Source organism: Trinickia sp. EG282A (assembly GCF_040965455.1).
GTDB classification, from domain to species: Bacteria; Pseudomonadota; Gammaproteobacteria; order Burkholderiales; family Burkholderiaceae; genus Trinickia; species Trinickia symbiotica.
Genome location: NZ_JBFRCC010000006.1, coordinates 57,316 through 276,898, shown reverse-complemented (window position 1 = coordinate 276,898; position 219,583 = coordinate 57,316). Strand labels below are relative to the sequence as shown.

Genomic DNA, 219,583 nt, shown 5'->3' with positions numbered 1-219,583 from the left:
CGCCCGCTTCCTTCAGGCGCACCGCTTCCTCGACGGCGATTTCGTCGAACGGATTCATCGACATCTTCACGTTCGCGATGTCGACACCCGTGCCGTCCGACTTCACCCGGACCTTCACGTTGTAGTCAACCACACGTTTTGCGGACACTAAAACCTTCAATGCTCTGCTCCTTTCAGGATGTGCCACTCGGGCACCCATACGAAACTACTCATTGTTATGTTCAACATGCGATGATTTGCGCCACTGAGCGCTTCGCCCCGGTGGGAAATGCCCTGCCGCCCGCGCGAACCGCACGTCGATCAAAGTTCGACATCCTTGGTCTCTGGTCCGAGGAGAGCGCCGAAGCATGCGATTACTCCGCCGATGCAAAGCAGTGCCACAGGCGCGTATTGCAGCGGCATCACGGAGCCGAGCCAACTCATGTAGAAGGCGTAGAACGACGGCACGATGACCGACAGGCTATAGCCGACGCCAAAGCCCGTGGCACGCACGCCGGTCGCAAAGCGTTCATTGATGTAGGTCACGATGACAGCCCAAGCCGAGCTCACGACAATGGCCAGGCCGCACACGAGCAGCACGACAATGGGAAGGCTTCGGCCGGCCGCTCCAATCAGCAAATAAAGGAGCAAAGCCCCGATTGTGCAAGTCAGTCCTCCTATCAGCGACAGCATGGTCCGGCGGCCGATCCGCTGGCCCAAAACTCCGGCACCCACATAGCCGAAGCAGAGCACGGTGTACGAGATCATGAGCGTGGCCGTCATTTGGAACGCCGTCAGATGCAGGGTCTTGAGCAAAACACCGGTCGGAACAAACAATCCGACGACGTTTTGGGTCAGCCAAAATCCGGTCATCATCAACAACACCTGCACCAGATTCCTCAATTCGTGACCTTTGAAGAGACGGTTCGAAGTCGTCGCTCCAGCCGCGCGCATCGATTTGCCAGCCCACACTTCGGATTCCGTCACCTTGCGGACATAGTAGAACGCCAAGATCGCGGCCATCAACGCACCCAAACCAAATGGAATGCGCCACCCCCACTGCGCATAGGCGGACTGTGGCCCACCCACTGGAAACAGTTCGAACATGATCATGGCAATCAGATTGATAGCCACATAGGCGGCCGGGAAGCCAGCCAGAATGAGTCCGCCCACGACGCCGCGCTGTTCCCTCTTCGAGTATTCGATTGCGAGTGGTACCGCGCCTGTATATCCGCCCCCGAGAAATATCCCATCGATGAATCGCAGCCCCACCAAGATCCAGTATGACGCGATTCCTATCGACTCGTAACCCGGTATCAGCGCGATAAGGAAGGTCGTGACGGCAAATCCGCTCACGGATGCAATGGATGCCGCGCGACGACCGACCTTGTCAGCGATTCTTCCAAACAAGAGCGCGCCGAGCGGGCGACCGAGCAATGTCGTGATAAATACCAAGGACTCCAAGATTGCCTGATGACCGCCTGACAGGTGCCGCGGCAAAAAGAACGACTGTATCGGCGCAAGGATAATTACCGGTAGGTAAATATCGAACATGTCGATGAATTCCGAGAGGACAGCCCCTCTAATGGCGCTCTTGCGCTTCTGTTCAATCGTCTCATCGCCCGTCAATTGACCGATCGCATTGATTGATGCGGATCTCATCCGTGTCTCCATTGTTATCCCAGATAACTTGATTTATATCGCCATCGCCTCTGTCGAGCGATCGCTCGGGCGGTTATCGCGCAGCAATGCCACGCTTGAGCGAAGAGAGCGACAACTGTGCCAACCAGCCTATCGATGGTTTTGCGTCTGTTGCGGGGCCCCACCGCTCAAGGGCTTTGCGGCGCTCCGGCGCAACAGGTCTCGATGCATGCGTGATGTTCGAGCAACATTCGTGACTGCGAGGAAGACACGAGCCCGATCTCGTGTCGTTGCTGAAGACAGTCTTCCGCCGAAGACAGCGGCAATTGAAACGCTAACGCCGCTCGCGCTCGTCGCCCTCGAGCGCCTCCATCATGCTGAGTCGCTTGTACAGATAAGAACGCGAGATACCCAGTTCTTCGGCCACTCTTTTCTTGTTCCCGCCCGTTCGCTGCATTGCTTCCCGGATCAGCTCGGATTCGATCCGCTCCTTGGCTTCTCGAATATCGACGGTGCTTTTGGCCTTTACCAACGAACTATCGGTAGCCAGTGGCGTGGCCACTGGCTGCGTAGCACCCTCGAGGCTACCGAAGTCGCCGATCGAGAGCATCGGCCCGTCACAGAAAATCGCGGCACGCTCGATTGCGTGCTGCAGTTGCCGGACGTTTCCCGGCCACGCGCGAGATTGCAAGAAGTGGAGGGCCGAGTCGGAAATCGATTTCTTCGGCGTTCCATGGCGGCCGGCAAACGCCTCGAGGAAAGTATCCGCGAGCTCGGGGATATCTTCGAGGCGTTCGCGCAAAGGCGGCAACCGCAGTGTCACAGCGCTGATCCGGTAGAACAGATCGAGCCGGAAAGTGGAGCCGGCGATCATCGATTTGAAATCGCGGTTGCTTGCTGAAATGAGCCGGAAATCCGAGTGCCTCGCCCGGTCGCCGCCGATGCGCTCGAACTGCCCGTCTTGGAGCACGCGAAGCAGCTTCACCTGCATATCGATCGGCATGTCGCCGATTTCGTCGAGAAACAGCGTTCCCGTGTCGGCCGCTTCGAATTTGCCTTTACGTCCTTTTCGATCCGCGCCGGTGAACGCGCCCGGCTCGTAACCGAACAACTCGCTCTCGACCAGATTCGCCGGCATGGCGGCCGCATTGACCAACACGAGCGGCTTATCGCTGCGGGGGCTTAGCATGTGGATGGCATGGGACACCAGCTCCTTGCCGGTACCGCTCTCGCCAGCAAGCAGCACGGGCACGTCGAGCGGAGCGACGCGCAGAATGTCCTCTTTGAGGCGGCGCACCGCGTCGCTGCTTCCGACAATCTGGTCGAGCCCGTAAGTCCGGTTACGGATGCCGGAAAGCTCACGCTTGTAGAAATCCCGCTCCTGCCTGACTTGCGCGAGCTCGGCCGTTAGCTCGCGCATCGCCTCGGGCCCCTTAAACATGACTTGCCCGATCGCCGCGACGACGCGCTTGTTGCGGTCGAGAATCGGCAGGCGCGTAACCACGCGTGTGACGCCATTCATCTCCTGCAATTGGGCAACTTGCCCCTTGCCCGTCGCCACGACTTCATGAAGCTTCGTGTTTTCGATGACGGAAGTGACGTGCTGACCGATCGCTTCCGCGTGCTTGAGGCCAAAGAACCGCTCATGGATCGGGCTCATGTACGTGATCTTCCCGGCCGTATCGACGACGATCATCGCCTTGTATGGGTCGGTGATGAAATGCCGCAGGATGTCCTCTGCCGAATCGACGCTGGCGAGAAACTCGCTCAGCTCGTCAGCCTCCTTGACGGCAAAGATCAGGAAGCACACAGCATCGCGCGCGGGAATCGCAGCGACCGTCAGCGGGCGCTCGAACTCCGCTATCGCCGACAATCGCTTGAGCGGAATCCGATCGCGGTTCTGCCAGACCCGACCGAGTAATTTCGAAACCAGCGCGTCTCGTCCAAGGCCGCTGGCAAACGTCACTTTCCCCTCGTCATCAAGGACGAGAATCCCTTCTGATTCGCGCTTCATGTCTCCCGACCATGAACATGGACTCGTTCGCCAGTCCCTCAGTGTCTTTCTCGACTACACATTCACTGCCGTCGTCCGGCTCGCGTACACATAGCACACTGTCCGATTCTAAGCCTGCCTTGACCTTTGCGCCCGGCTCAAAGCCGCTTCAACTGCGGTGGCCCTCGCCGTGACGCCTCTCCGCCGAACTCGCACCGAGCAAAGCAACGCTCATGCCACGCAAATTGGCATGGGCGTTGCAGTAATCGGCGCACTGGTAAAAAACTGAACTCTAATGGACGCACTGAATACACTTCCGCTTATTAGCGCCGGCCCCGGCCTGCGATGCTTGCATGGTGTCCGGGTTCTCGACTTCACCACATCGGTCGCAGGTCCTTACGGCACGCTTCTTCTTGCCGATCTCGGCGCAGAGGTCATCAAAGTCGAAAAGCGCCAGGGCGGTGACGATACACGCAGTTGGGGGCCGCCATTCCTGAATGGCGAGTCGCTTTGGTTCCTGAGCATGAACAGGAATAAGGCTAGCATGACGATCGACCTCACTCGGCCAGAGGGCCGCCGAATCGCTCATGAACTCGTGCGTCAATCGGACGTCGTCGTACTCAACACGACCCAACGCATCCAGGAAAAACTCCAACTCGATTATGAGACGCTGAAAACCATACAGCCGACGCTGATCCATGTCTCGGTCACGGGCTTTGGCCTCGGCGGTCCGCGCAAGGACCTGCCCTGCTACGACTTGATTGCGGAAGGCTATTCTGGCGTCATGCATCTCACCGGTGAAGCGGATCGGCCGCCGCAAAAGGTCGGGACGCCAGCCGCCGATCTACTCGCCGGCCAGGATATCGCGACGGCAACGCTTGCAGCACTTTTCGAGCGCGAACGCACCGGCCTCGGCAAGCAAATCGACGTTTCGATGGTCGCCACATCCGCGCGATTCATGGCCCCACGCATCGTCCCATACCTCGGATCTGGCGAATCGCCTATGCGCTCTGGCGGGAAGGACTCCGTAATCGCTATTTATCAGGTGTTCGACACAGCCGACTATCCCATCACGCTGGGTCTAGGCAACGACGCAATTTGGGACCGTTTCTGGACCGCGGTTGGCCGCCCAGAATACGGGCGAAAGTTGGACTTCGAAACGAATGCGAAGCGACGAAACGCCCGCGAGAAAATTGTTGCGACTATCGCCGCCATTCTTGAGGCTCATCCCCGCGCGCATTGGCTCGCCCAATTCGCGGAATACCGCATTCCTGCCGGGCCGATCAACAGCATCGACCAACTCGTTGCCGATGCTCCCCTGCGGGACGAAGGCATGTTCTTCGCCAGCGAAGGAGCCGCTGGCCTTGTGCCTCATGTGGGGCTCGGTATCGGATTCGACGGCAAGCGCGCGGTGTTCCGCACTTCACCGCCTAAGCTGGGACAAGACACGGAACGCATCCTCAGCGAACGACTTTCCATGACCGCGACCTGCATCGCGGGCCTCATCGACTCAGAAATTGTCTAACCAGGAGACGCCATGTCCTACTCTGAAATTCTTTATGAAGAAGACGGTCCCATCGGCACGATCACGTTGAACCGCCCGGATGACGGGAACATGTTCACCGAGACCATGTGCCACGAGATCCGCGACTGCATCAATTCAATTCGGCGTGAAACGCGCACGCGCGTGATCGTCATTACAGGCGCCGGCGACAAGTTCTTCTGCACCGGAGGCCGCAAAGACGGGCTGCAAGACACCACCCTCTACGCTGGCGTCCTTCCCACGCTCGAAATGTACGAAAGCATCGATCGGCTGCAAAAGCCTGTCGTTGCCTCGGTCAATGGCTTTGCCGTCGGCGGCGGCCATGTGCTGCAAGTCGTCTGTGACCTGACGATCGCCAAGGAGTCCGCCATCTTCCGACAGGTGGGCCCGATGGTTGGCAGCTTCGATGGCGGTTATGGCACGTGGTACCTCGAAGACCTCGTCGGAAAAAAGCGCGCCAAGGACATCTGGTTCCGCAATCCAAAAATCACCGCTCGGGAAGCACTCGAGATCGGCCTGATCAACCGGGTCGTGCCAGACGACCAACTGAAGACTGCAACGCGGGAATACGCGCTCGAGATCGCGGAACGCGGTGCGTTCGCGCTGGCGTCGCTCAAGAGTGCGTTCAATGCGCGCCACGGCGGCGTGAGCGGGTTGTCGCGCATGGCGCATGATCTGCTGCTGCGCGGCTACCTGGATTCGAGCGAACACGAGGAGTTGGCGTCCGCATTCGCCGAACGCCGCAAACCCGACACTACCAAGTTCGGCCACTAGGGCACAGGGGGCGGTCATGCAGAACATCCTGACGCTTCACAACCCGCAAAATGCCAGGGACTATTACCTGTCCGGCGTCTGGCAACAAGAGACGCTCTATACCCTGGCTCGTAGGCATGCACGGGAGCGGCCTACCTCGTGCGCACTGCGCGATGCGGATCTGCGTTTGACGTGGCGTGAAGTCGTTGACTGGGTCGATAGCGTCGCCGAAGCACTTCACCGCGATGGACTCAAGCCCGGCGACCGCGTTGGTATCTGGCTGCCCAACGTCGTGCATGCGACGATCGTCTTCCTCGCCTGCTCACGCAACGGTTACGTATGCTGCCCTTCCCTTCACCAGAACTACACCGTCGATGAAATCTGCACGCTACTCAATCGCATTCAATGCAGGGCGCTTTTCGGCATGCCTGGCTACGGCGCCGATTCCGATCGCAACTCCATTTTTGCGCGCGCGGATGACATCCCGACACTCAAATCCGTTTTCACATTGCCCAATCCGGTTGGGGACGACGCGCTGCTTCCAGCCTGGGCGCGGCGATTTCCGGACCGCCAGCCGCCGTCGGCGGTTACCACGCCCGATCTCAATCCCGACAAGATCGTCTATCTCGCGTTCACATCGGGAACCACGGGTCTGCCCAAGGGCGTGATGCACAGCGACAACACGCTGTTGGCGAACGGACGCGCGCTCGTCGAGGATTGGGGCCACACGGCCGACACGACGCTGCTGACGCTCAGCCCGATGAGCCATCACATAGCAACGGTGGCCCTGGAGCAAATGCTCGTTGCAGGCCTGGAACTTGTCATGACGAGCACCCGAGCGGGCAAACACGCGCTCGACTGGATTCTCGAGACTGGCGCGACATACGTCATGGGGGTGCCAACTCACGCAATGGACATCCTGCAAGCGGTAAAGGAACGCGGGATGCACTCCCTCGGCGACGTTCGCACTTTCTATATGGCGGGTTCGGCCATCCCATGCGAAGTCGCTCAAAAGTTTCTGAGTCTGGGCGTGACCCCGCAAAACGTATATGGCATGACCGAAAACGGGTCGCACAACTATACCGTCCCCGACGATACGCAAGACACCATCGTTGCCACTTGTGGACGAGCATGCCGCGGCTATGAGGTCAAACTCTGGAAGCAGGACAACCCCGATCTCGAAGCGGACGTCGGAGAAGTCGGCGAAATCGGTAGCCGCGGCGGCCTCCTGATGCTCGGGTACTTCAGCAATCAGGTCGCCACGGAATCGTCCTTCAACATCCATGGATGGTTCATGAGTGGAGACTTGGGCGTGATCGACGAAAACGGGTGCCTCATCATCGTTGGGCGCAAGAAAGACCTGATCATTCGCGGCGGACACAACATTCATCCGGCACGCATCGAGGAGCTCGCGATGCGTCATCCCCTGGTCGAGCGCGCGGCCGCGTACCCCGTTCAGGATGCACGGCTCGGCGAGAAAGTCTGCGTTTCCGTGATCGTACGCGAGGGACAGTGCCTTGCACCTGAAGACCTGCTGGCGCACCTCGCGAATAGCGGACTCTCGAAGTACGACATGCCGGAGTATTTTCTTGCCCTCGACCGTTTTCCCCTGACCGCAAGCGGCAAGATCCTCAAGCGCGATTTGGTGGAAATGACGCTGCGAGGCGACCTAGAGCCGATTTCGGTTCGCTATAAAGCGGCAGCCGTCGCAGGAGCGTGAGCATGACCATCAATCTCGAATACGCCGGCCGCTTTGCAGTCCTCACGCTCAATCGCCCCGAAGCGCGAAATGCACTGCAGTTCGCCATGCTCGAAGCCATCTCCGAAGCGGTAGACCGGATCGCCGCGTCCAGCGCACGCGCCCTTGTCGTCACAGGCGCCGGGCCCAAAGCCTTCTGCGCCGGTGCCGACATCATGGAATTGCTGGACCGCGGCCTGATATCGCAACGTCGCGGCGCTCAGCTGGGTCAGCGTACCTTTGCGAAGCTGGCTGCGTTGCCCATACCGTCGGTCGCGGTCCTGCATGGCTACGCGTTCGGTGGCGGACTCGAACTTGCCATGGCCTGCACGTTCCGTATCGCCACCACACAAGCGCGCATGGGTCTTCCCGAAATCAAACTCGGCCTCATTCCCGGATATGGCGGCACGCAACGCCTTCCTCGCTTGGTCGGCGAAGCACGTGCCACCGAACTGGTGATGTCTGGAAGAACGATCGATGCAATCGAAGCAGAGCGCTGGGGGCTCGTCAACCGTGTCGTCACTGACGGCGATCCTGTTGAACTAGGCAAATCGTTCCTGGGCGAGTTTGTGAGCTACAGCCGCTGCGCATCCCAGTTTGCGCGGGAGGCGATAAGGCGGGGCATGGCGACCACGCTCGACGAAGGGCTGGAGATTGAAGCCGACCTGTCGACACTCGCATACCAGACCGAAGACGCGACCGAGGGGATGCGCGCCTTCATCGAAAAACGTCCAGCGGAGTTCAAAGATGCCTGATCCGATCATCGGCACTATCGTTGTCACTGGCGGTAGCCGGGGTATCGGCGCGTCCATTTCGACCGAACTCGCGCGCGTAGGCTTCCGCGTCGCATGCCTGTCCCGCTCAGGTGATATGCCTGATGCAACAGGACTCGAAGAATCCGAAGCACGACGATTGCTTGCGATGCGCTGCGACGTCACAGATGCCGAATCCGTACGCCAAGCTTTCGCAGAAATTGAAAAGTCGTCGGAGCATTCAATCGTCGGTCTCGTGAACAATGCGGGCGTGCATTTGCAAGGCCATTCCGCCACCTTCCCGATTGCCGATTTCCAGCGCGTCATGACGGCCAATGCGACATCGGTATTGCTCATGAGCCAAGCCGCCTACCCCTATCTGCGCGAATCGGGCTCGGCGCTGATCGTGAACATCGGCTCGTTCTACGACAAGCTCGGGGTGAAAGGCAATGCCGCCTATTGCGCGTCGAAGGCCGCAGTGGGCGCAATTTCCCGCTGCTTGGCCGTGGAATGGGCTCGAGATGGCATCAACGTGCTCAATATCGCTCCCGGTTACATCGAAACCGATTTGAACCGCGAGGACTTGAACGAAGGTCCGCTGCAGGCATTCCTGAAGAAGCGGATTCCGACGGGCGGGCCTGGCCACGCGAGCGATATCGGCCGTTTCGTGGCCATGCTGTTCCAACTTCCGGCGCGATTCATGACCGGCGAGACCCTGTATGTCGATGGCGGCCAAGGCGTCGCACTCTGAGTAAGGATGAATTCATGAACATTCTGGAACGGCTCGATGCGCGGCTCGCGCTGTCCGACGAGGAACGGATGCTGCTCGATAGCGTCAAGGCGCTCTGCCAAGAGCAGATCGCGCCACGCGCGGCCGACTACGACCGAACCGGTGCCTTCCCCTGGGAAAACGTCCGGGCCATCAACGAGCTCGGGCTAAACGCGATGTTCATCCCCGACGCCTATGGCGGGGCGCAACTGTCCTATCGCTGCTACCTGGCTTGCGTGCGCGAGATCGCCAAGGCTTGCGCCTCGACCGGCATCATCTGGGCAACGAACTTCCACGCCATCAAGCCGCTCATCGAGTACGGAAACGAAGAGCAAAAGAGGCGACTACTGCCGCGTATCGCGGACGGTGGCCTCGCGTCGCTCGCCATTACAGAAACGTCGGCAGGCTCGGATGCGACAGGCATGCGCACGATGTTTACACCGGACGGCGACGACATCGTCGTCAACGGCGGCAAAATTTTTATTACCAACGGCGATGTTGCGGACCAATACCTGCTCTTTGGCAAATGGTCGAAAATCGACGATCCCAAATCGGCAATTTCCGTCCTCATTCTCGAGAAGGGAACCGATGGCCTGCGCTTTTTGGGCACCGAGAACAAGATGGGTACGCGAGCATCGAGCACTGCGAGCCTGTCCTTCGAAGGCTGCCGTGTGCCGCGTGCCAATCTTATCGGCAAGCCTGGCGACGGCCTGAAAATCCTCTTTGGCTCACTCAACCGCTCTCGCCCCAGCATCGCCGCGCACGCCCTCGGCATCGCGCGCGCCGCGTTCGAAGATGCCGTCGATTACATCAATGAACGCAGGCAGTCCGGCCGAAAAATTCTCGAGTTTCAGGGTATCCAGTTCATGCTCGCCGATCTAGCTTCCGAGCTGGCGCTTTGCGAGTCCTGGCTCTGGCGCGTGGCCGAAATGGTTGACGCGGGCGAGCAGGATTTTGGCGTCGAAGCGTCGCTGCTGAAGCAGCGAGCATCGGACGCAGCCATGCGTATCACGACGGACGCGGTTCAGCTCCTTGGTGGATATGGGTATTGCAACGACTATCGGGTAGAGCGGTTGATGCGCGACGCCAAGATCACTCAGATCTGGGAGGGTACGAATCAAGTACATCGCCAATTGATCGGACGCAGCTTTCTCAAGAAATAGGAGACGTGCATGACAAGCATCCAGACCGTCGGCGTAGCCGGCGCCGGCACGATGGGCGCCGGCATCGCCACTGTCGCAGCGCGAGCGGGCTTTAAGACCATCGTATTTGACACTCGACAGGACGCGCTTGATCGAGCCAGAGGGCAAACAGAGGCGTTTCTCACGAAGTCCGAGCAAAAGGGCAAGCTGCCTCCGGGCGCTGCGGCGGCAACGCTTGACCGTTGGAAAAGCACCACCGAGCTATCGAGCCTCGCTCAATGCGACATTGTGATCGAGGCAGTGTTCGAGGACCTTGCCGTAAAGCATCGGCTTTTCCAGGAACTCGGCCGGGTATGCCCGGATACAACGATCTTCGCCTCGAACACGTCGACTATCTCGATTACCGAGATTGCCGGTGGGTCCGGAAGGCCGGACCGCTTTGTCGGGATGCATTTTTGTTTGCCCGCACAACTGATGAAGCTGACCGAGATGTCGCCTGGCCTCGAAACTTCGACCGAGACTTTCCAGCGCGCTTGGGCCTTTGCCGAATCCATGGGGCAAAAGCCTGTCGCGACGCAGGATACCCCCGGCTTCATCCTCAACTACTTCCTGATTCCCTTCAACAACGACGCGATCAGGCTTGTCGAGCAAGGCGTTGCCGAACCGGGTGATATCGATGTGGCCATCAAAACGGCGCTCGGCTATCCGATGGGACCGCTCGAGCTGCTCGATCTCGTTGGCATGGATACCCAGAAGCTGCTTTGCGAAGCCATGTACGGGCTCACCCACGAGTCCCGGGCAGCATGCCCCCCGCTGGTACGGCGCATGATCGCGGCAAACCGTCTCGGCAAGAAAACCGGCAAGGGTTTTCATATCTACGGCGATACGAAAATGTTTGGAGCCTGACATGCGCTATGAAATTATCCGAGCCGGCGAAAGCCGTTCCTTCCCGTCCTCCCATGCCTTTCTCGACCAAGCTTCGCCCGAAGGGCGCGGGCTCGTCTATCTGGGCGTCGACGCAGGCCGTGCGTACGGCCATGGCGTCGAACATGAAGCGCGGGCCTTCGTTGCCATCGAACTCGGCACTGAATGTTTAGGGCTGCACACTGGCGAAAGCCGCGGGCTCGAAGGCGCGAACGTTCTTGGGTTCTCCCGCTTCCGGCTCGGAGACGCAGACCCAAGCTCGCTTGTCGAACTGGTGAAGCAACCAGGGACTCACCCGTCCGCGATCGAAGCGGCAAAGGCAGTCTTCGAGGCAGCAGGGCTGGTCGTCGCGGTTTGCAACGACTTCCCAGGGCGTATCGTCGATCGGCTCATTCGTCCGTATTTCAACGCCGCGCTGCGACGCCTCGACGAAAAGCTGGCGAGCGCCGACGACCTCGACAAGACCTTGTGCCTCGGCCTTGGCTACCCCGAAGGACCGATATCGCTGCTCGAGCGGACGGGGTTGGCTCAGCACTATGCGATCACTCAGGCACTCTATGAAGCCCTCGGGCAAGAGGCCTACGCTCCGGCGCGTCGCGCGCAGATCGCTGCCGAACGAGCAAAGCGGGGGACCCTGTGACGCAACCGCTCGCCGGACTCAAGGTGCTGGATTTCAGCACGCTGCTGCCTGGACCGCTCTGCTCGCTCCTGCTCGCGGAAGCTGGGGCGGAGGTGATCAAGTTGGAGCGTCCCGACCGCGGCGACGAGATGCGTACATACGAGCCGAAGGTGGATGAGGACAGCGCAAACTTCGTGCTGCTCAATCGCGGCAAGAAGTCGGTTGTCATCGATCTGAAGTCCCCGGATGCCGTTGAAAGCCTGACACCGCTCATCGAACAAGCCGACGTACTCGTCGAGCAGTTCCGCCCCGGCGTGATGGATCGGTTGGGACTCGGGTATGCGGCTTTGGCAAAACTCAATCCGCGCCTCATTTACTGTTCGATCACAGGCTTCGGCCAGACCGGCCCGCGGGCGGCGGAAGCGGCGCACGATCTGAACTACCTGGCGGCCTCAGGGATGCTTTCCTTGACTGCTGGTGCCGACGGCCGCCCTGGCCTACCCCCTGCCCTGATTGCCGACATCGCCGGAGGGGCCTATCCGGCCATGATCAATATCCTGCTCGCCTTGCGACAACGGGACGTAACGGGAAACGGCGTCCATCTGGACATATCGATGGCAGACAACCTCTTCACGTTCCAGTACTGGGGGCTCGGCAGCGGCGCTTGTGGCCGCTGGCCTCTACCTGCCTCCGATCTGGTGACGGGCGGGTCTCCTCGCTATCAGATATACCGGACCTCTGACGACGCCTTTATCGCCGCAGCCCCGATCGAGGAGAAATTCTGGAGCAACTTCATCTCCCTTATCGGTCTTGACGTCGATACGTTGGCTCAGATGTCCTCTGCGCAAGCTACCGAAGCCGTGGCGGAAGTAATCTCGCAAAACACGGCAGCCTATTGGGAGGAACGCTTCGCCGGGCAGGACGTTTGTACGAGCCGTGTTGTGAGCCTGGAGGAAGCGAGAACCGCTCCTCATTTCGCTGCTCGCGGCATTTTTGAACACACGGTAAAAACGGCCTCTGGAGCCACTCTGCCGGCGCTGCCGGTACCCGTGGCGGAAACGTTTCGTAATCCGAGCCTCACGCAGACCGCGCCGGCGCTCGGATCCCACAATCATCTCCCGAAGCAGTTAGGTCAAACGAAATGAAAGCGATTGTTATCGAGGAGTTCAATGAACCGGAACACCTGAGTGTGGGTGAGTTGCCTGATCCACGCATGGACGACGACAGCGTGCTCGTTGAGGTACACGCTGCGGCAATCAACTATCCGGACCTGCTGGTCGTCAGAGGGAAATACCAGATTCTCCCACCGCGCCCCTTTGCACCCGGGAAAGATGCCGCCGGTGTCGTGCGCGCTGTCGGACAGAACGTCACGCGCTTTCGCCCAGGAGACCGCGTAGTCGCTCAACTCGAGTATGGCGGCTACGCGGAGTTGGCAAGCGCGAGCGAGCATGCGTGCTTCCAGATACCCGATTCGATGCCGTTCGCGGACGCCGCCGCCATGGGGCTGGTTTTCCAAACGGCGTACTTTGCACTCTGTGAACGGGGTGGCTATCGCCCCGGAGAGACGGTGCTCGTTACGGGCGCTGCAGGTGGTGTCGGCTCGGCGGCAATCCAGATCGTAAAGGGACTGGGAGGTCGCGCACTAGCCGGGGTCAGCGGAACCGACCAGGAAAGATTCATCAAAGAGACGGGCGCCGATGCAGTGATCGACCTGGCTGCGCCGAATCTGCGCGATTCTTTGCGTGAGCAAGTCCGTGCCGTGACCGATGGTCACGGTGCCGACGTGTTGCTTGACACGCTCGGCGGCGATGTATTCGATGCGTCCCTTCGTGCCATGGCTTGGTGTGGGCGTGCCGTCGTCATCGGATTCGCCTCCGGGCGCATACCGGAAATCAAGGCCAACTACCTCCTCGTGAAAAACATCAGCGTTAGTGGTCTTCAATGGAGCGACTATCGGGAGAAACAACCGGAGAAGGTCGAAGCGGTGCAGCAGGAACTCTTTCGCCTGTATGAAAACGCAGCCATCCAGCCGAGAATCGCGGACAAGCTTCCTCTCGCTCGCGCTGGCGAGGGGTTATCGAAGCTCGCCTCAGGGCAGGTCTCGGGCAAATATGTCCTTGTTCTCGACTGAGACGTCCGGTGTGGGCAGTCGCTGACCCAAGTCCCGGCGGCCGCTCCGTCCCGCATGGTGTTTGTCCAATCTTTCCTCTGCGCAAGGGCCGCAGTGCTCGGCCTCGCGATCAGATAGCAACTTATCGTTCAAGGGAACCCAATGTACTCAACTCCAGCTTCAACGAATCCGGTCGAGACGTTAGGCATCGTCGGCGCAGGCGCCATGGGCCGCGGCATTGCACAGATCGCGGCGCAAGCAGGCCTCGCCGTTAGGCTGTTCGATACCAGTCCGGAAGCCGTGACAGCTGCCCGTCAGCATCTGCAGGACACGCTGTCCAAACTCGCCAACAAGGGGAAGTTGAGCTCCGACGAAGTCGTTGCCGCGCTCGCGCGCGTGTGCCCTTGCTCTGCACTTGAGGAACTCGCCGGCTGCGACGTCGTCGTCGAAGCCATTGTCGAGAAGCTCGACGTCAAACGGGACCTTGTCGCCAAGCTAGAGACAGTCGTTCGCCCCACGGCGATCATCGCATCCAACACATCGTCGCTTTCGATCACTGCAATCGCAGCGGGGGCGAAGTATGTTGGTCGCATTGCGGGCTTTCACTTCTTCAATCCTGTACCACTGATGAAGGTGGTCGAAGTGATTGATGGCGTATCGAGTCATTCCGCAACGGGCGACGCGCTGATGGCGCTTGCACGTCGCATGGGCCATACTCCGGTCCGCTGCAAGGACATGCCCGGCTTCGTCGTTAATCACGCCGGCCGGGGCATGAACATCGAGGGGCTAAAGGTCGCGCAGGAAGGTGTGGCCGCGTTTTCCGACATTGACGACATCATGCGCGAACAGGCCGGTTTTCGAATGGGCCCGTTCGAGCTATTGGATCTGACCGGGTTGGACGTTTCTCACCCGGTTATGGAGTCGATCTACAACCAGTTCTACCACGAACCGCGATTTCGCCCCTCTCCCATCACGGCTATCCGCTCGGTCGGTGGTCTGGTCGGCCGAAAAGCCGGTGCCGGGTTCTACCGCTACGAGAACGGCCAAAAGCAAAGCGTTCACGCCGCCGCTGCGCCCGAGACACGACCGGCAAATGTCTGGGTAAGCCGAGCCAACGAACGCGGCCACAAAATGGTCTCGAAGCTTCTCGCAGAACTAAACGTCGCTCCTGAGCCTGGAGACAGACCATCGGCCGATGCGCTGATCATCGTCACGCCACTAGGCCTAGATGCCACCACGTGCGCATTGGAAGAAGGCTTCGACGCCAACCGCGTGATCGCTATCGATACGCTGCTGCCGTTCGAGGGTTCCAAGCGACGCACGCTAATGACGACACCGGCCACGCTGACTTCCATACGCGATGCGGCACATGGCCTTTTCGCCAGCGACGGCGTACCTGTCACGGTGATCCGAGATTCGGCCGGCTTTGTCGCGCAGCGCATCCTCTGTTCCATCATCAACATTGCCAGCGACATCGCGCAGCAACGCATAGCATTGCCCGTAGACATCGACTTGGCGGTCAATTTGGGACTTGGCTACCCCAAAGGACCGTTGGCGCTAGGCGATGCAATAGGCTCCAGACTAGTGCTGGAGACGCTGCGCAACATGGAACGCCTCACAGGCGACATGCGCTACCGCCCGAGTCCGTGGCTGTGGCGCCGCGCCGGCCTCGATCTCTCGCTGCTGGCAGACGAGGCCTGACCGCACTTGGGAGTTCAGTGTGCGGCCAAAGCGAAGCCGTCTGGCAACGGAAGCTGGCACCGAACAATCCATTTCGCTACCGACGTATAGGCGGCCCAACGTCTCGACGATACCCGTCCAGTTACACGACTTCAACCTCATGCTCGGGGAAGTCCGTATAACCCTTCTCCGAGCCACCGTACCAATCGTTGGGCGCCGGCATAGAGACCGGCAGCCCCTTTTTCAGACGTTGTACCAGGTCCGGATTCGCGATGAAGGCGCGGCCAAACGCCACTAGATCCGTCTGCCCCTCCTTAACTAACCGTGCAGCCTTCTCGCCGTCAATCCCACCGTTGACAATCAGCGCGCCACCGTATGCCGGCCGGACGATCGAGAGCAATTCAGGCAGATCCGGGCGATCAAACCAGCCGTTGGTATCGGCCACATGCAGATAGCCCACCCCCAACTCCTGCAGCATTGCCGCGACATATTTGTAGGTTTCGACGGGGTTCGGATCACGCACATTGTTGTAGTCCGCGAATGGAGAAATGCGCACCCCAATACGCTCCAGCGGCATTACTTCAGCAACCTGCAGGACGATTTCGCGCAGAAAGCGAGCCCTGTTCTCAATCGATCCGCCGTACTGGTCCGTCCGCTGGTTGATCGTCGGCGAGAGAAACTGATGGATCAGATAGCCGTTTGCCGCGTGGATTTCCACGCCATCGAAACCAGCCGCTTGCGCGTTCTCCGCGCCTTTCCGATATTCCATCACCGTTTCACGGACCTCGTCGGCTGTCAGAGCCCTGAAGGGCGTAGCATGAATCTTCGTATAGACGCCGTTCTGCATTTGCCCCCAAACGTGCAGTGTATGGAGGTCATCGTTGACACCCGAAGGAGAAACGGGCGCCTCTCCCTTAAGCAAGGCAAACGAGCTCGCACGGCCCGTATGCCAGAGTTGCGCAACGATACGGCCGCCCGCCTCATGCACATTCGATACAACTTTGCGCCATCCAGCGGTCTGTTCATTGCTATACAGACCCGGCGAGCGCTCAAACGACTGCGACCGACGTGTAATGTTAATCGCTTCCGAAATGATGAAGCCAGCACTCGCACGTTGAACGTAATAGCGAGACATAAGATCCGTTGGAACGTCGTTTTCGTCAGCACGAGCGCGGGTCAACGGCGCCATGACAATGCGGTTCGGCAACATCAGATCGCCGAGATTGAAAGAATCGAATAAAGTTTCCATCTAAAATCCTTATAAAAACGTTAGCTACAATCGCTCCCGCAGTGACATGCCCGATAAATCTCGACCACTATCGATCAATTGATCATTTATAAGTCGATTTCCGCCGTCTACTGCGAGCCAGGGGTGGAGCTATCTATCCAGCTTCAGTGGCTGAAGTGGCGACAGTTTGGGGGTCTTCCCTACCCGAGAAAAAGGCGGCTTCGAGCCCGACAGCAGGTCCGGAGAGGACCCAATTACTGGTGGATCGATCCGCGAGGAACCAGCGTCGCCACAATTCACTTGCTCGGTTCGGCCAGCGGCTCCCATGGCACGCCGTGCTGCCAGTGTTCGGCCAGCAAGTCGATGAACCCGCGCGTGCGAGGTGACAAATGTCGTTTCGTTGGGTAAGTCACGCGAATCGGATCGGGCTTCGGACGATAGGGCTTCAGAACTTCCACGAGGGAGCCCTCCTGGACATCAGCGCCGAGTATGTAGGTGGGCAGGTTCACCACCCCGAAGCCGGCGAGCGCGGACTGCCGCATAGCTTCCGAGCTGTCGATGTTCAGTCGGCCCGGCGCTTCATGAAAACATGGCCCCGTCGGGGTCTCGAAGTGCCAGCCGCGAGGGCGGCCTGCACTGATGAAGACGATCGTATCGTGTCCGTCAAGGTCTTGAGGCTGTTCAGGAATCCCTCGCCTCTTCAGATATTCCGGCGATGCGCACGTGATGAACTGCTGGGTCGCAATGGTTCGCGTCATAATCTGCGAATCGTCTTGAGGTTCACCAACCCGGATAGCGATGTCAAAGCCTTCTTCAATCAAGTCCACGAATCGGTCCGTGAACCAGATATCGGCCCGCAGATCCGGCCATTGCTTTAGATACTCATCAACAATGGGCAGCACATGACGCTGCCCGAAGGAAATTGGCGCAGTCAGTTTGAGCGTTCCGCTAGGCTTGCCTCGTCGCGTTGCAATTGCGGCCTCCATGTCGTCGAGATCATCGAGAATCTGACGACACCGGTCGAAGACAATTCTGCCGTCATCGGTCAGGCTGAGCTGCCTCGTTGTACGGTTGAGAAGGCGAACGCCAAGCTGCGCCTCAAGCCTTCCAATACTTTTTCCTACCGCCGAGCGGGTCAGTCCGAGCGTGTCGGCGCCAGCCGTGAAACTGCCCGCCTTGACAGCAGCGACGAAAGCAGCGATGTCACCGAGACGGTTCGTCTCCATTGTCAGTCCCATCAGCTCTAGCCATGCGATGGGAAATGGGGCAGCACATATTCGGCCAGCTCGTCCAAAATCTCGGCATACGGCTGGCGGCTGACTTTCGGATTGAGCGCAACGTGCGAGACGCCGGCAGACTGCGCGAAGTAGAGGTAATCGCGCAATGCGTTGCGACCCGCGCGAAGCCCGCCCGGGATACGTCGAAGTGGCACATCTGGGTCTTTGCTCAAGTCGAGATAGCCCCCCAGCCCCAATGGCTTGTATGCATTCGCGCCGGCAGCAACGCGCACCTGCGTGCGCCATTCTTGTCCGAGCTCAGCTAACTGGTCCGGAGTAGGCGTTACCGACAAAAAGCCGTCCAAGTTGTGCGCAAGCCACTCGATGCTCTGCTGCGCCTGCCCCACCGCGATAGCGGGCACCCTCCCGAACCGGGCTTTGGGCACCAGATCCAGAGTACCGGCCGCCCCGCCGAATCGTGAAGACTGAAAGCTCGGAAAGCTTTTCTCCGTCAGGGCTCGGAACACCGAGAATGCGTCTCTATAGCGCTCGCCCCGGGAGTCAAAGTCGATGCCAAGCATCGGGTAGTCGCTGTCACGATCCCCCGAGGACATGCCGAGCACGAGACGGCCGCCGCTGAGCTGGTCAAGCGACGTGGCTTGCTTGGCGAGGTACATTGGCTCGCGCGTCGGCAGCACAATGCCCGTGGTACCCAATGCGATGCTGTGGGTCGCTGCGGCAAGGTATGCAATGTAGACCATCGGCTCAAATACCTGCGCGACGTCACCATATTTCGGATCATAGAAAGGCACATCGCGCATCCACAGCGCTCCAAAGCCCATTGCTTCGGCGCGTTGGGCCATCTGCACATGGTCGCGCATTGTCGGTGCAGGGCGCCCCGGATGCGTTTCCAAAGGCAGAATCAGTCCGATGGTTAGTGCACCCGGCCTGAACAGCCGTTGAAAACCGGGGTGTTGTTGCAAGCGGGAATCAGGCCTCGCGAGTTCGGTAGGCGACTCTTGTGGCGTAACCCGCGCAATCGACGGCGCCGCAGTCCTGATCTGCGGCATCGAGATGGTTGAGGCAGTCATGGTGGTGGAAGCAGAGATTTGCGATGAACATAGTTTCATCAATTCCTTGACGAAGATAAACGTGTCTCAACGCCCGTCACCCGGTCCCATCTTTCCCCAATCAGTTCGTTCATGGTCGTAGAACGTCGGTACGCGCTCCACACGCTGTTTGCAACGATGACCGCGCATCGTGTCGGCCTGCTCGCGCAGTTCATGCAGTGGGGCGCCCACGAACCTTGAAACTGAAGAATTCAATCCTTCAGCGGGCAACCACTCTGTTCGACAGGCTGAAAAGCTTGATCCTTGGGAATGACCTTAATGACCCTAAGCAGGTCCCACTCGCCCTTGGACTCAGAGGGCTTTTTTGCCTCGGCAAGATACATGTCGTGAAACATCTGGCCATTTGACGCAATCCGGCCGCCTTTTCCGAAGAAGTCGTTGATCGGCAACTCGCGCATCTTCACCATCACCTTATCGGCGTCGTCACTGCCAGCCGCCTGGACCGCCTGCAAATAATGCATGACAGCGGAGTACATACCGGCCTGCACCATCGTCGGCATCGATTTTGTCTTCGCGAAGAACCGTTTGGCGAAAGCGCGTGTCTCATCGTTGTAATCCCAGTAGAATGCGGTCGTGAACTGCAATCCCTGCGCGACTTTGAGTCCAATGCCTTTGAGATCACTATCGAAGATCAGCAACGGTGCAACGACTTGCTTCCCGCCCCCCATGCCGAATTGAGCCGCTTGACGCACTGCGTTTTGAGCGTCCCGGCCAGCGTCGGCGAGGCCAATGACCTGCGCACCCGATGCTTGCGCCTGCAAAAGAAACGAAGCGAAGTCAGGCGCAGCCAGCGGATGGCGCACCTCGCCTACGACTTTTCCGCCAGCTTGCTCGACGACTGCCTTCGCATTGGCTTCCAGAGAGTGGCCGAAGGCGTAATCGGCAGTGACGAAGAACCAGTTCTTTTTCCCCTCGCTTACGATTGCGCGAGCGGTACCGTTCGCCAAGGCATAAGTGTCGTACACATAGTGAACGCCATATGGCGAGCATTGCTTGCCCGTTAGTTGAGTAGTTGCGGAACCGGCAAAAATGGTGATCTTCCTCTTGCTTTCACCGATATGCTGCAGTGCAAGCGCGGCCGCGGAGTCCGTTGACTCGGTGATCATCGAAACATTGTCTCTGTCATACCACTCGCGCGCACGGGTAGCGGCAACATCCACCTTGCTTTGATAGTCCGCGCTGAGGACCTCGATGGGTCGGCCAAGCACCTTTCCGCCAAAATCGTCCACCGCCATTTTGACGGCCGCAACACCACCGGGCCCACCGATGCCGGAATACACGCCAGTCATGTCGACGAGGGCGCCGATCCGGAGCGGCTCTACGGCGAACGACGAGTGGCAAAGCATGAGTAGGCCGGCGAATGCGCATAACCGCACCATTGTTGTCTTCATCGAATGTCTCCAGTCATAAGTTATCTTGGGGAGTCGTGCTTCGGGCCTCAAAGACTCCCCTAGGCCGACATCTGCAACAACGATGCCAGCAACTTATCGACCGACAAACGCTTGATCGCCGGGGAAGTTCGGTCTATTCACTGCTCGGCGAAGACATTCCTGACTGTGGACATGTCCTCACGATGGACAACGAAGCTGGCCCGGCACGGTCCATCCATGTCAGTTGTCCGGGTTGGTCTCTGTCGTTGCCGTTCCGTTCGGGCCGAAGAAGCTCCGGAAGTAGTTCATCACGAGCCCCGCCTCATCGATTGCTTCGTTCTTGTTGGCGGCAGCAAAGCAAGCAACAACTGTAACGCCCGCGAGCAATCCACAGACTGCGCGCTTCAACCAGCTGCGCTTGACCATGTTTGCCGTAACAGGTTCTGTACTCATCAAAGACTCCCACGATCGAACAAATATCGCCATAAAGCCGGAGGAGGCACACCGGCCAGCACGACCGGGCGGCTGACGCTATGCCAATCAACTACGCGGCTCAGAAGCGATATGTAGTTATCAAACGATAACTTGCACTTCACGGGACAGTCAAGACTTCGAGTGTGCGTCAGGCATTAGTGAAAGCACCTATCTGAAATTATCGACAGATTACTTGTTCATGCAAGGTGCCGCGCGTGTTCGCAACTTGAAGCGGAAATTCAGCCGATCCATCGTCATGACAGAAAGCGTTGCGCGGTCGGCCGAACGGTAGAATGCGGACGGGATGCAACGGTGACATGGGCAACGATATGGACAAAATCTCAGCGCTGCGGGCGTTCGTCGAAGTAGCGGAAGCCGGGGGATTCTCCCGCGCGGGACGGCGTCTTGGTCTGGCCGCGTCGTCAGTGGTTCGATCCGTTGATGCTCTCGAAGACTCTTTAGGCGCTGCCCTTCTTAATCGAAACACCCGCCAGGTAACATTGTCCGACGCAGGCGCGGTTTACTACGTACGCGCAAAGAAGCTGCTAGAAGATCTGGCGGAAGCTGATTCATTGGTCTCCGACCGCGGAGACGAGCCATCGGGCCCGCTGCGTGTTTCCGTTCCCGTCGCGTACGGATCGCGTTGCGTGGCACCACACGTTGCGGCGTTCCTTTCCCGGTATCCGAAGATTGAGCTGGATATGAGACTGAGTGACGAGATGGTCGACCTCGTCGCTCAACGAATCGATATCGCTATCCGGCTCGGAGAGGCGTCCCCCGCTGGGGATGTCGTGTCCAGACAGCTCGGAACGTTCCGCCGCTATGTCGTAGCCAGCCACGACTACTTGACGGCTCAAGGAATACCTCTAACACCGTGCGACCTCCTGACTCACCACTGCCTGCACTTTTCGTATGGTGGAGACCAGCAGGTCTGGACCTTTTCCCGCAACGACGACACTACGAAGGTCGTCGTCAGCGGACGCATGAAGTCCAACAATTCCGAGGTGCTGCGTGAGGCAGCGCTCGGTGGTGCCGGTATCGCGCTTCTACCTGACTGGCTGGTTGAGGGGGACGTCCAATCTGGCGAACTCAAGAAGCTGTTCGAAAACTACGAAGTCAACCCCAACGAAGCCCGCTCGGTCATCAGCGCGCTTTACCTGCCTAATCAGCGCGGCTCCAAACGGGTCAACGCATTCATCGGCCTCGTCGCGTCGCTCATCAGTACCTCCGGTTGACCGGCCGGCGCAGGCCCGCCGGGACATAGCGCCCGTGTGGACATTCCGCCGTCGGCGAGTTGGGGCTGGGCGGACTCTTCAATGTCCGCCGACGAGAGCCACAGTGCGCGCGGCTACTAGGCACGCGCCTGCTGAAGCGCGCGCATCGTCTCCGGCGCACCGTACAGGAACATGTCGACTTTCTGTCGGACAACCGCCTCGAGGTTCGCGGGCACCTTCAAGCCATAGACCCACTTACGCACGCCAAGGTAGAAAATGGAAGCATGCAAGCCCCAAATCATCTCGACTTGCGCTTCGAGCTCTGTCGCATCGTGCGGTTCATCGATCCCGAACTCCGCGCGCACCTCGGCCAACACGGGCAGGAAAATCCGGCTGCGCAACTTGTTGAGGTACTTGTTATTGATTCCTTCGCGCGTCAGGCCAGCAAAGATGAATATCCGGGTCCATTCCTCACGCAAAATCACCGATGCGTAGTTCGTATAAAAGGCATACAACCGCTCGGCAAGCGGCAGCGACTGATCCGTGATCATCCGCTCCCACTCCCGAGGCCATTGGAAAACCTCGTTGTAGACCCGCTCGATGAGTTCGTCCTTGCTCGCGAAGTACCGGTAAAGCAAGGGTTGAGTCACCCCGATCTGTTTGGCCAGCTCACGCGTACTGCCGGAGAATCCATTGCGCGTGAAATGATCAATGGCCTTGCTAACGATCTGCTGCTCCCGCTCCTCGGGCGGAAGCCGGCGTCCCGTCGTCTCTGACATCTCCCGCCCCGCCTTCGCTCCGTCTCTATCCATATCGTCACCTTTGCACCCGCCTCGACAGCGGCCAACCCTGATTCTACCAATCGGCCGATAAATTGTAGCAAGAAGTGGCCAAGCCGGCTGCTCCAGGCTCCCGTGCAGCTTGCTCGTTCGATCTCCCGCCCCCGCAATGGGTAAACACCTATGCAGAATCATTTGACACGACCATCAAGAACACTTCTATAATTTATCAACCGATTACTGATCGATCGATAAACATTGGAGACGGGGATGCCGATCACCAAACTAGCGCACTACTCGATCCGCACCTCGGATCTCGCCAAGTCACGACAGTTCTACACCCGGATACTGGGCTTTCGGGAGGGTTTCCGTCCTCCCTTCGACTTTCCGGGCGTCTGGCTCTACAACGGCGACGACGAGTCCGAGTTCGGCGTGGTCCATATCATCGGTGTCGACCCGAGCGATCTCAGCGGTCTCCACAAGTACCTGGGCGACAAGGCGTTACCAGCCAGCGGCACGGGAACGGTGGACCACATTGCTTTCCTTGCGACCGGCCTCATCGAATTTCACGCCAAGTTGCGGGCGGCCGGATTCGAATGGAGGGACAGAACGGTCCCGAGCCTGGGTTTGCACCAAGTGTTCGTCGAAGATCCCTCTGGCGTGACGATCGAACTGAATTTCCCAGCTCATGAAGCCGCCGCACTCGAGCAAACGTCGCCCGCGGCAAATGACCTAACATCCGGAGGTATCTGACATGCAACGCCACTTTAGCGACCGCAGAAATGCGGTCATCGTGGGCGGCTCGCTCGGTGGTCTTTTCGCGGCCAATCTGCTGCTGCGCCACGGCTGGGATGTCACGGTACTCGAGCGTGTTCCCGAGGAGCTAGCGGGCCGCGGGGCCGGTATCGTCACTCACCCCGAACTCTTTGACGCCTTGTGCGCGGCGGGCGTTGAAGTGGACGGCGATATCGGCGTTACAGTATCCAGCCGAGTGACTTTAAATCCTGACGGTACTGTGATCGGTTCGCGCCCGCTGACGCAAACGCTGACCGCATGGAGCAAGATGTACCATGTTTTGCGTTCGGTACTGCCGGATGCCTGCTATCGGTCCGGTGCCGTTGTGCAAAGTGTGCAAAGCTTCGCCGACCACGCCCAAGTCACGCTATCGGACAATACGACACTACGAGCCGATCTCGTCGTAGCTGCCGACGGGTTCCGCTCGAATATCCGTCAAAAGTATCTGCCCAACGTCGAGTTGGAGTACGCCGGCTATATCGCCTGGCGAGGGTTGGTTGATGAGCGCGACCTCTCGCCTGTGGCCTGGGAAGCGCTATTCGATAAGTTCGGCTTTTGCCTGCCCGCAGGCGAGCAGATGCTCGGCTACCCGGTGGCCGGCCCGGGCAACAGTACGCAGCCTGGTCAACGCCGCTACAACTTCGTCTGGTATCGGCCTACGGATGAAGCGAGCACGCTGCGTGACCTGCTCACGGACGCGTCAGGCAAATGTCATCCGAACGGCATCCCTCCGCATTTGATTCGCCCCGACGTACTCGCCGACATTCGTGATGCCGCGCGTTCACTACTCGCCCCACAATTCGCGGAAATCGTCGAAAAGACGCGGATGCCCCTCTTCCAGCCGATCTACGACCTCGAAGTGCCGCAGTTGGCATTCGGCCGGCTTGCGTTGCTCGGTGATGCTGCGTTTGTCGCGCGCCCGCATTGCGGCATGGGCGTCACCAAGGCTGCCGGGGACGCTCTTCAGCTTGCCAAGTCGCTGTCCACCACCGACGACATTCACGAAGCGCTGGCCGACTACGAAACTCATCGCCTTCAGTTCGGCAGCGCGATCGTCGAGCATGCACGCCACCTCGGCGCCTATATGCAGGCTCAAATGAAAACACCGTTTGAACGGGAAATGGCCGAGAAATACCGCACTCCGGACGCAGTCATGCGAGAGACCGCGGTAGCCCCGACTCTTTAGCAGCCTATGCGAGGCAGCCAATCGGCCATCAGAGCCGGTGCTCTCGCATGGAAATGAATATCCCAGGAGGAAGGAAAGATGACAGACATTGCAGCAGCATGTTCGGGCGGCTCCCGATCGGCAAGCCCCGAGGCCAAACCGGTAATGGCGCTGCCCATGCTCGGTGACGTACGGTTTCACAACTTCGTCAGGAGGCGGCGGGTTTTTTCGTACGCCTTGGCCTCAGCCATGCTCGTGGCCTATTTCGCGTTCATTCTGTTGATCGCCTATGCCCCAGGCGCCCTCGGCACCCGGATCGTCACTGGCCATCCCACTACATGGGGCATCCCTATAGGCCTCGGAATGCTCGCTTTCACATTTGCACTGGTCGCCATTTACGTGCATCGCGCCAATACCGTCTACGACGTCATGCTGGCCGATATCCGTTGCGAGGAGCAATCATGACGCGCCACAAGATCCTGACGTTGCTGGCCGTGTTTCCCGCCGCCGGCGCATGGGGCGCTCCCCCTGCTGCAACCGGGGCAGCGCCAAACGTGTTGCATCATGCCCATAGCCCCCTTGCCATCGCCATGTTTCTCGCGTTCGTGGCTGCCACGTTGTTCATCACCCGGTGGGCTGCGCGGAAAAACCACGGAGTCGCGGACCACTATGCAGCCGGAGGAAAGATCACCGGCGCGCAGAACGGTTGGGCCATCGCCGGCGACTATATGTCCGCCGCATCGCTGTTGGGCATCTCCTCGCTCGTGTTTTCCAACGGCTACGACGGCCTGATTTATTCGATCGGCTTTCTCGCGAGCTGGCCGATCATCCTTGCCTTGATCGCGGAACCGTTGCGCAATCTGGGTCGCTTCACCTTCGCCGACGTCGTGTCTTACCGGCTACGGCAGCGGCCTGTGCGAACCTTCTCGGCGATCAGCTCGCTCGTGATCGTGCTGCTCTATCTCGTATCGCAAATGGTCGGCGCCGGCAAACTCGTTGAGCTGCTTTTCGGGGTTCAGTATCTTCCGGCCGTTATCGGCGTTGGCGTGCTAATGGTCGTCTACGTGTTCTTCGGCGGCATGCTCGCAACGACGTGGATTCAGATCATCAAGGCCGTGCTGCTGCTCTCCGGCTGCGCGTTCATGGCCTTTATGGTACTGCGTCATTTCGCATTCAATCCCGATGCGCTTTTCGCGGCGGCGGTACAGATTCATGCGCGTCACGATGCGATCATGCGACCGGGAGGGCTCGTTCATGATCCAGTCTCCGCGGTGTCGCTCGGCCTTGCGCTCATTTTCGGTACGGCCGGCCTGCCACACATCCTCATGCGCTTTTTTACAGTCGCCGACGTTAAGCAGGCCCGCAAGAGCATCCTGCATGCGACAGGAATCGTCGGCTGCGGCTACGCGCTCATCGTCGTCATCGGATTCGGCACCATCGCGCTCGTTGCGTCGGACCCGGCCTATCACAACCCCGACGGCACACTAATGGGCGGCGTCAACATGGTTGCGATACACCTTGCCCATGCTGTGGGCGGGAACTTCTTTCTTGGGTTCATCTGCGCGGTCACGTTCTCTACGATTCTGGCCGTGGTCTCCGGATTGACACTTGCCGGCGCGTCAGCAGTGTCTCATGACCTGTACGCCAATGCGCTGCGCGAGGGTCGGGCGACCGACCGCGAGGAACTGATGGTCTCTCGTGCCACGACGGTTGTGTTGGGTATTCTGGCGACGCTACTCACGATCGCGTTCGAAAAGCAGTACATCGCATTCATCGTCAGCCTGGTCTTTTCGATAGCCGCAAGTTCGACGTTTCCCGTGCTTCTCCTGTCGATCTACTGGCGCGGCCTCACGACTCGCGGTGCGGTGGTGGGCGGAATGCTCGGTCTCCTGACAGCGGTCGTTCTGACCGTTCTAAGCCCTACGGTCTGGGTCCAGGTTCTGCACCATTCCCATGCCATCTATCCGTATGAGTACCCGGCGCTGTTCTCGATGATCGTCGCCTTTGCCGGCATTTGGCTCTTTTCAGTGACGGACCGATCGCAAGCTGCAAAGCGCGAGCGAGCGCTGTTCCTGGAGCAACTCGTCAAGTGCGAGACGGGCGTTAGAGCGTCAATAGCAACAAACCAATGACGTGGCACTACTCTGCCGAAGGCTGTCTCGCTCTTCGCTAAGGCGTTCGGGGCCCGACTCATGCTCCCGATGCTACCGCTGAAAGGCAGGTCGCCTTCTCCACCGTGTTTGCATGACAAAGCTAGGAGGTTGTATGCCGCAACTGTTTGACGCGCTGGATCTGGGCTCGCTAAGGTTACCCAATCGCATTGCGCTCGCCCCGCTGACGCGCTGCCGCGCGCAGGACGGTGACGTTCCGCATCCCATCAGCGTGAAGTACTACTCGCAGCGCGCTTCAGCGGGGCTGCTCATCACCGAAGCGACTAACGTTTCGCCTCGATCCTGTGCCTTTGAAAAAGCGCCGGGTATTTACAGCCAGGACCAAGTCAGCGGCTGGAAGCCGATTGCCGACGGGGTGCATGCGGCGGGCGGCCACATCTTCCTGCAACTCTGGCATTGCGGCCGAGTCGGCGCCGACGCCATTCTGAATGGCGAGCCCCCGTTGTCGCCATCGGGCGTCAACGACGATCTCGATGCGCTTCAGGTGTGGGCACAGCTTGCCAATGGCAGGTACGCACGAATCGCCGCTACCCCGTCACGCGAAATGACCGTCGCCGAGATCGAAGCCACGATCGAGGAATACCGTGTCGGCGCAGTCAACGCGATCCGCGCGGGGCTCGATGGCGTCGAGATTCATGCCGCCAACGGCTATCTCCCTCATCAATTTCTATCACCAACGATCAACCGCCGTCAGGACGAATACGGCGGCAGCTTGCAAAAGCGGCTGATGTTCCTACGCCGCGTAACCGAAGCCATAACCGGTGCGGTGGGAGCCCACCGTGTCGGAGTGCGCCTCTCCCCCACCGCGGCTTACAACAACACCCGCGATCCCGATCCAGTCAGCACTTTCTCAGCCGTGGCCAAAATGCTCGACGAGTTCGGCGTCGCCTACATCCACATTGCCGATACCAACGCCTGGGCCGGCGCACCTGATATGCAAAAGTTGCTCGAGATCATTAAGCCGCGCTTTCGTGGAACGCTGATTGGTAACGGCGGCATCACACCTTCGGCCGCGATGGACCATGTGCAGAGCGGACGCCTCGACGCCATCGCCTTCGGGCGGACGTTTCTGGCCAATCCCGATTTGCCCGAACGCATCCAGCGCGGGGGGCCGTTCAACGAGCCCCGTCCCGTCGGCTGGTATGCCGGCGACGAGGAGGGTTACACGGACTATCCCAGTCTGTCCGATGTTCTCGTCTGAAAAGGCAAGCGATCGTCGTTTGCGATCACGTTTGAATCTGCCACGGTGCGCGGTCTTTGAGCCGCGCTCCATTCGATCGGCCAGACAGCATTTCGTCGTCGCGCGTGGCAACGTGGGTGCAAGTCGCTCGCAATTTCCGCATCAAAGCGCTAGCACGTATGCCGCGACGTCGCGAACGTCCTGGTCACTCAACGGCCCAGGACTGAACTTCGGCATGGCTGCTCGTGGGTTGGTCAGCTGCTTCACAACGTCCTGAGCCGATAGTCGATTGCTCAACCCTTTTAAAGACGGGCCGATGCCGCCACCGCCGCCGGCGCCGTGGCAAACGATGCAGTAGTGATTGAACAGGTGCTTTCCCCTTGCGGGGTCACCTGCGGTCGCCGCCACAGGCGACGCATCGGCCGTTGTGCTGCTCGCCTCTGCCGCAACGAGCAGAGGCGTACAAGTGGCAGCTACCGCTATAACCAGAGCGATCAGGTTTTTCATTGCGAGCCCTTACAACCCCCAGATGACTACGCTAGGGACTCCATCGCCACCGAAGGTCAAACGTGACACGTTGCCGGTTAGGGTGGCAACAAATTGTTTGCCGTTCGAAGAGTAGGTAATGATTCCGCCACCCAGCGCGCCATCGACCTTTTTCGACCACAACAAAGCACCGCTGGAGGAATCGAGCGCCAGGAAGTTGCCGGCGGTGTCGCCCGAGAAGGTAATTCCGCCCGCTGTGGGCGTCACGGCTGCGACCACCGGCGCTTCCGTGTGGTATTTCCATTTGACTGTGCCCGATTCCGCATCGACGGCAGTGATCCAGCCGCTTGCCGACTTTTCGTTGCTCAGGTCCGCACCGTAGCGCAACTGCCCCCGCTCGTAGTTTGGCCCGGTCACCTTGTGGATGCTGCACCAGTCAACGGCTCCGACGACGATCTGGTGGTTGTTCGCGTCATAGGCAGGGCCGTTCCACTCGGATCCCCCAAGGAAGCCAGGACAAGCTCGAGTCCCACCTTTCGTTGGTTTCGGACCGCCCTTGAACTGAGTCGTGACAGCGGTCTTGAACATCAGCTTGTGAGACACACGGTCAACGGCATAGAGGTATCCGTCCTTGCCTGCCACGGCGACAGCATCCTTGATACCCTTGGTGAGGTAGAGCATGGCCGGAGCACTCAGGTCATAGTCCCACGGGTCGTTCTTGTCTGTCTGGTACCACCACTTGAGCTTCCCAGTTCGAGCGTCGAGCACGACCAGAGAGTCGGTAAACAAGTTGTCGCCCGGACGGGTGTCGGGGAGCGAATCCTGAGCGGGATTTCCAACGGTGACGAAAAGCTCGCCATCTCGAATGTCCAGCGTGTACGAGCTCCAGGTGCCGCCACCGCCTATTGTTGCTGAGCCAGGTCTTTTCCAGGTATCCGCACCGATCTCGGTGCCGCGCGGAATTGTATTGAAGCGCCATAATTCCCGGCCTGTCGCTGCGTCATACGCCATGATCCGGCCGCGCATGCCCCAATCGCTTCCAGCAATCCCCATATATACGACGCCACCCCAAGCGATCGGCGCGGCGGACGCGAATTCGCCATATGACGTATCCGCGATCACCTCATCCCAGAGCACCTTTCCCGTCTTGGCATCCATGCTGACGAGATGGCCATCAGGCGTACCGCGGAAGATCGCACCGTTCATGTAAGCCACGCCCCGGTTGACCGGAAATGGCATGTACGCGGTCGCCTCATGGGTCGTCTTCCACAGCAACTTACAACCGCTCGGGTCAATGGCAAAGGTATCAAGGGCGGTTGTCACGAACATTGACCCGTCGGCAACAACCGGCCCCGCCTGAAGGGACCCGCCATCGGACAGTGGAAGGCGACAGATCTCCTTCAGTCCCGATACGTTCTTTGCATTGATCTCCTTTAGTGGAGAAAACCGCTGGCCTGAGTAATCGTTGTTGTAAGTGAGCCAGACAGAGCCAGCACCGCCAGGAACTTCGCCCGGCCCAGCGGCCGCGAATGCCGAGCAGGGGGCCGCCGCAGTTACCGCAGCAGCAACAGCAATTCGAGTCATGACAGGTAGTCGCTTCGCTTTCATGGTCTCCATCCCGATCTTCAGATGCCAGGCAAGCACCAAACATAGTGTCCGCTGCTGCTCATCGCCTCATGAGCTTATCGGACGATAACTTATCGATCGCTCAACAGTCAACAATCCGACGGCTAATCGAGCCTCGGTACAAATACCTATCTTTGTTTATCGATGGATCACTTGACAGGGATCCGGCCGGCCACCAAAAATGATTGTTCGATAACTTTGTTGCCGATCACGGCCACCCAGCTTTCACCGAATGCCCTTTTCCCAAAGGGCCGCCGCCGGCATAGGGCCGGTCGCAACTTCCCCAACCCCACTCAGGAGAGCAACATGCATTGGACCAAGCCACACTATGAGGATCTTCGGTTCGGCTTCGAGATCACGATGTACATTTCAACGCGTTGACCCGACGTGACTGGCGGCGCGCGTGAGTGTGCCGCCGGCAGGGTGGAACGAGCACTCACAAGCTCCGCCAAATCGACCCACGCACTCCTTGCCTCGTTTAATCTCGCCGGTGCCTTGGGCCGGCACCGTTCACTTCTCTGGCAGTTTCCCTTCTTCTTGTCGTCCTGCGAGTGGCTTGCGCAGAGGTGACCCGCATCCTCGTGACCCGTTCGGTGTAATTCGTTAGTTATAAATTTGCAAGCTCTTCGAAATGGACTGCTTCAAATGCTAGTTCCGCCATTTCATCTTCTAAATTGTGTCACATGCCGCCCTCAAAATCGCTGGCTCCACTGACAAGATCGCTACCCGACTCAGTGCTCACGAGGTACACCATGTGCGAGCTGGAAGATGCCTACTCTCTGCTCCAGTGCGAAACGTTGGACGCACTCACTCATGCAGCAGACAAGGTCGCATCATCAATGGGCTTCATGCGTTTCCTTTTTGGCCTGCGAATCGACGTCGCGAGCCCGGCGATGCCGCCCGTCAAGATGATTGGTACATTTCCCGAAGGCTGGCTGCAGACCTACGCCGCACGGGGATACGCGGCGATCGACCCGACGGTCCAGCATGCGTACGCATCGAACCTGCCGCTCGTCTGGGGACCGGGTGTATTCACTACGCCCGAGCAGGTCCAGTTCGCCGAGGAAGCGGCGAAATGGGGCTTGACGGCCGGATTCAGCGCGCCGGTTCGAGGCAAGGACAACGACCTCAGCTTGCTTAGCCTTGTCGTGGACGACGATTCGGACAAGCCGCTGCAACTGCGAGTCGACCAACTCGCAAATGGACAACTGCTCGCATGCTTCATCCATGAAGCCATGACGAGAGTACTCAACGCGAAAGGGGCCGAAGCAGACGCAGTTCAGGAGCCGGCATTGGAGACGGAGGCGGCAACGCAGGCGGCCGACGCGCCCGCGCCGGCTCAAGAGTCGATCGCTTTGAGCCGGCGCGAGCTCGACTGCCTTACTTGGAGCGCGGCCGGCAAGACGAGTTGGGAGATCGGCAGAATCCTTTCGATCTCAGAGCGAACCGTGAACTTCCATATCGCCAAAGCGGCGCGCAAACTCGGTACCTACAGCCGCCGTCACGCGATCAGCCGCGCCATGGCACTCGGCCTGCTCTCGCCGTAAGCCAGCTCGTCGAGGCCCGCGGCGACGATGGCGAGCGCTTCATCGATTTCGGCGAGGGTGACAGTCAGCGGTGGTAGTAAGCGCAGCACGGCACCGTGGCGGCCGCCCGTTTCAACGATCAGTCCATGCGCGAAGCAGTAGCGCTTCAAATCGCGAGCCAGGCGGCCGGCACCCGGCAGTGCACCCAATGCGTCGGCCTTTTGCGTCTCGTCGACGAGTTCGATGCCCCACATCAGGCCACGGCCGCGCACGTCGCCAACGGCCGTATGCCGCTTCGCCAATTCGGAAAGGCGCTCACCGAGGTAGTCACCCTTCGCGCGGGCGGCCTCGACGAGCCCCTCCTCTTCGATCACATCGAGGCACGCGGCACCCGCCACCATCGCGATCTGATTTCCGCGGAAAGTGCCCGCGTGCGCGCCCGGCTGCCAAACGTCATAGCGGTCGTCATAGACGACGAGCGAAAGCGGAAACCCTCCCCCGATCGCTTTCGACAATACAATGGCGTCGGGCTCGATTCCGGCTTGCTCGAATGCGAACATCGACCCAGTACGGCCGATTCCAGCCTGCACTTCATCGATTACCAGCGGAATATTGAGGCGATGCGTCAAAGCACGTAGCCCGCGCAGCCAGTCGAGCGGGGCCGGAATCACCCCCCCTTCGCCCTGAACCGCTTCGACCACCACACAGGCCGGCTTCCGAATGCCGCTCTCCGGATCCGAGAGCATCCGTTCGATATAGTGCAGCGACGCCGTCGCCGTCTGCGTCCCGCCGAGCCCGAAAGGACAGCGATACGAATAGGGATAGGGCATGAAGTGCACTTCTGGCATCAACGCTGCAACCTTCTCCTTCGCGCCGAGGCTGCCCGTCAGCGCAAGGGCGCCGGCCGTCATACCGTGATAGGCGCCGTGAAATGCGATCACCGAATGCCGGCCGGTAGCGGTCTTGAACAGCTTGACGGCCGCCTCTATCGCATCGGCGCCTGTCGGCCCGCAAAACTGCACGCGCGCACGGCCGCTGAACGAGCGCGGGAGTATGTCGAAGAGGCGCTCGAGAAAGCGGTGCTTCGCCGGCGTCGTGATATCCAGCACCTGCATCACATGACCGCTATCGAGGAAGCGCTTGACGCGATCGATCACGACGGGGTGATTGTGGCCTGTCGCAAGCGTCCCGGCGCACGAAAGAAAGTCGAGGTAGCGACGACCGGCTGTATCGAAGACAGCGGTGCCGTTGCCGCGCTCGATTACAGCGTCGAACGTATTCGCATAGGTGCGCGCGCTCGACTCGCGTTCGCGGACGAACTCATAGACGGCATCGGCATCGTGCATGATGTGGTTCCCCTCTTATCGGTCTCATGGATCGGTATGGAGCGACCTCTCGGGCGCGCCCGATTCGGCGGCGTCATAGCCGCATCGGCCCAACACGCGCTCCGGGTCGAATATCCGTTGCAGTTGCGCTGCCACGCGTCGCTGCGGCTCGCGCGTCGCAGTGCGGTAAAACGCGAAGTTGGCTGGCCCTACGCCATGCTCCGCCGAAAAGCTGCCTCGATGTGCCTCGACGATCCGGTACACGCCCGTTCGCATGAGCGCAACCTTGGCCGGGGTGTACAGGTCCCGGGCGTCATGCGGCACGAGGGCGACAAGATGCACGCCGCCGTCGCCGAAGTGCCCGAATACGTGCGCGGCGACAAGCGGATGGGCGTGACGAAGCCATTCGGCGACAGCGGCGAGGAAAGGTGCAACGTCCGTTCGCGAGAATGCGACGTCGAACGAAATCGGTGTGCCCAGCGTTGCCAACGCGAGCGGGACGGAGTCACGTATGCGCCAGAACAGCGAGATCGTCTCGAGCGAGGTATCGAGCGCCGCATTCGCGACGAGCCCGCGTCGCGACAACTCCTCCAGTACCGTTGCACCTCGCTCTGCGAAGACGGTGTCCAGGCCGGCCATCGCCGTTGCGACCTCGATGAGCGCGAACGAGCGGCCCGCATCGACCGGCAACGGCGCTCTCAGAGCGGGAAATGCGGACAGCGTGGCCGCGAGGGTGTCCGACGCAATCACTTCGAATGCGGCAAGCAGGTCGCCGAATGCGTCTTCGATCGCTGCAACCGTCGCCTGCGCGCCTTCAAAGCTGTCGAACGCGACGAAGAACGCCGCCGACGATCGCTCGCGCCTCGCCAACTCGAGCGACACCGCCGTCACGATGCCGAGCGCGCCGCCGGCACCGATGAAGCACTGCTTCACGTCGAAACCCGTATTGTTCTTTCGGAGCGGCGCGAGCGCGTCGATACGCGTGCCGTATCTGTCGGCCAGCACCACCTCGAGCCCCAGCACGTGACGACGAACGTCGCCGTATTTCATGAGGCGGCTTCCGCCGGCGTTAGTCGCGACGAGCCCACCCACGCTCGGATCGCAGCCGATATCAATCGGAAACATCAGCCCCCGATCGGCCAGCAATCGATCGAGCGACGACATGCGCAAGCCTGCCTCGACAGTGATGCTTCGATTGCCGGCATCGAAGGCGATCACCTTGTCGAGCCGCTCGAGCGACAGCACGCATTGCATGCCGGTGCCATCGGGCACCGCGGCCCCGACCAGCCCGGTGCGTGCGCCCTGTGCAATCAGCTTGACGCGGTGCTCGTGCGCGAGGCGCGCGATCTCGACCACGTCGTCGCGATGCGCAGGCAGAAGCACGCAAGCGGCACGGCCCGAGTATTGCATTGCATCGCGCTCGTAAGGCGCACCGTTCTCGCCCGACGCGATCGTCGTCGCACGAGCAGCCCGGCCGACCGCCTCACGAAAAGCATCGAGTTGCATGTCAGTTCGCCGCCGTGGCCAGCACGCGCTTTTTCAGCATGCCGCGCGCGATAACGAGGGCAACGATCGGCAGCACGCCGCCGATCACCGCGCTATGGCGCATCAATACGGCCAAGGCCAGCGCGGCGGCCGTGATGACGATCATGACCATGCACATCGTTCTGGCCTTCGCCGGATCGACCTGCACGTCGCCGAAGAACTGCTGCGGCGCGACGATCATTCCGGCGATGCCGACGACCAGCACGCAGATGAGCACGGACGCGGCACCGAGTTCCTCGCCCCAGGTTCGGCTCGCGTCGGAAGAGATGAGCGAGAGAACGCCGCCCACCACTAGATACAGATCGACGCCCAGCGCAATGCCGTGCTTCACCTGGCCACGCAGCAGCCAGATCGCGTGGCCGATCGCGAGGGCCCCTCCGATCACATAGGCGGTATCCCATCGGGCCCCGCCCTCACCCGGTCCGAGGCGCGCATAAAGCAGAAACACGATCGCCGGCAGGAACATCGCTGCATTGCGCAAGTAGGCTCGGGTCCAGTTCGACGGGTTCATCGGCAAAGCTCCTTCAGTCGTAATACCAGCGAAAGGCCAGTGTGGCGGTGGTCAGAAAAATCAGCGTCCAGCCGAGCATCGCGGCAAGCGGCCATGCCATCTGGGCGTAACTCGCGTTGTCGATGAAGATGCCGCGCAGCGCGACGACGAACTGGTTCGTGGGAAGCAGACGCAGTGCCGCGCGCAACCAGTCGGGCGCGGCAGCGAGCGGGATCGTCAAATCGCTGAAGAAGAGCAGCGGATAGTAAGTGACGTTGCACCACAGCTCCACTTCGGATAGCGAGCGCGCCCGGCTTGCGAGCAATGTGCCGAAGCTCAACAACATGGCGGCGCCGAGGAGGATGACGGGGATTGCGCGCGCCGCCTGGCCCGTCCAAATCGGCAGATGCAACTTAAAGCCGTACGTGGCGACGAGCAGCAGCGTCGCCGCCGAAGCCAGCATCAGCAGGATTCGCGAGGCGATCAACGAGGCAAGGAAGACCAGGCGAGACACCGGAAAGCAGACGTACATCTTGAACGTATTGCGCTCGCGCAACGCCGCAATCGTCGTCGCCGTCGAAATGACGCCGATCGACATGAACGCCATGACGAGAATGCCGGTCGCAAAGAATTTGCCGTAATCAATCGGCGACTTCGCTCGGGCGTCGTTCTCGAAGTGGACCACATTGCCCGCCGGCATGCCCGCCGACTCGGCGACGCAACGCACCAGCGCGATCTCAATGATCCGCGATGCCGCCTTTGCCGCAGTAGGACCGTTGAAATCGTAGCTGATGCGGACCGGTTCGCCTCGTTGTGAAGGCCAGGTTATGCGAACCACGTCGTCGCCATTCGCCTCAGGCGCAACCGTGCTCGCCTGGACCGGATCACCCGATGCGAAGGCCTTGTCGATCGCCGGCCCGCACGCCTTCGCCAGCGTGCCCGACAGATTGCCGTCGAATACGAGCTTCACCGAGCCGAGCGAATTCGAACGTCCGAACGCGAGCAACATGACGGTCAGCAGCAGGATCGGGAACACGAACGACCAAAAGAGCCCGGCCTTGCTGCGCAACTGGCCGCGCAGCTCGTTGCGAGTAAGGATCATGAATACCTTAAGCATCGAGGTCTCCCTGCGTGCATGCACGCAAAAGATCGCCGTCGTCCGTCGGCGCGAACTCGAAGCGACTGACACCGGCCTCCTCCATCAGTGTGCGGAGCGTACGATCGAGGCCCGCGGTGCCGAACGCGCAAATGCGCCGCGGCTCGGGCTCCGTGACGTGCAGGACCGACGCGTCGACCGAGAGAATGGAACGGGCGCCGCGCACTTGCTCGTCACTATCGAGCTGAATGAACGCCCGGAACTCTCCGACCAGTTCATGCTTCAGCGCGGCTTTGAGGCCTCGATACCGGATGCCGCCGCCATGAACCCAGAGCAGATCGTCGACGGCCTCCAACTCCTCACCCGCGTGGCAGATCATCACGATCGTCGTGCCGGCCAACGGCCCACGCAAGAGGTCGAGCACGCTGCGCGTGACCGTGCGATCGAGCCCGGTGAACGGCTCGTCGAGCACGGCGAGCTCCGGCCGGTGCGCCAACGCGACGAAAAGATCGAGCCTTTGCCGCTGGCCCTTGGAAAGACCGCGATAGGGCTTCTCCATCAACTCCCCGATCGCAAGCGCGTCTTCGACGATCGGATCCTGTCGACGATAGAGCGCGCGATGAACGTCGAGAATCTCGCGTACGCGCGCGCTGTCCGTATATTCGACGCGCTGCAACTGAGCGCCCAACCGCCTCAATTGCCGCGGCTCACGCATGAACTGTGCGGCCGGCGCGCCGAGAATTCGCGCGTTCGTCACCTCGGCTCGTCGAAAGCCGAACAGCGCCTCCAGCAACGTGCTCTTGCCGGAGCCGTTCGGGCCGACGATGGCCGTCACAACGCCTGAACGAAAGCCGATATTCGACGCGGAAAAGGCGAACGTTCCCGCTCGCACCTCGAGGCGGTCGGCCGAAATCGCACACGCCGCCGCACCCGGAAGCGAATCGATACGCGCGACGGATGATGTCCCGCCGGGTAGCGGCGCAGCGGAACGGGTTTCACTCGTGATGGTGCTCATCGTCGTCAGTCCAATAGCGCCACTTGAATGTCGCGCGCACCTTCGAACGGATTACGGCCGTGCGCCACGAGAATGTTGTCGATCAACAGCACGTCGCCGCGTCGCCAGGCGAACGCGGTCTCTTCGGCATCCATCGCGTCGTAGACCGGGTCGAGATCGGCGGCCTGCATCGGTGTGCCATCGCCATAACGAATTTCGTAGGGAAGCGCGGCGCGCGACTTGTAGGCAAGCTGCAGATAGCGAAACGACAGCTCGCCCATCGAGCGCGGATTCACATGCTGCGCGCTGGCCTGGTTGAACCATACCTCTTCGCCCGTGACAGGGTGAACGACGGTGGCGCGCCCCACGTGCGAAACGGTCACGCTGCCGTCAGCGAGCCATTCGCAGGCGAGCCGAGTCTCACGGCAAAGCGCCTCGACGCGCTCCCGATCGTCGGTCATGAATGCGTCGCTCCAACAACGGTGATACTCGGCGAACGGCGCCGAGGCGGGAGCCTGCGGCGCGTTCCCCGGACCGGCGAAGTTGCGGCGATACATCACGCCTTTCTCGCGAAAGCGCTTGAGCGCCTGACCGGCCGCGAGACGTCGCGTGACCGCGCGCATATCGGCGAGGGGCGTTTCGCCTCCCGCCTCGGGCGGCCGGTTGCAATAGAACGCGAGAAGACGCGGATAGTCGGGCATGTACGCTTTTTCCTGATGCAGACCGATCTTGAACGGCGCGGGCATGCGCGTCGATTCGTACACGGCGCCGTCGATCGACTTGCGCGGCGCCGCACCCGCGATGTAACCGAAAGCATGCGGCGGGTAAAGCTCCGTGAGCCGCCGGAACGATGCGGTATCCGGCACGGCGAAGCCACGAAGCAGCACCCCGCCGTACTCGTGCAACAGCGTATCGATGAGTTTCGCTCTTTGCGCGAACCAGGCGAACGCCGCTGCTCGATCCTCGGCCAGCGCGGGCATGCGCGGCGAGATAACGAGCGGCAGCGTGCTGCATGCCGATGCGAACGAGCAGCGGACCGTCCCGTCGCTGAGGCGGGTTTCGGCGAACTCCGCGCGGGCATCGTTGTACACGGTCGAGACGGGCATCATGTCCCTCATGCGCAAACGGGCTTCTTGAGCAGGATCTCGAAACCCATCGCGCCAAGCCCGGCGTTCGGGCTGAATACGGTCGAGAACGCGTCGAGCCCTGCCTCGGCAACGAGCGCACGAGCCTCGTCGAGCGTCACCTTCTCTTCGAGGTGCGTCGGGGGATAGTTGGCTTCCGCACGCATCCGCGTAAAGCGATCGAGCAGCGCCTGCGGCGCATCGCGGCGCATATCGTGCACGAGAGCGATGCCGCCCGGACGCAGGACCCGGAACATTTCTTTCAGGCTCAATGCCTTGTCGGGCAGATGGTGCAGCGTTGCGCGGCTCACAGCCATTGCGAGTGCGCCGTCTTCGAACGGCAAGGCCAGCGCATCGCCGACCTTGAGCTCGATGCGCGACGAGAGCCCGAGTGCCTCGATGCGCGGCACGCCTTCCTCGAGCATCGCCGGGTCCAGGTCGACGCCGATGAAGCTCCAGTCGGCAAGCGCCGGATCGGCGGCGAGGCGCACCGGCACAACCGCGGTCGCCGTGCCGATGTCCGCGAGCGCGCCAGGCGGGATCTCTCGCGCCAGTTGCCGGATTCGCGCAACGAAAAGCATGTCCCACGGCTCCAGCGTTTCAGTTGCGAAGCGGTCGTAATCGTTCGCGGGGCGAAGGTTTTTCAGCAGCATCGGAGTCCCTTTGGAAAGCGTTTTACAACCAACCGACCGGCACCGCGGCCAGCAACTTGCGTGCAGTGGCGCTCGTCACGCCGAACGCTGGACGGCTGCGGCGCTCGACGGCATGCGCCGCCATCGCCGCGATCCGCGCGCACAGTCCGACGCCGACTCCCCAGCGGGGCTCGTCGATGCCGAGATCGAGCAGCGCCGCGGCGGTGACGAAATCGATGTTGGGTTTGAGGCCCTTGCGGTGCGCGGCGTGGTCGCAGGCCGCATCGAACATCCGCACGAAACGGCCTTCGAAGCCCCATTCGCGAAAGAACGCGCGCACGTGCGGCGGACGCGGATCCGCCTCGAACAGCGGATGGCCGAACCCCGACAATAAGGCGCCCTTGCCGTCGAGCGTGCGATCCACCGCTTGCAGCACGGCAGCCATATCGCTGGCCTGCCGATCGGCGGACGCTCCGTCAACGGCCGATGCGATCGATCTCATCCATTGCATCGCCGCGCGTGCCGCCCCCACGTGATTCGGACCGCTAGACATGAAGCCCGCGGCGATCGCTTGCGCGAGCGTGACGCCCGTGCCGATCGCGCAGCGCGGCACGAGCACGGTCGGCGTGATGTACCCGAAACCGCCATGCCACGCCACGAGCAGGGCGTTCATGACGCGTTCCGCCACCTCGTCCGGAATGTCCGCGCGACCGTCAGCGCGTGCGGCACGCAGCACGCGCATCGCGTGGCTCCGGCTCCCTTCGTCCGTGGAAGGCGCATTCAACGCCGCGCGCATCAGATAAGGCGCACCCGCGACACAGGCGAGCAGCGTATCGAAGTCGTCGTCCCAATCGCCGCGCGCGTCGTGTGCGACCTGCGCTTGTATGTGATCGACGTCGCGCATGAACCCCGCGGCGGCCGCGAAAATCGTCTCCACGCCCGCCCGTGCAGCTCCTGCCGCCGCGTCGACCGATGCATTGCCGCCCGCGAATGCCGCGCCATAGCGCGCAAGGCGTTGCCTCACAGCATTGCTCTCGCCGCTCGACGGCATGCGGTCGAACCATATATGCCAGAGCGCATCCTCGAACGAAATCCCACCGATCAGCTCGTTGAGATTTCGACCACGAACCCAGAGCCCTTCGGGAGAAAGCGTCGCACCGTCGATGTCGGTCCCGCGGTAGCGGGTCGGCGGACGGCCGAGCAGGTTGCCGGGAGGATTCGGCTCGCTCATTCGGCCTCCGCAAGTTCTTCCGGCGTTGCCATGCAGGCGGCCGACGACATCCTGTCGAGCACATCCGCTTGATGCTCGACGAGCGGCAGGACGTTTTCGAAGAAATAGGCGGCGCTCTTGATCTTGCCGCGATAGAACGCGCTTTCAGCGAGGTCGCTCTTGACGTCGTCTTCGCGCAATCGCCGGTCGGCGATGCAGGCTGACTCTAGAAGCACCCAACCCGAGCCGACGAGCCCGAACATCTCGAGAAACCGTGTATAGAACTGGCTGCTCGCGCGCATTTCCCCGCCCTGCACCGTCTGCGCAATGCGCTCCAGTCCACGCTCGAGCGCATCGGCGGCCGCACGCAGGGCGACGAACCAGCGATCGAAACTGTCATGAGCGTTTGCCGCTTGACGATCGAGGCACGCATCGAGTTCCTCGCGGAAATAACGCATCAGCACGGAGTTCCGGCCGAACCCGAGCTTGTCGCGCACCAGATCCTGCGCCTGGATATAGTTCGCGCCTTCCCATATCGAGAGGATTTTCACATCGCGCGCGTTCTGCTCCACGGGGCTTGCGTCGGTGTAACCGATGCCCCCGTGGACCTGGATCGCGGTCTCGCAGATGCGCCATGCCTGGTCGGAGATGAACGCCTTGCAGATCGGCGTCAGCAATTGCTGGAGCTTGCGGTTGCGCTCGATCGCCGTCGTATCAGCGCCCGGGGCCGCCTCGAGAATCGCAGCCTGCGTCGCAGCCGACGCGAGCTTGCCGAGCAGGCCCCGGCAACCCTCGACGCGCACCTTCATGTCGAGCAGCATCCGCTGCACGTCCGCATGCTCGATGATGCGTACGCGGGGCGCGCTCGTATCGGAAGCGGCCTCGATCGGCCGGCCCTGGAAACGGCGCCTTGCGTAGGCGACCGAATGCAGGTAAGCGCTCGAAGCCACACCGACGCCGAACATGCCCGTGCTCATGCGCGCCTGATTCATGAGCGGCACCAGTTGCAACAAGCCGACATTCTTTCGATTGCCGAGCAGATAGGCACGCGTGACGCCGCTTCGGCCAAACACGAGATGCGTATTCGCGCACCCCTTCAAGCCCATCTTGCGCGGCAGACCGATGCATTCGACGTGATTCGGTTCGAGCTCGCCGGTCGTCTCGTTCTCCCAGAACCGCGGTACCACCAGGCACGACAGTGAGAACGAATCGGGGGTCGCGGTGTCCACTCGGGCGAGCACGAAGTACAGCGTATTGCCGGTCAACTCGTGCATGCCGGCCGAAATGTAGATCTTTTCACCGGTCACGGCGTAGACGTCGCCGCCGATCGGCGCGGCGCTCGTCGTCACCGCCGTCAGGTCGCTACCGGCCTGCGGCTCGGTAGCGCAAAAGCACGCATCCCATTCGTAAGTCGAGAGCCTGTCGACGAAACGCTTTTGTGCCGGCGTTCCGTGCATTTGCAAAAGCTTCGTGGCGGGGCGCGTAAAGCCGCCATAGGTCATGAACGACGGGTTCGCGCCCATGAACATCTCGAGGATCACTTGCGTCAGGATCGGCGGCACGTCGATGTTAGCGTGGGCAGCGTTCCCATCGCTTGCCTGCTCTCCCGCAGCGGCGCGCTTGTTGCCGAAGACCGCGACCCACTCGGCGCGAAAGCGGGTCCAAAGCGCATGGAAATCCGATGGGATCGCGACTTCGCCATTCGCGCCGAGCGTGCACCCCTCGATATCGCTCGAGCGGTAGCTCTTGCCCAGTTCGAGCGCGAAGTCGCGCGCGCGTTCGAGCAACGTGTCATAGTAGGCGCGATCGCGCCCGCTGTATGGCGCTGCTGACAAAAAGCGGCGCTCGACGTCGTTGAGCTCCCAGAGAAAGAATCGCAATTCACGCAGGCTGACCTTGTATGCAGTCATTTCATATCCCCGGTGTCAATGAAGCGGTACGGGCGCTCGCCCTTTAAGTTCGACAACGAGCGCTCCCGCCATGCCCGCGATCGCAGCGTCACAGAGCAGCGTGACCCGCGACTCGCCGGGCGCGAGCATCGTCTGTATGCGGTGAAGCGTCGAAAGCGTGTCCGCTGATGACAAATGCACACCGTCATCGCGAGCGAAGACTCGCTGTGCGTCGATACCGAGCTCGTCGGCGATCGCAGCCCTGAATCGCGCGCCGAAGCCGGCCGGCGCAAAACAGTCGAGTTGCGAGACTCGCAGATCGGCCTGTTGGAGCGCATCGGCCGAGACCTCGACCGCCAATGCGACCAACTTTCGCTCGAGCTCGCGCGGATCGAGGTCCCACGGCGCATCTATCGCATCGCCGTAGACGAGCGCGCTGCCGAGCACGCACGTGCCGCCGCGGGCGTGATCGCGGCGCATCAACAGCGCACCCGCCGCATCGCCATACGACACCAGATCGCCATAGGTCCGGAAAAACGGATAGAGCCACTTGTCCGCTGCCACGAAGAGAATCTGGCCTCCGCCCGCGAGAAGTCCGTCGGCAAGCGGCATGGCGGCATAGAGGCCGAGCGTGCCGCACTGTCCGAGCGCGAGCGGCAGCACATCTTTCAAACCCAGCTCGCACTGAACCCGGCCCGCGACGGATTCGACGATGCGCTCGTTGAGCGTGGACTGTGCCACCACGATGTGCGTCGTCTCGCGCAATACTTGGCGATCGACGCAATGTTCGAGCTCGCCGACGGCCGCGGACGCGAGATCCGACAGGCTTTGTCCGGCGGGTGCGATCGGCAGCGCCACCTTGCAAGTACGGGCGAGGCGCGCAGCCTCGTCCGCATCGATGCGACCGCGCCCGCGCGGTAGCACGAACTTCGCGCCGGGCGCGATCATGTGGGCATAACCGGTATTGCGCTCGTTGGCCTGGACGCCTGCAAACGCCTCGCGCGGCAGGTGGTGAACGGCGATCTGCTCGATCGTCAGCATCGACATCACTCCTCCACCACGGCACGCTGCGGCTCGGATTCGAACCGGTCGGCATGCTCGGCTTTTAGCAGGGGACGATCGATCTTCCCGTTGGGGTTGCGCGGCAGCGGTTCATCACGTACTTCGATGTGAAGCGGCACCATGTACGATGGCAGTTGCTCCCGGCATGCACGCACGATCGATTGCGCCGCGGTCTCGCGATTGCCGCTGGCGCATGCGCATACGACGATGCCCTGGCCCAGCGCAGGATGAGGGACGCCGAACGCGGCGGCTTCGATCACGTCGTCGCAGGTGAAGACGATGTCCTCGATTTCAGTCGGACTCACGCGATAGCCCGAGGTCTTGATCATGTCGTCGGCGCGTGCAACGAAATACAGGTAGCCGTCCTTATCACGGCGCACGATGTCGCCGGACCACACGGCCTTGTCCTCGAGCGGGATCTGCCGATGCGCATGCGGCAGCGGCCGAAAGCGCTGGGCCGTCAATTCGGGCTGATTCCAATAACCGAGCGTCACGAATGCACCGCGATGGACGAGCTCGCCCGGTTCGTCGTCGGCGCACGCGCTGCCGTCCGGTCTTAGCACGAGGATTTCGGCATTGGGCACCGCCTTGCCGATCGACGCCGGCCTCGCGGCCGCATCTTCGGGGGCAAGGTAAGTCGAGCGGAACGCCTCCGTCAGGCCGTACATCAAGTACGGCAGTGCGTTCGGATAGAGCCGCTGCAACCGCTGCAACAACGGCGTCGGCATGTGGCCCCCGGTATTCGCAAAGCGGCGAATCCGCGCACCGGTCTCGATCGGCCATTTCGCATCCGCAAGCTGCATCCATAGCGGGGGGACGCCCGTAATGGATGTGACTCCCACACGCTCGCAGTATTGCGGTACCTCGCCGGCCTTGAGGAAATCGAGCGGCGCATAGCAAGCGCCGGCGGCAATCGATGACGTGAGTTGACTCAGCCCTGCGTCGAAGCTTAGCGGCAGCACGCCGAGAATCACGTCGTCGCGGGAAAGTCGCTGGTATGCCGCAACGCTTTGCGCGCCCGCGACAAGGTTGCGCTGCGACAGCACCACCCCCTTTGGTTTCCCCGTCGAGCCGGACGTGTAGAGCAGCGCAGCCGGATCCGAATCGACGACGGCAACATCGGGCACATGAAATGTCGAGCGGGCGGCAACCGACGAATCTTCGATGGAAAGCGCGTCGAGCCGCTCGACGACCCAGCATGCGATGCTGTCCCCTACATCGGGCAGCCGGCGAAGACGCGGCTCGGTCGTCAGCAATAACTTGGCGCCGCTGTCGTCGAGGATGTATCGGACTTGATGCTCCTTCAATTGCGGATTGATCGGCACGATAATCGCGCCTGCAAGATTGGCCGCGAGCATCGTCACGACGGCTTCGTATCGCTTGGGTGCGTAGGTTGCAACGCGATCGCCTCGCCCGATGCCTGCCGTACGCAAGCCCGCCGCCGCTCTGCGTACGTCGGCGAGCAACTGCGTGTAGTCGACGCGTCGACTTTCGTCGGCTATCGCCATGCCGTGCGGAACGTGCGCGGCCGCCGCCTCGAGCAGATCGAAAAGGCGGATGTGAGCATTCGTCGAATGGGAGTCGTTCATGATCGCTCCATCAGGCCTGGCGGATGTAAACCTTCGCTGGTCTCAACGAAAGGAAGCCGCTGACGGTATAGGAATGGTTGTAGGCGCCGCATTGCTCGAACAGCACGAAGTCGCCGGGCTGGGGCGGCCGCCTGTCGGCGGAAAGACGTCCGATCACGTCAGCGCGATTGCACGTGTTGCCAACGAGCGTAACGGCCCGCGCATCGGAGCTAGCGGCTGCATGCATGCCGTTGCACGGCACGACGATGGGCTGCTGCCACGCCTTCAGCACGGATTCCGTCCTCGCGAGCAGAAAGTTGTGGCTCATGCCGCCGTCGCAGACGGCAACGATACGATCCGGCCAATGCTTGACCGCGGTCACGCGCGTGACGAAGACACCTGCGTCGGCGAAGATGGCTCGCCCCGATTCATGCGCAATGCTGTAGCGTGCCGCAAGCGGTGACAGCCGCTCGCGGTAGCGACTGAACGCCTCTTCGCCGTGCCCCTTCTCCGAGAAGCCGCCGCCGACATTGAGGAACGTGATGGGCGCGTGCGCGATCTGCGCGAGTTGTTCCGCTGCGTGGGCGAGTGCAAATGCGAGATCCGGCGAGTCGGCTTCGTCTCCATGCGCATCGGAAACCCGAAAGCTGCCCGAGCCCGCAAATGCGTGAAGGCCGCTGATCGCAATGCCCGCCGCCTTGAAGAGCTCGGTGACGTGCACGGCTTCCGTCATCGTCATGCCGAAGTGATCGTGCCAGCCTTTCGGCGCGCGCTCACCGACGAGCGCGCCGGCGTTCATGCGCAGCATCACGTCCTGCTTCGGCTTGCCGGCGGCGAGCGCGATGAATCGCCGCGCCATGTCGGGGTTGTCGATGATGAAGTGACAGCGCGACGCGAGACCCGCGCGCATGAAGTCCTCGCTCATCGACGGGTTGTTGAGATACTTCGGCTGCTTGCCGCGCCCGACGACGATATCGAGCTCGCCCTGGCTCGCCAGCTCGATTCCGTCCTCGAACGCATGGCCGCAGCGGACGAACAGATCGGCGTTCGAATTGGCTTTCAGCGAGACGACGAGACGGGTGCCGAGCGCCTCGCGCAGCGCCGTATAGCGGGCCAGCACGATGCGAGGATCGAAGACGTAGCACGGCGTATCGAGTCCCGCGAGCCAGCGCAGGTCCGCATTGTCGGCGAGCCCCGCTTGCGGTGCGCATTCGATCGATTCATGATCCATCATCGGTTTCACCTGAGTGCGGGTGGAGGGTAACGGCGGCAAACGCTCCGGTGTTCGACTGCATCACGCCCATCACGTGCCGGCCGGCATCGAGCGCCGCGAAGCCCGCATCCGCCAAGTTGATCGCGAAGTCCGAGCAGCATGCGTGGCCGCGGCGAAAAATGTTGTCTTCGAAAAGCCGTTCAGCAGAGATGTTCATTGCGCGGCAAAGCGATCGCCAGCCGCGCAAATCGGCGTTGTGCGGCAAAATCTTCGCGAAGCCGTCGACCGGAACGCCGCTCATGTCGGAGGCCGCGGACATGATCTCGCGCGTGTATTGCCACTCCATGGCGATCATCTCGCGCTCGATGCCTGCCACCGCATCCGATCCCGGATGCCACTCCGCATAGTTGCGAATGGCGACCTCGCCGATCCGATTGCGCGCGCTGTCGCGCGTGATAAGCAGGCAGGCGGCGCCGTCGCATTGAATCCCCGACATCTGACGCAGCCGATAGTCCTCGCCGTAAACGCGATCGACAGAAACGATGAGCGCGGCGTTAGCCTGCGCATAGGCCGAGAAAAGCGCATCCACGGCGCGAATGCCGGCCGCGATGGACACGCAGTTCAGTTGGGCGACCGATGCGCTCCAAAGCGGCCTCATGCGGTGAGCCTTCGCAACCTCGTGCGGCAGACTGCGCGGCGCGGCGGGTACGCTGAACTGTTGCGTATGAACGTGTACCAGCAGGTCGACTTCCGAGGGGGCGAGCCCGGCCTCATCGATCAGTCGTCCGACGGCGCGCGTCGCGAGCTCGACTTCGCCGATCTCGGGGGCCACGTGAAAATAGCGGCAACCTGATTCGACGATGGCCTCGACGCGTTCACGCCGGTACGCATGACGAGTCGCCCATGCTTCGATATCGATGGGCTGACCCGGCAGCTCGTAAGCCGCCGCGTCGATGCCGAGCCAGTGACGGGAACGATCGACGGGCGTCATGGCATCACGCGTTCAACGACAACGGCATGACTTCATAGTCGATCACGTCGAGCTGCTCGAACGTGCGCCGCACGCGCGGCGTGAGCAAGCCCATCTCGCGGATCGTCGGAACGAGGCGCCTGAAGATCGAGCGCCGTATCGTGCTCGATACTTCCGAATCGCGCACCATCTGGGCGCACGCTTCCTTCGAGAAGCCCATCGGCTCCCAGATGTCGTCGGCGCAAAGGTGCTCGTACAGCACCGACGCGCCCTCGCTGACGAACTCTTCGCGCTCCTTGAGCTCGGTCGACGACATTTCGCTGTAGACGCGGCAAAGTGTGATCCTGCCCACCGCGAAGTGGCGCGACTCATCTCGCTGAATGCGGGAGAACAGGTCTTTGATGAACGGATCCGTGCTGTAGGCGACGACACTCTGGAAGATCGATAGCGCGATACCCTCCACGAGCACCTGCATGCCGAGATTCGTCATATCGAGATGAGTCGACGTGATCGTATCCTCGAGCAAGCCCTTGAGCGACTTGCTCATCGGATAGCTCGTACTGAACTTCTCGTTCACGAGCTTCGCATAGGCTTCGACGTGCCTTGCCTCGTCCATCATCTGCGTGGCTGCGCAAAGCCGCGCGGACAGCCCCTCCTCCGCCGATGCGAGTTTCGCTGCACAGATCAGCGCCGCCTGCTCGCCATGAAGGATTTGCGAGAGGAGCCAGGCCTGCGCATGGTGCCGAACTTCTCTGCGGCCCGCTGCATCGAGCTTGTCCCACAGTTGCGTGCCATAAATCAGCAACGTCGGGTCGGGCATGCCGAGCGGATTGTCCGCATCGAGCTCCGTGCTCCAGTCGACGTCTTTCGCAACGTCCCACTGCGCGGCCTTTGCCTTTTCGTAGAGATTGTTGAGTGCGAGCTCGCGCAACTCGTAATCGGTCGACATCAGCGCGTCGACGGGCATGGCCCATCGAATCTGTTCGATATCAGGCGTGTGTGCGTGCATCATGGTCTCCGGTGCCGGTGAAGACGCCGGCGTGGTCGTAGGATCGCGGAAGGTCGTCGGGGTCGGCAATGCGCTCGACGCGCACGAGCCGTACCGCGTGCCCGGCCCAGGAGCGCGTCAGCACCGCATCGGCGGCATCGAGCCAGCGCGCGTCGGGCGCGGCGCAGGCAAGCGTGTTGTCGCCGGGGTAATCGAGGTCGCGTCGGATGCGGTCGGTTATCGAAAGCGACGGTCCCGGTCCGGCCGCCGTCCAGAAGTTCATTTCATTGGCCAGCCCCGTCCCGAGCACCACGCGCGCATCGAGGAGATTCGCGGGCAGCGAATCGATGTACGGTGCTCGAAGCTGGATGAAGAGCCGTGCGTTGTCTCCGAGCGAGCGCCAGACAGCGTCGGCCAGCGCCGACAAAAAGCGAAAATACTGAGCGTGATCGAGCAGGACAGGCGCGTTTTCCTGAGGCTGATAAAGCGCGATGCGCGCGTAGTCCTCGGGCGTCGCTAGCGGCACGTTGTATGTCGATGCGGGCAGCAGCAATGCGCCGCTGCGCGGATCCGCCTCCAATCGGTAGTGCGCTTTCATCGCTCCATCTCCAGGCGGAACGTTGCGTCGGGCGCGAAGGTCATCTCGGCCATCGCGAAATACCCGTTTAGCGCAAGGGAGTTGACGATCGTGGAGCGGCACGACCCTGCGTCATGGAGCCTATGCAGCAGGACCGATATCCAGGGATCGCTGCCGAAGGAATGCCCGAACCGTTCGTAACCGTCAGGATGAATAGCCGCGCCCGTGAGCATGTTGACGAGCACTCGGCGCGACGCTTCGCGAAAAAACGGCACAGCGACAGGAACACCGGGACGCTCCGCGCTGAACGAGCGCAAGGCGCGTCCCATCTGCACCATCGCATTGGCTTGGGTCGCGGCACCCACCAGAACCGGCCATGTCTCACCCGGCTCCACGTCGACGACGATCGTGCAGATGCCGAAGCCCGAGTGGCCCCATTGCTCGTTGGACAACCAGTATGTAAAGCAGTGAATGTCGACATCGACGATCTGCAGAAGCAGCCGCCGGCGCCCGCTTGCCGCGGCCTTCTCGAGCAGATATCGAAAGACGAAGCCCCAGCCTGCGCACTCATAGCCGTGCGTCATCCAATCGACGCGTCGATGCATGCGCGATTCGATCGCGCCGATCAGCACGCGGCTCGTCTGCGATTCGTCCATCAACATTGGGGAGAGAATCGTCGAGCTGATCGCATAGTCAGAAATCGCAAGCCCCGGCTCGACGCACGCATGCGCCTCTTCGGCGATCCGTGCACCGAGCGCGGCAGCCGCATAGCTCAAGTCCTCGATGCCGCCCGCGCCGGGAGCGATGCGCCGGTACGCGAGCGCGCGCAGGGACAAGCGAGCCGTCGGCGTGCCGGCGGGCGCATGCATGTCTTGCTCGAGTGAGAGTGCGATGCTCATCCCTCGATCTCCCCGGCAAGCGGACGTGCAACGACGCGCGTCATGTTCAGGCGGCCTGATTCGAGCGCAGTTGCTCGTCGAGCTGCTCGAGCGTCGTGTATTGCGTGATGTTGAGCGCTTCCGGATCGATCGAACCGTAAAGCTGCTCGCAGAAGACGATCAGCTCGACGATGTTGAGCGAATCGATGCCCAGCTCGCCGATGCCGACGTTGGTCTCGACCGATTCGACGTTCAGAATCTTCGCGACTTCGCGTGCCAGGACAGCCAGTGCGTTTTCAGGCGTGGTGGTGCTCATTGCAATTTCCCCTTGAGGTAGATTGACTGCGCGTTTGCTATTGATTGGTTACCGCATGAAGCTAGCCGAACGCAAGCGGCGCTGGAAGCGCCACTCGGCCCGTCACGCTCCCTTGAAGCTCGTCCGAAGCTCGTGATAGCAGCGATAGGAGCTCCCCTCCATCTTCGAGAACGCGAGCAAATCGCGTTCGTCGCTGAACTCGCGTACCGCTCCGCTGCGCACGAGGCCGCTCAACAGTTCGTTGGACGCGAACTTCAGCGCGAGCACCCGCTGCACGCTGCCGAAGCTGTAGACCTGTGATCGCGTTTGTTGCCTCGCGGCGTCGGCGATGAATCGCATGGCCTCGCCGGCTTTCTCGTCGAGCGTCACGCGCCCTTCGCGGGCGAGCCATTCGAGATGCGCCATCAATGCGCGGACAAAAAATGGCCTTACGATCGTCAGGTACTTGTTGAAGACAGTTGGACCGCCGATTTTCAGACGATCGCCCGCGCCGACCTCGACCTCGCCGTTGACATTGCCGAGCTGCAGTCTGCCGTCGAGAAACGGCTCCCCATACGACACCCGCCGGAGCGATCTGTACTGCTCCGGCCATACAAGGTAGGCGGCCGGAAAGAACACGCCAGGCAGCCGCGCCGCAATGACTGCCATCCCCTCGCGGTGCGCCTCGATGCCCCAGACCTTGTCGACCGTCAAGCGGATGTGCCCTTGCTCGTTACGCGCGACGGATCGCCAGCCGGCAAGCGTCGGCCCGCCCGCATCGCTCATGAGGAACGAGAAGTGGTAACCGTCGTCGAGACAGGCGCAGGCGCGCTCGGACTGCTCGGGCGTAAAGAACAGCGCGAACATGATCCGGATGAACGAGCGCATGAAAGGCTTGAAGTGATCGGCAAGACCTTGCTGCGCAATTTGCTCGAGAACCGCTTCCGCAAGCGCCGATTCGTCATGGCGCAACTCAGTCGAGGCGCCTTCCTCGACCTCCGGCAATGCAACGTCGCGCAGCCGGCGCTGCCTGATGATCATGTCGCTGTCGAGAAGCCGGACGGCGCCTTCGCGCAGCAACGCGAGCAACGCGTCGGGCAGCGGGCCGAACGCTTCGAGGCGCGCCGCGACGGGCAGCGCGGCGAGCGTCGGCAAATCCGTCGTCTTCCACGGCGATGTCTGCGCCGGGGTGCGAATATTGTCGATCAGATCAGCTGGGTGCATATCGCTCGTTATCCGAATGTTCGAGGTTTAAAAGCGCACGCGTAACGCCGCGTCGATTTCCGTCGAAAAGCCTACGACGCGATACTCGGAATGTCCGCCGCCGAACGCATGTGAGAGCGCGAGATCAACGCTGAAGCGCCTGTCGATATCTGACGTCACCTGCACGACCGTGAGCAGGCCCTTGTCCTGCGGCGAATAGAGCGCACGCGCCGAGAGTTCGGTGCCGGCCCTCACCTTCTTGCCGAGCCGCACGAAGAAGTAATCGCGCAAATTGCCCTCGGTCGACAGAAAGTTCGCGGTCGCGACGAGCGGACCGAAGGCGGCAAACTGGCCACGGGCGATCGCGGCGCTGTTTGCCGTGATCGAAGCCGTCACATTGCGCCACTGCGCCGCATCGAGCCTCGCCTCGTCGTGCTGCCATTCGGCGATCGCGTCGATGCCACCCGGCAACGTCGTTTGCATGCCGAGCGCCGTGCGCCACATGTACTGGCCGCTATTGCGCCGGTCGATCGGATCTCCGCCGGCCTGGTCCGTTGCGGGAATCGCCGCCCCGGCATACCCGATGGAATCGCGCGTGCTGCCGCGCTCGATCCAGCCGCCGCCATAGAACGTGGAATTCGCGCCGACGTCCATTGAAAACGTGCCGCCGCTGCCGAAGTGCCCAGCATGCCCGCCGGCCAGCACCGAAGCCGAACCGCCGGCCCAATTCGTCGCGAAGCGCAAGAGCTGGCTCGCGCCCTGCGTGTCGCGAATGTCCGTGTCGGTTCTCGACGTATGGTTGTTGCCGACCATCGCCTGTAACGACGACCGCTCGCCGACCCACTTCACTTCGGCAATCGGTGCACCCTCCACGTCGCCATAGCGATCGAAGATGTCGGCATTCGAAGGGTGCTTCTCGAAGAACGCCAGAGGAAAGAATGCCTGCGTCACGTCGAGCGACTCGATCCGCTTGCCTACGGTTACCGATACGTTCTGCGTGACGTTGGCGCGAGCGCCAAGCTCGTTCAGGCGGCCATCGGTACGTGCGGTACCGCCCGTGTAGTCGATGAGGGCTCGCGCATTCAGGAACACGTTCGGCTGATCGATGCGCACCAGCGCCGCAACGTCGCGCGCGTTGGCCGGCTCGCTGCCGATCACGTCGCCGATCAGCGCATTGCCGCCGGTGAACGTGATCGAGCGCGCGTAGGCCACGCCGTTTAACGTGCTCAATTGCTGCCCCAGATCGAAACCGTCCGCGCGCGCCGTGCATGCGCACGAGCACGCAATAGAGGCGACGAGCACTCGTAGCAGAGGAGGATTCCGGTCGATGCGTGCATGATCGAAGCAGTGCGCGTCAGTTCGCATTCGAGAGCGAGTCGGGGTTGAACCAGCTCACCGGGAGTTTGCGTGCCTCGCCGTTCGAAAGCTGGACGACGCTGGCTCGCTTTTTTTCGATCTCGTTGCGATAGGTGATCTTGTCGATAAGCTTGCGGCCGTTGATGTCGACGAGCGGTCCAAAATCGGCGGTGCGAAAGAGAAGCCCGCTGGCAAGAAAGAATTGCGCACGAACCGGCACATCGCCGTTCGACGTCACCCATAGCTTCACTTTCGGGTAGACACTGTCCGGGTCGGTCGCCGCCAGATCGAGTTCCATCACATCGCGACCGTCAATTTGAGCTGCTGCATTCCCCGCCACCGTCGCGCTATAGGTCTTTGCCCAATGCGTGCGAGTGATGTCGCTGATCACGACCTCGCCCTGCAGGCGCTGCAAGCCGTTGATGCGCACCGCGCGACGCGTGTTCGGCACGTAGAACCAATGGCCCTCGTCGGTGGCGAGGTACTTTTGGCCCTGATTCTCGCCCGTTTGCGTGATTGCAAGCGTATCGCCGTTCGTGCGCGCATAAACGAGGTAGTCGGTGCCGTCCTCTTGCGAACCGTCGATTACGTTAGTGATGCGCACCCGTGTCTGCGCATCGTCCGAGCCGGTCCGGTACGAGTCGGCGCGCGCGAGCATCTGAGCGGGCGTATCCGCGAACGCGCGCGTGCCGGCGATGGCGAGAGCGGTTGCGAAAAAGGCCGTGAGGATAACTTGCGGCACGCGGCGCGGGTGGGTCGATTTCATGCCGAAAATCCCTCGAGGATGTTGCGTTTCAAGAGCCGACGCGTCGCGAATGCCGCGGCCAGTACGCCGAGCACGATGAACGCGATCTCGATGCCGACGGACGCATGTACGCTCAGCGCGAACTCGAGCAGCACGGGCTTCACGCGTCCCGGAGGCGGCGGCAGGCGCAGATGCGCGTAATTGACGGCGCCCATGACGAGCGCTCCCAGGCATGCGCCGACGGCAGCCCCGATGGCACTCGTGAAGACTGATTCGTTGACGAACATGAACTTGACGATGCCCGTCGATATGCCGAGCGCGCGCAACGTCGAAATTTCGCGCTGGCGCTCCATCACGCTCATCACAATCGAGTTGGCCATCGAGAGAAGAATCGTCACGGCCAGAATGGTGCCGAGCACGGAAAACTCGTTTCGATAGAGCGATACGAGCTGGTGATAGAGCGACGCGATCTGGTCCCAGGTTCGCACGTCGAGATCGGGCAGCGCACCGCGCAGGCTCGCGGCGGCCGCCTCGGTGGACGACGTACGATTCAGCAGCACCACGATGCGCGAAGCCTTGTCCGTGCGCAGCAGTTTTTGAGCGGCGCCGAAGCTCGTTTGCACGATGCGATCGTCGAGATCCTTCACGCCGGTGCTGATAATGCCGACCACTTGGGCGTCGGTCGCATTGATCCCGCCCGAAGCCGTCGAAACCATCAGCGAAATGACGTCGCCGGGCTTGATCGCGAGTTTGCGTGCAAGTTCAGCGCCGACCACGATTTCCGTGCCCGTCTTAGTGGGATCGATATAGCGGCCGGCAACGACCGTGTGATAGTCGAAGTAGTCGGGCGCCTGTTTGTCGGGCTCGATGCCGTCGCCGACGAAGCCATAGCTGAGGTCTCCATTGGAGACGAGGCCTTCGAAGTCGATCTGACGGGCAACCGAGCGCACGTCGTGCAAGCTGGCGATCGCCCGCTGCGCGCGCGCGCCCTCGTCGGCGGTAAGGCCGTATTGCAACGGCCGCTCGCCGATCTTGTCGAGATAGCCTCGATGCAGCACTTGCAGATGCCCGACACTGCCGAGAATCGTCCCCTCGCGTACGGCATTGAACGTGGCGAGGATGTAGCCGAGCGCGACCGCCGCGGCAAACGCCGTCACGCCCACCGTGAGCATGGTGAGGATCGTTCGGCGCGGATTGCGCCAGAGGTTACGCCACGCGAACGTGATCCAGTTCACTGTCGGTCTCCAATTCCGGGTGGATGACGCCGTCGACCATGCGCAAGCGCCGCGGCAGTTGCGAGCAAAGGCGCTGATCGTGTGAGGCGATCAGAAATGCCGTGTTGTGCGTGCCGTTGATCGACAGGATCAATTCGACGACGGCCGCCGCGCTCGCCGAGTCGAGATTGGCGGTGGGCTCGTCGGCAATGACGAAGGCGGGTTCCTTGACGAGCGCGCGGGCGAGCGAGATGCGCTGCTGCTCGCCGCCGGAAAGCTCGCCGGGCCGGTGCTTCTCGCGCGCGGCCAGACCCACCCGCGCGATCATCTCGCGCGCGCGATCGCGCCGCTCGGCCTTGTCCTTGAGCGAGAAGAGACCGAGCTCGACGTTTTCGATCGATGAGAGGACCGGGATCAGATTGAAATGCTGGAAGACGAAGCCGATGCGGTCCCTGCGAATGTGCTCGAGCGTACGCTCGGCGGCAGCGTCGATCGCCTTGCCTTCGATGAGGCGTGTACCGCGCGTCGGGCTGTCGAGAAAGCCAGCGATATTGAGCAATGTGCTCTTGCCGCTTCCCGACGGTCCGATTAAGCCGATGATGTCGCCGGCGCGGATCGTCAGATCGATCGACTTGAGCGCGGCAATGCGTTCCGCGCCTCGCCGATATTCGCGCGCGATCGATCGCAGCTCGAGCATCGGTCGCGCTTCAGCGCCGGGCTCCTGTGGGAGGTCGGTCATGTCCATGGCGAAAGTCCGTTACAGAGGTTGCTCGTTCGAATGCCCGTCGGGGTAAGCACCGGCATGGGGCAGCGACGAAGCTTGATTGCCCGCGCCGCTCTCGTTGCGCACAGGGATGGGTCCGAGCTCGAGAGCGATCGCATCGCCCAGTGCTGGAGACGACTTGGCGATCATTGCCGCGCTCGCCGCCATCGGCGACGGGAGTCGAATGTCGGAGAACTCGCCGTTCAGGTACATCTGGCGCGACTTCAGACGTTGAAGCTTGCCGCTCGTCGTGCGCGGCAAGGCGCCCGGTTCGACGAACACGATCTCCTGCGCGCAATAGCCGAGCTTGCGTTGCAGCAGCGTCTGCATTTCAGCGCGCGCGTTGGCATTGGCATGCACGCCGGACGCATGCGACTCGACCAGGATCACGAGGCTTTCCGTGCCCTGCTTCTCGTCATAGACGCCCACCGCGGCACAGGCGCCCTTGAAAATCGCCGGATGATCCGCGATGACTTCCTCTATTTCATGCGGGAAGTAGTTCGCGCCGCGGATGATGATGATTTCCTTCTTGCGGCCGAGGATGAAGAGATGCTCTCCGACGACGTAGCCGATATCGCCCGTTGCGAACCATCCGTTTTCGTCGATCCCCGCCGGCACCTCAGCCTGCGTGCTCGGCATATAGCCCATCATCACCGAAGTGCCGCGAATATGAATCTCGCCGGGCTGACGCTCGGCTGCGACGCGGCCGGTCTCATCGCGCACCTCGTATTCCATGCCGGGAATCGACCTGCCCACCGACAGCACGAGCTCCTGAGCGGCCGGTTCTTTAGGCACGTCTCGGTCATCATCGCTCTCGGTGCGCGCTTCGTCGGGTAGCGAAAGCTGACGCTCCGCCAGCGTGACCGAATCAATAGCGTCGGTCACGACGTGCACGAGCGCTTGAGCGGGCAGCGTCCGCGACGCGTCGTGCATCGTCACGGCGAGCGTCGATTCAGCCATGCCGTAGCACGGCTGCAATGCGCTGCCTGGCAGGCCGTACGGTGCGAACGTTTGCGCGAATTCCCGCATCGTGCGCGCGTCCACGCGCTCGGCGCCGACAAAAATATTGCGGCAGCAGCTGAGATCGATCCCTTGCATGGCCGCGGCGTTGAAGCGCCGCACGCAATAGCGCAGCGCGAACGTGGGCGCCGCTGTCGTGGTAGCCCGTGCCTGGGCGATGCGCTTCAACCATCCGAGCGGATTACGGATGAACGCGCTCGGCTGCATGAATTGCAGCGCCGATTGATAGTGAACGTTCGAAAGAAGCGTCAGCAATCCCATGTCGTGGTAGAGCGGCAGCCACGACACCGTTGCGTCGCCTCGCGACGGATCATAGCCGACGGCACCACCGATGCCGCGCAAGTTGTCGTGGACGTTTCGATGGCTCAGAACGGCCGCTTTCGGATGGGATACCGAGCCTGACGTCAACTGAACGTGGTGCGCGTCGTCGAGACTCTTTTCGCAGACTTGCGGGAGCACGCCCGATGCGCTGGCCAGCATCAGTTCGTCGGTACCGACGACGCGCACGCCGAAGCCTGCCATGCGCTCCCTCATCGGCTGCGCAGCGGCGTCGGTCGTGAATAAGAGTCTCGGAGCGTAGAGCCGGCAGGCGATTTCGACGACTTCGATGCTGTCCGCATTGAAGCGCTTGCCCGGCGAAGGAACGGTGCACGGCAGCATCCCGGCGAGCACACAGCCGAGCAGCAGGCCCGCGTAGTCGATCGATGCCGGCAGCGCGATCAACACGAGGTCGTTCTCGCGGGCGCCGAGGGCGAGCAGGCCCGAGCACACCGCGAGCGCGCGCTGCGCGAGATCGCGGTATTGCACAGCGTTTTCCGCGCCGCTTTCGTCGACGAAAACGATGGCTCGCTCGGCGCCCGCCGACGTCGCGTCGAGCATGCCGAGAATGCCGTCGATCAGGGGTGACCGTGTTCTCACTATGCCGTCCTCTCTACTTTCTTCGAGCGAGACTTGATGACAGTGAAGCGGCGTGCTTATAGGCCGCGACCTCGCAAGGGCACGAGGGTCGCTGCGCAGCGCACGCGGCGTTCCGCAAGCGAGGTGATTAAATCCGGGGGGCGTCTGGCGCAAAAGCTGTCAGTTATGACAGCGCATCGAGACATATCGCTGTCATATCTGAGAGCTAGCTGATCGGCCTGTCCAGACGCGCATCGGCAACGGAAGCGCATCGGCAACGGAACCCTCTCGCGCTCGAGCCCCTCGCTTGTCGTACCGCGGTCATATTTGCGCTATACGGTTCGTCCGTCTTCAGCAGGTGAGAACGAATTCGTCAAGGGGATGGCCATGAATACGATGCTCTATCCGGAACTTTACAAATCGCTCGAGTCCGTTAGATGGGACATGGAGAAGGACATTCCGTGGGACGAGTTCGACGGCTCCTTGCTCACCGACGAGCAGGCGACGACGATCAAAATGAACGCGATTACCGAATGGTCGGCGTTGCCCGCCACGGAAATGTTCCTGCGCGATAACCACCACGACAGCGATTTCTCGGCCTTCATGAGCGTCTGGTTCTTCGAGGAACAGAAGCATTCGCTCGTGCTGATGGAATACTTGCGTCGTTTCCGGCCCGAGCTCGTGCCGAGCGAGGAAGAACTGCACGCGGTGCGCTTCGAGTTCGATCCGGCGCCCCCGCTCGAGACGCTGATGCTGCATTTTTGCGGCGAAATCCGCCTCAATCACTGGTACCGCCGTGCGGCCGAATGGCACACGGAACCCGTCATCAAGCACATCTACGAGACGATTTCGCGCGACGAGGCGCGACATGGCGGCGCCTACCTGCGCTATATGAAGAAGGCGGTGACGAACTGTGGCGATGTGGCGCGCGCGGCGTTCGCGAAGATCGGCGTTTTGATGGCGTCGGCGCGGCGCACCGAAAAGCCGCTGCATCCGACCAACCTGCACGTGAACCAGGCGCTGTTCCCGCGCGACACGGTGCAATCGCGCCTGCCCGATCCCGAATGGCTCGAGCGCTGGCTCGACGAGCAGATCCGGTTTGACGACGGCTGGGAAAAGAAGGTCGTCGAGCGCATCCTGCACAACCTGTCTCTACTATTCGATCGCAACCTGGCCAGCGTGCAGGAACTCAACCGCTACCGAAAGGAATGCGCGACCCTGCCGTGAACGACAGTGCGGGCCGCAAGCAGCCCTCCATTCACGCGACATTGGCGAGGCCGCAACGCTCGAATGCGTTCGCCCATCTCGCCACCGGCAAGGAAAGTACCACCGAGTCCATCAACGGTTGGAGCAACGCTCTGCACAAGCTACGAGTGGATTGCCCACCACTCGCCACTACCGTATCCGTCGATCGGGGAATGTGGGAGAAAATCGTCCTCAACCTGATTTCAAACGCCTTCAAATTTACGTTCGAAGGTGAAATCGTCGTCGCACTGCGTCAGCTCGAGAATGTCGCCGAACTGCAAGTGCGCGACACCGGCACCGGCATACCGGCGGATGAGCTTCCCCACCTCTTCGAGCGGTTTCATCGGCGAGCAAGGCGGTCAGATATGGCTGACAGCCGCGAGGCAAGGCGGTGACCTTATCATCAAGCTCAAGGACTCAGGAGTGGGCATCAGCTCCGATGAACTGCCGAAGGTATTCGAACTGTTCGTTCAGGTCGATCGCTCGTTGGAGCGGGCGCAGGGAGGGTTGGGCATCGGTCTGGCGCTGGTAAAGCGGTTGGTGGAGATGCATGGAGGGACTGTCGCGGCGGTAAGCGACGGCCCCGGTCGCGGTAGCGAATTTGTCGTGCGACTGCCGGCTCTCGCCCTGGAAGACCACTCATATAAGGGCTCGGCGCAGACGAGCGAGGAAGCGCAGCGTAAATGCTGCATCCTCTTTGTCGACGACGATCCCGACTCCGCTGCGTCGCTCGCCGTTCTGCTCGATCTCACCGGCAACGTGACTTATACGGCCGGTGACGGTATAGAAGCCGTTCGAGAAGCTCAACGGTTACGTCCAGACGTCATCCTGCTCGATATCGGTCTACCCAAGTTCAACGGTTACGAGGCGGCGCGACTCATACGTGAGACGGAATGGGGACGCGACATCATGCTGATCGCACTGACGGGGTGGGGACAGGACGACGCTGTCCAAAAATCCAAGGACGCCGGCTTCGACGCCCATATTGTCAAACCCGCCAAATACGCAGAGCTCATGTTGCTGCTCTCTAAGCTTTCCAAAGACGGCGAAACCGCGAGTTAGTCGATTCACCCACGCTATAAAACATTGCCTGTGCCTGTAACGGCGCGCGACTCCCGACAGCGCATATTTGAAGCGATCGGGCGTCGCATTTATGATGCAGATAGGCACCGCCTTCGGGCTTTCGAGCCACGTTTGCGTCACAGTCACAGCATAGGAGCCAGCATGCCGAGCCGCACGCCGACCGCTTTATGGGCCCAGCAATTCACGCGGTCATCGGCATCTAAGACGAGCCTGCAGGATCAGATCCGACAAATGCTCGTCGCCGCCATCCTCGATGGCCAATTGCAGCCCGATGTCGCGCTCCCGTCCAGCCGCGAGCTGGCCGATCAGCTCGGCGTCGCACGCAACACGGTCGTGCTCAGTTACCAAATGCTCGTGGAAGAAGGCTATCTAATCTCGCGCGAACGCAGCGGGCACTTCGTCAATCCGGAGATGCTGCGCGGCTCGCCCGACCTCGGCGCGACGCGGGCCGCCGCGCGTGCCGAAGGACAAGCCATCGCGGACGAGACGGCGGGACGGCCGCTCTGGCGGCAACGCATCGCTCACCCGCCATCGAATCAACGCAACATCGTCAAGCCAGCGAATTGGCAGCACTATGAGTTCCCGTTTATCTACGGGCAATTCGATCAATCGCTATTTCCAACGAACGACTGGCGCGAGTGCTGCATGAAGGCGCTCTCGGTCATGGAGATTCGCAACTGGGCGCCCGACCTCATCGAGCGCGACGACGAATCGCTGATCCAGCAGATCCGCACGCGCGTGCTGCCGCGGCGCGGCGTGTTCGCGATGCCGGATGAAATCGTCATCACAATCGGCTGCCAGCAGGCCCTGTACTTAATCGCCGATCTACTCTGCGACGAAGATACGACGGTCGGCTTCGAAAATCCGGGCTACCCCGATGCACGCAACATCTTCGAAAACCGGAATGCGCGGTTGCTGCCGCTGGAGGTGGACGAAAACGGCATCGCGCCGGAGGCACTCGACGATACGCTCGCTTGCTGCGATTACGTATATGTGACGCCGAGCCACCAATGCCCGACCACCGCGACGATGCCGCTGGAGCGGCGCCGCGCGTTGCTCGAGTGTGCCAAGAAGCACGACTTCGTGATCGTCGAGGACGACTACGAGAGCGAAAACACCTTCTCCGGCACGCCGCATCCCGCGTTGAAAAGCCTCGATACGGCCGATCGCGTGATCTATGTCGGCAGTTTGTCGAAGACATTCGCCCCGGGCCTGCGGCTCGGCTACGTCGTCGGCCCGCGCGAGTTGATTCGCGAACTGCGCGCGCTGCGGCGATTGATGGTGCGGCACCCGGTGGGCTACGTGCAACGCGCGTTCGCGACGTTTCTCGCACTGGGGCATCATGACGCACTGCTGCGTCGGCTCGCGCACGCTTATCGCGAACGCGCGCAGGCGCTCATGGCGGCGCTCGACGCGCACCTGCCGCAAGCGCGTTACGTGCCCGTAACAGGCGGTGCGTCGTCATGGGTCGAGGGGCCCGCCTGGCTCGACGCGGAACGCCTTGCCGCGGATGCGCAGGCGGTCGGCGTCGTGATAGAGCCCGGCAACGTCTTCTTCATGAACGACGATGCGCAAGCACGTCGCTGCTTCCGCATGGGCTTCTCGGCCATTGCGCCCGAGAAGATCGAGCCGGGCGTGCGGGCACTTGCGCAATGCGTGCAAGCGCAGCAGCGCATGGGTTAGACGAACGGCGGCCAAACGGCGCGCTTACGACGCGCGCTGATAGTAGATGTTCTGCGGATGCCGCGCATCGGCGAAGAAAAACCAGCGCTCGGCAAGCAGTCCCACATATTGGATCACGAACGCCGCAGCGAGCGCGACGGCCGCCGCAGCCGATCTCGGCGCCAGCGCACCCACGCCCGTAAGAACGAACGGCACCGCGAATGCGCCGATCAAAAAACCGATCTTGACGGCCTGCAGCGTTGCGCCGCTCCTCCCGTGGAAGAATTCGCGCGTGTTGAATGCGCTCGCCGTAAAGCCCCGGGACTTCTGCTCGACCTTGACGTGGCGAATGCCGGTCGCGCTCTGCACGGTCGACTTCGGTTTGAGGCGCGCGTTGCGCGCAAGCGATGCCAAGCGTGTCGCGCAACCGGCGACCGTCAGCAAACAAGCGCACGCCGCAAGTACGCTCACGAGCGCAGGCGCAAGCCAAGCCGCGCAAGCAGTCGCCAGCGTGCAACCGGAGGCGCAGCCGAGCAACGCGAAGTTCACGAGCGTGTACGGGCTTGCCCACTCCTGGAGGAAGCGCAGGCAGGCATAAATCATGGCTGTGCAGACGAACAGCGCGACGCTCGCAGCCGCCGCGAGTGCGCCGATTTCGAGCGTAGCGCTTATGCCGGCCCAATGCGCGGCACCGTACGCGGTGGCCAGCGCAAGAAAAACCGGCAACACGATGCATTCGCGCGAGAGCCACGACGTACGCCACATGGCGATCGCCCGCCACGCGCGCTCGGGATGCCCCAGATGGAAGAACGACGCGGCGAGTCCGAGCGCGCCGAGCACGACCGCCAATGCCGCCCCGGACACATAGAACGCCGAAGGCACCGCAACGCCGACGGCACGGGAAGCGGCTTCGACGGCGACAAGGGTGAGCAGCAGTCCCTGCGCCGCACCGCAAAGCGTCGTGAGGAAAATGACTGAGAAAGCTGGCCGCATGGGGGCTCCGTCTATGCCAGTGTGTCGATGCGTCAATGCGAGGATGGGTCGGTTCGCGCCCGGTTAGCGGTGCGTGGCCAATGCCACGAGATTCACCTCGCCGCGTTCGAGCTGCGCTTGAAGCGTCGCTTCACCGGCCGCAGCCGCATTCCCGCAGCCGGCGCCATTACCGCAGCCGCACGACGGCTCCGTCTTCACGCGCGGCAGATAATGATTCGAAGGCTTGGTGTCCCACTCGGGCATCAGCGCATAGCCGCCGCGCTCGCGAATCGCACGCGACACCTCCGAGTCCGGATCGTGAATATCGCCGAATAGCCGTGCCGATGTCGGACAGGCAAGCACGCACGCAGGCTTGCGATCGCGCTCGGGCAACGCTTCGTTATAGATTCGGTCCGCGCAAAGCGTGCACTTCGTCATTTCCTTGCGGCCCTCGTCCAACTCCCGCGCGCCGTAGGGGCATGCCCACGCGCAGTATTTGCAGCCGATGCACTTGTCGTAATCGACGAGCACGATACCGTCCGACTTGCGCTTGTAGCTCGCCCCGGTTGGACAGACCGGCACGCAGGGCGGGTCCTCGCAATGCAGGCACGACTTCGGGAAATGGATCGTGTCGGTCATGGGGAACACGCCGGCTTCGTACGTCTGTACGCGATTGAAGAAGGTGCCCGACGGATCGTCGTCATAGGGCCGCATGTCAGCGAGGCTGCCCGCCTCGCCCGACGTGTTCCATTCCTTGCAGCTCGTCACGCATGCGTGGCAACCGACGCAGACGTTCAGATCGATGACGAGAGCCATTTGAGTCATTGTTCGTCTCCCTGAGAAGTCGCGCCGTCATCGGCGGCGGCCCATGCCGCCGCCCGGCGCAGCCGCGCCGCGAACTCGCCTTTGCCGGCGAAATAGGCCTGCACGCGTTGAAGCACGCTCGTCGAACCGGGCAGCGGATGCATCGGGGCGAATTGCGGCAGCGTGGTCGAGGCATCGGCCTCAGCCCGATAAATGCGCACGCGCACGTCGTACCAGCCGGCTTGCCCCGTGATCGGATCCGAGTTGGACATCCGCTCGCCGGCACGCGTATCGCTCGGCAACTCGTCGGTGATCACGTGGTTCAATAAGAAGCCGCGCTGCGACTCGCCCGCGTTCGGTCCTAGATTCCACGCGCCGGCCGCCTTGCCGATCGCATTCCAAGTCCACACGGTTCCGGGCTCCACCGCCTCGCTATAGCGCGCGCGGCAGCGCACCTTCCCCCACGGCGATTCGACATAGATCCAGCCCCCATCCTCGATCCCCTCTTGCGCAGCCACCGCGGGATTCACGAACAAATGGTTCTCCCCATGAATCTGCCGCAGCCACGCGTTCTGCGAGTCCCACGAGTGATACATCGCCATCGGCCGTTGTGTGATCGCCGCGAGCGGAAAACGATCGAGATCGGTCGTGTCCTGTTCCAGCGGCGGATACCAGAACGGCAGCGGATCGAAATAACGTTCGATGCGCGCCCTGAGGTGTTGGGGCGGTTGGCGGCCTTTCGTCTTGCCTTGCGCGGCCAGGCGAAACGTCTGCATCACTTCCGAATAAAGCTGGATCACGATCGGCACTGCGTACTTGCGCATCCCGTTCTCGACAGCCCATTTAATGTACGGCCCGTTGCAGTTGCGCATGTACTGCAGCGACTCGGGCAACCGATGGTGATAGACGCAATTGTTCTTGGCGTACTGCTCCCACTGCTTCGGGTTCGGCTCGCCGACGACGGCCTTTGTGCCGTCCTTGCCGCGCCAACCGATCAGAAACCCGGTACCCGAATCGGGCGCCGTCTGGAAGTTGACGATGAAGTCCGGATAGTCGCGAAACTTACGTTTGCCGTCGGCCGTCGTGAAAGCCGGAAACTTGAGTCGGCTCGCCAGTTCGATCAACACTTCCTGAAACGGCTTGCATTCGCCCGTCGGCGGCACCACCGGCACCCGCACGGAATCCACCGGACCGTCGAATTCCGAGATCGGACGATCGAGCATGGACATCACGTCGTGGCGCTCGAGATACGTCGTATCGGGCAGGATCAAATCGGCGAATGCGGTCATCTCCGATTCGAATGCGTCACAAACAACGAGGAACGGGATCTTATATTCGCCGTCAGCGCGCTTGTCGACCAGCATTTTGCGCACTTCCACCGGATTCATCGACGAATTCCATGCCATATTGGCCATGAAAATGAGCAGCGTGTCGATCGGATAGGGATCGCCGCGCCAGGCGTTGGTGATCACGGAATGCATGAGCCCATGCACCGCGAGCGGATATTCCCATGAGAACGCCTTATCGATGCGGGCCGGGGAACCGTCCTCGTGAATGAACAGATCGGTCGGCGCAGCGGGCCAGCCAAGCGGGCCGGTTGCAAGCGGCGTGTTTGGCTTGACGACGGCCGGATCGTTCGGCGGTTTCGCCGACGGCGGCGCCGCGCGCGGATACGGCGCCTTGTGACGGAAGCCGCCCGGCCGGTCGATCGTGCCGAGCAGTGACATCAGAACCGCCATCGCGCGAATCGTCTGGAAACCGTTCGAATGCGCGGCGAGCCCACGCATCGCGTGAAACGCGATCGGCGAACCTTCCACCGTGTCGTGCGTCTTGCCCCATGAGTCAGTCCACTGAATCGGCAGCACGATCCGCTGCTCGCGCGCGACGGTGGCCATTTCGCGCGCGATACGCGCAATGGTATCCGCGGAGATGCCCGTGATCTCGGCGGCCCATTGCGGCGTGCAGTGTGCGACTTGGTCACGCAGCAGGGCAAACGACGGTGCGACCGGTGTGCCGTCGGCGAGCGCATACCTTCCGTCGAGCGCCGGCTGCGCGCCTTCAGCGTGATTGAGCACCGGGCGATTCGTGCGCGCGTCCCACCACAAATGATTCTGCGGAAACAGTGCGTTGCCTTCCGGCGCATCGGCATCGCGCACGAACAGCCCGAACGTATCGGATTCCTCGCGCAGATCGACGAGCTCGCCCGCATTCGTGAAGCGCTCGACGAATGCCCGGTCGTATGCGCCCTGCTCGATCAACTCTCGGATCAGGGCCATGAACAGCGCGCCGTCCGTGCCCGGGCGAATCGGGATCCATTCGTCCGCAATGGCCGCATAGCCGGTGCGCACCGGATTGATAGCGATGAAGCGCCCGCCGGCCCGCTTGAATTTGGATAAGGCGATTTTCAGCGGATTCGAATGGTGGTCTTCGGCCGTTCCGATCATGAAGAAGAGCCGCGCGTTGTCGAGATCGGGGCCGCCGAACTCCCAGAACGAGCCGCCGATCGTATAGATCATGCCGGCCGCCATGTTCGCCGAGCAAAAGCCTCCGTGCGCCGCATAGTTAGGGGTGCCGAATTGTTTCGCGAAGAGACCCGTCAGGGCTTGCATCTGATCGCGTCCCGTGAAGAGCGCGAACTTCTTTGGATCGGTCGCGCGCAGGTGCCCGAGACGCTTTTCGAGCATGTCGAACGCCACATCCCACGACACCGGGACGAACTGGGCTTCGCCACGCTCCGCATCGTGCCTGCGCAGCAGCGGCCGCGTGAGGCGCGCGGGCGAGTACTGCTTCATGATCCCCGACGAGCCCTTCGCGCAGATCACGCCCTGGTTCAAAGGGTGGTCAGGATTGCCGTCGATGTAGCGCACTTCGCCGTCGCGCAAATGCACACGGATTCCGCAACGACATGCGCACATGTAGCAGGTCGTCGTCTTGATCTCGAGCTTCTCGTCCTGGGTGCGCGGGTGATGGTCCATCGTCCTTCCTCGTTCGCGGATGGCGTCGCCGGCCCGTCGCCAGGACCGAACGCTAAATCGGTACATCAATGCTACGTTTGCTTGAAGCCGGAAAAAAGTCGTATTCGATGATCCCAACTATCGGCCGGCACGATAGTTCATGACACGAGTTCGTGCTCGTCGACGTACCGCGCGCGCTCGCGCCGGTGGACGAACAGCTTGTATCCGACGAGCAGCAGGCCTAAGCTTGCGACGCCGAGCCAAAGCGGCTTGCGCTGATCGGGAATGAATGCCATCGCGATCAGGATGCCGATCATGCCGACGATCGACAGCCAGGTCAGATACGGAAAGCCCCACATCTTGACGCGCAGCTTGCCCTCGGCCTCACGGTCGAGTCGGCCGCGCAAGCGAAGCTGCGAAAGCGCGATCAGCACATACACGAAAATCGCGACGGTGCCGTAGGAATCGACTAAGAATGCGAATACGGTATCGGGCGAGATATACGACATCACAACCGAGACGTAGCCAAACAAGGTACCTAGCAAAATTGCGCGTACGGGCACGCCGCGTTTGTTGACCGCGGCAAGCGCGGCCGGTGCGTCGCCGTTGCGCGTCAGCGCGAACAGCATCCGCGACGCGGCATAAAGGCCCGAATTGAGCGCCGACAGCACCGCGGTCAACACAATCGCATTCATGATGTTCGCGGCCGCGGGTAGCCCCATGACGCGAAGCGCGCTGACGTACGGCGTGGCCATGGCCGGCGAATTCCACGGCACGAGCGCGACCACCAGCGCCACCGAACCGACGTAGAACACGAGCACGCGCGTAATCACGGAGTTCGTCGCCTTCGCCACGGCCTTCGCGGGCTCGCGCGCCTCCGCCGCGGCGATGGTTACGATTTCGGCGCCGAAGTAAAAGCCTGTCGCCGCCACCGCGCCGCTCATCACCGGCCCAATCCCGAGCGGCATGAACCCGCCGTGCCCGAGGAGCGTAGGCAATACCGCGCTCGTGTGCATGGACGCGGGCCAAAAGCCGGTCACGTAGAGGCCACCGAGGAGCAGGAAGACCATGATCGCGCCTACCTTGATCGACGAAAACCAGAACTCGAACTCCCCATAGCTGCCCACGGAAATCAAGTTCGTCGCGGTAAGTACGATGAGGAGCACGAGGCTGATGATCCATGCGGGCGCGTCGGGGATCCAAAACTGAATGAGCTTGGCTCCGGCGACCGCCTCGAGCGCCACTACGATCACCCAGAAATACCAGTACATCCAGCCAGTCAGAAAGCCGGCGAGCCGCCCCGGCCCGCGCCGGTTCGCAAATGCGAGTCGCGCGTATTCGTAGAAAGACCCGACGGCGGGCATTGCACACGCCATCTCCCCGAGCATCCGCATCACGAGGACGACAAGGCCGCCCGTGATCAGGAAGGAAAGGATCGCGGCGGGGCCGGTCTGCTGAATGACCACGCCGCTGCCAACGAAAAGCCCGGCACCGATCACGCCGCCGAGCGCGATCATCGTCATATGGCGCTGCTTGAGCCCACACTTGAGGTTGCTACGGTCCATCGTAGGTTGCATGTCTTCTCCAAATCTTGGTAATGAGGGCCCGCTCCCGAGTTATGGCGTATGTATACGGGCACGTCGATGACGCGCGTTCGTGCAAAGACGCATGAGCGCCCCGCCGCATGAATCGGCTCATCGGTTTTTATATGGGAATGCGAAGCCCGGCCTGCCTATGCCGGGCGTGCTTGACTACTCGCCGCGCACGGCGAGCGGCGAGCTCAAGGCCTTTCGTCGCGCCTGAAGTACTCGAGGTAGAGCATGCGCTGCCCGATTCGCCGGAACGGCGCGAACATATGGCCCGGCAGTGGGCTCGTGAAGATCGGCAGCGTCAGATGCGAAGCCTTGCCGGCGATGTGCTCGGCGAGCCGTCTGCCCGCTTGCTGCGAGTACGACACGCCGTTGCCGCCGTAGCCGAGCGCGTAATAGACCGACTGCTTCGGATCAGGCTGGCAGACGCGAGGCATCATGTCGTGGCTGACGTCGACCCAGCCCCACCAGGAAAAATCAATCTGCACACCGCGCAGCGCCGGAAATTTGCGGGCCATCCCTTCCTTCAGCAGGTCCAGATGGTGCGGGTTCGGCGCGTCGCGGCCGGTGATCGCGCTGCGGCTGCCGATCTGCAGCCGCCGGTCGGGCAGGAAGCGGTAATAAAAGCGCAGGGTGCGCGTATCGGTCAGAACCTGTGTCGTGCGAAAATTGCACGCGCGAATCTCCTCATCGGTCAGCACACGCGTGACCATCGAGTTCGATAGGATCGGCATCACCTTGCTGCGCAGCGACGGATGCAGTGTCTGCGCCGTGTAGGCACCCGTCGCGATCCCCACTGCGCGGGCGCGAACGATGCCGCCCGGCGTATGCAGATGATGCACCCCGCCCACCGTCTCCCAACCGATGACGGGACTGCTCGTATAGACCCGAGCGCCTGCCTCGCGTGCGAGCCGCAGATAGCCGAACGCGAGCTTCGCCGCGTGAATGCCGATGCCTTCCGGCTCGTGGAGAGCGCCGGCCGCCTCGTGGTCGTTCAGAAACTCGCGCCGCAACGTCTCCGCGCTCAGCAGCTCGGACGGATAGCCGAAAACATCCTTCCAAACCTTTGCCTCGGCAGCAAGCTTTTGCATGATGCGCGGACGATGCGCGATCAGAAAGTGGCCGCCCGGCTGCGGGTCGCAATCGATCTCATCCAAGAACGATTTGAAGTGATTGAATCCCTCCAGAATCTCATCGTGCATCTTCAAGGCGACGTCCTTGCCCCAGCGTTCGATCCACTGCGAGCGCGACAACCGTCCCGATGCGTTTTGCGCCTGGCCGCCGTTGCGGCTGCTGCAGCCCCAGCTCGTGCGATTCGCTTCGAGCACGACCGCCTTGATGCCATGCTCACGTGCAAGGCAGATCGCCGTCGCAAGCCCGGTATAGCCCGAGCCGATGATCGCGACGTCAACATCGATATCCTTCGTGATGGGACCGTCGTCGGCGGGGGGCGTGCCGGCCGTCGCCACCCAATAGGTCGGCGCGTATTCCCTGCCATGCCCGGGGCCGGGCGACACGAGCGGGTCATAGGTCGGGTCGTAGCGCCGATCGACGGGCGCCACTCCGACGAAACCGCTCGCCGCTCGCTCGACTGAGCTGTATTCCATGATGACAACTCCTAATGATGGATGTGTTCTCTTTGGTCGATCGTGCGCACAGGCTTAGGCGCACCGATCCGTTGAAGAAAGTGTAGGTAGGCGAATTTGGCGAAGGTAGAACCAGTGGCGTGAATTCGCTTGGACCAGTGCAATGAACCGCCACGGGATGGCGGCGCAATGCCCTGGCCGCATGGATCAGCGCAAACCAGCATAGTCAACGCGGGCATCCATGGCGCACGCTGGAAAACGGTACAGAATGGTTCGTTTTTATTTGCTTCCGTAGGAGACGCATGCACGTTCCCTCTCCCGTGCAGGGCGAAACCGCCACCCTGGACGACGCACGCGTGCTGCGAGCGCTTGCCGTGCTCGAAACGCTTGCATTGGCGGGACAACCGTACACACTGTCGCAGCTATCCGTCCGCTTGCACATTCCCAAAGCCACGCTGCTTCGGATGATCGAAGCGCTGGAGGCGCGCGGCTATGTCATGCATATGCCGGATTCGCGCGGTCACGATCGGGCGATCGCACTCGGCCCGCGTGCTGCACAGTTTGCGCTGTCAGCGCTGTCGAACAATACGTTTACGAGGGCATGCCGTGCCGTATTGCGCACGCTCGTCGACGCACTCGGCGAAACCTGCAATCTCACGGCACTCGACAATGATGCGGTGCTCTACGTGGAGCGCGTGGAAACGACCGAGCCGCTGCGGCTCGAGATGCGCCCGGGCATGCGCGTGCCGCTGCATTGCACGGCGAGCGGCAAGCTCTTTTTGTCACAAATGACGACCGTGGAGCGTAACGCGATGCTGGCGCGGATGACGCTCGAGAAGATGACCTACCGGACGCATACGGATCCGCAACGGCTCGCCGCTGAACTCGAGCGCCTCGCAAAACGCGACGTCGGGATAGACAACGAGGAATTCGTGCGGGGAATGGTGGCGGTCGCGGTCCCCGTTCGCGCGGCCGCCGGCGGCCGCGTGCTCGCAGCGCTGGCCGTGCATGCGCCTACCGCGCGCGCCGCGCTCGACGATTTGCTGAAAGCCGTGCCGCGGATGCGCGAAGCTGCGAGCCGCCTCGCGCCGCTTCTACATGGGGGCGACGGCTAACCCGCGACACAACGGCGACAAAGCGCGGGCTGACCAGAGCGCAGCGTTGCACGCACGCCAGCGCCGCCGGTCTTCTCAATGCGCGAGAATGCCCATTGCCTGTTTCTTCAACTCCAGGAAATGCGGATCGAAGGCGACTTGCGGCGTACGCGGTCGCTCCAATTCGATAGGGACGTCGAGCGCGACCCGCCCCGGCCGCGAGGACAGCACGACGAGGCGCGTCCCGAGAAAGATGGCTTCGTCGATGTCGTGCGTGATGAACACGATGGTGCACCTCAGCTGGTCCCAAAGGGCCGTCAAGAACGTCTGCATGGCGCTGCGCGTCTGCGCGTCCAATGCACCAAAGGGCTCATCCATCAGCAGCACCTTCGGTTTCATCACGAGCGCCCGCGCAATGGCCACGCGCTGCTGCATCCCGCCCGACAGCTCGTAAGGCTTGTGCCCAGCGAAGTTCTCGAGGCCGATGGTGCGCAATATGTCTGCCGAGGCCCGATGGCGCTCGGCCTTAGGCACCGAATGGAGAGAAAGCCCGAATTCGATGTTCTCCTCGACGGTGAGCCAGGGGAACAACCCAGCCTGCTGAAACACGACGACGCGGTCTTCGCCTGGCTGGTCCTTTACCTCCCCGTCTATGAAGATGTTGCCCTTCGAGGGCGACGTCAGGCCGGCCAGCAGATGCAGCAACGTGGTCTTGCCGCAGCCGGACGCCCCCAGAACCGTGACGAACTCGCCGCCCTGAAACTGCAGATTGATGTTCTCGAGTGCGGAGGTCGAGCCGAAGGTCTTGTACAGGGAATCAATAACGATATTCAAGTCCGTCTCCTGCGGATGAAATGAGTACTCTTTCGCGCCGGCTCAATGAGCGAGCGATTGCGAATATTGCGGCGCGACGTTGGCTTCGAAGCTCGACGGCACCGTTTGTATGCGTCCGATCTGATTGAGGACCTTGGCGGTATTGACCAACGTCTCGTACGTTGCAGACGTCTTCACGCCGGCGCCCGAGCCCATCACCTTCGGCGTCGTCTGATCAGCCCCCGAAAAGAGCTCATAGCCCGCCAGTTCGCTTTTGGCGACGGGCACCGTGACGCCCGTTTGCTTGGCCATCTCCGCGATCGCCTTATCCGAATCCTTTTGCGTGACTTGATAGCCTTCGTCCAGCGCGGCGACGAACCCTTTCACGAGATCGGGGTGCGCCTTCGCCCAATCGGCGTTGGCGATGCAGACGTTGTAGCTCGACGCGTTGCGCGGTAAGTCGCCGTCGGTCTTGATGGCTTTGCCGCCCGCCTCGCGCAGTGCGCTGAACACCGGATCCCAGACGATGGCGGCATCGATCGCGCCTGTCACCCAAGACGTACGCATTTGCGGGGGCGCCATATTGATTTGCGTCACAGACGTGTACGGTACGTGCGCCTGAGCCAGGAAAGTCGCCAACTCGAATGACGCTTGCGAGCCAGCCACGATCGCGATCTTCTTGCCTTGCAGGCCGGCGACGTCGTGAATGCCGCTTTCGGGCTTGACCACGATGCCCGCTGCGTTCGTATAGCGTTCCTGGTTATAGACGATCGTCATCGGCAAGCCCTGTGCGATGGCCGTGACGAGCGGCGGTACTCCGAGCCCGCACATGAACGACAGGCTGTTCGACGCCAGCGCGCTCATGGCGGCCGGCCCGGAACTGAAGAGCTTGTAATCGACGTCGGCATTCATATGGCGTTCGAACATGTGCTCCGCCATGGAGACCATGTACGGATCGGCGCCGTTGTCCTCGTAGCCGATGACGACTTTCGGCTTTCCCTGGGCACCGGCTAAACCGGCGATAAGACAGCCGCCGACCAACAGCGCCGCGCTCGCGAGCTGGATCACGTATTTAGTTTTCATGTCTTGTCTCCACAGATGGTTGAGCTCAATCATGTCCCCGCCAGGGCACGATCCAATTCTCGAGCTTGCGTATCACCAACTCCATGGCATAGCCGATCACCCCGATGATGACGATGCCCACTATCACGACGGCAACTTGCAGCGCTTGTCCCGCGAACTGCACGAGCCATCCCAGCCCACTGCTGGCGGCAATAAGTTCTGCCGCGACCAGGCAGGTCCAGGCCACCCCTATACCCACGCGCATTGATGTGAATATCTCCGGCAACGCGGACGGCAACACGATCTTGCGGAAGATTTGCGCGTTGGTCGCGCCCAAAGTGCGGGCCACGGCAATTCTGAGCGGCGGCGTACTCTTTACGCCCGACATGGTTCCGATGATGATGACCGGGATCGTGCCGACGAGAATGAGGATGGCCTTCGGCAGCTCTCCGATGCCGAACCAAACAACGAGAAGAGGGATGTAAGCGAGCGGCGGAACTGGTCGAACGAATTGCAGCAGCGGGTCGATGAGGTCGAAAATTATTTTGTTGCGCGACATCAAAAGACCCACCGGCACACCGATCGCGACCGCTCCCACAAAACCGATAACGATGCGAAAACAGCTGATCAAAATGTCGCCGGTCAGCGACTGTCCGCCGTATCCATTTCGGATGATTTCGACGAACGACTGCCAAACCGCTACCGGCGAAGGCAGTGCGAACGGCGGAAATACGCCGGCCATCGATACGGCCTGCCAGATCAAGACCGATATGACGAGTACGGCGCCGGTCAACCAGTAGGACTTCATGCCGCTGCCGACGCGACGCAGCTTGATCTTTGCCTCGCTCTGCGCCCTCGAGCGCTCGACAGTCTTCCCGTGTCCAGGTAGGGCTCTTACTCTCACTGCCGTCTCCTTAAGTCCCACAAAAAGTATAGTCAGCGCTGAGACGCACCGATTTCAGTGTTTAGCCCAGCACTCGAGTGCAAACTCGTTCGTTGAGTCAAGGATTGTCAATCAATAAGCGGCCCGGTAGTGCCACGCAAAAGGATCCGATGGATCCAGCGCCGCTCGCCGCGGGCAGCTTGGCTTCCGCTGGTGCTGGCCCAACGGAAACCGCCAAACTGGCGCTACCACCGTCTACAGCCAACCATTAACGTCTCCCTATTGGTGCCGCCTTGTGCCTCTCGCGCGCTTCGCGGCCTGGACCGTCCCTCAAGGAGACATGTATGACAGAAACGACCCTCGACGCTTCGCGCGTGACGGCCGACACGCTCGCCGCTTTTTCCGATGCATTCAATCGCCACGATGCCGACGCGTTGATGGGATGGATGACCGAGGACTGCGTCTTCGAGGCGGCGGCGGGCCCGGAAGTCTATGGGACGCGCTTCGTCGGCCGCGCCGCGGTGCGCGCGGCATTCGAAGCGGTATTCCAGAGCTTCCCCGACGCGCATTGGGGGCACGGCCGCCACTACGTCATCGGCGAGCGCGGCCTGTCGGAATGGGTGTTCACGGGTACGCACATCGAAGGCTGGCGCATCGAAGCCGAAGGCTGCGACCTGTTCGAATTCCGCGACGGGCTAATCGCAGTCAAGCGGGCGTTCCGCAAAGAACGGCCAAAGCAGCCGGCGTGACGAACGCAGACCTGCCCTCTCACGCCTTTCGAAACGAAACATTTCATTTCATTCCAAATTCGTCGTCGGCTGGGGCAATGCCTTGACCGCAGGTGGGCACTGCCTAGTATCTGGAACGACATATTCCGTTAAACGATGACCGGAGACACGCTATGAGCGACCAATCCACTTCCCCCCAAGCCCCGGCTAGCGGCCCCCAAGACATGACGCCATCCGAAGCCTTCGTCGAGACGCTCGCCGCGAACGGCGTGACCGACATGTTCGGCATCATGGGCTCGGCGTTCATGGACGCGATGGACATCTTCGCGCCGGCAGGCATTCGCCTCATCCCGGTGGTCCATGAACAGGGCGCCGGCCACATGGCGGACGGCTATGCGCGCGTATCGGGCCGCCATGGTGTCGTGATCGGCCAGAACGGCCCCGGCATCAGCAACTGTGTGACCGCGATCGCGGCCGCGTACTGGGCCCACAGCCCGGTCGTGATCGTGACCCCGGAGGCCGGCACGATGGGCATCGGCCTGGGCGGGTTCCAAGAGGCGAACCAGTTGCCGATGTTCCAGGAATTCACGAAGTATCAGGGGCACGTCACGCATCCTGCACGAATGGCCGAATTCACCGCGCGCTGTTTTGACCGCGCGCAGGCCGAGATGGGCCCGACGCAGCTGAACATCCCGCGCGACTACTTCTACGGCAAGATCAAGGTCGAAATCCCGCCGCCGCGCAAGCTCGATCGCGGCCCCGGCGGTGAGCAAAGCCTGAACGAGGCGGCCGAGCTCATCGCGCAGGCGAAATTCCCGGTGATCATCTCCGGCGGCGGTGTCGTGATGGCCGACGCCGTTGAAGAATGCAAGGCGCTGGCCGAACGTTTGGGAGCGCCCGTCGTCAACAGCTACCTGCACAACGATTCCTTCCCGGCGAACCATCCGTTATGGTGCGGCCCGCTGGGTTATCAAGGCTCGAAGGCAGCGATGAAGCTGCTTTCGCGCGCGGACGTCGTCATTGCGCTCGGCTCGCGCCTCGGACCGTTCGGCACGCTGCCTCAGCACGGGATGGATTACTGGCCGAAGGACGCGAAGATCATCCAGATCGACGCCGACCATAAAATGCTGGGCCTCGTGAAGAAGATTTCGGTGGGCATCTGCGGCGATGCGAAGGCCGCGGCGGTCGCGCTCACGCAACGACTGGCCGATCGCGAGCTGGCTTGCGACGCCACGCGCAACGAGCGCGCGGACCAGATCGCCGGTGAAAAGGCGGCGTGGGAGAAGGAACTGGACGGATGGACGCACGAGCTCGACAGCTACAGCCTCGACGTGATCGAGGAGAGCAAACGTGAGCGCACCTTCAACGGCGGCCAATACCTCCATCCGCGGCAAGTTTTGCGCGAACTCGAGAAAGCGATGCCTGAAGACGTGATGGTGTCGACCGATATCGGCAACATCAACTCGGTCGCGAACAGCTACCTGCGCTTCAACAAGCCGCGCAGCTTCTTTGCGGCCATGAGCTGGGGCAATTGCGGCTACGCGTTCCCGACCATCATCGGCGCCAAAGTGGCGGCACCGCACCGCCCGGCCGTATCGTACGCGGGCGACGGCGCATGGGGGATGAGCCTCATGGAAACGATGACGTGCGTGCGTCACCAAATTCCCGTCACCGCCGTCGTGTTCCACAATCGCCAATGGGGCGCGGAAAAGAAGAATCAAGTCGACTTCTACAACCGCCGCTTCGTTGCGGGCGAACTCGACAATCAAAGCTTCGCGGCAATCGCGCGCGCGATGGGCGCGGAAGGTATCGTGGTCGACCAGCTGGAGGATGTCGGGCCGGCGCTGAAGCGAGCGATCGATCTGCAGATGAACGAAGGTAAGACGACGATCGTCGAAATCATGTGCACCCGAGAACTCGGCGACCCGTTCCGCCGCGATGCGTTGTCCAAGCCGGTGCGCCTGCTCGAGAAGTACAAGGACTACGTCTGACGATTCGATCCCGAAGCAGCGATTCACGACCGGCCTGCGGGCCGGTTTGGCATGACACCGGCTCGAAAGCCGGGGTTTCAAACCGAGGCTAGATTTACGATGAAAGCCCTTAACCGCATCATCGAAGCCGCACGCATGTCGCCGATGCGCATCGTGCTCTGCGAAGCCGAAGACCCACGTGTGCTCACCGCCGCCGTTCGTGCGAGCCGGGAGGGCATCGCGCGCATCGCGCTGGTCGGCAACCCGCTCGCGGTCCGCGCGACAGCGGAGCGCGCGGCGCTGGCGCTCGACGACAACCTGGTGATCGTCGATCCGGCTGGATCGGAGTGGCGAGCCGCGTTTGCCGACGAACTGGTCGCACTTCGTCGCAGCAAAGGCATGACGAACGAGCTCGCGCAAAGCGAAGTGCTCAAGCCGCTCGTGTTCGCGGACTTGATGGTGCGGCTCGGCTATGCGGACGGCTCGGTTGCCGGCGCCGTCCACACCACCGCCGACGTCGTACGCTCGGCGATTCAGTTGATCGGTCTCGATCCGTCGTTCAAGCTCGTGTCGAGCTTCTTTCTGATGATGCTGTGCGAGCCGTTTCACCGCTATAAGGGCGGGCTGGTCTTCTCCGATTGCGCGCTCGTCGTCGATCCGGACGCGGCCCAGCTGGCCGAGATCGCAATGGCGGCCGCCGACAGCGCGCGCGCACTTTTGATGGAAGAACCGCGCGTTGCGATGCTCTCGTTCTCGACGAGCGGCAGCGCGCATCATGCGCACGTCGACAAGGTCATCGAGGCAACGCAGCGAGTGAAGGCGTTGCGGCCCGGTCTCGCCATCGATGGCGATGTCCAGCTCGACGCGGCGCTGGTCGCTGAGATTGCGGAACGCAAGATCGAGCATTCGCAGGTGGGCGGCCACGCCAACGTCCTGGTTTTCCCGAACCTGGACGCCGGGAATATCGGCTACAAGCTCGCTGAACGCATCGGAGGCGCGAAAGCGATCGGCCCTTTGCTGCAGGGGTTGCACTTCCCTGCCAACGATCTTTCGCGCGGCTGCAGCGCCGAGGACATCTACTATGTGATCGCCGCTACCGCGGTTCAAGCGCAAGCGGCACACGATCGCGCCGGGCATCACTCGAGCGCGCCGCACGCCGCTTAACTTCTTGACCAATGAGCTAAGGCAACGGCGCGTCAACTTCCGCTAACGGCGCGCCCCGATCCATTGGGCCAACCTCGCCACCTCTGTCATATCGAGTCGAGCCGCCGGATCGAGCGCCGCGCAATACCGGTAGAAAAGGCTCGGGTCGCGCCCAAGCCCTAGCCCGATGATTTCCACGTCGCGCAGCGTCTCGCGCCGCGCAAGCACATCCCGCAGGTGATTATCGAGGTACGCTGCGCCGTTCGTCTGCGCGGTAGCCGCATCCATGGGGCTGCCGTCGGATATCACCACGAGGATGCGCCGCGCGCACGCATGCGCGGCGAGCCGGGTGCAGGCCCACTCGACGGCCTCGCCGTCCACGCCTTCACGAAAGAGATCGGCTTTGAAGAAGGCAGCGATGTCAGCGCGCGCACGCCGCCAGGTATCTTCGGCTCGCTTGAACACCATATGGCAAACTTCGTTCAAACGCCCCGGGTGCGGTGGCCGCCCGCGCGCAAGCCAATCCAGCCGTGCGCGCCCACCATTCCAAGCGCCCGTGGTATAGCCGAGCACCTCCGTGGCCACGCCGGCCTGTTCACAGGCGCGCACGAGAATGTCAATGAGCATTGCAACCGGTTCGATATGCGCTTTCACGGACGCCGAACAATCCGTCAAGAAGCCCACCACGCAATCGCCGCGCGGCCTCGTCCGGTCCCGCGTAAACAGCCGCCGCTCACCAGGCGAACTGATGAGCTGCGCGAGACGTCTTCCGTCGATGCGCCCTTCTTCTTCGCCGAATGACCAGCCGTCCCGCTCGGGCACCGCAAGCGCTGCCTGCAGTACACGCGCGACGCGGGCGATATTGATCCGGGATGCGGCGATGCGCTCATCGAGCTTCTCGCGGTACTCGCGGAGTAACGCCGGGCGCACGAGCGTCCCCGCGCGAACCTCACGATCGTATTGCGTCGTGTAAGCGACATAACCGGGCGATGTGCCGGGGACGCCGCGGTGACCCATCGTCGCCCCGCCCGGCGCAACGTCGCCGGATTCCTCGGAATCGAACTCGAAATCGGCCCAGAGCGCAATCGACGTCAACGCTTCGTCTGCATCGCGGGCTTTGTCTTCCGAGTGCGAAGCCAATCCGTCGCGCGCCTCATCGAGCATCGACGACACCTGTTGCGCCAACTGGCATGCATGCGTTGCATAGGCGCGTTGATCGAATCGATGCCGGCGCAAACCGGCCAGGTGAGTGCCGATTGTCGGCACAATGGCAGCCCGTGTCGCCTCGATCAGATGTTCGGTGTCTTCGAGCACGGGCCAGCCGGTCACGCGCGACCACACGACTTGTATGACGGTATAAACGAGGATGCCGAGGTGATCGTCGGCGAGTCCGGCGCGGTTGTAGGCTCTCAGCCATCGTTCGAACCGGTCGCGCACGTTGCGCGCGAGGCCTGGCATGCCGGGCAACGATAGGGCTTCGCAACGCACCTGTTCGAATAGCTCGAACAACAAACGCGCAACGCGATGGGCCGGAGCCATCGATCGATGGATCGCCGCATCGGAATGGAGCAGCCTTACCGCGGCGCCATCGGCCGCACCGCGCAGTGCGGCCAGATTCTCCTCGTAGGCGTTGCCGCGCAGATGCGGCGCATAAAGCGGGAGCGGAAGCGACTGCCGGCATAGCCGGCCGCCGCGGTAGTGCAGCGCGGCCTCCCCCGTCAATGCGCGCACGGCCGCTGCGCAGAGCGTTTCGACGCGTAGTGCGGCGCATACCGCTTCGGGCGACGGGATCGTCGACATCATGAGCGCGGCGGCACGTCGCCGCCTGGCTCGGCGCCCATCTCCGAACCGCAAAGTTCGACGCCGAAGCAACGCTGGTAGTACTCGGCAACGATCGGCCGCTCGGATTCGTCGCACTTGTTCAAGAACGTCAGGCGAAACGCGAGCGCCGGATCTCGAAAGATCTGGCAGTTCTCGGCCCAATTGATGACGGTGCGCGGGGACATCAGCGTGGAGAGGTCGCCAGTGGCGAAACCCTTGCGCGTCAGCGCGGCCATGCCGACCATCGATTCAACGAGCGCACGGCCCGCTTCATCGGCCATTTCAGGGACGCGCGCGAGCACGATGCCCGCCTCTTCCTCGGGCGGTAAGTAATTGAGCGTCGCCACCACGTTCCAGCGATCCATCTGCGCGTGATTGAGCATTTGCGTGCCGTGGTAAAGGCCGTTGAGATTGCCGAGGCCCACGGTATTCGTCGTCGCGAACAATCGGAAATACCGATGGGGACGAATCACACGGTTCTGATCGAGCAACGTGAAATTCCCATCGCGTTCCAGGATACGCTGGATGACGAACATCACATCGGGCCGCCCCGCATCGTATTCGTCGAAGATCAGGGCAACGGGTCGCTGCAGAGCCCAGGGTACGATGCCTTCCTGGAATTCGGTCACTTGCCGGTCGTCGCGTACGACGATGGCATCCTTGCCGACGAGATCGAGCCGGCTGATGTGCCCGTCGAGATTCACGCGAACGCACGGCCAATTCAAGCGTGCGGCAACCTGCTCGATGTGCGTCGACTTGCCGGTGCCGTGCAGGCCCTGGACCATCACGCGCCGGTTGCGCGTAAAGCCCGCGAGGATCGCGAGCGTGACTTCCTCATTGAAGCGATACGCGGGATCGATGTCGGGCACGTGATCGTCACGTTCCGCGAACGCCGGCACCTTCAGGTTCGAGTCGATGCCGAAATGCTCACGCACGGACACCATGCGATCGGGCGTCTCCTTCATGAAATCCGTCGTCACACCGCTCTCCTCTCGACCCCAAGCATCATTGAATTCCATCGGATATACAGTGAGAATTTTATCGGCCTGCGATGGGACGCAGGTAGCACCAGTGAGCCCATTTCGACTGGTACAGCAACCAAGCGACCCGCATTCGAGGGATTTTTACCGTCGCTGTCCTTCACTCGTTTTGATCCAGATTCGACGAATTCCGTTTCAGTTCCTCCGATCCGCGGCGCTCGGGCTTGCGCCCGCACATGTCTTGCCCGACATTGCATCAGCAAGCAAACCGCGCCGGTGCTGCGCGGCTTCCGCTGGAACGAAAAGAGAGGCTGTTCATGGATCTGGAAGTCGACTATGTGATCGTCGGCGCAGGATCGGCCGGATGCGTATTGGCCAATCGTTTGAGTGCCGATCCGCGCAATGCGGTGCTTCTGCTCGAGGCGGGGGGCCCGGACACCAATCCCTGGATTCACGTGCCCGTGGGCTACTTCAAAACCATGCACGATCCCGAACTCGATTGGTGCTATCGGACTGAACCCGACGAAAACGTCGCCGGACGTCGAATCGATTGGCCCCGCGGCAAAGTGCTCGGCGGGTCGAGCTCGCTCAACGGTCTGCTTTATGTGCGCGGCCAACGCGAGGATTACGATCGATGGGCCGAACTCGGCAATCGCGGGTGGGGTTATGCCGACGTCCTGCCATACTTCAAGAAATCGGAAGACCAGGAGCGCGGTGCGGACGCCTATCACGGTGTTGGCGGGCCGCTCAAGGTGTCCGACCTGCGGTTGCGCCGCCCGATCGCCGATCGCTTCATCGCTGCCGCGCAGGAGATCGGCATTCCCTTCAATCCCGACTACAACGGCGCCCGCCAAGAAGGCGTCGGCTATTTTCAGCAGACGGCTCACAACGGCTTTCGCTGGAGCACCGCGAAGGGATTTTTGAAACCAGCTCGCGCACGCCCGAACTTGCAGGTCCATACGCGTGCGCAGGTATGCCGGATCCTTTTTAGAGGCGCGACGGCCATCGGCGTCGAATATCTGCATAACGGCGAGCGCAAGAGTGTGCACGTGCGAGCCGAGGTCATCGTTGCCGCCGGCGCGATCGGCTCGCCGCAGATTCTGCAGCTCTCGGGCATTGGCCCCGCGAAGCTCTTGCAACGCGTGGGAGTGCCGGTGCGGGTCGATTTGCCGGGCGTCGGACAAAATCTGCAGGACCATTTGCAAGTGAGGCTGGTGTTTCGCACGCGCGAACGTACGCTCAACGACGAGGTCAATCATCCACTGCGCAAGGCTTGGATCGCCATGCAATACGCGCTGTGGCGCACGGGCCCGCTCACGTTGGCCGCGAGCCAAGTTGTGATTTTCACGCGTTCGAGCCCCGGCGTGGATCGCCCCGACATCCAGTTCCATATGCAGCCGCTCAGTGCCGACAAGCCCGGCGAAGGCGCGCATCCATTCTCGGCGTTCACCTCATCGGTTTGTCAGTTGCGTCCCTTCAGCCGCGGCCACGTCGAGATCTGCGCGGCCGACCCGCTGCGGTATCCCCTTATCCATGCCAATTATTTGTCCGACCAACGCGATCATCCGATCGTGATCGGGGCGATCAAGGTTGCGCGCCGCATCGCGGCCGCACCTTCGCTCGCGCCACAGATCGTCTCGGAGTTCACGCCCGGCCCGGAGTATCAGAGCGATGCGGAACTGCTCGAGGCGGCCCGGCGATTCAGCCAGTCGATCTATCATCCGGCGGGGACCTGCAAGATGGGCCGCGATCCGCTGGCAGTCGTCGACGATCGGCTTCGCGTACACGGGGTCTCCCGGTTGCGCGTGGTCGACGCGTCGATCATGCCGGAGCTGGTGTCGGGCAATACGAATGCGCCGGTGATCATGATTGCCGAGAAAGCTTCGGACATGATCCTGGACGACCACAGACAACGAGCGGCATCCATAGTGGAGCCCGCGGAAACGCGAACCTGAACCGCTGGGGCTATCGACGCGGCCCGGATCACGCGAAACGGGCCCGCGCCACATCACCGCCGCCAACGGAGCGGCCGGCGCAGCGTATGCCGTTCCATCCGCACCCCAGGCATCGCATCGAGAAACGCAAGCGCACTACCCCGCGCACCGCCCTCGCGCCGCTCGCGCTCCTCGTCGGCCTCCACAGTGCGAGCGGTGTTGATGAAGAGGGCGGCGACGATACCGAGCGCGAGCAGGCCGGCCGATACCATGAACGGCACGTTATAGCTGCCGGTACGTTCGATCAGATAACCGAACGCGACTGGCGAGATCATCCCCGCCACGCCGAAGCCCGTATTCATCATGCCGCCTGCTGTACCCGCGTATTTCCCGGCGATGTCGAGCGGCAACGTCCACAAGACCGGGTTCGTGATCTCAAGGAAGAAGAACGATGCCGTCAGCAGCCATACCGCCTCGATCGGGCTCGACACGGAAGTCATCGGCAACAGGAATGCGAGTGAGCCGCCCATGCCGACGACGAGCACGGCACAGCGTGCCAAACGCAACCGTCCTGTGATCTTGAAGATTCGATCGGACACTACGCCGCCGAGCGTGTCGCCGATGACGCCGGCGAGCAACGGCAATGCCGTGAAAAGCGCGAGCTGCTTGAGGTCGAACCCACGCGAGTCCTTCAGATAAGACGGCAGCCAAGTCAGATAAACCCAAAGCAGCCAGCCGTAACAGAAGTCGACAAAGGTGACAAGCCACATCCGATGGATCAGCTTGCGCCAAGGGGTTGCCGTTTTTCTGGCGCGCTCGCAATCCCCCTTCCGATAGCCGATCTCGGCGGTTTCCTCAGGCGTGATGCGACGATTCTGCTCAGGGGAATTGGTAAATACCAACAGATAGAGCACCGTCCATGCAAGGCTTGCAATGCCGAGCAGAATGAAGGCATCGCGCCATCCCCCGGCCACAACGACGGCCAACACGAGCGGCGGCGTCACTGCGCCGCCAAGACGTGCGAAGCTATGGGTAATGCCCTGGGCGAAGCCGCGCTCGCCAACAGGCATCCAGTAGGTGAACGCGCGCGTAGCGGTGGGAAATGCGCCGCCCTCGCCGATACCCAGCGTAAAACGCAGCGCAACCAGCATCGCGACGCTGCCTGCGAAACCCGTTGCGAGTGTGGCCGCGCCCCAGATGAGAGAAAGGCAGGTCAACACGAGCTTCGGCCCGAACTTATCCGATAGCCAGCCGCCGATGATCTGCATCACTGCATACGGATACGCGAATGCGGAAAAAACGAGGCCGAGTTGAACGGTCGTCAGCCCCATCTCATGACGAATCAACGGGCCGGCGACCGCGATGTTCACTCGGTCGATATAAGAAATAAAATACATGAGACACATCACAGCCAAGATGATGTGACGCGTCTTCACGCGTTGTGCACGGTGTTGCATGCTGTTGTCTCCTACTGTCTCTTTCTGGATGATGGCGATGCCGATGACGGACCGCGCGATTGCGGCCAGACCGGCACGCCTCAATCGGGCGCCGGCGCCAGCAATTTGAGCCGCTGCACCTTGCCCGATGGACCGCGCGGCAACTCGCTCACGAAGCGGAATTCCTTGGGCGTCTTATATCGGCCCAGCTCACCGAGACAGTGCGCGCGCAGCTGGTCGGCATCGGGCGCATTCGCCCCGTCCGCTTCGCGCAGCACGACAAACGCGACGATCTCCTGCCCATAGGCGGGATCCGGGACGCCGACGGCCGCGGCGTCGAGTACACCCGGATGGCGCAGCAACGCCTCGTCGATTTCGCGCGGCGCGATGTTCTCGCCGCCCTTGATGATCAGCTCCTTCGAACGGCCGTTGATATAGAAGTAGCCGTCAGCATCGCGATAGCCGAGATCCCCTGTGCGCAGCCACCCATCAGCCGTGAACGCCTTGGCGGTTTCTTCCGGCCGCTTGTAGTAGCCGCGGGTCACCTGCTCGCCACGTAAGACGATTTCGCCGGGCTCGTTCGCTGCGCACTCGCGGCCTTCGCGATCGATTACCTTTGCCTCGGCGCCTGAAGGAAGGCCGACGCTTCCGATGCGTCGGCGAGCCGGTTCATAGGGATTGCTGAATATCGGCGCGGCCGTCTCCGTCATTCCCATCGTCTCGATGATGCCGATGCCAAAACGGTCCTCGAACGCGCGGTGATGGTCAGCCGGGAGTGCCGCCGATGCGCTGCGGCAGAACTTGAGCGCCGACAGGTCGAGGCCGCGCGGCTCGTCTCCGTTGAGCAGGTAGGCGACGATGGTCGGAACCACGTTGATCCATGTGCATCCCGAACGCGCCGCCTCCCGCCAGAACGTACGCGCGGAAAAGCGCGGCGTCAGCACGGCCGAGCCTGCGTGGTACAAAGGCGCGAGGATCGTCACGACCAGGCCGTTGATGTGATAAAGCGGCAGCGACGCGAGCACGCGATCGTCGGGGCCCAACCGATGCTCAGTGCTGATGTTGCGTGCGTTGGCCACCAGATTGTGGTGGCTCAGCAGCACGCCCTTCGGCGCGCCGGTGGTGCCGGAGGTATACATCAGCAGTGCGACGTCCGTCGGAACGGCAGCGTCGCGCCACATCGCTGAGTCATCGTCGCCTGCACCGACGGGCGTCGTCTCGGGCACCGCGGAACGCGCCACTTCCAAAGTCGGCAGAGCAGGCAAATCGACGGCATCGGGGGCCGTCTGGACGAGCGCGATGTCGCGTGTCATGCCCTGCGCGCGCAACTCGGCGCACACGGCGGTGATCGCGTCGGACGTTTCGCCGCAAAAAAAGATCATGCGCGTGTCGGAATGCTCGACGATATAGCGCAGTTGAGACGGCTGACACAACAGATTCAACGGATGTGCGATGAGCCCGCTGTACATCGCGCCAAGCAAAAGCGTCGCGGTTTGAACGCCGTTGCCCATGAACACCGTGACTACATCGCCGGGCCGCAAGCCAGCGACGCGAAACCGCGCCTCGAGCGTTTGACAGCGCTCGCGTAGCGCCGCGAAGGTCATGGCCGTATCGGCGGGTGCGCCACCTGCCCGCCCGTCGTCGCCTTCGTCCGGCGCAGCCAGCAAAAACGGTTTGTTCGGATATTGGATCGCACGTGCGTCGATCAACGCACGCACTGTCGTCGCCGCGCTCATCGACCGACCCTCCCGAAATAGTCGCCAAGCAACGCATCGACTTCCGGCATTTCCTCGGCTATCGGATACGCGACGCGCGTCACGTTCAGGTAATGATGGAAATCGAGGTTTCCAGAGAAATTGTTGCGGCCCCAGGTGCCGCAGCCCATCGACAAAGAGAACGGCAAGCCGTTATCGAAGTTGCCGCCCGTCGCGAGACAATGCGCCTGATTGACGATCACCCGCGCAACGGGGAGCCGCTCGCCCAATTCGACTGCGAGGTCCGTACGTGCGGTATGCAGCCCGACCGAATGGCCCGCCCCCATGTACGCGTAGATACGGCGAACCACGTCTGCAGCGTCGGCGAAGTGACGGGCGCGATAGACCGTCAGCACAGGGGACAGCTTTTCGCCCGAGAACGGGTAGTCGGCCCCGAAGCCGGTCTCTTCCACCATGAGGAATCGCGGGCCCTGCCCTGCGACTTCTTCGAGACCGGCCGCTTGCGCAATTTGCGCTGCCGATTTTGCGGTGCAGTGCTCGGACAGTTTGCCGCCGCTCCACATCACGGCTTGCAGTTGCGCCTTTTGGGCCGGATCAAGCAACGCGCCTCCGCAGCTGCGCAACTGAGACAGCATCTCGTCATACACGGCGTCCTCGATGACGACGCTATTTTCAGACGAACAGCTCGTCGCATTGTCGAACGTCTTGGATAACGCAATCTTTTGCGCAGCGTCGTGCAAATTCGCTGACCGTTCGACGATCGACGCGACGTTGCCGGCGCCCACGCCGAAGGCGGGCGTGCCGCTCGCATAGGCCATGCGCACGTTCGATTGCGAGCCGGTCGCGACGACGAGGTCGGCCTGCTGCATCAGCGCGCCCGTTGCAGCCTTGCTGATGGGTGCAGGCAAGCACTGCACGAGCGCCGGATCGAGTCCGGCCTTCGCGAACTCGGCGTGAATAAAGCTGATCAGCAACTCGCATGAGGAATGGCCCTTCGGCGAAGGGGCGACGATGACCGCATTGCCGCACTTGAGCGCGTTGATGATCTTGTTCGCGGGCGTGGCGGCAGGATTCGTGGACGGCGTCACCGCGGCGACGACGCCGACGGCGCGCGCGATCTCGATGATGCCCTTCGCGGGATCGCTGGCAATGACGCCACAGGTTTTCTGCCCCTTCAGATCGCGCAGCAGCCCAAGCGTCTTGCGCCAGTTCTTGCGGAACTTGTCGTCGACGTTGCCAAGACCCGTATCGCGCACTGACAATTCAGCAAGCTGGCGATTGCGAGCGGGCTCCATAATCGCCCATGCCGCGGCGGCCGCTGCCGTATCGAGCGCAACCTGGCCCGCGAACTCGAAGGCGCGCTGCGCCTCGCGTGCGCGCGCAACTAGCGCGGCGACGCGCTCCCCCACTGCCTCGTCCGCTGGCGCCTTAGCGGTTTCGGCTACTGTAGCCCTCACATTCATACTCGGCACTCCGACGGAATAAATTGGCGGTATTGCCAATCTATTCGTCGTCGCTCTGCTTCGAGTCCCGTTTCCCGAGTATTTGTCGACGGCGCTGAGCCTCACACCGAAAAGTGCAAATTTCGGGATTTCCCCGGGGTCCCGAAAACCGCGAATTGCGATACACAATGCAGCTAGCGGCGGCATCACGATGATGAAGAGGGGAGACGATGTCGACATCCAACCAATCGAACGCGGCAGCAGTGCGCGCGTTTCGCGTGCTCGAAACATTGGCGGCGGCAGGCGGCCCGCTCTCCATGACGGACCTCGTCGATACCCTCGGGTTGCCGAAGCAAACCGTGCATCGCATCCTCACTCAACTGACCGACGCGTGGCTCGTCACGCGCGGTGCCAGCGACAAGCGTTATGAATGCTCGCCGCGGGTGCGGATGCTCGCCGTCAACGTACTGATGCACGCGGGCCCGGCCGCGGCGCGCCACGTACTGCTCGAGCAGTTGGTCGCGAAAGTAGGAGAAACCTGCAACTTGACGATGTTGTCGGGGAACGACGTCGTGTATGTGGACCGCGTAGAGACGGAATGGCCGCTGCGCATGCATCTGCAGCCGGGATCGCACGTGCCTCTGCATTGCTCGGCCAGCGGCAAGCTATTGATCAGCTTCCTGCCGAAAGACCGGCGAGAGAGGATGATCGATACGCTCCCGCTGCGGGCCTATTCGGAACGAACCATCACCGACCGCGACACGCTTCGAAAAGAGCTGGCCGTGACACGGCGACGCCGGCTCGCGATCAACAACCAGGAGCACCTGCAGGGCCTCATTGCGATTGCCGTGCCGGTGATGCTCGACCGCCATCGGGCCTGCGCAGCCATCGCGGTGCAGGCACCGGTGGGACGAGTCACGTTGGACGATCTCCTCGCGTTCGAGCCGGATCTCCGGCGCACGGCCGATGAAACCGCCAAGACTTTCCTCACATGATCGAGGGCAGCCCACCGGCTGATCGGCATGTGAATGGGAAGCAAAGCGCAATCGATTAGACTATATTCCTGGAAACGGTCAAAATTTCCGCACGTCCTTTTAAGGACTGGCTTAACGCGCGCGTCCAACGCCGCTTCGTCCGGTGACTCCCCCGGGGATGGAAGACGTTGAGAAACGGTAAACAACTGCTTCGCTGGCTTGAAGACCAGCATTTCTATCGCGGCCTGACAGCGCCTCATGCCATCGTGGCTGCGGGCGTGATAACGGCTTTCTTCATGGTCGCCATCTGCGCTGTCTCGCTGTATCAGAGCCGACTGGACGCGATGGCGAGAGCCCGGGACACGTCGCGCAACCTTGCCATCATCGCCGAACGAGACATCGAGAGAAATTTCGAACTGTACGCCCTATCCCTCGATGCAGTTGTAGACGGTATCAACGATCCTGAAGTCATGCAGTCGTCACCACGGTTGCGCCGGGAAGTGCTGTTCGATCGCGCCGCGACGGCTACCTATCTTGGCTCGGTACTGGTGCTCGATGCCACAGGCGAGGTGATCATCGATTCGGGAAGCGACGTCCCACGCAAGGCCAATTTCGCGGACCGGATGTACTTCACGGTGCATCGCGACAACCCGAACGTTGGCGTGTACGTTAGCGACCCTTACTACTCCCGGCTGCGTGGCGGTTCGCCAAGCATCGCGCTGAGTCGTCGAATTTCCCGTCCCGATGGCTCGTTCGCCGGTGTGGTGATGGTCGCGATTCAACTGGACTACTTTCATCACCTCTTTGCGGGATTGTCGCTTGGTCCGCATGGATCGGTCGCGCTGATAGGGCGAAACGGCGCGATGATTATGCGACAGCCCTACGATGTGCACGTTATCGGGCGCAATATCCGAAATGCCAGCACTTTCCGGCATTTCGTCTCGGAACCGGAAGGTAGCTTTTCGGACATTTCGACGATCGATAGCGTGCAGCGGCTCTACTACTTCAAAAATTTCCCGCATCTGCCGCTCATCATCATGGTGGCCGACGCTCATGCGGACATCTATGCGGCTTGGCGTCGTCGTGCGATAACGATCGGGTCACTGATTGCCGCGTTTGCAGTCGCATTCATCGGTCTTTCCTTCGCGCTCGGTGCGCAGCTTCAACGCCGGATGCGTGCAGAGTCCGAATTAGCGATGCTTGCGAGGACGGACGGATTAACCGGCCTGAACAACCGCCGCACCCTTGGCGAAATACTCGAGCACGAATGGCGTCGGGCTCGTCGCACGCGGAGCGTGTTTTCGTTGCTGTTCGTCGATGTGGATCAGTTCAAGGCCTATAACGACACCTACGGACATCAAGCCGGCGATGATGCGCTAACCGCTATCGCGAAGTGCATCAGCGAGAATATCCGCCAACCGGCGGATAGCGCCGCCCGCTATGGCGGTGAAGAGTTCGTGATCGTATTGCCGGATACCACGCCCGAAGGAGCCGCGCCGATAGCGGAGAAAATCCGGACGGCGATTAGCGACCTGAGCATCGAACATACGGGTAGCGAATATGGTCGCGTCACAGCAAGCATCGGTGCGGCCGCATGGACGCCGGACGAAGACACAGACGTAACGGCAGTCATTCATGCAGCGGATCAAGCCCTCTACCGCGCGAAAGCGACGGGGCGGAACAAGGTCGCGCTATTCACTGCCCTCCCCGCATAACCGCGACGCGACCGTTACTAAAGCCGCATCCGGGACGCAGCAGCACTATGCCGTGTCCCGGTGCTCGTAGGACCGAGCCATCCACTTCCAGCCCCCAGGCGCCGGTCTGAGTTCCGCCACCGACAGCGGGGCAATTTCGATCCTCGACATCGCCTTTGGGCCCGCGCCAAGTGCATGCACAATCGCAGCGCGAATGATCGCGCTGTGGGTAATTGCAACAAGGTCGTCCGGGAGCGGAAGCTGGTCGAGCCAAGAGCCGACCCGACGCAAGACGTCCTCGTGCGATTCACCACCGTGCGGCGATGCGGATGGATCGGTTATCCAAGCATTGAGCGCCGCAGGCATCTCTCGGGCTAGCTCCGCAAGTGGCTTTCCGCGCCAGTCGCCATAGTCGACATCGCGTAACGCATAATCGATGCGAACTTCCGATGCTAAGGCAGCGGCTGTTTGCTGCGCGCAGCGCACTGGACTGGACAGCACTATCGACGTCTGCGGCCACTGGTTGCAAACGGCGGCGGTCCGAGCAAGTCCGTGCGCGTCTAACGGATCGTCGCCTGGGAATTGGCCGACGCGCATCGCGTGGGTAGCGGCGTGTGCGATGAGGTAAAGCGAACGGTGCACCTTCATGCCTCCATGTGGCTTTTCTGGCAAAAGCTGAAACAGCGCATACGATCAGTTTTCAACACTAGAGTAATCGCGCGTACAATCGCCCCGACACGATGTGCGGAAGCCGGTGCAAAACCGGCGCGGCCGCGCCACTGTAACCGGCGATCTCCGATCCCGGAAGCCAGACCCGCCATCGTCTCCCCACAACCATTTATCGGGCGCGATTCCCCGGAGGTGAAATCATGAGTGAAGCAGTCCTGAAGCCCGCCATAGTGCCGGCCCCGATTCCCGTGCGCGAGCTTCTGCCGTGGGTGGTGTTCGTCGGTCTGATCCTGCTACTGGCGATCTACTTTGTCGGCGCTGAAGAAGGCGCGACGTCGATCGTTCCCGGCATGTATGTTCACGAATTCGTGCATGACGGCCGGCACCTCCTCGGCTTCCCCTGCCACTGACGCGGAGATCACGATGGTCGGAAAGCTGCTCGTACGCGGGATGCTCGCAGGCATCGCCGCAGGCCTGCTCACGTTCGGTTTCGCCAAGCTGGTCGGCGAACCGCAAGTTGATCAAGCGATCTCCTTCGAAGAAAAACTGGACGCCGCCAAAGGCGAGGCGCCGGAACCTGAACTGGTGAGCCGCCACACGCAGGCCGGCCTCGGACTGCTGACGGGCGTCGTTACCTACGGTGCGGCATTCGGTGGGCTGTTCGCGCTGACGTTCGCCTATGCATACGGGCGAGTGGGCCGCCTGCCGGCTCGGCCGCTTGCCGCCTGGATCGCGCTGGCGGCATTCATCACCCTTGTGATCGTGCCGAACGTCAAGTATCCGGCCAACCCGCCATCGGTCGGCGACCCCGACACCATTGGCTATCGCACCGGCCTCTTCTTCCTGATGATCGCAATCTCGATCGCGACGATGGTGTTCTCAATCAACGTGCGCCGCGTTCTACTGGCGAAACTCGGCCAATGGAACGCATCAATCATTGCGGGACTCTTATTCGTCGCGATCATCGCCGCCGTGCAGCTAGGGCTGCCATCGATTAACGAGGTGCCTGCTGCCTTTCCGGCTGTGGTGCTGTGGAAGTTCCGCGCTGCCGCGATCGGCATGCAGGTGATCATGTGGGCGACGATCGGCCTGCTGTTTGGCGCGTGGGTCGAACACGGCGAACGCGCCGAGGTGAATGTCTGAACCACGTCTCTATCGGGCCACGAATGCGGCCCGATTGTCGATGAGGGTCCGGCGGCAGGCGCTTGCCGGACCTGTACTTTGCGAGCGCGCGCCTCGCGGCTAGTCGTCACGTCAGCGCCTTCCTGCTCTGACCGAAAATTATTTGCCAGATCGAATCACGCACCTATACTTCTATTCGCCTGACGATATCCGCGGTCCCAACCATTGAAGTTCGGCAAATGGAAGTGCGACGAATCAGCAAAATGGCGAAGCAAATGGCTTGAGCTTGAACGATTGCCACTTGGAATCCCCGAATATCCTTTTGTTTTGTTGTCTGGCGAAGCAAAGCAAGGGTTGTCGATACCAGTCATGGAAAAGACATTCAGGGCGGCTGTTGGCAGGTGGTGGAGCCCCGGTAAACAAAACGAAGGGGAGGCCTCCAGACACGCCGCCCCCGCGCACGCACAGACTCAGTGCCTGCGCGTGCCTGCCTGGGCGGCCGCCGCGGCGTGGGGAAGCTCGCTTCTAGCCATCCTCGTGCTCGTCGCCGTCAAGCTCGACCTCACTGCGCAGTTCTGCCTTTCGTTTTCCGTGCTTGGCGGGATGATCGTGCTGCGGCACACATCCAGCCTCGAGCGCAGCCGCCTCTTCTTCCTGCTGTGCTCGGGTTTCCTGACCTTCCGCTACCTGTACTGGCGCACCACGTCGACGCTCGGCTACAACGGCCTGCCCGACTTCATCTTCATGCTGCTGCTGTACGGCGCCGAGCTGTATGGCATCGTGGTGGCCCTGCTCGGCCTCTTCGTCAATAGCCGCCCGCTGCAGCGCACAGCCGCGCCGCTGATCCGTATGCCGGGCGCGCTGCCGCGCGTCGACGTCTTCATTCCGACTTACAACGAGCCGCCCGAGTTGCTCGAAGTCACGCTACGCGCGGCGCTCGATATGCGCTATCCGTGCGGGCTGCTGAACGTCTATTTGCTGGACGACGGCGGCACGCAGCAAAAGCTTACGCAGCCGGACGCGGCTAAAGCGGCGGAGGCGCGGGCGCGGGCCGACGCGATGCGGGCGATGGTCGAGCGCCACGGCGGCATTTACCTCGCGCGCGAGCGCAACGAGCACGCGAAGGCCGGCAACATCAATGCCGCGCTCACGCGCACCGACGGCGACCTGATCGCGATTTTCGACGCGGACCACGTGCCCACCGCCGACTTCCTGGAAAAGACCGTCGGCTATTTTCAGCGCGATGAGAAGCTGTATCTGGTGCAAACGCCGCACTTCTTCATCAATCCCGACCCGCTCGAAAAGAACCTCGGCATGTTCGGCAAGATGCCGCCCGAGAACGAAATGTTCTATTCGGTCGTACAGCGCGGGCTCGACTTCTGGAACGCGTCGTTTTTCTGCGGGTCGGCGGCAGTGCTCAGACGCCGGTGCCTCGAGGAGATCGGCGGGATCTCGGGCACGTCGATCACTGAAGATGCGGAGACGGCACTCACGTTGCATGCGCTCGGCTACCACAGTGCTTACGTGAGCGAGGCGCTGGTCTCCGGCCTGCAGCCCGAGACGTTTGCGAGCTTCATTGTGCAGCGCGTGCGCTGGGCGCAGGGAATGATCCAGCTTTTCCTGTTGCGCAATCCGCTGCGGCTGGCGGGACTCTCGCTCCCACAGCGGTTATGCTACTTCTCGAACGCGTTTTTCTGGTTCTTCTGTTACGCGCGTCTCGTGTTCGTCTTTGCGCCCATCATGTACCTGGTGTTCGGGCTGCAGTTCTATAACGCAACGATTCCGCAATTTTTCGCGTACGGCCTGCCGCAGATGATCGCGGCAATCCTCACGTCCGACTTCCTGTTCGGCCGCTACCGCTGGACACTGATCTCCGAAGTGTATGAGCTGCTGCAGTCGATATTCTCGCTGCGCGCGATTGTCTCCGTGATGCGGCATCCCCGCGCGCCCGGCTTCAACGTGACGCCCAAAGGCGAGCGGATCGACGAAGACACCATTTCAGCGCTGGCCGGGCCGTTCTATATCGTCTACGCGTTCGTGCTGATTGGCACCGCCTTCGGCATCTGGAAGCTGCTGCACGGCGCGCCTCACCGCGACGTAATCATCGCCGCGCTCGGCTGGAGCGGCCTGAACCTGATCCTGCTGAATGCGTGCCTCGGCGTGCTGTACGAGCGCAAGCAACGGCGAGCCGTGCCCCGCGTGCCGGCCAGTCTCGACGCGATGCTGCATGTGCCGCCCGCGTCCGCTGATAAAGCCTGCGAGACCGAGGCCGCATCGCCCCTCGCCTGCCGCGTGGTCGATCTGTCGGCGGGCGGCCTCAAGCTGGTCATCCCCGCAGCCGAAGAAACGCGCGTGCCGCGCAACGGCACCGCGACGCTGGAATTATTCAACCCGGCGGTCGGCCGCGTGAGCCGCATCTCGCTCGTGGTGCGCAACACATTCGCCGCCACGGATGGCGCACTCACGGTCGGCGCGCAGTTCGCGGACACCAGCGTGGCCGGGATGTCGGAGCAGGTCGCCCTCGTGTTCGGCGACAGCGGCCGCTGGCGCGCGTTCCGGGAAAGCCGCAACCGCCGCGTCGGCATCCTCCGCAGCCTCGGCATCATCGTGAGCCTCGGCACGGTGCACGCATTTGGCCACTACCGCGTTTTCTTTGGCGGCATGCTCCGGTACGCCGCGCTGGCGTCGCGCCTCGCATTCGGCCTCACCCGTTCCCTCCGCTTCATCAGACAGGCAGACTCATGAGTGTTTCGCTGATTTCCCGCGCCGCGTTCCGCACGATGTGCTGCACGCTCGCGCTGCTATCGGCCGGCGCGGCGCTAGCCGCCGAACGTGCCGAGCGCATCGCGGCCGCACCCGCGCAGGCCCGCCCCGCCGCCGCGACGCCGGAAGCGAAACCCCCAACCAACACACCCACTGCAGCGGCCATCAACGTTTCGCTAGCGACACTCGGCAATCTGTCCGGCCCGTTGCGGCTCGCGGGCACAGCAGCGTCGGGTTCGATCAGCGTGCCGCTGTCGGCCCGAGAAACGCTGCGGGAAGCCGCGCTGCACCTCGTCGTGTCCAATTCGGTGTCGCTACTCACCGACCGCTCGCAACTCGCTGTGCGCGTGAACGACAGGACCATTGCGCAGCTGCAGCTGTCGTCGCGGCAGCCGGAGACGACTGCCGACATCCGCATCCCGACCGAGTTGCTGCGCGCCGGCTACAACGCGCTGACCTTCGCAGTCGCCCAGCATTCGACCGAAAACTGCGAGGACCCGGATGCGCCCGAGCTTTGGACCGAGATCGACACGACCGCGTCGACCCTGCGGATGCAGGCGGAATTGAGGCCGCTCGCGCCGAAGCTGGCCGACCTCGGCGACCTGATCGATCCGCGGCAGGCGTCGCCGCGTTCAATCGCAATCGTCACGGCCACGAAGCCCCAAAGTGATCTTCAGCTCGCCACCGGCGGCCTGCTCGCGCAGGGCGTCGCACTCCGGCTGCGCTATCTGGCCGGCGCACCGCGCGTGTTCGAGGCGAAGCCCGGCACGGGCGGCGGCGTTGTGCCGGGGCTCGCGCTCGCGCCGCTCGCTGGCTCCGATCTGCTGCTGGTCGGCACACGCGACGCGTTGCGCGGCTATCTCGACGCGCAGACCACGGCGCATATCGATGGCGCCTTTCTCGGCATCTATCCGCGGCCGGACGATCCGCGCCGGTTCATGCTGATCGCAAGCGGTCGGAACGACGAAGAGGTCAACCGTGCCGCGCGCGCGTTTGCGCACCCCGGACTGCCACTGCCCCAGCGTAGCGAGCTCACCATCGAGTCGCTCGACGAAGCCGCATTGCCGCCGTGGTCGGCCGGGCGGGTCGTGTCAGGAACGCAGCCGCACACATTACGCGAGCTCGGCTTCAGGAGCCGCACGCTGCGCCGGAGCGAGCGCGCAGACATCGACGTCGTGTTGCCGGCCGACATCTACGCGCCCGAAGATGCGCAGGTGGTGCTCGACTTCAACTTCACCGAAGGCGCGAAGATGCGCGAAGACTCGGTGCTCAACCTCTTTCTGAATGGGCGTTTCGAACAGGTGATCGCCCTCGACCAGCCGCGCGGCGCCGTGATGCGGCACTACCGCGTGGCCATCCCGCTGCGAAGCTTCCGCTCGGGGCCGAACACGCTGTCGCTGCGGCCCGACTTGGTGCCGCTCATCACCGACCGGTGCGCACTGCGACAGACGGACAACCTCGCGTTGACGGTGTTCGACGACTCGACGCTGACGCTGCCGCCCGCGTCGCACTTCACGACGCTGCCCGACCTCAAGCGCTTCGCCGACAGCGGCTTTCCGTACACCGCCCGTGCGGACGGCTCAGAGCTCGCCGTGCAGATCGCTTCGCACGACGACAGTAGCATCGCCGCCGCGTGGGCGCTCGTCGGCAAGCTCGCACAACGGCAAATGACGCCGCTCACCGCAGCACAAATCACCTTCGGCGAGCCGCTGCCCGGACGGAATACCGTCCTCGTCGGCGCGGCTGGTGCGTTGCCTGCGGCCCAACTCGCGAATGCACCGTGGTCGCCGGGGCGCAGCGTGCGCATTGCGGCCGCGGCCCCAGCCACCACCGACATGCCGCTCAACGAGCGTGCGGGCAACTGGCTCTCGCGCCACTGGGGAGGCTTCGTCAACGCGTCCGCGCAGACCGCAGCGCCGGCCGACGTAACGTTGCACGGTACGACGCCGCTGTCGCAGCAACTGCTCGTCATGCAGTATCGCGTCAAGCCTGGCGCCGCCCTCACCGTGCTGACGGCCGCGAGTGCGGCCGAGCTGCTGCAGGGCGTGACGCGGCTCGTCGAGCCCGGCTACTGGAACAATCTGGACGGCGACATCGCGCTGCTGACGTTCGACCAGCCCAGCCTGTGGACCGCGCAGATTGGCAGTACCTACGAAACGGGCACGCTCGGCGCGTGGGACTGGCTCGGCTTCACGCTGTCGCGCCACCCATGGCTCGGCTATGCCGCGCTCGTGCTGCTGGTTGCCGTGTTCGCCGCCTCGACGGCGCTGTTGCTGCAACGCCATCACCGGAACCGTCACCGTGATGCGGGGCAATAGGCGCAAATCGCGTGTTGCTCGTCGCACGGGGCAGTACGCAGTCTGGGGATGCGTGGCGCTATCGCAGTGGGCCTGGGGCGCACAGGACAATCTGATCGGCCTCGAGCGACATGATGCGGCGCCCGCGGGCGCCAGCGCGAGCAGCACGGCAACGACCCAGGCGACACGGCAGCCGCAGCGCAGCCTGGAACGCGCCGCCAACGCGGCCGCGCCGGCGAGCATCGTGCAGACGGAGCAGCGGAACTTGCTGCCGGCTCCGGCATCCGCGCCCGCGTCTGCTACGCGCGCGACCGCCGGCAACGAGGCTGCGTCCGCGGTAACCGCCGGCGGTACCAACGCTCCTGCCGCGCCGAGCGCCGACGAGCGTCCGCTCTGGCGACTGCTGCACGAGAAGCGGCTGGCCGAATTCGACCGCAGAGCGGCAGCGCTCGCGCGGGATGTCCCGTCGTGGAAACCGTCGCGCTCGCTCGTCGGAGAGCGCGCGCGACTGCAGCAGGAAGCCGATATCGCGGCGGCGCTGAACGGCGGCGAACCGGGTGCGCTGCGTTTGATGATCGCGCGGGCACCGGATGAGTTCGGTTGCGCGCATATCGACCGGGTCTGGAAGGCAGCTGACCTGTTCGCGCGTACCGGTCACGCCGACGAGATCGCCCCGCTGTACCGTACGGTTATTCCGAACTGCAAGCCGGACGCCAACCGGATCGCGACGCTGTACCGCGCCGAGCAGACGCTGCCGGCCGCGCAGGCGGACGCGCTGATCGAACTCGAAGCGGCGCAGGGCCAGCGCGACGGCGATAACGAAGCGGCCTTCCGGCGCCTGCGCTATCAGCGCGCGGTCGCGAAGCTCGGCGCCGAAGCGCCGGACAGCGCCGGCGCGGCACAGCAACTAGCGGCGCTGGCACCGTCCATTCGCGCGTATCGCGATGGACCCGCTGCGACGCTGGCCGGCTGGATCGCGCTTGCACAGCATCGTGTTGCTGAAGCGGATGACTGGTTTACGACAGCCCTCGTGTACACGCCCGACGATGTCGACGCGACGCTCGGGCTCGCGCAAACGCGTATCGAAGCGCGCGCTTACGACTCAGCACAGGCGTTGCTCGAGCAGCCGGCACTGCGCGCCGAACCGCGCGCACACAGGGCGCGTGCGCAACTCGCGCTTGCACAAGCGAATGCCGCGTATGAGCAGCACCACTACCGCGAGAGCCTGCAGTGGCTCGATCGGGCAACGAGCGAAGGACTGCCCGCTGCGCAGAGCGCCGCGCTGCGTGGCTGGGCTCTCTATGCGATGGGCAAGTATGCGCAGGCCGCCGCGGCGTTCCGCACGAGGTACGAGCAGGATCACGACGACGATATGGCCGAAGGGCTCGCGCTTGCCTTGCACGCAATGAAAGAACGCAAGGTGCCGCGTGATTGGGACGACGCGCCTGCCGGCTCAGCCAACATGGGTCCGGCGGCGAAAGCGGACGGCGAGGGTCGCGTCGCTGCGTACCTCGATGCGCTCGATGCACAGCAGCTCTATTACCGCAAGCAGTTTGTGGCGTCGCAGACCGGGTTGCGTGACGCGCTCGCCGGCCCTGTGGAAGCGCAACGGATCACGCGCTATTTGCCAGCCGACTTGACCGGTATCGATGCGGCATCCGTTGCCGGTGGCATGACGTGGGGCGATCACGTCGGCGCATCGGGGCAGGGGCGGCTCGATACGATCGCGTCCGAGCTGCGCGGCGAGTGGATTCACAACGCCACAGAGTATGAGCTACGGTATAGGCAGCTTTTTTTGAGCGCGGGGACGACTTCACTCGATCAGACGGTGCCGGGTTCGCTACAACAACTCGATGCACTGGTGCTGGATGACAAACGAACCGCGCTCAACGACGCCGTGCGCGGTTGGATGCTCGGCGGCTCCGCGCGCGCAGAAGAATTGCAGGCGATGGTGTCGGACTCCATACGCATTGGCACATTGCCACGGTTCAAGCTGAATCTGTCGCTGGGCGCGACGCAGGGAGCACCATCGGGTTTTCAGCCGAATACGTTCGGAAGCATCAGCCAGCAAACGACCTGGGGCATGTGGTCGATGTATGGAGGCCTCACGCCCGTTCGCGACTCGCTGCTTTCATGGCGCGGGATGACCCTTCCTGCCGAGGTCGGCGGCGACAAATGGGGCGCCGTGCGCCGCGCCGCAGCGGGCGCGCAGGCCCGCTGGCAAGTAGCGCCGCGCTGGAACATCAGTGCGTCGACTGAAGCCCAGTGGCTGACGGGCATGAACGTCGTCGGCAACGAAGGCATCTCCGCGGATCTATCGGGCAGCTACGACTTTCAGTTGCCGGGCTTCGATTACTTCAGCGCCGGCCCCGCAGCGCACTATCTCTCGTACAGGCGCAACGAAAATTTCTATAGCTGGGGCCAAGGGGGGTATTACAGCCCGCAGTCATCGGTCAGCACCGGCCTCGCGTTGCAATGGCTGTCGAATGAAGGACGCCGATGGCAGTATCAGGGCAATCTCGAGGCGGGCTGGAACAACACGCTTCAGCACGCCCAGCTGTGTTTTCCGCTGGGGCTGAACGCCGGCCTCAGCAATGCGATCCTCAGTTTGCCCGGGTCGAACCAGTCCATCGTTACGGACGCGAGCAACTTCACCTGCCCCGGCGGCCATGATCACGGCATCTACACGCACGCTCAACTCTCGGCCGTAGTAAAACTCTCGCCGCGATGGCAGGCCGGCGCGCTCGCGGACGTGAACATCACGCCGGGCCGGGATAAGCAGTTTGCCGCGCTCGCGTTCGTGCGCTACTTCTTCGCATCGCGCGCCGCCGTCTTCAGCCGCGACCTCCCGCGCAACACGCGCGATTTCTACCTGCAACTCGACGACACCCGATAACTGCGCCGCGTCGCTGCATATCTGCATGGACGAAGCGGACCGGGATGATTCGTCGATGATCGCTCACGGCCCCAAGCATTGACTCGCATTATGCGCTTGGCATGGGCGTTGCTTCATTGCCGCTGTTGCCGCAAGTTACAACGCGGATCCCGTGCAAAGGAGGAGCGATGCAGCCGATCGGAAAGACAAGATGGGCAATTGCCGAGGGCTATTTGCCGCCCTATGGCACAGGAGATAGTCGAGAGCTCGAGAGCCACGAGGCGGCCTGCATCCTGAACGCGGGTGAGCTCGACGCACAAGTCGAGGTCACGATTTTCTTCAAGGATCGCGATCCGGCGGGCCCGTACCGGCTCACCGTGCCCGCAAGACGCACGCTCCATATGCGTTTCAACGACTTGAGCGATCCAGAACGAATCCCAACCGGAACGGAGTACTCCGCCGTGCTCGAGTCGAATGTGCCCGTCATCGTGCAGCACACACGGCTCGATTCCCGGCAAGCGGAGCTCGCGCTTCTTTCCACGATCGCCTTTGGGACCGATTGACGCTTCGCAGCTTTGGCGACGCGGGGAACGATTCATGCACTGACTTTCGATCATCCCAGCTTCCGATTGGCAGGCTCGAGTGAATTCGAACGTCGGTAAACGCAGCCCGTCACCGCGCCGCAACAACAAGTCCGCGAGCGGCCGGGTCGCTCACAGCTGGGCTGCCGATACTGGGCCGGGTTTGGCAACAGCCGGCGCCGACAACGATCCGGGCGGAATCGTGACGTATTCGCTCGCGGGCACGCAGTTCGGCTACGACATGCTCTGGGTATGCGTTCTGTCATACCCATCGATGGTCGCGCTGCAACTCATTGCATCGCGTGTGGCTGCGATTACCGGCAAAGGGCTGACGACGAACATGCGCGAGCACTACGCTCCGCTCTGGTTTTACGTTGCCGTCGCGCGTTTTCTGGTCGCCAATACCGTCAATATTGCAGCCGATATGGTGGCGATGGGGTTCGCCGCTCGCTTGCTGTGGAACGGATCCGTGCCGTTGTTCACGTTGTTGCTCGGCGCCGGCTCCATCGCGCTTCAGTGGAAAGTTCCGTACGCCCGCTACGCTAACGTAGTCAAATGGCTGACATTGGGGATGTTCAGCTATGTGGGCGTCCTGTTTACGCTGCATGTGCCGTGGAGCGCGGTCGCGTGGCATGCGCTGATTCCTCGCGTGAGCTTCACTGAGGAGTACTTCTCGATTTTGCTTGCCGTGCTCGGCACGACGATCAGTCCATATCTGCTCTTTGCGCAAGCTGAGCAGGAAATCGAAGAACTCGCGGATCGAAGACCGAAGGACAATTCGAGCGGCGATGAAGATAGGACCGAGCGCCATCTTCGCCGCGTTCGTGCGCAAACGTTCGTACGAACCGCACTATCGAATGCCGTCGGCTTTTTCATCATGCTTGCGGCGTCGGCGACACTCCATGTCGCGGGGAGCCGGCTCGATACCGCCGACGATGTCGCCCGCGTGCTCGAGCCGCTGCTGCATGGATCGGCACCCCAGGTCCTCGGCCTCGCTCTGATTGGGACCGCGTTGCTGGCTTTGCCGCCGCTCACTGGCTCCGCTGCCAATGCGGCGGCGAGCATGTTCCGTTGGCAGCGCGGGCAAGAAAGGGACAGGCGTATCGCCTTCACGCAGGCAGGATTGACAACGCTTTGCGCATTGTCCGGGGTATCGCTCGCTTTGCTGCAATTGAATTTCGTGAAGCTGCTCTATTGGAGCGCCTTGCTCAACGGTCTGACCGTTGCCCCGGTTCTGATTCTGCTTTTGCTGCTGAGCACAAAACGCGCGGCGATCGGCGACCTGAGCATGCACTGGTTGCTGCGCGCGCTATCCTGGTTAGCAACGCTGGTGACGAGCGGCGCGCTGACCGCGCACTTCGTGCTCGAGGTGATCTGAATCGGCATGATCTGAATTGGCATCGTTATAGAGATTAGTGGGTTCGCCGACTATGGGAAGCGCGCTTTCCGCAGATGATCGGGGAGCTTCATCCATCGGTCTCGAAAGAGTGTAACTTTGGGAGCAAACCATGCGTGTCGGCGTGCCTAAAGAAATCAAGAATCATGAATACCGTGTTGGGCTTACGCCCGCGAGCGTAAGAGAGCTGACTTCCCGTGGACACGATGTGCTCGTGCAGGCCGGCGCTGGCGAAGCGATCGGGCTCAGCGACGAGCAATACCGCTGCGTGGGCGCACACCTCGTCGCCCAAGCCGAGGAAGTCTTCGCGCGGGCAGACATGATCGTCAAAGTCAAAGAGCCACAGCCTGACGAATGCCGCATGCTGCGCCCCGAGCAGATCCTTTACACCTATCTCCACCTCGCGCCGGACCCAGCGCAGACGAAGGCCCTGGTCGATTCGCGTGCCGTGTGCATCGCCTATGAGACCATCACGGGTCCCAGCGGTGGCTTGCCCCTACTCGCGCCAATGAGCGAGGTTGCTGGACGCATGGCCGTGCAGGCCGGCGCGCACTATCTCGAGATCGCGCACGGTGGGCGCGGCGTACTGTTGGGCGGCGTGCCGGGCGTCTCGCCAGGGCATGTCGTCGTCATCGGCGCCGGCGTGGTCGGCACTAACGCGTTGCAGATGGCCATCGGCCTCGGGGCGCGCGTGACTGTGCTGGATAAGAGCGTCGATCGCCTGCGCCAATTGGATCTGGTATTCGGCAATCGCATCAATACCGCTTATTCCAACGCGCACAGCATCGAAGAAGCCGTGCTCGACGCGGACGTTGTCATCGGCGGCGTGCTCGTCCCCGGCGCCGCCGCTCCTAAGCTCGTCACGCGGGAGCATGTGGCGCACATGAAGAAAGGTGCAGTCATGGTCGACGTGGCGATCGATCAAGGCGGCTGCTTCGAGACTTCACACCCCACCACGCACGCGCAGCCGGTGTATGTCGTCGACGGTATCGTGCACTACTGCGTGGCGAACATGCCCGGCGCCGTAGCGCGTACTTCGACTTTCGCATTGAACAACGCAACGATCGGGCACGCGATCGCCCTCGCGGAAAAGGGTTGGAAGCATGCGATGCGGGACGACATACACCTTCGCCGAGGGCTTAATGTCTGCCAAGGTAATGTGACGCACGAAGCCGTGGCGCGCGACTTGGGATACCCGCATGTCGCGGCGGAAACTCTGCTGGCAGATAAGTAGCTCGGTCTTTCCGCCGGACTGCCCTTTACGCCAGCGGAAAATCGGCTCACTCGCCGCAGAAAGAGGCGTCGCAAAGTCGAAGTCGCCCGCGTAAGCAGCCCGCCCGCGCTCGCGAATGGCCACTGCGCCGAATACCGATACTTGGATCGCTGTTTCAGCGAGTGCCGAGGTGCTTGGCCATCGCTCCTGGCGCGCTGGTTCCTGCGATACGACGGGTCGGTTCTATCCGTTCCTCTGCTGGGCTGATTAACTTGTGCATCGCGCTCCGCCCAGCGGGCGCGCGCCACGAAACCGCCTATCGAGACCAGAGGAACAAGATGACTGCTCAACGCCCCGACCAATTCGTCCTGACGCTGTCGTGCCCGAGCGCCGCCGGGCAGGTCGCGGCCGTTGTCGGCTTTCTCGACCGGCATCACTGTTACGTCGACGCGTTGACCGTATTCGACGACGATTTGAGCAACCGCTTCTTTGTTCGCTGTATGTTTCATCCGACCGACGGGACAGCGCTGAGCATCGATGCGCTGCGCGAAGAATTCGCGCCAATCGCCGCCGGCTTCGAGATGCAGTGGGCGATCCACGACGTCAATGCGCGTCCGAAGGTGCTCATCATGGTGTCCAAGCTCGAACACTGCCTCGCGGACTTGCTTTTCCGCTGGAGAATGGGCGAGCTGAAGATGGAAATCGTCGGCATTGTGTCGAATCACCCCGATTTCCGAGCCCTCGCCGAACAGCACGATTTGCCGTTCCACCATTTCCCGATCACACCGGAGACGAAGGCGCAGCAGGAAGCGAAGTGGCTCGACCTGTTCGAGTCGAGCGGTGCTGAGCTGCTGATCCTCGCCCGCTACATGCAAGTGCTGTCGCCCGAGACGAGCGCGATGCTCGCTAACCGCGCGATCAATATTCACCATTCGTTCCTTCCCGGTTTCAAGGGCGCAAAACCGTATCATCAAGCGCACGCCCGCGGCGTGAAGCTGATCGGCGCAACCGCGCACTTCGTGACCGACGATCTCGACGAGGGGCCGATCATCGAGCAAGTCGTCGAGCGCGTCGATCATGCTTACCGGCCGGAACAACTGCTTGCGGTTGGGAGGGACGTCGAGTGCATCACGCTCGCCCGCGCGGTCAAGGCCTTCATCGAGCGGCGGGTGTTCCTGAACGGTGATCGCACGGTCGTCTTCCAGTAGCCGAACCAAGCCGCTGGCTCTTGCGCCTCACCGTTGACGCAAAAATATTGCAGGCGCGCGCATTGTCATCTCAGTTACAAGAACGCTTGCGAGAATCCCCTCCCAACGGAGGATTCTCGACATGGCGCAAGAGAAATATCTCGGCAAGCAGCTCGGCGACTGCATCCATACCCTATCCCGCCGCGACTTTCTGAAGCTCGCGGGCGCTTCCGGGCTTGCGACGGCGGCAGGGACGTTCCCGTCACCGAGCAACGCCGGTCCGTCAAGCCCGGATGGCACCCCCGAGCAGGTCCACTTGACCTGGGGCGACGACCCCTGCACGGAAGTCGTCATCTCCTGGGCTTCCGCTACGCAAGCCATCAATCCCTGCGCGCGCGTGCGCGGGGCAGACGAGACCAAAGCTCGCTCGATTCCCGCGATTCAGCGCATTTATACCGATGGGTTGAACGGCGAGACGGTCTTCACGTACCACGTCCGCGTGCGTTATCTGAAGCCCGGCACGCGCTACGAATACGCTGTGAGCGCCGACAACGACAGTAACGCGGCCACGCCCTTCAGCGCCAGCTTTCAGACCGCTCCGCACGGCCGAGCGCCGTTTCGCTGGACGAGCTACGGCGACCTCGCGACGCCAAACACCGCATGGGTCCTGTCGTCGCCGCAAAGCCGGTTTGCGGTGCAGGCCGTCGAGCAGTTCGCGCCGCTCTTTCATTTGTTGAACGGCGATCTTTGCTACGCGAACCTGAACCCGCAACATCAGCCGGAAGTATGGCGCGACTTCGGCAACAACAATCAAGCGTCGGCGGCCAATCGACCGTGGATGCCGTGCCCTGGTAACCACGAGATCGAGTTCAACAACGGGGCCCAAGGCTTCGAGTCGTATCTGACGCGCTACATGCTGCCCGACAACGGTACGGCGTTTTCGGGACGCTGGTACAGCTTCCGCGTGAGCTCAGTGTTGTTCGTTTCGCTCGACGCGGATGATGTCGTCTACCAGGATGCGGGTGCTTTCGTCGCGGGTCCCGACCCGCTCGTGCCCGCTCCAGCCACCGGCGAGCAGCCCATCGAACCTGGCACGTCGTTCTACGTTCGCGGATACAGCAACGGCGAGCAAACGCGCTGGCTCGAAAAAACGTTGCGTAAAGCGGCGGCGGACGAGGATATCGATTGGATCGTCGTGCAAATGCACCAGGATTCCCTCACCACGGCCAAGAACGGCAATGGCTGCGACAAAGGCATTCGAGAAGCCTGGCTGCCGCTTTTCGATCGTTATGGCGTGGACCTTGTGCTATGCGGGCACGACCACGACTACGAGCGAAGCTATCCGGTACGCGGCTGCAATCATCGCGCAGGCTTCGATGCGGTGACTGGAGAAGTGGTGGAAACGCTGCAGCCTCGCCCAGTGTTGCCGGCGGATCCGAACACCTCGACCTTCGACACAACGCACGGCACAATCCATTTGATCCTGGGCGGCGGCGGCACGAGCGCGCCCTCCGACGTCTACGCCGAGAACCCGACTAGCGGGAAGCCGCGTGCGAAGGTCTTCACGAGACCTAACCGCCCCGTTCCGGGCTCGTCGCCGAACACCTATGTGAGAAATCCGGCGGACGCCCTGGAGGACGCCATCTGGTCTGCGCGACGCGATACCGCAAGTGCATATGGGATCGCCGTGTTCGATCACGATCCAGGCGAGCGCGGCGGAAACACGACGATCACGATGAGTTACTACCATGCGGTCGGCGCCGACAAGACGCCGACGCCTGAATACTCGCTGTTCGAGACGATCGTGTTGATGAAGAAGCGTCGGGGTTGAGGGGCGATGGGCGTTGCGATGACTGAACAGCATCTTTCGACCGGTTCAGGTTAGTACTCGACGAGGGCACCGTCTCACTTTTTCTTTTCCCCCGCCGGCAGCAAACCAAGGGCTGCCCACAACGGCTTGCCTCCGGCTGCATCGTTCGAAAGCAGCTCGTCGAGCAATGCTGGCAACGGCTTGCCGCCCCACTCGAGTGCGCGCTGAATCATGTACGGCACGGGGCTATGCGGCTCATAACGCATAAGGTATTCGGCGATTGAAGCCAATTGGCGGTAAGCATCTTCCCGACTCCGCGGCAGGCCGGGCATTGTAATTTGCGTACCTTCGCGCTCCGACGCTGGCGCATTGACGCCAACTTCGCCCGACGACACTGGCACCGGCGGCTCAACATTCGGATACATGGCGAGGTACTCCCTCAGTACAAGTTCTGCTTCGTCCATCGTTTTGGTCAGGGCGGCGAAGCTTGGCGCTTCAGCTCCGAGTCGAGGCGTACACCATGCGTCGACTTTAGCGATCAACGGTCGTGAAGCCGCTAGCGCCGACTGCTTGGCTTGCATCGAATCGGGCGTCGCGCAGCGTGCCGCCTCGCTCAGCGTTGTTACCGCGTTCGCCGCCGCTTCGCGCTTTGCCGCCGGCACATCCTTGCGTGCGCCAACGGTAAGCGCTTCTCGCTGCGCCGCTTGCCATTGCGCAAGCGTGACGCGCAGTCCATCGCGCCCTGTGAACAACTCGGCCCGCACCGACAAAACATCCGCGTACGCACCCGCGAGCCACGAAAGTGGCGCGGCGCGATATCCGAAATCACCTTCGCGAGGCAGCGGATGCAAATCGTCCCAATAGCGCTCGCATAGCCCCCAAACCAGCTCGAAACAATGCGGCAACGCGACCCACCCATAACGATGCAGCCAACTCTCCCCAAGCCAGGCCGCAATCGTCAGGTCCTTACTACGCTCGCACAGCAACCGCCGGCAACGCGTTTCAACCTCGTCCCAATTCGCCACTTTCAATTCGGTTTGCCATATGCCGGCCGGCAAACTCGCATCGTCTTCGCGGCGCGCGGCGCGTATGGCGTCGAACTCGGGATCGTGCAAAAGCGGCTCGCCACATGGCGCACTCCCCGGTACGGGCTCCAGCAGCGCCGCGATGTCCAGGTTCGGCTTCATCCGCGCCCCGCTTCAATTTGAGTCGACGGCACCGGATACGTCACGGTCGGCATCCCGCGCCCCTCGAACGCCGGCGCCGCAACCGGCAAATCCGGCATGGCGAGCGGCATCTTCCCCGCGCCGACAAAACCGATACGCATGAACATCCTCGCAGTCTGGATATCGCCTTTGCGGTCTCGCACGGGCACGGTCAATAGCATCCGGCCCGGCAGCTGACCCAAGTTCGAGGGGCCGCCTTCGTCTCGCGTCTGATGCAGGCGCACGATGCGCAACAACGCCCACGTGTCACTGGCTCCCCATCTCGCCACGTCATCCTCGCTCGAAAGCGTCGGTTGTCCGGCATCGATCATCGGCTGCCACTGCGAGTCCTTTGCCCAGCGCAAGCTGATCGATGCCGGCAAGCCGGGCTTCCAGCGCGCGGGCACCGCCCCCGACGAAGGATAGGTGAGCACATCGCCGCCGCTCGCGAGCTTCCATTCGATGACCTGGTCGGCACCGACCTCATCCAGTCGATCGACTCGCCACTCGACGTTCACTTCCATTCCTTGCAGCGTCCCGTCCGCCCCGCGCGCGACAAGCGCATCGAGCCATGGTTTCGCGCGCGCCAACTGTTCGATGAATCGTTCGTCGCTCGGATGCCCTCGCCCGACAGCGGCCGCGGCAGCAAGTCCACGCTGCGCGGCGGCGAGATCTTTGTCGAGCAACGCCGTGAATGCCACGGTCTGCTGCAGGTCGGCGGCGGGCGCGCCGGCGTCCGCGGCAAACGGGAAGCGCCCGGCAAGATAGCGCGCGAAGTAGCCGCGGATCTGTTGATACGCCTCCATGCCGCCGCCCATCTGCAGCCTGAAGCACTGCTCGCGCGCCGACGAGACGAGACGGACCCCGGCGCTTGCGACGATGTCGCCGGTCCCGGGTACATCGATCTGAGCGAGCGACGCGCTGCAATTGTCGATGTCGAGCTTGTCGAGCTGATCGGCGATGATCGCCGGCACCGCGATCATCGCGCTAGTCGGACTCTTTGCGCGATACTGCGCGAGATCGGCGGACAGCGCCCTCCAGCGGCCGACGAGGCGCGCGTCGGCCGGCTCGAGCGGCTGCTTTTGCGTGTTCAGCCAGTCGAGCGCACTGGCCGCGCTTCCCGCCATCTCGGCAATGGCCGCCCCTTGTGCCGCCAGATACGATTGCAGGGCCTGCGGCGTCGCCGCCCCAAATGCGCGCAGCGCGCCACCGGGCCTACCGTCCCAGTCAGAGAAATCGCCTCGTATGGGACGAAACGGCGCAATCGACTGAACTTGCGCTTCGGCCATGCGCAGAACGTTCAATGCGGCATCGCTCACGTGCAGCGCCACGCTCGCCGCCAAATCGTCCCGGCCTAACGAATCGAATGCTGCCATCAGGTCGAGCGCACTCTTGCGCAAGGCATCGAATTGGACGGCGGCATCCGCGGCAGAGCTCCCCTGACGCTGCGTGACGAGCGATGCGGGCGCCGACAGTGCGCTCACCATGCTCTGTATGGTGTCGTTGCCCGCCGCCGAGAGCAGTGCGCTTCGATAAGCATCGGGCGCCTGCGCAAGCGGCCCCGCAACGTACTGCCGATAGGCCGGCAGCATCGCCAGCGCGCGCTGAATGCTGTTCACGTCGACATTGCGGATCGCCGCGTTGGCATCGTCCGACGCGGCAAAAGGCTGCGCGAGCAGCGTGCGCAACGCCTCGCGCAACGGCTGCAGGTCGGGCGCGAGCTGCAGCCCGCTCGAAGGCGCGGCGCTCAGCACGCCCGGCAAGTTTCCATTGACGAGCCAGCGTGCGGCAAACTCGCTCTGCTCCGCCTGCTCGTGCGTCTGCACGGCTTGCACCGGGGCATCGCCGATCAAACGCAGATGCTGCGCGGTCTCGAACAGCGCGCTCAACCCCGGCACGAGTTCCTTGCCGCGCGCGCTCGCCCATCCATGATCGGCAGTGTCGATCTGCGTGGCTAGCGTATCGATGCGGCCGGCGAGCGCGGCGAGCGTGGTGTCTGTAGGCACGGCGCCAGGGGCGCGGAGATTTGCAAGCATCGCCTGGATCTGAGCCGCATTCGCCGTCAGTGTCGAATCGGCGTATACGCGGTCGAACCACGCGTCGAAGCTTTCCTCGAAGCAGGCGCTCGCGCGTTGCCGCGCATCGATGGCGTCTTTGCCCGCGAACGAAATCGCGCCATTCTCGACAGCCGTTTCGCTGACGGCATCGTCGAGCTCGGTGCGCTGCGGAACGTGCTCCGGCAAGAGATTGGTGCCCGCCACCTCGCGCATCACCAGAGCCAGCGTCGCAACGTTGCCGCTGCGTTCCTGCACGAGCTCGTTATAGCGGGAGATCAGCCGCTCGGTTTGCGCCGCATTGTCGACAAGCCGGGAAGCCGCGACGTATTCGGGCAAGTCCTGCGGTCTCAGCGAACTGTCCCCCGACGCAGCCGGCGCAGGCGCGCCGCGCGCGGCGCACCCAAGATTCGAGAGCCGAGCGACGAGTCGATCGCGCAGCGGCTTAAAAACGAGCGAACGCAATACGTGCCGCTGCGCGTCGCCAAGCTCGCGCTCCATCATCAGATAGGAAAGCGGCATCAGCGGCGTTGCGAGGCGCCAGCGCGGTACGGTCATCAATGTCTTGGCGACCGTACCGAGGACCTGTGAAGTTGCCGCGTCGCCTCTATCGGATTCGCGATAGGTGGTGCGCGCGAGCGTCAGCGTGTCATAGGCGGCAGCGAGCTGGCGGGCGTCGGCGCGCAAGTGCCACCACGAAATTCCGATGCCGAGGCACCAGCACGCTGCCAGCAAGGCCGCGACGACAGTCGCGACGCGATACCGTCGCATCCGCAGCGCCAGCACACGTGGAATCGGCAACGCGAGCCCTTGGCCGGACAACAGCACGTCGTGCCACAGCCTTGTCGAAAACGCGGGCGTCGCGTTCCAAGCAGCCGTGTCGACGAAGGTCTCCCACTCTTCCGATGCAGCCGTGTCTTCCGCTGATTCGCGCTCCGGCGCCGAGCCGACACAATGGATGCCGCGCAACAGCGGCGCAGTGCCGTCGGCGGCACCGCGCAACGCCAGATCGATTCGATCGCGCAACGGCACATGCAGCGCCTCGAGGCGTTGCGGCAGCAGAAAAACGGCCGGATCGATGCGGCCATCGAGCGTTCCAAGCTCGATGATGGTTTCGGCAAGGGCGGCCCGCATCGAAGCGAAAGCTTCGTCGAGCCAGGACTCCTCGTAGAGCCGCTTGGGCGCGTAGGGCGAAGACCATCCGAGCGGCACGTCGGCCTTCGATCCGCGTCGCAGGCTGGCTGCGAGTCCATCGAAGCCGGCCAGCGCGTCGCAACCGCTGATCACGACATAAAGAGGGAGCATCAGACCGAACTGACGTTGCAGCGCGACGAGCTTGCGCGAAGACTCCAGCGCCAGCGCACCGACGTCGCGCGGCCGCCCTGCTCCGTCGACCAGCGTATCGGCGGAAACGACCCACACGATCGCGTCGAGTGGCCGTCCGGGGCGATTGCGCAGCAACGCTCGCAACAGGCGACGCCACGCGCCGGCGTGGCGATCGGCGGGCGGCGCGGCGAGCATGTCGTGCGGCTCGACGACGAGCAGGCCTTCGGCGTCATGCCAGACGCGTCCGAACCAGCCCGGCTCACCGGCGGGCGTCAGGCGCCAGCCGCGACAGAGCGCGCCGAGCGCGGCCGGCTCGCCGGTCGCCAATATGCGCGGGATCGAATAGGGATCGCGTACGCCCATCACGCCATGCGCAGCGCGAATCGCTGCACCGAACGTGCGCAGCGGCGCTTGGTCCTGGCGATGGCGCCACCATTGCACGGCGACGGCGATGGCGAGCCCGCAGACCAACAGTGCGATGAATGCGAGCAGGACCACGACGAGCGTCATGGCCGCTCCCCTCGCAGCGAGGCGATTATGTGCATGTCGGACGCAACTGGTACAGGCGACGACGCCTCGGCGACCGCGGGGTGCGAATCGGCGTCGCGGCGCGGCTGCTCGACGGGATAAGGCATTCGCAATTGCGGCAAGACCGCGCCGGAGACGCTCGTGCCCTGCACCCCGCCTGAATGCCTATCGACGAGCGACAGGGCGACGAACTGCTCCACTGCCCCGCGTACGCGCGCCGTCTCGATCGACCAGACGAGATGCGACACACCGAGCAGCACCAACAGTCCGCCTGCCAGCAGCAACGCGAAACGCGCCACATCGGGAAACATTTGGGTGAGCGGCAAGGCGTGACGCGCGCCGACTGCCACGTGTCCGAGTGGCGCCGCGAGATGCGCGGGTTCCGCGTCACGCTGCATCGCGAACGCAAAAAGCGCATGACGGAACTGATCGTGCCGCAAGGCGCCCTCCGTCCCGCGCAAGCGGCCCTTGAAGCCCAGGGTGAGGCAGGCGAGAAAGACGTTTGCCAGGTCGCGCCGCGCGGGGTCGCGCTCGGCAAGGAGCGTTTCGATCGCGTCAGGCAGCCGCTCGCCGGCAACGCGCGTCCCAAACACGCGCATCTCTAGCGGCCGAGCTTCCCATGCGGCACTGCCGGGCCATTCGGAAAACAGCAGCAATTCGTCGAGCACCGCAACGAACGCATATTGGGCGAGCGCGATATCGGCCTCGCCCGCCGCGCCCGTCCAAGCCATCGCCTCACGCGCAAGGCGGCGCGCCGCAGCCGTCAACTGCTCGGCGAGCGCGTCGGCCTGGGCGTCCGGCACTAGCGGCTCGCCGGCAGGATCCTCGAGCGCCGCGCGCGCTTTCATAGCATGCTCGAAAGCAGCGACGAAGGCACGGACCAACGGCGTGCGCTCGCTGCCCGGCAAGGCGCCGTAATCGCTCATGGCCTGCCCCCGCCCGCGCCTTCGGCGGTGTCGGCCGCGTCATCCGCCGGCATGAAGAGCTGTACGGCCCAAGGCGCGACGCCTGTCGTGCCGGCGCGCACGTCGATGTCGAGCGGCTGCGTGCGATCGAACCATGCATCTTCTAGCGCGATCGCGAACATGGCGGTGTCCTCGCCGGCGCTATACGTGGCCCGCTCTTCGCGCGCCAGCCGGCGCCGGGCGAGGCCGCGCATTCGCTGCCGAGCAAGCGTCGGTACGTGCGAGCGCGACGCTATCACCGTCTGCTCGAGCCACGCCCCTGCATCGCGCTCACCCGCGTCGGCCGGCATTCGCAATCCGATCACCAGCTCCTTTTGCGCCACGCCAGCGTCGAACGGCGGCGCGATCCAAAATCCTCCCGCTTCCTCCGTGAATTGACGTACGCGATATCCTTGGCGCACCGTCGACAACGCCGCCTCGATCCATTCGAGCATAGGATCGAACGACGCGAGCAGCTCCATATAGTCGAACGCGGCAAACGTGGGCACGCCGCGCTCTGGCCGCAAGCTCGCGAGCGCCCCCGTCATACCGGCCACGATCCGATAGAGATCCAACGGATGGACCGCACGCGATAAAAGCGCGGCCTCCACTTCGGGCAATCGCATCCACAACGCGCTCAGTTGCCGCTCGATCTGCGCGGCGTCGTCGAGCTCACCTGCATTGCGGGCGGCGTCGAGCCGTCCCGTCAGAAAGACACATTTCTCTCTCGCTCTCAGCGTCATGCGCATGATGCGCTGCCCGAGCACGGAATCGGGTTTGACGATCGGACACGGCGCGACGTATTCGCTCAACGCGACACCACCGCCTTGCTGCCTTAGCCGCATCAGCGGCAATCGATCGTATTCCTGATTGCCGAGATCGGTCATCAAATGCAGTCGCGGGCGCCAGGTGACTAGCGTCGCGGGCTCGCCCCCCGCCGTCAGATCGGGCACGTCGGCGCTTTCCTGCTGCCGGTAGCGCGCGGCGCGCTGATCGAGTTGACCGCCGCGATAAAGCGGCGGCACGGCCAGATAGACTGTGACGGTTTGTTCAGGAGAGCTGAACGCCTGACGCACGTCGATCTGCAAGACCGGATCGTCGCCGGTATGTCGAATGACGAGGCCGTCCGCAAGAATCGCCTCTAGCGCCGTGATACGCACGAGACCTTCCGCGAGCCCCGCTTCCTCCTGCTCCAGCGAGAGGACACCCCAGAAATGTGGACGCGCCGCCCCCGCGAGCAGCGCCGCATGACCGGCGCTATGCAGGGCCTGCGTCTGAAAATGTTGCGGCAGCAGAGGCATGCCTTCGAACCAGCAGATTGGATCGGGAAACAGATTGCGCATCATGGTTGCCGCGAGGCTCGCTAGCTTCATTCATTGAGAGATGTGCTCAGGCCGCCGAGCGTGGCGGGCTACGCAACAGTGTGACCGGCGCTTGCTCGGATCGAAGTTCATTGCTGACTCTGAGCCAAGAGCCGCAGGTCCTGGTCACCCAGTTGCAGCAGTGCTTTGGAAGGGCCGCCGTCCAGCCGGACACGATGCGCGCCTGGCGTCTGGTAATCGGCAAACACCAGGACGCCGACGGCACGTTGACCATCGAATTGGAACGGCGCGGCGATGATCTGCTGGCCCGGCACGACCTCGTACGACAGCACGTTGAGGTCCTTGGGATAATCGCGCCGCAATTGATCGCGCTGCGCGAACCATTTGGCGGCCGGCAAGCCGAGCAGCATGTCGAACAACTGCGGATTGCGCACGAGCACCGCATCGACGGCGATCGGCGTGTCGAGATTCGCTTGGCTCGCGACGCTGATTGCGAGCGTATCGACCTTGACGCGCGGCAGCGACGCTGAGCAGCCTGCGAGGAACAGCATCGTGAAAAGCCGCATCGCGCCCCGTCCGACCCTCCTCCTGGGGCGCCGAGAGCTGGCGAATCCCAACGCGCTGATCACTTCGCTACCCCCATCCGTGTCTGATTGGTCGATCGCCCGCGCCGACGCCGGCGTGGTGCTCATTGTTCGAATCTGTTATCGAGCGCGGCGCACCTCGTCTTTACCGCTGCGCCGCGCGTAGTCTACAAGTACCGCAGCGCGTGGTGCAATCCCGGTTATGCACGGCGCTGTAAAGACGGTATGCGCCGCCCTTGCATCGATCCAGCTGATTCGCCATGCGCACGGAGAACCGCCTTGATGTATGCAATCTCCTTTCAGTCTGCCGGGCCGATCGCGTCACACAAAATTTGTTTGAAATTCCTTGTGGACTATCGTAGAGTATTTTTGTCCGATGATCATGTCGGCACTGAAATTTTTTAAGCTGCTTACCATTTCATTTGCAGCGACGTCCTGGGAGACAGACGCATCTGATTGGCGATCACATGAAGTAAGCCGGCAGAGTTTTTCATGCGCGAGCACCACGGCCCGTATCGCCGAGATCATGTTGCGGCAGGGCTTCGAGTTCGCGCGGTAGCGGTTCGTGCACCGCACCGTTCCGCGGGCTTGGCGACCGAATTGACGAGACCGCGCAAGAAACAACTCGAAATGAATAAAGTGCTGTACCAGGAAACCAGCGCAATAAAAGAAGATTCCCGCAGAGGTGACCATGTCCGACAGTACCCAACACTGGTTCGAAAGGAACCGCCCGCCGCGCGTCCAAATCACGTATGACGTCGAAACCGGCAACGCCATCGAAAAAAGAGAATTGCCGCTCGTCGTCGGCCTGCTGGCAGACCTTTCGGGCAATCCCGAAACGCCTCTTCCAAAAATGACGGAACGTCGTTTTGTCGATATCGACCGCGACAACTTCAACGACGTCATGAAATCGATCGCCCCGCGCGTCACGCTGCAGGTCGACAACACGCTTGCAAAAGACGACAGCAAGCTCAATGTCGCGTTGAAGTTCGAGAACATCGACGACTTCGACCCGGTGCAGATCGTCAAGCAGATCGCGCCTCTCAAGCAGCTCTACGAGGCACGACTGAGGCTGCGCGATTTGCTCACGAAGCTCGACGGCAACGACGACCTCGACAAGCTCCTGCAGGAAGTCGTGCACAACACGCAAGGGCTCGAGGAAATCAAGTCCGCTCATCCGCACGATGCGGAGCCGCCGCAGCTCCCCGCCCCTGAAGGCGGTGAAACGCCTGCCAACTAAGCGCCCCGCCGCCAGGAGGAGTCATGTCGGACATTCAAGCCGCGGCTGCGCCCGCGCAAACGGAAACGCTTACGCTGCTCGATCGCATCGTCCATGAGGGCAGGATGGCCCACGACGAGGAGCAGCAGCAGCATGCACGCGAGCTGCTCGCGGAGTTCGCACTGCAGGTGCTCGATAAGAACATGACGGTGAGTCGCGACACTGTCGCGATGATCAACGATCATATCCGGAAGATCGACGAGCTGATCAGCGAGCAGTTGAACGCGGTGCTGCATCATCCCGACATGCAGGCACTCGAGGCATCCTGGCGCGGCCTGCACTATCTCGTCAAGAACACCGAAACGAGCACACGCCTCAAACTGCGCCTGCTCAACGTGTCGAAAAAGGACTTGCAGAACGATCTGGAAAAGGCGATCGACGTCGATACCAGCGCGCTCTTCAAGAAGATCTACGAAGAGGAATACGGCACGTTCGGCGGCCATCCGTTCAGCGTGCTGATCGGTGACTATTACTTCACGCGCCAGACCCCCGATATCAGCCTGCTCGAAAAGCTTGCGTCAGTGGCGGCTGCCGCGCATGCGCCGTTCATCTCGGCGGCGCATCCGCAATTGTTCGACATGGGCAGCTTCACCGAACTCGGTGTTCCGCGCGACCTGTCGAAGGTATTCGAGACGATCGACATGCACCGCTGGCGAGAATTCCGTAAAAGCGAAGATTCGCGCTACGTCGCGCTCGTGCTGCCGCATATTCTGATGCGCCGCCCCTATCATCCCGACAGCAATCCGGTGGATGGCATGAACTTCGTCGAGAGTGTCGACGGCACCGATCATTCGAAGTACCTGTGGGGAAACGCGGCCTATGCGCTCGGTCAGCGCATCACGAACGCGTTCGCCAAGTACAGCTGGTGCGCGGCGATTCGCGGCGTCGAAGGCGGCGGGGCCGTCGAGAAGTTGCCGGACCACATCTTCCAGACGGCCGCGGGCGACAAGGCCATGAAATGTCCGACCGAAGTCTCGATCACCGATCGCCGCGAAAAGGAGTTGGATTCGCTCGGCTTCATCGCGCTGTGTCACAAGAAGAACGAAGGGCTCGCCGTCTTCTTCGGCGGGCAGACGACGAACAAGCCCGCCGTCTACAACACGAACGAGGCGACGGCCAATGCGCGCATCTCGGCGATGCTGCCGTACGTGCTGGCCGCGTCGCGTTTCGCGCATTACATCAAGGTCATCATGCGCGACAAGGTCGGCAGCTTCATGACGCGCGACAACGTGCGCTCGTATCTGAATACCTGGATCGCTGACTATGTGCTCGTCAACGACAACGCTCCGCAGGAAATCAAAGCGCAGTATCCGTTGCGCGAAGCCCGTGTCGACGTGACCGAGGTCGCCGGCAAGCCGGGGGCTTACCGGGCCACGGTGTTCCTGAGGCCGCATTTTCAGCTAGAGGAATTGACCGCATCCATTCGCCTCGTCGCTTCGCTGCCGCCGCCGGCCGCCGCGTAAGCACACATCGAAACCGCTTTGGCGGCGCGGCCAGCGCCATTACGATCGCGCGGCGCGCTCGGGCAGGTTCGCGCCGCTTTCATACGCTTGAGGACGCTCATTCATGGATTCGATCATTCTCGACCTTGGCGACGACATCAAGGGCGAATGCACGCTCGAGGGCTACGCTGACAAAATCGAGCTGATGTCGTACAGCCACAACGTTGCAATGCAGGTGACCAACGACGTCAGCAACTCGGAGCGCACGTCGGGCAAGCCTTTCGTGGGCGAGTTCACAGTCACCAAATTCGTCGACGTCGCAACACCCACGCTCAACGAATACTGCTGCGGCGGAAAAGCAATCGCCACCGCGACCGTTATCGTCGGCCGCAACGCAGCCGAAAGCGACGGCAAGATCATGCCGTTCATCACTTACACGCTCAACAATGTCGTGCTCAGCAATGTGAGCGTATCGGGCGGCGCTGGCGGCAAGCCAGTTGAAACGCTCTCCTTGAACTTTACGAAGATCAAATGGGAGCTGACCACGCAGAAAGACGATGGCTCGAAGGAAGGTACGGCCGCGTCGACGTGGGATATGGCGGCGAACAAGTTGGCCAGCTAACTGACGTCGCACCCTCGAGAACGCTACGCAGATGCCTGCTTTCGTGCCTCCTGTCGCGCCCATGCCGCTCTTCGAGCGACTCGAGGACGACGCGCCGTTCGAAGCGGACGAACCACACATTCGGCGAACGCTTGATCCGGAGGCCCTGCGCGCGTCGGTGCGCGCCGAGCTGATGCGGCTGCTGAATACGCGGCGCGGTGCGACGCGCACGGCGGCCCGGCTCGACGTTCTGCACTACGGATTGTCTGACTGGACAGCGAAATTCGCCGCGCGTGGCGTGGACCGCTCGGCGCTGGAACGCGACGTCGCGGATGCGATTCGCGCATTCGAACCGCGACTAGGTCAGCCACGCGCAGAGGTCGATCTGGATCCCGACGCACCGTGGGGCCTGCGGCTGCGGATCACCGGAAACCTGCAGGCGGGCGGCCAGTCGTGGCCTGTCGCATTCGTCGCGCAGCTCTTGGATGGGCAGCCGGTTCATATCGCCGATGAACGACTCGCTTGACGATCTGCTGATCGATTACTATCAGCGCGAGCTGACCTACTTGCGGCGCGCTAGCGAAAACTTCGCGCATCGTTACCCGAAGATCGCGCGCCGCCTCCAGCTCGGTGCCAGCGAAAGCGCCGATCCGCATGTCGAACGGTTGCTCGAGAGCTTCGCGGTTCTTACTGCGCGCATCCAGCGCACGCTCGACGACGAGTATTCCGAGCTCACCGACGGTCTGCTCGAGCAGTTCTATCCGTATGCATCGCGGCCGCTACCGTCGATGACGATCGTACAGTTCGAAGCTGACGCGACGCAAGGCAACATCGCCGAAGGTTATATGGTGCCTCGCAATACACCGCTTCTGCATATGAACGCTAGCGGCGCGGCGATTCACTGGCGCACTTGCGCGGACGTGACGCTATGGCCCATCGAGCTGACGGATGCGCAATTGCTCAATGCGGAGGAAGCTCAGGCCGCGACATCCGATGCAACCGTTCAAGCCGCATTGCGGCTCTCGCTGCGCTGCACGGGAGCGCACCGGTTCAGCGCGCTGCCCATCGAGCAGTTGCGCGTGCGCTTGGCGGGCTCGCCGGTCACGGCCGCCGCGATGTACGACTTGCTTTGCGCGCATGGCGCCAGGGTCTATCTGCAGGCGCCGGGCGAAAAGCCGCGCGTGCTCGGGGGGCGCCCGATACCGATCGGATTCGATGACACTCATGCGCTGCTACCGCTGGAAGACGGTGTGCATCCCGCGTGCCGGCTCCTCGTCGAATACTTCACGTTTCCGGAGAAGTTCGCCTTCTTCGACTTGCCGTTCATGCCCGCTGCCGACGCAGGCGATCGACTGGACTTGCTGATCGGCTTGAGCGCCGCACCGGGCGGTCGGCTCACCTTGCACGCGCATGACTTCGCGCTCGGCTGCACGCCGGCGGTCAACCTGTTTTCGCGCACGTCGGAGCCGCTTCGGCCCGACGGCACGCAGCGTGAAATGCGCGTGAGCCCGGATGCGCATCGGGAGGCCAGCACCGAGATCTACGCCGTTCGCGCGGTTCGTTCGGTCCAAGGCTCCACGGTCGTAGAAGTTCCTCCCTACTACGGCGTTCAGCACGGCGCAGGATCGACGGTGTATTGGCATGCGCGGCGCGTGTCGGGCATGCATCCATCGCGGCCGGGGAGCGACATCATGCTGACATTCGTCGACACACGCTTCGATCCGGCAACGCCAAGCATGCGCACACTGACGGCCGACTTGTCGTGCACCAACGGCTACCTCGCGCAAGCACTCGAGCCTGGCACCGCCCTCTCCTTCGAGATGCCGGGCCCGGTTGCGAGCGTACGCATCGCCCATCGTCCAACGCCACCAGTCGCCGCCCCGCTCGACGGCAGCTCCCGCTGGCGCCTGGTATCGCAACTCATACTCAATCACGCGCCGCTCGCGCAGGGTCCGCACGCGCTCCACACGCTGCGGGAAATGCTCGAGCTGCACAATCTCGCCGCCAGCCCGGCCTCGCAAAGGCAGATCGCCGGGTTGACGGCCATCGCGAGCGAGCCGATCGTCGCACACGTCGGCGATGATTTATGGCGAGGGTGGCGCAACGGCCTCAAGGTCCGCGTCGAACTCGACAACGCTCATTTCGTCGGCGCAAGTCCGGTGCTATTCTCCGGCGTTCTCGCGCATTTCTTCTCGCTCTACGCGAGCGTCAACCGTTTCGTGCACACCACACTGATGCGCGATGGCAGGGAGATTCACGCATGGCGACCGATGCAGGGCAGCCCGCTCGTTCTGTAGCCGAGCGTCTTTTCGCCGAGCCGCATGCGTTCGAATTCGTTCAGGCCATCCGACTCATCGAGTTGTTGCGGCCTGACGCCGTTTCGCCCGGCACCGGTCTCGACCCCCGCGCCGAAGCGGTCGGTCTCAACGGTACGCTCTCGCCCGTGTTCGCACCGAGCGCGCTCGGTCCATTGCGGCGAACGGCGCGGCGCGCGCTGGCCGCGGCGGACAATGGCGAACGAGCAGCATCGCAGCCGCAACCCCAGCTTCAAGTAAATGGGTTTGCGCTCGGCGGCCCCGACGGTCCGCTACCCGACACGTATCAGGAATGGCTGCAGGACCGCCTGCGCAAGAAAGACACGTCGGCGGCGGCGTTCCTCGATCTGTTCCAGCACCGGCTCATCGCGCTGCTCTATCGGGCGAAGCGCAAGTTCCGCATCGCCGATCCGTACCGCGAGCCCCGTAAAGGTCCGGCGGACGTCATCTTGCGGGGGATCGCGGGCCTCCAACTGGGCGCACGACGCCAAGCGGTGCCGGCGCCTGGTCTCGATGTGGACGCGGTGCTCGCGCGCGCCGGGCTGTTCGCGAACCGGCGCCGATCGGTGGCCGGCTTCGATGTGCTGGCCGCTCACCACTTCGGCATCAACGTCCGTACAGCACCTTTTGCGGGCGGCTGGCGCGCGCTTCCTGACGAAAGCACGACACGCATCGGGCGCGCTGGGCGTAACCACTGGCTTGGCGCAGGCGCCGTGGCCGGCACTCGCATCTGGGATGAGCACCGAGGCGTGCGGATCAGCCTCGGCCCGCTCACGCTCGCGCAATACGAAGCCTACCTGCCTGGCGGCCGCCGCCATGCGGAGCTCCGCGCGCTTGCGGCCGCCTATTTCGGCGCCGAGCTCTACCTGCACATTGAAGTGCATCTCGCACGCGGCGAGCAGCCGCGTGCGCGGCTCTCTTCCGAGCGTCCGCTCCGTCTAGGCTGGACAGCATGGGCGGGCACGGGCGAGACATCGCCCGCGCGGATCGCGCACGTGACGATCGCAGGAGGCGCCGGAGCACGGCCATGACCATCGATCTGAAAACACTCGTCGCCAAGCTGGAACGTCCGGCCCGCGCGGCGCTCGAACGCGCGGCGCAAAGCTGCCTGCGGCAAACGCATTTCGAAGTCGAGATCGAGCATCTACTGCTCGAAATGCTCGACATTGAAGGCGGCGATTTCGCCTGCGTGCTGCCGCACTTCAATCTCGAGCGAGATACATTGATCGCCGAAATCCGCGCGGCGCTCGAGCAGTTCAAGCGCGGGAACACTCGCACGCCGGCGTTTTCGCGAAACGTCGTTCTGCTGCTTCAAGACGCGCTCGTGCAGTCCACCATCGTGCTGCGACAACCGCTTGCCGGCTCCGGCACGTTGCTGCTCGCGATGCTTGAAAACGAGGGAATATGCGCGCAGCTGTCGGCCAGTGTTCCGTCGGTCCTGCGGATATCGCCGGCCACGCTGCGCATCAACTTCGAGACTTGGCTCACGTCCTCGTCGGAACGAATTGCCGCCGCAAAAGCGCCGGCCACCGGGACGAGCAGCGGCACGGCCGATACATCGGCGGCACTCGATCAATACACGCAGGATCTGACCGCCGATGCGCGCGCGGGCCGCATCGACCCGATCGTCGGACGCAATGCCGAAATCCGGCAGACGGTCGACATTCTGCTGCGGCGCCGGCAAAACAATCCGATCCTCGTTGGCGCGCCGGGCGTCGGCAAGACTGCCGTCGTCGAAGGGCTCGCCCTGCGCATTGCCGCGGGCGATGTGCCGCCGCCGTTGGCGAACGTCGTCTTACGCGTGCTCGATTTGGCGCTGTTGCAGGCCGGCGCCGGCGTCAAGGGCGAATTCGAACAGAGACTCAAGAGCGTGATCGACGAAGTGAAACGCTCGCCGCGGCCCGTGATCCTCTTCATCGACGAGGCGCACACGATGATCGGCGCCGGGGGGGCGGAAGGCGGCAGCGACGTGGCGAATCTGCTGAAGCCCGCGCTCGCGCGCGGCGAGCTGCGAACGATCGCGGCCACCACTTGGCTGGAATACAAGAAATACTTCGAAAAAGACCCGGCGCTCGCTCGGCGCTTTCAGCTCGTGCAAGTCGAAGAGCCTGACGAGAGCACCGCCGTCGCGATGCTGCGCGGCGTCGCGGGCAAGCTCGAACAACATCACCGAGTCTCGGTGCTCGAAGCGGCGATCGTCGACGCAGTCAAGCTGTCGCACCGCTATATCTCCGGCCGGCAATTGCCGGACAAGGCCATCGCCGTGCTTGATACCGCCTGCGCGCGAGTCGCGCTCGCCCAGCACGATACGCCGCCGCAGCTCGAGGCCGCGCGGCATCGTGAGCAATCGCTGCGCGACGAACTCGAACGGCTCAAGCAGGAGATGGTCATGGGCGCCAACCACGCTGCCCGGCTTGCCGCGCTCGACGCCGAGCATCAGCGCAACGCGGCGCTCGTGCGTGAGCTCGACGAGCGTTGGCGCCAGGAATCGGCGACGGTCCGCGAAATCCTCGACACGCGCGCAAGACTGGCGGAGTTGGACCGAACGCTGCGCGCGACGCCGGGCGCGGACGAAGAGCAAAAGGAACAGCTCGAGGACCTTGCGGCGGAACTCGTTCGCCTCGAAAGTGGACTCGAGGCGATTGGCGACGATGACCCGATGGTGCCGGTCTGCGTCGACTCGAAGGCGGTCGCCGCGGTCATCGCAAGCTGGACAGGCATTCCGGTCGGGAAGATGCTGGCCGATGAAGCGCATGCCGTGCGGACGCTGAAAACGCGCCTCGCGCAGCGCATCGTTGGGCAGGACGCCGCGCTCGATCGCATAGCGAAGCGCATCCAGGCGTATCGCGCGGGCTTGACCGATCCTTTGAAGCCGGTCGGCGTCTTCCTACTCGTCGGGCCGACCGGGGTCGGCAAGACCGAGACGGCTTATGCGCTCGCCGATGCGCTCTATGGCGGCGAGCGCAATCTGATTTCGATCAATCTTTCCGAATACCAGGAGGCGCATACCGTATCGCAACTCAAAGGCGCGCCGCCCGGATACGTCGGCTATGGCGTCGGCGGCATGCTGACGGAGGCGGTGCGGCGCCGGCCGTACAGTGTCGTGCTGCTCGACGAAATCGAGAAAGCGCATCCCGATGTGCTCGAGGCGTTCTACAACGTGTTCGACAAAGGCACGATGGAAGACGGGACCGGACTGACGGTCGATTTCCGTAACACGGTGATCCTCGCGACCAGCAATGTCGGCGCGGAGTTGCTGCTGCAAGCGCCTGCCGAGACACTGGCAACCGATGCGTTCGCCAAGCGTCTGCGCGAAGCGTTGCTGAGCGCCTTCCGGCCGGCGTTTCTCGCGCGCATGACGACAGTGCCTTATCAACCGCTCGGGGATTCGATGTTGCGCGCCATCATCGAAAAGAAGCTTGAGCAATTGAAAACTCGATATCACGACGCCACCGGCAAGCAATTCGCGTTCGATGAAGGCATCGTCGGCGCGGTGCTCGCGCGCTGCCGCGCCGCAGGCGCGCGAGAGATCGACAACGTCTTGATGAACGAGCTCGTGGGAACACTGGCGCAGTGGGCGCTCGAATGAACGTGCGATACGTCCTCTTACGTGCGGTGCATGCGTGGCCAGCCGGGCACCCCTTTTCCGAACTCTGCTTTTCACCGCTAGCCGTAGATGGACCGACCGATTCCGACCGATGACACGTCCCGCATCGCAATTGCCGGTGCGCCGTTCGATACGCTCTTCCCGTCGGGCTTTAGCGGCCGCGAGGCGCTCAGCGATGTAGGCGAATTGAACGTGCGCGCGATCGGCGCAGCACCGCCGGTCGCCCTATCGGGGCTCACCGGACAACATGCAACGCTTTCGCTCGTCTGGGGCGCGGCGCCGCGCCTGATCGACGCGCTCTGCACTCGGGCGTCGCAATTGCCTTCGACCGTCGACGGCGCTCATTACGCGCTGCAGTTGCGTCCATGGCTATGGCTTCTGACGCTCGCGACGAACAACCGGATTTTCCAGGGAAAGAGCACGCAACAGATTCTCGAAGCCGTCTTCAGCGATCATGGCGCGACTGATTTCTCGTTCAACCTGAGCGGCAGCTACGAAGCAAGAGCGTATTGCGTCCAATATGGGGAGACCGATTTTGCGTTCGTCAGCCGCCTTTGCGAAGAAGAAGGCTGGGCCTATTTCTTTCAGCACAGCGAAGGCAAGCACACGCTTGTGATCGCGGATAGCAACGATGCGTTCGCCGATCTTCCTGGAGCTTCGATGCTGCCGTATCAGGCAGGCCAAAGCGGCGGCCTTGAAACGGGCCAAATCCTATACTGCGAGATCGTCGAAGAGACTGTTACTGGGACGCTTGCGCACTCGGATTACGCCTACGTGATGCCGACAGCGCAGCTCTATTCGAAAGCCGAGGCCGATGCGAACGCGCCGGCAGTCTACGAATACCCGGGACGTTATCAGACGAGCGCCGCGGCATCGGAGGCCGCGAAGCGGCGCATCGACGCATTGCGTACCGCTCGTCGTCGCCTCATCGGCGAAAGCGATTGTCGCGCATTGACGCCGGGCGGCCGATTTACACTTTCGGGACATGAATCGGACGATGCCAATGTCGCATGGGTCGTCTCGAGCGTGGTTCATGAGGCAAGTCACAGTCGCTATCGCAACCGCTTCGAGGCGTTTCCGGCCGACACTGTCTGGCGGCCGCCGCGCGTCACGAGGCGGCCCGTGATGCCGATGCAAACCGCAACGGTCGTCGGTAAGGAGGGCGAGGAACTTTGGACCGATCAGTACGGCCGCGTGAAGGTTCACTTCCATTGGGATCGCGAGGGCAAGAACGACGAGCAGAGCTCGTGCTGGATCCGCGTCGCGCAGCCGTGGGCCAGCAAGCGCTTCGGCATGCAGTTCATGCCGCGCGTCGGCGACGAGGTCGTCGTTACCTTCGTCGACGGGGATCCGGACAGGCCGCTCATCACAGGCAGCGTATACAACGGCGCCAACCTGCCGCCGTATACGTTGCCGGACAACCAGACGCAATCGGGCATCAAGACGAGCACGTCGAAAGGAGGTGCGGGCTTCAACGAGATCCGCTTCGAAGACAAGCAGGATAGTGAAGAACTGTTCGTGCAGGCACAGAAGGACTTGAACGTGAAAGTCCTGAACGATGCGGGATGGACTATCGGCCATGATGAAACCCGCACGATCCAGCATGCGCGAACGCACACGGTGAAGGAAGGCGACGATACGTTGGTGGTCGAACAGGGCAATCGCAGCGCCACCGTGAAAACAGGCGACGAGACGGTCGACGTAAAGGGCACCCGGACTGTCAAAGCCGGCGGCGACGAAACGCGCACGATAGGCGGCAACCTCACGCAAAAGGTCTCGGGCGACATGACACTCACCGTCGACGGCAATCTGACCATCAAGGTGACCGGCACTTTAACGCTTCAAAGCACCGGCGATCTGACCGCGAAAAGCGACGGCTCCATCACGCATAAGGCGTCCGTCTCGCTGACGAATCAGGCGGGCGCTTCACTGACGAACAAATCGGACGGTACGCTCTCCAACGAGGCGCAAAGCTTGTCGAACAAGGGCGCGGTCGAGCAAACCGTTGACGGCGGCGCCATGTTGACCGTCAAAGGCGGTCTCGTAAAGATCAATTGAACAAAAATGGCGCAGCCCCCGGAACGAATGCATAACGTTGCGCTGGAGCGCGACGACGCCCGCATCGAAGGCGCAACGCTCGATGGCGCGCTACACGGTAATGTCCGTGTGCAGGCCGGCGGCGTGCCCCGCGCCGCGCTCACCTATGCGCGCGGTGCGCTGCACGGACCCGTTACGCTTATGCATTCCGACGGCTCGCGTGCCGCCCAGATGAACTACGCCGATAACAAGCTCGACGGCAAGGCGGTGTTTTACCTGCCGGACGGCACGGTGCAACGTGAAGCGCATTACGCAAACGGCGTACTCCACGGGTCATGCAAGACGTGGTTGCCGGACGGCACCTTGCTCGAACACGCTATGTATCGGCAAGGCAAGCTGCAAGGCATGCTGCAACGGTTTCATCCGAATAGCCGGATTGCAGAACGGCAAGCGTTCGATGCGGGCAAGCCGATGGGCCCGTCCGAGCGTTACGCGAGCGATGGCCGGCCGCTCGATGCAGATGGGAAGCCCTTGCCGCGCTGGCGATATTGGTGGCGGCAGCTGTTCGGGCCATCTTCAGACTCGCATTGATCGAGCCGCGGCGCATGATGTTGCTCGCTCATCGCGCGCCATTACGTTGCTCGGATCAGGGCACGAGCGTGGTCATCTGGCCTGGTTGGACGACCTTGATCACACCACCCCACATGCAGACGAGCGTACATTGGGCGTTGAGCGCCGGCATCGAGCCGATGAGTGCGGTGGGCGCCCCGCCGGGAATCCAAGGCGCCGTCGTTGCCGGTACGCATGGCATCGGAGTGAAGACGCCGAGCGCGGCCGCGGTCGCGGAAACGACCGTCGGGTTAGCCGGACTCTGACACATTCCGAAGGGCGCGATGTTGACGATCGGAGCGGAATCGGCCAGCGTAGCCGCCGGCATGCCGCCAACCATCACGCGATTGAGAGGCAGTACGTTAAGGACGGCCGGCGCGGCGCCGAACGAACATTGCAGTGTCGCTCCGGCGCATACCTGGGGTGTCGACATGGATCTCGTCCTGCGCAAGGGGAGTCGATATGTGTCGGGAGCGTATTCCTTCCCCTCACCCGCCGTCAAATCCGTTATCGCCCCGCGCGCTTCTCCTTCTGACTAGATGAAGAACGAGCATCAAGACCCAAACCCAAAAAAGCAAGGTGGCGATCGGCATCGTCACCAAGCCGGCCCAACCTAGAACCTCCATTGCGTACAGCAGTTCACCGAAGTCGTGGCCGAGGACGATGCAAGGATGAACGCTCCCTTCGTCGAGCCCGCAGCCGTTGGCGTCAGCCACCGCCCCGGCGACCGAAACCGAAATGAGGGGCCACAGGCCAATGAGGAGAATGAGCAATAAGGCGGCAAAGTAGCGTTTGAGTGGCGTCATCGTATAGACCCGCTCTCGAGCAAGTTCAGTGATGCTACCGCACCGAGGTCCCGTCGTGCGCTCGCCGCCGGTCGGCAAAGCTCGTGACCGCCTTTTCGAGTACGCGCAGCATGTACTGGCGATGATGATCTTCCGCTTGCTTGTCGTGCCAATGCGGGACCGGATATCGCGGCGCCTGCGCTGGCGCCTGCGGCGCTTCGCTATCTTCCAGGCGCTGCCGCCACTCTTGCAGGACCTGGTCGAGCTGCGCGTCGTCGTTCTGATACCAGGCTTGCACGATATCGTCGCCGAGTATGCTTCTGCGCAAACGGTCGCGCTGCTGGCGCCAAATTGCAATGCGGTCGATATCGATAGCGGATGCGTCCCGGACATGCCCCAGGTTTTGCGCCGCAAGCAAATCGTCATGCGCTTTCATATAGGTCTGATAGCGTTCGACGATTCCGACCGCTTCGCCATACGCCGCCGTCGGTAGTTTGCCTTTCAGATAGCGCCTCAATTGATCTATGCGATCGTCATCCGCGTTCTGCAGCAAAAACGAATCGATCAGATCGAGCAATGCGCCGTTGAGGATCAGCCGATGGCCTTCGCCGATTGCCAGGCCTGAGTCGCTCAGAGCAACGCTCTCTGTCGCGCCGGCCGAATCTCCGAGCCCGAAAGCCGTGGCCCCTGCGATCGGCGCACGGGACTGACTCGTCGCAACGAGCTGCTGCTCCCCACGCCTGAAATGCAGCACACCTATCGATAAGGCGAGGATCGCTGCAGCGACGACGCAGACGTGTCGCCCGTACCCGGCCTTTTCCGCTTGGCGCTGAATCAGCATAGATATCCCATTACCGAGCCATGCAGACGGGACCATCGATCCCGCTGCATGACTATGCTGGTGAAGACGGAGGCGTCAGAACGAGCAGGTCGGTACGGTGCCGGTCGTCGTGAAGCTCGACGTGGTCACGCCGGTCCCCGACGGAACATCGTTCGAGTTGTACAAGCCGACATTTGCGTACTGGTCGCCGTTTTGCGCGGTCGCATCAAGGCTGACATTAGCCAGATAAGCGTTGACCGGGTAGCTCGAATTGCGCCCGTCGATCTTCGTATAAGCGCCCGATACCGACTCCGTCGAATAAGCGCCATTGACGAAGATATCCGACAAGGTCGGGCTCCCGCCAGTCGTGCACGTGTTGTAGTTGGTATCCATGACGATCAGATGCTTCACATTGATCATGCACGTGTTGACGTAGCTCACCTGTTGCACGGTCAGCGTGCATGGGCCGGTCTTGACGTTAATGCCGTTGGCATCGGTCGACGGCGTCCCGCTCAAGTCATTCCCATAGACGTAGTTATTCTGGAAAAGAATGTTCGAGACGGTGTTTTTGTCGATGCTGCCGACGGAAAGACCATGCGTACCGTGCAACTTCGTGTTGGAGACTGTCACGTTCGAGATGTTGCCGGAATTGGTCTTGACGGCAATCCCGTCATCGCCGGCCTCGATGTCCGAATTGGTCACCGTGGCGTTGGTGAGACTGTCGATGTCGATGCCATCGGCGTTCTTGCGCGTCGCCGGCGTACGAATCGCTACGTTCCAGGCGGTAAAGCCGTTACCACCTTCCACGTACAGATTCGGATGCGCAGCTTGGGCAAGCGTAACGTTGTAGACGATGAAGTTGGTGATCTTGCTTGCCTGCACCAATCTCGGCGTTCCCGTAATGAGATCGCCGCGGCCGTCAACCATTCCTGGTCCCATCAACGAGGCGTTAGTCCCCGAGAAGGACAGCAAGTTGGCATTGCTTCCGTAATTGTTGCCAAAAAGCGTCGTGCCCGAGCTGATGACGAGGCCCGCGCCGTTGATCGTCAGGCTGCCCGTGTAAAACGCATCGTTGGAGCCCGAAGCCGCGAGCACGACGCTCTGGCCCGTCCCCGCGCACAGAGTCAGCGCATTCTGCACGCGCGTCGTGTCGTCGGTGGTCGGCGGCGACGAACGTTGCGAGCTCGAGAAGTTGGCGTAAAGAGTCTGGCAAACGACCGGATAGGTCGGCTCAGTTACCGTCCGGCTATCGCCGGTCGCAAACGTTTGCGCTCTCGCCGAAACAGCCGCCAGGAATAGCGTCGCGGCTAACAGACTGACTTTGCAGGTGTTTTTCATGGAGGTAGCACCCCTGTGATAGGTCTTTTCGTATGAGTCACCAAACCGCGGCCAAGCCGACCACAACTGAGCAGCCCAGCCGCGCGGCATTATGCATGAGAAAGGGTACAAACAGTGTGAATCGTCAAACGATATGAGGCGGCCGGTGCGTCCAACGTCTACTCGACAACAGCGGCGCATGGCGGCAAGGCACAATGGTCGCCCTCGCTCGCCCCGGGCTCGGCGAGAGTCGCTGCGACACATAATTCTCTATAATTGACTATAATTCGCAATAATCCGGCGCTGATCGCGACGAGGAGGGTTCTATGGCGGCGACTTCGCCAGTTTTTGACGGCGGGCAAATTTTTCATCGCAAGGCGCTGGGCGAGCGCTTGGCGCGACAGGTCCTGCACGTTTCTCCCACATCGGCCTCCTCGTCGGGCCTGTTTCTAGCCGCTCCGAGACGCACCGGCAAGACCACGTTCGTGCGGGCGGATTTTGCGCCCGCCTTGGAAACGCTCGGCGCTCGCGTCATTTACGTCGACCTGTGGGCGGACCGCAAAGCGGATCCCGGCGAGGTGATCGTCGCCGCTATTCGAACGGAACTGACAAAAAGCGAATTCGTGGTAACCAAGATCGCAAAGAGCCTGGGTATCACGGGCGCCAAGATCGGCAGCGTCGACTTTTCGCTTGACCGGGTGGGTCTTGGAAAGGACGTTTCCCTCGTGCAGGCGCTCGCCGCGCTTTCCGATGACGCCAAAGGCCCGATCGTGTTGATCATCGACGAAGCGCAGCAGGCGATTACGACCCAGACCGGCAACGATGCGATGTTTTCGCTCAAGGCCGCGCGCGACGAACTTAACGCGGCGCATTTCGGTCTGCGAGTCGTTTGCACAGGGTCGAACCGGGACAAGCTCGCGATGCTGCGCTCGAGCAAGGACCAGGCATTCTTCGGTGCTCCACTGATCGATTTTCCGCCCCTCGATGAAGGCTACGTGAAATGGTTCTGCGATAACACCACGGAGCTGCCCGCGAAGCTCTCTCCGGAAGTCGTCACCCCCCTCTTCAGAGAGGCTGGGAATCGCCCTGAAATCCTCGGTGCGGCGGCCGACCAGCTCCGGTTCGACCTTGCGCTCCAGCCCGGCGATGTCGAACGACGTTTCTCACAGCTCGTCGAGGAGCAGATCGCGCAAGCCAACGATGACTTACTCGAGGTGTTCCACAGCCTCACGCCGATCCAGTCGGCCGTGTTACGTGTTTTAGCCGCGGCCGGCAAAGGGTACGCGCCGTTCGAGTCGCGAACGATGGAAAAGTATCGCGTCGCGTTAGGGGGGGAACCTGGCGACGGCGAACTATCGTCGGCGAATGTCCAGCAAGCCTTGGCCGCCTTGCAGGAGAAGGGTTTGGTCTGGCGTGCATCGCGCGGCGTGTACGCGATGGAGGACCACAGCCTGTCGGATCTCCTGAGGCGCGAAGGCTATCTCGAAGGACTTTGAAGGTTCGGTCCGCCTGTCTGCAAGCCCTCCTCCTCGCGACCTCCGACGCGGACGGCGACTTGCGGGTAGTCGAACGCTCGATTGATAACGTCGGCGAAGCCCATCGCGGCATGCGGAAATAGCGGGACAAAACATCCCTATTTGATCAATCGTAGTGCGCGCAGCTCGGCGATACTGACCCGGTCTTCCGCGCGCTGTCCAGCGCATTTCAGGAAGGCTTTAAAAACGCCCGAATACACGATGGAGACGACAAGGAAAAAAAATAGCGCGCACTTGAGTTCGGCAACCAGACTGGCGCAAGGTCTGGCCGAGCCCCGCGTGTTTATCGTGGCCGGCTTGCTCATCGCGTTGACCATGCTCGGCTTGACCGCCACCGTCCTCTACCAGAGCCGGCAGGATTCGCTCGCCCGCGCTCGCGAAACATCGCGCAATGTCGCGCTGATCGCCGAGCGCGACATCGAGCGCAATTTCGAGCTCTATGCGCTTTCCATGCAGGCGGTCGTGGATGGACTCAACCAAGCCGACGTAATGGCCTTGCCCCCTCGGCTGCGTCATGCGGTGTTGTTCGATCGCGCGACCACGGCAAAATACCTGGGCTCGATGCTCGTGCTCGACGCCTCGGGAAATATCGTCATGGATTCGGCGAGCGAGGTGCCGCGCAAGGGCAACTTCGCGGACCGCCAATATTTCACGGTGCAGCGTGACAATCCTCATGCGGGCCTCTTCGTCGGGGACCCGTACAGGTCACGGCTGCGCAACGGCACTGCCAGTATGGCAATCAGCTATCGCCTGTCGCATCCCGATGGCTCGTTCGCCGGCGTCGTGCTGATGGCTATCAACCTCGAGTACTTTCACCAGCTCTTCACCGGCCTATCGCTCGGACCGCACGGCGCCATCTCCCTGATTGGCCGCGACGGGATCATGGTCATGCGGCAGCCATTCGATCCGAGCATCATCGGGCGGGACATCAGCAAGGCCAGCACGTACAGGCACTTCGTTTCAATGCCGGAGGGAAGCTATTCCGACACCGCGTCGATCGACGGCGTGCGGCGGCTCTACTACTTCCGCAACTTTCCGGACCTGCCGCTGATCATCATGGTGGCCGAGGCCGAATCGGACATCTACGCGGTCTGGCGCCAACGGGCGTTGACGATCGGCTCGCTGACCGCCGCGCTCGCCTTGGCATTCGTCGGAGCTTCGTGCATGCTCGCCGTGCAGTTGCGGCGGCGGATGCAGCTCGAAATAAAGCTCGAGGTGCTCGCGAGGACGGATGGCGTCACAGGGCTGAATAACCGGCGAACCCTCGACGAGATCGTCGAGCGGGAATGGAGTCGCGCGCGGCGTACGGGTGCCGCGTTTTCCCTGCTTTTCATCGACATCGACCGTTTCAAGGCATACAACGACACATACGGCCATCAGGCCGGGGACGACGTGCTCGCCGCCATCGCTCGATGCATTCTCGAGAATATCCGCCGACCCGCCGACAGCGCCGGTCGCTATGGCGGAGAAGAATTCGTCGTAGTGCTGCCTGACACGACTGCCGCCGGTGCCGTGCTAATCGCTGAAAAAATCCGCCGTGCCATCACCGAGCTGGACATCGAGCACAGGGGCAGCGAGTTCGGGCACGCGACCGTCAGTATCGGTGCAGCGAGTTGGACGCCAGAGCGCGACAGCGATGTCGCCGCCGTCATCCGCGCCGCGGATCAAGCGCTGTACAACGCTAAAGCCGCGGGCAGGAACAGTGTTTGGCCGGCCCCGGCCCGCCTGCTTCCGCTGGATGTGGCGCGATACCGCCCGCTCAATGTCGCGGCTTCCTGAGCGTGTTCGCATTCGCGATGTTTCTCGCGGTGCACGCAAATATGATCATCCGCCGGCTGGATGCTCCACTTGCCACTGCAGCACGGGATGAGTCGCGCCGGCTGGCATTGCCCAAATGCCGTTCCGGCCGAAGTCCCATCCGACGAAGCTAGCGGGATTGCTCATCTGCGTCGTCGTTAAGCCATTGCTCGCGGGCGCGCCGCCGCCGTTCGTCAGCCCTGTCGTTTGGACGTTCCAGTAGTTGTCGGCCGTCACCGTGCCCCCACTCGTAATCGCGCCGGGGTTGGGATCGGTCCACATATCTCCGTAGACGGGGCCCGCAACGAACGATTGGCTGATCGTCCCGCTATTGTCGCCGACGAGCCCGTTCACGGTGAGGGCCGGGCGCTCAGCGGAAACCATGCCTGTTTCGTAGCACTGCGCGATCGTGCCGTCATTCTTCCCCACCAGCCCGCCCCCAACGCTCTGCTCGCTTTGGACCGTGATATCTGCGGCCGAACGCTCGATGAGGCCCTGGTTTTCGCCCACCAGGCCGCCGAGATAGAGGTTAGCCCCACCGTACAGCGAGCCACTCGCGAACACGTTCGCAATGTGGCCTTGGTTGATTCCTGCGAGCAGACCCCCTTCCGACCAGGGGCTCGGCGTGAAGGGACTGTTGTATAGCACCGCCCTGCTGTTCGTCAGGTTCAGGTTGCGAACCACCCCCGCGCTGCCGATGACGCCGAAGAGCCCGGTTGGGAGCAGAAAGCCCTCGCTCGGCGTTAGTAGTGCAATGTCGTTGATCGAATGGAACATGCCGTCGAACTGACCGGTAAATGGCGTCGTGGCACTGCCGATGGGCGTGAAGTTGGCGCCGCCGTCATCGATGTTCTTGCCGAGTGCGTATTTGCCGGCCAAGTTCTGCGAAATGTTTTCCAGATCGGCGATCGAGTTCACGAGCGCGTAGCCCGTGATCTGCGTTGTCAGTCCACTGCCTTGCGCAGGCGTCCATGCCGCGTTCGACAAAAATGTGCCGGGCGTGTAAGTGCCGTTCATGTCGTAGAGCGCGCTCACGGTTCCAGTGCTGTTCGACCAGTCGAGGATACCGTTGTTGACGACGCTACCTCGATTGTCGATGGCCGCCGCATCGGCGCGCAGCGTCAGGTTCCCGCTGCCCTGGTTACTGATCTCCACGCCCTTGTCGACGGTGAGCGAGTGCCAGGCACCGAGCGTGAGCGATGCATTGCGTTTCCAGCGGAGATTCGACGCGACGGTGATGTCTCCAGGCTGGCCTCCGGCGCCCGTCGTCAGCAGGTTGATCGAGGTGCCAGCGTTCAGGCTGCGTGTGAAGACGGCCGCGGCGGGCGTGTCGATCGTGAAGCCCGGCGTCACGATGTTCCATATACCGGCCAGCACCGCCGCCGCGGACGGATCGACGGTGAGCGTGCCGGCGGTCGTATCGACGGTGCCGCCGCTGCCGTCGGCATTGGTGGCCCTGACCGGGTTATCGAGCGCTACCGTCCCCGTATCGGCGACCAGCCAGACATGACCGTCGCGCGTGGCGGTACCTGTCGCGCGCAGCACGTCATGGCTGCCCGCCAGTGCAAAGACATTGCCATCCGCGGCCTGCAAGCTGATTTGCGCCGCTTCGATGGCGCCGCCATTGAGGACCGTCCCGCCGCTGCCCGTCTGAACGAAGACCTGCCTGCTGCCCGACGAATCCTGCAGCAGCACCGTCTGCCCGGCGGCGAGTTCCGCGGTCCCCTTCGGTGCGCCGATGCTGCCGAAGTTGTCGACCTCATTGCGGGCAATGAGGAATACGTCGCCGCCGCTCGAAGTAATCTTGCCTAGATTGATGACACGCGCATTCGAGTTGCCCGCGAGTGTGAGCGGACCACCTCCCATGAACGAGGCGTTGTCCGTATCGAGCGTGGAGGCGACGAAGCGACCGTTGGTCGCGATGACACCACCGGAGCCAATGACGATGCCTTGCGGATTGATCAGGTAGACGCTGCCTGAAGCCGTCAGCGTGCCGAGAATCGATGAGGGATCGCCGCCCGTGACGCGGTTCAGCGTGGCGCCCGTGCCGTTATTGAAATTGACGCGATTGCCGCCGCCGATCGAGAAGCTGCTCCATTCGATCACGCCGCGGCTCGACGTCTGGTTGATCGTGAGCCATCCGGCATTGGAGTTGATCGAGCCTATACCGGCGACGAACTGCCCTCCGCCCGGCAGCGGCCCGCCTGCGTGGGCGCATCCCGGCGTGCCGAACGACAGGGCGATGAACAACGGTGCGAATGCTGGCAGCGCCGTGCGTCGCAAGCGGCGTGAGCGTCCCATCCATAAGGCGTGAAGCATCGCGGTGACCACCTGTTTTTTTTAGGAGGCTCGAGCCATGCCGGCGGGCGCGAGCGCGCCGCAGGCTACTCGACGGCGCTATGGCCTCAAATTCTATTAACGAAATGAATTTCGTCTACCGCCAGAGCGGCCGAAATTTCAGACATTCCTGCCATTGTGTGCCGCGAAGACGAGTCGTCGATTGCTCAATTTGATTTAGTCGTTGCCATCCTTGCCGTGCAAATTCGCGTCGAACAGGGTCCGCAATCTTTCCTACAATTCGCCATGGGGTGCGGATGCGCGCCGCGCATTCATGAAGTTCGGAAAAAGTGGGCCAACATTATGATCGAAACGACGCAGGTTACGACCGCTGTGGACGACCCGCCAATTCTCGTTCGCCGCGCGACAGGTTGGTATGCGAACTTCTTGTTGATTGCGTTCGCGCTCCTGCCTGCCTATCTGATCGCTTATCTGTATTTCTTTCAGGACCCGCGGCTGACCTTCGAAGACCACGCGTTCCATGAAATCGCCATCGCCGCGGCGACCTTGGAGGGTCTCTTTGTCAGCTATGTCACATGGCAGTGCTACAGGCTCTCCGGCGAGCCAATCCTGCGCTGGCTTACCTTGGGCTTCGCGGGTTTCGTCATCGTCTATGCGCTCCACGGCGCGTTCACTCCGCTCGCGCATCACGCCATGTGGCTCTTTTTGCTGTATGGGCCGGCATCGCGCCTCGTCATGGCAATACTGCTTCTAGTGGGACTTTTTTCGTATCAGGCCCCGCCCGACCCCCTCGCGCGCCGCGGCGATCGGAAGTCGTGGGCAACTTGGTTCTTGATTTTCATCATTGTGGATGTGCTCGTGGGAGTGCTTGCGAGCTCGCCGATCGCGGGTGCGCTCGGCACCCGATTGTCGCTCGAAGGCGGTGCGATGGTGATCTCTTTTGTCAACGTCGCATGCATGCTCGCGCGCAAGATCCGCTCGCCGCTGATGCAGATCTTCGGCATATCGGTGACTGCATTCGCGCTGGCCTCGCTCGCCTTCATCCTCGGCAAGCCATGGAATCACATGTGGTGGCTCGCGCATGCGATCTTTGCAGGCGGCTTCTTCCTGCTCAGTTTCGGCATCGTCCAGGCGTTTCATACAACGCGCTCGTTTTCGACGATCTACAGCCAGGAGGAACTCTTGGCGCGGCTGCGCGAATCGGTGGCACGCACTGAAAGCGCCTTGCAGGAACTCCAGCGCAGTAACCAGAGGCTCAATCAAATGGCGACGCTCGATTCGTTGAGGGGCGCAGTCAGTCGTCGCGCGTTCGTCGAGCGGGTCGAACTCGAGATCGAGCGCGTCAAGAACGGTGGCGCCCCGTTCGCCGTGCTGGCCCTCGACCTCGACAACTTGAAGCAGATCAACGACACCTTCGGCCAACAGGCTGGCAACGATGTTTTGATGCGTGTCATCGATATCGGTCTCAACACACTACGCCCCTATAACGGCACTGCCCGCATGGGTGACGACGAGTGGTTGCTTTTGTTGCCGTGCGCGACGCTCGACATCGCATTGATGATCGGGGAGCGCATCCGCTCGGCCGTGCAGGCGACACAGTTCGAGGAAAATGGAGAGCGTTTCTCCGTCACGGTGAGCATCGGCATTGCGCAATCCGCGCATGATGGCAAGACGAGCGAGGCAATCATTCGCGCCGCCAACGAGCGCCTGAGCCGCGCCAAACAACACGGGCGCAACTGCGTCATTGCCGTGTAGTGTCAGGTGTCCGGGCGTTCAGCTGTTGCCCTTGGGCGTCACACGCGAGCCTCTCGCCATCGCGATCGGTAGTTGCGACGACCAACGATAAAAAAATCATGGCACCATGTGCAGACCCACCAGCAACCGCACAATTGGAGCCACGATGGACTATGGTGTCTTGCTGTCGACGTTCGCGCGCGAGGTCGGCGAAGCAGCGTCGGTGCGATTGCCTCAGCAGCGTCGGCTCTACGCGTGTCTGCGGGCCGCAATCCTGAGCGGCAAGCTCGAAGAAGGCACACGCCTTTTGTCGTCGCGTGCGCTGGCCGACGAGTTGAGGATGGCACGCAATTCGGTGCTCTACGCATATGAGCGGCTGGCGGCCGAAGGTTTCTTGATCGGCACGCGGCAAGGCACGATTGTGGCCGCGGTTGGCGTGCAGCGGGCGCCACTTGCCGCGCCCAGCCATGCACCGGTGCTCTCACGGCGCGTCGCGAACATGATCCGGCAGGACGCCGGCATGGACGATCCGCTGCCGTTCCTGCCCGGCACACCTGCGCTCGACGAGTTTCCGCTTGCCCAATGGCGGCGCTGCATGGAGCGCGCTTGGCGCAACATCGGCCCGGCGCAACTCGGCTACATGCCGTTTCAAGGCGATATGGCGCTGCGCAGAGCCATTGCCGAGTACCTGCGTATCTCGCGCGGCGTGCGCTGTGAAGCGCAGCAGGTTTTCATCACCGGCGGCACGCAAAGCAGCCTGGACCTTTGTGCGCGCACGCTGGCCGACGCCGGCGACACTGCCTGGATCGAAAACCCCGGCTACGACGGCGCTCGCATTGCTTTTCAGGCCGCCAACCTGCAACTGGTACCGATCGGCGTCGATGCGAACGGCCTTGCGCCGCGCCTCGAAGACTGGCGTGAGACCCCACCCAAGCTGATCTACATCACACCGTCGCATCAGTACCCGCTCGGCGCCGTGATGAGCCTGGACCGACGGCTGGCGCTGGTGGCCCAGGCAAGCGCAACTGGCGCGTGGATCATCGAGGACGATTACGACAGCGAATTCCGTCATCACAGCACGCCGCTTTCCGCCGTTCAGGGCTTGGCCGAGGACGCTCCCGTGGTCTACCTCGGCACGTTCAGCAAGGTGATGTTTCCGGCGCTGCGCATCGGCTTCATGGTGGTGCCGCCCGCAGTCGCGCCCGTCTTGCGGCATACGGCAAGCCGCCTGATGTTGCGTGGACGCGCAGCCGAGCAACTCGCTCTTGCCGAGTTCATCGAAGCGGGACACTTTACGCGCCATCTGCGGCGGATGCGGCGGCTGTACGCCGAGCGGCGAATGGCGCTGCACGAAGCGCTCGAGCGCAATCTGCGAGGTGCGTTGACCGTATCGGGCGGGGCCGGAGGCATGCATTTGTCGGCAAGACTGGATTTGCCCGTTGCGGATACCGAAGTCAGCCATGTCGCGCGGACCCGAGGTCTGGTGCTGCGGCCGCTTTCGCGATTTTGCCTGGACGGCACGCAGGTGCATTACAACGGACTGGTGCTGGGGTATGGCAACGTCAGTGCCTCGCGAATGGATCGATTGACGAAGCAGATCGGCGAAGTACTCGACGCGATGGTGCCTCGCTGAGCCAAGACGACATGCGCACCCGTTCGCGCGATAACTATCGGTCGGCCCCCCAGCGATAGTGGAAACCCGTCCGTCCGCGCAGCGATGGCTGACCCGCGCGTTTACCCCGTTGCCACAACATTTTTTCCGTGAAAGACTGGGCTGCATCCGCAATACCGGACGAGAGTCCGATATACCGGACGACCGACGAAACACAGGTGCGGCGCCCCTCGTGCCAGTCGCCGCGAACCCGTCTCGTCGCCGCTTTTTCCACGGATCATTCCGCACCGGACAGGACTGCAAACATGAGAGTTGTCAGACACAGCGCAAATCTTCTGGTTATTGCGGCCGCGACTGCCCTGATGCTGCTCGCCGCCTGTACGAAGGTCTCGACTCCTGGGCAGGACGCTTCTTCCAGCGCATCGGCGCTGCAGTCCGTTCTGCAACGAGGCACCTTGCGCGTGGGCGACTGCCTCACGTTCGCGCCTTTCGGCTTTTACAACAAAGACGGGCAGCCGGACGGCTATGACGTGGATCTTGCCAAGGAGCTGGCGAAGGAAATGGGCGTCAAGCTTGAAGTGGTGAATACCACAAGCGCGAACCGGATCCCCAATCTGCAGACGGGTAAGGTGGACGTCGTCTTCTGCAACTTCACCCGCAACCTCGAACGTGCGAAGGAAATTTCGTTTACGTCGCCGTACGTCGTGGCGAGCGAGGCGTTGCTCGTTCGCAAGAACAGCGGCATTCAATCCGTGAAGGACATGTCGGGCCGCACCATCGCGACGGTCAAAGGCTCGACGAACGGCGACGAGGTGCGCGCGCTGAACATGCCGATCAAAATCCAGGAATACGACAGCTCGCAGGCCGCCATTCTGGCGGTCAAGCAAGGTCAGGCGGATGCGATGATCGAGGACAACAACTTCCTCGCTTATCAAGCCAGCCTCGATTCGAATTTGACGGTCACGAATGAAGCGCTCGTGCCGCTCGAATACAACGCGTTCGGGGTGAAAGCCGGCGATCAGACCTGGCTCAACTACTTGAATTTGTTCCTGTTCAACATCAACGCTTCAAAGCTCAACGCTCAGCTTTACAAGAAGTGGTTCGGCGCCGATCCGCGCTATCCGCTCAATCCGCAGTTCTGAGCGAGTCTGATTCGACTGATTCGCCGTCAGCCGGGGATCGTCGAGAAGGAAGGAGAAGCAATGCTTTACCAATGGCTCACGTTGTGGGGCTATGTGCCCGATTTCATCCACGCCGCGTGGCTCACGCTTCAGGTCACGCTCCTCTCCTTCTTGCTTGCGATCGCGCTCGGCTTGTCGGCGGCTCTTGCAGGCGCATCGCCGATCCTCGCGCTGCGCGCCGTCGCGCGCGGCTATATCGAGCTGATCCGCAATACGCCTGTGCTGCTGCAGATTTTCATCGTCTTCTTCGGGTTGCCCTCGCTCGGTGCTCATCTCAGCGCCTACACCGCGGGCGTTATTGCGCTCGGGGTCAATGTCGGCGCTTATCTGGCGGAGGTATTCCGGGCCGGCATTCAATCGGTGCCGCGCGGGCAAATCGAAGCGGCGAGCCTGCTCGGACTCCAGCGGTCGCAAATTTTTCTCTCCGTCGTATTGCCACAAGCGGCGCGCGCCGTCTATCCCGCCATCGTCAACAATCTGATTCAGCTGCTGCTCGGGACATCGCTGCTTTCGGCGATCGCCCTGCCCGAGCTGACCGGTACCGCGATCGTGATCAACTCGCGCACGCTGCTATATATCCAGACATTCTCCATTACGCTCGTCGCCTATCTGGTGTTGAGCAACGTTCTGTCTTGGCTCGCCGAGCGAATCGGCGCGAAAGCTTTTCATCCGCCGCTTGCGATGCCCAGGCGCACTCGCCGCGGCTTTCCATTCCTGCGTCAGGCACATCGTACTTGAAGCCCTAACCGGAGAGCGGACATGTCGACGGATCTTTTGACGACGAGCCTGCCGATCCTGCTTCAGGGTCTGGCCGTCACGCTGGTATTGTCGGCCGCGGCGATCGCAGGCTCGACGATCGCCGGGCTGCTCGCAGCGGTGCTGCGTACGTTCGGCCCCTGGGGCACGGGGCGCATCGCGAAGCTCTATACCGAGCTCTTCCGCGGTACGCCGGTCCTGATCACCTTGATGTTCATTTACTTCGGCGTTTCGTATTTCGGCTACGCCATCGATGTGTTCGCGGCTGGCGTCGCCGGCCTCAGCATTTATCAAGGTGCTTATATCGGCGAGATCTTCCGTGCCGGGATCGAGGCCGTGCCCAAGGGACAATGGGAAGCCTCCCAGATCCTCGGCCTCTCGAGGAGCCAGACTTTCTTCTCGGTCGTGCTTCCGCAGACCGGCAAGATCGTCCTGCCGCCCCTCATCGGACAGTACCTGTCCCTCATCAAGGACACGTCGATCGTCAGCATGATCGGCATGTCGGAGCTGATGCACGGAGGCCAGGCCATCGTCGATCGCATTGGCAAGCCAGTCGAGATCTATGGACTCGTTGCCCTGCTTTATTTCATCGTTTGTTTCCCGCTCTCGCAGTGGGTGCGCCACCATGATCGAAGGAGCTTGCCGACATGACCATGAATGCCACCGCCGAAACGAAACCCGTCATCAATCTGATGCAGGTCAGCAAGTCATTCGGGTCGACGCAAGTCCTCAAGTCCATCGATCTCGATGTGAGTCCGGGCGAGGTGCTCGTGCTGATCGGCGCTTCGGGCTCCGGAAAGAGCACCGTGTTGCGCATCATGAGCGGGCTCGAGACGGCCGATACCGGTGAAGTGTGGGTCAACGATGTGCCGCTGCACGAGTCGCGCCGGGCCAAGGAAATTCGAGGCCACGTCGGCATGGTGTTTCAGCAATTCAATCTGTTTCCGCACAAGACTGCGCTCGGCAACGTCACGCTCGCGCTGATCAAGGCGCGCAAGATGGCACCGGCCGATGCGCGCAAGCGCGGCATGGAGGCGCTCGATCGCGTTGGGTTGGCCGACCGTGCCGAGCACTATCCGAGTCAGTTGTCGGGCGGCCAGCAACAGCGTGTTGCGATTGCGCGCGCATTGGCCGTCGAGCCGAGCATCATGTTCTTCGACGAGGCAACGTCGGCGCTCGATCCCGAGCTCGTCGGCGAAGTGACGGAAGTCATGCGGGGGCTTGCGCGCGATGGAATGACCATGGTCGTCGTCACGCACGAAATGGGCTTCGCCCGCAAGACCGCGGACCGGGTGGTATTCATGGACAAGGGGCTCGTCGCCGAACAGGGATCGCCCGAGCGGATATTCGCGAATCCGCAAAACGAGCGGACGAGACAATTCCTGCAGCGGGTGCTCGAACACTGATCGCGTCGGCGCTCGCCGTCCCGGTTCGCGATTGATGTTCAGAAGCGGACGGCCGCGTCGGATCGGCCGATTTGATGACTACAGATCCATGAATTCGATGAGGAACCCCACCGCCGAAGGCGCAATCGAGACGTCCTCGGCGACTCCAATGAGAGCGCGAGGCGTCGATCGTGTGATCGATATATGCCAGCAACTCCATCTCGCGCGGCGTCCATTGACGATGCGCGAGCTCATCGATGCGACCGGCGCGCCACGCTCCAGCGTCTATGAGCTCGTTGCCATTCTCACGGAGGCGGGCTGGCTCGAGATGACGCCGGAGGGCGAGGTGTTTTTCGGCCGGGCCATGCACTATTACGGCTCCGACTACGCAGCGCGTAACGATCTCATCAGCCGCGCGCATCAGGCCATCCTCGCGCTCGCCAGGAAGCACGACGAGACAGCGCAGCTCTGTACGCTCGAGGGCAACAAGTACACCGTGGTGCTCTCCGAGAACAGTTCACGGCCGTTCAATATCAGCTCCGAGATCGGCGTCAAGGTGCCGATTCCCTGGACCGCAACGGGAAGATTGCTGCTTGCGCATCTGAATGCGAACGAAATAGGTGCACTGATTCCCGATGAAGATTTCGTGCTGGACAACGGTCAACGCATAGCGTTCGAAGACTTCCTACGCGATGTCGAGCGCGCGGCTCAACAGGGATATTGCTGCACCGAAGGATTGTCGAATACGTTCCGGCTTTGCATGGCCGCGCCCATCCGTGATTGGACGGGGCAGGCGACTGCCGCGCTCTGCTTCATGACGAGCCGAGATACGCCTGCCGAGAAGCGTGCCTCGATGCTCGACGATCTGATCAGTCACGCGCAAAGGCTCTCGCAGCCGCTAACGCGCAGGTGAGCGCCGAGATACATGAGCCGTTGCTCGAATGGGACGTCGATCGAACGCGGACTGATTCAGCCACTGCTCGCTCAGCGCTCGCCCGGTCGTCCAAACAATGCGCGGTCCGTTACCCACACTGCAACGAGGCTTGCTCCCATCAACGGAAATAGGATGCCTAGCAACGCAAGCCCGACCTTCCATACGTGCATCGGCGGCATGCCGTGCTCGCGGCCGGGCGCCCCGAGTTTTCCGACTGGCCGTCGCTTCCACCACATCACGCATCCAGTGACCGCCATCGCGGCGAGCCCCAGTGAAATCAAGGTGCAGACGATTTGGTTCGCGAGCCCGAAGTAGCGTCCCATGTGCAGCGACGTGCCAAATGAAATCGCCTTTGCCACTACTCCATAGTCACGGTAGCGGATGTCCTTCAATACCGCACCGCTGTACTGATCGAGATAGAGCGTGCGCTCGCCGCGCGGATCCGGCGGGAAATAGGTGACCGTATAAACGCCATCTGGGCTTTGCGGAAACGCGATCTCGTAGGCATCCGTCAGCCCAAACCTGCGCACGTCCTCGACCAAGCGGTCGAGAGGCAGGCGCGCCCGCGGGTCATGCGCATGCGCCGGCACGCGGGGCACGGGGACGGCCCCTACTGCCCATGGCACATTGGCAAGCGGCATGTCGTCCATCGTCATCCCTGGCATCGAACCCATCCGGCTCGCATCGGCACCAGCACCAGCACCAGCACCAGCATGATCGGCACCTTGTGCATTCGCCGATTCGCCTGATGGGCTCTCTCCTCCGCGCGCCTGCGAATGCAGCCGCAGCCCACCCCAAGCTCCAGGCGGCGCACCCAGGTTGGCGCTCGTCGCAAGCGATTTGAACTGCTTGCCCCATGAGCCGGTCCACGGCAATCCGGTCACGATGAAGGCCAACGCCCCGACCGCGAGCCAGACACCCAGCACCGCGTGCACGCTCTTCCACAACGCGCGCCCCTTCATGGAGAAGTCCGGCCAGAACTGGCGGCCTGCGCGAGCGCCCTCCCTCGGCCACCAAAGCGCGATTCCCGTGCCGATCATCACGAGCGTCCAACACGCCGCCAACTCCATCAGCAGTTCGCCCGGTTTGCCCAACATCAGCTTGCGATGCAACATCCGATCGATCTGCATGAAGCGATGCTCGACACTCAATGTGCCCAGCACCGCGCCGGTGTATGGATTGACGTACACGCTTTCGCGTTCGCCATCCGGCAGACGGAAGATGAACTCCGCGCTAAGCGTCGGGTCGTTCGCGATACGCGCGCTGCTGGCCACAGCGCCCTTTGGCAGGATACCCGCCGCGCGCGCCAACAGCGCCTCCTCCGGGAGCCGGGGTTGCGCCTGCGGTTCGACTACGAGCCGGTCCCGGTAGATCACACGCTCGATCTGCGGTTGGAAGCAATAGAGCGTGCCAGTGACCGCCAGCACGATCAGCAGCGGCATGACGAAGAGCCCCGCATAGAAATGCCAGCGCCACAGCGTTCGATAACCGTTGTTCGTTGTCATCACATCCTCAGCTTCGCGTCGATATAGAACGTCCGTCCCGGGTACGGGTGATAGACGAAGTAGCGCGCGTCGAAGATGTTGTCGACGCCCACGCCAATTTCGCTTTTTTTCGCCGGCTTGAAAGTGAAGCGTGCGTCGGCCACCGTATAGGTGCTCGTGCCGCCGTACACATTAGGATTCGAGTCCGTGTTCGTCAGCGTGTTGTACTGGCGCCCGGAGTAGCGCGCCGCCAACGTCAACGCCGAACGCTCGTCGAGGTGATAGGTCGCGGCGAGATTGGCCCGCCACAGCGGGATGCGATAGAAGTATTTGCCGACGGAGGCCTGGTTCTGCACGTTGGCGACAATCTTCGATTGCGTATAAGCGACGCTTGCAACGAGATCGAGTCCGCGCGCGAATACGTCCTCGCCCTGGTAACTGAGCTCCACGCCGCGCGAGCGCACCCTGCCGATGTTCTGAAAGCTGGTGACGGTGGGGATGACCGTCGTGTCCGTCTGACTGAAGATGGTGTTCTTCACATCGTCCTGGAACAACGACATCCGAACGAGGCCATTCGAATGCGCCCATTCGGCGGCGAGCTCCTTCGACAGATCGTCTTCCGGCCTGAGGTTCGGATTGTTGTTGACGATCGAGGAGCCGTTGATCTGACCTTGGAACAGCTCGCTGACGGTCGGAAAACGGTATGCGCGCCCAATCGATGCCCGGAGCGTCAGGTCGTTGGTCACATCGAACGAGAGCGAAGCCTTCGGCGAAAGGTGGTGATCGTTCGCCTCGGGATAGGGCAGTCCCGTTGCGCCGACCGCCTGGCGGCCGCCATAGCCGTTCCAGTTTTCGTAGCGCACGCCGTACACGAACTTCCAGCGCGGCAAAACTCGCCAGGCGTCCTGCGCAAACAGCGCCTGGGTCCGCGTCCTGCCGGCAAAAGCATTGGCGAACGAGCCTGCCGCCCCGTCGCGCCAGTTGGTCGTGTTGTAGGCCTCGTTGTCGAGGAAATAGGTGTCGTAGTGATAGCCGAACGTCAGCCAATGCCCGCCCCAGCCGGCGGCCGGCGACGCTGGCGTCCACGTTGCTTTAAGGTCGAGCGTCTTCCAGCCGGTGCCGTCGCCGTAGGTCACGACGCCCGGGCCGTTCCCGGGCCAGCCCGCGCTGGCGGTACGCGCCACGCTGTTGGTCACGTCGTAGTACGACGCGATCGCCTCCGCGTTCCACCCCGTTGCCTGATCGGTGCGCAGCGAAACGCCGTAGAGCCAGTTTTCGTTGAAGCCGAGGCTTGGCGCAAACGCGGCTGCCGGAATGGTGTACTCGTAGCCGCCAATGTCGACCTTCCCGCTGTAGACGGGATCGCCGTTCGCGTCGGCGAGAAACGTCGATGTTCGGCTGTTATAGGTCTGATGCCAATAGCCGAGCATGAAAGCGCCTTGCACGGTCGGCGTGAAGTCGTACTGCGCCCGCAGCGTGAATTGGTCCTGCACCGAGTGCTGGATCCCTTCGCCGTTGACACCGAGCACCGCAGTCGGCCTCATGGTCTGGTTGTTGTAGAAGTAGACCCCGTTGACAGGTGTATCGCCTGCCCGCGCTGGCGCCGACGATTGCGCGAGCGTCGCGAACTGCAACGGTTGGCTCGTATTCGCGAGATGATTGACGCCGAGCCGGAACGAAAATTTGCCGATTTTGTTGCCGATGGTCGCCGTCGTTTCCGTGCCGTTGAAATTCTCCTTGATGCCGTAGAGACTGAAGTGTTGCGTGAATGCCTTCACGTCCGCGTCGGCTTCGAACTTCGTCGGCATGCGGGTCGTGACGAGTACCGTGGCACCGAGCGAGTTGCCCGGATAGAGCGCCGAATACGGCCCATAAATGACGTCGATTCTCTCGATGGAATCGGGATACACCATCGACCAGCGCGGTGCGAAAGACCAACTGTTGCCGAGCAGGTTGCTGAGCAGCAAGCCGTCGGCGTAGACGAGTCCTCGCGCGCTTTGGGCGTTGCTCGTGCCGCGCGCCGCGATGATCGAATTCGGATCGCCGATGAAGCGCTTTCGCACGGCAAGATTCGGCATGTATTTCAGAACGTCCTCGGTGTTGACGACGTTCCAGTTGTCGAACTGTTTGCGCATGACCGTCTCGACCGTGGCGGGCACATTGGGATCGATGACTGGAGACGATGACGATCCGGCGGACTGTGCGCTGCCCGTCACGGTCACCGTGGGCAAAACGAGTTCAGCGGTCTTGTCATCGGCGTACGCGAAGTGCTGCAGCAACGAGATCGGCACAACGGCGAGCGTCGCATGCCGAATCCGCTTGCGCCGGCAAGCGGATTCGCATGCCCATAAAAACAAGGACATTGCATATTCCTGAAAGCGTTGGACAAACGACCGTATGCGCCTTCAAAGGGCGCCGCGGACGGTCGAGGTGAACGGCGATCAGGAAACGAGAGGTGGGCCTCTGGGGCGGCCGGACGGAAATGCGCCGAGCGGCGTGAACCGAACGGACAGCACCGGCGCGGTCATGATCACGACCAGCGTCAGCATTGGGGCCGCGACAGCAGGCAACGCCGGCATCGCCGCATGCGTCGCCAGCAGATCGCAGTAGCCGCACGCTGATAGCGAATCAGGCGCTGAATGATGGGAAACGTCCGGCGATTCGCTAGCGGAACACAGCGCCGCGACGGGCTCGCGCTCGTGAGACGCGACGACGAGCTGACTCACGATCGGCACGCAGACGATGAGCCACATGGCGATGAGGCCAAGCCATGCGGTCAGGCGTGCGTGTCGTCGAAGCGTCATGTCGTTGAAAGGTTTTTCGGCGCGGCGAAGTCTAGCATTAGGATGACTGGGTTGCCAATTGCGGTGAAATCGCCGGCTCGATCGTGTAGCTCACCTCGCTGAGCATCCGCCAATCGAAAGGCAAGACCCGCGGCCCACTTCCGACGACCGTCACCGTGGCGGTCAGATGAATGTCTCGGCTCGAGCTGCCCACCATGATTTCGAACTCGCCGGGCTCAACAATGCGTTCGCCGCGACCATCGCTGAAATTCAACATGTCGACCGGAATCGCAACGCGCACCTTAGCTCGCTCGCTCGGGCGGAGCTCTAACCGCGAGAACGCCTTTAGCTCGCGTACAGGCCGCACTGATGAAGCCAGACAGTCGCGGACATAGACTTGCACAACCTCGGTGCCAGCGCGTCCACCTACGTTCTCGACATTGAACCCGAGCTCGAGCGTCCCGTCCTTAATCGGCAGTTCGTGCTGCTCGACCTCGAGATCGTCGTATACGAATTGCGTGTAGCTGAGGCCAAAGCCGAACGGATAGCGTGCGCCGAAGTGATATGCGATCGGCGTTCCCCCGCTCTTCAACTTGTGGTTGTAGACATACGGGATCGCTCCGGCGCTCTTCGGGAGCGACAGCGGCAAGCGACCGGTGAAGTCCGATTTGCCGGTTAAAAGGTCGGCCAGCGCTTGCGCTCCTCCTTCTCCCGGAGCGAACGCCATCACTTGCGCCGCCACCCTGTCCTCAAGACCGCCGAGCGCATACGGTCGGCCGCCAGTCAATACGACTACCGTCGGCGTACCCGTCTCGACGACGGCCTCGAGCAACGCCTGCTGCACGCCCGGCAGATCGAGGCTGTCCGTATCGGAGCCTTCACCGACCGTGCCGGACTGGAATAAGCCGGCAAGATCGCCGACGAAGACGATTGCGACTTCCGCCCGTCTGGCCGCTGATACTGCCTCGGCGATTCCACGTCTGTCCATGCTGACGAGCGACGCGCGATCCCGATCGATCGTGTCGCTCATATCGACGTCGCCCGGATAGACCGGCGTGCCCTGGCTGCGATGCTCGATCACCTCGCATCCCTTCGCATGAATCACGCGCGCGTCCCCGAACCGCGCCCTCAACGCATGCAACGGTGTCGGCATCGATGCTGTCGCATGCTCGCCTGCATTGATCAAATGAACGGGGAAGCTATAGCCTCCGAGCAACGCGAGCGGATCGTCGGCCGTCGGACCGATCACCGCTAGCTTGCCGATTCGCTCGACGTCGAGCGGCAATGTTCCGTCATTGCGCAGCAGAACCGCAGACTCGAGCGCGACGCGATAGGCCACTCGCGAAGCCGTCTCGCTGCGCAGCTCGATTTTTTCAGGATCGACATACGGACTCTCGAACAGACCCAACGTGAACTTGACGGCGAGTACGCGTGAAACGATCGAGTCGATCAGGCACTCGTCGATGTCCCCGCGTCGCAGGGCCTCCCTCAAATGCATCGTGCATTCGTGGCCGGGCAACTCGATATCGAGTCCCGCTTTGAACGACAGCGCGGCCGCCGATGCCGCATCGCTCGCCACGCGGTGATGCGTGTAGAGTAAGTTGACGCCGGCGTAATCGGCAACGACGAGCCCGTCGAATCCCCACTTGTTCCTCAAGATGTCGGTCAAGAGGGAGCGATCGGCGTGACAGGGCACGCCGTCAATGTCGTGATAGGCCGGCATGACCGCGCCGGCATTAGCGAGCTTCACTGCCATCTCGAACGGTAAAAGGAAGATGTCGTTGAACTCGCGCGGCCCCATACGAACGGGTGCGTGGTTGCGCCCGCCCTCACTCGCCGAATGGCCGGCGAAGTGCTTGAGTGTAGCCAGAACGTCACGCCTTTCCCCCTGCAATCCCTTGACGTAGTGGCATCCCATCACGCCGACGAGATAAGGATCCTCGCCGAAGGTCTCCTCCGTGCGCCCCCAGCGGGGATCGCGCGAAACGTCGAGAACGGGAGCGAGCCCTTGGTGACAGCCGATCGAGCGCGCCTGATCGCCGATGACTGTGCCCACCTCCTCGATCAACGATGGATTCCAGGTTGCCGCGTAGTTCAACGGCGTCGGGAAAAGCGTCGCGTCTTTGACCATGAGCCCAACGAGACACTCCTCGTGAGACATCGCCGGAATCCCGAGTCGGGTTTTCTCCACGAGCCGGCGCTGCAGCTCGTTCAGCGCGCGCACGCCTTGCTCGCCTTCGACCGTATGAGTGCCGAGGGGACGAGTGATCTGCCCTATCCCATGCTCGAGCAACGAGTCGATCGAGATGTCCGTCGCACGCTGCGCGAAATCCGCGAGTCGCCATTGATGATTCCCATCGGGCGACAGCTTGAGCCACGCGGCATGCATCTGCGCGATCTTCTCGTCCAACGTCATTCTTGCAAGGAGATCGGCAACCCGCTCTTCTACAGTCGCGTTCGCGTTACGGTACAGCGGCACCCGCGTGCCTTCTTGTGTCGACATCGGTAACTCCTCTATTCAATATCCTTGTTGGATCGGTTAGGAGAACTAACCGAGTCATCAACCATGTCGCTGTGAAGGTCGGGCCTCGAGCTCGGGCGCCGAAGCCTGTCTATCTCGCCTACCCTTTCAACGATCCCGCCATCATCCCCTTGATGATTCGCTCCTGACCGAACGCGTAGGCCACGATCAACGGCAGCGACGTCAACGTCACCACCGACAGCATCGCGGGAATGTTCGACGAGTACTGCCCCTGAAAGTCCCAGATGGCCAGCGGCAGGGTGCGATTGTGCGGAGTCGAAGTCAGAACGTAGGCGAATATGAACTCGTTCCAGAGCGCAATGCCGTTGTAGATTGCGACAGTGGCAAGCCCCGGCATCGAGAGCGGAAAGTAGATTCGCCAGAAGACCCCAAACGGCCCACAGCCGTCGAGTTGCGCGGCCTCGTCGAGCTCGCGCGGAATCTGGCGCATGAACTCGGTCAGAATGAAGATCGAAATCGGCAGGCTCAACGCCACGTAAGGACCGATGAGCGCGAAGCGCGTGTCGTAAAGCCCGATGTTGCGGATCAACAGATAGATCGGCACCAAGGCAGCATGCAACGGAACTATCATGCCCGCCACGACCAGGCCGAAAAGCAGTTTGTTGAAACGGAAACGCAACCTCGCAAACACATAGGCGGCCATCGCGCTGAACAAGACGATCAACGCGACCGAGAGCCCAACCACGAAAACGCTGTTCCCCAGGTAGGTGAAGAACGAGCCGCGCAGTACTTCGAGGTAGTTCTCGAAGTCGAGATGAGCCGGGAGCGCCCAGACAGAGTTCGAGTAGGTCTCCTCCTGCGTCTTCAGGCTCGTCGCCACAATGAAGACAAACGGCAGCGTCGTCACCGCAAGCCAGACGAACGCCATCAGCAGAGTGCCGGGGCGGCGCCGAACGCCGATCAGCACGCGCTGGGCCGCCCCAAGCGTGCTGAACACCCCCTCGGGGGACTGCGCCCGCAGGGCGCGTGGGGGTAGTCGCGTCACTTCAGACCTCCGTTTCATAGCGACGCGTCGCGCGCAGTGCGACGCCCGCGACGAGCGCAACGATGGCGAACATGGCCGACGCGATCGTGCTGCCATACCCGAGCTGGAAGGAGCTGAAGACCGTGCGATACATGTAGGTCGCCATCAGCTCGGACGAGCTCTCGGGACCACCTCCGGTCATCACGAAGATCAGGTCGAAATAGCGCAAGGAGCCGATGATCGAGAGCAGCGCAGCCGTCCGGACCGTGCCCTGCAAGTGCGGCAGCTTCATTCGCCAGAAAATCGTCCATTCCGACGCGCCATCGAGGCACGCGGCCTCGCCAATCTCTGACGGAAACGACGAAAGACCGGCCAGAAACAAGATCATGTAGAAAGGAATGTTCTGCCAGCAAATCACCGCGATCGTGGCAGCCAGCGCATAGCGCGTGTCCCCGAGCCAGTCTTTCGCGAGACCGTCGAGCCCCATCGCGTGCAACGCCGCGTTCAGCGGGCCGAAGTTCGGATCGTAGATGTTCTTGAACAGTACTCCGATGGCAACGCTCGACATCAGCAACGGCAGGAAGTACAGCACTTTCAACGTGCGCGAGCCACGGCCGGCTTTATCGAGCAACACCGCAAGCGCCAGTCCGATCGGCAATTGAATCAGTAACGAGAAAAGCGCCAGCAGCAGGTTGTTCCCGAGCGCCTTTCGGAAGATGTCGTCGTGCGCAAGCCGCACCCAGTTGTCGAATGCGACGAAACGGGCATTGTTGCCGAGCCCGTTCCAGTCGAGCGTCGAAAGCTGAAAACTCGACATCAGCGGATACAGGAGAAAGACCGATAACAGCACGAGCGACGGTGCGAGCAAAACTCCGATCACGATCCATTGCGATCGCATGCGTCGCGGCTTTGCCGCCTCGACAGCAATCGCCACGCTCATGTCATTCTCCCGAATCGTCGCGTCATCGCAATATCGCTCACATGTTGTCGTTACCGCCCCGCATCGGCTTTGGCGGCCGCTTCCATCTGTTGCGCGGCGGCTTCGGGCGTCAGCGACAATCCGAACAGCGCTTGCGTCGTATCCTTGTGCAATTCGCCAAGTTTCGGCGGCAACTCCTGGTCGTACCAGAGCTGGACGCTCGGCGCCTGCAACGCCAGCGCCTGCAGGCGCTGAAGGAACGGGTCCCTGACCGGGACATCCTTGACCGGCGGAATACGAGCATCGGCCTCGCGTTCCTGCATCGATACGTCGTCGGTCAACGTCTTGACCAGCTTGAACGCCGCATCACGGTCTGCGCACTGCGCCGAAATGCTCGTAAAGCTCTCGCCGACGGTACCGATCACATCGCGCGGATCGCCTTTGCCGCCAGGGACGCTCGGGAATGCGAAGAAATCGAGCTTCTTGTAGAACGCGGGATTCTCCTTGCGTATCGTCGAGGCCTCCCAACCGCCCATCAACTCCATTGCCGCACGACCGGAATAAAGGAGTCGCCGCGATCCGCCGATATCGTAATCGAGCCCGTTGAAGCCCTGCGCGAAGGCCCCCGCTTTTACGAGTTGCTGAATGTATTGGCCCGCCTCGATGAAAACCGGATCGGCGAAGCTGCCGCCGGGTGCTCGATCGACGGCCTTCCGGAAAACTTCCGGTCCGCCGAGGCGGTCCACGAGGTACATGTAGTACATCGACCCCGTCCATTTGTTCTTGTTCGCGAGCGCAAAGGGGGCGATCCCATGCGACTTGAGCGTCTCGACGACTTTCATCAGATCGCCCCATGTCGCCGGCGGAGTCAAACCGTATTGTTTGAACAAATCCTTGTTGTAGAAAATGACGGCCGCCGATACGTTTTCAGTCGGAATGCCATACACCTTGTTGTCATAAGTGACCGCCTTCCACGCCGTCGGCAAAAAGCGGTCGCGAAATGCGGAATCTTTGCGCAGATAGGGCGTAAGGTCGACGACCTGACCCGAGTTCACATACTCGCGCAAGGGCCCGCCGCCCCATGAATCGAATACGCACGGCGGCTGCCCCGCGCCGAACGCCACCTTGAGCTTGGCCTTGTACGCGTCGTTCAGCACATGCGAGTCCTCGACCTTGTAGCCGGGGTTCTGCTTTTCGAAGCGATCCGCCGCGTCGCGTACGACCTTCGGGCCGTTGCCGTCGGTCTGGTGGTCCCACTCGACGATTGTCTTTGGGCTTTGGGCGGAGGCCGCCGCGGCCCACGTTGCCATCACCGCGCATAGCAGCGCTGCCGCGCCTCGAGCCGACGCGCGTGCGCCGCCGGAAAACCACCAGTCCATATTCGTCTCCTCTCATGCAATTCGCGATGAGTTTTAACGTTACCGCTAACGTTCAGCCGATGGTAGGTTTGCTGCGCCCTGCGCGCCATGAGGGTTTACCCAGCGGATCGCGACATGGCCGGCTCGTCGCTCCCGTGGTGCGTGGCGCTCGCAGCTCCGACAGGCCGGCCCCGACGGCCCGCCGGAAGGCGAGAGCCATGCGATCAGCGATGGAGCATCGCTATCGGCGAACTGCTGCTGTTACAATGCAGAAGAGCGTTAGCGATACCATTCGCTAACCGTCGAAGCATGCGTCGAACCCCAACGGCAGCAACCATCGGTACGAAAGCAGACGGAAGCACACTCTGGAAAAGTCATCGGTCATGACGAAGCAAGCTCCCACCCTCGCGCATGTCGCAAAGATCGCGGGCGTATCACAGATGACGGCGTCGCGTGCGCTCAACAATCGTCCCGGGGTCTCGCGTGAAACACGCGACGACGTACTCAGGATCGCGGCCGACATCGGCTACGTGGTCAACCGCAGTGCTCAGAAGCTTTCAGGTGCGCGCAACGGGGTGATCGGAATCATCACGCCCATGCTGGACAACCAGTTCGTGAGCGAATTGATTCTGGGGGTGGGTCGGGCCGCTCGCACCATTCACTACGAGACCCTGGTCTATACAGTGTTCGACGAAGACCGGGACGCGCATCGAAGCGTGCTGGGCTTGCTGCAACAGTTCGCGGACGGCGTCGTCGCCATTTTGCCACGCGACTCGGCCTATTTCGATGCGTTGGCAGCGGCCCACGTTCCGGTAGTGCTGATCGATCAGCGCGGCTCGTTGACGCATTTTCCCTCCGTGTCGGTGGACAATTACGGCGGCGGCTGCCTTGCCGTCCAACACCTGGTCGACCTCGGACATCGACGCATCGCATTCATTTCAGGCGATGAGACCATCGAAGGCGTGAGAGACAGACGCAGGGCGTACCAGGACACGCTCGAGCGGCAGGGATTGAGCAGTGAGCCGGCGCTCGTCGCCGAGGGCGATCTCTCGCAAGTGACCGCGTTCGAAGCGACATCGCGCCTGCTCGAAATGCGCGAGCCGCCGACGGCAATCTTCGCCGCCAACGATCTCAGCGCGTTCGGCGCGATCGCCGCCGTGCGCGAGGCCGGCCTGCGTGTGCCGGACGATATCTCCGTCATCGGCTTCGACGATATCCCGATGGCGGCCCAGGTTCACCCTGCCCTCACCACGGTGCGTCAGCCATTCCAGCAGATGGCGCGAGCGGCCGTCAGCACGCTGCTTGCGAGCATCAACGGCACGGAGGCCGCGGCGGCGCGCATCACGCTCCCTGCGGAGCTCCTCATCCGCCAATCCACGAGCCACGCAAGCAGCGCGCGGAGAAAACGCACCGGTCGGCAGCCGAAGCCTACGCGCGAAGTTCGATTGCGAACATAGCAACTCGCGTTCGACTCCCGCCGGTCGATCGTGTCACTCGTCAATCCGCAGCACTAACTCTGCGGCCGGACCGTTATGTCTGCTTGCCCGGCAAGTTCGTCGCCCCACATTCGACCAATTGACATTTTTCGGTGTCAGCCTATGCTTTGAACGCCGAGAAAAGCCTGGCGGCAACCGCTTCCCTTTAGTCGGTCAACGAACGATCACACGGAGCATCGCATGGCCATTACAAGACAGGTAATTACGTCGCTGCAGCGCGACGGCACCGACATGCTGGGGACCAAGGGACTGGCGGTGAAGATTGCCGACGAAAGTATCGTATCGGGATCGCTTTTAACCGTGGAGAGCAATCATTTCTGTGTGCTGAAGTCACGCGGCGCCGTGCTCAACGTCTACGAGACGGGCCAATACGCGCTGACCACGCCCGACAAGCCGCTTCTCGGCTCGATTGCGCAGGGCTTTTTCGGCGGATCGTCGCCGTGGGTCTTCGAAGTCATCTACGTGAACCGCTCGAAGCTGCTCATTCGCAACCAGGGTGTTGCCACGAGCGCCGAAATGGCCGAGATGGCCTATCAGGTCGACTATTACATTCACATTGACTCGAAAGAGGCAGCGCTCGACTTGATCACGCACATGCCGTTCAACGGCAATTTCATCGATACGCAGGAAGTCGCCGAATATGCGGGCCCCGCGATCGAGCAGGCGATCAATCAGATCGTTCAGGTCACGAAAATGGAAAGCATCAACGAGCACATCACCGAGATCAGAGACTCGGTGAAGATGCACCTTTCCGATTTCCTGCGGACATTCGGCATTTTGCTCAACGACGTGAAGGTGCTGATCGTGCCGAAGGACGAGCGGATGCGCGAGCTGATTTCGCTGCAGGCGATCGGTCTCACGCCGATCGAAGCCGTCCGCTACTACCTCGCATTGCGAATGGCCGAAAAAGGTCTCGTTTCCGCGCCGAACGCCGCGGCGGGCGTGCCGTTCCAGATCGGTGGCTCGGCCGCCGGCGTTTACCCGCTGGCGGGTGACACTGGTCTTCCGACGGGCGCGTGAAAAATGGACTCGGGCTTTTACGACGACGGCGTGCTGCGGCAAACCGCGATCAATCTCTTCTACGGATGGGGCTACAACTTTTACCGGCGCGAGAATCAGCTACGCGCCGACGATCAGCTTGTGCGCAGCAAAGCCGCCTGGCTGCTCGGCATGTCCCGTACGAGCGTGGAGCTTGCCGCGGCCGAGTATCGCCGCGCCAATTGCGGCATACCGTCGCGCGAAAGGCCATTCCCCGATCCCTCCGTGAGCGCGGCATCGCAGCAGCTCGAGCGGCTCGCCGCGAGCATCAGCATGATCGGAGGCCGCTTGCAATCGCAGCCCGTGCCGGAGAACGATCGCATGACTGAACGCTATCGCCGGGAGGCCGATACGCTGAAGGCCCTCACCGATTGCGACGAGAGGCTGGTCGGCCAATGCAAACTGCTGCACGCGACGCTCGATACACGCGGCGGTGAATGGCTGCTCGAACATCTCGACGAACTGAATCGAGGGCTCGCGGCCATTCAGGAGACGTTGCGACGGCGGGAAGCGGCTTTGCTCGATCGGATCGAGTAACGGAGGTTTCGAGCGCGCGTCGCCGCGTCGTTACATCGCTTCTTCGCGATAGATCGCGGTAACGGGCGCCTCTCCCACTCGCGCGTAACCGCGATACATGCCTTCCGTATTGAACGGCATCGCGAGATTGCCGAGCGCATCGACGGCGATGACACCACCCCGGCCCGCGATGCGCGGCAGCCGGTTCATGACGACATCATGCGCGGCCTCGCGCAACGACACTTTGCGATATTCCATTTGAGCCGCGACGTCGTAAGCAGCGACGAGCCGAATGAACATCTCACCGGTGCCCGTCGACGATACTGCACATGTCGCATCGTTTGCGTAGCAGCCGGCGCCGATGATCGGGCTGTCGCCGACACGCCCGGGCCGCTTGTTCGTGATGCCGCCCGTCGACGTTGCCGCCGCGAGATGGCCGTTTCGATCGAGCGCGACGGCACCTACCGTGCCGAGCTTCGTGTCCGGGTCAAGCGGTTCCGGCGCGCGTGCGGCTGCTTTGCCGTTCTCCGTGCGAAACATCAACGCGCCCGAATCGTGATCCAGAACGGCTCCTGTGGCTTGCCGGGCCTTCAACCATTGCGCGAGCCGAAACTCGCTATCGAAGTAGCCTGGCTCGACCAGTTCGAGCCCTTCAGCCATCGCGAACGCCTCGGCGCCGGCGCCGGCCAGCATCACATGGTCGGTCGCTTCCATTACGCGGCGCGCGGCAATCACGGGATTGCGCAGTCGCGTGACGCCGCAAACGGCGCCGGCCGCGAGCGTCGCGCCATCCATGATCGCGGCGTCGAGCTCGTGCTTGCCGTCAGCGGTGTAGACCGAGCCACATCCCGCGTTGAAAAGCGGGCAGTCCTCGAGCATTTGCACCGCGATGCTCACGGCGTCGAGCGCACTGCCCCCTTTGGTCAAGACTTCCTGCGCCGCGGCGAGTACGGCGTTCAACTCAACCCGATAGTGCGCCTCGGTTTCCACATTCAAGTCCTGGCGCAGGATCGTGCCCGCACCACCGTGAATCGCAACGATGGCTTTTGAATTCATGGTTCCTTCGATGCCGGATGTTCCCGTTACATGCGTGGAGGTAGCACGGCAGGCCGGTCCGCGCGATCGTCATCGTCATCGTCGCTTTCGTCGAAATCCAACAGGAGCGCTCGCACTGTCTGTTTCATGGCCGGCAGATAATTCTTGACTGCTTCCCACACAACATCAAGGTCCACCTTGAAGTAGTCGTGTGCGACGACGTTGCGCATTTCATAGCTGCCCCGCCATTCAACTTCCGGATGAGCCTCGCGGAATTCGCGATGATGCTTATAGATCCGGTTGCTTGCTTCGCCGATAATCTCGATATTGCGAATCACAGCATCGATCAAAAGCTGGTTCTCTTTGAATTCGGCTTCCGCCATGTTTCCAATGTAGGATTCGATTCGGTCAATTGCCTCGACGATATGGCCAAGATAATCGCGAAGGCGGGGCGCTTTGCTGCTCATACCGGCTTTGCCTCCGCGAGAACGCGTGCCCGGAACTTGTCAGGCAAAGCATTCGGCGTCAGAACGTCTACCTTGACACCGAGCAGATCGGCCAACTTGTACCGAATGATCCCCACATTGAGCAGCGACATGCCCGGCCTTGGCTCGACCAAAAGGTCGAGATCGCTTTCTTCCGTGTCTTCGCCGCGGAGCACCGAGCCGAACACGCGCGCGTTCGACGCGCGGTTGTCCTCCACGATCCTGCGAATTTCCGCACGGTGTGCGTTCAGCGCGATAGATGGTTTCACGAGAAGCTCCGATTGAAGCGTTTATTATAAACCCCCACTGCGGGGTCGCGAAGGTGCCGAGTTCCTGAATGTGGCGTTCGACCGCATCGCCGAAAAGCGTCCTGCGCTCGAAGTTGCAATCGAAATTCGTCGCCATGTCACGCCGACGAATCATAATAACGGTCACGCTCAACGAGAAATGCGGAACGATGATGTCCACTCCAGACCGACCGCTGGCCACGCTCGATACGCCAACGCGCATGCCGCGCGCGGTCGTTCGCGCGGTGGCCATTGTGTTTCTCCTGCTTCTATCGGCCGCCATTGGCGGACGTGCGCTCGTGCACTCGAGTCTGCCCACCATCGACGGAACGCGTGTCGCGCCCGCCCTGCAGGCGCAAGTCACCATCGAGCGAGACAAGCTCGGTGTGCCGACACTCGAGGGGACCACCACCGCCGATATCGCCTATGCCACCGGCTTCGTGCACGGGCAGGATCGGTATTTCCAAATGGACCTGCTGCGACGCGTCGCGGCTGGCGAACTGGCCGCGCTCGTCGGCCCGCCCGCGCTCGATCTCGATCGGGTTCATCGACTCCATCGCTTCCGTGCCCGCGCGCACGCAATCGTCGCGTCGCTCGACGACGACTCGCGACTGCTGCTCGATCGGTACACGGCCGGAGTCAACGATGGTTTGGCATCGCTCAGTGCACGGCCATTCGAATATTGGCTGCTGAAAAGCCGCCCCGAACCTTGGACCGCGGAAGACACGCTGCTCGCGATCTACGCCATGTACTTCGATCTGCAGTACGAAGAATTGCAGCACACGCTCTCGCGCGCGGCACTGCGCGAGAGCGTGCCGGCCCGATTGCTGCCGTTCCTCTTGCCGACGTCGAGCCATTGGGATGCGCCGCTCGATCGCGTGCCGTCCCGCACCGCTAACAAGACCCGCGCAGCCCCCATCGAAAGCTACCCCGTTCCTCCCTCCACCCCTGATTGGGTGGCCTCTGCGCCCGTTCATGCACACGCACCTGAAAAAGAAGACATGGCGGCCCTGCCTGCGGCAATGGTCGGGAGTAACAACTGGGCAGTCGATGGGGCGCACGGCGCGAGCGGTGCCGCCATTTTCGCCAACGATATGCACCTGGGGTTATCGCTTCCTAACATCTGGTACCGGCTCTCCGTTGTCATGAAGGATCCTCAGGGCGCGAGCCGTCGCATCACCGGCGTGAGTCTGCCCGGTACGCCGGCAATCGTCGCGGGCAGCAACGGCAAAATCGCCTGGGGCTTCACGAACAGCTACGGCAATTTCCTCGACGTGGTCGACCTCGAGGTCGATCCGCAAGACCCGCTGCGCTATCGAACGCCCGACGGGCACTGGGCGCGCGCATCGGTACATCGCGAGCGAATCGCCGTCAGCGGAGCGGCGCCAGTCGAATTCGACGTTGCCGATACTCAATGGGGGCCGATGCTGAAAACGGGCGCGCACACTTACGCGATACGTTGGGTCGCCCATGACGCGCGGGCAGTCAACCTCGGATTGGCCCGGCTCGCCGACGCAGACGATGTCGCCAGCGCTTTGACGATCGGTGCGAGTTGCGGCATTCCTACGCAGAACCTGACCGTCGTCGATGCGCAAGGCAATATCGGCTGGACCGTCGCCGGCCCACTGCCACGCCGGCTAGCGACGCATGCGTCGACGACGGCGTTGACGGATTTCCCCGTGCGAAGCAACGAATATCGCGGCTGGAACGGCTATCTGAACCCGCCCGAATACCCCCGACTCGTCGGCCCTCCGGGTGGACGGATATGGACGGCGAACAACCGACAGCTCGCCGGAGTAGAGCAGTCGAAAATCGGCGACAGCGGCAGCGATGTCGGTGCGCGTGCCACGCAAATTCGCGATGCGCTCTTCGCGCGCGATCGTTTTAGCGAGCGTGACATGCTCGCGCTGCAAACGGACGATCGCGCGCTTTGGATCGAGCCGTGGCGGAAGCTTGCGCTCGAAACGCTCGACGAAGCCGCGCTCGAGGGGCATCCGCAGCGTGCGAAATTCCGGCGTCTCATCGAACAATGGAACGGTCGCGCGGACGCCGATGCGGTCGGCTACACGTTGGTGCGCGCGCTTTACTCCGCATTCTACGAGGCGTGGTTCGGCGGCCTCGATGCGGAGCTGGCAAAGACGCAGCCCGATCTCAACTATCGCCACGCCACCTCGCGCTCGCTCGCCGTCATGGAGGCGCTTGCCCAGCATCGAGCCTGGGTGCCGTCGCGTTTCGACGGCTGGCATGCGTTCGCGCTCGACCGCATCGATCGAGCCATCGAGTCAGTGACGCAAAACGGCACGACGCTCGACGAGGCGCGCTGGGGCGATCGCAATCGCGCATCGATCAAGCACCCGTTCGCCCGGATGATTCCATCGTGGGTTCCGGTACTCGAGTCCCGTCTGGAAGCGCCGCGCGATCCACTGCCGGGCGACATCAACATGCCGCGAATCCAGTCACCCTCGTTTGGTGCCTCGGAGCGCATGGTGATCTCCCCGGGGCATGAAGCGCAAGCGATCTTCGAAATGCCGGGGGGCGAATCGGGGAATCCGGCGTCGCCCTATTTTCTCGCGGGCCACGCGAACTGGGTGCACGGCAATGCGAGCCCGTTCTTGCCTGGTCCGGCCGTGCATCGACTCGTGCTGATGCCAGGCTCGTCGTCAAACTGAGCCTTCTTTCCTCGGCACGTCTTCCGGTTGACTCATGATCGCCGAACTCGCCGGGATCAATCGAACAACCCCTCGATCCCCGGCAGCCCCTCGCAACAATCGTTGACGAAAAACGTCACGAGCGCGCGTGCCCGCTCGGGCGCAATTCGGCATCGCTGTATCCTGCCCTGACGCTCCTGCGTCATGAGTCCTGTCGCGACGAGCTGAGCAATGTGATGCGCAAGCGTCGACTTCGGAATGCCGACCTGCTTTTGAATCTCGCCCACCGCAAGGCCGCCCTCTCCCGCTTTCACAAGAAGCTGGAAGATCTGTAAGCGGTGCGGATGACCGAGCTCGGCCATGCACCGCGCGGCGACGTCGAAGGCGATATCCGTCAATTTGGCAAGGGTTCCATCGTTCAACCACGGAGAAGCCGCGTAGCCTGGCGAGAACGAACGGTGTCATTGCCCCGCCGAGGCCGAGACCGAGGCCGGGACCGAAGCGAGGTGAACCCTGCTTCGACCCGACCGGGCTCAAGCCCTATGTCGCGCAAAACGTCGTCGCTCAAGCTGCCGAACAATCGCAAGTTTGCGCGACGCCGACGCTCCGCGGCCAGATTATCGAAAATGTCACGGACCCAGTCAAACATGATCGAACCTTGATTGAACGATAGTTCCAGAACTATAGTCCAATCATCGACGAATGCAAGGAGAACCTGCATGCCAGAGGTCACGGAAAGACCGATTCGAGCCACGGGAGGCTGTCTTTGCGGCTCAGTGCGATACACGGTTCGCGGCGAGTTGCGCGATGTCATCGCTTGCCACTGCCCGCTCTGCCGCCGCCTGCACAGCCACTTCGCGGCCTATACCGAATGCGATTCGGCCGACATCGAGATAGTCGGCACGGGCAAGCTGCGTTGGTACCGCTCCTCGCCTGTTGCACGACGAGGCTTCTGCTCTCGATGCGGCGCGCAGTTGTTTTCGGAAAGCAGCGACAAGCGGCGGATTGCGATCGCGGCGGGGACGATCGATGAGCCGACCGGGCTACGGCTCACGCGGCACATGTGCGTTGCGAAAAAGGGCGACTATTACGAAATCGCGGATGGCTTGCCGCAAATCGCCGGCCGGCAAAGCTGCGAATGAGGCGTTCTTCAGCGCGGCTCTGCCTCGCGGCTCGCCTTCGCATAGAGCGATGAATCGGCGAACCCTTCGGCCGCGAGCACATGGCCGACGAGGATCAGCGCCGTCCGTTCGATGTCGGTCTGCCGGACCTTGTCGACGATATCGGCCACTGTTCCGAGGACACGCTCCTCATCGGGCCAACTGGCACGATAGATAACGGCAATAGGACAATCGTCGCCGTAATGCGGGCGGATCTCCTCTACGATGCGTGCGAGGTGCCGCACGCCGAGATGAATCGCCATCGTCGCGCCGTGGCGTGCGAGATCGCCGAGCCGTTCGCCCTCCGGCATTGCCGTCTTGGTTGCGAAGCGCGTCAGAATAAGCGTTTGCGAGACATCGGGCAAAGTCAGCTCGCAACCGAGCGCGGCGGCACAGGCGGCCGTCGCCGTGACGCCGGGCACGACTTCGTAAGGAATGCCAAATAAGCGGATGCGGCGAATCTGTTCGCCGATCGCTCCATAAAGCGACGGGTCTCCGGAATGTAAGCGCGCGACGTCCTGCCCTTTGCGATGCGCTTCGACGATCAATGCGACGATTTCATCGAGATCGAGTTCTGCCGTATTCACCACGCGCTCGGCGACGTTGCCCTCGAGCACCGCGGGAGGAACGAGCGACCCTGCAAAAAGAATGACGGGACAAGTCCGCACGAGCCGTTGCCCCTTCACGGTAATGAGCTCGGGATCGCCGGGTCCGGCGCCGATAAAAAACACTGTCATCCTGTACTCCGTTATGGGGCGGCTCTGACTGCACTAGTGCCGATCTCGCCCGACATCACACCGAGCTGGTCAAGCGCACTCATCAGTGCCGAAACTTCCTCGAACGTGCGATCGCCCTCCGGCAGCGAGGGACGGCGCAGCATGATCACCGGCATGCCGCGCTCGCGCGCGACGTCGAGCTTCGCTTCCGTCGCCTTGCCGCCGCTATTCTTGCTGACGACCACGTCGGTTCCGCATGCGTCGAAAAGTGCGCGCTCGCCTTCGACCGTGAATGGTCCGCGCGCGCCGATCACAAGGCTGCGCTCATTGCCAGCGTGCGCATCGAGACATCGCACCGTCCAGTATTGATGGCCAGGGATTTCATCGAGGTGCGAGAGCGGCTCGCGTCCCAGCGTGAAGAGCGGCCGAGCGAAGCCGGATAGCGCGGTCACGAGATCGCTCCAGTCATCGACCAGGCGCCAATCGTCACCTGTCCGCGGTTGCCAGGCGGGACGATGCAGTGCCCAATACGGCACACCCGTGGCGCGACTAGCAGCGAATGCATTGGCGCTGATTCTTGCGGCGTAGGGATGCGTTGCGTCGACGATGAGGCTGATGCGTTCGGCGTCGACATATCGCGCGAGTCCCACGCTTCCGCCAAAACCGCCGACACGTATCACACATGCGGGTTCGTGCGGCAGTTTCCCGAGCCCCGCGAGACTATAGACATGCTCTGGACGCAGCCCACGTGCGATCCGCAGCGCGTCACCGGTACCACCGAGCAGCAAGATTCGCGTCATCGTGCTTCCCCGACAAAATTGCCTTGGCGATCGATCGCGAACGTTTCGACGGCGACTTCCGGTGGCGCGACGTGACGCGCGACCTCGAGCGCATGCCGGCAAACGACGTCGCCAAGCGGTACGTCCTGCTCCTTGGCGAGAACGAGCGCCTGCTGGCTCGTATTCGCCGCGCGGATCGCGGCCTGCAGCGCAGCGTCAGCGCCGTGATCGCCTGCCCACCGAGCCAGCAGTTTCAGATCGATGCTCGATCGGCTGCTATGCAGATCGAGGTGGCCAGCGGCAAGCTTGCTCAGCTTGCCGAACCCGCCGCAAATGCTGAGACGTTCGACGGGCGCGCGACGCAAGTGTTTGAGAACGGCGCCGGCGAAGTCGCCCATTTCGATCAGGGCGATCTCGGGCAGCCCGTAACGCGCGCGCATAGCGTCCTCGCTCGCGTTGCCCGTACAGGCGGCGACATGCCGATAGCCGTTTGCGCGCGCCACGTCGATGCCCTGATGAATCGACGCAATATAGGCCGAGCACGAAAACGGCCGAACGATGCCGGTCGTACCGAGAATCGACAACCCGCCGACGATGCCGAGGCGCGGATTCATTGTCTTCAGCGCGAGCGCTTCGCCGCCCTCGACGCCGATTTCGACTTCGAATCCGCCTTCGTAACCGTATTCGGCGGCCAGTTGGGCAAGGTGCTCGCGCATCATCTGGCGCGGCACCGGATTGATCGCCGGTTCGCCGACCGGTACGACGAGACCAGCGCGCGTCACGATGCCGACACCTGCGCCCGCGTGAAAGCGTACGCCCGGATCGGCGCTCAGCCGTACGCGCGCGAATACGACAGCGCCATGCGTGACATCGGGATCGTCGCCCGCGTCCTTGACCGTACCTGCCTCCGTACCGAGCGTGCCGTCATAGCCGTTCACGAAGCGGCAATAGACGAGCTGCATCGGAACATGCTGTCCCTTCGGCAATACGATTTCCGCAACATCGCTGGCGATGCCGCCGAGCAACAGCCGCGCCGCCGCAAGCGACGTCGCCGTCGCACAGCTTCCGGTGGTATAGCCGCTGCGCAACGGCCGCTTCGTTTCGGGCGTTTCCTCGCGCATCATCGATCACCGTCATCCGCGCCCAGGCGAGCTTCGTCGTCACGAGGCTTCGCTGCTTCGAGTATCGTGATCGGCAACGCCTGCCGCCACGTATCGAATCCGCCGAGCGGCTCGGCAACGCCGAGCGCAATGCGTGTGAGCGTGCCGCCGCATCGATCGCGCCAGGCCATGAGCGCCGCTTCGCCCTGCAACGTCACCGCATTGGCGACAAGCCGACCGCCGGGGCGCAAGCGCGCCCAGCATCTTTCGAGCACGCCCGGGACCGTCGCGCCGCCGCCGATGAAGATCGCGTCGGGCATCGGCAAGTCTTTCAACGCCTCGGGCGCGCGCCCCGCGATCAGTTGCAGGCCCGGCACGCCGAGTGCGTCACGGTTGAGCTCGATAAAGCGCTGCCGCTCTCGATTCGCTTCAATCGCGATGGCACGGCAGGCCGGATGGGCGCGCATCCATTCGATACCGACCGAACCGCAACCCGCGCCAACATCCCACAGCAGTTCTCCCGGCCGCGGCGCAAGACGCGAGAGCGTGACGGCGCGAACGTCGCGTTTGGTGAGTTGGCCGTCGCTGACGAAAGCCTCGTCGGGCAGTCCGAAGGTCAGCGGCCACGAGAAGCCGCCTTGCGCTCGACACTCGAGCGCGACGACGTTCAAGGCGGCAACCTCGGCGCCCGGCCAGGCGTTCGCGCTCGTTTGGATGCGCCGCTCTCGCTCACCGCCGAGGTGTTCGAGCACAGTCATTTTCGTTGCGCCGAATCCTCGCTCGCGCAGCGATGCCGCGATCGCAGCGGGTGTTTCGCCATTGCCGCTCAAAACGAGAACGCGGGCGCCGTCATAAAGATGGCGATTGAGCGTAGCGAGCGAACGACCGACGAGCGACACCACGGCGACCTCGTGCAGCGCCCAGCCAAGCCGCGAAGCGGCGAGAGACAATGATGACGGCGCGGGCAGCACGCGCCACTCATCAGCCGGTACCTCGCGCGCCAGCGTCGCGCCGACGCCGAACCACATCGGGTCGCCGCTTGCCAGAACGCAGACCGGCTCGCCTCGATGCGCGAGAACATGAGCGACGTCGAACGGCCTCGGCCACGGCTCGCGCCGCGCGCGGATGCGGCCCGGCAGCAAAGCCAGATGACGATCGCCGCCGATGATGATCGAGGCGTCGATGAGCGCGCGCCGTGCGGCCCGCCCAAGACCGGCAAATCCGTCTTCGCCAATTCCTACCACCGTCAGCCAAGCCGGCATGGCATCACCTTCCATCGATCTCCGCTTGCTAGAACGTCCAACCCCTCGCCGCGGGCCAGTGCGCGGCTTCGTGGACGCTACGAAAAGCGGCATAATACCGCTTCGCCGGTGCTCCTTACCGCCGCGATGCCTAACTCCGTCGAGCCTTGAGCCACGATCCGTCTTCCTCGCTTCGGCCCTCGGCCTGTCCATCGCTTTCGCGCATCGTCGCCGCGCGCGACGGCGGCCTGTGCCGCATCAAGCTGCCCGGCGGCCAATTGCGCGCCGAGCAGGCGCTCGCCATGGCCGAGGCAATCGATCATCATGCCTCGGGCGTCATAGAGCTGACGAATCGAGCCAATTTGCAACTGCGCGGCGTGCGCGCGGGCCACGAAACTGCATTGATCCAGCGACTGATGCAGGCCAGGCTCGGGCCGCCGCAGACGCCGTTCGATCCGATGGCGGCGCCGCCATCGTCGCCGAGCGCGGCGGCCGCTGAGGCCGCTGAGCCCGCCGCTCAGCGAGCGCGGGCGGCCGCAACCGACGACGTGCGCAATTTGATGATCAGCCCGGCCGCCGGCCGCGACATGCAGGCGTTATGCGATACGAGGCCGCTTGCCGAAGAGATTCTCGCACTGCTGCAAAACGAACCCCGGTTCTCCGCGCTCTCGCCGAAATTCGCGTTGCTACTCGACGGCGGCGAACGCCTCGCGGTGATCGATCATCCTCACGACATCTGGCTGTCGGCGATGCCGCCTCAAGGCGACGACGGTTGGTTCGCATTTGGTCTCGCAGGCAGTCCGTCCTCTGCGTACCCCTGCGCGCTCGCCGCGGTCAGGCACGAAAACGCAGCCGCATTCGTGCGCGCCTCGCTCGACACGTTCCTCGATCTCGCCCGCGCTGACGATACACGGATGCGTCACTTGCTCGCGGCATACGGCGAGGAAGCGGTCCTTGAGCGCATTACGGCTCGCCTCGATTTCCCGCTGCGACGTGGAGCCGATGTTGAGGCATGGCGCCGGGCGAATGCGGATCCGACATTGCGATTCGGTGCGCATAGGCAGCGGGATATCGGCTTGTGGCATGTCGGCGGCCAACCGCCGCTCGGCCGCATCGATAGCTCGACACTGCGCGGCCTCGCGCAACTCGCGCTGGGGCATGGCAATGGTTTACTGACGGTGACACCGTGGCAAAGCGTGCTGCTGACCGATGTTAGGGAGTCCTCAATACCAAGCGTCGAAGCGGGCCTCGATGCGCTAGGTCTTGTTCGCGATGCCAGGGAGCCGTTCGCGCGATTAGTCGCGTGCGCGGGCTCGGCTGGTTGCGCCAAGGGTGTTGCCGATACCAAAGCGGATGCGACTGTGCTCGCACGGCGGTTGCCGGTGGGTGTCGAAGTCCATCTGAGCGGCTGCATGCGCTCGTGCGCAGCCGCTCATTGCATGCCCTACACGCTTCTCGCCGTCGAGCCGGGCTGCTATGACCTTTATCGGCAATCCGCCGTATCGGATCGGAAAACCACCGCATCGGATCACGCGTCGGAGTGCAGCGACAATTGCATCGGTCAGGTCGCTGCAATCGCTGAGCCCCAAGAGAAAGACGTTGCCTCACAGCGATTCGGCGAGCGCATTGCCGCTCGCCTGACCATCGAACAAGCCGCCCGCCTGCTCGGCGAGGCGGCGGCCCGGAGCCAAACTTATGCTTGACTACGTCCGCGACGGCCAGGCCATCTACCGTGAATCTTTCGCGACGATTCGCGCCGAAGCCGATCTCTCCCGAATTCCGGCCGATCTCGAGAAGCTCGCGGTACGTGTCATCCATGCCTGCGGGATGACCGACATCGTCGACGACCTGCGCTTTTCAGCCGGGGCCGGTGAAGCTGGCCGACGCGCGCTCGCGAGTGGTGCGCCCATTCTCTGCGACTCCCGTATGGTCGCCGACGGTATCACCCGGGCGCGGCTGTCTGCCGGTAATCGTGTCATCTGCACGCTAGGAGAGCCGAGCGTCCCCGAACGCGCTCGCGAGCTAGGCAACACGCGCTCGGCAGCGGCGGTCGAGCTTTGGCGACCGTACCTCGATTCAAGCGTCGTCGCCATCGGCAACGCGCCGACCGCGCTTTTCCATTTGCTCGAAATGCTGGCCGACGGGGCGCCCCGGCCTGCGCTCATCCTCGGCTTTCCCGTCGGATTCATCGGCGCGGCTGAGTCCAAGGCGATGCTCGCGAGCGGCAGCTTCGACGTGCCGTTCGTCGTCGTCGATGGCCGGCGAGGCGGCAGCGCGATGGCTGCAGCCGCCGTCAATGCACTCGCCACAGAGAAAGAATGAATAACCCGAACTCCCGCGCTCGCATAATTTCGTGGCCTCATAGCGTGCCACAGAGGAGGCACGATGATCCGTAGCCAAGGGCGCCTCTATGGGATCGGCGTCGGCCCGGGCGATCCCGAGCTGCTGACCCTCAAGGCCTTGCGACTGCTGAAGGCCGCACACGTCATCGCCTATTTCGTCGCCAAGGGGAAAAAAGGCAATGCCTTCAGCATCGTCGAGACGCATTTGTCCGACGGGCAAACACGGCTGCCTCTCGTCTACCCGGTGACAACCGAGGCGCTCGAGCCGCCCCTCTCATATGAGACGATCATCGCCGACTTCTATGACACGGCTTCCGCGCTGATCGCCGAGCATCTCGGCGCGGGCCGCGACGTGGCCGTCATTTGCGAGGGCGATCCTTTTTTCTACGGCTCGTACATGTACCTGCACGACCGCCTTTCGCCGCGTTTCGACGTCGATGTCGTACCCGGCGTCTGCTCGATGCTGGGCGGCACGGCCGTGCTCGGCGCGCCTCTCGTTTATCGCAACCAGACACTATCGGTGCTTTCGGGCGTACTGCCGGAGGACGAACTGCGTCGGCGGCTCGCCGACGCGGACGCCGCCGTGGTGATGAAGCTCGGCCGCAACTTCGACAAAGTGCGACGCGTGCTCGACGACCTCGGCCTCGCCCAGCGAGCCCTTTACGTCGAACGTGCGACGATGACCAATCAGCGGATCGTGCCGCTCGACGAAGTCGACCCGATGGCGTCGCCCTACTTTTCTCTGCTGGTCGTGCCGGGGGAAAAATGGCGAGGATGACCGCCGCGCCCGCCATCGTCGTGCTCGGGCAAAGTGCGCTTGCGACAGCGCGCCGCGTGCAGCAATGCTATCCAGGCTCGCAAGTGCATGGTCTGCGTGCGCGCGTTGACGCCGATGTCGCCTACACTGAACTCGGTCCGCATCTGCGCGATCTCTACGGTCAAGGTACACCGATCGTCGCACTTTGCGCCGCGGGCATCGTGATTCGATGCGTCGCGCCGATGCTCGCGAACAAAGGCGTCGAACCACCGGTGCTGGCCGTCGCGGAGGACGGTAGCGCAGTGGTGCCGCTGCTTGGGGGCTTAGCCGGCGTGAACGCGATAGCGCGCGACATCGCGCGGGTGCTCGAAGTAGCACCAGCGATTACGACGAGCGGCGAGCTGCGCTTCGGCACCTGCCTGCTCGATCCCCCGGACGGTTATGCGCTCGCGAGCCTCGCGCAAGGTAAGCGCTTCGTGTCCGACCTGCTGGCAGGCGAAACGGCACGCATCGAAGGGGATGCTCCCTGGCTCGACGATGTGGACGTTCCCCTCGCCTCCTCGTCACGCCTGACGATTCGCGTGACCGCTCAGGAGTCAGAGGAACGCGAACACGAACTGGTGATCCATCCACGCTGCGTGGTGGCGGCCATCGGGGACGACGCCTCGCCATCGGCAGACGAGATTCTCGGAGCATTGCGCGAGCATCGGTTGGCGCAGCTTTCGCTTGCAGCGTTGCTCGCGCGCGCTGATCGAATCGGAGAACGCGGTCTCGAAGAGGCCGCGCGAACGCTTGGCGTTCCTCTACGTTTCATCGATGCCGATCAAAGTGGCGCGGCGCAATTGCTGAGCGTCGCACTGCGCGTCAGTCATGATGTATTGCTCGATCGTAGCCGCATTGCACTCGGCCTCGCGTCGACGCCAATCGATGTTTCCGCCCTCGGTCGGGGGCGCGGCCGGCTGACTGTCGTGGGCCTCGGCCCTGGTTGCGCTGAGTTGATGGTGCCGGCCGCGCGCACGGCGCTAAGCGAAGCGAGCGACATACTCGGCTATGAGACTTACCTCAGAATGGCCGGCCCGTTTCGCGACGACCAGCGCGTGCACGGCAGCGACAATCGTGAGGAGTTGCAGCGATCGCGACATGCCTTCGAACTCGCGGGTGAAGGGCGGAATGTCGCCGTTGTCTCGTCGGGAGATCCCGGCGTGTTCGCGATGGCTGCCGCGGTGCTCGAAGCACTCGATACCGCCCACGACCCGCGTTGGGCCACCGTAGAGCTGCGCATCTTGCCCGGCGTATCGGCGGCGATGGCGACGGCCGCGGTAGCAGGTGCGCCTCTCGGTCACGACTTCTGCGTGCTGTCGCTTTCTGACAATTTGAAGCCCTGGAGCATCATCGAAAAACGACTGCGCCATGCGGCCGAAGCCGATCTCGTCATGGCCTTCTACAACCCGATATCGCGCGCGCGTCCGTGGCAACTCGACAAGGCGCTCGAGATCGTCCGCGCGTACCGAAAGTCGGAGACCCGCGTCGTGCTCGGGCGCGACATCGGCCGGGCTGGTGCGTCGCTCGCCACCACGACGCTCGGCACACTGCGGTCGGACCAGGTCGATATGCGAACGATGGTCATCGTCGGTTCATCGACGACACGCGGCATACCCGGTGGGCCACATGGCGAGTGGATCTATACGCCACGGTGGTATGAGGCTTGACGCGCCTCACCTTCCGGTGCGTGCGATTCCCGTGGCACAAATCTCTTGAATCGAAGTTCGCCTTCCTGGCGCACTTCGAATTCCACGCCGGTTTCCTGAATGACGAATAGCGCAGTCGCGAGTGTGTTCTCGTCGTCCGGGTCCGCAGGGTCGTCGCGGTAAATCGGCAGACCTTTCGACGCCTGATCGAAAAGTACCTGCAAGAGATTCGACTCGCCAAGGCCGGGGAGACTCGGAAGAAGCTCGTCGAGTCGGGTCTGCCGGTCGCGGGACGAGGCGGTGACGATCTGCTCCTCGCCGCCACAGCCATCGTGGATGAGGTGATTGGCGTGCCCGGACAGGCGCGTCACCTCCATAACCGAGCAGCGACGTACCGTTGCTTCGATGCTGAAGAGCCGCGGGTCCCCTGCACAACCTAGTGTATGGTGAAAGCCGCTTGCGCGCGGTACGCCGTTGAGAATCTCGAGCGCGGCATCGAGTGAAGCGGCGTCGAGCACCGCGCGGGCAAGCACCATGCGGGGCACGCCGACCGCAGGATGCTTAATTCGCAGATTGTTGATAGCCTGCACCAGTCCGGCGCGGTTCACCGCGAAGGTATGCCCCGGCAGAGAGCCCGGGTAGTAGAAGCTCACGAATCCGGGCTTTCCGGCTGGGCGAACGTCCACGATTGCGCATTGGCCGCGCAGATAAGGGTCGCCATCTTCGTTATGCGCAATGAGCCGCTCATTAGCTGACTTGGCAGCGAGCGTCGTGCAACCGTCCGGCGCGTTGTGAATCAACTCTCCCCGGCAATTCCACAGGAAGACGTCCTCGGCGGGCCATCTCATGCCCGCCGCCATGCCTTCGATTTCCGCTACATAGTCGGGGAATACAGTTTGGGCAGCTTGGCGCAGCTCTTCAACAAACGAGTGTCCGCGCCATCTGCTGACCGCTTGCCACGCCGCGCTCTGACCCATATATGCACCCATCACGGGTCTGGCCAGTGAACCGAGCTGATATCCGATGTCGTACGCAGAGCCGCAAATGACAGAGGGTGTTAGAACCTGCATAAAAACATGACCTCGCTCAAGACACGTGCTGCAAAAAGTCTTTCAGTCTCTGCGTCGGCGGTGTGTGGATAAGCGCGGCGGGGTGCCCGTCCTCGGCGATGCAGCCCTGGTCCATGAACAACAGGCGTGTGCCGACATGCTTTGCAAACCCGATTTCATGCGTTACGACAATCATCGTCATCCCCTCGTTGGCAAGATCCCGCATGACCTTGAGGACTTCGTGACGGAGTTCAGGATCCAGCGCGGAGGTAGGCTCGTCAAACAGCATCAACTTGGGTTTGATGGCCAAGGCACGAGCAATCGCGACACGCTGCTGTTGCCCTCCGGACAGCTCGGACGGGTAATGATTGGCGCGCGCTTCGAGGCCCACCTTGTCCAGCAATGCCATTGCCTGGTCGCGTGCTTCGGCTCTCGAGGCTCCGCGCACCTGGATCGGGCCGAACATGACATTCTCCAGCGCTGTCATCTGGGGGAACAGGTTGAACTGCTGGAAGACCATGCCGGCCTCGAGGCGGATGTTCCGAATCACGGATGCGCTGCCTCTCACGCTTTGCCCGTCGACCAGCAAGTCCCCGCCCGAGATCTTTTCCAATACGTTGATACAGCGAAGCATCGTGGACTTTCCCGAGCCTGACGGCCCCACGACAACCACGACTTCCCCACTTTCGATGCACAGGCTGATGTCCTTGAGCACGGGCACATGGCCGAAGCTCTTCGAGACCCCCTTGAATTCGACCATGTTCATAGAATGCTCATCCTCTTTTCAACGAGACGCAGTGTGAGCGTCATCACGCCGGTCAAAACCAGATAGATGATGGCAACCGCAGTCCAGATCTCGACGGCGCGGAAATTTCCCGCGATGATTTCTTGCCCCTTTCGTGTCAGTTCGCCCACCCCGATGACAATGAATAGCGACGTATCCTTCAGACTCACGATGCACTGGTTGCCGAGCGGCGGAATCAGCCGGCGAAAGGCGAGCGGGCCGACGATTTTCGCGAGGACGCGTGGCATGGAGAGGCCCATCGCAAGACCGGCTTCCGTGAGGCCCTTCGAGATGGACAATAGTGCGCCGCGCACCACTTCCGCAAGGTAGGCGCCCGAATTGATCGTTATAGCGATGATCGCGGCTGTCAGGCCATCGATCCGAAGATGCGCAAGCACCGGCAGCGCGAAGTATAGAAACATGACCTGCACGACAATTGGCGTACCCCGGATCAGTTCGATGTAGACCTGAGCCAGAACGTTTAGCACCGTGGGTCCATACGCTCGGAACATCCCGGCAATCATGCCGACGATGAAACCGCCGACGAGCCCGACGAATGCAATGAAGACCGTGAGCTTCACGCCGTCGAGCAAGTCCGGAAGCGCCGCCGCAATAGCTGACCAATCGAATTCCACAGACCGCTCCTGGTTGTTTCGTAGCCCGCGCGATGGCCGTCGCCGCCGCGCACTGATTTCCGAGCGATTACGACTTCGGGGGCTCTGAGCCGAACCACTTCTTGTACAGCTTGGCGTAGCGTCCATCCGCCTTGATTTTGGTCAACTCTTCGTTGACCTTGGGTACCAGCGGACTTCCCTTCGGAAACCCGATCCCGTACTTGTCGCCGCTCACAGGGGCGCCGGCAACCTTCACCTTGCCTTTGCCTTCCGTGCTGACGAAATAGAGGACGTTCGGCGTGTCGTGCATGGCCGCATCGACACGGCCGGCTTCCAGGGCCAGATAGGCCTCGTCGATGTTGGGGAACTGGCGGATTTCCTTCGGCTTGAGGTGTGCCTTGATCCAGTCGATCGTGGCCGTGCCCGTTTTTGCGCCGATGACCTTGCCGTTGAGGTCGTCAATGGACTTGATGCTCGTATTCCCGACTTGGACCATCGCCGCGAGTCCGCTGTCGTAATACGGGTCCGAGAAATCGATAGCCTTCTTGCGCTCTTCCTTGATCGTCATGCCGGAAAGCGCGACATCGATGTTTTGGGTTTGGAGAGCCGGAATCAGACCGGCGAAGTCCATCGGCTGAATCTTGTACTTCCAGCCTTGGTCCTTCGCGATTTCCGCCCACAGGTCAAGGTCGAAGCCGACGTACTTGTTCCCCTGCTTGAATTCGAACGGCATGAAGGAAGTGTCGGTGCCGACGACGAGTTCTTTGTTCTGCGCGTGCGCGATGCTCGCGCCGAGCATCGCAACAGCAATGACGGACTTCAGGAAGGAACGGCGACTCATGATTCTCTCCGCAGTGATTGGCGACGTCACCTCCACGATGTAGGGAGGGACCGATGACAGCAACACTACGTGCAGAGCAACATGCGATGTATCATATAAAACGCACGCAACGTTTGTTGTCAATGCGAATAGTACTCGGCCAAAAAGGAACGTCAATAAAAATTGCGGGAGGGAAAACACGTAGTCCCGGCGGCGGGACTACGTGACAGATGGGGACCGGAATCAGCTTACGTATGCACCCTTCGCATGCAGCGCCTCTTCAGCCTCGGACAATTGCTGGATGGCCGCATTTCCCTCCAGCGCGAGCAAATGCGCGACCAGCGACTCGGCGATCGCGGAAGCCGCGACGAGGGACGGAAAAAACGACGGACTGTCGTGCGTAAAGAGCAGCACCTCATCGGCGCTCAGCGCAATGGGAGAAACCGCGCTGTCGGTGATGGCGACGAGCTTGCTGCCCTGTTCCTTGGCGGCTTCCGCGACTCGTGCAGCTTCGCGGGAATACGGTGCGAAGCTGATAACGACGGTGGCATGCCCCTTCGCGATGCTGCGCAACTGCATTTCGAGCGTGCCCGCTTCCCCGGAGACGAGGCTCACCGAGGAGCGGAAGAGCCGGTACCCGTACAGAAGACTGAACGCAATGGGGAAGCACGAACGGAAGCCGGCTATATGAACATGCGGAGCCTTTCTGAGCAGTTTCGCCACATCCACGATGCGAGCGCCATTCTGCGCAAAAGCGGTTGCGAGATTGTGTTGCTGCGCCGCCTCCATGTCGTGGGCGAGGGCTTCTTGGTGACCGCCTTTCACGAGCGTTCGCGCCTTGCTGCTCAGCGGTTCCGGGCGTGTTCGAAGACGGGCGACAAAGATTTCCCGAAACTCGTTCCAGCCCGGGAAACCCAGTTGTTGAGAGAGGCGCACGAGGGCCGCCGGTTGTACTTTTGCGTTTTCGGCGACCTTCCGCATTGACGATACCGCAACCTCATCCGGGAAATTCAACAGGTAGGCCGCCCCTGCCTGAAATTGGGGACTCAGCTCCGGAAACTTGGCGCGAATGAGAGCTGCTAGGTCTTCAAAACTGGGAGTCACAGCGCGGATCTCGATGAGACGACAACAAATGTTACGGAGCCGCATCCAAATAGGCAAGGCCCAGCGGTCGGCTGCCGGTGATTGGCGGCGTGAATCCTGCGCGAAGTGCGGATTCGTCCGAAGAGGTGATGGCCTGCGAGTGCGGGTGACGCTGAGACGATAAAGGCGCGATTGCGGGTAAACGTCTCATTGCAACAGATGTTGCGTTGTTGTACAGTCTATACAACATACGTTTATGGCTGTGTTTGTGTTTTTTGTCCGAGATGTTTGCCCGAGACGCCACGCCCCTGGTGTACGCCCCACCCCGTAAGCGAGCCCATCAAGGTGCAATGACGGAGACGTTCATGGTTTTCGAGACGATAATTTACGATGTGCGGGACGGGATCGCCGAGGTCAGGCTCAACAGACCGCACCGGCTGAACGCTGTCGTCCAGCAGCTTTACGATGAGTTCAGCGAAGCATTGAGCCTCGCTGAGGCGGACCGAGCCGCGCGGGTAGTACTCGTCACGGGAGAGGGACGCGCATTCTGCGTCGGAGCGGACCTCAAGGAACACAAGACGGGCCGCACGGCCTTCGAGCGCCGCGAATACCTGCGGGGCGAGCAGGTGGTGTGCAAGCGACTGCTGACGCTCGGCAAGCCTGTGATCGCGGCTGTCAACGGCTTCGCGCTCGGAGCCGGTGCGGAAATCGCGATAGCCTCCGACTTCGTCGTGATGGCCGAGAGCGCGAAGATTGGATTGCCAGAAATAAGCATCGGCAATTTTCTCGGCGGCGGAATCACGTATCTCCTCCCTCGGTTGGTCGGCCTGGCAAAGGCCCGCGAGCTCGTTTTCCTCGGTGAGCGGATTGATGGGGAAGAAGCCGTTCGCCTTGGGCTCGCAAACCGCGTGTATCCCGATGAGGGTTTTCTTCAGAGCGCACGGGCGTTCGCACAGAAGGTCGCCAGCAAGGCTCCGTTCTCGATGCGGCTGGCGAAGGAACAATTGAACTTCGCTGGCGAGAGAACCCTTGACGCAGCGCTGACTGCAGAGCTGGAAGGCATGATGTTCTGTTCAACGACGAAAGACTGGCAAGAAGGCATCGACGCCTTCGCGGAGAAGCGCGAACCGGTGTTCAAGGGAGAATAGCGATGACCGGCCACTCTATTCGCGAACTTTTCTATCCCGACTCGATTGCCGTCGTTGGCGCGTCAAGAGACCAGACGAAGCGGGGTTTCCGTTCGATTCAAAAGCTGCTGGAGGACGGATACGCCGGGGCGATATACCCCATAAACCTCAAAGAACCTGAAATCCTCGGGCTAAAGTGTTATGCGAGTCTTGGCGACATACCCGGCAACATCGACCTCGCTCTGGTCTGCACGCCGGCAACCACCCTGCCGCAGGTCATCGAGCAATGTGGCAAGAAAGGCGCGAAAGGCGCGGTCGTCCTGGCGGGCGGATTTGCCGAAGCGGGCGATGACGGGCAGCGCCTGCAGGACGAAATGGTGCGAGTCGCTCGGGCCTATAACGTGCGTATCGTCGGGCCGAACACGTCCGGCGTGTTCAATACTCACAAGGCTTGCAATATTGTCGGCTTTAGCAATCTGAAGAAAGGCGGTATCGGATTGCTGTCCCAGTCCGGAAACATGGCGCTTTCTCTCGTGACGGAGGCCGAGGCCAACGGACACATCGGGCTGTCAACGTACGTGGGCATTGGCAATGAATCGGATATTCAGTTCAACGAGTACCTCGACTACTTTGCGGAAGACGAGAACACCAAGGCCGTTGTCGCGTATGTCGAGGGGATGAAAAATGGGCAGGTGTTCCTGGACGCACTGCGTCGCATCACGCGTAGGAAGCCTGTCGTACTCTACAAGTCGGGCCGCACCAGCGCCGGACGTAGTTCAGCAAAGTCGCACACGGGTGCGTTGGCCGGAGACTACGCGGTGAGCGAGGGCGTTCTGCGTCAGGCTGGAGCGGTGCTCGCTCGCAAGTCCGACGAGATTCTCTCGCTCGCCGAAGCGCTTTCGCTGCTTCAGCCGCTCGCGTCGCGCCGCGTGGCGGTGCTCGCTGATGGTGGCGGGCACGCGACGATTGCTGCGGACGCCTTGAGTGAACATGGTCTGACGCTGGCTCCTCTGAGCCATGAAACGCGCCAGCGCCTATCAGCGATCCTGCCGCCGTCGGCCACGATTGTGAACCCCGTGGACGTTGCAGGGGGAACGGATTCCAACCCGGCGGTATTTGCCGATTGTGCCCGCATTCTGCTCGATGACCCTCAGGTGGATGGGCTACTCATCACGGGGCTCTATGGCGGATATGGCGTGAGGTTTTCGCAGTCGCTGACGCCCATTGAAATGCAGACGTCGACGCGCATTGCCGCGATGCTGGAAGCGCGCGGCAAGCCAATCATTGTGCACAGCCTCTATGGGAGCTTGTATTCGGACCTGCGCCCGGCGCCTCTGACGTGTATCCGTGAAGCCGGTGTACCGGTGTACGACTCGCTGGAACTGGCAGTCCGCTGCATGCAGGGCCTCGCGGAATTTGGTGAGGCACAGAGACGACCACCTGCTGAAGCAGAGGACCGCCCGGTGCGCTCTCCGGCATTCGAGAAGGTCCTGTCGTGCTGTCGCAGCGAACACCGGACGGTTGTGCTCGAGCACGAGGCCCGGCAGGCGCTCGCGGATGCAGGCGTCCCGATGCCGGCTCCCGCGATTCTGGCTACGTCGCTGGATGAGGCAGTTGCTGCGTTCGAGCGCCTCGGTTCCGTGCCAGTCGCGATGAAAATCGTGTCACGCGACATCATCCATAAATCGGACGCCGGTGGGGTAAAGCTCAACGTCGGAAGCTACGATGAGGTTAGGCACGCTTTCGAAAACATCGTGGCCAACGGCCGGAAACATGTGCAAGACCCGGACATTACCGGCGTCCTCGTGACACCAATGGCACCAAAAGGTGGCGTCGAGATCATCATTGGTGTCGTGCGTGACCCGACTTACGGGCCCGTCATGATGTTTGGTCTCGGCGGTATCCTGGTCGAGGTACTTAGAGATGTCGTGTTCCGCTCGCTCCCCCTCTCCGAGGACGATGCGCACCGGATGCTCGCCGAGATTCGGGCCAGTGAGATTCTGAACGGAATACGCGGAGCCGCCCCGACGGATAAGGATGCGCTGGTCAAACTAATGATGGGCATATCGGCGCTTTGCTCGGCATTTCCGGAAATCGTCGAGCTGGACCTCAATCCTGTGCTTGCCTATTCCAGCGGGGTGGCAATCCTTGACGCTCGCATCCTGCTCGAGGATTTCAAGAGTCAGTAGCGACGCTCCCGTCTCGCGAGCCCCGCTCGCGCTCGCGCAGCCGGCCCCGGAGCTGCTATATGCGGTTGGCCTGGCTACCACCTCGCAGGTCAGGTGGTAGCCCAAAAAAGGATTTGATTCGCACTATGGCGGGTGCCGCTGCATGCGTACTTCGAGGACAGCCGCTTCGCGCGCAAGCGGCCCCCGAATCACCGAAATATGACCGGAAACGGTTGTTCATCGGTCGCACGCGATCAAGTCCTTGAAGATCAGGTGACCCCACCTTTTCCCGCGCGCATGCACAAGGAGTCCGCCTTCAGAAAGCCCGCCGAGTTGGATGGGCGCGAAACCGAGGTCCTCTGCGAGCGCACCAATCTCCGCTGCAGCGTCGTCATCGTCGCTCGCGAGGAACACGACCCTCCTGCCACCGTGTACGGCCGGGTCCTGGTCAAGGACGGCAGCGACCAGATGGTTGAAGCCTTTCACCACCCTGGCGCCGGTGAACACCTTCGCGATGAAAGCAGAGGACGGGAGACCGCCCAGTTCCTCAAGCGGGGCTTGCGTGTTCATCGCGTCGATGACAGTCTTCCCCTTCCAGTTGGGCAGTGCTTTTGCGACATCCAAATGCGACTCAAAACGGACTGCCAAAAAGATGATGTCCGCCTTGACGGCTTCCGCCAGGGTTTGGGGAATAATCGTGGGTCCGATCGCGGCCGCATCGGCTGCAAAGCTTTCGGGGTCGCGCGTCGTTGCAACGGCCACTTCGATGCCGTTGCGGGCGAACGCCTTGGCAAGTGCGTGGCCGATCTTGCCGAAGCCAATGATGGCGTAACTCATATGTTTTCTCCTTCGTTTCTCGGCGCGTTCACTCATCAGAGTTGTGCCAAGCCACCGTCAACGGCTACCTCGCTGGCGGTCATGAAGCTGCTGTCCGATGACGCAAGAAAGGCGGCCACCGCCCCGATCTCCGCCGGATTGGCCATGCGCTGGAGCGGCGTCATCGCACCGTAGGCCTTCTGGCCCTCTTCGCCCAGCGCCTCTTTGGCTAGTTCGGTCGCCGTCGCCCCGGGCGACAGGACGTTTACCCGGATGCCGGTGCCCTTCAGTTCCTCCGCCCAAGTGCGGGCGAGGTTGCGCACCGCTGCCTTGCTCGCGCTGTAGGCCGTGAATCCTGGGGCTCCGGTGGTGCCGGCGCTCGATCCGGTCAGGATGATCGAACCGCCCGCGCCCATCAGCGGCAGCGCCTTCTGGACCGTAAAGATCGTCCCCTTCACGTTGGTGTCGAACGTGTCGTCAATGTGCTCGGCGGTGATCTGGCCGAGCGGAAGCGGGCTTCCCGCCCCAGCGTTGGCGAAGACGATGTCGAGGGTTCCGCGCTCCGCCTTCACCGCCGCGTAGAGCCGGTCGAGGTCGGCCAGGTTGGAGACCGAGCCGTTCACCGCGCGCGAGTTCGGCCCAAGGTCGGCCACACCGGCGTCGAGCGCTTCCTGGCGGCGGCCGAAGATGAAGACGAAGGCGCCCTCCTCTATGAAGCGCTTAGCTGCGGCGCGGCCGATACCGGTGCCGCCACCGGTGATCACGGCGGTCTTTCCATTCAATCTGTTCATGTCGTGCATCCTTCGAAACAAAAGCGACAAACACGATTCTGGGCTTCTTGATTCATGAAGCCAATTGACTGAATATCTATAAGTGCCATCTACTTTTTAGATACATATGCTGGACAACGTCACCATCAATCAACTGCGGGCCTTCGTCGCCGTCTGTGACCAGGGAAGCTTTTCCGGGGCTGCACAGGAGTTGAGGCGTGCACAGTCGGCGATCAGCCACGCGATCAACTCGCTCGAGAGCGCATTCGACGTGGTGCTGTTCGAGCGCAACACTCGCAAAGCGACACTCACGGCCGCGGGTCGCAGCCTCCTGCCTGACGCGCGCGGGGTGATCTCGCGAACCGAGGAAATGAAGATGCGCGCGGTTGCGATTGCTGAAGCCGGGGTTCCACAAGTTTCGCTTGCCGTGGATACCTACTTTCCTCGTGCGCACCTGATTGAATGCCTGCGCAACGTGCAGGCGGGCTTTCCAACCGTCACAATCAATCTGCGCATGACGACCATGCAGGGCGGAGAGCGTTTGGTTCTCGAAGGCACTTGCGCATTGGCGGTGACAATCACTGACGTGCCGGAGGTGAGCCCAGGCACTATCGAAAGGCAGCATTTATGTGACGCTCACATGGTGACCGTCTGTGCGGCATCGCATCCGCTGGCCGCAATCGCGGGGAAGATACCGCGGGAAGAATTTGGCCGGCACATCCAGCTCGTCGTAACCGACAATCAGCCCGATGCCGAAAAGACACAACAGGGGGTCGCCAGCGAACGCCAGTGGTGGGTGAATGACCTCGGCGCGAAGCATGATCTGCTCAGGGGAGGCTTGTGCTGGGGGCACATGCCGCGCCATATGGTAGAGGAAGATCTCGCGAGGGGAACACTCGTCGAACTCCAGCGACGCGCATGGCACATGCGCGCCCTCACGTTCATGATCTCGCACCGGCGCGGGTACTCGTTTTCCAAATGCGAGACACGGCTGGTCGAGCTCCTTGGCAATTGTCATCCTTCAAACGGTGGGAAGACCAAGGCCAGCGTAGTGCGCGGTCGCTGATGGGTTTGCTCCGAGACGTTGTCCAACCGTGACTTGGGCAAGATATGTCTGCGGGCGGTCGAGGGCGAAGACAGGAGGCCGCCCATGCAAGGCAACCGCGATGCCTTCAGCGCCCGCCGTACACGGCGGGCGGGATGACTACCTCATTGCGCGCCAGTATCTCGGCGGCCATCCGAACGACGGTCTCGAGTCCCTCTCCCCGTCGCTCAACTTGATACGCAACTAGATACTTCTCCTGTTCCAGGTCCGGCTTCACCATCAGTGTCTGAATGGCACCCGACTCAATCTCCGCGCGCATGATCGCCGGTGACATGACGGCTACGCCGTGACCGGCGGCGACGAGCCGCAATATCGTCGCAAGTGAATTGCACGAACTCACGTATTGCGGTTCGACGCCGGCCGAGCGAAACCATTTCATCACGAGCTTGTGGTTCGAGGACGGCTGCGAAACGGTGATAACGGGCAGCGATGCCAAGATTGCCGGGTTCACCTTGCGCTCGCCGACGAGCGACGGCGCTGCCACCCAATGCAAATTGGACACCCCCATCGTCCGTTCGATCACATGCCGTGCATTGGCTGAATCATTGAGGATCGCTACATCGAGTTCTCGCGCAGCCATCTTGCGGCTCAACGCCGCACCGATGTCGACGGTGAGCTCGATCCGCAATTCATCGTACATGCTCTTGAGCCGACTCAACAGTTCGGCAAGCCCGGCCAGTGCCGTCGATTCATTGGCGCCTAGGCGCAAAAGCCCGCGCATGGGATCGCGCCGCTGACCAAGGCGCCCAAATTCGTCGGCCAGCTGAAGCATCCGCTCCGCATGCACGAGGGCGTCCTGCCCATCGATCGTCAGCTCGCACCGCCCGTGCTCGCGCTCGAACAAACGCACCCCCAGTTGCTCTTCCAACTCCTGGATGCGCGCGGAAATGGTGGGTTGGGTCAGATGCTGATGCCGCGCCGCCGCGTGAAAACCGCCGAGGCGGGCTGCCCAATAGAACGTCTCGAGCTGCTGCAACGATAGGCGCATGATCGGCACTTTCTATCACTTCACTGGCTCATTTTTGATTATCGCTTATCGATATCGGGTTCTTACAATGGGGCAGACCCGATGAAAGGAGGGGGACGAAATGAGCAGACCAATGCATGCGGCAGCAGTACCAGCGCTTCGGAAAACTACGGTGCGCTGGAACATCTTCTTGATCATGCTGTTGCTCGTCACAGTCAACTATATCGACCGTGCTTCGCTATCGGTTGCGATGCCACTGCTCGCCAAGGAGTTCTCGCTTTCCCCCGTTATGCAGGGATTGATCCTGAGTTCTTTCTTCTGGTCCTACACCTTGATGCAGGTCCCGGGCGGCGTATTCGTCGATCGATTCAAGCCGCGCGCCGTGCTCGCGGTATGTACGCTTGCGTGGGGGGGCTTTCAGGCCCTGGCGGCCGTTGCCACGAGTGCCTTGGCCCTGCTTTTGACGCGTATCGGTTTGGGCGTCGCAGAGGCACCGGTCGCTTCGGCCGGCGGTGCACTCAATGCCGCATGGTTGACGCAGCATGAACGGGTGCGCGGTGCGTCGCTGATGGACGGTGGCTCGCCGCTCGGCGCCGCGCTCGGCTCCATATTGATTGCATGGCTCATTCTCGTCGCGCATTCGTGGCGCGCGGCCTTCGCGATCGCCGGCATCGGTACGATCCTGTGCGGCATCGGCGCGTGGCTGTACATCAAGAATAGCCCTCGCGACCATTCAGGCGTCAACAAAGCGGAGATGGCGCACATCGAAGATGCGCAGGCACTCGAACGTGCCAAGGAAGGCGGCGATCTCTCTGGCAAGGCCATCGATTTCTTGAAATACCGGTCCGTCTGGCTCATGTTTTTTGGGTTCATGTGCTGCACAACGCTTTACTACGGACTCCTTACCTGGATGCCAACGTACTTGCACAATGCGCATGGCATGGATTTGCGGCAAATGGGCGATGCAAGCTTCGTGATCTTTTTGTGCGGGTTCGCCGGCGAATTGGTTGGCGGCTACATCGGAGACAAATGGCTGGCAAGCGGGGCATCGCCGAACCTGGTCATGCGTGTCCTTTTCGGCGTAGCGGGCATCGTCGCCACGGTGGCTGTGTTCAGCGTGGCTTATGCGCGAAGCGCGAGCGTCGTAGTCATCTTGCTGTCCGTGACGCTCTTCTTCCTGCGCTGGGGTGGCCTCTATTGGTCGATTCCGGCGATGCTTGCTTCGCGCACCAAGGTCGGCACTTTGGGAGGGCTGCTCAATTTCGGCGGCAACCTTGGGGGCATGATCATCCCGATCGTGGTGGGCGCGATCGTCGAGTACACCGGCTCCTATTTCCTCGCGCTGATGTGCTTTGCTGCAATGGGTCTCGGTCTGCTCGTATGTTCGATGGGCATCGACTACACGCGCAAGATTCCTGTCTAACGACTCAATGCAGTTCACGACCTAACTTTTCAACGAAAGGAAATTCAGGCAATGGCCTTCGAGCACATCGAAAACATCATCGGCCAAACTGTGCGGCGCGACATCAGCCGTATGGTCGGATTTGCGCAAGGGTCGCTGCAACGCGCGGCGCGTTCGATCATCGCTACGCCAAATGCGCATGTCGGCATCGTCACCGGTTTTTTCATTCGCAACGCTGTTCCCCCTTCGCCGGAAACCGACGGCCTTGGAGGCATGGCCCATATCGCGGCCGGCCTGGCGAATGCGGGGATTCCCGTGACTGTCATTTCGGACGCGCCCTGCGGCAAAGCCGTGTGGGCCGTCACTACTGAGTTGCCCGAGACGGTTTCTCTCGAGATCACCTCGCTCACGGGAGCCTCGGTGCGCTCCCTCCGCGAGCGCCTCGCAACGGGCGGGCGGCCGATTACACACTTGATTGCCATCGAACGACCCGCACCAGGCAGCGACGGCAAACCGCACCGCGAGTATGGCGCTGATATGACCGCTGATACAGCGCCACTTCACCTCCTATTTGATGAACCCGGATGGCATCGCCCATGGGTCACGATCGGGATTGGGGACGGTGGAAACGAAATCGGCATGAGTGTGTTGCCCGAAGCCATCGTGCGTGAGGACATTCCGAACGGCGAACTGATTGCCTCCAGGACACCAACAGACCACCTCATCGTTGCCGGTGTATCGAACTGGGGCGGATGGGGACTACTGCTGGCGATGGCGCTGGCCGATCCTGCACGCGCCCCCCAATTCCTTCACGATTTCACGCCAGAACGAGACCTCGCGTTCCTGAAGGCTGCGGTGGAAGTTGGGCAAGCCGTGGATGATAGCCGGGTAGATCGGCCGGCCCGGCCGATGTTGAGCGTTGACCGGCTTCCGTTCGAGGACCATGCGCGCGTGCTATCCCAGTTGCGTTCCTTCGTGCTCGGGTATCTCGGCGCGGGCGCGACGGCTTGCGATAGCGCGGGCGCACGGGCGCTCGCTGAACCGCAATAACTCTCCATACATCGGCCGATGCACCATGATGAAAGGACAACAGGAAATGCCGACCGCGTGTCAGCGTAGAGTCACCAACGCGCCGCAGTGGGCGCGCTCGCTGCCGGCGGATGTCAGGACCCCTTGCTTTATTGTTGATGAAGAGGGTGTGATAGAGAATCTGCGCGCGACCGCGCGCGCTTGCGGCGGTATCGAGCGGTTGATGCCGCACGTCAAAACGCACAGGGCAGGCTGGATCGTCGAACTTTGCTTGCGTGAAGGGGTACGTGCATTTAAAACGGCAACCATTGCCGAAACAGCGATGGTGCTGGCCGCCGGCGCGCCATACGTGGTATGGGCCTACCCGAGTCTGAACAAGGCGAACATCCGCGCCCTGCTCCAAGCTGCGCAAGCCCATCCGCAAGCAACGATCGGCGCGCTTGTCGACTCGGATGCCGGGTTGGCCGCGTGGCGTGAGGTGCTTTCACAAGCGGCGGACCCCGTGCGCAATCTCACCCTGATCGTCGATCTCGATCCCGGAATGGGCCGCACAGGCATGCCACTCGATGAATCCGCGATTGGACTTGCGCATGCAGTCAACGCCTTGGGTTGCTTCGGTGGCTGGCACGTCTACGACGGCCATATCCAGGGTAGCGACGCGGACGTGCGGCGAAAGCGGATCGGCGAAGTCATGCGACACATTGCTGGACTGCTCGGTCGTGCGTCGGCTGAGGGCTTGTCCAATGAACTGATTGCCGGCGGCAGCTACAGCTTTGACGTCTGGCCCGCCTCGCTCGCCAAGTACGTCGGACCTGGCAGTTGGACTTACTCGAGCGCTCAACACGACGAAGAGCTCCCGGATCGAGAATGGCGACCGAGCGCTTTCGTGCTTGCCACCGTCATCGCGACAAAAGGCGCGACGGCGACGCTCGATGCCGGTGCCAAGGCGATTTCTCCCGACAAGCCCGTCACTGACCGCTTCCGCTGGCCCGGCAAGATCATGATGATGAGCGAAGAGCATGTCGTCGTGGAGAACGCCGGCTTTGCCGTCGGCGACCGCGTTTTGCTGCTGCCCCGCCATGCCTGTACGACCGCCTATCTCTATCAGAACGCGCTTGTTTTGGCACGCAATGGCGAATGGACGTCGCGTGCGCAGCTCGGCAGCCAAAGGTGAAAACGCCTCGACGCCTGCAACGCAGGGCCTGGCCTGAAAACCATGATGGAAGGAACGCATGAACGTCAATCACCGCAGAAATGCGCGCGCAGTCGAAGTCGATGGTGTAGCAACCGGAGGCCATTACTCGCCGGCCGTGGTAGCCGGGGGCTTTGTATTTGTGGCCGGGCAAACGCCGCGCGACGCCCAAAGGCGAATCGTCGGGCAAACAATCGAAGAGCAGACCACCGCGGTACTCGACAATTTATCAAAGGTCCTGGCGGCGGCGGACGCCACGCTCGATGACGTGGTGAAGGTGACGGTCTATCTCGCGGATCTCGGTTCATTCGAAAAATTCAATTCTGTATTTGCGAAGTACTTTAGCGAGTTCAAGCCCGCCCGGACGACCGTTGAATGCGGACTCCCGGGCATCATGGTGGAGATCGACGCGATCGCGCATGTCGGCAACTCCTCGTGATTAAGCAGGACGACTGCTGCGGCGACAGCGTGTCTTTGCAAGCATGCAGGCGCGTTTTGCGAGGCACCCGCGCGAAGCCGAATCGATAAGGAACGAAGATGGATCTAGGCATCAAAGGAAAACGTGCGCTCGTGCTCAGCGCGGGCGGGGGACTGGGAGGCGCCATCGCGCTAGCGTTGGCGCGTGAAGGCGTTACCGTCTGCGTGGCGGACAGGGATAAAGGCGCGTTGGCTGCGACAGCCGAGCGCATCAAGGCGGCAGGTGGTGACAGCCACTCGTTCGTCTTTGACCTGAGCAAGCCCGAGCAGTGGGCGGCTGGCATCGAGGAAGCGCTCTCGCGAACCGGGGGGATCGATATCCTCGTGAACAACACCGGCGGACCGCCGCCTGGTCCGGCATTCGGACATTCGTCCGAGACATGGAAATCCGCGTTCGAAGCGATGGTGCTATCCGTCATCGGCATCACCGATCTCATCTTGCCGGGTATGCGCGAGCGCGGCTGGGGGCGCATCATTACGAGCACCTCTTCGGGCGTGATCGCCCCGATCGCGAATCTCGGGCTTTCCAATGCGACGCGGACGTCACTGCTTGGCTGGTCGAAGACACTCGCCAGAGACGTTGCGGCGTACGGCATCACCGTCAACGTGATGATTCCCGGGCGCATCGCGACCGCACGGACGCAGTTCCTCGATGAAGCAAAGGCTGGGCGCGAAGGCCGGGACGTCGCGGCTGTCCAGAGCGAGAGTGCTGCCGGTATCCCCACTGGCCGCTACGGTCGACCTGAAGAATACGCCGACGTCGCCGCGTTCCTCGCCAGCGACCGCGCGTCGTACGTGACCGGATCCACGATCCGCATCGACGGCGGGCTCATTCCCAGCATCTGATTGCCTATCGCACTCAGGCATTTCCCAATTAGGACCTTCTCATGGACGCTACCGATGCTTCCCAATTCAGTGCGCTTGCTGGCGTCACGACAGCCACGCTGACCACCATCCTGTTGAAAAAGGGTTTGCGCAACGTATGGATCCGCGGTGCATTTCCCCTCGCGCCGGGTTACGCCCGCGTCGCAGGGCGCGCATTCACTGTGCGGTTCGTGCCAGCTCGCGAAGATCTTGCTACCCCCGAATCGTGGGCGTCCCCCAAGTCGAGCCGCGGCGCCATCGAACAGATGCCCGAAGGTTGCATCGCAGTGGTCGACGCAATGGGCGTCAAAGACGCCGGTATCTGGGGCGATATCCTGTGTGCGCGCATGACCCAGCGCCGCGTGGCCGCGCTGGTGACTGACGGCGTTGTCCGCGACCTCGCTGGCGTTCTTGGCACGGGGCTGCCGGTATGGGCAAGTGGCGCGGCGGCTCCCCCGTCAGTCGCTGGCCTAACGTTTGTCGACTGGCAACAACCGGTTGCATGTGGCGGCGTCGCCGTCTTTCCGGACGATGTATTGGTGGCCGACCAGGATGGTGCTGTAGTCATCCCCGCTTTGCTCGTTGACGAGATCATCGATGCTGCGCTCGAGCAGGAGCGCTTTGAGGGGTGGATTATGGAGCAGGTTAATGCTGGAGCCGTTCTCCCTGGATTGTATCCGCCCAACGCAGAGAACAAGGCCAAGTATGAAGCCACCAAACGGTGACATAAGCGCGGCAGGCGCAACGACACAGCTCACACTTCTCGGCCGCGTGGAAATGATTTTTTGATTGAATGGCGGAAATACCATCGGAAGCGGTCGTTGTATTGATGCGCGCGCGTATGCCTGCTTGGGGTCGCCGGCCGCGTCAGGCAGGAGTCGGCCAGTTCGGACTCTTCCAGTCAGTGTCTGGTCTATGGTTGGCCCACGTGGCAGGATGGCCATGGAATAGTCGATGGCCGGTTGGGTTTGCTGTTGACAGACCGTGGGTCAAAAACCTGCTCGCCTTGCCAAGCGAGCAGGTTTGTGCAGAGATCAATCAACGGTGCGGAATCCATACGAAGCCATGACACGACGCAAACGTCGGATCGCAGAAGTTGCCCGCAACGGCGCCCGGATCGTTGATCGCAAATGGAGACGTAAATCCCGACCCTGGCGGGTCGATGGTGGCAAACGTCCCCTGTTGTGTGCGCACAAAACCGTGTTGGGCCGAGAAGTCCGAGGGGATGGTCCACCCGGTCGTATCACCGGCTGCATTGATCGCATTGAGTTGGGTCGCGTAGTTATCGCCCGGGGCATCGACGACGGTCATCGTGCCATCGACCGCACGCAGAAACGCGTGGACCGCGTCGCATTGTGCATCGCTGCAAAAGCTTCCGGCAGCCGTTCCCTGGGCATTCAGGGCGATCGTCGGGTAAGTGTTGATGACTCCGCTGGCGGGCGCGCTAAACGGCGTCATCAATCCATTTTTTGCGCGGACGAATCCGACGGGAAAGCCCGGAACTGACTCGAAGAAAGCGCCGACGATCACCCCCGGGGAATTGACATCGGTGGGCAACGTGTAACCCGAAGCGGGTGGGTCAAAGGTCGTGTAGATACCGTTTGTTTGCAACAGGAATCCGTGAAAGAGGCCATCTCCTCCGGTGTACTGCCCGGTGACCGCGCCCGCCGGATTGCTGGCGGTTGGGCTGGTTCTGTTGTTCGAGCCAGGAACGTCCCACGTCTGAAACTTTCCGTCCGGGGTTCGCAGGTAGCCGTGTCCCCCAGCCATGTCAGCGTACGATCCTATGATCACGCCGCCTGCCGTGATGCCCGCAGCCCCGCTGCAGAAAGATGACGCCGCAGGGTTGCACACGGTTCCTGGCGGATCGAACGCGATGACGGTACCGTCGGGCGCACGCAGGAAGCTGTGCTGCAGACCGCTTGTATCGAAGTAGTACCCGGCGACCGCGCCGGCATTGTTGATGACTACCGGAACCGGGCCATCCGGATTATCTGGTATGTCGAAGATGGCAAACTCCCCGCGAGCGGCAGGCGCCGCAGCTTGCACGCCAGGCGACGCTGATGGCGCATTCAGCTGCGAACGGCATGCCTGCATGGCCTCGTGAATCGATTTCGCTCCTGGCTGCGCCTTCGTGATTGCGCTTGGCGCCGACGTATAAAGCGTAGTGAGCGCTGAGCAGGCGTTGCCCGCCCAAGCCGTGCTACTGAGGGATAGAAGGGTGACCGCCGCCGCGGCAGGAAGCCATAAAAGTTTATTCCTCATTTCTTGCATGCTTTTCATGTTCATCTCCTACGTCATGAACCCGGCGCTAAACTTGATTAAACCAAGAAGGCATGAACGCGAGTTAACAGCCATGCTGACCGAGCGTGACGGCTATTTAGATCGCGCGCCACTTTATGGGACGTAACTCGCGACGGCTCATCGACAGCCCGCTTGATGCTCGAATGGATCACGCGGCAAAGGAGAAATGTGGCCGATCGCCCGAGAATCGGCAGCATCGCGCCTGCAACGCTGTTGTTAGTGAGCAGCAATACGTCGGCGACGTAAGGTGTCAACGAGGTCAACACCCTGTCGCAGGCAATGCCTATCGGCCGCGGGTTCATCATGTCACTGGCTGTTCGTTGCGGAGACTACGAAGATCCGAATGCGCCCGCTGAGGACTCCTTAATAGGATCCAGGCACGATAGCCGCATGGTCGGGCCGGTGTCGGGCGAGCCGGCGGCTTTCAATGACCGAAGAAAAGGTCGCAGTAACTTGCGGGGCCGACGCACGACGATGGTGACGGATTCGACACGTGCGGGATAGTGCCGGAAGCCGAGACGCCGTTGGTCGTCGTGCCGCCAACGCCACTGCTGCCCGCCTGCTGGCTGTCCTGTGCGGCGATCTTCGCTTCGGCAGCCTGAATTTGCTCGGGATACTTCGTTTGGTCGCCGTCGCCCATGCGATAGCCCGCCTGCTCGAGACGGATCAGTTCCGCACGCACTTGCGCACGGGTGACGGGCGCGGTGCTCTGGGCAAAACTGACGACTGGGCTGGCAAGCGCACAGCTGGCGAGGACTACGCATGCAAGGGTTTTCATAATGGAGCTCCTTGATATATGGCTAACTTTGCGAACAGGACACTAAAGCGAACTGCAGCTATTTCTGCAGACAAGCTGGAATTTTTGGTTGATATGGGAACACGAGCCGCTGTGCGGCTATTGATGCCGTCCTTGTGTCGAATTATGGTGCACTATTACGCCGTGTAACCGTGTCAGTTGTAGTTGCGCCGATAACTTGATGTTCGGTATTAAATGTTCCTTTGCGGGGCGAATAAATGTTCGGTCTCGCTTTACGACTATTGGTTACGGTGACTTCTTGGGAGTACGGCGCACGCCTGGTTACAAGAACGGATGCCGTTGGACGCGGCACACACGGAGCGAGCACCCAACATGCAATGGGCGAGCCGAGCTTGATCAGGATAACTTCAAGTTACGGTACTGCGCAGCGCGAGAAATCTGCTTCATACTTGCGCGTTCAGGAGACTTGACGGTTTTTCACCCATTGCTCGGTGCAGCGCGAGCAAATTTCAGCAGGGACCCACCCGCCTGGATCACGAACTTTTGTTCGGCAAAAAAGCAGAACACTTGTCCATCGACTTGCTGGCGGACCGCTAGCACAATGGCGTGTAGCTGTACCTGAATCCCGGAGGCCTGTTATGGCGTCCTCTACCGGAACACCACTTGATGCTGGCGCGGGCGAAACGCCCGGGGCCAGAACGTCACTGTGCATGGGTGAACCAGCTCACACAATCGAGCGCCGCAAATTCGCTGAATTTATGAATCTATTGGTGGGACCGGTTGCAGCGCTCAGTACTGAGCAGAAGCTCCTCGTCAAACGCGAGCTATTGCAATCGCTGTCCCGCCGATCGGTATATTGGATCGCGCTACTGTTGGTCGGAAGCCCGTTCTGGTTCGTATTGGGATCGTGGATTAAAACGTCGGATAGCTATCTTTCTTTTCGCGCCGCCTGGATCCTGGGGCTGTGGGGGATGGCCGCTCCCTCGGCAGCATACTTACTGAAAAAGACTGTGACGCTCCCCAAGCATGCCGGCGTCAGAGCGCTTGAGCAGATGCACTGGGCGTGGGCTGCATTGATCATGCTGACATCCTTCTGGTGGGCGGCGGCCAGCTTTGGGCTAACCCCACCGAACTTCACGGTCCTCCATGGCTATTACTTTAGATTTGCCAGGTATGGCTTCCTGGAACTGACGATGATCGGCCAGGCATTCACCTTGCTGTTGCTAGCACCCAGTTTTCGTGCGGCTTTAGGTGCACTCGTGATCGGCACTATCCCATTCGGATTCAACATCGCCCCACTGTTTTTTATGTACCGGCCGGGAATGTTTGACTGGTATTCGGCTCAAATAATTGGTTATTGTGTCATCGCCTGGTTTATTTGCAACGATCAGCAACGCACATGCGTAAAAGAAGTTATTCTCGAGGAGGCGCGGTCTCAGGCTGTAGCGGCAACCGCGGAGAAGAACCAATTTATCGCTGCGATAAGCCATGACTTGCGCCAACCGCTCACAACGCTCGGCCTGAAGTTGAATTTTCTGGAGAGGAGCATTGAATCGACCAAACTGCTGGAAGACGTCTCGATTGCGCAAAGGCAAGTGGATGCAATGGAAGGGATGATTAACGGGGCACTGGATATCTGCCGCCTCGAATCCGGCACCTGGAATGTAGAAGTTCAGGAGGTGGCGCTGCCTTCCCTTTTACGCAGCATAGTCGTGGATATGCAGCCGCTGGCTGAGGCGAAGGGGCTGAAGTTAAGGCTCCATAGTCGCCCCTATCTGGTCCGTACGGATCGACATGCGTTGGACCGGATCGTCCGGAATATGGTTCTCAATGCGCTTCGTTACACGCCTTCCGGGCAGGGAGGAAAGCAGGGACATGTTCTGCTGAGCTGCCAGAGGCGAGGCAGCCGCATAAAGATAAGCGTCTGGGACAACGGGATCGGTATCCCTGAAGATAGACAGGCGGATATCTTCAAAAGCTATGTACAGGTCGATAATCCCGAGAGGAATCGCGAAAAAGGGTTCGGCCTGGGTCTGTCCATTGTCCAGGGTCTCGCGAACCTTCTGGGTCACAAGCTCGACGTGGACTCGACGCCGGGACGGGGATCGCGTTTTTCGGTTACGGTTCCCTTTATGGGACACATACCGCCGGAGTTGCTCGACGTCCGAACGGTTGAATACGGCGACCCCGACCTGACCAATATGGTCGTCGCAATCATCGAGGACAATAGCGACTTAAGAATCGAAATATCAATACGCCTGATCGAGCATGGCTGCTACGTCGTGGCGGGCGAATCGTCATCCGACGTCATCGAGCAGTTGCGTATTGAGGCTTTGGCAAGCGGTCCACACTTCATCCTCTCCGACTACCGGCTGCAAAACGAGGACGGTATTGCTGCGATTGCGGCGGTCCGCGCTGCTACCGACGCTTCGATCCCCGCAATCCTGTGGTCGGGGGACACCTCCTCAGCGGTGCTCAAAAAAGTAGCCGTCAGTGGCCTGAGGTTTTTGTCGGGACCGGTTTCGGAAGGAACCTTATTGACCATGCTTGCTGGACATAAGCCAAAAACATTGACCGAAGGCGGGTGAACGAGATGGCAGTTGTACACGTAGCTACTCACATAATCGAGCAGCGAAGATTCGCTGAATTTATGAATCTTTTTCTGGGACCGGTTGCATCACTCAGCACCGAGCAGAATCTCTTTGTCAAACGCGAGTTATTGCAATCGCTGTCCCGTCGAGCCGTATGCTGGACCGCGCTAGTGTCGGTCGGAGCCTCGCTGTTGTGCATATATGGATCGTGGATCAAAACGTCGGATAGCTACCTTTGGTTCCGCGTCTTCTGGGTCTTGGGGCTGTGGGGGATGGCCGCTCCCCTGGCAGCATACTTACTGAAAAAGACGATGGCGCTCCCCAAACACGCCAGCGTCAACGCGCTCGAGCAGTTGCATTGGGCATGGGCTGCAGCCGTCACACTGACATCGTTCTGGTGGGCGGCGGGTAGCCTTGGGCTAACGCCACCCGATTTCTCGGGCCATGCTCCGTACGTCAAATTAGCCAGTTCTGGCTTTCTCGAGTACACGCTAATCAGCCATACATTTACCTTGCTGCTGCTCGCACCCAGTCTTCGTGCGAATTTAGGTTCATTCTTGCTCGGCGCTATCCCCTTCGGATTTAGCCTGGGACCACCCCTGTTTATTTACCGGCCAGCAATGTTGGGTTTTTATGCGGCTCAACTAATTGGCTATTGCTTCCTCGCCTGGTTTATTTTTTACAGTCAGAAACGAGCATATATTAAAGAGATTATTCTCGATGAAGCGCGAGAGCGGGCTGAGGCAGCAAAAGCGGAGAAGAACCTGCTTATCGCTGCGATAAGCCATGACTTGCGCCAACCGCTCACAACGCTCGGCCTGAAGTTGAATTTTCTGGAGAGGAGCATTGAATCGACCAAACTGCTGGAAGACGTCTCGATTGCGCAAAGGCAAGTGGATGCAATGGAAGGGATGATTAACGGGGCACTGGATATCTGCCGCCTCGAATCCGGCACCTGGAATGTAGAAGTTCAGGAGGTGGCGCTGCCTTCCCTTTTACGCAGCATAGTCGTGGATATGCAGCCGCTGGCTGAGGCGAAGGGGCTGAAGTTAAGGCTCCATAGTCGCCCCTATCTGGTCCGTACGGATCGACATGCGTTGGACCGGATCGTCCGGAATATGGTTCTCAATGCGCTTCGTTACACGCCTTCCGGGCAGGGAGGAAAGCAGGGACATGTTCTGCTGAGTTGCCAGAGGCGAGGCAGCCGCATAAAGATAAGCGTCTGGGACAACGGGATTGGTATCCCTGAAGATAGACAGGCGGATATCTTCAAAAGCTACGTACAGGTCGATAATCCCGAGAGGAATCGCGAAAAAGGGTTCGGCCTGGGTCTGTCCATTGTCCAGGGTCTCGCGAACCTTCTGGGTCACAAGCTCGACGTGGACTCGACACCGGGACGGGGATCGCGTTTTTCGGTTACGGTTCCCTTTATGGGACACATACCGCCGGAGTTGCTCGAGGTGCAAACAGTTGAATACGGCGACCCCGACCTGACCAATATGGTCGTCGCAATCATCGAGGACAATAGCGACTTAAGAATCGAAATATCAATGCGCCTGATCGAGCATGGCTGCTACGTCGTGGCGGGCGAATCGTCATCCGACGTCATCGAGCAGTTGCGTATTGAGGCTTTGGCAAGCGGTCCACACTTCATCCTCTCCGACTACCGGCTGCAAAACGAGGACGGTATTGCTGCGATTGCGGCGGTCCGCGCTGCTACCGACGCTTCGATCCCCGCAATCCTGTGGTCGGGGGACACCTCCTCAGCGGTGCTCAAAAACGTAGCCGTCAGTGGCCTGAGGTTTTTGTCGAAACCGGTTTCGGAAAGAACCTTATTGAGCACACTTGCAAAACATAAGCCAAAAACATCGACCGAAAGCGGTTAAAGGTGCTGGCTGGAAACAGGAAGAGCGGTGTAGCAGGGATCTTCACGACGGACGCCGATCTGCTTCGCCCCTTCCAAGGGCCAGCTCGGCACTGACTCGAAGTGCAGCTTCAACGCGGTTTCTGACTTGAAGTTTGTCGTAAATAACACAAGAAACCTGTCTGACATGCCCCTCGGAGACGCCAAGCTCTCTTGCGATCTGCTTCCCTGAGAGGCCACGTGCAATACAACGCGCCAAGTCCCACTCTCGCGGAGAAAGCCCAAGATGATATTGATTCCGGCTAGCAGAGGGCGCGTGTGTCGAGCAGGCAAAGCGGAGCAAGACTTCTTCTGGAATCCAGAGCTCACCTCCCAAGATCCTGCTCAGTCCGATGAACATTTTTTTGTGCGCGCCTCCTTTCAAGAGGATTCCTCGAGCGGCGTAGTCACGCATGCACATTCGCAAAATTTCGACTTCGTGATCGTTTCCAGGCGCAAGTCCTGTACAGATGACCACGGGAACGTTGGATGGATTCCCGGCCTGGAAATGCTCGAGCGTCGCGGCGCCGCGGTTCTCACCATCCAAATTAAGATCGAGGAATACCAGGTCCGGGGGAGGTGTCTTGTTGACTTCTTCGAGCGCGCTGGCGAGCGTAAAGACGGGCGTGATCTCGATCGGAATTGCGCTCAGCTCGGACGCGTGTGTCTGGACATATTCGGCAAGAGCAACGCAAAGGATTTCGTGGTCATCGACCCATAGGATTTTCATGGTCGCTTCTCCTCCTCACACGTCCGAGAAACGCAATCGATCGCACGCTACATTTGCGGGCAGCACTGATTGACAGCTTAGCAGGTCGGGCGAGGCCACAGAACCTTGAAAGACGGATAGCTAGCTTTGTTTTTGCGGGGGCTGTCCTGCACTAGCGCGGGAAGCTGCTTAGGGACGCCTACGGAAGTTCGAGGCGGAATCGGGAAGATCGTTCGTCGTCCGACGAGAAGCTTCCGCTTTCGTCGGCCACATCCATTGTTGAGCATGCTGGAAAACCGACTATTTTCCATTGATCGTCGTCAGATAGCGTGCAATGTCGTCAATCTGTTCGGGCGCTAGCGGCGCGCCGTAAACGGTGCGCATCTTCGCAACTTCCGCTTTCCAGGTGTCGAATGAAAGCGGCGGTTGGCGCATCACCATGTCGACGGAATGGCACATCGCGCACTGCTCATTGGCGAGATCGGCACCTTGTCCGGGTGGAAACGTCGATGCGCCGGCCGGCAGCGTAACCTCGACTGCGCGCATGACCGCATTCGCCGTTGGCTGGCCGGTATTCGCTGCGATCGATGTGGTGCCGCCCATCGCTGCAGACAAGGCCAGAACGATCGCTCGGACTCTCATGGCTATCCTCTCACGCCGCGACAACCTTCAGCGATTCGACGACATTGCGCATATACCCCCCGGGATTCCAATTCGGCTCGCCTGGCTGCGCTTCGCCTCTGTCGTTGATCGCCTTTACCTTCAGCACATACTCACCGGCGTGCCGTGGCACAAAGCGCGCTTCCCAGCGGCGGAAACTGTACCTGCCGACATCGCGGTCGAGGCGGGCCGGCGTCCATGACGTGCCGCCGTCCGCGGAAAAAAGCACCTTGCTCACCCCCGTATCGCCGCCGAACGCAATGCCGCGCACCCAGCGCGGTGCGCCGGCGTCGACCACCGAACCGTCGCTCAGATTGGTGATGAATGATCTTGGCACCATCCGATTGATCGCGACCGTCTTCACGCCGGTCTGCTGCGGCGACATGTTCGCACCCGGCGTATCGGGAATTTGATAAGCCTTTGCCATCCAGAAATTCTGATCGGGCGAATCGATGACCTCTATATCGTTCAGCATCTTTACCCAGTACGTCGAGTACCATCCCGGCACGACGAGCCGCAGCGGGAAACCATTCAACAGCGGCAGAGGCTGGCCGTTCATGCCGAACGCGAGCATGACTTCGCCATTGCGCGCGTGATCGATATCGAGCGCCTTGACGAAGTCCGGCGTAGCCGGCAGCAGCCCTTTGTCGAGACCCCGGTAGCGGACCTGCACGGCGCCGGCCTTGACGCCTGCGCGATCAAGGACGTCCTTGAGGCGAACGCCTGTCCAAAGCGCGTTGCCCATCGCGCCATTGCCCCACTCCCCGCCCGCGACACGCGGCTTGAAGAAGCCGCGCGAATTGCCTGCGCACTGATTGACGGCGGCGACTTCTATGTGCTCGAACCCGTTGATGATGTCCGCGAGTCCCAGATCGAGTTCGCGCGAGACTGAGCCGTGAATCCTCAACCGGAATGTGCGAGCATCGACGCTGACGGGAATGCTGGGGAGATGCCAGCGCACGAAGAAACGGTCGTTCGGCGTGAATACGCCGTCGTCAAAGACCGAAAACGGTGTCTCGAGCAACGGTGGCCGGCTGCGTACGAGTACCATCTCGCCTTTTTGCGGGAAGGCTGACGTGAGTTCCCGCAGGCCGTTTTCGAATGGAAAGGTGATCGCGTCGGCTGCGAGCGTCAGGCTCGCCCAGCCGCCGGCGGCGCTCGCAACGCCGCTTGCCGCGAGCGCATGAAGCACACGCCGTCGCATGAGGCGGCATTCGTCGTTCATCGGGGTCCCCCGGAGTCGGCCAATCCTTTGATGAATGCTGCGCTGCGTTGATGCCAGGTAGCTTTCAATATAGGTCGCCGACCGCGGGCGCTCTATCCGGAAACGCCCCGGGGAGCGAGGCCGGCACATCTGAACAGTTGATTCGTCGCGCGACCGCGCGATGACGCGCCGCCGTATCAAGAAGCCGCGCGCAATGGCGCAGTTGTCTGGCTACCACCTCACGAGTCAGGTGGTAGCCCATGACGTCACGGCGCCAAGTTGCGACTCTCCGGCTGGAGCAGTATTGCATTGATCAAGTAGCGGATCTGCACGCCGCTTGGCGGCCGGCATACCACCGTCTGACCACACCGCGCACCCAAAAGAGAAATGCCTGCGGGCGACAGGACGGACAGACGCCCCATCAGATAGTCCGCCTTATCGGGGTAAACCAGCGTCCAATGATACGTTTTAGCGCTGCCGGCGACCGTGCACTCAATCGTCGTGTTCATCGTGACAACGTCCGGCGGAATCTGCTCCGGCTCGACCAATAAAGCGGTGGCTTCGAGACTTTCCACCATCGCTCGCTGCTGCGGCGTCACCGTCGGCAAAGATAAATAGGCCTTCAGTTGAGTCAAGTCGCTTTCGGACACGATGCGTTCGGCCTCCGTGAGCCGCTTCACATCCATGGAAGATTGAATTTGCGAGCGCAGCATGATTGCCTCCGGCAAGGATAGAGATTGCAGATGTCCGAGCAATGGCTGTCATCCCATACATCCAGCCAGGACCCGTCGAGAAAGATCAGTCGTGTGGCCGTCCCGGATCGATGCGCTTCGCGCACGGCATACCGGTTGACGAACGCGCCGGGACGCTCCTCCGGAAAGACGACCTGCATCAGTGGAGCAAAGCGTTGCGTGACTTCAGCAAAGCTCGCGTCCGTCGATGGTTTGTCCGCCCCTAGCCAGTAAAGCAATGCTGCCGTCGAGTTAGTCGCATCCCTCACGATGAAGCGCAGATCCCGCTCGGCTGGCAGCGCCTCAAATGGATGTTTCGCTTGTGTTGCCATGGCATTCCCGTTTTCCGTACACGTAGTCAGCCCCGCCGCTTTTCAAGCGCGGCAGATGGCCGCGCATCAGCAGCGCAACGGGGATCCTGTTGCAGGCGACACACGCGCGCGCGCACCTCACGCGCGACGTTTGCCTCGCGCGTCTTCAGGAGAGGCGCGACAGCGTCTCGTCGTGTGTCGTCAGGTCTGGTGGGAGGCCCGGCTCTTCGCTGTTATGCGAAGAACCGGGCAAAGGGAAGTGCTGACTTGTCCGCGGGAATAACGCGGCTCCCTGTGCGTTTCTCAGTCCCCGGGATTCGAACCCCACAGCCGTCCTTTTCGGCCAAGCACCGAAAACGCAAACACGCAGGGACAGGAGGGTTCGGGACGAAATGCACGGCTATGGCCTCAATCGGGCCGCTCGATGAGCGACTGGAGATGCAGACAGCCTTATTAAAGCTTCATTGTCAGGAATTTGCAAGGTTTGACGCAACCGTCCCTATTAAGCTGGTGCTTCGATCCCGCGATGATGAATCGCGTATATGCATCATCCGGTAGCCTAGGTTTCGAGCCTCCGCGGCGCGCGAATCGGCAGATCCAAGCAACAACGGCGGCGTCGAGACGTTACCTACCCGCTTACGCAGAACCCAGGAAATCGCCCAAAAAGAATACGGATTTCCTTACGCTTTTTTCGCCCCGCAGTCGCTGCTTTTTCACAATAGGGCAATTAAGATTAGCGCGACCACCCGGTTAGGACTACTAATTGAATGGGCTTCTTACGCTGATGCGAGGTCCGCCGCAAAGCGCGCGCACGCTCGCTTTCCGGCCCGCTGCTGACCGAGGTGGCCGATGACATACCTTGTACGTTGCTCCAATTAAACCTATCGACTCCGGGCGCTGCGCTAACGAGGCAAGAAGAGATGTATTGCGTCGAAATAGGCTGCCGAACGCAGTATGACCAAACAAGGAAATAACATGAAGATGAAAGGTCGAATTCACCGAGGGTTCTGGGCCACCGTTGCGGTGTTGCCCCTCGTTTCGTGCAGCGGCGGAGGATCGTCCGGCACGGCCGGCAGCGCACCTCGCGTGTCCGCGCAAACGATTGCGGCCGCGGCCGTTCCGGCCACGAGCTGGACCAGCGTCAAGTGGGGCGGCGGCGGCTATGTCACCGGCCTGATCTACCATCCGACCAACGCAAGCCTGCTGTACGCACGCACCGACGTCGGCGGCGCCTACCGCTGGGAGCCGACGACATCCTCGTGGATCCCGCTCACCGACGGCCCGGGTTTCGGCGCGACCGAGAGCCGATACCACGGTGTCGAAAGCCTCGCCCTCGACCCGACCAACGACCAGCTCGTCTACATGGCCACCGGCGACACCACGTACTGGGGCAACAATGGCCGCATCTACATCTCCAGTGATCGCGGCAACACCTGGTCGTGGTACACCCTGCCGTTCCCGGTAGGCGGCAACGATAACGGCCGGGCCGTCGGCGAACGCCTGGCGGTCGACCCCAACAATCCGTCGACGCTGTTCTACGCCTCGCGTACGGCCGGCCTATGGAAGAGCTCGGACTCGGGCCATACCTGGAACCAAGTCACGGGGCTGTCGTCCGCCACGATGACCGGCACCCCGATCGGCGTCGAGCAGGTCATATTCGACACCTCGAGCGTGGGTAGCGGCCAGCCAACCTGGATCATGTGGGCCTCCATCGCGCCGGACTACGCCAACGCCGCGGGCTTGACGTCGACGCTGTACAAGTCCTTCAACGGTGGCGCGACGTGGGCTCCGGTTCCGGTCCCGGCCGGGGTGTCGGGCTACTACATCCCCCACATTGTGCGCACCGCCGACGGCATGTTTTACGTGGTGTTCAACCAGAACGCCGGCCAAGGCGCCGGTGGTCCTGGCTATCTCTACCGATTCGGTGCCAGCGACAACAACACGTGGACCTTGCTCAGCAGTAGCACCGTCGGGGGCTATGGAGGCTTGTCCGTCTCCGGCGTCGGCTCGAGTGCGCGCATCGCGCTGGGTGTGACCGGCACCTGGGGCGACAACCCTGGCCAGGTCAACCAACTATCCGACGACGGCGGCATTACCTGGCGCGAGATCGAGGCCAATATGACGCACACGGGTACGACGGGCAATAGTTACTCGGGATGGAACGAAGACACCGTCATCGATCCGGCCAACCGCGACCACATCATGCACATCTACGGCGGCGGCATCTGGGAAACCACGAACGCCTCCTCGGGCACGCCGACCTGGAACCTCAAGCTGAACAACCTGGAGGAAACCGCGACGTTGTCCGTCGTCACGCCGCCGGCCGGTGCGCCCTACAAGCTGATCAACAGCGCGGGCGACATCGGCACGTGGGTCATTACAGATCTCTCGACGAAGCCGGTCTTGGGGCCCACCACGAATTGGAGCAGCGGCAACTCGGCTGATATGGCTTGGTCAGATCCGCTCTATATCGTCGGTGCCGGTGTCGCGAACTGGTCCGGTGCCGGCGGCTTCGGCTTCTGGTCCGGCGATGGCGGCAACACGTGGGCAAACTTCGCGACGCTGCCTGCCGGGGCCCAGGCGAACACGGCGAGCACTGGCAACTTGGTGACTACCTCCCGCAACAACGTAGTTTGGGCGCCGGCCAACACGGTCCCGTCGTACACGACGGACAATGGCGCGACTTGGACCTCGACCAACCTGCCGACGCTGGCCGTCGTCGGCCAAGGCTGGCCTCGCGGCTATCGCCTGGCGGCTGACCGCCAGAATCCGAACAAGGTCTATGCCTATGATTCGGGCGGCGCATCGTGGGCCACGCCGGGTAGGGTCTACGTCTCGACGGATGGCGGCCATACCTTCACGCTGAGTCAGGGCTCGGTATCGGCGAACCTGGCCCCGAACGACTGGGCGGACACCTCGATGGTGGTCAACCCCAACGCCGAAGGAGACATCTGGCTGGCCGACGGCAACAGCGTGTATCACTCGGTGAACTCGGGGGCGACCTGGATGAAGCTCAACGGCTTTGCCTCCGCCAACGGCGCGCCGGGAGCCAGCCTGATTGCCCTGGGCAAGGCGGTGGACGGCAGCTCATACTCGGCCGCCATCTATGTGGTGGGTGCGATGAACGGCGTGTGGGGCGTATATCGCTCCGACGATGGCGGTGCGACGTGGTCGCGCTTCAACGATGACGCTCATCAGTTCGGCGGCATCCACCATATCGCGGCCGACTGGAACACTTATGGGCGCATCTATGTCAACGGTGAGGGCCGCGGTCTGATCTTCAGCAATTAAGGCGGAACGGCTCTAGCGCGCTTTTTTGCCCTTGAGTCGATTGCCGCGGGCTCTTGCGAGGCCTGCGGCGCTCAAAAATTCAGTGAGCCGGTTGTAGGCTACTCGCGGTGCGGGCAAAAAGAACAATGCAATCACCGCATGCGCACTAGTACATTCAGACTGTCCGATCTTGGGTCTATTGCATGACCCGTGAGAACGGTAACCTCCTCGGTGCAACGTGGCCAATCAGTTCTGGCGCACATCCAGACGCGCCGTGAAGCAGCTCTGGGTCCGAACGGCGCCCTCGAACGGCGCCCTCGAATGGCGCCCGTATCGGACTAAGTCCTCTAGAGATCGAGATACCAAATGAATGAAGATAAACCTGTGCCGACGAACGGAGTGCTCGGCATTGTGATCCCCGACAGCCAGCTGGCGCGTGAGGCGACCCAGCTCATTCGCGACACTGAAAGCGAACTGCTGTTCAACCACTCCACGCGCGTATACCTTTGGGGTGCGCTCATCGGCAAACGACAGAACCTCGTCTTCGATCCCGAACTGCTTTACATCGCGGCGATGTTCCACGATATCGGCCTCACCTCTGTCTTTCGCGAAAGCCACCTGCGCTTCGAAGTGGACGGCGCAAACGCCGCGCGCGAGTTTCTGCGAAGCCATCATATCGACGAGGCAGACGTACAAAAGGTTTGGACGGCCGTTGCGCTCCATACGACGCCAGGCATTCCCGAGCATATGCACGGCGAAATCGCGCTGGTTCAAGCCGGAGCGGGAATGGACGTGGCGGGACGCGGCTTTGAAGAGTTCACGGACGAACAACGCGCCGCGGTGATCGAGGCATATCCGCGCGGCCCCGATTTCGCCAGCAAGATGATCGACGCCTTTTACGATGGCATGAAGCATCGCCCAGCCACTACGTTCGGCACATTCAACGATGACTTCCTTGCGCACAAGGACCCCGGTTTCGTCAGGGTAAATGTGTGCAGCGTCATGTTGAATTCAAGCTGGGCTGAGAGTCCCCGGCGTTAACCGCGCGGGCGCATCCGGCCGATTTCGACGATCTCGAATTGTCTTCTCCGCCACCACGTCAACGCGGGGGTGCAAACAGTGCCAGCCCTACCGAGCGGCGATTTCTTCGGCCCGGACGTACATCGCGCCCCATTCTCGCGCTAATTGAAGGCAGCGTCCGAGCGCAGGCGCGACGATCTCGCAATCGACGAGCACGATCCTGTCGGCTGCCGACGGTCTCATAGGCCGGTCGCTGCTTCTCCCATCGGTCAGCACCCAGAGCACGCGTTCTTGTCCCGGCTTCTTTCGCGCGGCGTGTTCGAGCAAACGAGCAGCGCTCATCATGCCAAGCCGGAATGGCGTTCCGCCACCTCCGCCGATCGGCCGCAGCCACCGTTCGTTCCACCAGCGCGGAACGGCAGGTCCGAAACGCAAATGGGCGCGCGCGCCGCCAAAGCATATGAGCGCCACCTCGGCGCGCTCGGATGCGGCGCGATCGAAACATGCGAGAAGCAACCCCTTCGCCGTCGCGAGCCGCGCGCCACCCAGCATCGATGCGGAGCAATCGAGCAGGAAGCAATGCAATATGCCGGTTTTGGACTCTTCGCGCACGAAGCGCAAATGCTCGGCTCGCAATCGGTCTTGCCGCTTCCTCTCGAGCGTCGCCGGCCAGGCGATGCGTTTGCCGGAGCGAGGCCGCACGCCGCCCCGCATGCCGCGAGCCGCGAGCGCGCCGTCAGGCCATCGAAAACCGCTGCGCGGATCGGCAGCAGTGGCGCCCTTCCGATGGCTCAGCGCTTTTTTGAGGCGAGCGGGATGACCCCTTTCACGTCGACCATACCCGCCGGCTCGGGAGGGAGGTAGCCCCAATCATGATTGTCGCGGCCGCGCTGATCGTTGGGCGGTCGGGCCGTCATCGGCAAATGCGGCGTCTGCCCATCGCCGGCTTCGTTCGCGAAGGCGTCCCCGTTCTCACGATTCGACGCCGAGCGGGGCACCTCATCGCCCGCTTCACTCGAGCGCTCGCCTGGTCGTTCGCGCCGCCTATGCCTCAGTACGGCTTCGGCTACGCGCTCGACGTGCTGGGTCGTAACTTTCGCTGCGCCATCGATGGCCGCGAGCGCCCGTGCGGCCCGCAACATGACAAGGTCCGCGCGCATTCCATCGACCGCCGCCTCGATACACCTCGCGCTAACATCCGCGTGAACGGCATCGTCGAACGAAAGCGCGGGCAACCTCTCGCGCGCTTCGCGAATTCGCCGCGCGAGCGACTGTTGTTCATCCGCATACGACTGGCGGAACGCATCGGGGTCCGCATCGAAGGCGAGCCTCGCTCGGACGATCCGCTGCCGCACCTCCGAATCGAAACAGTTGTCGAGCTCGATCATCAGGCCGAACCGGTCGAGCAACTGCGGCCTGAGCTCTCCCTCTTCGGGGTTCATCGTGCCGATCAACACGAACCGCGCGGGATGACTATGCGATATGCCGTCGCGCTCGACGACGTTGACACCGCTCGCGGCCGCATCGAGCAAAGCGTCGGCAAGCGTGTCGGCAAGCAGATTGACCTCATCGACGTAGAGCACGCCATGGTGAGCAAGGGCCAGCAATCCCGGCGAAAACTTGACCGATCCGCCACGCAGCACCTCGTCGATGTCGAGCGTCCCGATGAGCCGCTCCTCGCTCGCGCCGAGCGGCAACGTCACGAGCCGGCCTTCGGGCAGCAGCTCCGCCAGCGCCCGCGCCGCCGTCGATTTCGCGGTGCCGCGTGGTCCGCTGACGAGCACGCCGCCTATCCCCGGGTCAACAGCGGCCAGCAACAACGCTTGTTGTAAGGACTCCTGACCAATCAGCGCGCCGAATGGATAGGGTCTCGACAAAACGCCGGAGGACAATGAATGGTCGTTCACGATGATTTCTCTTCGATCTGCTGCTCGCTGGCGAGCAGATGCGTCTCGATCTGCGCGCGATAGGCGCCCGGCGCTTGCCACAAGCCGCGCTCGATCGCCTCGAGCAATCGCTCGCAGACTGAACGCAATGCATGGGGATTGTGTTGTTGCAAGAACGCGCGCGTCTCGCCGTCGTTCAAGTAGGCGTCGGTGACGAGCGCGTATTGATGATCGGCAACCACGCGTGCCGTCGCGTCATAGCCGAACAAATAGTCGACTGTCGCCGCGATTTCGGCCGCACCCTTGTAGCCGTGACGCTTGACGCCATCCAGCCATTTCGGATTGACGACACGCGAACGTATGACGCGCGCGATTTCCTCGGTGAGCGGGCGTACGCGCGGCGCGGCCGGATTGCTATGGTCGGCGTGATAAATCCGCGGTTGAGCGCCGGCGAAATGCCGGACCGCTGCCGCCATACCGCCTTGGAACTGGTAATAGTCGTTCGAATCGAGCAAATCGTGCTCGCGGTTGTCCTGATTCTGCAGCACCACGTCGATCGTCGCTAGACGCGTGGCAAACGCTCCTCGCGCCGCTTCACCCGCGCTCGTCTGCGCATAGGCGAAGCCGCCCCAGGCGCGATACGCTTCAGCGAGGTCCGCGTCGGTCTGCCATTGCCGTGAATCGATCATCTGCTGCAAGCCGGCGCCGTATGTGCCCGGCCTGGCGCTGAACACGCGCCAGCCGGCCCGTTTGCGCGCCTCCTGCGCATCGAGGCCGCGAGCCACCCAGGCGTCGCGCTCGCGAAGCACTCGCGCCCGGATCGGATTGACGTCCTCGGGCTCGTCGTCGAGTTCGGCAACGGCCTGCACGGCCGCGTCGAACAGGTGCATGACGTTCGGGAACGCATCGCGGAAGAAACCCGAGACGCGCAGCGTCACATCGATGCGCGGCCGCTCGAGCACACCGGCAGGAAGAATCTCGAAGTCGGTTACGCGATGACTGCCGGGCGCCCATTTGGGCCGTACGCCGAGCAACGCGAACGCTTGAGCGATATCGTCGCCGCCCGTTCGCATCGTTGCCGTTCCCCATATCGACAAACCCACCGCACGCGGATAGTCGCCATTGTCTTGGAGGTGACGTTCGATCAACTGTCGTGCGGATTTGAGGCCTAGCGCCCAAGCCGCTTGCGTCGGGATGGCGCGTGTATCGACCGAATAGAAGTTGCGCCCGGTCGGTAATACGTCCGGACGCCCGCGCGACGGGGAACCACTCGGCCCGGGCGGCACGAACCGGCCTTCGAGGCCTCGCTTCAACTGGCGCAATTCCTCCGGGCCGCAGGCGTCGAGGCGCGGCAGAACGTCGTCGCGCACGCGCTCGAGCACACGCTCGGTATGCGGCAAGGTGCCGGCCGGCGGCAATACAACCGTCGTCGCCGTTCGGGCATCGCAGCCGTCACGGCCACGGCAAAATGCGTCGAGCAGCAACGCCGCGAAGCCTTCGAGACGTTCGCGCGTATCGCCGTTGTGACGCCACGGCGCATCGCTGATTTGCTCCAGCAGAGCCGGGCGCGGCCCGGTCCACGGCGTCGACCATTCAGCCGTGAGCGGGTCGAACAGATGATCGATCTGAAGATCTTTCGCGAGTGCATCGATCAAGCCTGCGTTGGCATCTTGTCCGCCACCGACCGGAAAGCGGGCCAGCGCGAGCAGCGTATCGCGCCGTTGAATGCCCTCGGGCGAGCGGCCGAAGGTATGCAGGCCATCCCGGATCTGTGCCTCCTTCAATTCGCACAGCCAAGCGTCGACGCGCGTAAGCAATGCGTCTTCCTCATCCTGGCTCGCTGGTTGCGCCAGACTCAATTCCTCGTGAAGCCGATGCTCGACGATGGTCTCGAGGATCGTCCTGCGCAGCAGCCGCGCGCGCCGCGCGTCGACCATCAAAGCTTCGTAGTACTCATCGACTTGCCGTTCCAGGTCTTGCAGCGGGCCGTAACTTTCCGCCCGCGTCAGCGGCGGCATCAGGTGGTCGATGATGACGGCCTGTGCGCGCCGTTTCGCCTGACTGCCCTCGCCCGGATCGTTCACGATGAAGGGATAGAGATGCGGCATCGGCCCAAGGGCGATATCGGGCCAGCAGCGCCCGCTGAGCGCGACGCTCTTGCCCGGCAGCCATTCGAGACTCCCATGCTTGCCCACGTGGACGACCGCATCGGCGCCGAAAATGTGCCGCAGCCAGAAATAGAACGCGAGATAGGCATGCGGCGGCACGAGGTCCGCATCGTGATAGCTCGCGTAGTCGTTCGCCTCGCGTGAGCGCGCCGGCTGAATGCCGACGAAGACCCGCCCGCAGCGCCAGCCCGAAATCATGAATCGACCGCGCCGAACGGTCGGATCGCGTTCAGGAGGCCCCCAGCGCTGATCGAGCGCGTCGCGCAACTCGTCAGGCAGCGCGGCAAGGCATTGCAAATAGTCGTCGAGCGCGAAGCTCTGCAAAGCGGGACGAAGGTCGCGCACATCGGGGTCGTTCGTCACGCCCCGCGTCAGCCGATCCATGAGCGAGGCGCCGTCTTGGGGCAAATCCTCGACGCGATAGCCTTCGTCGCTCAGCATGTTGAGGATCGCCACGACCGATGCCGGGGTGTCGAGCCCCACACCGTTGCCGATCCGCCCTTCGCTCGTCGGATAGTTCGCGAGGACGAGCGCGAGTCGCTTGTCATCGTTGCCGAGGCTACGCAGGCGACACCAGCGACGGCTCAGTTCGGCGACGAAACCGATCCGCTCATCGTCGGGCCGATAACGGACGACATCGACTTCCGTGTGCGGACAGCGATAGGCGAGCCCCTTGAAGCTGACCGCACGCGTAATGATGCGCCCGTCGACTTCGGGCAACGCGACATGCATCGCGATGTCGCGCGAGTTGAGGCCTTGGTCGTCCTCGACCCAGTCCTCCCTGTTTCCGCCGCTGAGAATGACTTGCATCACAGGCGCATCGCCCGCGATGGCGACCGGCTCGGAGGAGTCGAGCGTCGACGCCGCGAATGCCGTGGTGTTGAGCACCAGCGCGACGTCGTGCTCCGCGCAGAGCTGCGCGACCACGTCCAAGCTCACTGCATCCTTCAGCGAGGTGATCGCAATCGGCAGCGGATTCATTCGCCGCGCCTCGAGCGCATCGATCAGCGCATCGAATACCGCCGTGTTCGCCGCCTGCAGATGGGCGCGATAAAAAAGGATCGCAACGACGGGGGCACCGTCGACCCAACGGCTGCGCCAGTCCATGACCGTAGGCGTCTCGCGCTGCGGATGATAGAGCGTCGCCGCCGCCAGCGGCACGGGCGGCGGCGGTTCGCGGTCCCAGCCGAACGCATGCCAGGCTATCGTGCGCATGAACGCTTCGGCGTTGGCGGTGCCGCCCTCGCGCAGGTATCGCCACAATCGCGTGCAAAGCGCGGCATCGGCCGTGCTTTTGGCAATGAGGTTGGCATCCTCCTGCAAGTCGCCCGAGAACATCGCGAGCATCTGCCCGTTGCGCCTCGCGAGCTCGACGACACGCTCGATGCCATACGGCCAATACGATTCGCCGCCGAGATGGTCGACCACGACGACGCGCGCATGCTGCAACACGTCATCGACATAGAAATCGACCGATGCAGGCTGCCGCAGATAGGTGACGTTCGCGAGGCGAACGCTTGGGTAACCGGGGCCGAGCCGATCGACGACGCTCGCTAGCAAAGAAAGCGTCGTGTCGGCGGAACTCAGGACGATGATGTCCGCGGGACGTTGGTCGATGCGGACGACGCCGGCCGTATCGTCGACGAAGCCGCCCGGTACGGTGCGCAGCAAATGCATGGCGGAGCGGCCGCGCTCAGGCCTGTGCGACGCGCATGCCGGACTGCGCGGTCAGCGCCTCGTCGAATGCGCGCTGCAGCGTGTCTCGATTGAGACTCTCGCCGATCAACACGAATCGGCTCGTCGGCGATTCGTCCTCGCGCCAGCGCCGGTCGAAGTAGCTCTCGAAGCGGCGGCCGACGCCCTGAATCACGAGCCGCATCGGCGTGCCGGGCAATGCGGCGAATCCTTTCGCGCGGTAGATGGTGTGATGCTCGACGAGCCGTTGCAACGCCGCGATCGCGGCCTCCCGCGAAAGAGGCGAGCCCACCACGACGACGGAATCGAATTCGTCGTGATGATGATGATCGGGATCGTTGGACGAACCGTGATGATCGGGGCGTTGATCGATCGTCTCTTCGGACGCCGCTTCAAGCCCGAGGAGCGCATGAAGATCGAGCGCGCCCCGCTGGGCCGGCACGATCTTGACGTGCGGCGGGATCTCCGCGCGAATCAGCGATTCGACCGCCACGCGTTGCGCTTCGTCGAGCAGGTCGGTCTTGTTGAGCACTACGAGGTCGGCCGCGCTCAGTTGATCCTCGAAGAGCTCGTGCAGCGGCGACTCATGATCGAGATTCGGATCGGCCTTTCGCTGCTCGTCGACGGCATCCGGGTCGGCCGCGAACTGGCCGCTCGCGGCCGCCGGCCCGTCGACGACGGTCACCACGGCGTCGACCGTGAAGCTGTTCTTGATCGAAGGCCAGTTGAACGCCTGAACGAGCGGCTTCGGCAAGGCGAGACCCGAGGTCTCGATGAGGATGTGATCGATCTGCGAACGACGCTCGACGAGCGCTTCCATGACGGGGAAGAACTCTTCCTGCACCGTGCAGCAAAGGCAGCCGTTCGCCAGTTCATACAATTGACCGTCGGTCTCGCTGCCCGCTTCGTCGCAGCCGATCCCGCAGCCCCGGAGAATCTCCCCATCGATGCCGAGCTCGCCGAACTCGTTGACGATGACGGCGATACGCAAGCCTTTCGCCTGCGAGAGCACGTGTCGCAGCAGGGTGGTCTTGCCGCTGCCGAGAAAACCGGTGACGATCGTGACGGGTATCTTGCGCAGTGGTGATTGCATGCGGCTCCTCGCTCGCAGTCGATAGTGGGCCGCGTCGCCCCTTCGTTCCGAGCTGACGAGCTCGGAGCACGACGCGAGGCGCACGGCGGACGAACGAAGAGAAAGGTGGGCGATGGCGCGGCAACGCCGACGCGCGTTGCAGTGAGATGCAACGAAGCCTTGGCCGGGACACCGCCTACCCGCAGCGCCCACCCTTCTCTTCTGGCCGGTATCCGGGCTGACGAAAGCGCCGCTTCACCTTCCCGCGCAAGTCATGTCATTTCTTGCGCAGTGGTTGCCTGCATACGCGGCCTTGCGCGCATGCATCGAAGCCGGCTCTGCATCGCTTCTGCGATGCGTTCGCCTACCGTTGCGGGGGCAGCACAGATTGACTCGTGCCGCGGACGAAATTCGCCGCGGCGAGTGTCTGTTTCCCGTTTAACTGCACGCGCAAAGGAGTTGCGCGCGCGAGCACCAGATTGCGTGCGAGTGTAGGTTCGTTGGCCCGCCGCGTCAAGAAACGGTCTTGTCCAACGTCTATCGCGGGGCTCATACTATTGCACATCCAGACGAAACGATATTCCAATGAAGACGGATCCCGAATCGCATCAGCGCATGACACAACGCCGCCGCGAAGGCCATGAGAAAAAACAGGCGGCGGCCACGCTCGAAAAAGGCTTGCTGATCGTCCACACCGGCAACGGCAAAGGCAAGAGCACGGCGGCTTTCGGCATGGCCGTGCGAATGCTCGGGCACGGCGAGCGCACCGGCGTCGTGCAGTTCATCAAGGGCGCATTGCATACTTCCGAGCGCGATTTTCTCGGCAGCCACCCTGCGTGCGACTTCGTCACGATGGGCGACGGGTACACATGGAATACCCAGAACCGCGAGGCCGACATGGCGACGGCCCGCAAGGGCTGGGACGAAGCCGTCAAGATGATCGGAAGCGGCGAATACCGCATGGTCATCCTCGATGAGCTCAACACCGTGCTCAAGTACGAATATCTGCCTCTCGATGAAGTGCTCGCCGTATTGCGAGCCCGCGAACCGATGCTGCACGTCGTCGTGACGGGGCGCCACGCGCCGGACGCGCTGATCGATGCAGCGGATCTCGTTACAGAGATGCGGCTCGTCAAGCATCCCTACCGAGAGCAAGGCGTGAAGGCGCAGCGAGGCGTGGAGTTCTGACGATGCCGGCATGTCCCGCGCTTTTCATCAGTGCGCCCGCATCGGGCGAGGGCAAGACGACGATCACGGCCGGCCTCGCGCGGCTCCATCGACGGCAGGGCCGGCGCGTGCGCGTCTTCAAGACGGGGCCCGATTTTCTCGATCCGATGATCCTTGCTCGCGCGAGCGGGGCCCCCGTGCTGTCGCTCGATCTGTGGATGGTGGGTCTCGAAGACTGCCGCCGTATGCTGGCCGAGGCGGCGCGGGAAGCCGACCTCATCCTCATCGAAGGCGTGATGGGTCTTTTCGACGGCACGCCGAGCAGCGCGGACCTCGCCGCAACGTTCAGCGTGCCCGTCGCGGCCGTAATCTCGGCAAAGGCGATGGCGCAAACGTTCGGCGCGCTGGCTTTCGGGCTCGCGCGATACCGGCTCGACGTGCCGTTTCACGGCGTGCTCGCCAATCATGTCGGCTCGCCGCGTCATGCACAGATGCTCGAAACGTCGCTGCCGTCCGGCCTTCGGTGGCTTGGCGCTATCGCCCCGTCTGAAGACATCGAATTGCCGGACCGACACCTCGGACTGCATCAAGCCGACGAAATCGGGGACCTCGAGGCGCGTATCGAACGCGCGGCCGACACGCTAGCCTCCACCGCGCTGGCCGAGCCGCCTCCCCCGGTCGAGTTTCCGGGCGCTTCGGCACGAGCGATGCCGCCGCTGCTTGCGGGCCTGCATGTCGCGATCGCGCGCGACGCCGCCTTCTCGTTCATCTATCCCGCGAACGTGGCGCTGCTGGAATCGCTCGGCGCACGCGTCAGCTTCTTCTCGCCGCTCGCCGACGAGCCTGTGCCCGACGCGGCCGATGCACTGTATCTTCCGGGCGGTTACCCCGAGTTGCACGCCGCCACGCTGGCCGGCTCGACGCGCAGCGCCAAATCGATCCGCACGCATGCGGCTGCGAACAAGATCATCGTCGCCGAATGCGGAGGCATGGTCTATCTGCTCGACGAACTGACCGCTACCGACGGCGGCTCGACGCCGATGCTCGGCCTTTTGCCCGGACGCGCGACGATGCAAACGCGGCTCGCGGCACTCGGCATGCAGCAGCTCGAAACGAGACACGGCACCATGACCGGTCACACGTTCCACTACTCGAGCATGACGACCGCGCTCGCGCCCGAGCGTCATGCCACTCATCCGACGAGCAACGCCGCCGGTGAACCGGTGTTTCGTCGTGGCTCGATTACGGCAACCTACATGCACAGCTACTGGCCTTCGAATCCCGTGCTGACGGCCGCACTCTTTTATGGCGAATCCTTTTAGCGAATCCGAGCGCGCGGCCGTCTATCGCGCCATCTACGAACGACGCGATATGCGTCATTTCGTCCCCACCGCCGTCGAACCCGAGGTGCTGCAACGTCTCATCGACGCCGCGCACCATGCGCCGAGCGTCGGCTATATGCAGCCCTGGCGCATCGTTCGCATTACCGATGGTGCGCTGCGCTCCGCGCTGTACGAGGCGGTCGAACGCGAGCGGGTGAATACGGCCGACGCACTCGGTCAACGCCGCGACGAGTTCATGAAGCTGAAGGTGGAAGGCATGCGCGAATGCGCCGAGCTGCTCGTGATGGCCTTGATGGACGATCGCGAGCGCCATGTGTTTGGCCGCCGCACGATGCCGGAGATGGATCTGGCTTCGGTTGCGTGCGCGATCCAAAACCTCTGGCTCGCAGCGCGCGCCGAAGGGCTCGGTATGGGTTGGGTCTCGATCTTCGATCCGGACGATGTACGTGCATTGCTCGGCATGCCGGCCGGGGCAAAGCCGATCGCCATCCTTTGCCTCGGTCATGTCGAGCGCTTCTACGATGCGCCGATGCTCGAGACCGAACGTTGGGCAACGCGCAGACCATTGGAAACGTGCGTGTTCGAGAATCGATGGACGGAGGAGTAATCGCGCGCCACCGCCGCTGATTCAGCGGCCGTCTGTTTCAGAACGCACGTTTCGCAACGCTGCTTCGAGGCGGCTCCATGTCGCTTCATCGAAGGCAGGCAGACCGACACGCAACCCGGCCACTGTCTCGAACCGGCGCACCCAAATCCCCTGACGAGCAAGACCGTCCTGCCACTGCTGCGCATTGGGCTGTCGCGCCCACGCGAAGAGCGGTGTGTGACTCGCATCGAGGCCATACGCCCCCAGCATTTCGGCGAGGCGTTTGCTCGCGGCAGCGAGCCGCGCGCGAGTCTCGGTCTGCCAGGCCGTGTCGAGCAGCGCGGCTCGCACGACGATGCGCGCGGGGCCCGACACGGTCCAGGGCCCACGCAAACGCCGCATCGCGCGATCGATTGGCGCTGAAGCGAGCACGAAGCCCACGCGCGCACCGGCCAGTCCAAAGAACTTGCCGATCGATCGCAACGCGACGAGCCCCTCTTCACCCGCGTGCGAAGCGACGCTGAACTCAGGCAGCGCTTCGACGAACGCCTCGTCGACCACGAGCGTGCCGCCGCGCGCCGCGAGCTGGCGATGCCAGTCCATCACGACGTCGGGAGCGAAGCGCTCGGTCGTCGGGTTGTTGGGGTTGACGAGCACAAGATGCTTGAGGTTTTCCGGCAATGCATGCCCTGGCTCCAGCACGAAGGCCGCTTGACCTCGCCTATCGGCGAACGGCTCGGTGACGAATCGCTCGACGTCGAAACCTGCCCTGGCGAACGCTGGCGCATATTCGCCATACGTGAGCAAGCCCACGCCGATAGGCCCTTTCGGCAGCACCTCGGGCAACAGGCGGATCGCCGCTTGCGTCCCCGCCATCGCCAGCGCGCGCGGCGAGCCGTAATGAAGTGCGGCGATCGTCTCGAGATCGTCCTCGTCGTCGGGCAAGCGCAGCCACGCCTGCTGCCCGATCGCCGGCACCGGATAGCCCGCCGGGTTGATCCCCGTCGACAGATCGATCCATCGCTCGCGCGCAATGCCATATCGACGAACAGCGTCGCCAAGATTGCCTCCATGCGGCACGAGGGGCGGCAGATCGGAATCGAACATGTCGGGCGAGGTCTTCACACGATTCAAACGATGACTGAAAAGAAGGCTGACAGCGCGAACACCGCGAGCCACACTGCGAGCGAGCGCCGCACGAGGCGAAGTGCGCGGCCCACATCGTGCGCACCGGGCGGGCACCCGGCACCGAGCACGGGCCGAAGCTCATCGACGCCATGGTACCGGGCCGCGCCGCCGCACGATACGTTGAGGCTGCCCGCGCCGCTCGCCATCACGGGGCCCGCGTTCGGACTCTCCCATCGATGCGCCTGCGTTCGCCAGCAGTCGATCGCGGTGCGGACGTCGCCGCATAGCGCGTAGGTGAAGGCCGTCAGCCGGGCGGGCAGATAATTGGCGACGTCGTCAAGCCGCGCCGCCGCCCACCCGAAATCGATGAAGCGCGCGGTTCGATAGCCCCACATTGCATCGAGTGTGTTGGCGAGCCGGAACGCCAATGCGCCGGGCCCCCCGGCAACGGCGAACCAGAACAGCGCGCCGAAAACCGCGTCATTGCCGTTCTCGAGCGCGGACTCGATCGCGGCGCGCGCGATGGCGGGCTCGTCCGCGTCGGACAAATCGCGCGTGACGACGCGCGAGGTCAACTCTCGTGCGCGCACCAGATCGCGCGCGCGCAGCGCGTCTTCCACGGGTGCGATGTGGTCGGCGAGGCTGCGCCCCCCGAGCGCGAACCACAGCGCCAACGCGTGCAATGGCCACACGAGCGCGGCAGGCAGCGAGCGCGTCAACACCACCGCAATCGCAACGGGTGGAACCACGGCGGCCATCCATGCGGCGAGGCCGATGCCGCGGCGCTTGAGCGCAACGAAAGCGCGTCGTCGTCCAATCCCGTCGCCGGACGATGACATCGCGTCACGATCGGGATTCATCGCTCGCTCGAGCCGCGTCGCCAAGCGCCCAAACGCGATGAGGGGATGCGCCCGGCGCGGCTCACCGAGAAGCGCATCGAGCGCGACGCCGACAACGGCGAGCACGCCCATCGCCCCAATAGATAGGTGTCCTATCAATTCGCGCGCCCCTTCACGACGACCGAGCGTGCGCGCGATCCGTCACGCACGTCCTTGCTGCCTTCAACAAGGCGCTCGTCGATGACATAATGCTGGCCCATCGCCCGCGCCCGCCCCCATGGGCGCGCGCGCGTCTTCTCATGCGCTCAGGATGACCTCCATGGCCGGCACGTTGATGATTCAAGGCACGAGCTCCGACTGCGGCAAGAGCACGCTCGTCGGTGCGCTCTGCGCGATCGCCGCGCGCGCGGGCCTTCGCGTCGCGCCGTTCAAGCCGCAGAACATGTCGTTGAACAGCGCCGTCACCGTCGACGGCGGCGAAATCGGCCGCGCGCAGGCATGGCAGGCGCTCGCCGCCGGGATCGCGCCCGAAATCGACATGAACCCCGTCCTGCTGAAGCCGAACAGCGACATCGGCGCGCAAGTCATCGTCCACGGCAAAGCACGCGGCAACCTCGACGCACGGGAGTACCACGCCTACAAACCGGTGGCGATGCGCGCCGTGCTCGAGTCGTTCGAAAGACTGCGCGCGAAGACGGATCTCGTGCTCGTGGAAGGCGCGGGCAGTCCCGCCGAAGTCAATCTGCGCGAAGGCGATATCGCGAACATGGGCTTTGCGCAGGCCGTCGATTGCCCGGTGGTGCTCGCGGCCGACATCGACCGCGGCGGCGTCTTCGCCCAGATTCTCGGAACGCTCGCATGCCTCGACGATGCGGAGCGTGCGCGAGTAAAGGGCGTGATCGTCAACAAGTTCCGAGGAGACGTCGCGCTGCTGAAACCGGGGATCGATTGGGTGGAAGCCCGGTCCGGCAAAACGGTCTTCGGCGTGGTGCCGTTCGTCCCGGGCTTGTGGATCGATGCAGAAGACATGCTGCCCACCGCGAAGACTGCCTTCGGAGCGCGCGAGCACCTGTTGCGCGTCGTCGTGCCCGCGCTGCCGCGCATCAGCAACCATACCGACTTCGATCCGCTGCGCGCGCATCCGCAAGTCGACTTCCGCTACGTGCGTGCGGGCGAGCCGTTGCCCGCGGCCGACCTCGTGGTCCTGCCCGGCAGCAAGAGCGTGCAGCGCGACTTGTCGTGGCTGCGCGCAAACGGATGGGAGGCCTACCTGCGCAGGCATTTGCGATACGGAGGCAAACTGATCGGCGTTTGCGGCGGAATGCAGATGCTCGGTCGCGAGTTGCGCGATCCGCTCGGCCTCGAAAGCAATGCCGCATGCGAGCGCGGCTTCGCGCTGCTCGATTTCGTGACGACGCTCGAACCGGAAAAACGCCTGCTCAATGCCGCTGGGACGCTGCTCATGGATGGCGGCGTGCCCGTGCGCGGCTACGAGATTCATATGGGGGCCACCGACGGTCCCGCGCTCGCGCGCCCGGCGATGAAATTGCTCGACGGCGACGATGAGCGTGCCGAGGGCGTCGTGTCTGAAGATGGACAGATTCTTGCGACCTATCTTCACGGTCTCTTCGATTCTCCCGATGCATGCCAGGCGCTGCTTCGCTGGGCCGGACTCGACGACGCCGAACGGATCGATCACGATGCGCGCCGGCTGGCTTCGATCGACAGACTCGCCGACTCGGTATCGGCAAACGTCGACATGGACGCGTTGTGGCGCTTGATCGAATAGACGTTGGACATGGATAAAAAAGGGAGCGGCAATTCGAGCGCGATTATACGCGCCGAGCCTTGACGGCCCGCGGCAAGACGCATTCGCCAGCTTGTGATTAATTGCCGGCAAGGCCAGCACGAACTTGCGTTCCGCCATTTCGATTTCGATCTGTGCGATGCATCACAGCACTTCCTGTCGCCGTGGCCGACAATCGATCGGCCGGTGATGGATTTGTGCCACGCCTTTTCTTCCGGCGCAGCGCAACCTCCCGGCTATCCGCACAACGGCTATCTGGAGACGCGCCGTGATCTCTCAGCCCTCGAACGTGTTCGCGCGAGCCGCGCGCGACGCGACGGCGACGACACTATGGCTCGCCGTCACCCTCTTCGCCCTGCCCTCGGCCATTGCCGCGACCTCGCCGGCCACTGCGCTGCAGCCCGCCAAAGCGGCGCGTCCGTTGCCCAGTGCGGCCGCCGGGCCGATCGATTTCCCCACTATCGTGGAGCGCTACGGCCCGGCTGTCGTCAATATCGGCGCCGCGCCGGCCGACACCGATCAGCAAGCGTCGGGACCGTCCCTCGACGCCATCGCGACCGACGACCCGATCCTTGCGTATTTCAAACGCGTGACTCAACAGTCGCAAGACGCTCAGCCAGGGTCGCCGCGAGTGACCTGGGGCAGCGGCTCCGGTTTCATCGTCAGTCCCGACGGCATCGTGCTGACCACCGCACACGTGGTCAATCGCGCCGAGGAGGTTTCGGTCAGGCTCACCGATCGTCGTGAATTCAAAGCGAAGGTCGTCGCAACCGATCCGCAGACGGACGTCGCGGTGTTGCAGATCGAGGGGGCAACGAAGCTGCCCGTCGTCAAGCTCGGCGACTCGTCACGCGTGCGTGTCGGAGAGCAACTGCTCGCGATCGGCGCGCCGGACAGTCCCGACAACACCGTCAGCGCCGGTCTCGTCAGCGCGATGCCGCGGATGCTGGCCGATGGCACACCCTTCCCCTTTCTCCAGACCGAAATCGCCGTGAATCCCGACAACTCGGGCGGCCCTCTCTTCAATCGAGCCGGCGAGGTCGTGGGCATCGACGTTCAGGTTTACTCGGATAGCGAGCGATATCAGACGGTCACGTTCGCTATCCCGATCAATGCGGCGCTTGCGTTTCGAAGGCAATTGCAGGGGGCGGGCAAGGCGTCGCACGGCAGTCTCGGCATCGAGGTGCAGGATGTCGACCCGGGTCTGGCGATCGCATTCGGCTTGCCGCGGCCGGGCGGCGCACTCGTGACTTCCGTCGCGCCGGTGCAGTCCTCGCCGAATTCGCATGGTGCGGCGAACGGTGCTGGGTTGAAGCCCGGCGACGTCATCACGCAGATCAACGGGAAAACGATCGATCGCTCGGCCGAGTTGCTCGACTACGCGGCGAACCTGCCGGCCGGAACGAAAGCGACGCTCAGGATCGTGCGCAGCAAGCGGCCGATGATCATCACCATCGCGATCGGCACGTCCGACGAAATCCCGGCAGCACGACCCGGGCCCGTCGGCGGAGGCGGCGCCGAGAAGCTCGGTTTGACGGTTCACGCGCTCACCGATGCTGAGCGACGCGCAACGGGCAATTCAGCCGGCCTCATGGTGGACGGCACGGCCGGGCCGGCGGCAAGCGCCGGCATACAACCCGGCGACCTGCTGCTGTCGGTCAACGGCACGCCCGTGACATCGCGCGAAGAACTGGGCACGCTGATCGAAAAAGCGGGCAGGGACGTGGCATTGCTGATTCAGCGCGACAGCGTGCGCAGCTTCATATCAGTGGAAGTGAAGTGAGATAGGAAGCGTCAAGCCGACCGATCCTGGCTTGACCCAACATCCTGTACCTACTAGTATGTACTCTCATCACTACCGCGACAGTGGATCGACGCTAGATGGGAAAGAGAGAAGACATCATCGAAGCAACCAAGGAGTTGCTTTGGCAAAAGGGCTACGAAGCCACGAGCCCGCGCGACATCCAGGATAGAAGTCACGCCGGCCAAGGAAGCTTCTACCATCATTTTTCGAGCAAGCAAGCCCTTGCGCGCGTGGCCATCGACGAGATGGTCGACGAACGGATTGCCGATTTCGAAGCGGCAATGGCGCGGCCCGGAAGCTTCTGCGAGCGTCTCATCAGCTATCTCGCCCAGAACAAGCGCCCTATGCTCGGCTGTCGCATCGGCCGGCTGGTCTGGGACGCCGCGATCGAAAGCGACGAGTTGCGCGAGCCGATGAACCGGTATTTCAAGCATCTCGAGAAACGGCTGATTCAGATTTTGAAGGCCGAGCAGGCGGATGGGCATATCAAGCTGAAAATGCCGGCGGAACAGATAACACTGTTGATCATCGCCAGTGTGCAAGGCGGTTTCGCGGTGAGCCGCGCGATGAAAACGTCGCGCACCGCGGACTTACGCGTTGCGCTGCAATCGCTGCTTGCGCTCGCGCTGGAAACCTGAGCGACCTTTTTTGGCCGAATTCGTACCTATTAGTATGTAGACAAACCCGGCAGTGAGGCCTCGACAAGCGTCATTGCCTTCCCTTTAAGGAAATCCGATGCGAATTGCGATATTGGGAGCCGGCGGTGTCGGCGGATACTTTGGGGCTCGCCTCGCGGCGGCTGGTAGCGATGTGACGTTCATCGCGCGAGGCAAACATCGGGAGGCGATGCTCGAGCGCGGCCTGCGCATCGAGAGCCCCCTCGGCAACCTGACGCTGAAAGATGTAAAGGTGGTCGGAACCAGTGCGGAAGCCGGCGAGGTCGATCTCGTCTTTATGACGGTCAAGCTCTGGGATACCGACGATGCTGCCCAATCGCTGATCCCGCTCGTCGAGCGAGGGGCTTCGGTCGTTTCGTTTCAGAACGGCGTGCAAAAGGACGAGACGTTGAGAAAGTATCTTCCGGCAGCGTCGATCATCGGCGGGGTGTCCTATATCGCGGCGGTCATCGGCGAGCCGGGCGTCATCGTCCATAGCGGTGCGATGCAGAAGCTCGTATTCGGCGAATACGACGGCAGCCGTTCCGCCCGCGTAACCGCGCTTTATGACGCTTGCCAAAAGGCCGGCATCGCAGCGGAGATCAGTGACGACATCGAGCGCCTCATCTGGGAAAAGTTCGTCTTCCTGGTTGGCCTGTCGGGCATGACCAGTGCGGTCCGCAAGTCAATCGGCGCGATTCGCGAGAACGCCAGGACGCGCGCACTGCTGCTCGACGTCATGCAAGAGGTCGTCGCCGTCGGTAAGGCGAAAGGTGTCGCATTGCGCGATGATTTCGCGCAAGATCGCTTGGCGTTTTGCGATACGTTGCCCGCGTCGATGATCTCATCCATGTATAGCGACCTTCAGCGCGGCAATCGGCTCGAGTTGCCCTGGTTGAGCGGCGGCGTCGCGTCGCTCGGCGAAGCGCTAAACGTGCCTACGCCATGCAACAGGGTGATCGCCGACATCCTCAGCCCCTATGCGGATGGCGGCGAAACTGCGCAACCGACCTCGCCCGCCGCGCCCCGGTAGCGGCAACGGCATTACGCCCGGACGATCACGCCGCCGGCGCCGCCGGCAACCAGGAGACGCTCGATGAACCCGATCAAGGCAGTTGTTTTCGACCTTTATGGCACGCTGTATGACGTCCATTCAGTCGTCGCTCGCTGCGACGCGCTGTTTCCGGGGCGTGGCCAGGAAATCAGCAACGTCTGGAGACAAAAGCAGCTCGAATACACCTGGCTGCGCAGTTTGATGGGAGCATACGCGCCGTTCGAGGACATCACCGAGCATGCGTTGCGCTATACGTGCAATCGTCTGCAGTTGATGCTATCCGACGCTGAGCTTGTGGAACTCAGCGACGAATACTCGCGAATCGAGCCTTTCCGGGAAGTACCTGGCGCGCTCGCCGAGCTTCAAGCGATGGGCTTGCCGCTCGCGATCCTGTCGAACGGATCGGCGCGATCGATCCGCGGCGTCGTGGCCCACTCGGGACTCGAATCGCGATTCGCGCATCTGCTCAGCGTGGAAGATGCGGAAGAGGTGAAATTCTTCAAACCGCATCCCGCCGTCTACACCGTGGCCGAACAGAAGCTGAATCTTCCACGCACAGAGATCCTTTTCGTTTCGTCGAACGCCTGGGACGCATCGGGCGCTCGCCACTTTGGGTTCCCCGTCTGCTGGGTCAACCGGGCGGGCAATACGTTCGAAGAGCTTGGGCAGAAGCCCGATCACATCGTGTCGGGCCTCGACGAGCTCGCCGACTGGCTGCGACCGTGTCATTGACGCGACACGCCGAACGGGTGCCGGACGATTCGTTATGCTAAATTTCTGCCGGGAAAAGAGGTTGCGATCTTCGCACGCGGACTGAACGGCGCCGCGGCGGCGCTACCTGTCCGAGGAGCCCAGCCATGGATCGCCTGCAGGCAATGGAAGTGTTCACGCGCGTCGTCGAGACGAACAGTTTTTCGAAAGCGGCCGATATGCTCGAGCTGCCGCGCGGGTCCGTCAGCAATATCGTCCGTTCGCTCGAGGAGTACGTCGGCGCGCGCTTGTTGAATCGAACGACACGCCAGGTAAGCCTCACCGACGACGGCGCTTTGTACTATGAACGTTGCGTGCGCATCTTGTCGGAGATCGCGGATGCTGAGTCGCTGCTCTCCGAGAAGCGCAGCGGGCCGGTCGGCACCGTGCGCGTCGATACGTCGGGCACGATCGCGAAAGCACTGCTGCTGCCGGCGTTCGACGATTTTTACCGCAAATATCCGCACATCAATTTGCGGCTCGGCCTGACCGACCGCAATATCGACATCATCCAGGATGGCGTCGACTGCGTGATCCGGATGGGCAATCTCGAGGAATCGAGCCTCGTGGCACGGCGAATCGGCGAGGCGCGCATGACGACTTGCGCTTCGCCCGCCTATCTGAAGGCGCACGGCACGCCCACGACGCTCGAGGAATTGGGCAAACATCAGGGCGTGAACTACATGTCTTCGCGCACGGGCAGAACTTTTCCGTTCGAGTTCATCGTGGACGGCGAAGCGGTCGCGGTTCCGATGAACGGCGTGCTATCCGTCAATGACGGTTCGGCCTATATTGCCGCTGGCGTGCTCGGCTACGGCATCATTCAGCCCTCGCGGTTCATGGTCGCGGATTTGATCGCCGAGGGGCAGCTGCAGGAGATACTCGTCGAGTATCAGTCGCCGTCCACGCCGCTATCGATTCTCTATCCGCATCGGCAGAACGTCAGTTCGCGAGTTCGGGCGTTCATGGAATGGCTCACGGAGCTCGCCGAGGGGCATCCCGACTTGCGGATTTAAGGAGGGCTACGCCGGACAAATCTTTGCACTGAAAGCACCGTCCACTCCGATCGAGTGATCCGGTATTGGGCATTCCTCACCGGCTCACGTCGGCTTGTTCGCTCCGCGTTTGTCCTGGTTTGTTCGTCGGCGCGAAGCGCGCGCTTCTCGGAATCCATACGCGGCGGAACTGCTCGAGTTCGCGCTCCTCGGTGAACACCGTCATGGACGGCTTGAGCAAGTCGTGCCGCGATACGATGCCGATCAGCCGGAACGTCTTCTCGTCGTCGACTACCGGAACACGGTCGAGCCCCTTCACGGCCAGACGCGCGGCCACGTTTCTACAGATCTCTCCAGGCAACGCGACTTCGGGCCGCGTTTGCGTAAAGAAGGTCCCGAGCGGGGCATCCGCTTGCTCGGGGGGAATTCGATCGAGCAGTGCCCGGTCCATCATTCCAACGAGAATCCCGGAGTCAGTGACCGGATAAGCGCGATACTTTTGCCGCGCCCCAAAATAATTTCGGAGTACATCGGCCACCGTCGCCTTGGCGTCGATCGTCAGCACGTTGCGCGTCATCACTTCGTCGACGTAGTGCCGCTCGAGCGGGTCGATGCTGTACTCGCGATAGATGTGATAACCGCGGCGAGCGATCTTCTCGGTCAAAATCGAGCGGCGCATGAGCAAGACCGTAAAACCGTACGCCACCGCGGCGGCCGCGAGCAGCGGAAGCAAAGCGTTCGCGTCGCCCGTCAATTCGAACGCGAACACCGACGCCATCACGGGCGCCCGCATCATGCCGCCGAGCGCGGCAGCCATAAAAATGAGCGGCCACACCGCGGGCTCGCCTCCCGGCATGTACGGGCCGGCAATGGCGCCGATGCCCGCGCCCATCATGAGCAAAGGCGCCAGCACGCCCCCGGAAGTCCCCGAGGCCAGAGCAATCACCCAGATGATGGCCTTGACGAGGACGATCGAAACCACGGCATGCATGGCGAGGTGGCCTTG

General features: G+C 62.1%; 184 protein-coding genes, 1 pseudogene and 2 riboswitches (1 of these 187 cut by a window edge). Of the genes and pseudogenes, 89 read left to right on the top strand and 96 right to left on the bottom strand.

What is annotated here, in order from left to right; genetic code table 11:
* From AB4Y31_RS27650 to AB4Y31_RS27640, 3 genes and pseudogenes are all read right to left on the bottom strand, one after another.
* Positions 1-160: pseudogene (locus AB4Y31_RS27650) on the bottom strand (electron transfer flavoprotein subunit beta/FixA family protein); the annotation flags it as partial.
* A 140-nt stretch (positions 161-300) separates the two neighbouring features.
* Complete coding sequence (locus AB4Y31_RS27645) at positions 301-1,653, bottom strand: MFS transporter (RefSeq protein ID WP_368676804.1); 1,353 nt, start codon at positions 1,651-1,653, stop codon at positions 301-303.
* Between the two features lie 301 nt (positions 1,654-1,954).
* Positions 1,955-3,634, bottom strand: a complete 1,680-nt coding sequence (locus AB4Y31_RS27640) for a sigma-54 interaction domain-containing protein (protein ID WP_368676803.1) — start codon at positions 3,632-3,634, stop codon at positions 1,955-1,957.
* 274 nt (positions 3,635-3,908) lie between these two features.
* Here AB4Y31_RS27640 and AB4Y31_RS27635 point away from each other — a divergent pair, with 274 nt between their 5' ends.
* The 11 genes from AB4Y31_RS27635 (at position 3,909) to AB4Y31_RS27585 (ending at position 15,664) form a co-directional block, all read left to right on the top strand.
* The gene (locus tag AB4Y31_RS27635; protein ID WP_368676802.1) at positions 3,909-5,138 is read left to right on the top strand and encodes a CaiB/BaiF CoA transferase family protein; all 1,230 of its coding nucleotides are present in this window, start codon (positions 3,909-3,911) and stop codon (positions 5,136-5,138) included.
* A gap of 12 nt (positions 5,139-5,150) precedes the next feature.
* The gene (locus AB4Y31_RS27630) at positions 5,151-5,930 is read left to right on the top strand and encodes an enoyl-CoA hydratase-related protein (protein WP_368676801.1); all 780 of its coding nucleotides are present in this window, start codon (positions 5,151-5,153) and stop codon (positions 5,928-5,930) included.
* 16 nt (positions 5,931-5,946) lie between these two features.
* On the top strand, positions 5,947-7,629 hold the full coding sequence (locus tag AB4Y31_RS27625; RefSeq protein WP_368676800.1) for a class I adenylate-forming enzyme family protein: 1,683 nt from the start codon (positions 5,947-5,949) through the stop codon (positions 7,627-7,629).
* A gap of 2 nt (positions 7,630-7,631) precedes the next feature.
* Positions 7,632-8,402 (top strand): enoyl-CoA hydratase/isomerase family protein, encoded by a 771-nt coding sequence (locus AB4Y31_RS27620; RefSeq protein ID WP_368676799.1) that lies wholly within the window; start codon positions 7,632-7,634, stop codon positions 8,400-8,402.
* A complete protein-coding gene (locus AB4Y31_RS27615; RefSeq protein WP_368676798.1) occupies positions 8,395-9,150 on the top strand; it encodes an SDR family NAD(P)-dependent oxidoreductase in 756 nt (251 codons plus the stop codon). The genes AB4Y31_RS27620 and AB4Y31_RS27615 overlap by 8 nt, the downstream gene beginning before the upstream one ends.
* A gap of 14 nt (positions 9,151-9,164) precedes the next feature.
* Complete coding sequence (locus tag AB4Y31_RS27610; protein WP_368676797.1) at positions 9,165-10,331, top strand: acyl-CoA dehydrogenase family protein; 1,167 nt, start codon at positions 9,165-9,167, stop codon at positions 10,329-10,331.
* A gap of 9 nt (positions 10,332-10,340) precedes the next feature.
* The gene (locus tag AB4Y31_RS27605; RefSeq protein ID WP_368676796.1) at positions 10,341-11,216 is read left to right on the top strand and encodes a 3-hydroxyacyl-CoA dehydrogenase family protein; all 876 of its coding nucleotides are present in this window, start codon (positions 10,341-10,343) and stop codon (positions 11,214-11,216) included.
* A 1-nt stretch (position 11,217) separates the two neighbouring features.
* A complete protein-coding gene (locus tag AB4Y31_RS27600) occupies positions 11,218-11,874 on the top strand; it encodes a 3-hydroxyacyl-CoA dehydrogenase family protein (RefSeq protein WP_368676795.1) in 657 nt (218 codons plus the stop codon).
* On the top strand, positions 11,871-12,998 hold the full coding sequence (locus tag AB4Y31_RS27595; protein WP_368676794.1) for a CaiB/BaiF CoA transferase family protein: 1,128 nt from the start codon (positions 11,871-11,873) through the stop codon (positions 12,996-12,998). The genes AB4Y31_RS27600 and AB4Y31_RS27595 overlap by 4 nt, the downstream gene beginning before the upstream one ends.
* The gene (locus tag AB4Y31_RS27590) at positions 12,995-13,984 is read left to right on the top strand and encodes an NADPH:quinone oxidoreductase family protein (protein WP_368676793.1); all 990 of its coding nucleotides are present in this window, start codon (positions 12,995-12,997) and stop codon (positions 13,982-13,984) included. Before AB4Y31_RS27595 ends, AB4Y31_RS27590 begins: the two co-directional genes overlap by 4 nt.
* 141 nt (positions 13,985-14,125) lie before the next feature.
* Entirely contained in the window at positions 14,126-15,664 is a 1,539-nt protein-coding gene (locus AB4Y31_RS27585) for a 3-hydroxyacyl-CoA dehydrogenase (RefSeq protein WP_368676792.1), read from the top strand.
* Positions 15,665-15,785: 121 nt separating this feature from the next.
* Here AB4Y31_RS27585 and AB4Y31_RS27580 read toward each other — a convergent pair whose 3' ends face one another.
* The 5 genes from AB4Y31_RS27580 to AB4Y31_RS27560 all read right to left on the bottom strand — a co-directional run bounded on the left by AB4Y31_RS27580 (position 15,786) and on the right by AB4Y31_RS27560 (position 21,041).
* Positions 15,786-16,892: an alkene reductase gene (locus tag AB4Y31_RS27580; protein WP_368676791.1), complete on the bottom strand. Its 1,107-nt coding sequence runs from the start codon at positions 16,890-16,892 to the stop codon at positions 15,786-15,788.
* A gap of 275 nt (positions 16,893-17,167) precedes the next feature.
* The gene (locus AB4Y31_RS27575) at positions 17,168-18,097 is read right to left on the bottom strand and encodes a LysR substrate-binding domain-containing protein (RefSeq protein ID WP_368676790.1); all 930 of its coding nucleotides are present in this window, start codon (positions 18,095-18,097) and stop codon (positions 17,168-17,170) included.
* 17 nt (positions 18,098-18,114) lie between these two features.
* Positions 18,115-19,071 carry an LLM class oxidoreductase gene (locus AB4Y31_RS27570; protein WP_368676789.1) on the bottom strand — a complete coding sequence of 319 codons (957 nt, stop codon included), beginning with the start codon at positions 19,069-19,071 and terminating at the stop codon, positions 18,115-18,117.
* Between the two features lie 338 nt (positions 19,072-19,409).
* Positions 19,410-20,609: an ABC transporter substrate-binding protein gene (locus tag AB4Y31_RS27565; RefSeq protein WP_368676788.1), complete on the bottom strand. Its 1,200-nt coding sequence runs from the start codon at positions 20,607-20,609 to the stop codon at positions 19,410-19,412.
* Positions 20,610-20,828: 219 nt separating this feature from the next.
* Entirely contained in the window at positions 20,829-21,041 is a 213-nt protein-coding gene (locus AB4Y31_RS27560) for a hypothetical protein (protein WP_368676787.1), read from the bottom strand.
* A gap of 350 nt (positions 21,042-21,391) precedes the next feature.
* On the opposite strand from AB4Y31_RS27560, the gene AB4Y31_RS27555 reads away from it, so the two are divergent.
* Positions 21,392-22,297 (top strand): LysR substrate-binding domain-containing protein, encoded by a 906-nt coding sequence (locus tag AB4Y31_RS27555; RefSeq protein ID WP_368676820.1) that lies wholly within the window; start codon positions 21,392-21,394, stop codon positions 22,295-22,297.
* 116 nt (positions 22,298-22,413) lie between these two features.
* On the opposite strand, the gene AB4Y31_RS27550 is transcribed toward AB4Y31_RS27555, so the two are convergent.
* Entirely contained in the window at positions 22,414-23,055 is a 642-nt protein-coding gene (locus AB4Y31_RS27550; RefSeq protein WP_020566071.1) for a TetR/AcrR family transcriptional regulator, read from the bottom strand.
* A 270-nt stretch (positions 23,056-23,325) separates the two neighbouring features.
* Between AB4Y31_RS27550 and AB4Y31_RS27545 the strand changes: the two genes are divergently transcribed.
* From AB4Y31_RS27545 to AB4Y31_RS27525, 5 genes are all read left to right on the top strand, one after another.
* Complete coding sequence (locus AB4Y31_RS27545) at positions 23,326-23,808, top strand: VOC family protein (protein ID WP_368676786.1); 483 nt, start codon at positions 23,326-23,328, stop codon at positions 23,806-23,808.
* Between the two features lies 1 nt (position 23,809).
* Complete coding sequence (locus tag AB4Y31_RS27540; protein ID WP_368676785.1) at positions 23,810-25,036, top strand: FAD binding domain-containing protein; 1,227 nt, start codon at positions 23,810-23,812, stop codon at positions 25,034-25,036.
* 78 nt (positions 25,037-25,114) lie between these two features.
* Positions 25,115-25,480 (top strand): DUF485 domain-containing protein, encoded by a 366-nt coding sequence (locus tag AB4Y31_RS27535; protein ID WP_368676784.1) that lies wholly within the window; start codon positions 25,115-25,117, stop codon positions 25,478-25,480.
* Positions 25,477-27,147, top strand: coding sequence for a cation acetate symporter (locus AB4Y31_RS27530; RefSeq protein ID WP_368676783.1), 1,671 nt, complete (start codon positions 25,477-25,479; stop codon positions 27,145-27,147). The genes AB4Y31_RS27535 and AB4Y31_RS27530 overlap by 4 nt, the downstream gene beginning before the upstream one ends.
* Before the next feature lie 133 nt (positions 27,148-27,280).
* Positions 27,281-28,387, top strand: a complete 1,107-nt coding sequence (locus AB4Y31_RS27525; RefSeq protein ID WP_368676782.1) for an alkene reductase — start codon at positions 27,281-27,283, stop codon at positions 28,385-28,387.
* Between the two features lie 141 nt (positions 28,388-28,528).
* Here the strand turns inward: AB4Y31_RS27525 and AB4Y31_RS27520 are convergent, their stop codons facing one another.
* Positions 28,529-28,873, bottom strand: coding sequence for a c-type cytochrome (locus AB4Y31_RS27520; RefSeq protein ID WP_368676781.1), 345 nt, complete (start codon positions 28,871-28,873; stop codon positions 28,529-28,531).
* A 9-nt stretch (positions 28,874-28,882) separates the two neighbouring features.
* On the bottom strand, positions 28,883-30,469 hold the full coding sequence (locus AB4Y31_RS27515; RefSeq protein ID WP_368676780.1) for a pyrroloquinoline quinone-dependent dehydrogenase: 1,587 nt from the start codon (positions 30,467-30,469) through the stop codon (positions 28,883-28,885).
* Positions 30,470-30,622: 153 nt separating this feature from the next.
* Here AB4Y31_RS27515 and pqqA point away from each other — a divergent pair, with 153 nt between their 5' ends.
* Together pqqA and AB4Y31_RS27505 are read left to right on the top strand one after the other, a co-directional pair.
* Entirely contained in the window at positions 30,623-30,859 is a 237-nt protein-coding gene (gene pqqA / locus AB4Y31_RS27510) for a pyrroloquinoline quinone precursor peptide PqqA (protein ID WP_368676779.1), read from the top strand.
* A 371-nt stretch (positions 30,860-31,230) separates the two neighbouring features.
* Positions 31,231-32,025 (top strand): LuxR family transcriptional regulator, encoded by a 795-nt coding sequence (locus AB4Y31_RS27505; protein ID WP_018439650.1) that lies wholly within the window; start codon positions 31,231-31,233, stop codon positions 32,023-32,025.
* Here the strand turns inward: AB4Y31_RS27505 and AB4Y31_RS27500 are convergent.
* The 23 genes from AB4Y31_RS27500 to AB4Y31_RS27390 all read right to left on the bottom strand — a co-directional run bounded on the left by AB4Y31_RS27500 (position 31,980) and on the right by AB4Y31_RS27390 (position 57,079).
* Positions 31,980-33,350 carry a diaminobutyrate--2-oxoglutarate transaminase family protein gene (locus AB4Y31_RS27500; RefSeq protein ID WP_368676778.1) on the bottom strand — a complete coding sequence of 457 codons (1,371 nt, stop codon included), beginning with the start codon at positions 33,348-33,350 and terminating at the stop codon, positions 31,980-31,982. The genes AB4Y31_RS27505 and AB4Y31_RS27500 overlap by 46 nt on opposite strands.
* A gap of 24 nt (positions 33,351-33,374) precedes the next feature.
* The gene (locus AB4Y31_RS27495) at positions 33,375-34,835 is read right to left on the bottom strand and encodes an FAD-binding oxidoreductase (RefSeq protein WP_368676777.1); all 1,461 of its coding nucleotides are present in this window, start codon (positions 34,833-34,835) and stop codon (positions 33,375-33,377) included.
* A 1-nt stretch (position 34,836) separates the two neighbouring features.
* Positions 34,837-35,385, bottom strand: coding sequence for a permease (locus tag AB4Y31_RS27490; RefSeq protein WP_368676776.1), 549 nt, complete (start codon positions 35,383-35,385; stop codon positions 34,837-34,839).
* 13 nt (positions 35,386-35,398) lie between these two features.
* The gene (locus tag AB4Y31_RS27485; protein ID WP_368676775.1) at positions 35,399-36,481 is read right to left on the bottom strand and encodes an ABC transporter permease; all 1,083 of its coding nucleotides are present in this window, start codon (positions 36,479-36,481) and stop codon (positions 35,399-35,401) included.
* On the bottom strand, positions 36,474-37,475 hold the full coding sequence (locus tag AB4Y31_RS27480) for an ATP-binding cassette domain-containing protein (RefSeq protein WP_018439655.1): 1,002 nt from the start codon (positions 37,473-37,475) through the stop codon (positions 36,474-36,476). Before AB4Y31_RS27480 ends, AB4Y31_RS27485 begins: the two co-directional genes overlap by 8 nt.
* 5 nt (positions 37,476-37,480) lie before the next feature.
* The gene (locus AB4Y31_RS27475) at positions 37,481-38,572 is read right to left on the bottom strand and encodes a TauD/TfdA family dioxygenase (protein WP_368676774.1); all 1,092 of its coding nucleotides are present in this window, start codon (positions 38,570-38,572) and stop codon (positions 37,481-37,483) included.
* A complete protein-coding gene (locus AB4Y31_RS27470; protein WP_368676773.1) occupies positions 38,569-39,231 on the bottom strand; it encodes a class I SAM-dependent methyltransferase in 663 nt (220 codons plus the stop codon). The genes AB4Y31_RS27475 and AB4Y31_RS27470 overlap by 4 nt, the downstream gene beginning before the upstream one ends.
* 22 nt (positions 39,232-39,253) lie before the next feature.
* On the bottom strand, positions 39,254-40,441 hold the full coding sequence (locus AB4Y31_RS27465) for a citrate/2-methylcitrate synthase (RefSeq protein WP_368676772.1): 1,188 nt from the start codon (positions 40,439-40,441) through the stop codon (positions 39,254-39,256).
* Entirely contained in the window at positions 40,438-42,330 is a 1,893-nt protein-coding gene (locus AB4Y31_RS27460) for an acyl-CoA dehydrogenase (RefSeq protein ID WP_368676771.1), read from the bottom strand. The genes AB4Y31_RS27465 and AB4Y31_RS27460 overlap by 4 nt, the downstream gene beginning before the upstream one ends.
* A gap of 15 nt (positions 42,331-42,345) precedes the next feature.
* Complete coding sequence (locus AB4Y31_RS27455) at positions 42,346-43,356, bottom strand: 3-oxoacyl-ACP synthase (protein ID WP_368676770.1); 1,011 nt, start codon at positions 43,354-43,356, stop codon at positions 42,346-42,348.
* Positions 43,356-44,960 carry an acyl-CoA ligase (AMP-forming), exosortase A system-associated gene (locus AB4Y31_RS27450; RefSeq protein ID WP_368676769.1) on the bottom strand — a complete coding sequence of 535 codons (1,605 nt, stop codon included), beginning with the start codon at positions 44,958-44,960 and terminating at the stop codon, positions 43,356-43,358. The genes AB4Y31_RS27455 and AB4Y31_RS27450 overlap by 1 nt, the downstream gene beginning before the upstream one ends.
* Positions 44,961-44,970: 10 nt before the next feature.
* Positions 44,971-46,170 (bottom strand): PLP-dependent decarboxylase, encoded by a 1,200-nt coding sequence (locus AB4Y31_RS27445; RefSeq protein ID WP_368676819.1) that lies wholly within the window; start codon positions 46,168-46,170, stop codon positions 44,971-44,973.
* On the bottom strand, positions 46,160-47,143 hold the full coding sequence (locus AB4Y31_RS27440; protein ID WP_368676768.1) for a 3-oxoacyl-ACP synthase: 984 nt from the start codon (positions 47,141-47,143) through the stop codon (positions 46,160-46,162). The genes AB4Y31_RS27445 and AB4Y31_RS27440 overlap by 11 nt, the downstream gene beginning before the upstream one ends.
* A gap of 4 nt (positions 47,144-47,147) precedes the next feature.
* A complete protein-coding gene (locus AB4Y31_RS27435) occupies positions 47,148-48,131 on the bottom strand; it encodes a ferritin-like domain-containing protein (protein WP_368676818.1) in 984 nt (327 codons plus the stop codon).
* The gene (locus tag AB4Y31_RS27430) at positions 48,112-48,708 is read right to left on the bottom strand and encodes a hypothetical protein (protein ID WP_368676767.1); all 597 of its coding nucleotides are present in this window, start codon (positions 48,706-48,708) and stop codon (positions 48,112-48,114) included. The genes AB4Y31_RS27435 and AB4Y31_RS27430 overlap by 20 nt, the downstream gene beginning before the upstream one ends.
* A complete protein-coding gene (locus tag AB4Y31_RS27425) occupies positions 48,705-49,586 on the bottom strand; it encodes a hypothetical protein (RefSeq protein WP_368676766.1) in 882 nt (293 codons plus the stop codon). Before AB4Y31_RS27425 ends, AB4Y31_RS27430 begins: the two co-directional genes overlap by 4 nt.
* A gap of 46 nt (positions 49,587-49,632) precedes the next feature.
* Positions 49,633-49,881 carry an acyl carrier protein gene (locus AB4Y31_RS27420; protein WP_018439667.1) on the bottom strand — a complete coding sequence of 83 codons (249 nt, stop codon included), beginning with the start codon at positions 49,879-49,881 and terminating at the stop codon, positions 49,633-49,635.
* A gap of 102 nt (positions 49,882-49,983) precedes the next feature.
* Positions 49,984-51,084: a hypothetical protein gene (locus AB4Y31_RS27415; RefSeq protein ID WP_368676765.1), complete on the bottom strand. Its 1,101-nt coding sequence runs from the start codon at positions 51,082-51,084 to the stop codon at positions 49,984-49,986.
* 27 nt (positions 51,085-51,111) lie between these two features.
* Positions 51,112-52,293 (bottom strand): hypothetical protein, encoded by a 1,182-nt coding sequence (locus AB4Y31_RS27410; protein WP_368676764.1) that lies wholly within the window; start codon positions 52,291-52,293, stop codon positions 51,112-51,114.
* Between the two features lie 124 nt (positions 52,294-52,417).
* On the bottom strand, positions 52,418-53,185 hold the full coding sequence (locus AB4Y31_RS27405; protein WP_368676763.1) for an outer membrane lipoprotein-sorting protein: 768 nt from the start codon (positions 53,183-53,185) through the stop codon (positions 52,418-52,420).
* A complete protein-coding gene (locus tag AB4Y31_RS27400) occupies positions 53,182-54,399 on the bottom strand; it encodes an ABC transporter permease (protein ID WP_368676762.1) in 1,218 nt (405 codons plus the stop codon). The genes AB4Y31_RS27405 and AB4Y31_RS27400 overlap by 4 nt, the downstream gene beginning before the upstream one ends.
* Positions 54,371-55,123: an ABC transporter ATP-binding protein gene (locus tag AB4Y31_RS27395; RefSeq protein WP_368676761.1), complete on the bottom strand. Its 753-nt coding sequence runs from the start codon at positions 55,121-55,123 to the stop codon at positions 54,371-54,373. The genes AB4Y31_RS27400 and AB4Y31_RS27395 overlap by 29 nt, the downstream gene beginning before the upstream one ends.
* A gap of 12 nt (positions 55,124-55,135) precedes the next feature.
* On the bottom strand, positions 55,136-57,079 hold the full coding sequence (locus AB4Y31_RS27390) for an AMP-binding protein (RefSeq protein ID WP_368676760.1): 1,944 nt from the start codon (positions 57,077-57,079) through the stop codon (positions 55,136-55,138).
* Positions 57,080-57,445: 366 nt separating this feature from the next.
* Between AB4Y31_RS27390 and AB4Y31_RS27385 the strand changes: the two genes are divergently transcribed.
* The 4 genes from AB4Y31_RS27385 (at position 57,446) to AB4Y31_RS27370 (ending at position 61,069) form a co-directional block, all read left to right on the top strand.
* Complete coding sequence (locus AB4Y31_RS27385) at positions 57,446-58,285, top strand: ferritin-like domain-containing protein (protein WP_368676759.1); 840 nt, start codon at positions 57,446-57,448, stop codon at positions 58,283-58,285.
* Positions 58,282-58,698 (top strand): sensor histidine kinase, encoded by a 417-nt coding sequence (locus AB4Y31_RS27380; protein WP_368676758.1) that lies wholly within the window; start codon positions 58,282-58,284, stop codon positions 58,696-58,698. Before AB4Y31_RS27385 ends, AB4Y31_RS27380 begins: the two co-directional genes overlap by 4 nt.
* Positions 58,699-58,726: 28 nt before the next feature.
* Positions 58,727-59,365, top strand: coding sequence for a response regulator (locus AB4Y31_RS27375; protein ID WP_368676757.1), 639 nt, complete (start codon positions 58,727-58,729; stop codon positions 59,363-59,365).
* Between the two features lie 162 nt (positions 59,366-59,527).
* Positions 59,528-61,069: a PLP-dependent aminotransferase family protein gene (locus tag AB4Y31_RS27370; RefSeq protein WP_368676756.1), complete on the top strand. Its 1,542-nt coding sequence runs from the start codon at positions 59,528-59,530 to the stop codon at positions 61,067-61,069.
* 24 nt (positions 61,070-61,093) lie between these two features.
* Here AB4Y31_RS27370 and AB4Y31_RS27365 read toward each other — a convergent pair whose 3' ends face one another.
* The 5 genes from AB4Y31_RS27365 to AB4Y31_RS27345 all read right to left on the bottom strand — a co-directional run bounded on the left by AB4Y31_RS27365 (position 61,094) and on the right by AB4Y31_RS27345 (position 68,974).
* Positions 61,094-62,041 (bottom strand): dimethyl sulfoxide reductase anchor subunit family protein, encoded by a 948-nt coding sequence (locus AB4Y31_RS27365; RefSeq protein WP_368676755.1) that lies wholly within the window; start codon positions 62,039-62,041, stop codon positions 61,094-61,096.
* Between the two features lie 63 nt (positions 62,042-62,104).
* Positions 62,105-62,845 carry a 4Fe-4S dicluster domain-containing protein gene (locus tag AB4Y31_RS27360; RefSeq protein ID WP_368676754.1) on the bottom strand — a complete coding sequence of 247 codons (741 nt, stop codon included), beginning with the start codon at positions 62,843-62,845 and terminating at the stop codon, positions 62,105-62,107.
* A complete protein-coding gene (locus tag AB4Y31_RS27355) occupies positions 62,842-65,799 on the bottom strand; it encodes a molybdopterin-dependent oxidoreductase (protein WP_368676753.1) in 2,958 nt (985 codons plus the stop codon). The genes AB4Y31_RS27360 and AB4Y31_RS27355 overlap by 4 nt, the downstream gene beginning before the upstream one ends.
* 137 nt (positions 65,800-65,936) lie before the next feature.
* Positions 65,937-67,355: an amino acid permease gene (locus tag AB4Y31_RS27350; protein WP_368676752.1), complete on the bottom strand. Its 1,419-nt coding sequence runs from the start codon at positions 67,353-67,355 to the stop codon at positions 65,937-65,939.
* Positions 67,356-67,558: 203 nt separating this feature from the next.
* Positions 67,559-68,974: an NAD(P)/FAD-dependent oxidoreductase gene (locus tag AB4Y31_RS27345; RefSeq protein WP_368676751.1), complete on the bottom strand. Its 1,416-nt coding sequence runs from the start codon at positions 68,972-68,974 to the stop codon at positions 67,559-67,561.
* A 281-nt stretch (positions 68,975-69,255) separates the two neighbouring features.
* On the opposite strand from AB4Y31_RS27345, the gene AB4Y31_RS27340 reads away from it, so the two are divergent.
* Positions 69,256-70,068: an IclR family transcriptional regulator gene (locus AB4Y31_RS27340; RefSeq protein WP_368676750.1), complete on the top strand. Its 813-nt coding sequence runs from the start codon at positions 69,256-69,258 to the stop codon at positions 70,066-70,068.
* Between the two features lie 75 nt (positions 70,069-70,143).
* Here AB4Y31_RS27340 and AB4Y31_RS27335 read toward each other — a convergent pair whose 3' ends face one another.
* From AB4Y31_RS27335 to AB4Y31_RS27325, 3 genes are read right to left on the bottom strand one after another with little or no spacing between them, the layout of a single operon-like run.
* Positions 70,144-70,881: an ABC transporter ATP-binding protein gene (locus tag AB4Y31_RS27335; protein ID WP_368676749.1), complete on the bottom strand. Its 738-nt coding sequence runs from the start codon at positions 70,879-70,881 to the stop codon at positions 70,144-70,146.
* A 42-nt stretch (positions 70,882-70,923) separates the two neighbouring features.
* The gene (locus AB4Y31_RS27330; protein ID WP_368676748.1) at positions 70,924-71,943 is read right to left on the bottom strand and encodes an ABC transporter substrate-binding protein; all 1,020 of its coding nucleotides are present in this window, start codon (positions 71,941-71,943) and stop codon (positions 70,924-70,926) included.
* Positions 71,944-71,968: 25 nt separating this feature from the next.
* Positions 71,969-72,730: an ABC transporter permease gene (locus tag AB4Y31_RS27325; protein WP_368676747.1), complete on the bottom strand. Its 762-nt coding sequence runs from the start codon at positions 72,728-72,730 to the stop codon at positions 71,969-71,971.
* Between the two features lie 419 nt (positions 72,731-73,149).
* Between AB4Y31_RS27325 and AB4Y31_RS27320 the strand changes: the two genes are divergently transcribed.
* The 3 genes from AB4Y31_RS27320 (at position 73,150) to pta (ending at position 76,667) form a co-directional block, all read left to right on the top strand.
* Positions 73,150-73,554 carry a nuclear transport factor 2 family protein gene (locus tag AB4Y31_RS27320; RefSeq protein WP_368676746.1) on the top strand — a complete coding sequence of 135 codons (405 nt, stop codon included), beginning with the start codon at positions 73,150-73,152 and terminating at the stop codon, positions 73,552-73,554.
* 152 nt (positions 73,555-73,706) lie between these two features.
* Complete coding sequence (gene xsc, locus AB4Y31_RS27315; RefSeq protein ID WP_368676745.1) at positions 73,707-75,524, top strand: sulfoacetaldehyde acetyltransferase; 1,818 nt, start codon at positions 73,707-73,709, stop codon at positions 75,522-75,524.
* A 99-nt stretch (positions 75,525-75,623) separates the two neighbouring features.
* On the top strand, positions 75,624-76,667 hold the full coding sequence (gene pta / locus AB4Y31_RS27310) for a phosphate acetyltransferase (RefSeq protein ID WP_368676744.1): 1,044 nt from the start codon (positions 75,624-75,626) through the stop codon (positions 76,665-76,667).
* 42 nt (positions 76,668-76,709) lie between these two features.
* On the opposite strand, the gene AB4Y31_RS27305 is transcribed toward pta, so the two are convergent.
* Together AB4Y31_RS27305 and AB4Y31_RS27300 are read right to left on the bottom strand one after the other, a co-directional pair.
* Positions 76,710-78,449, bottom strand: coding sequence for a cobalt chelatase (locus AB4Y31_RS27305; RefSeq protein ID WP_368676743.1), 1,740 nt, complete (start codon positions 78,447-78,449; stop codon positions 76,710-76,712).
* A complete protein-coding gene (locus AB4Y31_RS27300) occupies positions 78,446-79,432 on the bottom strand; it encodes an AAA family ATPase (RefSeq protein WP_368676817.1) in 987 nt (328 codons plus the stop codon). Before AB4Y31_RS27300 ends, AB4Y31_RS27305 begins: the two co-directional genes overlap by 4 nt.
* A 332-nt stretch (positions 79,433-79,764) precedes the next feature.
* Between AB4Y31_RS27300 and AB4Y31_RS27295 the strand changes: the two genes are divergently transcribed.
* The gene (locus AB4Y31_RS27295) at positions 79,765-81,402 is read left to right on the top strand and encodes a GMC family oxidoreductase (protein WP_368676742.1); all 1,638 of its coding nucleotides are present in this window, start codon (positions 79,765-79,767) and stop codon (positions 81,400-81,402) included.
* Positions 81,403-81,455: 53 nt separating this feature from the next.
* On the opposite strand, the gene AB4Y31_RS27290 is transcribed toward AB4Y31_RS27295, so the two are convergent.
* The 3 genes from AB4Y31_RS27290 to AB4Y31_RS27280 all read right to left on the bottom strand — a co-directional run bounded on the left by AB4Y31_RS27290 (position 81,456) and on the right by AB4Y31_RS27280 (position 85,995).
* Positions 81,456-82,838 carry an MFS transporter gene (locus AB4Y31_RS27290; protein ID WP_368676741.1) on the bottom strand — a complete coding sequence of 461 codons (1,383 nt, stop codon included), beginning with the start codon at positions 82,836-82,838 and terminating at the stop codon, positions 81,456-81,458.
* Positions 82,839-82,918: 80 nt separating this feature from the next.
* Positions 82,919-84,553, bottom strand: a complete 1,635-nt coding sequence (locus tag AB4Y31_RS27285) for an AMP-binding protein (RefSeq protein ID WP_368676740.1) — start codon at positions 84,551-84,553, stop codon at positions 82,919-82,921.
* Positions 84,550-85,995, bottom strand: coding sequence for an aldehyde dehydrogenase family protein (locus tag AB4Y31_RS27280; protein ID WP_368676739.1), 1,446 nt, complete (start codon positions 85,993-85,995; stop codon positions 84,550-84,552). Before AB4Y31_RS27280 ends, AB4Y31_RS27285 begins: the two co-directional genes overlap by 4 nt.
* 209 nt (positions 85,996-86,204) lie before the next feature.
* On the opposite strand from AB4Y31_RS27280, the gene AB4Y31_RS27275 reads away from it, so the two are divergent.
* Positions 86,205-86,969: an IclR family transcriptional regulator gene (locus AB4Y31_RS27275; RefSeq protein WP_368676738.1), complete on the top strand. Its 765-nt coding sequence runs from the start codon at positions 86,205-86,207 to the stop codon at positions 86,967-86,969.
* Between the two features lie 167 nt (positions 86,970-87,136).
* Positions 87,137-88,663 (top strand): diguanylate cyclase, encoded by a 1,527-nt coding sequence (locus tag AB4Y31_RS27270; protein WP_368676737.1) that lies wholly within the window; start codon positions 87,137-87,139, stop codon positions 88,661-88,663.
* A gap of 45 nt (positions 88,664-88,708) precedes the next feature.
* Here the strand turns inward: AB4Y31_RS27270 and AB4Y31_RS27265 are convergent, their stop codons facing one another.
* Positions 88,709-89,290, bottom strand: a complete 582-nt coding sequence (locus AB4Y31_RS27265) for a histidine phosphatase family protein (RefSeq protein ID WP_368676736.1) — start codon at positions 89,288-89,290, stop codon at positions 88,709-88,711.
* Positions 89,291-89,340: 50 nt separating this feature from the next.
* Positions 89,341-89,479, top strand: a riboswitch (cobalamin riboswitch).
* A gap of 32 nt (positions 89,480-89,511) precedes the next feature.
* On the opposite strand from AB4Y31_RS27265, the gene AB4Y31_RS27260 reads away from it, so the two are divergent.
* The 10 genes from AB4Y31_RS27260 (at position 89,512) to AB4Y31_RS27215 (ending at position 104,576) form a co-directional block, all read left to right on the top strand.
* The gene (locus AB4Y31_RS27260) at positions 89,512-89,721 is read left to right on the top strand and encodes a CbtB-domain containing protein (protein ID WP_368676735.1); all 210 of its coding nucleotides are present in this window, start codon (positions 89,512-89,514) and stop codon (positions 89,719-89,721) included.
* Positions 89,722-89,734: 13 nt separating this feature from the next.
* Positions 89,735-90,454, top strand: coding sequence for a CbtA family protein (locus AB4Y31_RS27255; RefSeq protein ID WP_368676816.1), 720 nt, complete (start codon positions 89,735-89,737; stop codon positions 90,452-90,454).
* Between the two features lie 204 nt (positions 90,455-90,658).
* A complete protein-coding gene (gene bcsA, locus AB4Y31_RS27250) occupies positions 90,659-93,178 on the top strand; it encodes a UDP-forming cellulose synthase catalytic subunit (RefSeq protein ID WP_368676734.1) in 2,520 nt (839 codons plus the stop codon).
* Positions 93,175-95,514: a cellulose biosynthesis cyclic di-GMP-binding regulatory protein BcsB gene (locus AB4Y31_RS27245; RefSeq protein ID WP_368676733.1), complete on the top strand. Its 2,340-nt coding sequence runs from the start codon at positions 93,175-93,177 to the stop codon at positions 95,512-95,514. The genes bcsA and AB4Y31_RS27245 overlap by 4 nt, the downstream gene beginning before the upstream one ends.
* Positions 95,501-98,389, top strand: coding sequence for a cellulose synthase subunit BcsC-related outer membrane protein (locus AB4Y31_RS27240; protein WP_368676815.1), 2,889 nt, complete (start codon positions 95,501-95,503; stop codon positions 98,387-98,389). The genes AB4Y31_RS27245 and AB4Y31_RS27240 overlap by 14 nt, the downstream gene beginning before the upstream one ends.
* A gap of 167 nt (positions 98,390-98,556) precedes the next feature.
* Complete coding sequence (locus tag AB4Y31_RS27235) at positions 98,557-98,931, top strand: sensory rhodopsin transducer (RefSeq protein WP_368676732.1); 375 nt, start codon at positions 98,557-98,559, stop codon at positions 98,929-98,931.
* 79 nt (positions 98,932-99,010) lie between these two features.
* Entirely contained in the window at positions 99,011-100,327 is a 1,317-nt protein-coding gene (locus AB4Y31_RS27230) for an NRAMP family divalent metal transporter (RefSeq protein ID WP_368676731.1), read from the top strand.
* A gap of 130 nt (positions 100,328-100,457) precedes the next feature.
* A complete protein-coding gene (gene ald / locus AB4Y31_RS27225) occupies positions 100,458-101,579 on the top strand; it encodes an alanine dehydrogenase (RefSeq protein WP_368676730.1) in 1,122 nt (373 codons plus the stop codon).
* 317 nt (positions 101,580-101,896) lie between these two features.
* Positions 101,897-102,766: a formyltetrahydrofolate deformylase gene (gene purU, locus AB4Y31_RS27220; RefSeq protein WP_368676729.1), complete on the top strand. Its 870-nt coding sequence runs from the start codon at positions 101,897-101,899 to the stop codon at positions 102,764-102,766.
* Between the two features lie 121 nt (positions 102,767-102,887).
* Positions 102,888-104,576, top strand: a complete 1,689-nt coding sequence (locus AB4Y31_RS27215) for a fibronectin type III domain-containing protein (protein WP_368676728.1) — start codon at positions 102,888-102,890, stop codon at positions 104,574-104,576.
* Between the two features lie 74 nt (positions 104,577-104,650).
* On the opposite strand, the gene tssA is transcribed toward AB4Y31_RS27215, so the two are convergent.
* The 5 genes from tssA to AB4Y31_RS27190 all read right to left on the bottom strand — a co-directional run bounded on the left by tssA (position 104,651) and on the right by AB4Y31_RS27190 (position 112,500).
* A complete protein-coding gene (gene tssA / locus AB4Y31_RS27210) occupies positions 104,651-105,742 on the bottom strand; it encodes a type VI secretion system protein TssA (protein WP_368676727.1) in 1,092 nt (363 codons plus the stop codon).
* Positions 105,739-109,650, bottom strand: a complete 3,912-nt coding sequence (locus tag AB4Y31_RS27205; protein WP_368676726.1) for a type VI secretion protein IcmF/TssM N-terminal domain-containing protein — start codon at positions 109,648-109,650, stop codon at positions 105,739-105,741. Before AB4Y31_RS27205 ends, tssA begins: the two co-directional genes overlap by 4 nt.
* Entirely contained in the window at positions 109,647-110,594 is a 948-nt protein-coding gene (locus AB4Y31_RS27200) for a DotU family type IV/VI secretion system protein (RefSeq protein ID WP_368676725.1), read from the bottom strand. The genes AB4Y31_RS27205 and AB4Y31_RS27200 overlap by 4 nt, the downstream gene beginning before the upstream one ends.
* On the bottom strand, positions 110,591-111,958 hold the full coding sequence (tssK, locus tag AB4Y31_RS27195) for a type VI secretion system baseplate subunit TssK (RefSeq protein WP_368676724.1): 1,368 nt from the start codon (positions 111,956-111,958) through the stop codon (positions 110,591-110,593). Before tssK ends, AB4Y31_RS27200 begins: the two co-directional genes overlap by 4 nt.
* A gap of 104 nt (positions 111,959-112,062) precedes the next feature.
* A complete protein-coding gene (locus AB4Y31_RS27190; RefSeq protein WP_368676723.1) occupies positions 112,063-112,500 on the bottom strand; it encodes a hypothetical protein in 438 nt (145 codons plus the stop codon).
* Positions 112,501-113,209: 709 nt separating this feature from the next.
* Between AB4Y31_RS27190 and tssB the strand changes: the two genes are divergently transcribed.
* The 9 genes from tssB (at position 113,210) to AB4Y31_RS27145 (ending at position 124,390) form a co-directional block, all read left to right on the top strand.
* Positions 113,210-113,758: a type VI secretion system contractile sheath small subunit gene (gene tssB / locus AB4Y31_RS27185; RefSeq protein ID WP_368676722.1), complete on the top strand. Its 549-nt coding sequence runs from the start codon at positions 113,210-113,212 to the stop codon at positions 113,756-113,758.
* Positions 113,759-113,781: 23 nt separating this feature from the next.
* The gene (gene tssC, locus AB4Y31_RS27180; RefSeq protein WP_368676721.1) at positions 113,782-115,260 is read left to right on the top strand and encodes a type VI secretion system contractile sheath large subunit; all 1,479 of its coding nucleotides are present in this window, start codon (positions 113,782-113,784) and stop codon (positions 115,258-115,260) included.
* Between the two features lie 103 nt (positions 115,261-115,363).
* Positions 115,364-115,861: an Hcp family type VI secretion system effector gene (locus AB4Y31_RS27175; RefSeq protein ID WP_368676720.1), complete on the top strand. Its 498-nt coding sequence runs from the start codon at positions 115,364-115,366 to the stop codon at positions 115,859-115,861.
* A 31-nt stretch (positions 115,862-115,892) separates the two neighbouring features.
* Complete coding sequence (gene tssE / locus AB4Y31_RS27170; RefSeq protein ID WP_368676719.1) at positions 115,893-116,366, top strand: type VI secretion system baseplate subunit TssE; 474 nt, start codon at positions 115,893-115,895, stop codon at positions 116,364-116,366.
* Positions 116,350-118,137 carry a type VI secretion system baseplate subunit TssF gene (gene tssF, locus AB4Y31_RS27165; protein WP_368676718.1) on the top strand — a complete coding sequence of 596 codons (1,788 nt, stop codon included), beginning with the start codon at positions 116,350-116,352 and terminating at the stop codon, positions 118,135-118,137. Before tssE ends, tssF begins: the two co-directional genes overlap by 17 nt.
* Complete coding sequence (gene tssG, locus AB4Y31_RS27160; RefSeq protein ID WP_368676717.1) at positions 118,101-119,186, top strand: type VI secretion system baseplate subunit TssG; 1,086 nt, start codon at positions 118,101-118,103, stop codon at positions 119,184-119,186. Before tssF ends, tssG begins: the two co-directional genes overlap by 37 nt.
* On the top strand, positions 119,183-121,744 hold the full coding sequence (gene tssH, locus AB4Y31_RS27155) for a type VI secretion system ATPase TssH (RefSeq protein WP_368676716.1): 2,562 nt from the start codon (positions 119,183-119,185) through the stop codon (positions 121,742-121,744). The genes tssG and tssH overlap by 4 nt, the downstream gene beginning before the upstream one ends.
* A gap of 87 nt (positions 121,745-121,831) precedes the next feature.
* Entirely contained in the window at positions 121,832-123,820 is a 1,989-nt protein-coding gene (locus AB4Y31_RS27150; protein WP_368676715.1) for a type VI secretion system Vgr family protein, read from the top strand.
* Positions 123,821-123,847: 27 nt separating this feature from the next.
* The gene (locus AB4Y31_RS27145) at positions 123,848-124,390 is read left to right on the top strand and encodes a toxin-antitoxin system YwqK family antitoxin (RefSeq protein WP_368676714.1); all 543 of its coding nucleotides are present in this window, start codon (positions 123,848-123,850) and stop codon (positions 124,388-124,390) included.
* A 55-nt stretch (positions 124,391-124,445) separates the two neighbouring features.
* Here the strand turns inward: AB4Y31_RS27145 and AB4Y31_RS27140 are convergent, their stop codons facing one another.
* From AB4Y31_RS27140 to AB4Y31_RS27125, 4 genes are all read right to left on the bottom strand, one after another.
* Positions 124,446-124,841 carry a DUF4280 domain-containing protein gene (locus AB4Y31_RS27140; protein ID WP_368676713.1) on the bottom strand — a complete coding sequence of 132 codons (396 nt, stop codon included), beginning with the start codon at positions 124,839-124,841 and terminating at the stop codon, positions 124,446-124,448.
* Positions 124,842-124,896: 55 nt separating this feature from the next.
* Complete coding sequence (locus AB4Y31_RS27135) at positions 124,897-125,214, bottom strand: hypothetical protein (RefSeq protein WP_368676712.1); 318 nt, start codon at positions 125,212-125,214, stop codon at positions 124,897-124,899.
* A gap of 34 nt (positions 125,215-125,248) precedes the next feature.
* Positions 125,249-126,034, bottom strand: coding sequence for a hypothetical protein (locus AB4Y31_RS27130; RefSeq protein WP_368676711.1), 786 nt, complete (start codon positions 126,032-126,034; stop codon positions 125,249-125,251).
* 75 nt (positions 126,035-126,109) lie between these two features.
* Complete coding sequence (locus tag AB4Y31_RS27125; protein ID WP_368676710.1) at positions 126,110-127,351, bottom strand: glycosyl hydrolase family 28 protein; 1,242 nt, start codon at positions 127,349-127,351, stop codon at positions 126,110-126,112.
* Between the two features lie 305 nt (positions 127,352-127,656).
* Here AB4Y31_RS27125 and AB4Y31_RS27120 point away from each other — a divergent pair, with 305 nt between their 5' ends.
* A complete protein-coding gene (locus AB4Y31_RS27120) occupies positions 127,657-128,826 on the top strand; it encodes an ATP-binding protein (RefSeq protein WP_368676709.1) in 1,170 nt (389 codons plus the stop codon).
* Positions 128,827-129,180: 354 nt separating this feature from the next.
* Positions 129,181-130,644 carry a diguanylate cyclase gene (locus tag AB4Y31_RS27115; RefSeq protein WP_368676814.1) on the top strand — a complete coding sequence of 488 codons (1,464 nt, stop codon included), beginning with the start codon at positions 129,181-129,183 and terminating at the stop codon, positions 130,642-130,644.
* Positions 130,645-130,689: 45 nt separating this feature from the next.
* On the opposite strand, the gene AB4Y31_RS27110 is transcribed toward AB4Y31_RS27115, so the two are convergent.
* Positions 130,690-132,981 (bottom strand): filamentous hemagglutinin N-terminal domain-containing protein, encoded by a 2,292-nt coding sequence (locus AB4Y31_RS27110; RefSeq protein WP_368676708.1) that lies wholly within the window; start codon positions 132,979-132,981, stop codon positions 130,690-130,692.
* Positions 132,982-133,302: 321 nt separating this feature from the next.
* Here AB4Y31_RS27110 and AB4Y31_RS27105 point away from each other — a divergent pair, with 321 nt between their 5' ends.
* From AB4Y31_RS27105 to AB4Y31_RS27075, 7 genes are all read left to right on the top strand, one after another.
* Entirely contained in the window at positions 133,303-134,715 is a 1,413-nt protein-coding gene (locus tag AB4Y31_RS27105; RefSeq protein WP_368676707.1) for a GGDEF domain-containing protein, read from the top strand.
* Positions 134,716-134,860: 145 nt separating this feature from the next.
* A complete protein-coding gene (locus AB4Y31_RS27100; RefSeq protein WP_368676706.1) occupies positions 134,861-136,327 on the top strand; it encodes a PLP-dependent aminotransferase family protein in 1,467 nt (488 codons plus the stop codon).
* A gap of 284 nt (positions 136,328-136,611) precedes the next feature.
* Entirely contained in the window at positions 136,612-137,448 is an 837-nt protein-coding gene (locus AB4Y31_RS27095; RefSeq protein WP_368676705.1) for a transporter substrate-binding domain-containing protein, read from the top strand.
* Between the two features lie 60 nt (positions 137,449-137,508).
* The gene (locus AB4Y31_RS27090; protein WP_368676704.1) at positions 137,509-138,225 is read left to right on the top strand and encodes an amino acid ABC transporter permease; all 717 of its coding nucleotides are present in this window, start codon (positions 137,509-137,511) and stop codon (positions 138,223-138,225) included.
* A gap of 21 nt (positions 138,226-138,246) precedes the next feature.
* Positions 138,247-138,894 carry an amino acid ABC transporter permease gene (locus AB4Y31_RS27085; RefSeq protein ID WP_368676703.1) on the top strand — a complete coding sequence of 216 codons (648 nt, stop codon included), beginning with the start codon at positions 138,247-138,249 and terminating at the stop codon, positions 138,892-138,894.
* Positions 138,895-138,896: 2 nt separating this feature from the next.
* Positions 138,897-139,649 carry an amino acid ABC transporter ATP-binding protein gene (locus AB4Y31_RS27080; RefSeq protein ID WP_368676813.1) on the top strand — a complete coding sequence of 251 codons (753 nt, stop codon included), beginning with the start codon at positions 138,897-138,899 and terminating at the stop codon, positions 139,647-139,649.
* A gap of 148 nt (positions 139,650-139,797) precedes the next feature.
* Positions 139,798-140,541 carry an IclR family transcriptional regulator gene (locus AB4Y31_RS27075; protein ID WP_368676702.1) on the top strand — a complete coding sequence of 248 codons (744 nt, stop codon included), beginning with the start codon at positions 139,798-139,800 and terminating at the stop codon, positions 140,539-140,541.
* A 71-nt stretch (positions 140,542-140,612) separates the two neighbouring features.
* Here the strand turns inward: AB4Y31_RS27075 and AB4Y31_RS27070 are convergent, their stop codons facing one another.
* From AB4Y31_RS27070 to AB4Y31_RS27040, 7 genes are all read right to left on the bottom strand, one after another.
* Positions 140,613-142,067 carry a PepSY-associated TM helix domain-containing protein gene (locus AB4Y31_RS27070; RefSeq protein ID WP_368676701.1) on the bottom strand — a complete coding sequence of 485 codons (1,455 nt, stop codon included), beginning with the start codon at positions 142,065-142,067 and terminating at the stop codon, positions 140,613-140,615.
* Positions 142,067-144,409, bottom strand: coding sequence for a TonB-dependent receptor (locus AB4Y31_RS27065; RefSeq protein ID WP_368676700.1), 2,343 nt, complete (start codon positions 144,407-144,409; stop codon positions 142,067-142,069). The genes AB4Y31_RS27070 and AB4Y31_RS27065 overlap by 1 nt, the downstream gene beginning before the upstream one ends.
* 78 nt (positions 144,410-144,487) lie before the next feature.
* Entirely contained in the window at positions 144,488-144,850 is a 363-nt protein-coding gene (locus AB4Y31_RS27060; RefSeq protein ID WP_368676699.1) for a DUF2946 domain-containing protein, read from the bottom strand.
* 37 nt (positions 144,851-144,887) lie between these two features.
* Positions 144,888-147,332 carry a glycoside hydrolase family 3 N-terminal domain-containing protein gene (locus tag AB4Y31_RS27055; RefSeq protein ID WP_368676698.1) on the bottom strand — a complete coding sequence of 815 codons (2,445 nt, stop codon included), beginning with the start codon at positions 147,330-147,332 and terminating at the stop codon, positions 144,888-144,890.
* Between the two features lie 118 nt (positions 147,333-147,450).
* On the bottom strand, positions 147,451-148,356 hold the full coding sequence (locus AB4Y31_RS27050) for a carbohydrate ABC transporter permease (protein ID WP_368676697.1): 906 nt from the start codon (positions 148,354-148,356) through the stop codon (positions 147,451-147,453).
* Between the two features lies 1 nt (position 148,357).
* On the bottom strand, positions 148,358-149,275 hold the full coding sequence (locus tag AB4Y31_RS27045; protein WP_368676696.1) for a carbohydrate ABC transporter permease: 918 nt from the start codon (positions 149,273-149,275) through the stop codon (positions 148,358-148,360).
* A gap of 50 nt (positions 149,276-149,325) precedes the next feature.
* Entirely contained in the window at positions 149,326-150,633 is a 1,308-nt protein-coding gene (locus AB4Y31_RS27040; protein WP_368676695.1) for an extracellular solute-binding protein, read from the bottom strand.
* Positions 150,634-150,995: 362 nt separating this feature from the next.
* Between AB4Y31_RS27040 and AB4Y31_RS27035 the strand changes: the two genes are divergently transcribed.
* From AB4Y31_RS27035 to AB4Y31_RS27025, 3 genes are all read left to right on the top strand, one after another.
* On the top strand, positions 150,996-152,069 hold the full coding sequence (locus AB4Y31_RS27035) for a LacI family DNA-binding transcriptional regulator (protein ID WP_368676694.1): 1,074 nt from the start codon (positions 150,996-150,998) through the stop codon (positions 152,067-152,069).
* Positions 152,070-152,288: 219 nt separating this feature from the next.
* The gene (locus AB4Y31_RS27030; protein WP_018441015.1) at positions 152,289-153,128 is read left to right on the top strand and encodes an SPFH domain-containing protein; all 840 of its coding nucleotides are present in this window, start codon (positions 152,289-152,291) and stop codon (positions 153,126-153,128) included.
* Between the two features lie 3 nt (positions 153,129-153,131).
* The gene (locus AB4Y31_RS27025; protein ID WP_368676693.1) at positions 153,132-153,683 is read left to right on the top strand and encodes a hypothetical protein; all 552 of its coding nucleotides are present in this window, start codon (positions 153,132-153,134) and stop codon (positions 153,681-153,683) included.
* A 30-nt stretch (positions 153,684-153,713) separates the two neighbouring features.
* Here the strand turns inward: AB4Y31_RS27025 and AB4Y31_RS27020 are convergent, their stop codons facing one another.
* From AB4Y31_RS27020 to AB4Y31_RS27010, 3 genes are read right to left on the bottom strand one after another with little or no spacing between them, the layout of a single operon-like run.
* The gene (locus AB4Y31_RS27020) at positions 153,714-154,718 is read right to left on the bottom strand and encodes an isoaspartyl peptidase/L-asparaginase family protein (protein WP_368676692.1); all 1,005 of its coding nucleotides are present in this window, start codon (positions 154,716-154,718) and stop codon (positions 153,714-153,716) included.
* Positions 154,719-154,744: 26 nt separating this feature from the next.
* Entirely contained in the window at positions 154,745-155,164 is a 420-nt protein-coding gene (locus tag AB4Y31_RS27015) for a DUF86 domain-containing protein (protein WP_368676691.1), read from the bottom strand.
* Positions 155,161-155,451, bottom strand: a complete 291-nt coding sequence (locus tag AB4Y31_RS27010; protein WP_368676690.1) for a nucleotidyltransferase family protein — start codon at positions 155,449-155,451, stop codon at positions 155,161-155,163. The genes AB4Y31_RS27015 and AB4Y31_RS27010 overlap by 4 nt, the downstream gene beginning before the upstream one ends.
* Positions 155,452-155,639: 188 nt before the next feature.
* Here AB4Y31_RS27010 and AB4Y31_RS27005 point away from each other — a divergent pair, with 188 nt between their 5' ends.
* Positions 155,640-158,138, top strand: coding sequence for a penicillin acylase family protein (locus AB4Y31_RS27005; protein ID WP_368676689.1), 2,499 nt, complete (start codon positions 155,640-155,642; stop codon positions 158,136-158,138).
* 56 nt (positions 158,139-158,194) lie between these two features.
* Here AB4Y31_RS27005 and AB4Y31_RS27000 read toward each other — a convergent pair whose 3' ends face one another.
* Together AB4Y31_RS27000 and AB4Y31_RS26995 are read right to left on the bottom strand one after the other, a co-directional pair.
* Positions 158,195-158,539 (bottom strand): helix-turn-helix transcriptional regulator, encoded by a 345-nt coding sequence (locus AB4Y31_RS27000; RefSeq protein WP_199189650.1) that lies wholly within the window; start codon positions 158,537-158,539, stop codon positions 158,195-158,197.
* Entirely contained in the window at positions 158,536-158,766 is a 231-nt protein-coding gene (locus AB4Y31_RS26995; protein WP_368676812.1) for a DUF1127 domain-containing protein, read from the bottom strand. Before AB4Y31_RS26995 ends, AB4Y31_RS27000 begins: the two co-directional genes overlap by 4 nt.
* Positions 158,767-158,836: 70 nt before the next feature.
* On the opposite strand from AB4Y31_RS26995, the gene AB4Y31_RS26990 reads away from it, so the two are divergent.
* Positions 158,837-159,259: a GFA family protein gene (locus AB4Y31_RS26990; RefSeq protein ID WP_368676688.1), complete on the top strand. Its 423-nt coding sequence runs from the start codon at positions 158,837-158,839 to the stop codon at positions 159,257-159,259.
* Between the two features lie 8 nt (positions 159,260-159,267).
* Here AB4Y31_RS26990 and cobM read toward each other — a convergent pair whose 3' ends face one another.
* The 4 genes from cobM to cbiE are packed head-to-tail and all read right to left on the bottom strand — an operon-like array spanning position 159,268 to position 163,134.
* Positions 159,268-160,014 (bottom strand): precorrin-4 C(11)-methyltransferase, encoded by a 747-nt coding sequence (cobM, locus tag AB4Y31_RS26985; RefSeq protein WP_368676687.1) that lies wholly within the window; start codon positions 160,012-160,014, stop codon positions 159,268-159,270.
* Positions 160,015-160,025: 11 nt separating this feature from the next.
* Positions 160,026-160,793, bottom strand: coding sequence for a cobalt-precorrin-6A reductase (locus tag AB4Y31_RS26980; protein ID WP_368676686.1), 768 nt, complete (start codon positions 160,791-160,793; stop codon positions 160,026-160,028).
* Positions 160,790-161,893, bottom strand: coding sequence for a cobalt-precorrin-5B (C(1))-methyltransferase (locus tag AB4Y31_RS26975; RefSeq protein ID WP_368676811.1), 1,104 nt, complete (start codon positions 161,891-161,893; stop codon positions 160,790-160,792). The genes AB4Y31_RS26980 and AB4Y31_RS26975 overlap by 4 nt, the downstream gene beginning before the upstream one ends.
* Positions 161,893-163,134, bottom strand: a complete 1,242-nt coding sequence (gene cbiE, locus AB4Y31_RS26970) for a precorrin-6y C5,15-methyltransferase (decarboxylating) subunit CbiE (protein WP_368676685.1) — start codon at positions 163,132-163,134, stop codon at positions 161,893-161,895. Before cbiE ends, AB4Y31_RS26975 begins: the two co-directional genes overlap by 1 nt.
* A 146-nt stretch (positions 163,135-163,280) precedes the next feature.
* Between cbiE and cobG the strand changes: the two genes are divergently transcribed.
* The 4 genes from cobG to cobJ all read left to right on the top strand — a co-directional run bounded on the left by cobG (position 163,281) and on the right by cobJ (position 167,921).
* A complete protein-coding gene (cobG, locus tag AB4Y31_RS26965) occupies positions 163,281-164,816 on the top strand; it encodes a precorrin-3B synthase (protein ID WP_368676684.1) in 1,536 nt (511 codons plus the stop codon).
* On the top strand, positions 164,809-165,435 hold the full coding sequence (locus tag AB4Y31_RS26960) for a precorrin-8X methylmutase (RefSeq protein ID WP_018441002.1): 627 nt from the start codon (positions 164,809-164,811) through the stop codon (positions 165,433-165,435). The genes cobG and AB4Y31_RS26960 overlap by 8 nt, the downstream gene beginning before the upstream one ends.
* A 63-nt stretch (positions 165,436-165,498) precedes the next feature.
* On the top strand, positions 165,499-166,233 hold the full coding sequence (locus AB4Y31_RS26955) for a precorrin-2 C(20)-methyltransferase (RefSeq protein WP_368676683.1): 735 nt from the start codon (positions 165,499-165,501) through the stop codon (positions 166,231-166,233).
* Positions 166,230-167,921, top strand: a complete 1,692-nt coding sequence (gene cobJ / locus AB4Y31_RS26950) for a precorrin-3B C(17)-methyltransferase (protein WP_368676810.1) — start codon at positions 166,230-166,232, stop codon at positions 167,919-167,921. The genes AB4Y31_RS26955 and cobJ overlap by 4 nt, the downstream gene beginning before the upstream one ends.
* Here the strand turns inward: cobJ and AB4Y31_RS26945 are convergent.
* The 5 genes from AB4Y31_RS26945 to AB4Y31_RS26925 all read right to left on the bottom strand — a co-directional run bounded on the left by AB4Y31_RS26945 (position 167,894) and on the right by AB4Y31_RS26925 (position 172,271).
* The gene (locus AB4Y31_RS26945) at positions 167,894-168,970 is read right to left on the bottom strand and encodes a C45 family autoproteolytic acyltransferase/hydolase (RefSeq protein ID WP_368676682.1); all 1,077 of its coding nucleotides are present in this window, start codon (positions 168,968-168,970) and stop codon (positions 167,894-167,896) included. The two genes, cobJ and AB4Y31_RS26945, sit on opposite strands and share 28 nt — an antisense overlap.
* 16 nt (positions 168,971-168,986) lie before the next feature.
* Positions 168,987-169,715: a glutamine ABC transporter ATP-binding protein GlnQ gene (glnQ, locus tag AB4Y31_RS26940; RefSeq protein WP_368676681.1), complete on the bottom strand. Its 729-nt coding sequence runs from the start codon at positions 169,713-169,715 to the stop codon at positions 168,987-168,989.
* A complete protein-coding gene (gene glnP / locus AB4Y31_RS26935) occupies positions 169,712-170,368 on the bottom strand; it encodes a glutamine ABC transporter permease GlnP (RefSeq protein WP_107151129.1) in 657 nt (218 codons plus the stop codon). The genes glnQ and glnP overlap by 4 nt, the downstream gene beginning before the upstream one ends.
* Before the next feature lie 67 nt (positions 170,369-170,435).
* A complete protein-coding gene (glnH, locus tag AB4Y31_RS26930; protein ID WP_107151128.1) occupies positions 170,436-171,188 on the bottom strand; it encodes a glutamine ABC transporter substrate-binding protein GlnH in 753 nt (250 codons plus the stop codon).
* 222 nt (positions 171,189-171,410) lie between these two features.
* A complete protein-coding gene (locus AB4Y31_RS26925; protein WP_368676809.1) occupies positions 171,411-172,271 on the bottom strand; it encodes a MurR/RpiR family transcriptional regulator in 861 nt (286 codons plus the stop codon).
* A gap of 344 nt (positions 172,272-172,615) precedes the next feature.
* Between AB4Y31_RS26925 and AB4Y31_RS26920 the strand changes: the two genes are divergently transcribed.
* Together AB4Y31_RS26920 and AB4Y31_RS26915 are read left to right on the top strand one after the other, a co-directional pair.
* Complete coding sequence (locus tag AB4Y31_RS26920; RefSeq protein ID WP_368676680.1) at positions 172,616-173,398, top strand: enoyl-CoA hydratase/isomerase family protein; 783 nt, start codon at positions 172,616-172,618, stop codon at positions 173,396-173,398.
* A 2-nt stretch (positions 173,399-173,400) separates the two neighbouring features.
* On the top strand, positions 173,401-175,566 hold the full coding sequence (locus AB4Y31_RS26915) for an acetate--CoA ligase family protein (protein ID WP_368676679.1): 2,166 nt from the start codon (positions 173,401-173,403) through the stop codon (positions 175,564-175,566).
* Between the two features lie 216 nt (positions 175,567-175,782).
* Here AB4Y31_RS26915 and AB4Y31_RS26910 read toward each other — a convergent pair whose 3' ends face one another.
* Both AB4Y31_RS26910 and AB4Y31_RS26905 read right to left on the bottom strand, forming a co-directional pair.
* Entirely contained in the window at positions 175,783-176,382 is a 600-nt protein-coding gene (locus tag AB4Y31_RS26910) for an NADPH-dependent F420 reductase (protein ID WP_368676678.1), read from the bottom strand.
* Between the two features lie 35 nt (positions 176,383-176,417).
* Positions 176,418-177,152: an SDR family NAD(P)-dependent oxidoreductase gene (locus AB4Y31_RS26905; RefSeq protein ID WP_368676677.1), complete on the bottom strand. Its 735-nt coding sequence runs from the start codon at positions 177,150-177,152 to the stop codon at positions 176,418-176,420.
* 106 nt (positions 177,153-177,258) lie between these two features.
* On the opposite strand from AB4Y31_RS26905, the gene AB4Y31_RS26900 reads away from it, so the two are divergent.
* On the top strand, positions 177,259-178,197 hold the full coding sequence (locus tag AB4Y31_RS26900) for a LysR family transcriptional regulator (protein ID WP_368676676.1): 939 nt from the start codon (positions 177,259-177,261) through the stop codon (positions 178,195-178,197).
* Positions 178,198-178,303: 106 nt separating this feature from the next.
* On the opposite strand, the gene AB4Y31_RS26895 is transcribed toward AB4Y31_RS26900, so the two are convergent.
* A complete protein-coding gene (locus AB4Y31_RS26895; protein WP_368676675.1) occupies positions 178,304-179,224 on the bottom strand; it encodes a LysR family transcriptional regulator in 921 nt (306 codons plus the stop codon).
* 100 nt (positions 179,225-179,324) lie between these two features.
* Between AB4Y31_RS26895 and AB4Y31_RS26890 the strand changes: the two genes are divergently transcribed.
* The 6 genes from AB4Y31_RS26890 to AB4Y31_RS26865 all read left to right on the top strand — a co-directional run bounded on the left by AB4Y31_RS26890 (position 179,325) and on the right by AB4Y31_RS26865 (position 184,892).
* The gene (locus AB4Y31_RS26890) at positions 179,325-180,626 is read left to right on the top strand and encodes an MFS transporter (protein WP_368676674.1); all 1,302 of its coding nucleotides are present in this window, start codon (positions 179,325-179,327) and stop codon (positions 180,624-180,626) included.
* A 51-nt stretch (positions 180,627-180,677) separates the two neighbouring features.
* Entirely contained in the window at positions 180,678-181,655 is a 978-nt protein-coding gene (locus AB4Y31_RS26885) for a glutamate cyclase domain-containing protein (RefSeq protein WP_368676673.1), read from the top strand.
* Positions 181,549-182,808, top strand: a complete 1,260-nt coding sequence (locus AB4Y31_RS26880; protein WP_368676672.1) for an alanine racemase — start codon at positions 181,549-181,551, stop codon at positions 182,806-182,808. The genes AB4Y31_RS26885 and AB4Y31_RS26880 overlap by 107 nt, the downstream gene beginning before the upstream one ends.
* 58 nt (positions 182,809-182,866) lie before the next feature.
* On the top strand, positions 182,867-183,265 hold the full coding sequence (locus AB4Y31_RS26875; protein ID WP_368676671.1) for a RidA family protein: 399 nt from the start codon (positions 182,867-182,869) through the stop codon (positions 183,263-183,265).
* A 98-nt stretch (positions 183,266-183,363) separates the two neighbouring features.
* Positions 183,364-184,149, top strand: a complete 786-nt coding sequence (locus AB4Y31_RS26870; protein WP_368676670.1) for an SDR family oxidoreductase — start codon at positions 183,364-183,366, stop codon at positions 184,147-184,149.
* Between the two features lie 41 nt (positions 184,150-184,190).
* Positions 184,191-184,892 carry a ribonuclease activity regulator RraA gene (locus AB4Y31_RS26865; protein WP_368676669.1) on the top strand — a complete coding sequence of 234 codons (702 nt, stop codon included), beginning with the start codon at positions 184,191-184,193 and terminating at the stop codon, positions 184,890-184,892.
* A 313-nt stretch (positions 184,893-185,205) separates the two neighbouring features.
* Here the strand turns inward: AB4Y31_RS26865 and AB4Y31_RS26860 are convergent, their stop codons facing one another.
* Together AB4Y31_RS26860 and AB4Y31_RS26855 are read right to left on the bottom strand one after the other, a co-directional pair.
* On the bottom strand, positions 185,206-186,450 hold the full coding sequence (locus AB4Y31_RS26860) for a hypothetical protein (RefSeq protein ID WP_368676668.1): 1,245 nt from the start codon (positions 186,448-186,450) through the stop codon (positions 185,206-185,208).
* Positions 186,451-186,895: 445 nt separating this feature from the next.
* Positions 186,896-187,249 carry a DUF4148 domain-containing protein gene (locus tag AB4Y31_RS26855; RefSeq protein ID WP_368676667.1) on the bottom strand — a complete coding sequence of 118 codons (354 nt, stop codon included), beginning with the start codon at positions 187,247-187,249 and terminating at the stop codon, positions 186,896-186,898.
* Between the two features lie 617 nt (positions 187,250-187,866).
* On the opposite strand from AB4Y31_RS26855, the gene AB4Y31_RS26850 reads away from it, so the two are divergent.
* Both AB4Y31_RS26850 and AB4Y31_RS26845 read left to right on the top strand, forming a co-directional pair.
* On the top strand, positions 187,867-189,816 hold the full coding sequence (locus tag AB4Y31_RS26850) for an ATP-binding protein (RefSeq protein ID WP_368676666.1): 1,950 nt from the start codon (positions 187,867-187,869) through the stop codon (positions 189,814-189,816).
* 62 nt (positions 189,817-189,878) lie between these two features.
* Positions 189,879-191,705 carry a hybrid sensor histidine kinase/response regulator gene (locus AB4Y31_RS26845; protein ID WP_368676665.1) on the top strand — a complete coding sequence of 609 codons (1,827 nt, stop codon included), beginning with the start codon at positions 189,879-189,881 and terminating at the stop codon, positions 191,703-191,705.
* 42 nt (positions 191,706-191,747) lie between these two features.
* On the opposite strand, the gene AB4Y31_RS26840 is transcribed toward AB4Y31_RS26845, so the two are convergent.
* The 5 genes from AB4Y31_RS26840 to AB4Y31_RS26820 form a co-directional block, all read right to left on the bottom strand.
* Entirely contained in the window at positions 191,748-192,452 is a 705-nt protein-coding gene (locus AB4Y31_RS26840) for a LuxR C-terminal-related transcriptional regulator (protein WP_368676664.1), read from the bottom strand.
* A 279-nt stretch (positions 192,453-192,731) separates the two neighbouring features.
* Positions 192,732-193,073 carry a cytochrome c gene (locus AB4Y31_RS26835; protein WP_368676663.1) on the bottom strand — a complete coding sequence of 114 codons (342 nt, stop codon included), beginning with the start codon at positions 193,071-193,073 and terminating at the stop codon, positions 192,732-192,734.
* A 10-nt stretch (positions 193,074-193,083) separates the two neighbouring features.
* Complete coding sequence (locus tag AB4Y31_RS26830) at positions 193,084-194,295, bottom strand: molybdopterin-dependent oxidoreductase (protein ID WP_368676662.1); 1,212 nt, start codon at positions 194,293-194,295, stop codon at positions 193,084-193,086.
* Positions 194,296-194,561: 266 nt separating this feature from the next.
* Complete coding sequence (locus tag AB4Y31_RS26825; protein ID WP_368676661.1) at positions 194,562-195,008, bottom strand: GreA/GreB family elongation factor; 447 nt, start codon at positions 195,006-195,008, stop codon at positions 194,562-194,564.
* A complete protein-coding gene (locus AB4Y31_RS26820) occupies positions 194,972-195,358 on the bottom strand; it encodes a hypothetical protein (RefSeq protein ID WP_368676660.1) in 387 nt (128 codons plus the stop codon). Before AB4Y31_RS26820 ends, AB4Y31_RS26825 begins: the two co-directional genes overlap by 37 nt.
* Positions 195,359-196,312: 954 nt before the next feature.
* On the opposite strand from AB4Y31_RS26820, the gene AB4Y31_RS26815 reads away from it, so the two are divergent.
* Both AB4Y31_RS26815 and AB4Y31_RS26810 read left to right on the top strand, forming a co-directional pair.
* Complete coding sequence (locus tag AB4Y31_RS26815) at positions 196,313-198,628, top strand: WD40/YVTN/BNR-like repeat-containing protein (RefSeq protein ID WP_368676659.1); 2,316 nt, start codon at positions 196,313-196,315, stop codon at positions 198,626-198,628.
* Positions 198,629-198,973: 345 nt separating this feature from the next.
* Complete coding sequence (locus AB4Y31_RS26810; RefSeq protein WP_368676658.1) at positions 198,974-199,648, top strand: HD domain-containing protein; 675 nt, start codon at positions 198,974-198,976, stop codon at positions 199,646-199,648.
* Between the two features lie 87 nt (positions 199,649-199,735).
* On the opposite strand, the gene AB4Y31_RS26805 is transcribed toward AB4Y31_RS26810, so the two are convergent.
* From AB4Y31_RS26805 to cobW, 4 genes are all read right to left on the bottom strand, one after another.
* A complete protein-coding gene (locus tag AB4Y31_RS26805) occupies positions 199,736-200,329 on the bottom strand; it encodes a VWA domain-containing protein (RefSeq protein WP_368676657.1) in 594 nt (197 codons plus the stop codon).
* Positions 200,330-200,418: 89 nt separating this feature from the next.
* A complete protein-coding gene (locus AB4Y31_RS26800; RefSeq protein WP_368676656.1) occupies positions 200,419-201,534 on the bottom strand; it encodes an ATP-binding protein in 1,116 nt (371 codons plus the stop codon).
* The gene (cobN, locus tag AB4Y31_RS26795; RefSeq protein ID WP_368676655.1) at positions 201,531-205,358 is read right to left on the bottom strand and encodes a cobaltochelatase subunit CobN; all 3,828 of its coding nucleotides are present in this window, start codon (positions 205,356-205,358) and stop codon (positions 201,531-201,533) included. Before cobN ends, AB4Y31_RS26800 begins: the two co-directional genes overlap by 4 nt.
* A 16-nt stretch (positions 205,359-205,374) precedes the next feature.
* Positions 205,375-206,469 carry a cobalamin biosynthesis protein CobW gene (gene cobW / locus AB4Y31_RS26790; protein WP_368676654.1) on the bottom strand — a complete coding sequence of 365 codons (1,095 nt, stop codon included), beginning with the start codon at positions 206,467-206,469 and terminating at the stop codon, positions 205,375-205,377.
* Positions 206,470-206,654: 185 nt separating this feature from the next.
* Positions 206,655-206,942, bottom strand: a riboswitch (cobalamin riboswitch).
* A 91-nt stretch (positions 206,943-207,033) separates the two neighbouring features.
* Between cobW and cobO the strand changes: the two genes are divergently transcribed.
* Genes cobO through bluB form a run of 3 tightly spaced genes read left to right on the top strand, consistent with a single transcriptional unit; the run spans position 207,034 to position 209,565 of the window.
* Entirely contained in the window at positions 207,034-207,636 is a 603-nt protein-coding gene (gene cobO / locus AB4Y31_RS26785) for a cob(I)yrinic acid a,c-diamide adenosyltransferase (protein ID WP_368676653.1), read from the top strand.
* Positions 207,637-207,638: 2 nt separating this feature from the next.
* A complete protein-coding gene (locus AB4Y31_RS26780; RefSeq protein WP_368676652.1) occupies positions 207,639-208,937 on the top strand; it encodes a cobyrinate a,c-diamide synthase in 1,299 nt (432 codons plus the stop codon).
* Entirely contained in the window at positions 208,921-209,565 is a 645-nt protein-coding gene (gene bluB / locus AB4Y31_RS26775; RefSeq protein WP_368676651.1) for a 5,6-dimethylbenzimidazole synthase, read from the top strand. The genes AB4Y31_RS26780 and bluB overlap by 17 nt, the downstream gene beginning before the upstream one ends.
* Before the next feature lie 21 nt (positions 209,566-209,586).
* Here the strand turns inward: bluB and cobD are convergent, their stop codons facing one another.
* Positions 209,587-210,669, bottom strand: a complete 1,083-nt coding sequence (cobD, locus tag AB4Y31_RS26770; protein ID WP_368676650.1) for a threonine-phosphate decarboxylase CobD — start codon at positions 210,667-210,669, stop codon at positions 209,587-209,589.
* Between the two features lie 5 nt (positions 210,670-210,674).
* Positions 210,675-211,667: a CobD/CbiB family cobalamin biosynthesis protein gene (locus AB4Y31_RS26765; protein WP_368676808.1), complete on the bottom strand. Its 993-nt coding sequence runs from the start codon at positions 211,665-211,667 to the stop codon at positions 210,675-210,677.
* A 121-nt stretch (positions 211,668-211,788) separates the two neighbouring features.
* Between AB4Y31_RS26765 and AB4Y31_RS26760 the strand changes: the two genes are divergently transcribed.
* From AB4Y31_RS26760 to AB4Y31_RS26735, 6 genes are all read left to right on the top strand, one after another.
* Positions 211,789-213,300 (top strand): cobyric acid synthase, encoded by a 1,512-nt coding sequence (locus tag AB4Y31_RS26760; RefSeq protein ID WP_368676649.1) that lies wholly within the window; start codon positions 211,789-211,791, stop codon positions 213,298-213,300.
* A gap of 286 nt (positions 213,301-213,586) precedes the next feature.
* Entirely contained in the window at positions 213,587-215,101 is a 1,515-nt protein-coding gene (locus AB4Y31_RS26755; RefSeq protein WP_368676648.1) for a trypsin-like peptidase domain-containing protein, read from the top strand.
* A 98-nt stretch (positions 215,102-215,199) separates the two neighbouring features.
* Positions 215,200-215,760, top strand: a complete 561-nt coding sequence (locus tag AB4Y31_RS26750) for a TetR/AcrR family transcriptional regulator (RefSeq protein WP_368676647.1) — start codon at positions 215,200-215,202, stop codon at positions 215,758-215,760.
* Positions 215,761-215,857: 97 nt separating this feature from the next.
* Positions 215,858-216,811 carry a ketopantoate reductase family protein gene (locus tag AB4Y31_RS26745; protein WP_368676646.1) on the top strand — a complete coding sequence of 318 codons (954 nt, stop codon included), beginning with the start codon at positions 215,858-215,860 and terminating at the stop codon, positions 216,809-216,811.
* Between the two features lie 63 nt (positions 216,812-216,874).
* Positions 216,875-217,564 (top strand): haloacid dehalogenase type II, encoded by a 690-nt coding sequence (locus tag AB4Y31_RS26740; protein WP_368676645.1) that lies wholly within the window; start codon positions 216,875-216,877, stop codon positions 217,562-217,564.
* A 125-nt stretch (positions 217,565-217,689) separates the two neighbouring features.
* The gene (locus AB4Y31_RS26735) at positions 217,690-218,598 is read left to right on the top strand and encodes a LysR family transcriptional regulator (RefSeq protein ID WP_368676644.1); all 909 of its coding nucleotides are present in this window, start codon (positions 217,690-217,692) and stop codon (positions 218,596-218,598) included.
* 76 nt (positions 218,599-218,674) lie between these two features.
* Here AB4Y31_RS26735 and AB4Y31_RS26730 read toward each other — a convergent pair whose 3' ends face one another.
* On the bottom strand, positions 218,675-219,583 hold the 3' portion of the coding sequence (locus AB4Y31_RS26730) for a chloride channel protein (protein WP_368676643.1). The gene runs 903 nt beyond the window's last position; the window shows 909 of its 1,812 coding nt (coding positions 904-1,812); its start codon lies off the right edge, out of view; it ends in the stop codon at positions 218,675-218,677.

Coding starts and splice junctions, on each gene's coding strand:
- tssH (WP_368676716.1), top strand. CDS start 119,183: ATGACCATCGATCTGAAAACACTCGTCGCCAAGCTGGAACGTCCGGCC.
- AB4Y31_RS27630 (WP_368676801.1), top strand. CDS start 5,151: ATGTCCTACTCTGAAATTCTTTATGAAGAAGACGGTCCCATCGGCACG.
- pqqA (WP_368676779.1), top strand. CDS start 30,623: ATGGATCACTTGACAGGGATCCGGCCGGCCACCAAAAATGATTGTTCG.
- cobM (WP_368676687.1), bottom strand. CDS start 160,014: ATGACAGTGTTTTTTATCGGCGCCGGACCCGGCGATCCCGAGCTCATT.
- AB4Y31_RS27145 (WP_368676714.1), top strand. CDS start 123,848: ATGCATAACGTTGCGCTGGAGCGCGACGACGCCCGCATCGAAGGCGCA.
- AB4Y31_RS27525 (WP_368676782.1), top strand. CDS start 27,281: ATGCCGCAACTGTTTGACGCGCTGGATCTGGGCTCGCTAAGGTTACCC.
- AB4Y31_RS27615 (WP_368676798.1), top strand. CDS start 8,395: ATGCCTGATCCGATCATCGGCACTATCGTTGTCACTGGCGGTAGCCGG.
- AB4Y31_RS27290 (WP_368676741.1), bottom strand. CDS start 82,838: ATGCAACACCGTGCACAACGCGTGAAGACGCGTCACATCATCTTGGCT.
- AB4Y31_RS27110 (WP_368676708.1), bottom strand. CDS start 132,981: ATGCTTCACGCCTTATGGATGGGACGCTCACGCCGCTTGCGACGCACG.
- AB4Y31_RS26945 (WP_368676682.1), bottom strand. CDS start 168,970: ATGCAGGTTCTAACACCCTCTGTCATTTGCGGCTCTGCGTACGACATC.
- AB4Y31_RS26910 (WP_368676678.1), bottom strand. CDS start 176,382: ATGAGTTACGCCATCATTGGCTTCGGCAAGATCGGCCACGCACTTGCC.
- AB4Y31_RS27530 (WP_368676783.1), top strand. CDS start 25,477: ATGACGCGCCACAAGATCCTGACGTTGCTGGCCGTGTTTCCCGCCGCC.
- AB4Y31_RS27135 (WP_368676712.1), bottom strand. CDS start 125,214: ATGACGCCACTCAAACGCTACTTTGCCGCCTTATTGCTCATTCTCCTC.
- AB4Y31_RS27620 (WP_368676799.1), top strand. CDS start 7,632: ATGACCATCAATCTCGAATACGCCGGCCGCTTTGCAGTCCTCACGCTC.
- AB4Y31_RS27150 (WP_368676715.1), top strand. CDS start 121,832: ATGGACCGACCGATTCCGACCGATGACACGTCCCGCATCGCAATTGCC.
- AB4Y31_RS26900 (WP_368676676.1), top strand. CDS start 177,259: ATGCTGGACAACGTCACCATCAATCAACTGCGGGCCTTCGTCGCCGTC.
- AB4Y31_RS27115 (WP_368676814.1), top strand. CDS start 129,181: ATGCTCGGCTTGACCGCCACCGTCCTCTACCAGAGCCGGCAGGATTCG.
- AB4Y31_RS27120 (WP_368676709.1), top strand. CDS start 127,657: ATGGCGGCGACTTCGCCAGTTTTTGACGGCGGGCAAATTTTTCATCGC.
- AB4Y31_RS26885 (WP_368676673.1), top strand. CDS start 180,678: ATGGCCTTCGAGCACATCGAAAACATCATCGGCCAAACTGTGCGGCGC.
- AB4Y31_RS27100 (WP_368676706.1), top strand. CDS start 134,861: ATGGACTATGGTGTCTTGCTGTCGACGTTCGCGCGCGAGGTCGGCGAA.
- glnH (WP_107151128.1), bottom strand. CDS start 171,188: ATGAGTCGCCGTTCCTTCCTGAAGTCCGTCATTGCTGTTGCGATGCTC.
- tssE (WP_368676719.1), top strand. CDS start 115,893: ATGCCTGCTTTCGTGCCTCCTGTCGCGCCCATGCCGCTCTTCGAGCGA.
- AB4Y31_RS27430 (WP_368676767.1), bottom strand. CDS start 48,708: ATGAAAGCGCACTACCGATTGGAGGCGGATCCGCGCAGCGGCGCATTG.
- AB4Y31_RS26780 (WP_368676652.1), top strand. CDS start 207,639: ATGCCGGCATGTCCCGCGCTTTTCATCAGTGCGCCCGCATCGGGCGAG.
- AB4Y31_RS27205 (WP_368676726.1), bottom strand. CDS start 109,650: ATGACGCTCGTCGTGGTCCTGCTCGCATTCATCGCACTGTTGGTCTGC.
- AB4Y31_RS26865 (WP_368676669.1), top strand. CDS start 184,191: ATGGACGCTACCGATGCTTCCCAATTCAGTGCGCTTGCTGGCGTCACG.
- tssA (WP_368676727.1), bottom strand. CDS start 105,742: ATGAAGCCGAACCTGGACATCGCGGCGCTGCTGGAGCCCGTACCGGGG.
- AB4Y31_RS26895 (WP_368676675.1), bottom strand. CDS start 179,224: ATGCGCCTATCGTTGCAGCAGCTCGAGACGTTCTATTGGGCAGCCCGC.
- AB4Y31_RS26955 (WP_368676683.1), top strand. CDS start 165,499: ATGATCCGTAGCCAAGGGCGCCTCTATGGGATCGGCGTCGGCCCGGGC.
- AB4Y31_RS27395 (WP_368676761.1), bottom strand. CDS start 55,123: ATGGACATGACCGACCTCCCACAGGAGCCCGGCGCTGAAGCGCGACCG.
- purU (WP_368676729.1), top strand. CDS start 101,897: ATGACTGCTCAACGCCCCGACCAATTCGTCCTGACGCTGTCGTGCCCG.
- AB4Y31_RS27340 (WP_368676750.1), top strand. CDS start 69,256: ATGCACGTTCCCTCTCCCGTGCAGGGCGAAACCGCCACCCTGGACGAC.
- AB4Y31_RS27515 (WP_368676780.1), bottom strand. CDS start 30,469: ATGGAGACCATGAAAGCGAAGCGACTACCTGTCATGACTCGAATTGCT.
- AB4Y31_RS27475 (WP_368676774.1), bottom strand. CDS start 38,572: ATGAGGGACATGATGCCCGTCTCGACCGTGTACAACGATGCCCGCGCG.
- AB4Y31_RS27190 (WP_368676723.1), bottom strand. CDS start 112,500: ATGCGGCTTTTCACGATGCTGTTCCTCGCAGGCTGCTCAGCGTCGCTG.
- AB4Y31_RS26980 (WP_368676686.1), bottom strand. CDS start 160,793: ATGACGCGAATCTTGCTGCTCGGTGGTACCGGTGACGCGCTGCGGATC.
- AB4Y31_RS27550 (WP_020566071.1), bottom strand. CDS start 23,055: ATGTCAGAGACGACGGGACGCCGGCTTCCGCCCGAGGAGCGGGAGCAG.
- AB4Y31_RS27460 (WP_368676771.1), bottom strand. CDS start 42,330: ATGACTGCATACAAGGTCAGCCTGCGTGAATTGCGATTCTTTCTCTGG.
- AB4Y31_RS26740 (WP_368676645.1), top strand. CDS start 216,875: ATGAACCCGATCAAGGCAGTTGTTTTCGACCTTTATGGCACGCTGTAT.
- AB4Y31_RS26745 (WP_368676646.1), top strand. CDS start 215,858: ATGCGAATTGCGATATTGGGAGCCGGCGGTGTCGGCGGATACTTTGGG.
- AB4Y31_RS27280 (WP_368676739.1), bottom strand. CDS start 85,995: ATGAATGTGAGGGCTACAGTAGCCGAAACCGCTAAGGCGCCAGCGGAC.
- AB4Y31_RS27645 (WP_368676804.1), bottom strand. CDS start 1,653: ATGGAGACACGGATGAGATCCGCATCAATCAATGCGATCGGTCAATTG.
- AB4Y31_RS27255 (WP_368676816.1), top strand. CDS start 89,735: ATGGTCGGAAAGCTGCTCGTACGCGGGATGCTCGCAGGCATCGCCGCA.
- AB4Y31_RS27605 (WP_368676796.1), top strand. CDS start 10,341: ATGACAAGCATCCAGACCGTCGGCGTAGCCGGCGCCGGCACGATGGGC.
- AB4Y31_RS27455 (WP_368676770.1), bottom strand. CDS start 43,356: ATGTCGATGCTGACGATCGAGCAGATCGCCGTTCACCACCTGCCGCGC.
- AB4Y31_RS27065 (WP_368676700.1), bottom strand. CDS start 144,409: ATGTCCTTGTTTTTATGGGCATGCGAATCCGCTTGCCGGCGCAAGCGG.
- AB4Y31_RS27260 (WP_368676735.1), top strand. CDS start 89,512: ATGAGTGAAGCAGTCCTGAAGCCCGCCATAGTGCCGGCCCCGATTCCC.
- AB4Y31_RS27585 (WP_368676792.1), top strand. CDS start 14,126: ATGTACTCAACTCCAGCTTCAACGAATCCGGTCGAGACGTTAGGCATC.
- AB4Y31_RS27500 (WP_368676778.1), bottom strand. CDS start 33,350: ATGCACGATGCCGATGCCGTCTATGAGTTCGTCCGCGAACGCGAGTCG.
- AB4Y31_RS27350 (WP_368676752.1), bottom strand. CDS start 67,355: ATGCAACCTACGATGGACCGTAGCAACCTCAAGTGTGGGCTCAAGCAG.
- AB4Y31_RS27505 (WP_018439650.1), top strand. CDS start 31,231: ATGTGCGAGCTGGAAGATGCCTACTCTCTGCTCCAGTGCGAAACGTTG.
- AB4Y31_RS27130 (WP_368676711.1), bottom strand. CDS start 126,034: ATGCTGATTCAGCGCCAAGCGGAAAAGGCCGGGTACGGGCGACACGTC.
- AB4Y31_RS27565 (WP_368676788.1), bottom strand. CDS start 20,609: ATGAAGACAACAATGGTGCGGTTATGCGCATTCGCCGGCCTACTCATG.
- AB4Y31_RS27355 (WP_368676753.1), bottom strand. CDS start 65,799: ATGGACCATCACCCGCGCACCCAGGACGAGAAGCTCGAGATCAAGACG.
- AB4Y31_RS27465 (WP_368676772.1), bottom strand. CDS start 40,441: ATGAGCGAGCCGAATCCTCCCGGCAACCTGCTCGGCCGTCCGCCGACC.
- AB4Y31_RS26875 (WP_368676671.1), top strand. CDS start 182,867: ATGAACGTCAATCACCGCAGAAATGCGCGCGCAGTCGAAGTCGATGGT.
- AB4Y31_RS27590 (WP_368676793.1), top strand. CDS start 12,995: ATGAAAGCGATTGTTATCGAGGAGTTCAATGAACCGGAACACCTGAGT.
- AB4Y31_RS27470 (WP_368676773.1), bottom strand. CDS start 39,231: ATGCTGCTGAAAAACCTTCGCCCCGCGAACGATTACGACCGCTTCGCA.
- AB4Y31_RS27030 (WP_018441015.1), top strand. CDS start 152,289: ATGGCCATTACAAGACAGGTAATTACGTCGCTGCAGCGCGACGGCACC.
- AB4Y31_RS27640 (WP_368676803.1), bottom strand. CDS start 3,634: ATGAAGCGCGAATCAGAAGGGATTCTCGTCCTTGATGACGAGGGGAAA.
- AB4Y31_RS26890 (WP_368676674.1), top strand. CDS start 179,325: ATGAGCAGACCAATGCATGCGGCAGCAGTACCAGCGCTTCGGAAAACT.
- AB4Y31_RS27555 (WP_368676820.1), top strand. CDS start 21,392: ATGGACAAAATCTCAGCGCTGCGGGCGTTCGTCGAAGTAGCGGAAGCC.
- AB4Y31_RS27300 (WP_368676817.1), bottom strand. CDS start 79,432: ATGAAGGAGACGCCCGATCGCATGGTGTCCGTGCGTGAGCATTTCGGC.
- AB4Y31_RS27600 (WP_368676795.1), top strand. CDS start 11,218: ATGCGCTATGAAATTATCCGAGCCGGCGAAAGCCGTTCCTTCCCGTCC.
- AB4Y31_RS27425 (WP_368676766.1), bottom strand. CDS start 49,586: ATGAGCATCGCACTCTCACTCGAGCAAGACATGCATGCGCCCGCCGGC.
- AB4Y31_RS26825 (WP_368676661.1), bottom strand. CDS start 195,008: ATGCTGCGCTCGCAAATTCAATCTTCCATGGATGTGAAGCGGCTCACG.
- xsc (WP_368676745.1), top strand. CDS start 73,707: ATGAGCGACCAATCCACTTCCCCCCAAGCCCCGGCTAGCGGCCCCCAA.
- AB4Y31_RS27535 (WP_368676784.1), top strand. CDS start 25,115: ATGACAGACATTGCAGCAGCATGTTCGGGCGGCTCCCGATCGGCAAGC.
- AB4Y31_RS27450 (WP_368676769.1), bottom strand. CDS start 44,960: ATGAACGACTCCCATTCGACGAATGCTCACATCCGCCTTTTCGATCTG.
- AB4Y31_RS27325 (WP_368676747.1), bottom strand. CDS start 72,730: ATGAAGTCCTACTGGTTGACCGGCGCCGTACTCGTCATATCGGTCTTG.
- AB4Y31_RS27610 (WP_368676797.1), top strand. CDS start 9,165: ATGAACATTCTGGAACGGCTCGATGCGCGGCTCGCGCTGTCCGACGAG.
- AB4Y31_RS26750 (WP_368676647.1), top strand. CDS start 215,200: ATGGGAAAGAGAGAAGACATCATCGAAGCAACCAAGGAGTTGCTTTGG.
- AB4Y31_RS27265 (WP_368676736.1), bottom strand. CDS start 89,290: ATGAAGGTGCACCGTTCGCTTTACCTCATCGCACACGCCGCTACCCAC.
- AB4Y31_RS27060 (WP_368676699.1), bottom strand. CDS start 144,850: ATGACGCTTCGACGACACGCACGCCTGACCGCATGGCTTGGCCTCATC.
- AB4Y31_RS26850 (WP_368676666.1), top strand. CDS start 187,867: ATGGCGTCCTCTACCGGAACACCACTTGATGCTGGCGCGGGCGAAACG.
- cobO (WP_368676653.1), top strand. CDS start 207,034: ATGAAGACGGATCCCGAATCGCATCAGCGCATGACACAACGCCGCCGC.
- AB4Y31_RS27480 (WP_018439655.1), bottom strand. CDS start 37,475: ATGAGCACCATCACGAGTGAAACCCGTTCCGCTGCGCCGCTACCCGGC.
- AB4Y31_RS27435 (WP_368676818.1), bottom strand. CDS start 48,131: ATGCACGCACACACGCCTGATATCGAACAGATTCGATGGGCCATGCCC.
- AB4Y31_RS26995 (WP_368676812.1), bottom strand. CDS start 158,766: ATGTTTGACTGGGTCCGTGACATTTTCGATAATCTGGCCGCGGAGCGT.
- cobJ (WP_368676810.1), top strand. CDS start 166,230: ATGACCGCCGCGCCCGCCATCGTCGTGCTCGGGCAAAGTGCGCTTGCG.
- AB4Y31_RS27140 (WP_368676713.1), bottom strand. CDS start 124,841: ATGTCGACACCCCAGGTATGCGCCGGAGCGACACTGCAATGTTCGTTC.
- AB4Y31_RS26760 (WP_368676649.1), top strand. CDS start 211,789: ATGGGCGCGCGCGCGTCTTCTCATGCGCTCAGGATGACCTCCATGGCC.
- AB4Y31_RS26830 (WP_368676662.1), bottom strand. CDS start 194,295: ATGCGACGGCGTGTGCTTCATGCGCTCGCGGCAAGCGGCGTTGCGAGC.
- AB4Y31_RS27175 (WP_368676720.1), top strand. CDS start 115,364: ATGGATTCGATCATTCTCGACCTTGGCGACGACATCAAGGGCGAATGC.
- AB4Y31_RS27125 (WP_368676710.1), bottom strand. CDS start 127,351: ATGAAAAACACCTGCAAAGTCAGTCTGTTAGCCGCGACGCTATTCCTG.
- tssG (WP_368676717.1), top strand. CDS start 118,101: ATGGCGACCGATGCAGGGCAGCCCGCTCGTTCTGTAGCCGAGCGTCTT.
- tssB (WP_368676722.1), top strand. CDS start 113,210: ATGTCCGACAGTACCCAACACTGGTTCGAAAGGAACCGCCCGCCGCGC.
- cobW (WP_368676654.1), bottom strand. CDS start 206,469: ATGCAATCACCACTGCGCAAGATACCCGTCACGATCGTCACCGGTTTT.
- AB4Y31_RS27440 (WP_368676768.1), bottom strand. CDS start 47,143: ATGACGCCCGTCGATCGTTCCCGTCACTGGCTCGGCATCGACGCGGCG.
- ald (WP_368676730.1), top strand. CDS start 100,458: ATGCGTGTCGGCGTGCCTAAAGAAATCAAGAATCATGAATACCGTGTT.
- AB4Y31_RS27560 (WP_368676787.1), bottom strand. CDS start 21,041: ATGAGTACAGAACCTGTTACGGCAAACATGGTCAAGCGCAGCTGGTTG.
- AB4Y31_RS26960 (WP_018441002.1), top strand. CDS start 164,809: ATGCTTGACTACGTCCGCGACGGCCAGGCCATCTACCGTGAATCTTTC.
- AB4Y31_RS27445 (WP_368676819.1), bottom strand. CDS start 46,170: ATGGATCATGAATCGATCGAATGCGCACCGCAAGCGGGGCTCGCCGAC.
- AB4Y31_RS27320 (WP_368676746.1), top strand. CDS start 73,150: ATGACAGAAACGACCCTCGACGCTTCGCGCGTGACGGCCGACACGCTC.
- AB4Y31_RS27105 (WP_368676707.1), top strand. CDS start 133,303: ATGATCGAAACGACGCAGGTTACGACCGCTGTGGACGACCCGCCAATT.
- tssK (WP_368676724.1), bottom strand. CDS start 111,958: ATGATGCGCAATCTGTTTCCCGATCCAATCTGCTGGTTCGAAGGCATG.
- AB4Y31_RS27370 (WP_368676756.1), top strand. CDS start 59,528: ATGCCGAGCCGCACGCCGACCGCTTTATGGGCCCAGCAATTCACGCGG.
- AB4Y31_RS27345 (WP_368676751.1), bottom strand. CDS start 68,974: ATGGAATACAGCTCAGTCGAGCGAGCGGCGAGCGGTTTCGTCGGAGTG.
- AB4Y31_RS27240 (WP_368676815.1), top strand. CDS start 95,501: ATGCGGGGCAATAGGCGCAAATCGCGTGTTGCTCGTCGCACGGGGCAG.
- tssC (WP_368676721.1), top strand. CDS start 113,782: ATGTCGGACATTCAAGCCGCGGCTGCGCCCGCGCAAACGGAAACGCTT.
- AB4Y31_RS26860 (WP_368676668.1), bottom strand. CDS start 186,450: ATGAAAAGCATGCAAGAAATGAGGAATAAACTTTTATGGCTTCCTGCC.
- AB4Y31_RS27305 (WP_368676743.1), bottom strand. CDS start 78,449: ATGATGTCGACGATCCCGTCGCCCGAAGCGGTATGCGCCGCACTACGC.
- AB4Y31_RS26905 (WP_368676677.1), bottom strand. CDS start 177,152: ATGAACAGATTGAATGGAAAGACCGCCGTGATCACCGGTGGCGGCACC.
- AB4Y31_RS27235 (WP_368676732.1), top strand. CDS start 98,557: ATGCAGCCGATCGGAAAGACAAGATGGGCAATTGCCGAGGGCTATTTG.
- AB4Y31_RS26835 (WP_368676663.1), bottom strand. CDS start 193,073: ATGAGAGTCCGAGCGATCGTTCTGGCCTTGTCTGCAGCGATGGGCGGC.
- AB4Y31_RS27330 (WP_368676748.1), bottom strand. CDS start 71,943: ATGAAAACTAAATACGTGATCCAGCTCGCGAGCGCGGCGCTGTTGGTC.
- AB4Y31_RS26990 (WP_368676688.1), top strand. CDS start 158,837: ATGCCAGAGGTCACGGAAAGACCGATTCGAGCCACGGGAGGCTGTCTT.
- AB4Y31_RS27415 (WP_368676765.1), bottom strand. CDS start 51,084: ATGCACCCAGCTGATCTGATCGACAATATTCGCACCCCGGCGCAGACA.
- bluB (WP_368676651.1), top strand. CDS start 208,921: ATGGCGAATCCTTTTAGCGAATCCGAGCGCGCGGCCGTCTATCGCGCC.
- AB4Y31_RS27005 (WP_368676689.1), top strand. CDS start 155,640: ATGATGTCCACTCCAGACCGACCGCTGGCCACGCTCGATACGCCAACG.
- AB4Y31_RS27025 (WP_368676693.1), top strand. CDS start 153,132: ATGGACTCGGGCTTTTACGACGACGGCGTGCTGCGGCAAACCGCGATC.
- AB4Y31_RS27055 (WP_368676698.1), bottom strand. CDS start 147,332: ATGTCGACACAAGAAGGCACGCGGGTGCCGCTGTACCGTAACGCGAAC.
- AB4Y31_RS26735 (WP_368676644.1), top strand. CDS start 217,690: ATGGATCGCCTGCAGGCAATGGAAGTGTTCACGCGCGTCGTCGAGACG.
- AB4Y31_RS26845 (WP_368676665.1), top strand. CDS start 189,879: ATGAATCTTTTTCTGGGACCGGTTGCATCACTCAGCACCGAGCAGAAT.
- AB4Y31_RS27545 (WP_368676786.1), top strand. CDS start 23,326: ATGCCGATCACCAAACTAGCGCACTACTCGATCCGCACCTCGGATCTC.
- AB4Y31_RS26815 (WP_368676659.1), top strand. CDS start 196,313: ATGAAGATGAAAGGTCGAATTCACCGAGGGTTCTGGGCCACCGTTGCG.
- glnQ (WP_368676681.1), bottom strand. CDS start 169,715: ATGAACATGGTCGAATTCAAGGGGGTCTCGAAGAGCTTCGGCCATGTG.
- AB4Y31_RS27285 (WP_368676740.1), bottom strand. CDS start 84,553: ATGAGCGCGGCGACGACAGTGCGTGCGTTGATCGACGCACGTGCGATC.
- AB4Y31_RS27015 (WP_368676691.1), bottom strand. CDS start 155,164: ATGAGCAGCAAAGCGCCCCGCCTTCGCGATTATCTTGGCCATATCGTC.
- AB4Y31_RS27215 (WP_368676728.1), top strand. CDS start 102,888: ATGGCGCAAGAGAAATATCTCGGCAAGCAGCTCGGCGACTGCATCCAT.
- AB4Y31_RS27020 (WP_368676692.1), bottom strand. CDS start 154,718: ATGAATTCAAAAGCCATCGTTGCGATTCACGGTGGTGCGGGCACGATC.
- AB4Y31_RS27275 (WP_368676738.1), top strand. CDS start 86,205: ATGTCGACATCCAACCAATCGAACGCGGCAGCAGTGCGCGCGTTTCGC.
- AB4Y31_RS27520 (WP_368676781.1), bottom strand. CDS start 28,873: ATGAAAAACCTGATCGCTCTGGTTATAGCGGTAGCTGCCACTTGTACG.
- AB4Y31_RS27635 (WP_368676802.1), top strand. CDS start 3,909: ATGGACGCACTGAATACACTTCCGCTTATTAGCGCCGGCCCCGGCCTG.
- AB4Y31_RS27045 (WP_368676696.1), bottom strand. CDS start 149,275: ATGAGCGTGGCGATTGCTGTCGAGGCGGCAAAGCCGCGACGCATGCGA.
- cbiE (WP_368676685.1), bottom strand. CDS start 163,134: ATGCCGGCTTGGCTGACGGTGGTAGGAATTGGCGAAGACGGATTTGCC.
- AB4Y31_RS27090 (WP_368676704.1), top strand. CDS start 137,509: ATGCTTTACCAATGGCTCACGTTGTGGGGCTATGTGCCCGATTTCATC.
- AB4Y31_RS26820 (WP_368676660.1), bottom strand. CDS start 195,358: ATGGCAACACAAGCGAAACATCCATTTGAGGCGCTGCCAGCCGAGCGG.
- AB4Y31_RS26975 (WP_368676811.1), bottom strand. CDS start 161,893: ATGCGCGAGGAAACGCCCGAAACGAAGCGGCCGTTGCGCAGCGGCTAT.
- AB4Y31_RS27495 (WP_368676777.1), bottom strand. CDS start 34,835: ATGCAACTCGATGCTTTTCGTGAGGCGGTCGGCCGGGCTGCTCGTGCG.
- AB4Y31_RS27365 (WP_368676755.1), bottom strand. CDS start 62,041: ATGCGGCCAGCTTTCTCAGTCATTTTCCTCACGACGCTTTGCGGTGCG.
- AB4Y31_RS27385 (WP_368676759.1), top strand. CDS start 57,446: ATGAATACGATGCTCTATCCGGAACTTTACAAATCGCTCGAGTCCGTT.
- tssF (WP_368676718.1), top strand. CDS start 116,350: ATGAACGACTCGCTTGACGATCTGCTGATCGATTACTATCAGCGCGAG.
- AB4Y31_RS27080 (WP_368676813.1), top strand. CDS start 138,897: ATGAATGCCACCGCCGAAACGAAACCCGTCATCAATCTGATGCAGGTC.
- AB4Y31_RS27035 (WP_368676694.1), top strand. CDS start 150,996: ATGACGAAGCAAGCTCCCACCCTCGCGCATGTCGCAAAGATCGCGGGC.
- AB4Y31_RS27295 (WP_368676742.1), top strand. CDS start 79,765: ATGGATCTGGAAGTCGACTATGTGATCGTCGGCGCAGGATCGGCCGGA.
- AB4Y31_RS27540 (WP_368676785.1), top strand. CDS start 23,810: ATGCAACGCCACTTTAGCGACCGCAGAAATGCGGTCATCGTGGGCGGC.
- AB4Y31_RS27040 (WP_368676695.1), bottom strand. CDS start 150,633: ATGGACTGGTGGTTTTCCGGCGGCGCACGCGCGTCGGCTCGAGGCGCG.
- AB4Y31_RS27575 (WP_368676790.1), bottom strand. CDS start 18,097: ATGGAGACGAACCGTCTCGGTGACATCGCTGCTTTCGTCGCTGCTGTC.
- AB4Y31_RS26855 (WP_368676667.1), bottom strand. CDS start 187,249: ATGAAAACCCTTGCATGCGTAGTCCTCGCCAGCTGTGCGCTTGCCAGC.
- AB4Y31_RS27085 (WP_368676703.1), top strand. CDS start 138,247: ATGTCGACGGATCTTTTGACGACGAGCCTGCCGATCCTGCTTCAGGGT.
- AB4Y31_RS26880 (WP_368676672.1), top strand. CDS start 181,549: ATGCGCGCGTGCTATCCCAGTTGCGTTCCTTCGTGCTCGGGTATCTCG.
- AB4Y31_RS26920 (WP_368676680.1), top strand. CDS start 172,616: ATGGTTTTCGAGACGATAATTTACGATGTGCGGGACGGGATCGCCGAG.
- AB4Y31_RS27245 (WP_368676733.1), top strand. CDS start 93,175: ATGAGTGTTTCGCTGATTTCCCGCGCCGCGTTCCGCACGATGTGCTGC.
- AB4Y31_RS27075 (WP_368676702.1), top strand. CDS start 139,798: ATGAGAGCGCGAGGCGTCGATCGTGTGATCGATATATGCCAGCAACTC.
- AB4Y31_RS27405 (WP_368676763.1), bottom strand. CDS start 53,185: ATGAAATCGACCCACCCGCGCCGCGTGCCGCAAGTTATCCTCACGGCC.
- AB4Y31_RS26915 (WP_368676679.1), top strand. CDS start 173,401: ATGACCGGCCACTCTATTCGCGAACTTTTCTATCCCGACTCGATTGCC.
- AB4Y31_RS27580 (WP_368676791.1), bottom strand. CDS start 16,892: ATGGAAACTTTATTCGATTCTTTCAATCTCGGCGATCTGATGTTGCCG.
- AB4Y31_RS27095 (WP_368676705.1), top strand. CDS start 136,612: ATGAGAGTTGTCAGACACAGCGCAAATCTTCTGGTTATTGCGGCCGCG.
- AB4Y31_RS26810 (WP_368676658.1), top strand. CDS start 198,974: ATGAATGAAGATAAACCTGTGCCGACGAACGGAGTGCTCGGCATTGTG.
- AB4Y31_RS26870 (WP_368676670.1), top strand. CDS start 183,364: ATGGATCTAGGCATCAAAGGAAAACGTGCGCTCGTGCTCAGCGCGGGC.
- cobN (WP_368676655.1), bottom strand. CDS start 205,358: ATGCATTTGCTGCGCACCGTACCGGGCGGCTTCGTCGACGATACGGCC.
- AB4Y31_RS27070 (WP_368676701.1), bottom strand. CDS start 142,067: ATGACAACGAACAACGGTTATCGAACGCTGTGGCGCTGGCATTTCTAT.
- AB4Y31_RS27485 (WP_368676775.1), bottom strand. CDS start 36,481: ATGCTTAAGGTATTCATGATCCTTACTCGCAACGAGCTGCGCGGCCAG.
- AB4Y31_RS26840 (WP_368676664.1), bottom strand. CDS start 192,452: ATGAAAATCCTATGGGTCGATGACCACGAAATCCTTTGCGTTGCTCTT.
- AB4Y31_RS27200 (WP_368676725.1), bottom strand. CDS start 110,594: ATGAGCGATTACGGCGCCTTGCCGGGCAGCGAGCGCACGCCGTTGGTC.
- pta (WP_368676744.1), top strand. CDS start 75,624: ATGAAAGCCCTTAACCGCATCATCGAAGCCGCACGCATGTCGCCGATG.
- AB4Y31_RS27490 (WP_368676776.1), bottom strand. CDS start 35,385: ATGAACCCGTCGAACTGGACCCGAGCCTACTTGCGCAATGCAGCGATG.
- AB4Y31_RS27625 (WP_368676800.1), top strand. CDS start 5,947: ATGCAGAACATCCTGACGCTTCACAACCCGCAAAATGCCAGGGACTAT.
- AB4Y31_RS27360 (WP_368676754.1), bottom strand. CDS start 62,845: ATGACTCAAATGGCTCTCGTCATCGATCTGAACGTCTGCGTCGGTTGC.
- AB4Y31_RS27420 (WP_018439667.1), bottom strand. CDS start 49,881: ATGAGCACCACCACGCCTGAAAACGCACTGGCTGTCCTGGCACGCGAA.